Genomic DNA, 226,757 nt, shown 5'->3' on the forward strand with positions numbered 1-226,757 from the left:
TCCCCCTTGCGCATGATGATGATATTGTCGCTGACGTAATAAGCCGTCGCCAGATCATGCGTGATGTAGATGATCGAAAGACCGAGTTCGTTCTTCAGCCGGCCGAACAGGTTAACGATTGCCATGCGCAGCGACGCGTCGACCATGGAGACCGGTTCGTCGGCCACCAGCAGGCGTGGCTCGGGGATCAGCGCGCGGGCGATGGCGACGCGCTGCAGCTGGCCGCCGGAGAGTTCGTGGGGGAAGCGGCCCTTCACCTCTTCCAGCGTCAGGCCGACATGGTGGAGGGCGGTATCGGCCATCTTCTCCACCTCCCGCCGGTCCGGCCGGTTGCCGGAGGCGGAGAAATTGCGGGCGGTCTCGAAGAGGTAGCGATCGACCCGCTTCAGCGGGTTGAAGGCTTCGAAGGGGTTCTGCAGCACCGGCTGCACCTCCTTCATGAAAGCCTTGCGTTCGGCCCGGCTGTGGATGGCGACGGTCTTGCCGGCAAATTGCAGCTCGCCTTCGGTCGGCTCGGCCTGGCCGAGGATCATCGCCGCCACCGTCGATTTGCCCGAGCCGGATTCGCCGACGATCGAGAGGATCTCCGGCTCGTCGCCGATTTCGAAGCTGACGTCCTTGACGGCGGTGATCAGCCGCCGGCCGAGCATGCCGCCCTGGCGGTAGATTTTCGTCACATGCGAGAGGCTAAGCAGTGTCAAACCTGATCCCCCGTAACCGCAAAACACGCCACCCGCCGCTCGGGCGCGACGGTGACCATGGGCGGAACCTTCTGTGAGCAAATCTCCATGCGCTTCGGGCAGCGCGGGTGAAACCGGCAGCCTTCCGGCGGCATGGCAAGGTTCGGCGGCCGTCCCTCCAGCGAGGGCCGGGTGGTGGGGTCGCCGATCTTCGGCAGGCTGCCGACCAGATGCTGCGTATAGGGGTGGAGCGGCGCGCTGAAGAGCTTCGCCGTCGGCGCCTCCTCGACCAGCCGGCCGGCATAGACGATGCCAATGCGGTCGGAGACCGTCGCATGCACGCCCATATCATGGGTGACGAACAAGAAGGAGGAACCCATCTCGCGCTGGATGTCGCGGATCATCGACAGCACATCGCGCTGCACGATGACGTCGAGCGCCGTCGTCGGCTCGTCGGCGATGATGAATTCCGGCGTCAGGATGGTGGCGAGCGCAATGGTCATGCGCTGGCGCATGCCGCCGGAGAGTTCGTGCGGATAGGCATCGAGCAGCTGCGGATCGAGCTTCAGTCGCTGCAGGTGGTTGGCGACCTTTTCGAAGAAGATTGATTTGCTCACCTTCATGTGGCGGAAGGCGAAATCGGTGAAGGAATGGCGGATCCGGCGCACCGGGTTCAGCACATTCATCGAGCCCTGCATGATATAGGAGAGATGCTTCCAGCGCAGCGCCACGCGCTCCTCCGGCGTCATCGCATAAAGATCCTGGGTGCCGCCGCCGAAGTGGAATTTGACGCTGCCGGAGACGACCCGAAGCGGCGGCCGGATGGCGCCGGCAATGGTCTTGATCAGCGTCGTCTTGCCGCTGCTCGATTCACCGGCGACGCCATAGACCTCGCCGCGGCGGATCGTCAGGCTGATATCGTCGACGGCGCGCACCTCGCGATCGACGCCATAGAGGAAGGCGCGGTAATAGGCTTTCAGGTTGTCGATTTCGACCAGATTCTCCATGCTAACTTCCCATCCGGTTCAGCCGGCTGCGCGGATCATTGTATTCGTTCATCGACATGGACAGCAGGAAGAGCGCCAGGAAGAGAATGACGATGACGGCGACGGGGGCGGCCACCCACCACCAGATGCCCGAGATCAGCGCCGAATGCGCATTGGCCCAGTAGATCATCATGCCCATGGTCGGCGTCTCGATATCGGTGAAACCGAGCACCGAAAGCGTGATCTCCATGCCGATCGACCAGATCATGTTGTTCATCGTCGTGGCGAAGACGATCGGCAGCACATAGGGCAGGTGCTCCTCGACGAGGATCTTGCGCATCGTCATGCCTGAATAGACGCTCTGGGTGGTGAACGGCCGGCTCTTCAGGCCGAGCGCCACCGAGCGGATGAGACGCGCATCATAGGACCAGCCGAGCGAGGCCATGATGACGATCAGCGCCACCCAGGTCATGTTGTCCTTCAGCACGAAATAGAAAAGGATCAGCAGCGGAAATTGCGGGATGACCATGACGCTGTCGTTGATCGCCATCAGCACCCGGTCGACAGCGCCGCCGGCATAACCGGCGACCAGCCCGACAACCAGCGAGATGATGCGCGAGAGAAAGGCGACGCCGATGCCGAAATAGAGCGTGTTGCGCAACCCGATCGTCAGCTGCCAGAACACATCCTGGCCGCGCGAGGTCGTGCCGAGCCAATATTCGCCGTCCGGCGGCATGTCGGGCGGCAGGAGATAGATGTCGGTGGCGCCATAGGGCGAGAAATAGGACAGGATCACCAGCCCGACGATGACGGCAAAGAGCAGCAGGCCGCAGAGGAATTCCATATTCTGGCGGGCGAGGTCGCGGATGATGGTAAACATGGCCTATTCCACCTTGATGCGCGGATCGATCAGCGGGCTCAGCACGTCGATGATGAAGACGGCGGCAGCAACGCCGACGATCGACAGCGCGCTGAGGCCGAGCACCAGGCTGTAGTCGCCGGCATGCACCGCTTCGATCAGCAGATTGCCGATGCCGGGATAGCCGAAGACGATCTCGGTGATGACGGTGCCGTTGAAAATCGCGCCGAGCGACATGGCAAGCCCGGTGAATTGCGGCACCATGGCATTGCGGGCGATGTAGGAGCGCAGGATCTTGCCCTTCGGCACGCCGCCGAGCTCGGCGAAGACGACGTAATCGTCGGTGATGATGTTGGAAACCAGCGCCCGCATGCCGATCAGCCAGCTGCCGGCGCCGACCAGGATCAGCGAAAGGGCCGGCAGGATGGAGTGTTTGAGGATGTCGGTGACCAGAGCAAAGGAGAGGTCCAGATTGGCGTTCATCTCATAGCCGCCATTGATCGGCAGCACCGGCCAGATGAAGCCGAAGACGATGAGCAGCACGAAGGCGAGGATGTAATAGGGAATGGGCAGCATCGCGATGAAGACCAGGCTGACGGCCTTCAGCACCATGTCCTTGCGGTAATAGCCGGCGAGCGCGCCGATCGCATTGCCGAGCACGAAGGTGATCAGCGTCGACACCGTCATCAGCCCGATCGTCCAGGGCAGCGAGCGCAGGATGATTGTCGAAACGGGGGTCGGGAAGGCCGAGAGCGAGGGGCCGAGATCGCCGGTCGCCAGCCGCAGCCAGAAATGCAGATATTGCTGCCAGATCGAGCCCTGCATGCCGTAGAGTTCGCGCAGCGACTGGCGCATCAGCTCGATCGCATTGGGATCGGACTGACCCATCTGGGTGATGGCGCCTATGCTTTCTTCGACCGGGTCGATCGGGGTCAGGTGGGTGACGAAGAAGGTGATCGTCACGCCGAGAAAGACGACGAGCAGGAACTGACCAAACCGCTTCAGCACAAAGATCAGATAGGGCGTCATAAGGCGGAGCTTCCTCTCTGCTTCCCTTCTTGAAAGGATCGACGAGCATGGCAGTTGGGGCTCATGCCCGTCGATGAGGGGGCCGGCGCGATGGCTGCCGCGCCGGCATTGGGAGGGTTATTGCGATTGGGCCGGCTTCAGCTTGACCATCATCAGCCTGGAGTTCGCCCAGTTCGGCACCGGATCCGTATAGGGGTCCTTGATGGTGGGATAGCCGGTCCAATAGGTCGTATCCATCGAGGTGAAGACGTTATAGGACATCAGCGGGATCGTCGGCATTTCTTTGGCGACCAGCTTCAGATAATCCTTGCCGAGCTCCATGCCCTTGGGATCGTCGGCGCTGATGCCGCGGATGCTCTCGATGATCTTGTCGAGCTCCGGATTGGACCAGCGCTGCCAGTTGCGCGGCGGCTGAACCTCACCCTTCTTGGCGACGAACTGCGAATGCCAGCTGTCGAGGAAGAAGGACAGGTCGGGATCGCCGCCCCAGGTTTCGACGCTCCAGGCGATCGCCACCTGGAAATCGCCGGGCTGCAGCGCCGTCTGCCACAGCTTCGCGGCCGGCACGGCTTTCGCGTCGATACCGAAGGCCGCCCATTGCTGGGCAATCAGCGTGCCGGCGCGGGTGAAGACCGAGCGTGTGTCGCCTTCGACCGTCATCCGGATCTTGAAGGGCTGGCCGTCGGGGGTCAGCCATTTGCCGCCTGACTTCTTGAAGCCTGCTTTTTCCAGCAGTTCGCCGGCCGCTTTCGGGTTCGGTTTCCACCAGCCGTAGCCGAAGGCACCGCTGATCGCCTGCGGATCGGTCGGGATCTGGTCCTTGAACTTCGGCTGCTTGCGCAGGATATCGGCGATCTGCTGCCCGACCGTCGGGTCATAGGGCTTGATCTTGCTCTTGCCGGTATCGATTTCGAAATCCTTCAGCCAGTCCTGCATCGGCGCCTGATAGTCTTTCATCGTCGCCGCTGTCGGCGGCACGCCGAGTGCCGAGAGCGTCGCCGCGCCGCGATAGCTCGCCATGTCGACGGCCTTGATGTCGATCAGGAGGGCCAGCGCCCAGCGCACATCGGCATTGTCGAAGGGCGCTTCCTGGGTGTTGAAGATCACGGCCGGCAGCGTCGGGTCCGGATGGGCGAAGGGGAAGCCGGGGAACCAGGTGTCGATGGTCTTCGACTTCTCCTTGAGGGTGAACATGCCCTCCGGCGTGTTGTCGTGGATGATATCGAGATTGTGCTCGAGCTGGGCGATCGTGCGCTTATCCGGCGGGCCGGGATCGGTGTAGGTCACGTATTTCGGGGCCGGCTCGCCGAAGCGGGCAAGCGAGGTGCGCTGCCAGTCGTCGCGCTTCTCCCAGGTATACCATTTGCCCTGCGGGTCGTAGGCCTTCAGCTTGTAGGCGCCGAGCGAAACGGGATTGGCGAAGTCATAGCGCAACGGATCTTCGACCTTCTCGAACACATGCTTCGGCATGATCCAGGCGCCGTTCCAGCGCACGGTGAAGATCGCATGGAAGCGCGAATTCGGCTTCTTCAGCTTGAACACGACGGTCTGCGGATCGGTCGCCTCCACACTTGCCACCTGCACCGAGAAGGCCGCACTCCAGACCATGCCGGGATGATCCATCTGCGTCTTGACGGTATAGACCACGTCATCAGCGGTGAATTCCACGCCGTCGCTCCAGTAGAGCCCCTTGCGCAGTTTCACGGTCATTTCGGTGAAGTCGGCATTATATTGCGGCTTGTCGGCGGCGAGCGAATTGTCCCAGGCCGCGCCGCCAAGCCCCTGTTCGGGGTCGATATACCAGAGCGTATCCATGGTCAGTTGCTGCAGGCCGGTCGAAACCCCGCCGCCGCCATTGACCCAGATGTTGAACCAGCCGGGATTCTTGATCGTCCCTTCCGGATTTTCAACGATGAGCGTCTCCTTGCGCGGCAAGGAAGTATAATCTTCGGCGGTGGCGACGGCCGTCATACCGAGCGTGGCCAGCACGAAGCCGAAGGCAAACCTCTTCCACTTTTGCATGAACTCCTCCCTTGTAAGCGACGATGCGGCGGCCGCTGGGGCACGCATGGGCATGTCGCGGTTGTCGGTTCGCAGAAGCGGGCTTGTGGACCTTGCGCTTCGGCGAACCATCCTCCGGCTGCCTGCCTCCTCGCAGGGAGCCGATTTTCTAGCCGGGTCTTTACCCGGCGGCGACTGTCACACCGACAGCCGGATGACGTTGTAGGAGAGCGGCTTCAGCGCCGCCCGCACCCGTCCGTCTTCGATCTTGGCGCTCTCGACCTGCACCGGAGCGACCGTCTCCGGCCGCCGCGCCGTGTTGACGGCGTCGAGATCGCCATGGGTCATCTCCACCTGCTCGATCAGCCGGGCGCCGCCGAAACCTTCCAGTCGCACGTCGAGATCAAGCGCCGTATCGGGATGGCGGTTGACGGCGAAGAAGGTCAGCGACCGGCCATCCTCGGAATGCACGGCCGAGACGTCGAGATAGGGAACCTCGTTCTCCTCGTCGCTGTCATAGCTCGGGCCGTCGACGACGAGCTGCAGGGCCGATCCGCGGCCATATCGCGAGGCGTAGTAGAAGGGATAATAGATCGTCTGGCGCCAGGCCGCACCACCATCTTCGGTCATGATCGGGGCGATGACGTTGACGAGCTGGGCGATGCAGGCGATGCGCACCCGGTCGGAGCGGCGGATGAAGGTGTTGAGGATGCCGCCGACCTGCAGCACGTCCTCGAAATTATAGACATCCTCGAGCAGATGCGGCGCATCCGGCCATTCGTCGCGCGCCAGGATCTCCTTGTCCTGCTGGTTGGAATGATACCAGACGTTCCATTCGTCGAAGGAAATGCCGATCGTCTTCTTCGAGCGCTTCTTCGCCTTGATGTAGTCGATCACGCCGCCGATCGTGGTGATGTAGCGGTCGAGCTTGGTCGCCCGGGCGAGGTAGTTCAGCGTGTTCTTTTCGCGGTTGGCGAAATACATATGCAGCGAGATGTAGTCGGCGCTGTCATAGCACTGGTCGAGAACCTCGGCCTCCCACTGCGGATAGGTCTTCATGTCGGAATTCGACGAGCCGCAGACGACGAGTTCGAGCGACTTGTCGAAGCCGCGCATGGCTTTCGCCGTCTCGTCGGCCAGCCGGCCATATTCATAGGCCGATTTGTGGCCGACCTGCCAGGGGCCGTCCATCTCGTTGCCGAGGCACCAGAGTTTGACATCATGAGGATTGGACCAGCCGTGTTTGCGGCGCAGGTCCGACCAGTAGGTGCCGCCGGGATGATTGCAATATTCCAGGAAATTGCGGGCGGCATCGAGGCCGCGCGAGCCGAGATTGACGGCGAGCATCGGCTTGGTATTGGCCTTCTTGCACCAGTCGACGAATTCGTTGACGCCGACCTGGTTGGCTTCGCGGGTGCGCCAGGCGAGGTCGAGGCGAACCGGGCGCTCCGAGCGCGGGCCGACGCCGTCTTCCCAATTATAGGCCGAGACGAAGTTGCCGCCGGGATACCGGCAGTAGGGCGTATCGAGCTCACGCACCAGATCGAGCACGTCGCGGCGGAAGCCGTCTTCATCGGCTGTGGGATGTCCGGGCTCATAGATGCCGCCGTAGATCGCTCTGCCGAGATGCTCGAGAAACGAGCTGTAGAGCCTGGCGTCAATGGTCGCGATGCGGAAATCGCGGTGGGCAACGACATTCGTCTTCAACGGATCCTCCCCGTTTATGTATCAGGAATTTTGTTTTCGTGCCTTTAACTTGATATCAGGAATGTCGGGATGTCAACCAAAAGGCGGATTTAATCATACTAATGCATAAGTCGAGAAAAACCGTTTAATTTCAGTAATTTGAATAAGTTTAGCGGCTGCTGAAACACGAAATAAATGCGACTTTTAAATCAGGATATCCGATATTATCGTTTCAGACATGCAGCCGCATGGTGATGTCGCGGCCGTGATTGCCGAAGCCGCGGCCGAAAATATTGACGCCGCCGGTGTGGCCGGCATTCTCGGCGATGCCGACGCGCAGCCGGATTGAGGAATGCTGGCCGAGCGCCAGATCGCTGAGCGTGATATTCGATGCGGCGATACCGTCGATAAAGGTGCCGCGCGTCGAGATCCGCCAGGTCTTCATCGTCCCGTATTGCGAACCTTCGAGCTTCCACCAGGCCGGCGTGAAGGCGCCGCGCTTGTCGCCGTAATCGCCGGGCGAGGTCCAGGTGCCGATCGCCATGCCGTTGACCCAGAGCGTGATGTCGGACGGCCAGTCCGGATTGGTGCCGGGCACTTCGGATGACAGCTCCAGCGAAAATTCGATAGCGCGAATATCCTTGTTCAACACCTTGGCATTGTTGGGGAATTTATATTCGACATAACCGCGGCCAAACCACACCAGCCCGGCCTGCATGCGCTGCGGATCGAGAAAATAGTCCGGCACATCGAGCGGTCCAATGACGCTCTCGGTCGAGCAGAGACCGCAGGGCGCATGCACATCGCAGCTCGTATAGAGCCCGACCGGCATCTCGACCTCGATGATATTGTTGGCCCGCTGCGCCGCACTTTCCTCGAAGCTGATCAGGATTTCGCTATAGACCGCCGAGCAGATCTTCTGATTGCCCTTGCGCGCCTTGGCCAGCCGGGAATCGACGAGTCCGGCATCTTCCAGGATCTGGATCCCGGTGGCGACGGTCGATTGCGGCAGAGAAAGCGCCTGGGCGATATCGTTGATATTGAGCGGCCCCTTGGCGCAGAGCAGCTTCAATATCTCGATCCGCGCCGGCGCCGAAAGCGCCCGAATGGCCTCACTATTCTCGCCGGCGGCGATCGTTAAAAACGAACGTTCCATCATTTCCCCATAGTTTCCGATAGAATGATGTATATCGGAAATTATGATGCATCAAGTGGAGTAGGTCGGAATGATGCGCTAAGCGAGAACAATCACGCGCCAAGGTCCGGCTGCGACAATCAAGAGCGTCAGACGTCGCTGCGAACTGTGGGTCGGCCAGCTTTTCTCAAGGGCTGACAGGCTGTCGCTGCAGGAGCGAGATGCGCTTCAGGCGCAGCGCACGCTTTTCCAGGAGATGCCATGAAAGCCAGCCGAGCAACCACGATGTCGGCAGCGAAAGGGCAAAGACCGCCCACCACGTGCTGTACTGGCCGAGGGCATGGTTCATCACCTGCTCCACTGGCCAGCCATAGAGATAGGTCCCGTAGGAGACGTCGCCCAATCGTTCGAGAGTCGGCAGGCGAATGGAGGGCGAGGTCGCGATGTAGACAAGCGGATAGGCGAACAACATGCGGCCGTAAAGATAGCCGGGCCAGAAGACGAGGAAGAGCACGCCGAGCGCCGCGAAGACCAATGCCAGGACAATGCTGGGCTGCCGCTTTTCCATCACGAACCAGAGAAGCGAACCGCAGAAGAAATAGGGAGCGATAAAGGTGAAATCCGTCAGGAAGCGTATGTTTGGCCACGGATGATCGAAGAAAAGCTGCCATGTCACGCCCACGGCGACGGCAAGTGCCATCAGCGGCGCTCGCAGAAGCCCGATTGCCATCAATCCCGCGACGATCAGGTAGCAGAAGATTTCCTGCCCGATCGTCCAGAGAGAGCCGTTGACGGAGGTGGCGAGCCAGGAGATTGCCGGATCATAAAACTGCACATGCGGCAGGGTCATGCCAAAGTTCGGGTCGAGCAGCGAATGCAACGTCGTCTTCAGATGAAGCGATTTCAGCAAGTAGCCGCTGACGCCCAACGGGCTGAACAGGGCGCCCAGGACGTAGACGCTGAGCAGGGTGCAGACGATGAACGCCGGGTATATCCTCAGCGCCCGCCGCCAGAGAAAACCACCCGCGCTGCCGAACTGCGCGCTCTGCGTGACGAGGAAGCCGCTGGTGATGAAAAACACATAGACGCCGAATAGGCCGAGGATATTACCCTCTCCGAACAACCGCTCGAAGGGCTCGTTCGCCGAGGTCTTTTCCACGATAAGGAAGGCATGCGAGAAGATCACCGTCGAGGCTGCGACGAGCCTGATCATGTTGAAGTTCGGGTAAAATGCCTTCTTGCCATCTCCCCCGTGCATGCGAGCCTCCCGCACCTCTAAAGTTTGACACGCCATTAAGGCGAGTTTTGAACGAGCCGTTGTGAAAATGGCTCAAGTCCAGACTTTCTCCGATCTGCCCAACTGCGCCTCTGACAACAGTGCGCTCGGCACAACGACCCGATGAGCCGTGGCCCACCGCCTCAGATCTATCGGAGTGAGCGCTAGAACGAAGTCATCTCCGAAAATCCAGCATGTCTAACATTACGAAAAAGTAATGTAAATCTGGTGCGATTCTATGTCGCGCCGAAGTCCAATTGACTCATGCATCTGATGGATATAGGTCATCTGATAGAATTTAGAGAATCAAGTTGTATTGATGCATCACCTCGGCGAAGTTGTAATACAGAGACAAAAAGAAAAGTTGATTGAGATAGTAAGGAAGTTCGTAAATACCGGACAGCCTTACATTATAATGGACTTTCCGTCGAATAAAGATCCGGGGCATCATGCAAGTTGGCTTGGGTTGTCGCAGGTATTGAAGCAAGTAACGGGCAGGATGCCGGCGCTTGTTTGCGGTGCATCCCACAATATAGACGAGATAAAGAAAACGCCGGCCGATGCTCCAATTTTCATTTGCGGGTGGAGTGATTTTGGGGATTTGCGGGCGGGCAGGGATGATCTTCGCTGCCGATTGATGTGGAAATATCCGGATCGGACGATCATCCAGATGCCGCAGAGGATTCACTTCGCCAACGAGTCGCTCAAGGAATACGCCAAACGCACGATTGGCAGGCATCGCAACTTCTTCTGCCTGACGCGCGATGACCAGAGCTTCGAACTGGCAAGGGCGAACTTCGACTGTGATGTCGGGGCGGGCCCGGACACGGCATTCGGTATCGAGACGCTGAAGCCCTTCGACGCCGACCCTCTGAGGGTGTTGTATGTCATGCAGCCTCTTGGCGAGGACGACAATGTCGATATAGCGAAAGCGCGCTCGATTGTTGACGGACCTCTGACCAATTGGATCAATGGTCCCGCCAGTTTGTCGCGCTTGCGCATGTCGAGCATCGTCAGCTCAGCGCTGCGGCATGGATTGAGCCGCGCGGCAATGCTGGCCCAGCACCGCGAGGATGTCGCCCGTCGGTATGTCGATTACGGCGTGCGGATCCTGTCCGGCGCAGAGCGGATCATTACCAACCATTTACACGGTCATATTCTCTGTCTGTTGCTCAATAAGCCGCATATCGCGGTTGCGAGGGAGGCAAGCAGTCTGCACGCCTTCATCAACAGCCGGACGGGCGATAGCCCTCTGGTGGAGACAGCAACGAATGCCGGCGAGATTTTCGCAGCAATGTCTCGCCTGCCCTATGAGATCGGCGGCACCTGGTACAAGTCGAGCCGGCCCATGACTGTCGGTCCCGGTATTCCCGCCCCCGATCTGGTCCCTCAACCTTCCATAGTCTGATTATCGGTAGGAGCTCAGTTTGGCGGTTTTGCAAGACGACGATATTCTCTTCAGCCATGTCAGTGAGAACCGGTCCGCCGCAGCCGTAACGGGTGCCTTCTGGTCGGCACTCAGTACCCTAATTCCGACGGTCCTGACCTTCGCTGTTTTTGTGGTCACGTCTCGTATTCTCCAGCCTCAGGACTTCGGTCTTGTCGCGCTGTCCTTCAGCATCGTCTCGTTTGCAGCGAGTTTCGGGCCGACTGCCTTTGGCGAAGCGATCATCCAGAGAGCCGAGATCAGGCGCAGCCACCTCGATACGATATTCCTGCTTTCGCTCGGCTTTTCGTTCCTGGTCTACGGCGCCTTATGCCTGGCCGCTTCGTCGATCGCGGCCTATGTCGGACATAAGGAGGTCACCTATCTCATTTACATCATGGGATTGAAGGTATTCTTCGACTTCACCGCCGTCGTTCCGAATGCGATCGTCAACAGGAAAATGTCCTTCCATCTGGTGGCCGTCCGCACAGTCATCGCGACCGTCACGTCTGCTTGCCTTTGCCTTGTTCTGGTTCTCGCCGGTTTCGGCTTGTGGGGGCTTGCCATTGCCCAGATCGCCGCCACAGCGGCATCGTGCGGCGCCGCTTTCTGGGGTGCGGGTTGGATTCCCGGCCTGAAAATAAAGAGAGCGAGCCTCAATGATCTGCTTCACTATGGTTTCTTTGCATCCGGCACCCGCTTTTTACAGACGATGAGCCTGGACAACTTGCTCATCGGCGTGCTCCTGAGCCCATCGGCGCTCGGTATCTATAACTTTTCCAAGCGCCTGTTTGACATGATCAACAACGTCATCGCCGGCGGCCTGACGTCGGTGACGCACGTGCTGCTGTCTTCACTGCGGGCCGATCCGAAGAAAGTCCGGGAAGCATTCCTGATGGCGACGTTTGGCTGTGCTCTGGTTTCCTACCCCGTCTTCATCGGGCTTGCGGCAGTTGCCGATGATGCGATCACGACGATTTTCGGGGCGCACTGGATCGAGGCGGTTTGGCCGGTTCGGTTCTACTGCGTGATTGGCTTGATGGCTGGCATCGGCTACGTGCAGGCATCCCTGATAAAAAGCCAGGGAGAGATGGATTGGTGGTTTTACTACCAGCTGGCTCGAAACGTTCTCACGCTTCTGACCATCGCAGTTCTTTACCCCTACGGCGTGACGACAATCGTGTTTGCGATCATGATCGAAGTTCTGCTGTTCTGGCCGATCACCAGCTGGAAGGTGTCGCAGCATATAGAGCTGAGTGTGCCGGCATATTTGGCGCAGTTCCTGCGGCCGACAACGGCGAGTGCAGCGATGGTGGCTGTCGTTTTGCTGCTGCACGAACTGTTGCTTCATTGGTCGCCCTACGCACGTCTGGCTATAGAAGCCCTTGCAGGCGGGATCGCTTACTGCAGCCTGATATTCTTGCTGTGCAGGGCGCGCCTGAATGTGTTGATCGGCAGCATCAAGCAGGCTCGGCAGCGCAAGGGCAACAGGGGCGCAGTGGCCACCCCTGTGTGATTTCCAGCGCGGCGGATTGTTTCGCCGCCCGTCTCTCAACCCAAACGGCCTTCTGCCGCAAGCGCATAGGATAATCGACAAGATGACCGATCTCGAACGCGATTATCCGTCACATCAGCTTCACCGGGCAGATGTATCGACAAGCGGCCGCAGCCGCTACTATACGCTCGATGCCATGCGCGGCTTTGCCGCCATTTGTGTTGTCGCCACGCACTTCCAGGAGAGATATGCGCCATCGGCTTATCTGGCGGTCGACTTTTTCTTCGTTCTGAGCGGCTTCATTATCGCCGACATTTACGGACGAAGGCTGTCGCGCGGCCTGCCGTTCCAGTCATTCATGAGGGCCCGCATCAAACGCCTGTATCCGCTTTATCTGATCGGGATCTTGGTTGGCCTCGTGCAGATCATTCTGTTGACGAGCTGGGGACTGCGCGCCCAAAGCGCGGTCGATCTGCTGGTGTCGACGGCGACAAACACCTTCGTTCTGCCGAGCCCGATGTATTTTCTTCAAGCGCATCCGATGCAAGGGATGTTTCCGATCAACGGCCCGGCCTGGTCGATGTTCTGGGAATTGCTGGTCAATATCGTCTTCGCATTGTGGCTCTTCCAGCTCTCCGTCCGCGCCCTCTGCGCCGTTGCGCTCGTCTCGGCGGCGTCCTTGGTCCTTGTCGGTCTGAAATACGGCATGTTGAATATCGGCTGGGAGTGGCCTTCGGCAGTGGGTGGACTGCCCCGAGTGATGTTCTCATTTACCGCAGGTGTGGTTATCAGCCGTTTGTTCAACGGCGTATCGGCGTGGAGGCGCGGCTGGGTCGCACTAGCGCCCTGCCTGCTTTTGCTGATCTGCATCGTAGCTCCGGTTCCGGTATTGCTGCGATCTTACTACGATCTGATCTTCGCGATTACCCTGGCGCCGCTCATCGTAACACTCGGCCTCTTGCTGGAGATGCCCGCCCAGGCAGAAGGGCTGGCGACGTGGATCGGATACATCTCCTATCCCGTCTACATCCTGCACCGAGGCGTGATCGGCGTCTTCAAGCCGCTTGCCGGTTCGATTGGTCTGAATGGCCCTGCCGCCTTCCTGGTGCTTCTGGGCGCAGTCGTCTGTTTCGCTTACATGACCGCTCGTCTCATAGACAAAGCCACGGCTTTACGGGCGCGTCGGGCCGCATAGTTCGATCACAGGCAACCGCGAGTGATCTGGCATGCGCAGTTCCAGCTGCTGTCACCGTCGCAGCAGCGGCCGTAGGGCGGCCTGCGTTTCCCTCAGCAGCTTGAGATAACGCGCCTTCATCTCGGCGGCCGGGACGAGGGCGGCCGGGGCGCCGATATTGATCGCCGCGATCGTTTCGCCGCGGTCGTTTTCGACAGGCACGGCGATCGAGCAGAGGCCGATTTCCAGCTCCTGATCGATGACGGCGTAGCCTTCGGCGCGCACCCGGCGGAATTCTTCGATCAGTTCCTCCGGGTCGGTTTTGGTCTTTGCCGTGTTCTGTTTGAGCTCGCTCCTGGCGAGGACGGCGCGCGCTTCGGTCTCGGAAAGAGCCGCAAGCAGCACCCGGCCCATCGAGGCGCAATAGGCGGGCAGGCGGCTGCCGGGGGTGAGATTGATCGACATGACCCGGCGCTGCGCGGCCCGGGCGATATAGACGATCTCGGTGCCGTCGAGCACCGAGGCCGAGGCGCTCTGGCCGGCCTGTTCCGAAAGATGATCGAGATGCGGCTGCAACAGCGCCGGCAGCGGCGTTGCCTGGAGATAGGCATGGCCGAGCCTTAATATCTTCGGCGTCAGCGTGAAGAATTTGCCGTCGTAATCGGCATAACCGAGCTCGGCGAGGGTCAGCAGCGAGCGGCGCACGGTCGCGCGGTCGAGCCCGGTCAGCTTGGCGGCTTCCGCGATCGACAGCCGCTGTCGCGTCTCGCCGAAGGCTTCGATGACTTTCAGGCCGCGGGCAAAGCCGCTGACGAAATCGCTTTCGCGCATGGTTCCGGTCTCCAATCCTTGAGTCATTCTGTGCGATATACGAACAAATGTCAAATAACGCACGAAATATCTTGCCGCTGCTCCTGCAGCGTTTTATTTCTGACGCCAAGGCTGAGGAGATCCCTATGGACAAGACAATCGCGAGCACGGCGGCGGCCGTCTCCGAGATCGGCGACGGCGCGACGGTGATGATCGGCGGTTTCGGCGGCTCCGGTGCGCCGATCGAGCTGATCCATGCCCTGATCGACAAGGGCCCGAAAAACTTGACTGTGATCAACAACAATGCCGGCAACGGCCGCATCGGCATCGCCGCAATGATTGACGCCGGCCTGGTCCGGAAAATGATCTGCTCGTTCCCGCGCTCCTCCGATCCGCGCGCTTTCACCGACAAATATCTCGCCGGCGAGATCGAACTGGAGCTGGTGCCGCAGGGAACGCTCGCCGAGCGCATCCGCGCGGGTGGCGCCGGCATTCCGGCCTTTTACACGCCGACCGGCTATGGCACCGAACTGGCCGAGGGCAAGGTCATCGCCGAATTCGACGGCCGCCACTATGTGCAGGAGCGCTGGCTGAAAGCCGATTTCGCGATCATCAAGGCGGCGATCGGCGATACTCACGGCAACCTCACCTACAACAAGGCCGGCCGCAATTTTAATCCGCTGATGTGCATGGCGGCGGTTAGGACGATTGCCCAGGTCTCCTCGATCGTGCCGGCCGGCGGCATCGATCCCGAACATGTGGTCACTCCGGGCATCTTCGTCGACCGTCTCGTCGCCGTCCCGCATCCGCAGCAGGAAGAAGAGCTCATCCGAGCCGGAGTGGCCTACGTATGACCGTCGATATCAGGGATGACATCAAACTTTCCAATGCGCAGATCGCCTGGCGGGCGGCGCAGGACATTGCCGACGGCGCCTATGTCAATCTCGGCATCGGCTTTCCCGAAATGGTCGCCCGCTACCAGCCGCCCGGCCGTCAGGCGATCTTCCACACCGAAAACGGCATCCTCAATTTTGGCGAGCCGCCCGCCGAAGGTGAGGAGGATTGGGATCTGATCAACGCCGGCAAGAAGGCGGTGACGCTGAAGCCGGGTGCGGCCTTCTTCCACCATGCCGACAGCTTTGCCATGGTGCGCGGCGGCCATCTCGACGTCGCGATCCTCGGCGCCTATCAGGTCGCGGAGAATGGGGATCTCGCCAATTGGCGGGTCGGCAGCAAGGGCGTTCCGGCTGTCGGCGGCGCCATGGACCTGGTGCATGGCGCCAAACAGGTCTGCGTCATCACCGAGCATGTCACCAAGACGGGCGAGCCGAAGCTGGTGGAGAAATGCACGTTTCCGCTGACCGGTGTGGCCTGCATCACCCGCGTCTATACCAGCCATGCCGTCATCAACATTGTCGAGGGGCGCTTCCTGCTGCGCGAGAAGCTCGCTGCCATGTCGCTGGAGGAATTGCAGGCGATGACCGGGGCGCGACTGCACGTCGAGGGGCCGGTGGCCGATCTCGTCGTTCCGAAACTCTGAAGGGAAAGCCATGACCGAAGCTTTCATCTGCGACTATATCCGGACGCCGATCGGCCGCTTCGCCGGCGCGCTTTCCCAGGTGCGGGCCGACGATCTCGGCGCCATCCCGCTGAGGGCGCTGATGGCGCGTAACGGCGGCGTCGACTGGGAAGCGGTCGACGACGTGATCTTCGGCTGCGCCAACCAGGCGGGCGAGGACAACCGCAACGTCGCGCGCATGTCGGCGCTGCTCGCCGGGCTGCCGATTGCGGTGCCGGGCACGACGATCAACCGGCTCTGCGGCTCCGGCATGGATGCGGTGATCACGGCGGCGCGCGCCATCCGCGCCGGCGAGGCGGAGCTGATGATCGCGGGCGGTGTCGAGAGCATGTCGCGGGCGCCCTTCGTCATGCCGAAGGCCGAAACGGCCTTTTCGCGGGCGGCCGAAATCCACGACACCACGATCGGCTGGCGCTTTATCAACCCGCTGATGAAGAAACAGTATGGTGTCGATTCCATGCCGGAGACCGGCGAGAACGTCGCCGAGGACTATCATATCAGCCGCGCCGATCAGGACGCCTTCGCGCTACGCAGCCAGTCGAAGGCGGCAACTGCCCAAGCGAGCGGACGGCTGGCGAAGGAGATCACTCCGGTCACCATTCCCCAGCGCAAGGGCGATCCCATCGTCGTCGACAAGGACGAGCATCCGCGCGCGACGACGATCGAGGCTCTGGCAAAACTCGCCACGCCTTTCAAGAAAGAAGGCGGCACGGTGACGGCGGGCAACTCCTCCGGTGTCAATGACGGAGCGGCGGCGCTGATCGTCGCCTCGGAAGCGGCGGCGCGGAAATATGGGTTGACCCCTATCGCCCGCATCCTCGGCGGCGCGGCCGCCGCGGTTCCTCCACGGGTGATGGGCATCGGGCCGATCCCGGCCTCGCGCAAGCTGATGGCGCGGCTCGGCATGACTCAAGAACAGTTCCACGTGATCGAACTCAACGAGGCCTTTGCCAGCCAGGGGCTGGCGGTGCTGCGGGCGCTCGGCATTGCCGATGCCGATCAACGGGTGAACCGCAACGGCGGCGCAATCGCGCTTGGCCATCCGCTTGGGATGTCGGGCACCCGCATCACCGGCACGGCGGCGCTGGAACTTGCCGAAACCGGCGGACGTTATTCGCTGTCGACCATGTGCATCGGTGTCGGGCAGGGGATCGCCATTGCCCTCGAAAGGGTCTGACAGGGCTCAGCCCGTTGCCTCCGGTGCCGGGCTTCGATAGAAACGGCCATGCTGATCCGACCCGCAAACAATGACGACCGAAGCGCCATCTGGAGAATCATCGGCCCGACGATCCGTGCCGGCGAGACTTATGCGCTCGACAGCGATCTCTCCGAAGCCGATGCGCTCGCCTACTGGATGGGAGCGGACCGCGAGACCTTCGTCGCGGAAGAGGATGGCGTCATCCTCGGCACCTATTACATCAAGGCCAATCAGGCGGGCGGTGGGCGCCATGTCTGCAATTGCGGTTACATGACCGATCCCGCCGCAAGCGGCCGCGGTGTCGCCCGCCGGATGCATGAACATTCGCTCGAGCATGCCCGGTTACGGGGCTTTCGCGCCATGCAGTTCAACTTCGTCGTCAGCAGCAATCGCCGCGCCGTCGCGCTGTGGCAATCCCTCGGCTTCGAAATCGTCGGCCGGCTGCCGGGCGTCTTCCTTCATCCGACTGAGGGTTATGTCGACGCCCTGGTGATGTTCCGCACGCTCTAAACGGCACGGTGGCAAAAAAGATGTGAGGGCGCTGTCGAAATCGCAGCGGTTCAAACGTCTTTAATCGCAAGGCGCGGAAAGCGGCGGACCGGCTGCACGCGTCGCGATCACTCTATCGGCATGGAGGTATGAAGCCATGAGTGTTTCCTATCGTTGGGTCATCGTCGCCGTTGGCGCCCTGATGTCGTGCGTCGCCATCGGCGCAATGTTCTCGCTGGCGATTTTCCAGGAGCCGATCGCCACCGCGACCGGCTGGTCGCATGTCGGCATCGCCAGCGCCATGACGCTGAATTTCCTCGTCATGGGTCTCGGTGGTTTCCTGTGGGGCGCGGCAAGCGACCGTTTCGGGCCGCGCATCGTCGTGCTGGTAGGGTCCGTGCTTCTCGGCCTGGCGTTGGTGCTCGCCAGCCGCGCCGCAACGCTCATCGAATTTCAGTTGACCTATGGCATTCTGGTCGGACTGGCCGCCAGCGCCTTCTTCGCGCCGATGATCGCGGCGACCACCGCCTGGTTCGACGTGAACCGCGGGCTTGCCGTGTCGCTCGTCTCCGCCGGCATGGGGGTGGCGCCGATGACCATCTCGCCCTTCGCGCGCTGGCTGATCTCGGCCTATGAATGGCGCCCCGCCATGCTGATCATCGGCATCGCCACCTGGGTGCTCCTGGTGCCGGCCGCCCTGCTGGTCAGGCGCCCGCCTGCCGAAGCCGTCGACGCCGGCACCGAGTTTGCCGCGGAAGGCGGTCGGCCACAGCTGTCGAAAGTCTTCCGGTCGCCGCAATTCATCGTGCTCGGCCTCACCTTCTTTGCCTGCTGTGCGGCCCATTCCGGCCCGATTTTCCACATGGTGAACTATGCGACGATCTGCGGCGTCGCACCGATGGCGGCCGTCAGCATCTACAGTGTCGAAGGCCTGGCGGGCCTCGGCGGCCGGCTGCTCTATGGCAGCCTCGCCGACAGACTCGGCGTGAAGCCGGTCCTGGTCGCCGGCCTCCTGGTGCAGGCGGCCGCGCTCGCGACCTATCTCCTGGTCAGCGAGCTGACGGAGTTTTATGCCCTCGCCATCGTCTTCGGCAGTGCCTATGGCGGCGTGATGCCGCTCTATGCGGTGCTGGCGCGGGAATATTTCGGCCAGCGTATCATCGGCACCGTCTTGGGCGCCGCGACGATGCTCTCCAGCCTCGGCATGGCCTTCGGCCCTCTGATCGGCGGCTGGATCTTCGATACTTTCGCCAATTATTCCTGGCTGTTCATCGGTTCTGCGATGGTCGGACTCGGCGCGGCGGCGATCGCGCTCGCCTTCCCGCCTCTTGCCAGGCGGGAGCCGCAGCCGGCTTTCGGTGTGTCTTCCTAACAATTTCTTTCAAGGTCCAGTGAACGTCCTCCGGCGGGCATCGGCGATGATGCCCGCTGAGAGGAATTCGAGGTGTTGCAAGGACCTCGGCTCTCGCCATTTCGTGCATTGCCCTTCTTAGATTTCGGCTGGTAGACTTTCCCCTGCCTGTTTCATCACCTATGTCTTTGGTTTTTCGGGAGGCGTCATAGCCATGACAGAACTTGCTCAAATGCTCGCATCCATCAAATTGCCGGATCTATCAGGCAAGGCGGTGCTGATCACCGGCGCCTCGACTGGGATTGGGGCGGCGGTTGCCCGCGCCTTTGCGGCGCAAGGAGCCAAGGTGGGCGTGCATTACAACGCCAGCCGGGAGCCGGCAGAGAGGCTCGCCGAGGAAATCCGGGCCGCCGGCGGTACGGTGCATCTAATCCAGGGCGACGTGTCGAGAGAAGGGGAGACCGAGCGTGTCGTCGAAGAGACGGCGAAGACCTTCGGCCATCTCGACGGGCTCATCAACAATGCCGGCGGCATGCTGGGGCGCAAGCCGACCTCCGAATATACCGACGCCCATTATGCCGCGGTGATGGACCTCAATGCCCGCTCGGTGCTGGCGGCGACGCGCGCGGCCCATCCCTGGCTGAAAAAGCAGGGCGGGTTCATTATCAACACCACCTCGATCGCCGCCCGCAATGGCGGCGGCAATGGCGCGGTCCTCTATGCCGCCTCCAAAGGCTTCGTCTCGACCATCACGCGCGGCCATGCCAAGGAGTTCGTCGCCGACAGGATCCGCGTCAACGCGGTGGCGCCGGGTGTGATCGCCACGCCCTTCCACGAGCGTTATACCAATGACGAGCAGATGGAACTGCAACGCAAATCGATCCCGATGGGCTTCGTCGGCACATCAGAGGATTGCGTGGGGGCCTATCTCTTCCTCGCTTCGCCGACGCTCTCGGGCTACATCACCGGCCAGGTCATCGAGGTCAACGGCGGCCAGCTGATGCCGTAAACGCTTCGATCGGCAAACGACAGCGTCCGCTTTCCCCCGCCGCTACGGAACTTTCGAACCATCTTCACGTTTCCCGCTTGGTCTTTTCATCAAGCGGGGCGCCATGAGCTTTTCCTTTTCGGAACTCGACTTCCTCAAGCCGGAGCTGGGGGCGGAGTATACGGGTTCCGGTACTCATTTCGCCGTCTTCTCGGCGCATGCGGAACAGATCGAGCTCTGCCTGTTTTCCCCTGACGGAAAAGATGAGATTGCCCGGCTGCCCTTGCCCAAACGCGAGGGCGACATCTGGTCGGGCTATATAGCCGGCATCGGACCGGGCACCGTATACGGCTATCGCGCCCATGGCCCCTATGATCCTGGTGCGGGCCACCGGTTCAATCCGAACAAGCTTCTGCTCGACCCCTATGCCAAGCAGGTGACGGGCGAGCTGGAATGGCATGATGCGCTGTTCGGCTATCGGATCGGCGAGGACGATCTTTCCTTCGACGACCGCGACAGCGCGCCCTTCATGGTCAAGGGCGTCGTGCAGGATCCCGATTTCGACTGGGCGGGTGAAGAGGCGATCCGGCGGCCATGGCCGGATACCATCATCTACGAGGCGCATGTGCGCGGCCTGACGATGACGCATCCGAAAGTGCCCGACCGGCTGCGCGGCACCTTTCTCGGCATGTGCAGCGATCCGATCATTGATCATCTCGTCGGACTTGGCGTCTCGGCGATCGAGCTCCTGCCGATCCAATATTTCCTCGACGACCGCTATCTCCTCGAAAAGAATCTGAGGAATTATTGGGGTTATCAGACGCTCGGTTTCTTCGCGCCGCAGGCGCGCTATCTCTCAAGTGACAAGATCACCGAAATCAAGACCATGGTGAAGAAGTTCCATGCCGTCGGCATCGAGGTCATCATGGACGTGGTCTACAACCATACGGCCGAAGGCAGCGAGAAGGGGCCGACGCTGTCTTTCCGAGGGCTCGACAATGCGAGCTATTACATCCTCTCTCCCGACGATCCCCGCCACACCTTCGATACGACCGGGACCGGCAACACGCTCAACGTCGCCAATCCGATGGTGATGCGCATGGTGCTCGACAGCTTGCGCTACTGGGTTGGGGTCATGCATATCGACGGCTTCCGCTTCGATCTTGCCAGCACGCTCGGGCGCCAGGATCTGGAGTTCGACCGTCAGGGCCTGTTCTTCGGTGCTATCCGTCAGGATCCGATCCTGGCCGGCGTCAAGCTAATCGCCGAGCCCTGGGATATCGGCGCGGGCGGCTATCAGGTCGGCGGTTTCCCGCACCCTTTCCGCGAGTGGAACGACAAGTTCCGCGACGACGTGCGCCGCTTCTGGAAGGGCGACGGGGGCATGGTGTCGGAGCTGGCGGCGCGCATCACCGGCTCGGCGCCGCAATTCAATCATTCCGATCGGGGCGCGACCTCCTCGATCAATCTTCTGTCGGCCCATGACGGCTTCACGCTCATGGATACGGTGTCCTTCGACGGCAAGCACAACGAGGCGAACGGCGAGGATAACCGGGACGGCCATTCGGACAATCATTCCGATAATATGGGCGCCGAGGGCGCCACCGATAATCCCGACATCAACGCGGCCCGCGCTCGCCGGCGGCGCAACATGATGGCGACGCTGATGCTCTCCCAGGGCGTGCCGATGATCCTGGCCGGCGACGAACTTGGCAACAGCCAGGGCGGCAACAACAACGCTTATTGCCAGGACAATGAGATCGGCTGGACAGGCTGGGACGGGCTCGACGATCCCTTCCTCGATTTCTGTCGGCAGGCGGCAGCCTTCCGCAAGGCTCATCCAGTCCTCCGGCAGGAGCGGTTCCTGACCGGCGAGATCAGCGAGGACGGGCGCATCGAGATCGCCTGGTACAAGCCCGACGGCAGCTTCATGGACGACGGCGCCTGGAACGATGAAGGATTGCAGGTGCTCGGCCTCTACCTCTCGAAGAGTGCGCATGCGCTGGATACCGAAAACATGGATGACCTTTTCCTCGTCTTCAACGCCGGCGGCGACTGCGAGGTCCATCTGCCTGAGGTGAACGGACTGACGCAGTGGTCACGGGTTCTCGACACCGGGGCGGAGACCGGCGCCTTCGAGGTGCACGATCAGGACAATCCGGTCATTGTCTACACCCAAAGCCTGGCCGTCTTTGCACCGACAGGCCAGACGCGACCGCCGGAGGGGGCGACCCAGGCCCAGCGCCGCCGATGGTTTCAGTTCGGCCGCAGGAGCAAATAGCAGGTCATCAACAGCATGAATGCCGAAGCCATCACCGAACTTGGCCTGATCTATGTCAGCGATACCGAACCGGGCATCCGCAGGCGCAGGAAGGGCAAGGGCTTCAGCTATGTGATGCCGGATGGCACAACACTTTCCGATGAGTTGCAGCGGGCGCGCATCGGTGCGCTCGGCCTGCCGCCGGCCTACGAAAACGTCTGGATCTGTCTTTACGAGAACGGCCATCTGCAGGCGACCGGCATCGATGCGCGCGGGCGCAAGCAATATCGCTATCACAAGGACTGGCAGTCCTTCCGCAGTGCCGGAAAGTTCCACCAGCTGATCGAATTCGGCCAGGCACTGCCAAAGATCCGCCGCACCGTCCTGCGCCATCTCGACACCGGTGCCGAAGACGTCAACGGTGTGCTGGCGGCTTTGACGACGCTGCTCGACGAGGCGCATCTGCGGGTCGGCAACCAAGCCTATGTCCGGGAGAACGGCACCTATGGCGCGACGACGCTCTTGAAGCGGCATCTGAAAATCGTTGACGGGCGCATCGAGCTCAAATTCCGCGCCAAGGGCGGCAAGCGTGTCCAGCGCAGCCTCAAACATCCCAGGCTGCAGAAAATCCTGGAAGAGATTTCCGACCTGCCCGGCCGCCAGCTCTTCGTCTGGAAGGATGAAAGCGGCGCGCTGAAACCAGTCGATTCCGGCCGGCTGAATGCCTATCTGGCCGAAATATCGGGCATTCCGATTTCCGCCAAGACCTTCCGCACCTGGGCCGGATCGCTGGCGGCCTTCGGTGTCGCCCGCGAGAGGATCGTCGGCGGCGGCCGGCCGACGGTGAAGGAAATGTCGGAGGCTGCGGCCGAGGCGCTGCACAATACGCCGGCGATCTCACGCTCGAGCTATATCCATCCGGCCATCATTGCGCTCGCCGGCAATGATCATCCTTTGACCGAGGGCGGCAACGAGCCGCTGCGGGGTCTGCGGGCCGAAGAAAACAGGCTGCTTGATTTCCTCACCCGCGAGGCCGAACTGAACTCTTCAGCCCCCTGCGTCTAGCTCCGGGTAGTATCTGAAAATACCTTCCTCATTGAAGGCGAGGCGGCGAGGGGAGGCGAGATAGCGGGCGATGTTCGGGCGTTTGGCTACCGCATCGTGCAGGGCAAGGAGAGCGGGGTATTCGGCCTTGCTCTTCTTCATCGCTTTGGGAAAGGCATAGGTGAGGCCCTCGATCACCTGAAAGAGGGAGAGGTCGACATAGGTGAGCGAATTGCCAATCATATGATTGGGAGCTTGCGGATTTCGCGTCAGCACGCGCTCGAAATAGCCGAGGAATTTTGGAATGCGGTCCCGGATGAAGGCGACCGAGCGGGCTTTGGCTTCCTGCTTCTGGTCTTCGTAATAAAGCGACACGTCGATCGGGTGGTGCGTATCGTGCGCTTCGGCGACGAAATCGGTGATGGTGAGCTGCAGGCCGTTGGCGACATAGCGAAGGCTCTCGTCCTCCGGCGCAAGGCCGAGCTTCGGCCCGAGGTAAAACAGGATATTGGCGACATGCGGGATAAGAAGATCGCCGTCTTTCAGAAAGGGCGGCGCGAAGGGAATGTGAAGCTCGCCTTCGCTCTTCATGATCTCGAGCATGGCGCCCGTTCCCCGGCCGGGCTGACGCGTGACGTCGACATAGTCGGCGCCGGCTTCCTCCAGCGCCAAGCGCACGAATTCACCACGGCCTTGAATGCCGTCCCAATAATAAAGCTCATATGCCATGTTCAATGCCTCGGTTGACGACCGAAGTCTTTTCGCAGTTCGTCCTTGGCTTTTTCAAGGGTGCCGCGCCGCTTTTTCGACAGCTGCTCGCCGGCGCGGTTGATGTAGAAGGTCAGCATCGACATGGCGGCGCGAAACGGGCTCGACTGGCGGCGATCGCTCTCCTCGGCTGAGTGCTTGATCGACCGGGCAATTTTCTTCGGATCGTCCGATTTGAACACGCCTTCCTTGAGGTCCATCGCGTTGCTGTGTTCGGTAACGTCCTGCGACCACTTCTTCGATTTGGCCATGGCGAAAATCCCTTTGCCGGATGGGCAGGCGATAGACTGACGCCTGCCGATCCTCGATTACAGAGTTGGAGCATGACGCCGCCTGAGACCGCTCACACCCTTCGGCACATGCTTAGTGATGGCTATGGTGCTCGTGGCGCTTGCGTGTCGCGGCCGCCTTCTTGGCGGAAGCGGAGCGTTCCTCCTTCGAGCGTGCCGCGGATGCAGCACCGCCGGCCCGACCGCCCTTTTTAGAGGATTCGTGCGTATCCTTCTTGCCGCGGCCGGAACCGGATTTGTTGCCGCCGCCGCTTTCCTTGTTGACTGTCGCCCAGGCGCGCCGTTCGGCCTCCTTCTCGGAGACGCCACGCTCCTCGTAGCTCTCCTCGATGTGTTCGGCCTTGCGTTTCTGCTTGTCGGTATAGTCGGATTTGTCTCCTCGCGGCATCTTCGCCTCCTGTGGTTTGCAAAGCGCTCGAACGCGGTTTGTAAGAAATCCAACCGGTGCCGAGGGGAAAAGTTCCCTACAGCATCGGCCCGAACGAGATCGATATTTCGGTAGTCCGGTGCGTAGATTTAAAGAGTTAGAGCGTCCTCTGCGCTCCGAACGGACACACGGCGCTCCAGGAGCCATTGTCCCGAAATTCGGAACAAAAGCCGGTTTTGTCAGGTTTCCGATGGGTAAGCCTGCTTAAACCTGCGTGCAGCGGGGAATCGAGAACATGGAAAAACACATCGTCAGAGCCGATGGAAACGACGCGATAGACGTGAACGGCCAAGTATCGCCGGTCACCTAATCGTCAGCTTCAAGGAAGGGAAGGGACATTCCTACATAACGACGGCCGCCTCAAGCCTGCCGACATGATCTCGATCGAATTAACGGCCCGCGACGACAGCTGCACCAGCGAGGTCGACCTGATGCGCAAATATCCCGAGTTCGAGGGGGGGGTTAGAGTGGTTCAGCTTGGGATAGCTCGACGGCTCTCTTGACCGCCCGGTCGAGCGCAGCGTTGTCGTAGGGTTTCGTCAGCAGCACCGAGCCGGAGAAGCGAGCGGCGTCGGGCGGGTCGCTGTCGCCCGTCGCGAAGACCAGGCCGACGGACGGAAGGGCGTCCCGCGCCTTGGCGGCAAAGGCCGAGCCCGACATGCCGGGCAGGCCGACATCGACGACGATGACGTCGATGAGCGTGTGGCCAAGGATATCAACGCCCTGTTCGCCGCTGCCCGCCTCGATGACGTCGTAGCCGAGATCCTGCAGGATTTCGGCGGTATCCATCCGGATGAATGCATCGTCTTCGACGAGCAGCAGCCTCAGCTTTCCAGCCGTGCCGGGAACCTGTGGATCAGGTTGCCTTGCATTGGACACCCGCGCATTGGCCTCCGCCTGGTGGCGTTGCGGCCGGTTGGCGAGCACCTGGCGGATCTTGCGGGCGAGCTCCTCGCGCGTATAGGGCTTGGAGAGCAGCTCCAGGCCCGGATCGAGCCTGCCGCCATGGACGATCGAGTTTTCGGTATAGCCCGAGGTGTAGAGCACGGCGATGTCGGGCAGGCGCTGTCGCGCCATGCGCGCAAGCTCCGGGCTCCGCAGGGGGCCGGGCATGACGACATCGGTAAAGAGCAGGTCGATATGGGCGCCGCTCTCGATCACGGTGAGGGCGCTGTGCGCATCCTTCGCCTTCAGCACGTAATAGCCGAGATCCGAGAGCATCTCGACGACCGTGGCGCGAACGCCCTCGTCGTCCTCGGCGACAAGGATGGTTTCGGTTCCACCGGTCGCCGGCATGGTGTCGGCCGCCGTGGCGCGATCCTCGCTGCGGACCGAGCGGGCGAGGTAGAGTTTGACGGTCGTGCCTTCGCCGATCTCGCTGTAGATCTTCACGTGGCCGCCGGACTGTTTGACGAAGCCGTAGACCATCGACAGGCCGAGACCGGTGCCCTTACCTTCCGGTTTCGTCGAGAAGAACGGCTCGAAGGCCTGCTCCATCACCTCTTGCGTCATGCCGGAGCCGGTGTCGGTGACGGCGAGCACGACATATTGGCCGGCCTTCACCTCGGGATGGGTGCGGTTGTAGGAATCGTCGAGGAAGGCGTTGCCGACCTCGATCGTCAGCTTGCCGACGCCATCCATAGCGTCGCGCGAGTTGATCGCGAGGTTGAGCAGGGCGTTCTCGATCTGGGCCGGATCGGCGAAGGTGTTCCAGAGGCCGCCGGAGACGATGGTCTCGACTTCGATTTCCTCTCCGAGCGCGCGACGCAGCATGTCGTCCATGCCGGTGACCAGGCGGCCGATATTGACGACCTTCGGTTCCAGCGCCTGGCGGCGGCCGAAGGCGAGCAGCTGGCTTGCCAGTCGCGAGCCCCGTTCGACGGCGGCAAGCGCATTCGAAATGCGCTCCCTGGCCCGGCCGTTATCGGCCACGTCCTTGCCGAGAAGCTGGAGATTGCCTGAGATCACCTGCAGCAGATTGTTGAAGTCATGGGCAACGCCGCCGGTGAGCTTGCCGATCGATTCCATCTTCTGCGACTGCTGGAGCGCTGCTTCGGCCTGCTGGCGATCGGCGATTTCGGCCGCGACCCGGACCTCGAGCATTTCGTTGAGTTTGCGCAGCTGATCTTCCATGTGGCGGCGCTGGTCGATTTCGATTTTGGCGGCACGGAACAGCCGAATATTGTCGATCGCGACGGCCGATTGGCCGGCGAGGCTGACGAGGCTCGCCTCGGCCGCTTGAGAGAAGCGGCCGGGTTCGCCGTGGCCGAAGAACAAGCCGCCGATAACGCTGCCGTCGCGCGATTTGACCGGCACGGCAAGATAGCTCCTGACCGGGAGATGCCCCGTCGGCATGCCGGAATGCGGCGGATTCTGGCCGTAGCGCGGGTCGAGCAGGATGTCGTCGGAGCGCACGATGCCTTCGCCGCTGAAGGTCGGCTCGAAGACCTTTGTATTGCGTGGCATCGGGAATTTCTCGAAATTCTTCCGGTCGACGCCGGAGAGCGCGTAAAGCATGTAGCTGCCGCCCTCGCCATCATCGACATTGTAGAAGAAGGCGCCGAATTCGGCGCCCGTCAGTGTCACACCGGCATCGACGACAATCTGGGTGAGACGTTCGACATCGGGCTCGATGGTAATAGCGGCGCCCGCCTGGTTGACGACTGCAAGCGCCTCCGATTTGGCGCGCAGTTCTTCCAGCGCCAGCTTCTCGCCGCGCTTGGCGGCGACCTGTTCGGTGACGTCGAGGGTCGCGCAGAGGATGCCGGCGATGGCGCCGTCATCGTCGCGCAGCGGCGTGTAGGAGAAGGTGAACCAGGTATCCTCGGTGCGGCCGTCCCGGCGCATCGGGATGAGCAGCTCTTTAAACAGCTGCGGCCTGCCTTCAAGCGTGCTGGCGACGATCGGCGAGAACTGTTCCCAGATATCAGCCCAAACCTCGCGAAAGGGTCTCCCGAGTGCGCCAGGATGCCGGTCGGGGAAAACAGGCACGTAGGCATCATTGTAGAGAAAGGCGAGATCCGGACCCCAGGCGACGAATTTCGGCTGGCGCGAATTCAACACCATTTCGGCGATATGCTTGAGAGAAGCAGGCCAGCTTTCGACCGGTCCGAGACCGACGGCGTCAAAGGCCGGATGCCGCAACAATTCGCCGATTTTGCCGCCGCCTCTCGGCCAGCTGTTGCCGACGCTTCTCATTCAAAACCGCTTCCCTATCGCCCGCCGCGCCGGTGTGAACGGCAGCAATTCAACGTTCTACAGCATTTCTTGCGCGCCTGAAAAGATGCGCGCCGTAGGGGTTTAGCTCGTCCAACCGTCAACATAGAGGTTTGAAATGGCAGGGAAAGGGTTCGGTCGAAATATCGTTACCGTCCCGTGTTCAGCGCTTTAGCCGCAAGCGGACGCTGGCAAGAACTGCTAGTTCGGCAATTTTTGCGATGCTGCGAAGGCGCGGCCGATGCGGCATGGCGGGACAGAATGCATTGATCGCTTTGTCACCGGGACATATTCAGTGCTCGGTTTGTTGCTCGGCGACGACGCTCGCGAGCACCTCGTCGCTGCCGTTCGGGTAGATGGGAAGATCGAGCGTCACCGCCTCTTTCAACCCATCGCGCTCGATCGTGAAGAATTTCCGGATACGTCCTTCACCGTTCTGCTCTCCGGACGGCCTTGCCGCTCTTGTTGAAACAAGGCTGCGCTCGAAGCCTGCGGCGTCGGTCCCCGCGAAGGCCATCGTGCAGCTCTCGACAGCCTTCTCTCCGACCATAGCCCGTCCAACGACCAGGGCTTCGAATGGCGCCGTGCTGCCCGCCCCGGTGATCCAGCCGTCGAATGCCACGGGTTCCGAAAGAGGAAGAATGCTCAACACCATGTCGGCAGCAAGCGACGGCCACTTGTTTCGGTGGGCGAGTGCGGCCGCGCGATCATACTGCGGCCCGCGGTCCAGGCAGCGATCGGCGAAGCGGTCGAACGGAGGCAGAGCATCGTCCGCAAGGGCGTTGGTGAGAGGCACGAAAGCAATTGCTGCCGAAGCGAGTATAGTCTGCAGTCTTAGCATCGCTCTGATCCTCATCGCGCGTTCAACCAGTTCGCTATCTCGATCGCGGCGATAGCGACAATCACGAGGCCAGCCAAGACTGGCGATCGCGCGCGAGACGGAGGCAAGCAATTGCGGATGCCTTCTCATCAGATAGGAGATGCGGTCCCGGAAGACCACCGCGGTCGGCGACATTACTCCATCTCGAGCCGTTGCTCGGCAATGTGAAGAGGATGTGGAAGCACAAGCAAATCGACCGGGGCTACGGCGAGCTATCCGAGGAGGGTGCTCCAGGCCATGGCGATGCCGAAGGTGAGAATGGCGCCCGCAAAAACACCATTGAGCGCAGATTGATAGGGCCTAAGGCGGTGCACAATCTTGCAGCCGAGGACGGCGCCGAACGCGCCTCCCGCGATGAAGACCGCGGCGAGCGGCCAGTCGACGAGACCTGAGATGGAATAGGTGGCAGCCGTAGTCGAACCGAACGCCACGATCGCGACCAAAGAGGTCGACACCGCATTGATCGTCGGCATTCCGGTGGAAAACACCAGGCCGGGGACGATCAGGAAGCCACCGCCTATTCCGAAAAAGCCGGAGACGACGCCGCTCCCGCCACCGATCGCAAGAACCTTGGTGGTGTTCCGACGTTCGAAGATACAGGTATCTTCGCTGGCGACGCTTATTCGACGCAGCATCGAGATGGCGATGGCGATCATCAGCCCCGAGAAATACAAAAGCAGATGCTTCCCATCGAGCATCTTTCCGATCGAGGCGCCGAGCAGCGCTCCGACGGTGCCAGTCGCGCAGTAGAGTCCCGCATACCGCCATATCACCGTTCCTCGGCGCGCGTGCATGACCAGGCTGATCAACGCATTCGAAGCAACGGCAACGGCGCTGGTGGCAATGGCGGTATGGGCGTCGGTCAGTCCTACGGCGTGAACAAGAAGCGGGACGGCAAGGATGGAGCCGCCACCGCCCAGAAGGGCGAGGGTGAAGCCAACCAAGGCGCCGCTGAGGGTCCCCATGCCATATTGGAAAAGATCTAGCGCCATTTTTCAGGATCCTGCGTGAGCACAGAATGTTCAGTCAGCGGACGAGGTGCCGTAATCGGGTTGCTCAGGACCAGACGGAACCTTGAAAGGCACCCATCGGGAACTTGAGATAGCGAAGGCCGTTCCCTTCGGGTTCCGGTAGCCGGCCGCCGTTGATGTTGACCTGCAGCGCGTGAAGTATGAGCTTCGGCATCGGCAGCGTGCGATCACGCGCCTCCCGAAGGGTGACGAACGCGTCGGCGCAAGCACATCGCGCAACGTGGATGTTTTCCGCCCTCTGACGTTCCACTGTGCTTTCCCAGAGCGGCTGCCGGCCGCCGGGCTGATAATCGTGTCCCACAAAGAGGCGCGTATCGCCGGGTAACGTCAGGATGTTCTGAATGCTCAACCAGAGTGACCTGGCGCTGCCGCCTGGAAAATCCGCACGGGCAGTGCCGCTGTCAGGCATGAAGACAGTGTCATGAACGAACACGGCGTCGCCCGCCGTGTAGGTGATCGAGGCAAGGGTATGGCCAGGCGAATACATGACGCCGACCTCGATGTTCCCAATAGAGAAGGTGTCTCCGTCGAAGAAGAGCCGATCCCACTGGCTGCCGTCGACGGGAAGATCAGGCCAGTTGTAGATCTTCGACCAGATTTTCTGAACATCCGTGACGCGGCTCCCGATCGCCGTTGGCGCGCCGGTCCGCTCCTTCAGATAGGCGGCGGCCGAAAGGTGATCGGCATGCGGATGAGTGTCGAGGATCCAGTGCAGGCGCAGGTCCTGGTCCCGAATGTGGTCCAACAGCATTTCGGCGTTGTGGGTCGTTGTCGATCCTGACTTCTCGTCGAAATCGAGAACCGGATCGATGATCGCACAGGCCCTGGTTTGCGGATCGCTGACCACGTATTGAATCGAAAAGGTCCGCGCGTCGAAGAACGCGGCGACATCAGGTCTACGCACAGACCGCCTCCTGTCGACCGGACGCGACCGGTGAGAAGATCGCGCGCGCCGGATCGAAGGTGTAGAGCGCGACATACGACGGTGCGTCCCGCGCGAGTTGCGCGACCGAATCCAGGATGAAGGCAACTGTTTCGTCCGATGCGAGGACGCTCAAGTTGAGCCGCGTGAATCCGGGTTTCTCGATTTCGTTGCCAGCCAAGATCGCCTGCCGCATGCGCTCCGACGTCCGGGTGTCTATCGAAAGCAGCCGATGCACGTAGGGTCCAGCGCAGGCGCAGCCGCCACGCGCCTGAATGCCAAACCGATCGCTGAGCATGCGGGTAATCAATTGCTGGTGGATGTAGCCACCCTTTCCATCGCGCACGCGAAACGAAAAGATCGGCAAGCGTGCAATCGAGGTGGAGCCAAGCAGTTCGATCTCCGAAACGTCCTTCCACGTGGTAAAGGCGCGCCGCGTGTACTCGTCGTTCAGCCGCTTGATTGCATCAAGTCCGATCGCGTCCTTGACCAGGAAGGCGAGCGCCGCACGGATGTCGCCGATGACGTTGGGTGTTCCCGCTTCCTCCCGAGACTCCAGGCTGTCGCTGTAATCGTGCCCCGTGGGTGACACGAATTTCACCGTGCCGCCCCCGGGCCAGGATGGCTTGCTCGTCATTACCGCGTCCTGCCGCACGACCAATATGCCGGAGGCCCCTGGGCCGCCCAGGAACTTGTGAGGAGACACGACGATTGCGTCGATTTCGGCGCCAAGCTCGGGCGTCATCGCAATCGGCACGTATGGTCCGGCCCCCGCATAGTCCCAGACGACTTTGGCGCCTGCAGCCTTTGCAATCTTTGTGAAAGCCACGACGTCGGTCAGGATGCCAGTGACGTTCGATGCGGCAGAGAACGAGCAAACGGTCAAATCTGCGGGCGCGTTCTCAAGTGCCTTCTGCAACATGACCGGATCGGGACCACCGTCGTTGCCCTCGGCAATCTCGATGACCTCCGCTCCGCTCTCGCGCCAAGGCAGGATGTTGGAGTGGTGTTCATATGGGCCGATGACGACGCGCACGCTTTTGCCGGCCGCGATCGCATCGGCGACGCCCAGCAGCTTCACCAGGCGATTGAGGCCCGCCGTCGCGCCGGATCCGGCAAAGATGACGGCATGCTGTCGATCGGCTCCGCAGAGCTCTCTAATGATTGAGCGGGCTTCCCGCCGAAGGCGGGTCATCATCCCTCCGCAGTAGGACGCCTCGGTATGGCTGTTCGCGTAGTAGGGAAGGACCTCTTCGAGGATGAATTCTTCGATCTGTCTGAGGGCGCGTCCCGAAGCCACATAGTCGGCATAGACAAGGTCCTTGGGGCCGAACGGGCCGTCGACCTTCGCCTTTGAGCCTATCAGCCCCGCCCTGAACCTGCCGATGGGGTCATCTCGGTTGAGATCACTCTTGAACTTGCCGAGGACCGTGGAGAGTTCTTTTGATGGATAGCGCGCAGCCAGTTCGTGCATCGTCATTCTCCGCGAAGGATTTGACAACGATTCTAATCTGCATCACCGTCGAAAACTTCACCGATTTTTTGGACGAATAGGACAAGATTGGGTCATATGATCGATAATAATTTGAAAATTGACGAAATTGATCTGAGAATTCTGACGTGCATGCAGCGGGATTCTTCGCTTTCTCAACGCGACTTGGCCGAGCAGGTCGGACTATCGCAGAATGCTTGCTGGCGCCGGCTTCAGCGCCTTTATGCGACAGGTGTCATCAAAGGATCGCGCGCCTCCATCGATTTCGAAGCGCTCGGTTATGATCTCACGGTGATCGTCATGATCCGAACTCGCCATCATTCAAAGGAATGGTCGGAAGATTTTCGCAAGCACGTCGACCGGATGCCGGAAGTCGTCGATTTCTACCGAATAGGCGGCGACTGGGACTACCTGATCAAGGTCATCACCAAAGGAATGTCGGGCTATGACGCTTTCTACCAGAAGCTGATAACGAACTTCGATCTTGCGACAGTGACCGGCTATTTTTCGATGGAAGCAATCATCAGCAATCGCGCTGTGGACCTGATGCGCATGCGGTGACGCCTACGCCGAATCCAACAGAATGCTTCAAGCTAACCCGGAAATGTCTAGTCCTTTACTGGTTCGCCGAGCGTATGCATCAGGCGGTTCGCCCAGCCGAATATGGCGGACGATAGCACGAGGTCCAGGGCTTCAAGCTCGGAAAGACCGACGTCCGTCAGCGCCTGCGCGTCAGCTTGCGTTGCTTCCGGCGGTGTCGTCGACAGATGGGCGGAGAAATCGAAGATGGTTTGAAGGTGCTCATCGAGTTCGGCGTCGAGCCCTTCGGCGAAAATGGCGTCGATCACGTCAGTCCGCTTGGTATGGCTGATGAACCGGGAGGCATGGACGGCGGCGCAGTAGACGCAGCGATTGACGACGGAAGCAGCAGTGGCGCCCAGCTCGCGTTCTCCCGGTGAAAGCCCGTCCTTACCGTACATAATCAGGTTGAACAGGGGTGAGCGGACGGCGAGGGATTCCGGGTCATGCGCAAGCGTCAGGACGTAGGGGGAGATGCCCTTGTTGGAGGGCGTGACCTGCATTGCCGCCCGCTGCTCGGCGGTCGCAGTTTCAAGATCGACTGGAATGACGTAAGGCCGCCAGCGCGGAACCTCAGTGGTGAAGGTATGGACGATTTCGCTCATTGTCTTCCTCCGATCAGCGCCAGCCCTGCAATGACGCGAGCCTGATAATTTACGAAGGCCGCAAGCTCCGACAGCCGGACGATGTCTGCGTCGGTCATTCCCGCACTGCGCAATCTTTCTATGTGGTCGCGGGTCGCTTCCCGCGGCGCGACCGTCAGTCGGTCCGCATGGCGGACGATCTCTGCGATGCGCCCATCGGTTGCGCTAGTACCTGGTTTGGCGAGCGGCGCTGTCGATGCCTCGGCGGCACGTTTTACCAGTTCGTCATAGTGCTTCGCCAGTTTTTCGCTGTGGTTGTGACGGGCCATACGGGCGGCAAGCGCCGCCCTGAGGCCATGCGACAGGCCACCGGGATCACGCGGAAGAAGGACTGCGTCGTGGGCGGCTTCGCTGAGGCGCAGGATCTCCGCCCGTTTTTCCATGGCCTCGGCAAGGGCTGAGCCGGGTCTGACGGCGGCAAGAGTTTCGATGAGCGTCAAGGCAGGCTCCTTTGCATCTCGCGGGAGAGCTTTAGATGGGGTGGAGGTTCATTATGTCAAAATCACATGGAGACTTGCAATCCATGCGAAATAATTATCTAGTATCTGCTCAAATCATGGAAAGCGAATGCTTCCAAAGCATGGATAGCGGTGGTTCATGTTGAATATGAATAAAAGCCCGTTCGATATCCGGCAGCTCGAAGCCTTCGCGGCGGTGATGTCGGCTGGCAGTGTCACCGGCGCAGCCCGGCTGCTCGGCCGTTCCCAGCCGGCCGTGACGCGGCAGATCCAGGACCTGGAAGCCGATCTGGGCTATGCGCTCCTCCACCGAAGCGGTCCGCGCATCCAGCCGACGGCGCGCGGACTGCGCTTCCATGCCGAGGTCGAACGTCATCTCGCCAGCCTGACGCACATCCGCGAACGGGCCGAGGCAATCGGTCTCGACGAGCCCGCGACCTTGACCATCGCGGCAACGCCGTCTCTTGCCGCAGGAATCCTGCCGCAGGCTTTGGCGGCCGTCTCGCCCGGCCTGATCCCGCGTCATCTCCACGTCCAGGCGCTCGCCGCCGAAAACGTCGTGCAGGCGGTTCTCGCCCGGTCGGCCGATCTTGGCATATCGAGCCTGCCGCTCGAACATCCCGGTCTCGACATCCACTGGATCGCGGAAGCACCTTGCGTGATCGCCATCGGCGCCGACGATCCTCTCGCTGCGAACGACGTCGTTCGCCTGGCCGATCTCGCGGAGCGTCGCATCATCACGCTCGCGAACCCCTATCGGCTTCGTCATCGCGTCGACGAGGCGCTGGAACGGGCAGAGGTGGCGCCGGATCGCATCATCGACGTCAACGCCTCGCTGACTGCGCTCTCGTTGGTGCGCGCAGGACTTGGCATTGCCATCGTCGAGCCCGCGACCGTCTGCGGCGTGCCCCTCGATGGCATCGTTATGCGCGTGCTCGACCTGGCCATCCCGTTCCTGTTCGGTGCGATCTCGGCGGCGGCGTTGCCGCTCGCGCCGACCGTCGCCGCCGTAATCGATGCCGCGCGGCTCGAAGCGTTGAAGATGCCTGGCTGCCGCCTGCTGGAGGCGAATGGCATCGAAACCTTGGCGGACACCGTCTACGGGCAGGCTGCGATCTCCGAAGGAGCGCCGGCATGAGCGACCTTTCCACACATCCTCACAATCTTGATGCCCTCGAAGCGCGTCTTCGTCAGGACCTCTCCTGGCTGGAACTGCCCGCCAAGGCGTGGGTTCCCGCCCGCGAAATTGATGGCCAGCCTGTCATCGACGTCGTCATCATCGGCGGCGGCATGGCAGGCCTCGTCGCTTCCGGAATGCTGAAGCGCCTTGGCGTCGCCAACCATGTCATCCTCGACAAGGCACCCGCCGGGCAGGAAGGGCCGTGGGTCACTTTCGCCCGGATGCGCACCCTTCGATCTCCGAAACAGCTTACAGGCCCCGCGATGGGACTGCCGGCGCTCACCTTCCGGGCCTATTATGAAGCGCGCTTCGGCAGCGCAGCGTGGATGGCGCTCGACCGAGCGCCGCGCGAGACGTGGATGGACTACCTGATCTGGTATCGGAAGGTGCTCGAGCTGCCGGTGCGCAACGGCGTCTCGGTCGATGCGATCCTGCCGCGCGACGATGGCATGCTCGACCTTGCCTGCAACGAGAATGGGCGCACGGAAACGATTATCGCCCGCCACGTTGTTCTCGCAACCGGCCGCGACGGTCTCGGCGGCCCCTTCGTGCCCGACATCGCCGAAAATATCGATCGCAGGTTCTGGGCGCACACCGCCGATGCGATCGACTTCGCAGCGCTACGCGGCAAGCGGGTAGGGGTGATCGGTGCGGGTGCGTCGGCGATGGACAATGCCGCGACCGCGCTCGAAGCAGGTGTCGCCCGCCTCGACATGTTCGTCCGCCGCAAGGAACTGCCGCGGATCAACAAGTTCACCGGCATCGGCAGCCAGGGCGTCGTCCATGGCTTCGCCGGACTGCCCGACGAATGGAAGTGGCGCTTCCTCGACTACGCCATGAGCCAGCAGACGCCGCCGCCGCGTCCGAGCGTGCTGCGCGTCAGTTCCTTCGAGCGGGCCCACCTTCATCTCCAAAGCCCGATCACCGGCCTGCAGCAGGACGGCGACCAGCTCGTCGTGACGACGTCGAAGGCCAGCTACCCCCTCGACTTCTTGATCTTCGGGACCGGCTTCAAGATCGATCTGACCAATCGGCCGGAACTGGCGGTCTTCGAACCCCACATCCGACTTTGGCGCGACCGCTTCCCGACGCCGGCCGGGATGGCGAATGCGGAGCTTGAAGGATCGCCTGATCTTGGCGAGGCTTTCGAATTCCTCGAGAGGGAACCGGGTTCCTGCCCGGTTCTCTCGAAGATTCATTGCTTCAACTTCCCGGCGACCCTCAGCCACGGCAAGCTCACAGGCGACATCCCTGCAATCAGCGAGGGCGCCGACCGCCTGGCGCGCGGCGTCGTCCGATCGCTCTTCGTCGAAGACCGCGAGAGGCATTTTGCAAACCTCCAGGCCTTCGACACGCCGGAACTTCTCGGCGACGAGTGGTTCGATGCCGAGACCGAAGCGCTTCCCGAACTGTCTTCCGAAAGGACCTGAGATCCGAAATGCTTGAGATCAAGAACCTGAAGCTGTCCTACGGTCGCACCCAGATCCTGAATGGCGTCGATCTCTCGGTGAAACGAGGTGACGTGGTTTCGATCATCGGTCCCAGCGGAACCGGCAAGACGACGCTGTTGAAGTGCATCAACCACCTGGCGAAGCCGGCATCCGGAACGATTGCCTTCGACGATATCAGGATGGACTTCGCGCGGCCGGACAAGGCTGCCGTTCGGGCGATCCGTCTGCGCACCGCGATGGTCTTCCAGCAGTTCAACGTCTTCAAGAACATGACGGTCATCCAGAACGTCATGGATCCGCTGGTTGTCGTGCAGGGCAAGTCGAAGGACGAAGCCCGCGCCATTGCGCTGCAGGAGCTTGAGCGGGTGGGGCTTTCCGACAAGCTCGACAACTATCCGTCGCAGCTTTCGGGCGGGCAGCTCCAGAGAACGGGCATCGCCAGAGCGCTCGCGGTCAGACCTGATGTGATGCTCTTCGACGAGCCGACCTCGTCGCTCGATCCCGAACTCGTGAACGAGGTCCTCAAGGTGATCAAGGATGTCACGTCCTCGGGCATCACCTCGCTTCTCGTCACGCACGAGATGCAGTTCGCCAAGAACATCTCGAACCGCATCGTCTTCATGGACCGAGGTGTCGTCGCAGCCGACGGCAGTCCGTCCGAAATCTTCGACACGCCCTCCAACCCGCGCCTCGCTCAGTTTCTCAATTCCGAACGCGCGATCCAGTAAGAAAGGATGCCTGAAATGACTTCCATGAGTTCAATCTCGCGCCGTGGTCTCGGTCTCGCCGTAGCAGGCGTCGCGATCGCATTCGCAACCGCGTCCTTCGCCGAAGACGTTCGGACGATCAAGATCGCCACCGCGGCGGAATCGAAGCCGCTCTCCTGGGGCGCGATCGGCGTCGAACCGCAGGGTTACGAGCCCGACGTCCTGAAGGCGATCAACGCCAAGCTGCCGCAGTACAAGTTCGTGATGGAAGGTGCTGCCGACATCGCGCAGGAGACGGGCCTTGCGACCGGCAAGTACGATATCGCAACCGGCGGCTACTATCGTGCGCCAGCCCGCGAAAAGCAGTTCCTCATTCCGGAAGCGCCGATCGGCGCCAGCCTGATCAAGATTTACAGCCGCAAGGATAGCGGCATCAAGGAGATGAAGGATCTGGTCGGCAAGAAGATCGTGCCGGTGACGGCAGGCGGCGGCATCTACAAGTTCGCTACGGCGTGGCAGGAAAAGAATCCCGACTACAAGATCGAAATCACCGCTTCGAGTGCCGGCATTCCCTATCCGGATCGCCTGAAGGAGGTCGAGAACGGCAAGTATGACGCGCTCGTCTTGCCGTCGAATCTCGGCGAGCAGACCGTGATCGACCAGCAGAAGCTGAACGTCCAGGCAAGCGAGCCGGTCGCGATCAACAACACCTTCGTGCTCATCCATCGCTCGGAAGAGAACAAGGCGCTCGCCGACGGCATCGACAAGGCTTTGAAGGAGCTCAAGGCCGACGGCACGCTCGCCAAGCTCTCGCAGAAATGGTTCGGCGAGGACATCACCACATACATGAAGTAACGCCTGGCTTCGAAGCCGGCGACCACGCCCCTGACTGACAGAAGGAGTGTTCCCAAGTGGACCTATCCATCATGATCCCCGAGCTGCTCTCGGCGCTGCCGCTGACGCTTGCGATCACGTTCACGGCCATGGTCGCCGGCTTCGTGCTGGCTTTGATGACGACGACGTTCCGCGTGCGCAGGATTGCGGTGGTCAGCCAGCTGGCCGACCTCTACGTGTCCTACGCGCGAAGCGTTCCGGTCGTTCTGCAGCTGTTCGTGGCTTTTTATGGTCTTCCGGTGCTTGTCGGCGTTTTCGGCATCGACGACTTCGTCTCGCCGACGATCGCCGCCATGCTGGGCCTTAGCCTCTATCATGGCGGCTATCTGTCGGAAGTCATGCGTCCGGCCTTTCTTGCCGTCGAGCGCGGCCAGCATGACGCGGCCGACAGCCTCGGTTATACGTTCCAGCAGAAGCTGGTGCGCGTCGTCGCGCCGCAGGCGGTGCATATCGCGCTTCCCGGCTACGGAAACTCGATCATCTATCTCATCCATAATGTAGCTCTGGTCATGTACATCGGCGCCGCCGACGTGATGGCGACCGCCCACCTCGTCATGGAGCGCGACTACAACCAATATCAGTTCGAAACCTACCTCGTATTGGCGGTGCTCTATTCGGTCCTCTGCCTGGCCGCCTGGCTGATCGTCCGTTTCTTCGAGCTTCGTTCTGCGAAGTTCGCCCCGAGTGCTGCGCCCGCCCGGGCCACGCTGATGGCAAGCGTCTGATCGAAGGAAGGAGCACACCATGTTCGATATCGAAGTTCTTCTTCCCGACCTCCGGGATATCCTGGGCGCGGTGCCGCTGACGCTTGCCATGGCGCTCGCCATTTTCGTGCTTTCGACGATCATCGGCAGCCTATTTGCCATGGTCGAGTATCGTCGGGTCCCAGTCCTTCGCCAGCTCGTTGTCGCCTACAAGGTGGCGTTCAAGGGCGTCCCCATGGTGGTGGTGATCTTCCTTGCCTATTATGGACTTCCGTCGACGCTGCAGTTCCTTACCTCGCTCGTCGGCGTGGAGTACAATGGTCACTCGACGCCGAATTGGGTGACGCTCATCGTCGCCCTGACAGCCTGCGTCGCGGCTTTCCAGGCGGAGGTGGTCAGGGGCGCGCTGAACTCGTTCGACACGGGGCAGGCGGACGCCGCCTATTCGCTCGGCTACAAGAAGAGCCAGCTCTTCCGCCGGGTCATGCTGCCGCAGGTGATTGTGGCAGCGATCCCGGATCTCGCCAACTCCTTCATGGTGATCATGAAGGCGCTGTCGCTAGGCTTCGCCATCGAGGTGGTCGACATCTTCGCACAGTCGCAGCTGACCGCGGCGCTGAACTTCTACTATCTCGAAGCCTTCCTGGTCGCCGTGGTGATCTACATAGTGATCGCCTATGCCGTGACCCAAATCGCCGACAGAACGGAGCGAGCTCTCAGAGTACGGACCTGAGGGGGCATGCGCCCGTTGCAGTTGACGCTGCTCGCGCCCGCCGGCGCAGCGTCAGCGCTGCGTTTAGGGGCGATAGCCGATGAACTTCCGCCGGAGGCAGGCATGGACTTCAGGATTCCTCGGGCGGCTTGAGGTGGCGGAACTGCAGCAACAGCAGGAGGTCGTATATAATCTTTAGGCCGGCACAGATGATAAGCGGCCAAGCCCGATAAGACGCGGCGAAAAGAGCACCGGCCAGCGCAGGGCTGGCCGCCGATGCGAGGCTGCGCGGCACCGATGTGAAGCTTGCGGCAGCGGCTCGCTCCGCCTCGGTGACAACCGCCATCACGTAGGAAGAACGGGTTGGCACATCCATCTGCGAAAGCGCGGCCCGAACCAGCAGCAAGGCAAGCACCAACGGCAAGGTGGGGGCGAATGCGGCAAGGCCGAGAGCGATGCTTGATGGAATGTGGGTGAACACCATGGTGTTCACTAAGCCAATCCGGTTCGATAGCCGGGCAGCGACAGGAAACGAAAACGCCGACAGCACGCCGGTCCAGAAGAAAAACACTCCAGCCTGGGATAGCGAAAGATCGAATCGTTCGAACAGCCACAGCGCGAGCAAGGACTGGACCACGAAACCTCCAGCGAAGGCATCGAGACTAAAGAGGGCCGCGAGCTTCATGACGATGGCGCGCGAAGGCCCGAGTGCCGCCGGCTTGTGATCTTCGTGCGTCACCGGGCGAGACGGTATGCGGGCATAAAGAAGGCCGCCGAGAACGCCAACGAGCGCATAGAGAACGAACATCAGCCTGATCGAACTCAGTTGCGTCATTCCGAACCGCGTCATGACGTCAGGCAGCGCCGCAGCAAGCGCGCCGCCGGCGCTTGCGAGCGCCCCGACCAGGCTGTAGCGCGCAAACATTCTCGTTCGATCGGCGTTGGTCACCTCCCGGGCAAGGACCGCATGTTCAAGCGGCACGAAGATGCTCACGCTGCCTGCCGACGGATTGATCGTGCCGGCAAAGGCGACGGCGAGCAGCAGCGCATAGTCGCTGATCATGGGCATGGCGACACCTGTGGCGACCATCAGGCCGGCGGCTGCCAAAAGCAGGCGGCGGAGATCATGATGCCCGCCGAGAAATCCGATGATGATGGTCAAAAGTGCGGACCCGAAGAGGGATGCCGTCGCAATGACGCCGACCTGCAGGGGCGAAAATCCACGAGCAAGGAGATAGACCGGCAACAGGATGGCCACGAAGCCGTCGCCGAAGTCTCGCAAGGAGCGCGCCGCAAAAAGCCATGTCGCCGGCTGAACGCTTCGCTCCTGTCCCATTGTCCTCGATCTCATCCTGCTTCGAGCCCTTGCCTCTAAAGTGCCGTAGGTCCCTCGGAGGCAGAAAGGACGTTCCAACACTCTGAAACTAAGCATCGTGCTTCCGAAAATCGATTCCGATTTTCAGGCGATACGCTATCCATCCGCCTTTCTAGCGCATGCCGGGGGCGGCTGAGTGCCGTTATTTCCGGTAGAATTTCTGCGACGCTGCGAGCGCGCGGCCGATGTCGAAGGAAGGAAGTTGCAGCGGCGTTCGGGGGTCACGGAAAACCAGACCGACGAGGTTGTCTACGATGAGGACGAAGCCGAGCGCCAGACCGAGATAAAGCAGGGCGGCAATGAGCACGAGCGATATTTCCATGGCTCACACGGCCACGTTGGAAGCGCGGGTTGCAAGAGGCGTGATCAAGAGCATTTCGATACGTTCGTTCATGGCTGCTTGCCTCGTGTTGCCATAAACAGATTTTGTATGGTCTTGTTCCCGCTTTGCGGGCGAAGGCTCAATTTTTTGGGAAGCGTCATAGTTTGCAGCGTCATCCGGCCCTTGTCAGCCCCCGCGCGGAAAACCCGCCTGCAAGCTTCCATATAACACAACTAATTCAAACATATGACAAAGAGAGGCCGAAGGGCGCCACGGTGACGCCCTTTCAACGATGTCATCGGTTTTCAATATTCAGGTCGCAGTCTTGCGGCTTGCAGTCCGCTTGGGCGCCGTCGTGACGCCGCCGTTCGTCTTAGCGCCTGGGGCGGCCTTCGTGGTCGTTGCGGCGCGCTTGGCCCTGGGTTTGGCCTCTTTGCCGTTGGAAGAGGCAGCAGAGCCGTCGAGCGCGTCGCGCTCGTGGCGTGCCTGTTCCCAATGGACGGAATCTCGCCCCGTCGGATAGCCCTCTTCTTCCCAGAGGGCGTATGCACGTTTTTTGATCCACTCTTCCCGAGTTTCTGCCATCGCTGATCTCCAGTCACATAATGCCGTCGTTCGAACGCGATACTGCCGGGATGGTTCCAGAGGAGGAGCGCCGTTTCAAGCGAAATCGAACTGCAACCGTAAATATTTCGCGTTGCAGCATATCAAGGTTGAGAATCGGCATTCACCGAGACTGAAATTCCGCCGCGCTGTGCAGATCTGACACGAATGCCTGGCGCTGCCTGTACTGCTCGGCCTCATCGCGGATTCTCAGGAGATAGGAGGGGTGGATGGTCACCAGAACCGGCGGATGATTTGCAGGCTGCAGGATGTGACCGCGCTCGGGCGTCAGTTTTGCCTTCGGCCCGAGCAGCGCATAGAGAGCGCTTGCGCCCATCGCCACCACGAGTTTCGGTTGCAGGATGTTGAGCTCCGCGCCGAGCCACCAGGCACAACGCCTTATCTCGCCGGCATTGGGTTTCGCATGCAGGCGTCGTTTGCCGCGCGGCGTAAACTTGAAGTGCTTGACGGCATTGGTGACGTAGCAGCGTTGACGGTCCAGGCCGGCCTCCTCGAGACAGAGGTCGAGCAGATGGCCTGCCGGGCCGACAAAGGGCCTGCCGGTGATATCCTCCCGGTCACCCGGCTGCTCACCGACAAGGACGATCTCGGCCCTTCCCGGACCTTCACCGAAGACGATTTGCGTCGCATTCCGATAGAGGTCACAGCGGGTGCAGTCCTCGGCCTGATGCCGGAGTTCTGCAATGCTGTCTGCATCCGCGACTTCGAGCGCCAAGGCAGGACCGACGCTTGCGGCGATGTTCATGATGGCGATCCTCATCTTCTGAAAAGGAATCGATCTCAACCGGGATTGTTCCCGCGATCGAACGGACCACTCCCGGCAAAACAATCCCGAGGAGAAATTTCGCGCCATGGGGGAGCGGCTGCATAATTGAACGCCGCCGTTTCGTGGCTATATTGGCCAGCGATGTTCTATCTCCTGTCGACCTACTGGCCGCATATCCTCTTTGTCGTTTCGATCGCCATGGGAGCCGCGGCGGCGATCCATGCCGCCATGACCAAGGAGGAGGTGCGCGCGGCAATCGGCTGGGTTGGCGTCATCATCCTCTCGCCGATCGTCGGTGCGCTGCTTTATGCGATTGCCGGCATCAATCGCATCCGCCGCAAATCCCTGAGCATTCGCCGCGACGCCCTGCTGCTCGCGCCCGGGACCGACGAGCTGGAGACGTTCGACGCCGACGCCGAGACCGTGATCAGCCAGTTCGGCCGCCGCTTTGCGGCGCTGCAGACGCTTGGCGACCGCGTGACACGCAACCCGCTGACATCAGGCAATACGATCGACATGCTGGAGACCGGCGATGAGGCCTATGCCGCGATGAAATCAGCCATCGATGAAGCGGGGCGCAGCATCCTGCTCGAAACCTACATCTTCGACCGTGATGTCATCGGTCTGCGCATCGCCGATGCGCTGATTGCCGCGGTGAAGCGGGGTGTGACGGTCCGGGTGCTGATCGATGCCGTCGGCGCGCGTTATTCGGTGCCGAGCATTCTCGGCCATCTCAAGGAGGGCGGCGTCACCGTCGCCGTCTTCAACGGCAATGTCATCATGGGTTTGCGGCTGCCCTATGCCAATCTGCGCACCCACCGCAAAATCCTGATCGTCGACGGCCGCATTGCGCTGACTGGCGGCATGAATATCAGGGCGGGTTTCAGCGAGCAGGCGACGGGCGAGACCTTTGCCCGTGATACGCATTTCAGCGTCACCGGCCCCGTCGTCGCCGACCTCTTCGATCTTGCCGCCGAAGACTGGCGGTTCACCACCGACGAACTGTTGAACGACGAGGCCTGGCGCATCGAGCCGCCGCAGCGCAGCCCCGGCGACCCCATCCTGATGCGCATCGTCGCCTCAGGGCCGGACCGCAGCGTCGAAACCAACCATAAGATGCTGATGGGTGCCTTTTCCGTTGCGCGTCAATCGATCCGCATCATGTCGCCCTATTTCCTGCCGGACCGCGAACTGATCAGCGCCCTGGTGACGGCGGCGCGACGCGGCGTCGAAGTCGATATCGTCGTGCCGGCTCTCAACAATCTCATGCTGGTCGACCGGGCGATGACGGCGCAATTCGATCAGATCCTCAAGAACTATTGCCGCATCTGGCGCTCGACCGGCAGCTTCAGCCATTCGAAGCTTTTGACGATCGACGGCACCTGGGCCTATGTCGGCTCTTCCAATCTCGATCCGCGCTCGCTCAGGCTGAACTTCGAGGTCGATCTCGAAGTGCTGAATGAAGGCTTTGCCGCCGAGATCGATGAGCACATCGAGGAAACCCTGAAATCGGCAACGCTGGTGACGCTGGAGGGCTTGCGCGCCCGGCCCTTTCCGGTGCGGCTGCTCGAAAAGATGCTGTGGCTGGGGTCGCCCTATCTTTGATTTTTTGTGCCCGGACATGGCAAGTTCAGCCTGCCTGCCTATACTGGCGAGAGAGCCTTTCGATCAACGAAACAAGTGCGCCCTCCGATGCACGCTAAAAAAGAAAATCTACCGGCCAGTATTCTCGCCTCGATCAGGAACAGGAAAAAGCGGCTTGATCCCGCCTATACGGAGACACGGCCGCGCAGTGCCGGAACGTTGATCGCCTCCTACAATGTGCACAAATGCGTCGGCACCGACCGCCGCTTCGATCCTGAACGGACTAGTCGGGTGATCCATGAAATCGGTGCCGATGTCATCGCACTGCAGGAGGCCGATACGCGTTTTGGCGAGCGCACCGGCATTCTCGATCTCGGCCGACTCGAGCGAGAGACGGGGCTAATCCCGGTGCCGGTCGCCGGCATGGCCAAGGCGCATGGCTGGCACGGCAATGTCGTGCTCTTCAAGAAGGGGCTGGTGCATGACGTGCACCAGGTCAAGCTGCCGGGGCTGGAGCCGCGCGGCGCGCTCGTCGCCGAAATCGAGCTGGAAGAGGGCGGTGTGCTACGCGTCATCGCCGCGCATTTTGGCCTGCTGCGCCATAACAGAGCCCAGCAGGCCCGCACACTGGTCGAACTCATCAACAACAGGCACGAGATGCCGACCATCCTGCTCGGCGACCTCAACGAATGGCGGCTGGGCGACCGCTCCTCGCTCAATACCTTCCAATCCGCCTTCGGAGAGCTACCACCTGCAGTCCCCAGCTTTCCCGCCGGCTTGCCGCTGCTCGCCCTCGACCGCATCATCGCCAACCGTAAGGGGATTATCTCCGAGGTGGAAGCGCATGACACGCCGCTCGCCCGCACCGCTTCGGATCATTTGCCGATCAAGGCGCTTGTCAACTTGAAACAGGCTGGCCGATAGATCAGCTCCAGAAAATCGCGCAGAGGCCTGCGGTCTGAACCGCGGAGCTGGTTGGCGGCTAACGCACTATAGAGCCGCAGCGGCGAGCAATTTCGTCGGAGTTCCGGCAAACCCGCCATGCGGTCTCGACGAGCCGGTGTCGTTCTTGATCTGGATCAAGGTCATCGCGAAAGGATGAATCTACTGTCGTCTCGTGGTCTTGCGGCATCAACAACTCCGAAGGAGAACCACAATGGCGAACACAATCTTCCACACCCGTTCCGATGCGCCGACGACGACCCCTGCGCAAATTTCCGTTCCTGTTCTCAGCGCGACGGTGGCGGTTTTTGCAGCCGTATCGTTCCTGCTTTGCATGCTTCTTGGCTTCATAGCTCCCGAGTGGGGCCTCCATAGGCCGTGGCTGCAGTTCTACCTCGGGCTCACCGGCTTCGACCTTTGGAGCGTGGTGCTCGGCACGGTTCAAAGCGTCGTTTTCGGCGGCTATGCGGGCGCATTGCTCGGAGCCATCTTCAACGTCCTCAGCCGCCGGTTTGGCTGATTGGCGACGCGCCGTTCGGCTCTGTCGCCCAGGCGCTGCGTCCGTCAACGGGCCTGGCCCGGCGGCGTGCACGCGAAGCACATAATTCGAAGTCATCCCGCCGCCGCGTCAGCGGAAGCGTGAACTGTGACCAGCCGAAGGAGAAGACCTATGAGAGTGCCGATTATTAACGCTGTCCTGCTGGCCGGGGCTATAACGGCCGGCACGGCAGGTATGACCTTTGCTCAGGCTAATGGGCCGGATCCACACCATCCCGAAGACGCGCCGCAGACCACCTCGCCTTCGGACGTGGAGGGAATGACCGGAAGCCCGGGAGAAATGCCCGGCTCCGACATGATGCCCGGCGGAATGATGGGCCGGAACATGATGCGATCCGGCATGGGCGGCATGCCGATGATGGGCATGCGCGGACCGATGATGAAGATCATGTTCGCGATTGCCGATACCGATGGCGACGGTTCGCTTTCATTCGATGAAGTGACCGCCATCCACAAACGGATTTTCGGCGGCGTGGACGCCAACAAGGACGGAAAGGTAACGATCGAGGAGATGCAGGCATTCTGGCGACCTTAGTCAACCCGGATGAGTAGCTCGGAACCGTGCGAATGGTCGCGCCGGCTCCGACGATGTGATAGGATCGGGCTGCATTTCACCGCGGGAGAGGTAAATGCGCCGAGTCCTTTTGACTTTGATCCTTTGCTCGCAGTCCGCATCGATATCTGCGGCGTCCGAGCTTTCGGTTTTCCATACCGCTTCGTTCGGCAGTAGCCGCTCGGTGAGCCTCAGCCTGGCGGAGGGCAGGCCAGCCCGCAACCCGGCCTTCGATTTCGACGTGGTGATCATACTGTCGGAATTCGATGGTGGTGGGACAGTGCTCTATCGGGATGCAGGGAAACACCAGGCAAGCGTTCGCTGCGTTTCGCCCGCGATGGTGCGGATCAATTCCGCCGACTATGCGGTCGACCTGTCGGCGCGACCTGGGGCCGACTGGAAGCACGATCTCTGGGCAGCGCTCTGCAACGCTCCAGTTTCATAAGCGGCAGTACGACGCGGCTCGATCGGCCCAGACCTCAGCCCTTCGGAGGGCGCACCTCCATGAACACGTATGGCGCTCCGGTCTCCGAGCGGATCGCATAAACGTCATAGGAGGCCGTCGGATCGTCACCCATCCCCAATGAACCGGACGGCATGCCCGGCACGGCCAGCCCCCGAAGCGGCGGCCGCTCGCGCAGCAATCGCTGGACGGCCTCGAGCGGCACGTGTCCCTCGAGGTAGTATTTCTCGACGACGGCGGTGTGGCAGCCCTCCAGATCGGCGGGCACACCCAGCCGCGCCTTGACGGCGGCGAGGTCGTCGGTGTCGCGGGTATCGGCGGAAAATCCCGCCGCGGCCATTGCCTTTGACCATTCGTGGCAGCAGCCGCAGTTCGGGTCCTTGTAGACCGTCATCTTCGCCGGGCCGGCGAGGGTTGCCCGGCCGGGGAGCGCGAGAACGGACGCTGCCATCGCGATGAAGCTTCTCCTGCGCATGGTCTCCACTCCTTGATGTACTGCCGCCCGGCTTTGAACCGGGCGGCAGTCGCACGTTATTTTACCTCGGTGACGGTCAGCTTGCCATTCACGCGTTCGGCGACGAACTCGATGCTCGAACCTTCCTTCAGCTTTTCGAGCAGCGCCTGGTCCTCGACCCGAAAGACCATCGTCATCGCCGGCATGTCGAGGTTCTTCAGGTCTTCATGCTTGATGGTGACCTTCTTCGCCTTGGCATCGACCTTGTTGACGACGCCCTTGGTGAATTCCTCAGCCAGTGCACCGAAGGCTGTCGAGGCCGAGAGCAAAGCGGCGATGCCGATTTTGATCATTGTGGATTTCATCTTCATATCTCCTTGTGTTGCGGTTCACTTGCCGGCGACGGTGACGTCGCCGTGCATGCCGGCTTCGTAGTGGCCGGGGATCAGGCAGGCGAACTTGAAGGCGCCGTCGGACGTGAATTTCCAGACGATCTCGCCGGATTGACCGGCCGGGAGGCGGATGGAATTGGCGTCGGCATGTTCCATTTCGGGGAACTTCTCCATGACCTTCTTGTGCTCGAGGATCTTGTCTTCCTGATCGAGCACGAACTCGTGGTCGACCGTCCCGGCATTTTTGATCGCGATCTTGACCGTTTGACCCTTACGGACGGAGAAGACGGCCGGGGTGAAGAGCATTTTGCCGTCGTCGGTTTCCGTCATCGTGACGCGGATCGTCTGTGTCGCCTTGGCTTTGTCCCCGGGCTCGCCGACAGCCATCTTCTCACCGTGGCCGCCGGCGTGATTGCCGGAGGCGAAAGCCGGGCCTGCCAAGGCGACGAACGCCAATGCGAGTAGATAATTCTTCATGCATATATCCTTTCTGGACGTGGGGGATTGAACTCAGCCCTTTGTCGGCTTCGGTGTGATTTGCGTTTTTGCGTCTTTGGCCTTGGTCGCGTCCGGCAGTTCGCCGGTCCATTCCCAGGCCTGTGTTCCGGGCGGGTTTTCGTACCAGCCCGGATCGGCGTAATCGTCCGCCGAGATGCCCTCGCGGACTTTCACCACCGAGAACATGCCGCCCATCTCGATGGGGCCGTGCGGCCCCCAACCCGTCATCATGGGGACGGTGTTTTCGGGAATGGGCATTTCCATCTCGCCCATATCGGCCATGCCCTTGGTGCCCATGGGCATGTATTCCGGCTGCAGCTTCCTGATCTTTTCGGTGACCTTCGACTTGTCGGCACCGATGAAGGTTGGGATGTCGTGTCCCATCGCGTTCATCGTATGATGCGACTTGTGGCAATGGATGGCCCAGTCGCCGAGATGCTTGGCGTCGAACTCGTAAGCCCGCATCGCGCCGACCGGGATGTCGATGCTGACCTCGGGCCAGCGCGCTTCCGGCCGCACCCAGCCGCCATCCGTGCATGTCACCTCGAAGTCGTAGCCATGCATGTGGACGGGGTGGTTGGTCATCGTCAGATTGCCGACGCGAACCCGCACCCTGTCGTTCTTCGAGACGACCAGCGGGCTGATGCCCGGAAACACGCGGCTGTTCCAGCACCACATGTTGAAGTCGGTCATCTCCATGATGCGCGGCACATAGGAACCGGGATCGATGTCGTAGGCGTTGAGCAGGAAGACGAAGTCGCGGTCGACGCGCATGAACGTCGGATCTTTCGGATGCACGACGAAGAAGCCCATCATGCCCATGGCCATCTGCACCATCTCGTCGGAATGCGGGTGGTACATGAAGGTGCCTGATTTCACGAGGTCGAACTCGTAGACGTAGGTCTTGCCGACGGGGATGTGCGGCTGCGTCAGTCCGCCGACACCGTCCATGCCGGATGGAAGAATCATGCCATGCCAGTGGATGGTCGTGTGTTCCGGCAGCTTGTTGGTGACGAAGATGCGCACTCGGTCGCCCTCGACGGCCTCGAGCGTCGGTCCGGGCGACTGGCCGTTGTAACCCCACAGGTAGGCGGTCATGCCCTCGGCCATCTCACGCTCCACCGGTTCGGCGACGAGGTGGAACTCCTTGACGCCGTTGTTCATCCGGTGGGGCAGGGTCCAGCCGTTGAGGGTGACGACCGGCTGGTAGTCGGGGCCTGAGGTCGGGTGAAGCGGCGGCTGCATGTCGGCCGTCTCCATTGTCGGAGCGTCGGGAAGGCCCATCGCCGAGGTCTTCGTCCAGGCACCGGCCGCCAGCAGGGCCGCGCTTGCTCCGAACAGTTGTCTTCTGTTGTACATGGTGAGGTCCTTTCTCAATGGCCACCGCCACCGCTGCTTTCGGAAGCCGCGGCGACTTCGGTTTCTGCTGACGCGTTCGACGCCCCGCCGCCATAGATCGCGGGCGCGAGATTGGCTTCGGCCAGCCAGAAGTCGCGCTTCGCATTGACGGAGAGCAGGATGGAGTTGATCTTGTCGCGCGTGTCGGTCAGCAGCTCGAAGGTGTTGGTAATCATGCCGTTGTAGGTGAGCAGGGATTCCTCCTCGACCTTGCTGCGCAGCGGCACGACATTGTTGCGGTAGTGCCGGGCAATGTCGTAGTTCGAGCGGTACGCTTCGGAAGCGGAGCGTGCTTCCGAGCGGACGTTGACAGCCTTCTCCGCGAGCTGGTTCGCCGCCCGCATGTATGCCAGCTCGGCCTTGCGCATCCGGGCTTTTCCGCTGTCGAAGATCGGGATGGCGAACGCGAGCTCGACCTGGCCGGTCGTCCTCGTCTTCTTCTCGTCATCCTCGATTTCCCGCTCCGTTTCGAAGCCGGTCAGGATCTCGAGGTCGGTGACATAGCGTGTCGCCTCGGTCAGGCCGTAGGATCTGGCCGTGGCTTCGAGTTCGAGCTTTGCGATCTGGAGGTCTATCCGGTTTCGGATTGCTTCGGCCTCGATCGCGTCTCGTCCGGCAACGGCCTTGGGCAGCGGCGCAAGGCTGTTCGGGACCTGATAGTCCAGATCGTTGCCCCACAGGCCCATGAGCCGCGTCAGCTCCTCCTTGGCGAGGCGTGCCGCCAGGCGGGCTTTTGCCGTCTCTCCGGCAAGTTCGGCGACGAACACATGTTCGCGGGCCTGGGCGCCCTTGGTCATCGCGCCTGTCTCGCCGAGCTTCTCCGCCAGTTCGGAAGCGGCATCCACCGCCGCCTGGGCGCGCTGGAGCTGGCCGACCGTCTCCCAAGTCGCCACCGCCCCGATCCAGGCACGTCGCGTGTCGGCGGCGAGCTGGAGCGTCCTGACGGCTGCGGTCAGTTGCGCCTGGCGGAAACGGGTGTCGGCAATCGCTATGTCCCCGTTTCTGGTCGCGAGCGCCAGGATGTTCGTCGTGATCATCGCCTCGATGGTCTTGAACGCCCCAAGTTCCGGCGTCCCTATGCCCGTCGTGGCGATGGCAACGGTCGGGTTGGTGAACATCGTCGACTGCCACGCATCGGCCGCGCTGTCGCCGAGATCGGCGTAGGCGGCCTGCAAGCCCTTGTTGTTGAGCAGGGCGATCTGAACGGCAGTCTCGACATCGATGGTCTTCTTTTGCGCAAGCAGGTTTTTTACCTGCGCGGCCGCCGAGCGGGCCTGGTTCTGGTTCTGTATCCAGACCGTCTGCTTGGTGGTGACGATCGCGGTCTTGTCGGCAACGGAAGCAAAACCGGCCTGCTTGCTTGCATATTCGGCGCCGGTGACGCAGCCGCTCAGCATCAGCGGGAAGGCCAGTACCGTGACGAATTTTCCGAGGCCGATCATGAGGCATCTCCCTTCCGAGGAGACTGCAGATCATTCTGTTTGCGCCACGGCTTCGGGTCGACCGGCTGCCTGGTGATATAACCCGAAACCGGTGATCGATAGACGACCGGGCGCGGGGACGGCTCTTCGATCGCGGCGGAAGACGTCACGACATCGGGAGGAAGCGTGGATGCGCAGCCGCCGACAACAAGCGGCAGCCCCACCACGAAAAGCGAGGGTTTCATTATGAAATTTCCGAAAAAGAGATAGCCTACGGCGCGCTTGCCCTGATGCGGGCAGGCGACCGACTGGATCCGGTCAAGCCGGCATATCCCTCATCAGATATTCGGGGGGCGATCCAGGGGCGGCAATTCCCCCATCACGTGCTGATCGTCGATAAACTGCCGGATCGAGGCGACGACCGGCCCGCCTAAGCTCTGGCTCGCGCACAGAAGCACGAAGCCGCCGCAAAAATCTTTGCAGCATTCCTGTTTGGCGATCTTGGAAGGACCGTCATTGTCGGCTGCATCGGCATGTGCGTGCTTGTGGTTTGAGACGCTGGCCATATCGTAGCTGCCGTGGGACGCAGCACTGGACATGGTCTTTTCAACTTGCAGGGCGGGACCGTGCATGGCGGCGTCGACAGTGGAAATGCTGTACCCAGCCAGCGATACGATGATCGCCAGCCGCACGAGGAGGAGCAGTCTGCTCAGTGCGATTCGGTACATATTGCCCATACTGCGTCGATTACATCGAACGCCGTCCATTATCAATTGCACGGAAGGACTGGCAGCGATTCGCGCCATTTCTGTGGCGCCGGCGCATCGTGCGCCCACAGGCTGACACTCTATAGCTTTGAGTTTACAGCTTTTCGGAGGATGGATCGCGACGCGGAAAGATCATCCGATCAAGCGTTTCGTCCTTGAGGACAAGCGTGTGCCACACCGCGGCGCCGAAGTGCAGAGCGACGATCAGCAGGATGATTTTCGCGATGGCGACATGGTAGGCTGCGGTTCCGAACCAGAAATAGCTGGTGACCAAACCCAAGCCGGCCTGCACCAGGATTGCCGCGTACAGGGCGTGATGAAGGGCGGCCGCAGCCTTCTGCCGCCGTGAAGCCGGCGATCGCGGCGCCGGCGGCCTCGTGATGCGCAGAAGCAGCCGGACGCCCATCAGCACTCCCATCAGCATGCCGGCATAATTGTGGACGTTGTGCTGGAAGAGATCGAAGGACGAGGGTGTTACGCCCATATGGGCGGCATGGTGAGTGCGTTCGATGCTGCCGCCGGTGAGGTACTGGACCGGGAGAAGCAGAGCGATCAGCCAATGCAGGCCGATCTGCGCCGTCGAATAGCTGCCTTTCATCATCCCCTCCGGACCTGCTCCACAACCTATCCTGCCGCAGTTAATGCTTCGTGCGCTGCCAGCGCTGTACCATCGACGCCCGCCGCGCGGCAGAGCGGTTACGCCCTCTTTTCGCTCGAATCGCTGCGACAGGGTCGGAGGGTCTTTCAGTTCGCCTCTTCAGAATTGGCGCGACCGGCCGGTCAATCACATGCGAGGTTTCTCGATGATTTCAGGAGTGCCCACCATTTTCGGCGCCGTCCTCGCCGTGTCCGCACTGGTTGCACCGGCGAGCGCGGATATCATCAGCGACAGACAGGCCGACATGAAAGCCATGGCCGCAGCGGCGAAGACCATAGCTGAGATGTTCCGGAACCCCGACACCTATTCGTCCATGCCGTTCGCAGCCGCCGCCGGCGCGATCGCCGAGAGGTCGGGCGAGGTTCTTGCAGGACATTTTGCGGATGGCATCGAGGATGCGAGGTCGGAAGCGAAGCCTGACATCGCCGGGGAGCGTGATCGCTTCGACCGTCTTGCCGAGGATCTTCGGACCTATGCGCGCGCACTGGACGCGGCGGCGAAAGCCAATCCCGGGGCGATGACCGAGCGCATGCGGATGCGGCCGGCAGAGCCGATGGGCGGCGGACCGCTCGGAACCCATGTCGCCAACGCGTCGAGCCTGTCGTCGCTTCCCGCCGAACACCTTTTCCACCTGATGTTGCAGACCTGCACGACCTGCCATGCGCGGTTCAGGATGGAGCGCTGACGCGAGGCGTCTCCGCGCAGGCGGCGGCACTGCCCTGATTTTTCAGCGGTCGAAGAGGCAGGTTGACTCATCGCCGGCGAAACAAACCCGTGAGGTGATCAAACCACCTGGCCCAGATCATCGGATCGATGATTTCAGGCGTGGAGGGCCGAATCAGCCGGTCAAGCCGAGGCAGAAGAAAAGCGGCCCAGTCGTCGAGGTCGCTCTTGCTGAAGTAGGGCAGCCAGACGTCGGAGGGACCATCCCATTGCCTTGGATTTGCCTTCGCCAGATCACCGAGTTTCACCAAGACAAGTCCGCCGTCGTCTCCGACAACCTCGACGTCCGGATCGGGATCCGGCCGGGGAAGGCGGGCGATGATGTGTTCTTCCAAAGCCTTGCCGATGGCTCGGTCGGCCTCGTCCAGATGGCGCAATATTCTCGTATCGCCAGCGGCGCCCACACCTTCCGAAAGGTTGAGCGTAAACTTGCCGCCGGTAAGGCCGTTCGAATATTGCGATACCTGTAGCCAGAAAACCCGTCTGCCTCGGACAAAGCTGCACTTGCCAGCCGCTTGCGATTGCCAGCCGAGCTCCTGAAACCTCGCGACCAGCAGCGAGCGCATATGTCGGTGAAAATCTTTGCTTTTCACATAGTCGCGCATGGTTCGGAGCTTCCGCTTTCGGCCGCAACGTCCTGGAACATCTCACGGCAGAATCGACGCCGCAATGTCTGAACTTGGCAATGTGGTTCGGTGCGATGGACTCCTGAGTGCAAACAGCGCTTGACGCCTTCCCAACTTTGCTAAATGCTAAGATGTCAGACCAATTTTCGATCTGACTGCCTGATGAGAAACTGGGGAACCATGAAGGCAAACAGCAGCGACAGACCGGTGATCCGGCCGCTTCCTGTTATCGACCGGGCGCGTCAGGTGACCGATGCGTTGGCGGATTATGTCGAAGACGCGCGCCTGCAGGCGGGGGACCGGTTGCCGGCGGAGCGGGAACTGATGGCCGCCCTTGCCGTCGGCCGTTCGACCATTCGCGAAGCGATCCGCCATTTTCAGGCGCTCGGCGTCATCGAGACGCGCAAGGGCAGCGGCACCTATCTGCTGAAACCGGTTTCGAGGGCAACGATCCATATGCCGCTGTCGTTCGACGCGGCGCATCTGCGCGACGCGCTGCTGCAGACGCTCGAAGTGCGCCGCGGCATCGAATGCGAGGCGGGCATGGTCGCGGCGCGGCGGCGTACCGCCAAGGATCTCGTCGTCATCGAGGAGAAGTTGAACGAGATGGAGCGGGTGCATCTGGAAAAGGGCACGTCCGGGCCGGAGGATCTGGCCTTCCATCTCGCCGTCTACGACGCCACCCACAATCCGCTGTTTCGCCAGCTGCTCGAACAGATGCGCGAGACCTTCGAGCGCTTCTGGGAGCATCCCTTCGACCGGCAGGATTTTGCGCGCCGGTCCTTTCCCTTTCACCGCACCCTTTTCAACGCGATCGCCGCCGGAGATGCCGAGGCGGCGCGCGCCGAAACGTTGAAAATTCTCGATATCGTCGAGGAAGACATCAAGGAAATGTCCAAATGAGCAGCGGCGCAGACCCGTTCGATCTTGCTTCTATCATCACCGCCCATGACGACGGCAATTTCGCCGACGCCGTCGTGCCGCCGATATTCCAGACCTCGCTTTTCACCTTTTCCGATTATGACGAGATGATCACCGTCTATCGTGGCGAGAAGGTGCGGCCGACCTATACGCGCGGGCTGAACCCGACGGTGCGGGCCTTCGAGGAAATGCTGACCAAGCTCGAAGGCGCCGAGGATGCGCTGGGTTTTGCCAGCGGCATGGCGGCGATCTCGTCCAGTGTTTTGAGCTTCGTCGAGCCGGGCGACCGCATCGTCGCCGTCAAACACGTCTATCCCGACGCCTTCCGCCTGTTCGGCACCATCCTGAAACGGATGAAGATCGAAGTGACCTATGTCGACGGGCGCGACGAGGAGGCCGTCGCCAGAGCGTTGCCCGGTGCCAAGCTGCTGTACCTGGAAAGCCCGACGAGCTGGGTGATGGAGGCGCATGATGTCGGTGCGCTCGCCGCCCTTGCCAAGCGCCACAGCGTCGTCTCGATGATCGACAACAGTTGGGCAAGCCCGTTCTTCCAGCGGCCGCTGACACTCGGCGTCGATCTCGTCATCCATTCGGCCTCGAAATATCTCGGTGGCCACAGCGATGTGGTGGCAGGCGTCGTCGCCGGCTCGAAGGAGGTGGTCGCTCGGATCAAGGCCGAGGCCTATCCCTATCTCGGCGGCAAGCTTTCGCCCTTCGACGCCTGGCTGCTGATCCGCGGTCTGCGCACCCTGCCGCTGCGCATGAAGGCCCATGAGGCCTCGGCCCTCGAGATCGCCCGGCGCCTGCAGCGGCTCGAGGTCGTGGAGACAGTCTGCCATCCGGGCCTCGCCAACCGGCTGCCGGCCGGGCTCAACGGCACGTCGGGCCTGTTTTCCTTCATCTTCCGCGAAGGTGTCGATATCCGCGCCTTCGCCGATCACCTCAAGCTCTTCAAACTGGGTGTGAGCTGGGGTGGGCACGAAAGCCTGATCGTACCGGGCGAGGTGGTGCTGCAGCAGAAGGCACAGCCGAATTCCGCGCAAACCTTTGGCATCCATGCGCGATCCGTACGTCTCCATGTCGGTCTCGAAGGAACCGAGGCGCTGTGGAGAGACATCGAGGAGGCGCTCGCCGCCGCCTCGCAATCTTGAAACCGAGAGAACCTAAAAGGGGGACTGAGCATGAAAAAACTAATAATCTCGACGCTCTTTGCTACGATGATGGCGGGTACGGCCTTTGCCGATACGACGCTCAAGCTTGTCGAAGTCATCACCAGCCCGGAGCGCACCGAAACGCTGAAATCGATCGTCGGCAAGTTCGAGGCCGCCAATCCCGGCACCAAGGTCGACATCATCTCGCTGCCCTGGAACGAAGCCTTCCAGAAGTTCGCCACCATGGTGTCGGCCGGCGACGTGCCCGATGTGATGGAAATGCCCGATACCTGGCTGTCGCTTTACGCCAATAACGGCATGCTCGAAAGCCTCGAGCCCTATCTCGCAAAGTGGGAGCACACCAAGGAGCTGACGCCGCGTGCCCTCGAACTCGGCCGCGACGTCAAGAACACCGCCTATATGCTGCCCTATGGCTTCTATCTGAGGGCGATGTTCTACAACAAGAAACTGCTTTCGGAGGCCGGCGTCGCCGCACCGCCGAAGACGCTGGATGAATTCACCGCTGCGTCGGAAAAAGTCTCCAAATTGCAGGGCAAATACGGTTACTGCATGCGCGGCGGACCGGGCGGCCTCAACGGCTGGATGATCTTTGCCGCCTCGATGGCCGGCTCGAACAAATACTTCAACGAGGACGGCACCTCGACGATGAACAGCCCCGGCTGGGCCAAGGGCATCGAGTGGATGGTCGACCTCTACAAGAAGGGTTATGCGCCGAAGGACAGCGTTAACTGGGGCTTCAACGAAGTCGTCGCCGGCTTCTATTCCGGCACCTGCGCCTTCCTCGACCAGGATCCGGATGCGCTGATCGCCATCGCCGAGCGGATGAAGAAGGAAGATTTCGGCGTCATGCCGCTGCCGAAGGGCCCTGATGGCAAGTCCTTCCCGACCATCGGTTACGGCGGCTGGTCGATGTTTGCGACCAGCGCCAACAAGGATCTCTCCTGGAAGCTGATCGCCACCCTCGAAGGGCCGGAAGGCAATATCGAGTGGAACAAGCGCATCGGCGCCCTGCCGGCCTATACCGCGGCCGAGAAGGATCCCTTCTACGCCGGTGACCAGTTCAAGGGCTGGTTCGAAGAGCTGGCGGATCCGAACACCGTGCCGACAGTCATGCCGACCTATCTCGAGGAATTCGCTTTCTTCAAGGATTCGCTGGCGATCAAGACCTCGCAGCAGGCCCTGCTCGGCGACATCTCGGCAAAGGATCTGGCCGACCAGTGGGCGGACTATCTGACCAAGGCGCAGCAGAAGTTTCTGAGCAAGAAATAAGGGTGAAGGGGGCTTCGAGACAGAAGCCCCCTCATCCGCCCTACGGGCACCTTCTCCCCGAGGGGAGAAGAGGGAGTCGAGACGTTGCGGCATATCCCTTCTCCCCTGGGGAGAAGGTGGCCCGAAGGGTCGGATGAGGGGCCTCAGCCACCCAATTCGAAGACATCACCAGCGCAAGGCCTCACCGGATAAAAATAATGGAAACTGCAAACCGATGACCATTTCCGCCGATATGCTCGACATGCGTCGCGACCGCAGGCCGTGGCTGCGTCGTCTTGCCGATGCTTCGGAGCCCTATCTCTACAGCGCCCCGTCGCTGATCCTGATCATCGCCGTGATGTTGGTGCCGCTGACACTCGGGCTGTCCTATGCCTTCCGAGATATCCAACTGCTCAATCCCTTTTCGGGCGGCTTCGTCGGACTCGATCACTTCCGCGAGCTTGCGGGCGATGCGGCCTTCTATGGTGCGCTGAGGAATACGCTCTGGTGGACCGGCGCCTCGGTCGTCTTGCAATTCACCTTCGGCCTCATCCTGGCGTTACTGCTCGACAAGCCATTCCCGGGCCGGGCGATCGCGCAGGCGCTGGTCTTCCTGCCTTGGGCCGTACCGTCCTTTCTCGCCGGCCTCAACTGGGCCTGGCTGTTCAATCCTGTTATCGGGCCGATCCCGCACTGGCTCTTTGCGCTCGGGCTGATGCATGAGCCGGGCAATATCCTTTCCGATCCCAATTATGCGATGTGGGGTCCGATCGTCGCCAATGTCTGGTGGGGCATTCCCTTCTTTGCCATCACGCTGCTGGCGGCCCTGCAGGCGATCCCGCGTGATCTCTACGAGGCCGCGTCGATCGACGGCGCCGGCTGGTTCCAGCGTTTCCGCTCGATCACCCTGCCGTTTCTCGCGCCGACGATCGCCATCACCGTGCTCTTGCGCACCGTCTGGATCTCCAATTTCGCCGATCTCATCGTCGTCATGACCAATGGCGGACCCGCCGACCGCACCCAGATCGTCGCGAGCTACATCTTCACCACGGCGTTCAAGCGGCTCGATTTCGGTTATGCCTCGGCGATTGCACTGGTGCTGCTCGCGCTGCTGCTTGCCTATTCAATGCTGATCATCCTGCTGCGGCAGACGCTGCTGAACAAGGATTGAGACCATGAGACGATCAATCCTTCCCACCATCGCGCATCGCTTAGCGATCCTCTGCTACATTGCCTTTGCGCTCTTCCCACTGTTCTGGCTTCTCAAGGTCTCGGTGACGCCGAACGACCTGCTCTACACCGAAGGCGTGCGCATGTGGCCGTCGCGCACCAGCTGGGATCATTATGCCTTCGTGCTGCAGCACAGCGCCTTCCCGACCTTTTTCAAGAACAGCCTGATCGTCTCGGCTTCGACGGCGGTGACCGTGACGATCTGCGCCTCGCTCTCGGGCTACGCGCTGTCGCGCTTCAATTTTCGGGCGAAATACTGGATTGTCGCGCTGATGCTGCTGACCCAGATGTTTCCGCTCGTCATGCTGGTGGCGCCGATCTTCAAGATCCTGTCGCCCCTGCATTTGACCAACAGCCTGACTGGCCTCGTCATCGTCTACACCGCTTTCAACGTGCCCTTCGCCACTTTCCTGATGCAGTCCTTCTTCGACGGCATTCCCAAGGATCTCGAAGAGGCGGCGATGATCGACGGGGCGACGCAATTCACCGCGTTTCGCCAGATCATCCTGCCGCTGACGCTGCCCGGCATCGCGGCGACGCTCGGCTTCGTCTTCACCGCCGCCTGGAGCGAACTGCTCTTCGCGCTGATGCTGATCAACGGCAATGACGCGGCGACCTTCCCGGTCGGGCTTCTCACCTTCGTTTCGAAATTCTCGGTGGATTTTGGGCAGATGATGGCGGCGGGCGTCCTGGCGCTCATCCCGGCCGGCCTCTTCTTCCTGCTCATCCAGCGTTATCTCGTCCAGGGCCTGACGGCCGGCGCGGTCAAGGGTTAAACAAATGGCATCGATCGACATCCAGAACATCCGCAAAGCCTACGGCCATGTGCAGGTGCTGCACGGCGTCGACCTCGAAATCCGGGACGGCGAATTCGTCGTGCTGGTCGGTCCCTCCGGCTGCGGCAAGTCCACGCTGTTGCGCATGATTGCCGGGCTGGAGGATGTCACATCGGGCGAAATCCGGATTGCCGGCGCCAGAGTGAACGAACGGCATCCGAAGGACCGTGACATTGCCATGGTGTTCCAGTCCTATGCGCTCTATCCGCACATGAACGTTGCCGGCAATATGAGCTACAGCCTCAGACTGCGAAAGACGGCCAAGGAGAAGATTACGAGCGCGGTGGCGGCGGCCGCCGCCAAGCTCGGCCTCGACCCGCTGCTTGAACGGCGGCCGAAGGCGCTTTCCGGCGGCCAGCGCCAGCGCGTCGCCATGGGCCGCGCCATCGTGCGCCAGCCGAAGGCTTTCCTGTTCGACGAGCCGCTGTCCAATCTCGATGCGCGCCTGCGCGAACAGATGCGCGCCGAAATCAAGAAGCTGCACGGCGAGCTGAAGGCGACCTCGATCTATGTCACCCACGATCAGATCGAGGCGATGACGCTGGCGGACCGGATCGTCGCCATGCATGGCGGCGTCGTCCAGCAGGTCGGCAGTCCGCTGGAACTCTACGACCGGCCGGCCAACCTGTTCGTCGCCGGCTTCATCGGTTCGCCGGGGATGAATTTCCTCGAGGCGAATTATGACGCGGGTGGCGTGCGGCTGAAAGACGGAACGATCGTGCCGCTGGCAAAGCCGTTGCCGCTTGAAGACGGCGCGAAGGTGACGCTCGGCATCCGGCCCGAGCATGTGCTGATGACGAATGATGGAACCGGGCTTGCCACCGATGTGGAGCTCGTCGAGCCCACCGGATTCGGCATCATCCTCCACCTCGCGCTTCACGGCCTGCCGTTCAAGATCTTCACGCTCGACCGCGAAGCGCTGAAGGCAGGGCCGAAGGTCAATGTCGCCTTCCCGCCGCAATATTTGCATGTGTTCGATGGCGAAGGCCAACGCGTCGATTGAGCGGTCGAGGTTCAAAGCCATTCCTCAGGCGGCCCTATCTGCTGGTTGTTCCCATCGCAGAAAGCACCCGGCGTGAAAAGATCGATCAGATTCAAGGGGATGATCGAGACTCGGAAAACGCGTGATTCATTTTCGCTAAGCTATTGAAATTTGATTCGTTTTGATTCGGAACCAATCGTAAAGTGATTCGGTTGACTCGCACTGGTTGCGGCAGGAGCGCGTGCGAAATGGTTGCCCCGAGAGCGAATTGGAAAGGCTTTATCAAGTTCGGGGAAGTCGCTTTCCCGGTGGCGCTCTACACCGCCGCCTCCACATCCGAGCGGATTGCGTTTCACACGCTGAACAGGAAGACCGGCAACCGTGTGCGCCGAGAATTCGTGGACGGCGAGACCGGCGATCCGGTCGAGCGCGAGGACCAGGTCAAGGGTTTTGAGATCGAGGACGGTCGCTACGTCGTGCTCGAGCCCGAGGAAGTCGCGGCTGCCATTCCGGAAAGCGACAAGACGCTGAAGGTGGAGGCCTTTATTCCTTTTGAGGAGGTCGACGACGTCTATTTCGACAAGCCTTATTATCTGGCTCCCGACAAGATGGGCAGCGACGCCTTCAAACTCCTGCGGGATGGTATGGAGAAAGCCAAGGTCGCGGCCATTGCCCGGACGGTGCTGTTCCGGCGCCTGCGAACGCTTCTCATCCGCCCCCATGGAAAGGGGCTGGTTGGCTCAACCTTGAACTTCGATTATGAGGTTCGCTCCTCCGAAAAGGCATTCGAGGAGATGCCGGATCTCAAGATCGAAGGCGAGATGCTGGAGCTCGCCAAGCACATCATCAACACCAAGAAGGGTGACTTCGACCCGAAGCAGTTCGACGACCGTTATGAAGCCGCCGTCGCCGAACTGGTGAAGGCCAAGATCGAAGGCCGCACCCTTCCGAAGAAAAAGGCGCCGCCGGCTCCGAAACCGAGCGACCTGCTACAGGCCCTTCGCGAAAGCGCCGGCATGGCGGCGCCGGCAAAGGCGAAGCGCACCGCTGCAAATGCCAATGCCGGCAAGAACAGGCAGAAGGCCGCGCGCGCGGCGGCGCCGAAATCGCGCAGCTCAGGCGGCGCTCACCAGCGCCGCGCCGGGTGATCGGAGGCTTCCATGGCGATCCGACCTTACTGGAAAGGTTATCTCAAACTGTCGCTCGTCACCTGTCCGGTGCAGATGATGCCGGCCACCTCCGAAAACGAGAAGGTGCGCTTTCACACACTCAATCGCGTCACCCAAAACCGGGTCGTCAGCCACTATGTGGACGCCGTCACCGGCAAGGACGTGAAAGATGAAGACGAAGTGAAAGCCTATCAGCGCGGCGAGGACGAGTATGTCTTGCTCGAAGACGAGGAATTGGAGAACGTTGCGCTTGAAAGCACCAAGACGATCGATATCGAAGTCTTTACGCCGCGCAACAGTGTCGAATGGATCTGGCTCGACACGCCCTACTATCTCTCACCCGATGATCCGGTCGGCCAGGAAGCATTCTCGGTGATCCGCGACGCGATGGCGGCTGAGGACATGGTCGGCATCTCGCGGCTGGTGATCGCGCGCCGCGAGCGCGCCGTGATGCTGGAGCCTCGCGGCAAGGGCATCGTCCTTTGGACCCTGCGCTACGGCGACGAGGTGCGCGACGCTGAAAACTATTTCGATAGGGTGGACGATCAGCCGGCGGACAGCCAGATGATGCCGCTGGTGCAGCAGCTCATCAAGAAGCAGACGCAGCACTGGAATCCGAAGATGGCCTCCGACCCGGTGCAGGATAGGCTGCTCGACCTCATCGAGGCCAAGAAGAAACAGATGAAAAAGCCTGTTAAAGCGAAACCCAAGGGCAGGGAGAAGGCAGAGCCGGCTCCGAGCAACGTCATCAATATCATGGAGGCGCTGCGCAAATCCGTCGATGCCGAGAACCGATCCGGCAGGCATTGAGTGATGACCAGATCACGCGGCCCCTCCGCTCCTCTCCTTCGCGACTCCAGTTCTTCGATACAATCGCGACCTGTCCGTCGGCGTGATCCGGACCAGCCAAACCTGCCGTTTGATGCAATGCCGTCCAGAGTGGAGCCATGCCTGGCGCTGCTGAAGCAGACAGTGCCGCAAGGGCCGGATTGGCTTTATGAGGTGAAGTGGGACGGCTACCGATTGGCGCTCCACATCGAGCCAAAGGGCATTCGCATTCTCACTCGTGGCGGCCATGACTGGACCCATCGATTTCCGAGGATCGCCGCAGGGGCAAGAGAACTCGGTGTGTCGAGCTGCATTCTCGACGGAGAAGCCGTCGTCCTCGATGAAGAGGGGCGCTCGGACTTCGGAGCGTTGCAGCGCTCGCTCGGCGGCAGAGGCGGCAAGCGGATCTCGACCGAATCCATATTCTACGCCTTCGATCTGTTGTACCTCGACGGTCACGACCTGACGCGCACGGAACTGTCGGTGCGCCGTCATTTACTGGAAGATCTGATCCCCGAGACCGACGGTGGCGCCATTCGGTTCTCGCAAGAACTGGATTTGGGTGGCGAGGAACTGCTCGAGCACGCATGCCGTCTGGGTATGGAAGGCATCATCGCAAAGCGCAGGGACAGTCCCTACCGGAGTGGCCGCCTCGGGGATTGGCAGAAGATCAAATGTGTTCAGAGCGACAGCTTCATGATCGTGGGTTACGAGGAATCCGCCAGCACCCGCGGCGGGCTCGGCAGTCTGTTGCTTGCGGGTCGAAAGGGTCACGACTGGATCTACGTCGGGTCCGTTGGCACGGGGTTCAATCGAACCGAGGCGGAATATTTGCGCAAGACGTTGAACCGCCTCCAAACGAAAAAACCCATCGTGCCGCTGAAAGGGAAGCGGCTTGTCTTTTCCCAGCCGACCCTCATCGCTGAAATCGAGTTTCGCGGCTGGACGCGTGAGGGCAGCCTACGCCACCCCTCATATAAGGGGCTCCGCGAGATCCAGGATCATGCTGCCGTCTTCGATATGGCTGATGGCCCGGCTGCGATCAGATGAAGTCATTCAGGGCCGCGAGCTGCGCCCGCTCCTGGTCACGCGGCATGCTTGCCGGCGCGGCCGAGCCTCTTGATCGCCTGCTCCAAAGGACGCTGCCCCTCACAATAATCCTTCCAGGCGGACGACTTCGATAGCAAGGCAGGCACGGTTCGGATCGTGAACCTTTTAGGGTCGAGGTCTGATTTCACCTGCGTCCACGTCAGAGGCATTGATACCGTCGCACCTGGGCGGGCTCGAGGAGAAAGCGGCGCTACGGCCGTCGCCATGCGATCATTGCGCAGGTAATCGAGGAAAATGCGACCGCCCCTCAGGCTCTTCGTCATCTTGATAAGGTAGAGATCGGGGTTGTTCCGGGCCATCTGCTGGCAGACGTCATGCGCGAAAGCCTTTGCCTCGGGCCATGACAGCGGCTTGCGCTTATTGACCGCAAGCGGGGTCACGACATGCAGGCCCTTGCCGCCCGTCGTCTTGCAAAAGCTGATCAGTCCGAGGTCTTCCAGCCGATCGCGCATTTCGCGGGCAGCGGCAACGACCGTGGCAAAGGGAACGTCAGGCCCGGGATCGAGGTCGAATACCAGACGACCAGGAACTTCCGGTTGACCGGGTTCGCAATTCCACGGATGGAGTTCGACCGCTGCGATCTGGGCGACCGCGGCAAGGCCTTCGATGCGATCGATCTGCAGGTATGGCTTTTTGTCCCCGAACACCTTGACCAGGTCGAGCAGGTTCGATTGTCCCGGCATCGCATGGCGCTGAAAGAACTGCTCGCCGCCAATTCCATCCGGGGCGCGGATGATAGAGCAGGGCCTGCCCTTGATGTGGTCGATCATCCAGTCGCCGACTGCCTCGTAATAGCCCGCCAATTCTTCCTTCGTGACCGGTTCGCTGCCGTTGGCATCCGGCCACAATGGTTTGTCCGGGTTTGAGATGAGCACTCCCATGACATCAGCCTTCGCACCCTTGCGGCGCGCCGGTGTTTGCCTGGCTCTCGGAACCGGCTCCGCGATGTCCGCTTTGGCGGGTCTTACCGGTGGCTCCGCCTCGACTTCCCGAGCAGGCTTATCTTCGCGCAATCCTTTGAAGGCTGCTTGGCGGACGAGACCGTCCGCGGTCCACCCCTCGAATTCGATTTCGGCGACAAGCTCGGGCTTTACCCAGACGACCTCGGCCTGCTTCTTCGGAGCACCGATACCCGTGAAGGGCGATCTCGCCGTCTCCAGCGCCTTCAGTTTCGGAAGCAACGTTTCGACTTTCTTGGCGCCGTAGCCGGTTCCGACACGGCCGACATAGACAAAATGATCGCCGCGAAAAACACCGGCGAGAAGGGAACGAAACCTGCCGTTGGTTTTGGCGTAGGCGCCGATCACCACCTCGTGCCCCGCCCGGCATTTCGACTTCGCCCAGCTTTCCGTTCTTCCGGATTGATAGGGGGCATCTGTCTGTTTTGAGATGATGCCTTCCAGCGAGAGCTTGCATGCCGATCTGAGGACGGCGTCACCGCCGGTCTCGAAATGTTCGACGTAGCGGATCCGAGGATCGTTGCCGGCCTCGGTGAGGAGCTCCTGCAATCGCCTCTTTCGCTCGATCAGGGGCTTCGACCGGAGATCCTCGCCGCCGTCATAGAGCAGGTCGAAGGCGAAGTAGACGAGGCTGGCGGTCTTGCCCTCCGATAGCGCCGCCTGGAGTGCCGCGAAGTTAGGCGCACCTTGCTCGTCGAGAGCGCAAATCTCGCCATCGAGGATACAATCCGGAAGCCCAGACGCCGCCTCGGCGATTTCGGGGTACTTGGTCGTCCAGTCGAGGCCTTTCCTGGTCTTCAAGGTGACTTCGCCATCGAGCACGCGCATCTGAATGCGATATCCGTCGAACTTGATCTCATGGATCCAACCGTCCCCGCCAGGCGGTCGCTCGACCTTCTCGCAGAGTTGCGGCGCGATGAAATCCGGAAGATCAACCGCCGTCGCAGTACCGGCGCGCTTTCCCGCACTCGCCTCCGACTGCCGCTCCTCGGCGGCCAGTCCGTGATTGCTGTCCCAGACGGCGTCCGCCTGGACCTTGCCGCCCTCCACCATGAAGGGTTTCGGCTTGCGCCCCTTGCCGGCTGCGATCATTTCCATGCTGCGGCCTGAGGCCACCGAGGTGACGTTTTCTTCGAGGATGGCAGCACCGTTCTCGTCCACGGAGAACTCGTCATGATGCTTGATCAACAGCCAGTTGGTACGCTTGCTGCGCTCGCGATCGTTGCGCATGCGCACCAGCACGAAGCTCCCGTGCAGGCGCTCGCCTTCGAGCGTGAACTTGAAATCACCCTTGGAAAGCGCCTGCTCCGGGCTCTTCCTGCCCTCCGGCTCCCAATAGCCGCGATCCCACAGCATGACCGTGCCACCGCCATACTGGCCTTTCGGAATAGTGCCTTCGAAGTCGCCATAATCGAGGGGATGATCCTCGACCTCGACCGCCAGTCGCTTGTCGTGCGGATCGAGCGATGGCCCTTTGGTGACGGCCCAGCTCTTGAACACGCCATCGAGCTCGAGCCGCAGGTCGTAGTGCAGCCGTGTCGCATCGTGCTTCTGGATGACAAAGCGACGGCGGTTGCTCTGTTTGAGGGACCGCTCGCCGCTGGGCTCAGCGGTCTTCTGAAAATCGCGTTTTGATCGGTAGCTTGATAGTTTGTCGCTGGCCATGGCTGTTTCCGGATATTCGGTCCTCAAACGAACTAGCGGTGATCGTTGTTCCAGCCGCCGGCGCTTTCGACTGTCCCCGCACCCATTTGTTAGATCGCGTATCTGACGACCGCGACGCTACATTCTGCAACAGAACAGGCATCAGCCGGAAACATACGTGATACATCGACCGTCTAGCACTCCGGTCGCGAGAAAGTCGCAGAACGCCACGCGAAGGAGGCTATCCCATGACCACTATTGCAAAGTTTTCCAAGTCGAGCCCGCTGCTCGGGCGGGCGATCGCCATCGCCGTCGGATCGTTGGCAACGATGTCTTACCTGCAGTCCGCACGCGCAGAAGAAGCCGGCGTAACGACCGTCCAAACAAGACCGGCGTTGGATGAGAGTATCCGCCCTTTCCGCATTCATGTCGATCAGAGCCAGCTTGATGATCTCAAACGACGTATAGCAGAGACACGTTGGCCGGATAAGGAGACGGTCGGAGATATCTCGCAGGGCATCCAGCTGGCGCGCGTTCAGGACCTTGTCCGCTATTGGGGGACCGACTACGACTGGCGCAAAGCCGAAGACCAGCTGAACGCCCTGCCGCAGTTCATCACGACGATCGACGGCGTCGACATTCAGTTCATTCACGTCCGCTCCCGCCATCCGAATGCTCTCCCGGTCATCTTGACTCATGGCTGGCCGGGATCGATCTTCGAGTTCATCAAGACGATCGGACCTCTCACCGATCCCACGGCCTATGGTGGCAAGCCGGAAGATGCGTTCGACGTGATTATTCCTTCGATTCCCGGCTACGGCTTTTCCGGCCGACCGACAGATCAGGGATGGGGACCTGACCGCGTTGCCCGCGCCTGGGACGTCCTGGTGAAGCGCCTGGGTTACACGCATTACGTTTCGCAGGGTGGCGATCACGGCTCGGTGATATCCGACGCCTTGGCACGGCAAGCACCGAAAGGCTTGCTGGCAATCCATTTGAACATGCCGGCGACTGTACCGGGCGATCTCATGCGGGCGATCAACAATGGCGACGCGGCCCCTGCCGGACTGTCCCCAGCGGAAAAAGGGGCCTACGACTCTCTGAGCGCCTTTTTTGGCCGCAATGCCGCCTATGGCGCCATGATGGTAACGCGGCCCCAGACAATCGGTTACTCGCTGTCAGATTCCCCGTCCGGATTGGCGTCATGGATTTATGAAAAGTTTGTCCAATGGAGCGACAGTGACGGCGTTCCCGAACGCGTTCTGACCAGAGACGAAATGCTGAACGATATTACGCTCTACTGGTTGACCAATACCGGCGCGTCGTCCTCGCGGTTCTACTGGGAAAACAACAACAATAACTTCAGCTCCGAGGCGCAGAAGACAAAGGATATCAAGATCCCTGTCGGCATCACGGTTTTTCAGAAGGAGATCTATAAGGCGCCGGAGAGCTGGAGCCGACAGGCTTATCCTTCTCTCGTTTACTACCATCAGGTGGAGCGAGGCGGACACTTTGCTGCTTGGGAGCAGCCCCAGCTGTTTGCGCAAGAACTGCGGGCTGCCTTCAAATCAGTTCGCTGACTGCGCTTCGAGTTGGGCGCGGCTCCTCCCTGGTGCCGCGCGACAGCTATTTCCAAGTCCGACGTGACCTCCGGGGCTCGGCCTTTGGTAACGTGCAGCGGCACGCCTGGGTCGCACCGGACGGCTGGTGGCCTGCACCCGCCAGGGAGCCGCGAATGACGGCTTCGCACGCACGCGGGTCCAGTCCATCCCATCCTCCCTTAATAAAGCTGCCGTCGGGATGAACCATTTATCCAGCGGAAAAATCTTTTGCCGGATCGCCCGCGAGGGCTATATCCTCGGGATGTCTCACTGAATCTGGATTGCCATGACCGACACTGTTCTCGACCGCTTTCTCCGCTATGTCGTTATCGACACCCAATCCGATCCCTCTTCATCGACGCAGCCGACCACCGAGAAGCAGAAGGATCTCGGGCGGCTGCTCGTCGACGAGCTGCTGGAGATCGGCCTTGCGGACGCGCATCTGGACGAACACGGTTATGTCTATGCGACCATTCCTGGAAATAGCGACAAGCCGGTGCCTGTCATCTGTTTCTGCTCGCATATGGACACGGCGCCCGATTTCAGCGGCACCGACGTCAAGCCCCAGATCGTCAGGAATTATGCGGGCGGCGATATCAGGCTTGTCGGCGATTCTAGCCGGGTGATCCGTGTCGCCGAGCATCCCGAGCTCAGCAACCAGATCGGCAACGACATCGTCACGACCGATGGCACGACCTTGCTCGGCGCCGATGACAAGGCGGGACTGGCAGAAATCATGACCGCGGCCCGGGTTCTCGTCGACAATCCCGATATCCGGCACGGAACGATCAAGATCCTGTTCACGCCCGACGAGGAAGTCGGACGCGGCGTCAACAAGGTCGATCTGGATAAACTCGGAGCGGACTTCGCCTATACGATGGACGGCGAGACGGTGGGCCACGTCGAGGACGAAACCTTTTCGGCCGACGGCGTCGAGATCAGCATATCGGGCGTGGCGATACATCCGGGTTTCGCCAAGGACCGCATGGAGAACGCCATCAAGATCGCCGGCGCCATCATCGACCGGTTGCCGAAGGACGTGGCGCCGGAGACGACGGAAGGCAAGCAGGGCTTCATCCATCCGGTCGGCGTCACCGGCTCGATGGAAAAGGCGTCGCTGAGCTTGATCGTTCGCGACTTTACCGACGAGGGGCTCGCGCAAAAGGAGGCGATGCTCGAAACCATCGTCAAGCAGGTGATGTCGGCCTATCCCGGCTCGACCTACCATTTCCAGGTGACGGAACAATACCGCAACATGAAGACGGTGCTCGACCGCCATCCGGAGATTGTCGAGAACGCGCTTGAGGCCGTGCGTCGTGCCGGCATGACGCCGGTGCGCGGCAGCATTCGCGGCGGCACGGACGGCTCGCGGCTCTCCTTCATGGGGCTGCCGTGCCCGAACATTTTTGCCGGCGGCCATGCCTTCCACTCGCCGCTCGAATGGGTGAGCCGCCAGGACATGGAAAAAGCCGTCGCAACGATCGTGGAGCTTGCGAAGATCTGGGAGGAGCGCGCCTAAGGCGCTCTTCCCACTTGAACGAAATACAGGTTTATCCGCCGTTTACCGGGATCTCGCCGCGCAGCATCACGCTGTCATAGGCGGGGCGGGGCGTCGGGATCGCGATCCGCATTGCCGGCTCGGGCGCAGGCGCGGTTTCCGGTTGGGTTACCGGGGCCGTTATCTGCATCGGCGCCGTGCTCGCCGTCGGCATCGGATCGGGCGCCGGCAGAGGAACGGGAACGGCCGAGGGTATCAGCGCCTCGAATTGCGGCGGCAGCATGCTTTCGCCGGGCACATAATTCATCGCCACCTCATAGGACGGCAGCGGCGGCGGCGTTTCCAGCATGCCATTGGAATCGCGCTTCTCGTAGAAGGCATTGCCGCCGGCGACCGTCACATAATGCATGTTGTCGTAGGGGAATTTCAGACCGTCGGTATGGAAGAACATCGCATCCTTCACCTGGGGATGGCGCGCACCCTTCAGCAGGATCGCATCGGCCGCGGTGGCGAGTTCCGGTTCGGCCTGCGGCTTGACTTCCCGCGTCATGACCCCAGGCGCAAACTGCTTCTCCTGGGCGACAACACCGCAGATCGACGGTGGATAGGCGCCCGACGTCAGCCTGTTCATGACGACGGTGCCGACGGCCAGATAACCATCCTCGTCGGAATGCTGCGATTCGAAATACATCGCGCGCTTCAGGCAGTCGCGATCCTTGGCGGTATAATTGAAAGTGACTTTCGCCGCTTGAGCCTGTTTTGTCTTTGCCGGCGTCGTCGCCGGCTTTGGTGTTGTGGTGCAGCCTGCGGCCGCCAGTCCTACGAATAAAATCCCGATCAGGGATTTTCCAAAGGAAATCTCCGCCCTCAACGCCAGGTGCCTCCTATGGGATTAGTCCAGCCCTTTATGATTAACGCGAAAAATCTTTTACTCGTCATATGACTGAAATACAAACAACCAGAGATCACAAAAGGCTTTAGAGACTCTCGCCGCGTGCGATTCCGGCGATTAGCCTGCGGCCGTCTGCTGCATAATCCCCAAAAATTAAGGAATTATGCACCAACTCAAGCTGTTGGAGAGCCTGCTGCCCGTCGGCAAAGACGCTGAAACTCGAATCAGCTGCGAAACAGCTTCCAGCGAGTCGGCTTGAATGCCACCCGGTGCCGGTCGAGCCTGTCGGCCTCGCTCGGCGGCAGTTCGATTTCGACGTGCGGGCGCTCACTGCCGATATCGAGCTCGATATGACGGGTGCCGGCGACGCGGCGGCTGGAGACCGGCTGGCCGGCAATGCAGTTTTCGGCTGATTCGCAGAGCCTGACATCATGCGGGCGGAAGTAGAGCTGCGCCGGTCCGTCGGGCTCACCCTCGGCATTGAGGCCGAGCGAGCGACCTTCGAAGCGGATGTCGCCGTCCGCGATTTCGACCTGCAGGCAATTCGACTGGCCGATGAAGCCGAAGACGAAGGGCGAGTTCGGATAATCATAGACTTCGTCGGGCGTCCCGACCTGCTCGATCGCACCCTGGCTCATGACGACGACGCGGTCGGCAAGCTCCAGCGCCTCATCCTGGTCGTGGGTGACGAAGACGGTGGTGTGGCCGGTGCGGTCATGGATTTCGCGCAGCCATTTGCGCAGGTCCTTGCGCACCTGGGCATCGAGCGCTCCGAAAGGTTCGTCGAGCAGCAACACGTTCGGCTCGACCGCCATGGCGCGGGCGAGTGCCACACGCTGGCGCTGTCCGCCGGAAAGCTGGGCGGGATAGCGTTTTTCGAGGCCGGAAAGCTGCACGAGGTCGAGCAGTTCCAGCGCCCGCCTGCGGATGTCGGCTTTCGCGGGACGCCGGGCACCCTTTCTGACCCTCAGGCCGAAGGAGACGTTGTCGAGCACCGTCATGTAGCGGAAGAGCGCGTAGTGCTGGAAGACGAAGCCGATATTGCGCTGCTGTACCGATTTCTTCGAGGCATCCTCGTCGCCGAAGAAGATCTGTCCCTCGGTAGGGCTTTCCAAACCGGCGATCAGCCGCAGCAATGTCGTCTTGCCGGAACCCGAAGGGCCGAGCAGTGCGATCAGCTCGCCGGAGCGGATGTCGAGCGAGACGTCGTGCAGCGCCGGAAAACGCTCGAATTCCTTGCGAATGTTTTGAACGCGTACTTCCATTTCAAATCCTTCAGTGCCGCCGGCTGGCGGATATTTCGGCGCTGTAGCGCATTTCCAGCAGTGTCTTCAAAACCAGAGTCACGAGCGCGAGCAGCGCCAAAAGTGTGGCGACGGCGAAAGCGCCGGTGAAATTATATTCGTTGTAGAGAATTTCCACCTGCAGCGGCATGGTATTCGTCTGGCCGCGAATGTGGCCGGAGACGACCGACACGGCCCCGAATTCGCCCATGGCGCGGGCGTTGCAGAGCAGCACGCCGTAGAGCAGACCCCACTTGATGTTCGGCAGCGTCACGTACCAGAAGGTTTGCCAGCCGCTGGCGCCAAGCGAAAGGGCCGCCTCTTCGTCGGCCGTTCCCTGTTCCTGCATCAGCGGGATCAGTTCGCGGGCGACAAAGGGGAAGGTGACGAACATGGTCGCCAGAACCAATCCCGGCACGGCGAACAGGATCTTGATCTCGTAGGCACTGAGCCAGTGGCCGAGCCAGGTATTGGCGCCGAAGAGAAGGACGAAGACCAGGCCCGAAATGACAGGCGAGACCGAAAAGGGCAGGTCGATCAGCGTCGTCAGAAAGGCCTTGCCCTTGAACTCGAACTTGGCGATCGCCCAGGCGGCGGTGACCCCGAAGGCGAGGTTGAGCGGCACGCTAATGCCGGCAACGATCAGTGTCAGGCGGATCGCTGAGAAGGTTTCGAGATCTTCGAGCGCCTCGATGAAAGGGCCGGCGCCCTTGCGGAAAGCCTCGACGAAGACGGCGGCGAGCGGCAGCAGCAGGATCAGTAGCAGGAAGACGAGCGAAAGGGCGATCAGGCTGTAGCGCGCGATCCGGTGTTCGGTCGTCACCGAACGCAGCTTGGGTTGAACGGTTGCATCACGCGCCATAACCGTACCTCCGCCTGCTCCAGCTCTGGATGAGATTGATGACCAGCAGCATGGCGAACGAAAGGATCAGCATGATCGCTGCAATGCCTGTCGCCGCCGCATAATTGTATTCTTCGAGTTTGATGACGATCAGCAGCGGCGCGATCTCCGATTTGAACGGCAGGTTGCCGGCGATGAAGATGACCGAGCCGTATTCGCCGACGCCTCGGGCAAAGGCGAGTGCGAAGCCGGTGAGCACGGCAGGCGCCAGCCCCGGCAGCAGCACGCGGAAAATCGTTTGGAAGCGGTTGGCGCCAAGCGTTGCCGCAGCCTCCTCAACTTCCTTGTCGATCTCCTCCATGACCGGCTGCACCGTGCGCACTACGAAGGGCAGGCCGACAAAGATCAGCGCGATGATGATGCCGGCCGGGGTGAAGGCGATCTTGATGCCGAGCGGCGTCAGGAACTGGCCGACCCAGCCGTTCGGCGCATAGAGCGTCGTCAGCGCGATGCCGGCAACGGCGGTCGGCAGTGCGAAGGGCAGGTCGACCATGGCATCGATGATGCGTTTGCCGGGGAAGCGATAACGCACCAGCACCCAGGCGAGGATGATGCCGAAAACGGCATTGACAACCGCGGCGACGAAGGCGGTGCTGAAACTGATGCGCAGTGCGTTGAGCGTACGCGGATCGAGCGCGATCGACCAGAATTTCTCCCAGCCGAGCGCGCTCGACCGGACGGCAAGGCCGGAGAGCGGGATGAGGATCAGAAGGGTGAGCCAGGTTAAGGTAAGGCCGAGCGCCATTCCGAAACCCGGAATGACGCTCGGCCGCCTGAACCGCCACCGCGTGGGGCTATGTGCTCTCATGAAATCTATTATTGTGCCGGCTTGTAGATTTGGTCAAATACGCCGCCGTCGCCGAAGAATTTCGGCTGTGCTTCTTTCCAGCCGCCGAAATCGTCGACCGTGGCCAGCGTCAGCTTCGGAAAGCGGGCGATATCGGCCGGATCGGCGGCCTCCGGCTTGATCGGCCGGTAATAATGCTTGGCGGCGATCTTCTGGCCTTCGTCGGAGTAGAGGTAGTTGAGGTAGGCTTCGGCGACCTTGCGCGTGCCCTTCTTGTCGACATTGCCATCGACGACCGCGACCGGCGGGTCGGCACGGATGGAGAAGGTCGGCGTCACGATTTCGAACTGGTCGGGGCCGAGCTCTTCGAGCGAAAGATAGGCTTCGTTTTCCCAGGCCAGCAGCACATCGCCGAGGCCGCGCTGGACGAAGGTGGTCGTGGCGCCGCGCGCGCCGGTATCGAGAACCGGAACATGCTGCAGCAGCTTGGCGACGTAGTCCTGCGCCTTGGCATCGTCGCCGCCATTCGCCTGCTTGGCCCATGCCCAGGCGGCGAGGAAATTCCAGCGTGCGCCGCCCGAGGTCTTCGGGTTGGGGGTGATGACCTGCACGTCATCCTTGATCAGGTCGCCCCAATCCTTGATGCCCTTCGGATTGCCTTTGCGGACGAGGAAGACAATCGTCGAGGTGTAGGGGGTCGAATTGTTCGGAAGCTTGCTCTTCCAGTCGGCCGGGATCTTGCCAGTCGCCTTGGCGATGGCGTCGATATCGCCTTCGAGGGCAAGCGTGACGATGTCGGCGTCGAGACCGTCGATGACCGAGCGCGCCTGGGCGCCGGAGCCGCCGTGCGAAGCTTTGATCGTGACGGTTTCACCCGTATCCTTCTGCCACTTGGCGGCAAAGGCGGCATTGAAATCCTTGTACAATTCACGCGTCGGGTCATAGGAAACGTTGAGCAGCGCCTGATCCGCGTATGACGGCGCAATGCTCCCGATGACGAAGCTGCCTGCCATGACCACGGCCGCGATGAGCCGGGTGAACCGTTGTGTCTGCATGGGAACCCTCCTGTTATCTGCCTTAACTCTATCAAGTCAGTCGTATAAGGAAACGAAACTTGTTCCTGTTCAAGTGGGTCAGTTAGAATGTCATTCCATTTGAATGCTGACTTTGAAATGGGCGTGCCGGAGTTGGCCGCGGCCAATCGCCCGGTTGCCGCAGCCATGCCGCAAAACCGTGTTTTTTTGGCCACAGTTCCTCCACATCAGGCGTGAGCAACGCTGATTTTTGCCCGCATTTGGCCGCGATGGCACTTGTGGATTCCTATATGGCGGCGGTGCGGTCGTATTTGCCGGCCGCTACGTGGGGGCATCCCTTGAAATGCGCCTCGCAATCCAAACCTGTTAGGGCCATTCAAAATGAATATCAGAACTATCCTTTTTGCCTCCGTTGCCGCCCTTGTCGCGGCATCCGGAGCACGCGCAGCCGACGCCATCGTGGCGGCGGAACCCGAGCCCGTGGAATATGTTCGCGTTTGCGACGCCTACGGTACCGGCTATTTTTATATTCCGGGAACGGAAACATGCCTTTCGATCGGCGGCTACATCCGTACCGAAGTGCGCTTCGGTGACAACATTGCCGGCGATTCCGACGTAAACTTCTGGACTCGCGGTCAGGTGACCTTCCAGGCCAAGAACGACACCGAGTACGGCACGCTGACCGGCGTCATGACGCTGCGTTATAATGCCGACAACGCCTCCGATCAGGAAGCGCTGCTGGATGAAGGCTATATCGACATCGCCGGTTTCCGCGTCGGTAAGCTCTATAGCTGGTGGGACGACGACATGAGCGGCGAGACCGATACGCTCGCCAGCAACGAGACGACCCACAACTCGATCCGTTATCAGTACGAGAATGGCGCTTTCGCCGCCGGCCTCTCGGTCGATGAGCTGGAAGAAGATTACGCCACCAAGCCGGGCGAAGGCCCGAACAACTTCGGTGTCGCAGGCCAGGTTTCCTACAAGGCCGGCGCCATCAGCGCTTACCTGCTTGCCGGTTATGACACCGACACCAGCGAAGTCGCCGTCCGCGGCATCGTCTATGCCGACATCGGTCCGGGCACGCTCGGCATCGCCGGCATCTGGGCAAGCGGCGCCAACTACTACTACGAAGAGTCCGAATGGACGATCGCAGCAGAATACGCCTTGAAGATCAACGACAAGTGGACGGTCACCCCGGGCTTCCAGTACTTCGAAAACATCGCCCTGGAGGCTGACGGCAATGGCTTCACCGGCGGCAGCGCCTACACGACCGGTGTGACGATCGACTACCGGATCGTCGACGACCTCAGAACGAAACTTAGCGTGCAGTACCACGATGAGGACGAAGGCGACGACGAAGTCTTCGGCTTCCTGCGCTTCCAGCGCGACTTCTAAGTTGGTCTGATTGCAGACAAGCGGGCGCGGCCTTCGGGCCGCGCTTTATGCCCGGGAATCAGCGATGAAATCGGAATAGAATTCGTCCGCTGTCCTTGCCCTGCGCATGGCGGCAAGCACGCCATCCGATTGCAGCCGCCGGGCGATGGCCGACAGCACGTTCAGATATTCGCCGCGATTGTTCTCCCCGAAGATGAGCACAAAGGCGATGTCCGTCGGGACATCGTCGATCGCTTCGAAATCCAGCGGCTGCGCGAAGCGGATGAGAAGGCCGCGCGGACTGGTCATGCCGTCGATCGCGGCATGCGGAATGGCAATGCCATTGCCGATCCCGGTGGAGCCGAGCTTCTCACGCGCTTCGAGCGCCTTCAGAATGGTCTGGCTGTCGACGGAAAAGGCCTTGGCTGCCTTGTCCGCTATGATATGCAGCGCGCGCCATTTTGTCGGTGCCGACACGCCGATGAAGGTGTGTTCCGGCCGTATGATGTTGGGAAGATACATGTCATTCTCGATACTGTTCAGGCGGCGGGTGAGAGCGCAGGTCAGTCCGGCTCCCTGAGACGATAGCCGACTCCGGTCTCGGTGGTGATATAGTGCGGCTGGTCGGGGCTCTGCTCGATCTTCTGTCTGAGCTGCCTGATGTAGACGCGCAGATATTGCACATCGGCCGCCGGCCCCCATACCTGCTTCAAAAGGAACTGATGTGTCAGCACCTTGCCGGCATGCTGGGCGAGCACGCGCAGGATGTCATATTCCTTCGGCGACAATTTTATTTCCTCGCTGTCGACCTTGACAATGCGCTTGACGAGGTCGACCGACAGCCCGCCGGTCTGGAAGATCGCCTTTTCGCCCTGCTGCTGCAGGCGATGGCGCAGCGCCACGCGGATGCGGGCGCCAAGTTCGTTGATGCCGAAGGGCTTGGTGACGTAATCGTCGGCGCCGCTTTCCAGCGCCTTGACGATGCCGGCCTCGTCGGTGCGGCTGGAGAGGATGACGACGGGTATGGACAGGCCTTCATCGCGCCACTCCTGAAGCAAGTCATGGCCCGGCGTGTCGGGCAGGCCGAGATCGAGCACGATGAGATCGGGCTTGTCGTCGGCGACCAACCGGCGGGCGCTGACGGCATTCGGCGCCTCCTGCACCTCGTAGCCCTGCGCGGTCAGGCCGACGCGAAGCAGCTTGCGGATCGGGGGCTCGTCGTCGACGACGAGGATCTTGACGGCTGAACCGGTCATCTGAGTTCGTCCAGTTTCGGTATGTCGTTGGGCTTCGGCAGGTGAATGGCGAAGACGGCGCCCCGGCGGCCCTTTCGGTTGGCGGCGGTGATCGTGCCGCCCATCGCCTCGATGAAACCGCGGCAGATGGAAAGGCCGAGGCCGGTGCCGGCGCGCACCTGATCGCCCTTGCGGACACGATAGAAGGTGTCGAAGACGCGGGTGAGATCGGCGGGTGGAATGCCCGGACCTTCGTCCGAGACCTGCAGGACGACATTGTCGGCATCGGCCCAGCCCTCGATATGGACCACCGATCCCTCGGGCGCATATTTCGCGGCATTGTCGAGCAGGTTGAAGATCACCTGCTCGAACAGGACAGGATCGACGCGCACCATCGGCAGGTTGGCGGGAATGCTCGTCTCGGTCTTGTGGCGCTCGAGCATCTTTGCGGCGCGACGCAGCGCGCTGCCGACGATATCGCCGGCATAATGCAACGCAAAATTCGGCTCCATCGCACCGGATTCGATCTTGGTCATGTCGAGCAGGTTGGCGATGAAGCGGTTGAGGCGCTCGGATTCGTCAACGACGGTCGAGAGCAGGTCGCTGCGATCCTCCTCCGGCATCGAAGCAAAATAGTCGCGCAGCGTGCCGGCGGCGCCGAGGATGGCCGCCAGCGGTGTTTTCAGGTCATGCGAAATCGAGGTGAGCAGGGCCGACCGCAACCGGTCGGCTTCGGCCGCGAGCCTTGCCCGGTCGACATCGGCGACGAGCTGGACGCGTTCGATCGCAAGGGCCGCCTGATCGGCCAGCGCGTCGAGCAGGCGCTGCTGCTCCGGCGTCAGCAGCGGCCCGTCGCGACGGTCGCTGTCGAGGCCGATGACGCCGACGGCGGTGCGCCCGGTTCTGAGCGGCACATAGAGCCGCTTGGCGCCGGGCAGGGTATCGGCGCCGCGGCCGGCGGCGTGATTGTGCTCCCAGGCCCAGCGGGCGGCTGCGATATCGGCATCGTCCAGCGTGTCGTCGGGGGGATAACCGGCCTTGACGGCGATGCTGCCTTCTTCGGGCAGCAGCAGCACGACGCGGACCTTCAGCATCGAGGCGAGCTGGAAGGCGGTCGCCCAGAGCACGTCATCGAGCGTGCCGGTGCCGGCGAGCTTTTTCGAGAAGAGATAGAGATCTTCCGTCGTGCGCGCCCGCTGCCGGGCGGCCGCCGCCTGGCGCTGCACCGTCGCGGTCAGATTGCTGGCGATGATGGCGACGCCCAGGAAGAAGAAGAAGGCAAGCACGCTTTCCGGATCGCTGATCGTCAGCGTGTAGCGCGGCGGCAGGAAGAAGAAGTTGAAGGACAGCGCGCCGAGAATACAGCTGTAGAGCGCCGGCCGTAACCCATGCAGGACGGCGGAGGTCAGCACCGCCATTAGGAAGACGAGGGCGAGGTTGCGCACGTCGAGCACCTGATCGAGCACGATGCTGACGCCAAGCGCGATGGCGACATAGACGGTCGCCAGCAGATAGGCTCTGAAATCGAATTGGGGGGGTGTGACCGCCGCCCGGACGCCGCGCGCGGTGGTGCCGTCCTTCTCGTTGCCTGAAATGACATGGACGCTGATCTCGCCGGTCTTGCGGATCAGTTCGTCAGTGATCGAACGGCTCCACCAGTCACGCCACGTCGCCGCCTTGGGGGCGCCGATGACGATGTGGGTGACGTTGTTGGCGGTGGCGTGGCGGACGAGCTCTTCGGCGACCTCGCGGCCGGGTATGGTGATCGCCTCGCCGCCGAGCTGTTCGGCAAGACGCAGCGTTGCGGCAACGGTATCGCGCTCGGCTTCGGTCAGATTGACCGAACGGTTGGTCTCGACATAGACGGCGGCCCAGGGCGCGCGCAGGCGCGAGGCCATACGGGCTGCATATCGCACCAGCGAGGCGGAGCGCGGATGATGGTCAATCGAGACGAGGACACGTTCGCCCGCCGCCCAGGGGCCGGAGATCGCGTGAGCCTGCATATGGGTGAGCAACTGATCGTCGACGCGCTGCGCGGTTTTGCGCAGCGCAAGTTCTCTCAGCGCCGTCAGGTTGCCCGGGGTGAAATAGTTGGTCAGCGCCCGCTCGGCGGTGCGGGGTACATAGACTTTGCCGTCATGCAGGCGCTTGATCAGATCGTCCGGCGTCAGATCGATGATCTCGACGTCGTCGGCAAGGTCGATGATCGAATCCGGCACCGTCTCGCGCACGCGGATGCGGGTGATCTGCGAGACGACGTCGTTCAGGCTCTCGACATGCTGAATGTTGAGCGTCGTATAGACGTCGATGCCGCGATCGAGCAATTCCTTGACGTCGAGGTAGCGCTTCGGGTGCCGGCTGCCCTCGGCATTGGTATGGGCGAGTTCATCGACCAGCACGAGATCGGGCCTGCGGGCGAGGATGCCGTCGAGGTCCATTTCCTCGAGCGGACGGCCCTTATAGTCGATCTTGACGCGAGAAATGATCTCGAAACCGGCGAGCAGCGCCTCGGTCTCCTTGCGGCCGTGAGTCTCGACAACGCCGATGACGACGTCGAGGCCGTCGGCGATCTTGGCACGGCCGGAGACCAGCATTTCGTAAGTCTTGCCGACACCTGGGGCGGCGCCCAGAAAGATCTTCAGACGGCCGCGCATCTCCGCCCGGGCTTTTTCGAGCAGCGCATCGGGCGAGGGCCTGCCGGCCTGGTCGCGGTTGTCGTCTGGCATGCGTGTGGTCTTTCTGCGAATGGCTGTACTTGAGATCGGCGAGACCAGCCCCTCATCCGGCTGCCGCCACCTTCTCCCCGTAAACGGGGCGAAGGGGACATGCCGCCGAGCTCTCACCTGGCACGTCCCCTCTCCCCGTCAGAATGGGGAGAGGGTTAGGGTGAGGGGCTGCCGTTGGCGCCAACCTTCACTCAGTCATAGAAGCATCAAGGCTCTGGTTCAACGCCAGAACATTGACGGTGGGTTCGCCGAGAATGCCGAGCTCGCGGTCGTGGACGGCGCCGGCGACCAGCGCCTTGACCTTGGCTTCATCCATGCCACGCGCCTTGGCGACGCGCGCCACCTGGAAGTAGGCGGCCTCGGGCGAAATATCGGGATCGAGGCCGCTGCCGGACGCGGTGACGAGGTCGGCCGGCACCTCGGCGTTCGGGTTTGCCGCCTTGGCGCTTTCGTAGTCGCCCTTCACGCGGTCGATCAGTTTCCGGCTGGTCGGGCCGAGGTTCGAGCCGCCGGAGGCGGCGGCGTTGTAGCCATCGCCGGCGGCCGACGGACGGCCGTGGAAATACTTGTCGCCGGTGAAGGCCTGGCCGATCAGCCTCGAGCCGATCACCTGACCATTCTTCTCGATCAGGCTGCCATTCGCCTGGGTTGGGAAGAGCGCCTGGGCGGCACCCGTCATCGCGAGCGGATAAAGCAGGCCCGTGATGGCCGTGGTGGCAACGATCATAACGACGGCCGGGCGAAATTCTCTAAACATTGTTCTTAGCTCCTGGAGATGTCAGGCGAGACCGAGGGCCGCGACGGCCATGTCGATCGCCTTGATGCCGACGAAGGGAACGACGATGCCGCCGAGGCCGTAGATCAGCAGGTTGCGCGACAGAAGCGCACCGGCGCCGATCGGCCGGTAACGGACACCCTTCAGCGACAGCGGGATCAGCGCGATGATAATGAGCGCGTTGAAGATGATCGCCGAGAGGATGGCACTCTGCGGCGTCGACAGCCCCATGATGTTGAGGATGCCGAGCTGCGGGTAGAAGGTCAGGAACATCGCCGGGATGATGGCAAAGTACTTGGCGATGTCGTTGGCGATCGAGAAGGTCGTCAGCGCGCCGCGTGTCATCAGGAGCTGCTTGCCGATCTCGACGATCTCGATGAGCTTCGTTGGATCGCTGTCGAGATCGACCATGTTGCCGGCCTCGCGGGCGGCGACCGTGCCGGTGTTCATGGCGACGCCGACATCGGCCTGGGCGAGTGCGGGCGCGTCATTGGTGCCGTCGCCGCACATGGCGACGAGCTTGCCCTTGGCCTGTTCCTCGCGCATCAGCGCCAGCTTCATCTCCGGCGTCGCCTGGGCGAGGAAGTCGTCGACACCGGCTTCTGCGGCGATGGCCGCCGCCGTCAGCGGGTTGTCGCCCGTGATCATCACCGTGCGGATGCCCATGCGGCGCAGTTCCGTGAAGCGTTCGCGGATGCCGCCCTTGACGATGTCCTTCAGCTGGACGATGCCGAGCAACCTGCTGTCGCGGGCGACGGCGAGCGGCGTTCCGCCCGATTTGGCGACCTCATCTGATATCGACTGCAGCTCGCGCATAACCTCGTTGCCGTTCTTCGAGGGGGCGTCGCCGTTGACATAGGCGAGCACGGTATCGACCGCACCTTTGCGGATCGAGGCACCTTCGAGATCGACGCCGCTCATGCGGGTCTGCGCGGTGAAAGGCACGAAGCTGGCCTTGAGGCTCGCCATGTCGCGGCCGCGGATCGCATATTTCTCCTTGGCGAGCACGACGATCGAACGGCCTTCCGGAGTTTCGTCGGCAAGCGAGGCGAGCTGGGCGGCATCGGCGAGCTCCTGCTCGGAAACGCCGCGAACCGGGCGGAAGGCCGTCGCCTGACGGTTGCCGAGCGTGATCGTGCCTGTTTTGTCGAGCAGCAGCGTGTCGACGTCGCCGGCCGCTTCGACGGCGCGGCCGGACATGGCAAGCACGTTGAAGCGGACGAGGCGGTCCATGCCGGCAATGCCGATCGCCGACAAGAGCGCGCCGATCGTTGTCGGGATCAGGGTGACGAAGAGGGCGACGAGCACGATGATCGGGATCGAGCCGCCGGCATAGATGGCAAAGCTCGGGATCGTCGCAGTGGCGAGCACGAAGATCAGCGTCATGCCGGCGAGCAGGATGTTGAGCGCAATCTCGTTCGGCGTCTTCTGGCGCTGCGCGCCTTCGACCAGCGAGATCATCCGGTCGAGGAAGGTGGAGCCGGCCGCCGCGGTGATGCGCACGCGGATCCAGTCGGAGAGCACCTGGGTGCCGCCTGTCACCGCCGAGCGGTCGCCGCCGGATTCGCGGATGACAGGAGCGGATTCGCCTGTGATCGCCGCTTCGTTGACGGAGGCGACACCTTCGATGACTTCGCCGTCCGAGGGGATGATGTCGCCGGCTTCGACCAGCACGATATCGCCGACCTTGAGGCTGGTGCCGGGCACCATGCGGTAGTCGCTGCTATTGTTGGCGGTCAGCAGCTTGGCCTGGGTTTCGGTGCGCGCCTTGCGCAGCGAATCCGCCTGCGCCTTGCCGCGGCCTTCGGCGACGGCCTCGGCGAAATTGGCAAAGAGCACGGTGAACCAGAGCCAGAGATTGATCTGGAACGAGAAGCCGAGATTGCCGTTGCCCGCCACGAGGTCGCGCAGGAAGAGGACGGTGGTCAGCACCGAAACCGTGGCCACGACGAACATGACCGGATTTCTGGCAAGGGCGTGTGGATCGAGCTTCCGGAAGGCGGCACCGACGGCGGGAACGAGGATGCGAGAATCGATGATGCTCGCGGATTTTGCCTGGCTCATAAGAGACTCCAGCTTTGAAACGAGGACGGCGAAGGAACCCTGGGATGCGGATTACGGCATCGCCTCAGAAGGTCTGGCCGGCGATCGTGACCAGGTGTTCGACAATCGGACCGAGGGCCAGCGCCGGGAAGAAGGTCAGGCCGCCGACGATCAGGATCGTGCCGATCAGCAGGGCGACGAAGAGCGGGCCGTCGGTCGGGAAGGTGCCAGCCGAGGCCGGAACCGTTTTCTTGGCGATCAGCGAGCCGGCGATTGCAAGGGCCGGAATGATGACCAGGAACCGGCCGGCGAGCATACCGATGCCGAGCGTCACATTGTACCAGGGGGTATTGCCCGTCAGGCCGCCGAAGGCCGAGCCATTATTGGCTGCAGCCGAGGTATAGGCATAGAGGATCTCGGAGAAGCCATGCGGACCGGCGGTGCCGACCGAAGCGACGGCGGAAGGCAGCACGCTTGCGATTGCGGTGAAAACCAGCATGGCGAGCGGCAGGCAGAGGATGGCAAGAATGGCCATCTTCATTTCCTTCGCCTCAATCTTCTTGCCGAGATATTCCGGCGTCCGGCCGACCATCAGGCCGGCGACGAAGACGGCGACGATGATGAACAGCAGGATGCCGTAGAAGCCGGCACCCACACCGCCGACAATGATTTCGCCGAACTGCATGTTGATCAGCGGGATCAGGCCGCCGAGAGCGGTGAACGAACCATGCATGGCGTTGACCGCGCCGCAGGAAGCGGCGGTGGTGATGACGGCGAAGAGCGAGGACAGGGCGACGCCGAAGCGGACTTCTTTCCCCTCCATATTGCCGCCGGTGAGGCCGAAGGCATGCATCAGCGGATTGCCGGCCGCTTCCGCCCAATAGGTGATGCCGACGCCGACGACGAACAGCGCGCCCATCGCGGCCAGAATTGCCCAGCCCTGGCGCTGATTGCCGACCATGCGGCCGAAGACGTTGGTGAGACCCGCACCGATCGCGAAGATCGAGACCATCTGGAGGAGATTGGAGATCGCATCGGGATTTTCGAACGGATGGGCGGAATTGGTGTTGAAGAAACCGCCGCCATTGGTGCCGAGCATCTTGATCGCGAGCTGCGAGGCGACCGGGCCGACCGCAATCGTCTGCCTGGCGCCTTCGAGCGTCGTCGCATCGACATAGGGGCCGAGCGTCTGCGGCACGCCGAGATAAACGAAGACGAGCGTCAGCACGATGCAGATCGGCAGCAGGATGTAGAGCGTGCCGCGGATCATATCGACCCAGAAATTGCCGATCGCCTTGCCGGACGCCCGTGCGAAGGCGCGGATGAAGGCGACTGCGATGGCCATGCCGGTTGCGGCGGAAAGGAAATTCTGCACCGTCAGGCCGGCCATCTGCGTGAGATAGGACATGGTGCTTTCGCCGCCGTAGTTCTGCCAGTTGGTGTTTGTGGGAAAACTGACGGCGGTGTTGAAGGAAAGCTCCGGCGGAACGGCAGCCATGCCGGCCGGATTGTAGGGCAGAAAGCCCTGCAGGCGCATCAGCGCGTAGAGGAGGAGGACGCCGAGAAGGTTGAACATCAGCATCGCGAAGGCATAGGAGGTCCAATGCTGCTCCTCGCCTTCGCCGGTGCCGGCCATGCGGTAAAGTCCGCGTTCGATCGGAACGAGGACGGGCGAGAGGAATGTTCGTTCGCCGTTATAGACGCGCGTCATGTAGCCGCCGAGCGGTTTGACGAGCAAAAGGACGATCCCGCAATAGAGCAGGATCTGAAGCCATCCGTTGAGGGTCATGGAGCTAAAACTTTCAATACCCGGCTGGTTCCCGGTCGCGCAGGCGCGGCTTCGGAATCGTCGGTTTTTTCAGAAGCGTTCTGGGCGCAAGAGAGCATAGGTGAGGTAAACGGTGAGAAACACGGTTACGGCGCCGCTCAGGAGATAATCGAGGGTCATCGTCGTTTCTCCTTAGAGCCTGTCGCAGGCTCCGACATAGGCAAAGCACAGCGCGAAGAATAGGATCGCGGTGCCGAGCAGAATGGTATCCATCATGATCGTGACTCCTGTTGTTCTTGTTGGAGTCAGACAAGACAAAGGGCCGCCGCCGTTGGCGACTGCCTTTCATGCTTTCTGGCGTGGAGATAATCTTTGGATCTCTCGGGCACCAATATGGAGCCGGAGCGCATAAAGGTTCGAGACGGCCGAAACGGCATCAATATAAAAATCTTATAAATGCTTTCAGGCGGCTACAGCGGAAACGAGAACCTGGCGCGATCTTGAAATTCAAGGATCGACCCGGAACTGGTAGCGGCCTTCGGCGCTGCGGCCGTCCATCGAGAGGACGTGCCAGTCGAGGGTATAGAGGCCGGGCGCCATTGCGGGATCGAGCGGGATCTTGAATATGGATCCTTCGGGGCCGGAGAGGAACGGCTTGCCCAGGGGAAGCGCCCTGCCTTTAGCATCGAGCAAGATGGCGGTCGAGCGGGCAAGATCGACGGGACCGCTGAAGGTAAGCTCGACATTGGCCGGTACGAGCTCCTCTTCCTGCTGCTGCGGGGGCAGCGACGCTTGTTCCAGGGCAGCAGTGGCCTGGTTGGCAGCGAAGAGAAGGGATGCGAACAGGCAGAATGACACGACCGGCTTCATGATGGCCTTCCTGTATTGCCGAGCCACTGGCGCCGGAAGCCATCACGCTTCCGCCACGCCATGCGGGCTGCAGCTATTAACGCTGCCGGAGGCGATTTCGATCCCAAGTCCGCAGAATGACGCGCATTGGCTGCCCCGGGTTGTCCCTCTGAAGGGCGGTGTTCCAATCGGCCACCAATCGGCGCCAGAACTTTCGGAACCGTCGGAAGATCCTCGAGGAAAGCCCTTTCCCGCGGATATTGTCATTATCATGCTTCATCTCTTTTGCCGCCTCCCACAGTGTCGTGGCTGATGATGAAGACTGTACTCTCCGGTGCTCTCTTCCGGAATCATACGGAGGTTTATCAGCGGTTATCTTTCGGGCTACGCATATGAGCATTTCGTCACGTGATGAGCAAAAGCTTACGAAGACGGTTGAATTGAAGCGCCTTACGGTCTTATAGTCGGCTCAACGGCACCCTCTGAATCGCCGGGCCATAGGGAAGGAAACCGAGAATGACCAAAGTCCGTGCGCTGGTGCTGGAGCGCCAGCATGAGCTTGCGTTGCGCGATATCGATCTGCCGCTGGAGACAGGGCCGGGGCAGGTGAAGATCAAGATTCATACCGTCGGCGTCTGCGGTTCGGACGTTCATTATTACACCCACGGCAAGATCGGCCCCTTCGTCGTCAACGCGCCGATGGTGCTCGGCCACGAGGCGGCCGGCACGGTGATCGAGGTGGGGGCCGGTGTCACACATCTGCAAGTCGGCGACCGCGTCTGCATGGAGCCGGGCATCCCCGATCCGAACTCCAAGGCGAGCCGGCTCGGTATGTACAATATCGACCCTGCCGTCAGCTTCTGGGCGACGCCCCCAATCCATGGCGTGCTGACGCCCGAGGTGGTGCATCCGGCCAATTATACGTTCAAGCTGCCCGACAATGTCAGTTTCGCCGAAGGAGCGATGGTCGAGCCCTTCGCGGTCGGCATGCAGGCGGCCGCCAAGGCGAAGATCACGCCCGGCGATACCGCTATCGTGCTCGGCGCCGGGCCGATCGGCACGATGGTGGCGATTGCCGCCCTTGCCGGCGGCTGCGCCCGCGCGATTGTCGCCGATCTCGCCCAGCCGAAGCTCGACATCGCCGCGCAATATCAGGGCGTCATCCCGGTCAATATCCGCGAGAAGAACCTGATCGAAGAGGTCGGCCGGCTGACCGACGGCTGGGGTGCGGATGTGGTCTTCGAATGCTCCGGGTCGCCCAAGGCCTGGGAGACGATCATGGCGCTGCCGCGCCCGGGCGGCGTCATCGTTGCGGTCGGCCTGCCTGTGAACCCGATCGGCTTCGACGTCTCGACGGCATCCACCAAGGAAATCCGCATCGAAACCGTGTTCCGCTATGCCCACCAGTATGAGCGTTCGATTGCCCTCTTGGCATCAGGCCGTGTCGACCTGAAGCCGCTGATATCGGAGACGTTCACGTTCGGCGATTCGATCAAGGCGTTCGACCGCGCTGTCGAGGCCCGGCCGAGCGACGTGAAGCTGCAGATCGTGATGGAATAGGCGCCGCAGCGCTTTTACGGATGCCTGCCGCTTGGTTTCATCCGAAAGAGTAGAGCAGCGGCTGCGACGACAGCGGCGGCTGCAACAGCGATCAACAGATGGCGGTGAAGGGGAAGGTGGCCCAGCGTCTGCTGGATGCCGTGGCCGAACAGATAACCGAGCGCGGTGAAAAGCTGCCCCCACACCAGCGCGGCTACCGCATTCAGGACGACGAATTTGCCGGTCGCTATCCGCGTCGTGCCGATGACGATCGGGCTGATCGTCCGCAAGCCGACGAGAAAACGGAACGCCAGGATGAAGCCGGTTTGATATTTCTCCAGCAGCCGGGTCGCGCGGGCAAGCGCGGGTCTTTCCATCAGCCGTCGGACGGGAGCCCATTGCCCGGCATAGCGGCCGGCGAAGAACCAGAACTGATCGCCGGCGAAGGAGCCTGCGACGGCCGCGAGCGACGCTGACCAATAGGAGAGCAGTTCGCGATGGGCAATCACGCCGCCGAGGAAGGCGGCCGTCTCGCCTTCGAAAGCTGCACCGAGGAAAATCGCCAGCAGGCCGTAGTTTTCGATCAGCGCTTCGATAGACATGCCCGCCTCCAGCTCTTCCCGAGGTCAGGTCACGGCTAAACCGGCTTCAAATCCCCAAGCAGCGTCGGAATCAGCTCCGACACCGTCGGGTGGATCGGCACCGACCATTTCAGCGCGGAATAGGTGGTTCCCGCATTCATCGCATCGATCAGGCCATGGATCACCTCGTCGCCTTCGATGCCAAGGATCGCCGCGCCTAGGATCTCCTTGGTCTCGGCATCGGCGATCACCTTCATGAAGCCCTTGGTCTCGCCGCGTTCAGTGGCCCGGCCGACGCGGCTCATCGGCCGGATCGAGACCATGATCCTGCGGCCGGAGGCACGCGCCTGCTTCTCCGTCATGCCGACGCGGCCGAGCGGCGGGTCGATGTAGAGCGCATAGGCCGGGATGCGGCTCGAGACCTTGCGGTCGTCGCCGTCGAGCAGGTTGGCGGCGGCGATCTCGAAATCATTGTAGGAGGTATGGGTGAAGGCGCCGCGGCCGTTGCAGTCGCCGAGCGCGAAGATGCCCTCGACATTGGTGGCAAGCTTGTCGTCGACGGTGATATAGCCGCGCTTGTCGGTTGCCACGCCGGCGGCCTCGAGACCGAGGTCGTCGGTATTCGGTTTGCGGCCGGTGGCGATCAGCACATGGCTTGCTTCGATCTTCGCCGTGCCGGCAGTGACGCTCACTTCGCTGCCGTTTCGGGCAAAGGCGATTTCGCCGGCGTCGGTGTGGACTGCAATGCCTTCGGCCCGCAGTATATCGGCGATCGCGTCCGATATATCCTCGTCCTCACGTGAAGCGAGCTTCGGGCCGTGCTCGATGACGCTGACTTCGGCGCCGAAGCGGCGATACATCTGCGCGAATTCCAGCCCGATATAGCTGCCGCCTATCACCGCCAGGTGCCGCGGCAGGGTGTCGAGATGAATGATGGAGGTGCTGGTGAGGTAAGCGATATCGTCGATGCCTGGCAGTTCGGGGATGACGGGCCGCGCCCCGACATTGAGAAAAATGCGCGGCGCCGTCAGCGTCTCGCCATTCACGCGGACGGCCTTCGCAGCCTCGAAACGGGCATGACCGTAGATCACGCTCATGCCGTCCATGCTGTCAAACCAGCCGATCAGGCCATTGCGGGCGTTCATCGTCACCGTTTCCGCCCGGGCTCTCACCACCTTCATGTCGATGGCGATTTCGCCGGGGATATTGACCCCGTAGGCGGCGCCGCTTCTTGCGACATGGGCGGCGCGGGCGCTGGCGACGAGAGTCTTGGTCGGCATGCAGCCGGCATTGACGCAGGTGCCGCCGAGGAACTTGCGCTCGACGAGCGCCACCTTCATGCCGTTTTCGACCATGCGGGCGGCGAGGAACGGGCCGGCCTGGCCGGCGCCGATAACGATGGCGTCGAAGCTCTTCATGACACGGCTCCTACGATCAATAGGGCGCCGACAACGGCAACGGCATCCTCGACAAGGGCGGCCGGCAGATCCTTGCCGAAGGCGGCGGCAAGCCTGGCGCGCAGCGCGGCGCCGCCATAGGTGCCGATGACGGCGCCGATCACGCCGGCGATCAGCCCGCCGAAAAGCAGGCTGCTCGCCGCGCCGATCGTGGCGCCGGCAAGTGCTCCCGTGACGATGCGGGCGGCGAACTGCACCGGCACCTTGCGCGACGGCGTCGACGGCAGCTGGTCGGTGACGAGTTCAACGACGGCGAGAAGGGTGAAGATCCACGGCGTCCATCGGTAGCCCATAAAGGCAAGCGGCGTCTGCGACACGTCGAACCAGCCGAGCGCCGCACCCCAGGCGACGGCAGCCGGCGCGGTCATGGCGCGGAGGCCCGAGATGACACCGATCAGCAATGCAAGAAGCAGAAACATGCGCGATCCCCATCATTGCCGGCCTTATGCCGCAGCCAGGGAAGGTCGCACATTGTCAAGCGCGTGGCAATTCGCCAGGTCTGGCCGGGCTCTGCAACTCAATTTGCAAAGGCGGCGATGCCGGTGATTGCCCGGCCGATGATCAGTGCGTGGATGTCGTGCGTGCCTTCATAGGTGTTGACCACTTCGAGGTTGACGAGATGGCGGGCGATGCCGAATTCGTCGGAGATGCCGTTGCCGCCGAGCATGTCGCGGGAAGCGCGCGCGATCTCAAGCGCCTTGCCGCAGCTGTTGCGCTTGAGAATCGAGGTCAGCTCCACCGGTGGATGGCCTTCCTCCTTCATTCGGCCGAGCCGCAGGCAGCCCTGAAGGCCGAGCGCGATCTCCGCCGCCATATCGGCGAGCTTCTTTTGAATCAGCTGGTTGGCGGCGAGCGGCCGGCCGAACTGCTTGCGCTCCAGCGTATATTGCCGGGCTCTCGCATAACAATCTTCAGCCGCACCAAGTGCGCCCCAGGCAATGCCGAAGCGGGCCGAGTTGAGACAGGTGAACGGCCCTTTGAGGCCGGTGACGCCGGGCAGCAGGTTTTCCTCGGGCACGAAGACCGCGTCCATTACCACTTCGCCTGTGATCGAGGCGCGCAAGCCCACTTTGCCGTGGATGGCAGGCGCCGAAAGCCCCTTCCAGCCCTTTTCGAGGATGAAGCCGCGGATGAGCCCATCCTCGGTCTTTGCCCAGACGACGAAGACATCGGCAATCGGCGCATTCGAGATCCAGGTCTTCGAGCCGGTGAGGCTGTAGCCGCCGTCGACCTTCCTGGCGCGCGTCGCCATCGAGCCGGGGTCGGAGCCATGATCGGGCTCGGTGAGGCCGAAGCAGCCGATCCATTCGCCGGTCGCCAGCTTCGGCAGGTATTTCAGCTTCTGCGCCTGCGACCCGAAGGTTTCGATCGGCACCATGACAAGCGAGGACTGCACGCTCATCATCGAGCGGTAACCGCTGTCGATCCGTTCGACCTCGCGAGCGATCAGCCCGTAGGCGACATAACCGAGGCCGGCGCCGCCATAATCGGGCGAAATCGTCGGGCCGAGCAGGCCGAGTTCGCCCATTTCGCGGAAGATGGCGGGATCGGTCTTTTCATTGCGAAAGGCGTCGAGTACACGGGGAGCAAGCTTTTGCTGCGCATAGGCATGGGCGGTATCCTGCACCATGCGCTCCTCGTTGGTCAGCTGCTCCACCAGGCGGAATGGATCGGACCAGTCGAAAACTTCGCGCGTATGCTGCATGGCAGCGTCTCCTCATTCAGGCTTGCCTCGCTCAAGGTCGCATAGACCCGCCAGCCGAGCGCGTCAACAACAAGGCGGCCCTATCGAAAAGACAGGGGCGGCCATCTTTTCAAACGGTACGCCATGATCCACTTTGCCCCCGTTCGATTCTGGAATGAGGAGGCGGAAATGTCGTCAAGCGATCTGTTCATATCGGCCGAAGGCGCCGAATGGGTCAATCCGGAACCCGGCGTCACCAGGCGCATCATGACCTATCTGCCCGAGATGATGATGGTAGAGGTGGCGTTTGAAAGCGGCGCCGTGGGCGCTGCCCATTCGCATCCGCACATCCAGGCAAGCTACGTCGCCGAAGGCAGCTTCGAGGTAACGATCGATGGCCGCACCGAAGTGTTGCGGCAGGGCGGCAGCTTCATCGTGCCGCCCAATCTCGTCCATGGCGTCAAGGCACTGGAAAAGGGCCGGCTGATCGATAGCTTCACGCCGCACCGGGCCGAGTTTCTCAAGTAATCAGCTTTCGGCTTCCGACCGGCGCGGGGAACTGGCGGCGATGATATAGGGCGGCACGAAGCGCGCATCTTCACCGCGAACGGCCTCGCGCAGGAAGTCGATGACGGCGCGCACGCGCGGCGCCTGTTTGAGGTCGCGATGGCAGGTGATCCAGTAGTGGCGCTTGAGGTCGATCTCCTCGGGCAGCACACGCACGAGCTCGGGATAACGGCTGGCGAAGAAATAGGGCAGGATGCAGAGGCCGAGGCCGTTTCGGGTGGCGGTGAGCTGCGCGAAGATGCTGGAGCTCTGGAACTGCGGCTTGATGCGCGGATGCACATCGCTGAGATAATCCAGGCCCGGCGCGAAAATCATCTCCTCGATGTAGCTGACGAAGGGATGCTCAAGCAGATCTTCGCGGCAGGTGATCGCAGGCGCCTTTGACAGGTAGTCGCGAGAGCCGTAGATCTGCAGATGATAGTCGGTCAGCTTCTCCGCGAAATAAGGTCCTCCCTTCGGCTCGTCGAGCACAACGGAAATGTCGGCCTCCTTGCGCGACAGCGACATGATCTGCTGGATCGTCACCAGTTCGAGCGAGAGATTCGGATGCCGGGCCGCGAACCGCGGCAGCACGGGAGCGAAAAAGAAATTGGCAAAACCCTCCGGCGCGCTGAGGCGCACCAGGCCGCGCTGCGCCATCGAACCGTCGGCGAGATCGGCGCGCAGCCGCTCGGTCTCCTGCTCCATCCGCTCGGCCGTCTCCACGAAGCGCGTGCCCATGGCGGTCAGCACGTAGCCGCGCGGATTGCGCTCGAACAGCTTGACCTTCAGGGCAAATTCCAGCCGGTCGATTCGGCGCGAGACGGTGGCATGGCTGGAGCGCAGCTGGCGGGCCGCCGTCGAAAGCTGGCCCGTGCGGGCGACGGCGAGAAAAAACTGCAGATCGTCCCAGGTAAACTGCGGTGGATTGCTCATCGCCATTGCCTTCATCAACAACCCCGCAACGAATATCATGATTGGAGATTTAAACAATTCTTTGTTTTTACTTACCTTTTGTTCCCACACGGATGGGCGGTCTGCGGCTGATTAATCCGGGGAGTACCGGAAGGCGCCCGCAATAAATGCGTTGATGCCCCGCGACAGCGCTTTCGGCCTCCATGCAGGAATGCTACACGGCAGCGTTGTGCTTTTTGAGGTAATTATGGATGAAAAAATTGGTTCGCCTGCTGCTGACGGTCGCTCTCGCATTCGTCGTGGTCATCGGTTTTCGTTGGTATCGCTACATCTCCAACACCGACAGTCCCTATGATGAAGTCGGCATCACGCTCAACACGGCCATGCCAGGCCCGATCAATGCCTGGGGCTGTGCAAAATTGAAGGAAACCTTTAGCGGCGCCTTGCCTCCCCATGGCTGCGCTGCCGACAACGGGACGCAGTGGAAGTAACAGCAGCCTGAACGTGCCGAAATGCGCGTGTGAGACGGACGGACAAAGGAGGATTGTTCGTTCGTCTAACAGCGCATGCCTGCACAACCGCAGAAACTGCCCTAGTTCTAGCGCTGAGCGCTGACTCCTGGCGCTTCCTGAGGTTGGGATGGAAATTGTGCAGCTCTCTTTCTGTGCAAAAATGAACAGATACTGTTTGGAATTAGTTGTAAACCACCCGTTGCTTCAGGCAAGAATTTCCATGATCGTAGGACGAGGGGCGGTCGTTCTGAGGAGTGCGACCGGCCAAATCTGAACAGACCCGCAATCTGGCTCATCTCTGGGAGGAGAGAATATGCGTAAGAATCTCATTGCATCAGTTGCATTTCTGCTTGCGAGCAGCACTGCCGTGCTCGCGCAGAGCGCGACCGACGGCAAGGTCAAGATCGGCATCCTGAACGACCAGTCGGGCGTTTATGCCGACTTCGGCGGCAAGTCTTCCGTTGAAGCCGCCAAAATGGCGGTCGAGGATTTCGGCGGCAAAGCGCTGGGTGTGCCGGTCGAGATCGTCGATGCCGACCACCAGAACAAGCCCGATATCGCCTCCAACATCGCCCGGCAATGGTACGACACCGAGCAGGTGGATGCGATCATGGAATTGACGACCTCCTCCGTAGCGCTCGCCGTGCAGGCGATCGCCAAGGAGAAGAAGAAGATCGACATCGTCACCGGTGCTGCGACGACGGATCTCACCGGCAAGGCCTGCTCGCCTTATGGCTTCCATTGGGCCTACGACACGCACGCTCTCGCTGTCGGCACTGGCGGCGCGCTCGTCAAGCAGGGCGGCGACAGCTGGTTCTTCCTGACCGCCGACTATGCCTTCGGTTATTCGCTGGAGCAGCAGACCAGTGAATATGTCAAGGCGAGCGGCGGGACAGTCGTCGGCACCGTCCGCCATCCGCTGTCGACCCAGGACTTCTCCTCCTTCCTGCTGCAGGCGCAATCGTCCGGCGCCAAGGTGATCGGCCTTGCCAATGCCGGCCTCGATACCTCGAACGCCATCAAGCAGGCGGCCGAATTCGGCATTACCCAGGGCGGCCAGCATCTGGCGGCGCTGCTCTTCACGCTCGCCGAAGTGCACGGCCTCGGCCTCGAGGCGGCACAAGGCCTGACGCTGACCGAGGGCTATTATTGGAACCGCGACGACGAAAGCCGCGCTTTCGCCAAGAAGTTCTTCGCCCGCACCGGTAAGATGCCGAACATGATCCACACCGGCACCTATTCGGCGGTGACGCAATATCTGAAGGCGGTGCAGAAGGCCGGCACCGACGAGACGGAGGCTGTCGCCAAAGAGCTGCATGAAATGCCCGTCGACGACGTCTTCGGCCGCGGCGGCACCGTCGGCGTCAACGGCCGCATGATCCACGACATGTACCTGCTGCAGGTCAAGAAGCCGGCCGAAAGCAAGGAGCCGTGGGATTACTTCAACGTGCTCGCCACCATTCCCGGCAAGGACGCCTATATCGATCCCGCCAAGAGCGGCTGCGATCTGGTGAAGTAAGCGCAATGGCGGTTTCCGCGATTGAAACGCAGGACAAGCCGCGGGTGGTGCTCTCCGCCCGCGGTCTGCGCCGCGACTTCGGCGGCTTCACGGCCGTCAAGGATGTCGATCTCGACGTCCATGACGCGAGCGTCCATGCGCTGATCGGCCCGAACGGCGCCGGCAAGACCACGGTCTTCAACCTGCTGACGAAGTTCCTGCAGCCGACGGCGGGCAGCATCACGCTGATGGGCACGGATATCACCTACACGCCGCCCGACAAGGTGGCGCGCATGGGGCTGGTGCGCTCCTTCCAGATCTCGGCGGTTTTTCCGCATCTCTCCGTTCTCGACAATGTGAGGGTGGCGCTGCAGCGGCCGAACAATCTTTCCACCCAATTCTGGCGGTCGCTGTCGGCGCTCGACCGGCTGAACGAACGCGCCGAGCAGCTGCTTGCCAGCGTCGGCCTTTCCAAGGAACGCGATCATATCGCCGCCGATCTTTCCTATGGCCGCAAGCGGGTGCTGGAGATCGCCACGACGCTGGCCCTCGATCCGAAGGTATTGCTGCTCGACGAGCCGATGGCCGGCATGGGGCTGGAGGATGTCGGCGTCGTCTCGGCGATCATCCGCGACGTCGCCCGCGACCGGGCGGTGCTGATGGTCGAACACAATCTCTCCGTCGTCGCCAATATTTGCCAGCACGTCACCGTTTTGCAGCGCGGCGAGATCCTTGCCGAGGGCGACTATGCCACCGTCAGCCAGGACGAGCGCGTGCGCGTCGCCTATATGGGCACGGAGGAGCATTGATGGCCGCTCTGCTCGAAGTCCAGGGCCTCAACGCCTGGTATGGCGAAAGCCACATATTGCACGGCGTCGACATGCATGTCGGTGAAGGTGAGACGATCACCATTCTCGGCCGCAACGGCGTCGGCAAGACGACGACGCTACGCACCATCACCGGCATCGTGCGCGCCCGCAGGGGCAGGATCAGCTTTGCCGGCAGCGACATGATGCAGGTGCCGCTGCACAAGACGGCGCACCGCGGCATCGGCTTCGTGCCGGAGGAGCGCGGGATCTTTTCGACGCTCACCGTCTCGGAGAACCTGCTGCTGCCGCCTGTCGTGGCGAAGGGCGGCATGACGCTCGACGAAATCTACGAGCTCTTTCCCAATCTCTATGAGCGCCGCGGCAGCCCGGGCACCAAACTCTCCGGTGGCGAGCAGCAGATGCTGGCGATCGCCCGGATTCTCCGCACCGGTGTGCGGCTGCTCATTCTCGACGAACCGACGGAGGGGCTTGCTCCCGTCATCGTCCAGCGCATCGGCGAGGTACTGAAGAAGCTCAAGGAGCGCGGCATGACAATCCTGCTCGTCGAGCAGAATTTCCGCTTCGCCAGCCGTATTGCCGATCGCTTCTATCTGATGGATCATGGGCAGATGGTGTCGGAATTCCCGGTCGGCGAACTGCCGCAGCGCATGGATACGCTGCACAAGGTTCTGGGAGTGTGACCAGATGACGATGATCTTCGGCATTCCCCTGCAGGCGCTGCTCGGCCAACTGCTGATCGGCCTGATCAACGGCTCGTTCTATGCGCTGCTGAGCCTCGGCCTCGCCATCATTTTCGGCCTGCTCCGGGTGATTAACTTCGCCCACGGCGCCCAATATATGCTCGGCGCCTTCGTCGCCTATCTGCTGTTGACCTATGCCGGCATCGGCTACTGGCCGTCGCTGATCCTGGCGCCTGTTATCGTCGGGGTTGCCGGCGCCGTCATCGAGCGGCTGTTCCTGCGCCGGCTCTACGATCTCGATCCGCTTTATGGCCTGCTCTTCACCTTCGGGCTGGCGCTCGCCGTCGAGGGCACCTTCCGCTATCTTTACGGCTCGTCCGGCCAGCCCTATGCGACGCCGGCGGCGCTTGCCGGCGGGGCCAATCTCGGTTTCATGTTCCTGCCGATCTATCGCGGCTGGGTTGTAGTCGTCTCGCTCGTCGTCTGTCTCGGCACATGGCTACTGATCGAGAAGACCAAACTCGGGGCCTATCTCAGGGCTGCGACCGAAAACGCCGTGCTGGTGCAGGTCTTCGGCGTCAACGTGCCGGTACTGCTGACGCTCACCTACGCGCTCGGCGCCGGCCTTGCCGCCTTTGCTGGCGTGCTGGCGGCGCCGATCTACCAGGTTTCGCCGCTGATGGGCTCGAACATGATCATCGTCGTCTTCGCCGTGGTCGTGGTCGGCGGTATGGGGTCGATCATGGGCGCGATCATCACCGGCTATGTGCTCGGCATCGCCGAGGGCCTGACCAAGGTCTTCTATCCCGAGGCTTCCAACATCGTGATCTTCGTCATCATGGCGATCGTGCTCCTCATCAGGCCCGCGGGCCTCTTCGGCCGGGATGCTTGACATGGCTGATATCACCGAAACCATCCGAACGGAAAAAAGCCGAACCGCCCTTTCGGTGCAGGCGGGCTTCCTGCTTGTGGGACTGCTGCTTCTGCTGCTGGCGCCGTTCTTCTTCTATCCGATCTTCCTGATGAAGCTGCTCTGCTTCGCGCTGTTTGCCTGCGCCTTCAACCTGCTGCTCGGCTATACCGGCCTGCTTTCCTTCGGCCATGCCACTTTCTTCGGCGGGGCGGCCTATTTCACCGCCTATACGGTGAAGGCATGGGGCCTGCCGCCGGAACTCGGCATCCTGATCGGCGTGGCGGGTGCGGCCTTTCTCGGCCTGGTCATGGGTTTCTTCGCGATCCGCCGTCAGGGCATCTATTTCGCAATGATCACGCTGGCGCTGTCGCAGATGTTCTTCTTCTTCTGCCTGCAGGCGAAGTTTACCGAAGGCGAGGACGGCATCCAATCGGTGCCGCGCGGCCACCTCTTCGGCTTCATCGATCTGAACAGCTCGACCAACATGTATTATTTCGTGCTGGCCGTCTTCCTGATCGGCGTGCTGATCATCTGGCGTTTCATCAATTCGCCCTTCGGCATGATCCTGAAATCGATCCGCGAAAACGAGCAACGGGCGATCTCGCTCGGCTATTCCGTGGCGCGCTACAAGCTCGGTGCCTTCGTTATGTCGGCGGCGCTGGCCGGTCTGGCGGGCGCGGTGAAATCGATCGTTTTCCAGTTCGCGACGCTCACCGACGTCGCCTGGCAGATGTCGGGCGAGGTGATCCTGATGACGCTGCTCGGCGGCATCGGCACGCTGATCGGTCCGCTCTTCGGCGCGGGGCTGGTGGTGGCGCTGGAAAACTACCTCGCCACTTCGGAATTTCCGGTGACGATCATCACCGGCATCGTCTTTATGGTCTGCGTGCTGATCTTCCGCCGCGGCATCATCGGCGAGTTCTACGCTTCGCGGCTCGGGCGGAAGCTGGGCTTCGTCTATCGCCGCTAATGGGCGGCCGTCTCCCTCTTTCCGCAGCGCGGGAAGAGGCGGGTGGCCAAGCATCTGGATTTTCGTGCAGGGCGCACATGGATCGTTACGACTACATCATCATCGGGGCAGGCAGCGCCGGCTGCGTACTCGCCAATCGTCTATCCGCCGACGGCAGGAGCCGGGTGCTGCTGCTCGAAGCCGGCGGCAGCGACAATTACCATTGGATTCATATTCCGGTCGGTTATCTCTATTGCATCAACAATCCGCGTACCGACTGGTGCTTCACCACGGCGCCGGAAGCGGGGCTGAACGGCCGGGCGCTGAGTTATCCGCGCGGCAAGGTGCTCGGCGGCTGCTCATCGATCAACGGCATGATCTATATGCGCGGCCAGGCGCGAGACTACGACCTCTGGCGGCAGATGGGCTGCAGCGGCTGGGGCTGGGATGACATCCTGCCCTTCTTCCGCAAGTCCGAGGATTTCTATCGCGGCGCCGACGACATGCACGGGGCCGGCGGCGAATGGCGCATCGAGAAGGCGCGGGTGCGCTGGGCCGTGCTCGACGCCTTCCAGCAGGCGGCGAGGGAAGCCGGCATTCCGGAGACGGCGGATTTCAACCGCGGCAACAACGAAGGTTCCGGCTATTTCGACGTCAACCAGCGCTCCGGCATTCGCTGGAACACCTCGAAGGCCTTCCTGCGACCGGCGATGCGGCGCTCCAATCTGACGGTGCTGACCAAGGCGCAGGTCCGGCGGCTGCTGGTGGAGGAGGGAGTAGTTGTCGGCGTCGAATTCCAGCACCGGGGCGCTGTGAAGCGCGCCTATGCGGCTAAAGAAACGGTGCTTTCGGCCGGTTCGATCGGTTCGCCGCATATCCTCGAATTGTCGGGCATCGGCAGGGGTGAGGTTCTCCGGCAGGCGGGCATCGATGTCGTCAGCGAGGTGAAGGGCGTCGGCGAGAACCTGCAGGACCATCTGCAATTGCGTCTGGCTTACAAGGTAACCGGGGTTCCGACGCTGAACGAGAAGGCGACGAAGTTGATCGGCAAGGCGGCGATCGGGCTCGAATATCTCGTCCACCGTTCCGGGCCGATGGCGATGGCACCGAGCCAGCTCGGCATCTTCACCCGCTCAGGGCCTGACCGGGAAACGCCTGATCTGCAATATCATGTGCAGCCGGTCTCGCTGGAGAAGTTCGGCGATCCGGTTCATCCTTTTCCGGCAATCACCGCCAGCGTCTGCAATCTCAGGCCGGAAAGTCGCGGTTCGGTGCATCTGTCGAGCCCGGATTTTGCCGCCCAGCCGACCATCAGCCCGAAATACCTCTCGACGCAGCGCGATCGTGACATAGCTGTCCGTTCCATACGGTTGACGCGGAGGATCGTCGCGCAGCCTTCGTTCGCGAGGTTTCGGCCGGAGGAATTCAAGCCGGGGCGGAGCTATCAGACGGAGGCCGATCTGGAGCGGGCGGCGGGCGATATCGGCACGACGATATTCCATCCGGTCGGCACTTGCCGCATGGGCGCCGACAGGGACAGCGTGGTCGATCCCCGGCTGAAACTCCGGGCGCTCGGCAAGCTCAGGATCGCCGATGCCTCGGTGATGCCGTCAATCACCTCGGGCAACACCAATTCGCCGACGATCATGATCGCCGAAAAGGCGGCGGCGATGATCCTCGAAGACAACCGATAGGAGAAGACCATGGCAAGGATCGCATTCATCGGCCTCGGCAACATGGGCGGGCCGATGGCGGCCAATCTCGTCAAAGCAGGCCACGAGGTCCTTGGCTTCGATCTCGCGGCCTCGGTGCTGAAGGCGGCTGAAGCGAGCGGCGTCAAGGCAGCCAGTCATGCCAGCCAGGCGGTGAAGGACGCCGAGATCGTCATCACGATGCTGCCGCAGGGCCGGCATGTGCTGACGGCCTGGACCGATATCCTGCAGACCGCCGCGCAGGGAACGCTTGTCATCGATTGCTCGACAATCGATGTCGAGAGCAGCCGCAAGGCGCATGAGATGGCCAAGGCCGCAGGCTGCCTGTCGCTCGACGCGCCCGTCTCCGGCGGCACGGGCGGCGCGACGGCGGGAACGCTGACCTTCATGGCCGGCGGCTCGGATGAAGCCTTCGCCGGGGCGAAACCGATCCTGGAGGCGATGGGCAAGAAGATCGTTCATTGCGGCGAAGCCGGCGCCGGTCAGGCGGCGAAGATCTGCAACAACATGATCCTCGGCATCTCGATGGTCGGCGTCTGCGAGGCCTTCGTGCTCGCCGAAAAACTCGGCCTCTCGCATCAGGCGCTTTTCGACGTCGCCTCGACCTCGTCCGGCCAGTGCTGGTCGATCAATACTTATTGCCCGGTCCCTGGGCCGGTCCCGACCTCGCCCGCCAATAACGGCTACAAACCCGGTTTCGCCGCTGCCCTGATGCTGAAGGACCTGAGGCTCTCGCAGGAGGCGGCGCTGGCAAGCGGCGCCTCAACGCCGATGGGGGCGGAGGCTGCGCAGCTTTATGCGCTCTTTGAAAAGCAGGGCAATGGCGGCAGGGATTTTTCCGCCATCATCGAGATGTTCCGGGAAAAGGCGTAGGCGACACTATAAGAGATAGCTGACCGGCTCGTTTCGCACCGGATGGGGAAAGACGCCCATGCCGACGCCGAAAATCGACTGCAGCTTGTCGGCCTGCATGATCTCGGCGGGCGTTCCTTCGGCGGTGATCCGGCCACGGTTGAGCGCGATGATCGCGTCGCAATAGCGTGCGGCGAGGTTGATATCGTGCAGCACGATGATGACGGTCAGCCCGCGTTCGTGGCTGAGCTCCTTGACCAGCGAGAGGACACTTGCCTGATGGGCGAGGTCGAGTGCTGATGTCGGTTCGTCGAGCAGCAGGCAGCGGGCGTTCTGGGCGAGCATCATGGCGATCCAGGCGCGCTGACGCTCGCCGCCGGACATGTTGGCGACGGGACGGTCGGCAAAATCCCCGAGCTCGGTGCGGACGATCGCCTCCTCGACAATCCTGCGATCCGTCGCGGTGAAGCGGCCGAGCGTGCCGTGCCAGGGAAAACGGCCGAGCGCCACAAGTTCGCGCACGCTCATCCCATCGGTCGCTGGCGTAAATTGCGGCATATAGGCGACGTGCCGGGCAAATTCCCTGGCACCCCAGTCCGCCGCCGGTTTGCCGTCGAAGGCAATGGTGCCGGATTTCGGCGCGAGCTGACGGGCGATGATCTTCAGAAGCGTGCTCTTGCCGGAGCCGTTCGGTCCCACCAGACCGTAGATGCGGCCCTGCTGGAGCGTCAGGTCGATGCCGTGCAGGATCGGTTTCGGTCCGATGGCATAATGAATTCCCGACAGGGCAAGGAAAGGCGAAAGCATGATCTGCTCCAGGTTCGGCGCTGCGAACGGGCTCGGGAGGGCGAGCCCTCCTTTCCCTGCAAAACTAAACCGGGATTGTCAACTTACGCTTTGCATTCGGACAGGTTGAAATCGGCCGGTGGGGACCGGCCTTCTTCAACCTAAAGCGTGTCAAGATCTTTCAGATTCGCTTATCACGCTTTAGGTCTTTGTTTTTACGCATGTCTTTATCGCAAAACCGCTCATACTTTTCGACATCATGCTCTAGGACAGCGAGAAATTCAGCCTCGCGTCCCCGAACAGGATGTCGGTCTCGCCCGGTTCGGTCAGCACCACAGCGCCACTCAACGTGCCTGTCGTGATGAGCGCACCTGTCTTCAGCGACGTATCGGGACGCAAGCCGTCATTGGCGTAATCGACAAGCCAGGTGAGCACGTCGCCCTTCGGATGCTGGGCCGGGCCGTCATAGATCGTGCGGCCGGCATGGGTGACCTTGAGCGGCTTGCCGCCGGCGGTATCGACGACGCTTTTGTCGAGCTTCGGGCCGAGCACATAGCCGCTATTGCCGAGGCGGTCTGAGGTAAACAGCAGAAAGGAGATGCTGCCGCTTTCCCTCACGGCGCTGACCAGCAGCTCGGCCCCGAGATGGACGGCGGAGATCGCTTCGACCACTTCGGCGCGGCTGTAGGGAGCGCCGGTGCGGATCGGCAGATCCTTGCCGAGGCGCACGGCGATCTCGGTCTCGAATTTCATGCCCGGAAACCAGGGAATGTTCGCGCCCGAGGCGGCTTCGGCATAGGGATGCAGGGGACCCGTGACCGCCTGACCCTCCGGCGAGACCGTCACCTTCCAGGCGTTGCTGGAAATATTCTCCGCGGCAGCGAGGAAATTCTGCGCCTCCATCGCCTGATGCAGATCGGCCGGCAGGGTGAAATTCCCGGTTTCTTCCTGTCTTCCGGCCTGGCGCAGGCGGTGCAGTCCGGCTGCAAGGGCACGTGGATCGAATGCCTCTGTCATGCTGTCTCCTCGACTTGGTTTCGAGGGCACACTAACCGCAGGGCAGGGTCGAGCAAGCCCGTTCTTCAACCGTAGTCGGAAATGCTTATTCCATCGCCGCGTACCAGCGATCGCGATAAGCGGCGAGCCCCGCGATCTCGGCCGGTGGAACATGCGTTTCGGCGCCCGATACCGGCCGGATGCCGGTGAGAAGGGCGGCCCCCTGGCTGGTGCCGGTCGAGCCGGGAAGGGCCACGACCTCGCGGTCGGCAAGGGCGGCAAGCAGCGTCAGATAGGTTTCGTTGAGCGCAAAGGGCCCTTCGACGATGATGGGGCCTTTGGCGCCGATCAGTCCGAGGCAGGCGTCGGTCATCAAAGCGAGATAGAGGCAGGCGGCGGCGTGACGTTCCTCGCGGCTCGCCTCGTCGGCGTCGATCCAGCGGCTCGCTTTTCCGGGAAAAGGGCCGGAACCGGGGGCGATGTTGGGCAGCAGCATCATGCCCTTGTCGACGACGGCGCCGATCGCCGCCTGGGCGGCCTTTTCATCGACCGGGCCGATTTCGGCCGACAGGATCTCGAATTCCCGCCCACCCATGAAACGCGAGGAGGGGACGGCCCGGCCGTAGGCATCGACATTGGCGAGCGCATCGCGTTTGGCATCGAGATGGTCGAGATCGCCGCCGACACCGAAATTGATGACCCAGGTGCCGGTGGAGACCACGGCGAAGGGGGCCGTCCGATTGACCAGATGCGGCAGCAGCGAGGCGTTGGAATCGTGAATGCCGCAATAGACCGGCACGCGCGCGGCAAGGCCGAGCTCTGCGGCGATTTCAGGCAGAACAGGGCCGAGCGCATCGAAGGCGGAGTGGACCGGCGCCATCAGGCCGCGAATGCCGAGCCTGTCGATCAGCGAGGAATAGTTGCCGGTCTTCGGGTTCCAGAGGTCGGTATGGCAGCCGAGCGAGGTCAGCTCGTTGGCGGCGACACCCGTCAGCCGCGCCGTCCAATATTGCGCATAGGTGAGAATGGTCGCGACCTTGCCGAATTCCGCGGGAAAGGCGCTCTTCTGATAGTGCAGCTGCGCGCCGACATTGAGGCCCATCGCAAGGCGCGGCGAAAAGGTTTCGTCGAAGGAGGGGCGCAAGGCCGTATAGGCATCGCGAATTTCTTGCGGATATTCGTGTTCGTAGTCGATCACCGGCATCGCGAGCGCGCCGTCCCGATCGAGCAGTGCGGCTGCGGCGCCGTGGGTGGTGATCGAAATGGCGTCGAAACCAGGCGCCTGCGCAAGGCGTTTCAGCGAATCGAGCGCGAAGGACCAGAGGGCCTCTATGTCGTAATGCGGGTAGGGACCGGTTTTGATCGTAACGTTCGGCCGTTTCAGGACGGCGATCTCGGCGCCTGTCCCAGCGTCGAGCACCACCACCTTGGCATTGGTCTTGCCGATGTCGAGAACGGCGATGCGGCGATAGGAAGGAGCGTTCATGGCATATGAAAGAGGGTGACGAGGTCGCTTTGAACGGGCGAATTATCCGGGTTCGTCGCCATGATATCGGCCATATGCGCCCACCATTTTTTCATGACGGGATGCTCCGGCAGGCTCGCCATCGTGTGATCGACAGGCCGCGTCAGCACGCCGAACAGCGTGTTGGTGTCGCGGTCGAGATGGATGGAATAGTCGCTGGCGCCTGACTGGCGCAGGAGATCGACCAGTTCCGGCCAGATCTCGTCATGCCGCTTGCGGTATTCGGCTTCCATGCCGGGATTAAGCTGCATCTTGAAAGCGTGTTTTTCCAAGGTCATCGGGAGCTCATGAGCTTGATGCGGCGGGCTACGATCGGGATCGCGATGGTGATGATGAGAAGCAGGCCGATGAAGATCGACATGACGATGCCCGGCACGTTCAAGAGACCGAGGCCGAAGGTGACGAGGCCCATGACGAAGGCGGCGATGACGACGCCGCCGATCGTGCCGGAGCCGCCGAGGATCGAGATACCGCCGAGCACGACCATGGTGACGACTTCGAGTTCCCAGCCCTGAGCGATCGAGGGCCGGGTCGAGCCGAGGCGCGAGGTCAGGCAGACGGCGGCAATGCCGCTCATGATGCCGGTCAGCAGGAAGAGAATGAATTTGACTCGTTCGACCGGAATGCCGGAGAAGCGGGCGGCGAAATCATTGTTGCCGATCGCATAGACCTGACGGCCGAAATTCGTCGCATGCAGCAGGATGGCGAAAAGGATCGCCAGCACGATGAACAGCACGAATTCGAACGAGAACACCCAGACGACATAACCCTGACCAAAATACGCGAAATCGGCCGGATATTTGCCGTAAGCCTGGTCGCCGAGCACGATATAGGAAATGCCGCGGAACAGGCTCATCGTGCCGATGGTGACGACGATCGACGGCAGCTTCAGCACCGAGACCAGCACGCCGTTGAAGATGCCGCAGGTTAGGCCGGTGCCGAGGCCGATCAGAACCAGGCCCGGTGTGCCGATGCCAAGCTGGGCCGCCGCCCCCATCGCCGTCGAGGCGAGCGCGATGATGGCGGCCACCGAGAGGTCGATCTCGCCTGAGATGACCAGCAGCGCCATGGCGAAGGCGATCATCGCCTTTTCGGTGAAGTTGAAGGTGGCGTCCGAGAGGTTCCAGGCATCGAGGAAGTAGGGCGAGGCCAGGGAGTTGAAGATGAAGATCAGGACGGCGACACCGAAGAGCAGCACTTCCCAGCTTGCGACGATGCGGCGGAAGGGCGTGCCGAGGCGGTCGGGGATGACGCGCTTTTCGTGGGTGGATACGGTGCTCATGCTGCGGCCTCCGTTCTGGTGTCGGCTGCGGCGCGGTCGCGCAGGATGATGCGGCCGCGGTTGCGCTCACGCCGGGCGTTGAAGGCAACGGCGAGAATGATGACGGTTCCGGAGATCGCCATCTGCGTGAAGGGTGAAATGCCGATGACCGGCAGGGCGTTCTTGATGACGCCGAGGAAGAGCGCCCCGAGGACGGTGCCGGCGACCGAGCCGACGCCACCGGCAATCGAGATGCCGCCGATGACGCAGGCCGCAACGCTGTCGAGCTCGAAGCCGTTGGCGATATCGACATAGGCGACGGCGTAACGCGATACCCAGAGATAGCTGGAAAGGCCGGCGAGCGCGCCCGACAGCACGAAGGCGAGGAATTTCGTCCGGCCGGTATCTATGCCGGCATAGACGGCAGCCGTCGGATTGCCGCCGGTCGCATAGGCCGAGCGGCCGAACGGGCTGTAGCGCAGCAGCATATACATCAGCGCGACGATGATGATCGCGACCCAGCTCAACACCGGCAGGCCGAGGATCGGCGTGCGGGGAACGGCGAGGAAGGTCGGCGTCATCTGGTGTGCGTTTACCCAGGCGCCGCCCGAGAGCACGAAGGCCATGCCGCGATAGATGGTGAGGGTGCCGAGGGTGACGACGATCGGCGGGATTTCGAGGCGCCAGACGAGGAAGCCGTTGATGGTGCCGAGGGCTGCGCCGATCGCCACCGCGGCAAGGATCAGCACGATCAACGGCAGGCCGGGAAAAGCGGCGTTCATCATCGCGATTGCCATGCCGGTAAAGGCGAGGTTGGCGGCAACCGAAAGATCGATCGATTTCGTCAGAATAACAGTCATCTGGGCAAGCGCCAGGATGATTAGGATCGCGGTGTCGTTGAAGATGCCGGTGAGATTATCCGGTGTGGCGAAATCGGCGGCCCGCGTCGAGAAGACGACGATCATCACGACGATGATGGCAAAGAGCAGGGTTTCGCGTTTTTTGATCAGTTTGGCCATGCCGTCACCTCATGCATTTCCGGTTGCCGCGCGCACCAGCGCTTCCGGCGAAAGCTGATCGCGCTCGAAGAACCCGGCCGACAGACCTTCCTTCATGACCAGCACACGGTCCGACATGCCGATGATCTCGGGCAGTTCGGAAGAGATCATAATGATGGAAAGGCCCTCAGCGGCAAGCTCGCTGATGAAGCCGTGGACGGCAGCCTTCGAACCGATGTCAATGCCCTTGGTCGGCTCATCGAGGATGATGACCTTGGGCATGGTGGCGAGCCACTTGCCGATGACGACCTTCTGCTGGTTGCCGCCCGACAGGGTGCCGACCGGCACGGAGAGGGCGGCAGCGCGCAGATCCAGCCGCTCGGCATATTTGCGGGCGAGCGCGAATTCCTCCGCCGCCTGCAGGAAACCCTTGCGCGAGGTCCGCGTCAGCGACGGCAGCGTCATGTTCTGGTAGATCGGCATCGGCAGCGCCAGGCCGTGGCGGCCGCGCTCTTCCGGCACATAGACGATGCCGGCCTTGATGGCATCATGCGGCGAGTTGATCGAAATTTCCTGACCTTCGAGCGTCAGCCTGCCGGAGAGCGGCATGGTGATGCCGAAGAGCGACTGCGCAAGTTCCGACCGTCCGGCGCCGATCAGGCCATAGATGCCGAGAATCTCACCCTTGCGCAAGGTCAGCGAAATATCGCGGAATTCGGTGCGGTGGCTGTATTTTTCCACCTCGAGCACCGGAGCGCCGATCGCCACCTCGATCTTCGGAAAGACGTTTTCGACGTCGCGGCCGACCATCATGCGGACGATCTCGTCCTGAGGCGTTTCCTTGAGCCGGCCCCGGCCGACGGCGCGGCCGTCGCGGAAGACGACGAAGTCGTCGGCGATCTCGTAAAGCTCATCGAACTTGTGGCTGATGAACAGGATCGCCTTGCCCTGTTCCTTCAGGCCCTTGATGATGCGGAAGAGATCGTCGATCTCCTTGCGGGAGAGGGCGGCTGTCGGCTCGTCCATGATGACGATGCGGGCTTCGATCGACAAAGCGCGGGCGATCGCCACCAGATGGCGCTGCGCAATCGAGAGGTCCTTCAGCCGGATCGTCGGATCGATATTGCTTTCAAGCGCGGTCAGCAGCGTCTTCGAGCGGCTGTTCATCACCTGCCAGTCGATGGTGCGGAAGCGCGTGCGCGGCGCATGGCCGAGGAAGATGTTTTCGGCAACCGTCAGTTCGTCGAACAGTACGGTTTCCTGGTGGATAGCGGTGACGCCGGCATCGATCGCGGCTTGGGCGCTGGCGAAGGTCACTGTCCGGCCGTCGACCAGGATCTCGCCTTCGTTCGGCCTGTAGATGCCGGTCAGGATCTTGACGAGCGTCGACTTGCCGGCGCCGTTTTCGCCGATCAGCGCGGTGACCGTACCGGGATGGAGCGCGATGCTGACATTGTCGAGCGCTTTCACGCCCGGAAAGATCTGGGAGATGCCGCGCATTTCCAGAATGGCGGGCGCATCGCCGGTTTTGCTGTCCGTGACGGGTTGTTGAAAGGCGGCGTTCATCAGATTTCTACCAGTGTCGAATGGGAAATCCCGGCGGCCATCGGCCGCCGGGCTCTTAAACGTCGCTCCGGATCAGAAGACCTTGGAGAACTGGTCGATGTTCGAAGCATTGTAGACGAAGGGATCGGCCATGGCGGCTTCGCCGTTGTCGCCGACCTTGATCTTGCCCATGCGGCCGGCGTTAATTTCGCTGCCCGGCTTGCCGTCGGTCTCGCCCTTGACGAGGCGATAGGCGATCTGGGTGGCGGAGTAGCCGAGGTCGATCGGATTCCAGATGGCGAATTCCTTCGTGGCGCCCGACTTGATCGCGCCGGCCATTTCGGATGGCAGGCCGAGACCGGTGACGTAGACCTTGCCGACGAGACCCTTGTCTTCGACGACCTTGGAAGCGGCGAGAACGCCGACCGTCGTCGGAGCGACGATGACCTTGACGTTCGGGTTCGACTTCAAGAGGCCTTCGGCTTCACGATAGGACTTGTCCGAAAGGTCGTCGCCATAGACCGTGGTGACGAGGTTGAGGCCCGGGAAATCCTTGAGCTGCTTCTTCATCTGGTCGATCCAGATGTTCTGGTTGGTCGAGGTGGTTGTTGCCGACAGGATGGCGAAGTCACCCTTGCCGCCTTCCAGATGATCCTTGGCGAGCGTCAGGCACATCTTGCCGATCAGTTCGTTGGAGGACGGGTTGAGCTGCAGGATGCGGCCTTCGGGTGCAACACCGGAATCCCAGGAGATCACCTTGATGCCGCGCTGGGTTGCCTTCTTCAGCGCCGGAACGAGCGCGTCGGGATCGTTGGCCGAAACGGCGATGGCATCGACGCCTTGAGCGATCAGCGAGTTGATCACTTCGATCTGGCCTTCGGCCGTCGTCGACGTCGGACCGGTGTAGATCACTTCCACGCCGCCGAGTTCCTTGGCGGCTTCCTGGGCGCCCTTGTTGGCGGCGTCGAAGAAACCATTGCCGAGCGACTTCACCACGAGGCCGATCTTGATGTCCTTGGCGCTGGCAGTGCCGGCCATCATGGCGATGGCGAGCGCTGCGCCGAGCGCCAGTGTCTTTGCGAATTTCATGTCACTTTCCTCCCATTAAGATTAGACTTCCACACCTCGGCGGCACCTCACGCGACCGACGAGGAATCCTCCTTCGCAAGCTGCGCCACCGGGCTGGCGACGACGAGCCGGATGCCGGCATTCTCGACCATGCGAGCTGCCTCTTCCGAAATCCCGTCATCGGTGATGATCGCAGAAACACGGTCGAGCGCGCAAAGAATGAGGCTCGACCGGCGATTGAACTTGCTTGAATCGACCATGACGACGAGTTCGTCGGCCTGGTGCATCAGCTTCTGCTCGCTCTGGATGATGAGGGCATCCGCCTCCATGATGCCGAGCGGGCCGACGCCCTGCGCGCCGATGAACATGCGCCGCGCATAAAAATTGCGGATCGCATCATTGTCGAAAGGCGACAGGATGAGGCTCTGTTCGCGATAGATCGCGCCGCCCGGCACCGTCACCGTATTCTTGGAATGCTTCACCAGATGTTCGGCGATGGCAAAAGAATTGGTCATCACCTGCATGCGGTGGCCAGCCATGTAATGCACCATCTGGAACGTCGTCGTGCCGCCATTGATGATGATGGCGTCGCCCGCCTCGCAGAGATCGACCGCCGCGCGCGCAATTGCGCGCTTTTTATCGATGTTGACTGATTCTGAAACCCGGAAGGGCCGGCCGGCAAGATTGCCGAGCTGCGGCGGATGCACTGCCTCCGCGCCGCCGCGGACACGGCGGATCTTGCCCTGCACATGAAGGGCCGCGATATCGCGCCGGATCGTCGCTTCAGAAGCTTCCGTCAACTCGGAAATGTCCTGGATCGTCACGACGGACTTTTCCTGAACGGCGCTTAAGATGATGCGATGGCGTTCGCGTTCGTGCATTGGGCTCCTCCTCTTGTCATATTTATTTCGTATCCGTTAAAGGCTGTCAATCACAAACGATCATAAATTTTCATATTGCGCTGCACAATAATCGAATTTGATCGTTTTCGATTGACAAGCGGACTTTTGATGGGCGATACCGTGAGCGAAAGGGCGCTGGGATTGCGGCGCCTTGCAAGCCTATTATGGGAGGATGACATGGCGGCGAACGTCCGGCTTCTGGAAAACCGGTGGGATGATGGTTACGCGGCAGGCCTCGACGAGCCCGGCAAGCTGCTCTATCGCTCCAATCTGCTCGGTGCCGACAAGCGCATCACCAATTACGGCGGCGGCAACACCTCGGCGAAGGTGATGGAAACCGATCCGCTTGATGGCGGCAAGGTCAAGGTGCTCTGGGTCAAGGGCTCGGGCGGCGATGTCGGCACCATCAAGCTCGACGGTTTCGCGACGCTCTACCAGGACAAGCTGGAATCGCTGAAGGGCATCTATAAGGGTGTCGAGGACGAAGACCGCATGGTCGGTTTCTTGCCCCACTGCACCTTCAACCTGAACGGTCGCGCTGCTTCGATCGACACGCCGCTACACGGCTTCGTGCCGTTCACCCATGTCGACCACATGCATCCCGACGCGATCATCGCCATTGCCGCCTCGAAGAACTCCAGGGAATTGACCAAGCAGATCTTCGGTGACGAGATCGGCTGGCTGCCCTGGCGCCGTCCGGGCTTCCAGCTCGGCCTCGATCTCGAAGCCTTCGTCAAGGCGAACCCGAACGCCAAGGGCGTCGTGCTCGAAAGCCATGGTCTCTTCACCTGGGCAAACGACGCCAAGGCCTGCTATGAACTGACGCTCGACATCATCAATAAGGCGATCGTCTGGTTTGCCGAAAAGACCGAAGGCAAGACGATTTTCGGCGGTGCGCTGACGCAGAGCCTGCCCGTCACCGAGCGCCGCGCCATCGCCGCCCGGCTGATGCCGGAGATTCGCGGTCGCATCGGCAAGCAGGAGCGCAAGCTCGGTCATTTCGACGATCAGGACGCCGTGCTCGAATTCGTCAATTCGAAGGATTTGCGTCCGCTCGGCGCGCTCGGCACCAGCTGCCCGGACCATTTCCTGCGCACCAAGATCCGCCCACTGATCGTCGATTTCGACCCGGCCAAGCCGGATGTCGACGCGATCGTCGCCGGCCTCGACCGGGCGCTGGAGGATTACCGCGCCGATTACGCCCGCTATTATAACGACTGCAAGCATGACAATTCGCCCGCCATGCGCGATGCCAATCCTGTCATCTTCCTCGTTCCCGGCGTCGGCATGTTGTCCTTTGCCCGCGACAAGGCGACGGCCCGCATCGCCAGCGAATTCTACGTCAACGCCATCAACGTCATGCGCGGGGCCTCGACGGTTTCGGAATATCAGGGCCTGCCTGAGCAGGAAGCCTTCGATATCGAATACTGGCTGCTCGAAGAGGCCAAGCTGCAACGCATGCCGAAGCCGAAGAGCCTTGCCGGCAAGGTCGCCTTCGTCACCGGCGGCGCCGGCGGCATCGGCCGGGCGACGGCCGCGCGCCTCGTCGGCGAGGGCGCCTGTGTGGTGCTTGCCGATATCGATCAGGCAGCACTCGAAAGCACAGAGGCCGATTTCGTCAAGAAATACGGCACTGACGCCGTGCGCAGCGTTCGGCTCGACGTCACCAGGGAAGATGCGGTGATCGCCTCCTTCGCCGAAGCCTCGGTCGAATTCGGCGGCGTCGATATCCTCGTCTCGAATGCCGGCATTGCCTCCTCCGCGCCGATTGAAGCCACCGAGCTTTCGACCTGGAACCGCAATATCGATATCCTCGCGACCGGCTATTTCCTCGTCTCGCGGGAGGCCTTCCGGCTGTTCCGCCGCCAGGCGCTCGGCGGCAACATCGTCTTCGTCGCCTCGAAGAACGGTCTTGCCGCTTCGCCGAACGCGTCTGCCTATTGCACGGCGAAGGCCGCCGAAATTCATCTCGCCCGCTGCCTGGCGCTGGAAGGCGCCGATGCCGGCATCCGCGTCAACACGGTCAACCCGGATGCGGTGCTGCGCGGTTCGAAGATCTGGAGCGGCGAATGGCGCGAGCAGCGCGCCGCGTCCTCGAAGATCGAGGTCGATGATCTCGAGGAACATTACCGCAAGCGCTCGATGCTGAAACTCAACGTGTTTCCGGAGGATATCGCCGAGGCGATCTATTTCCTGGCATCTGACCTTTCGGCAAAATCGACCGGCAACATCATCAACGTCGATGCCGGCAACGTGCAGAGCTTTACGCGGTGATTTTGAGGGGCGGATGCGTCTGCCCCTCACCCTAACCCTCTCCCCCGTCCTGACGGGGAGAGGGGACTTGCCCAACGAAATGTTGGAATGGGACGGAGACGGCGCGGCACATCCCCTTCTCCCCCGTTTGGACGCGGGGAGGTGCCGGCAGGCGGATGAGGGGCGGCCCCACGGCAGTTCCAATGTAGAAATTGCAGAACCGGGAGGAAAGAATGGCTGAGTTCAGGATCGCACAGGATCTCATCGCGAGCGAAAACGACAAGCGGGCAGCCGCACTGAAAGCCGATTACGCGGCGCTGGGCGCCACACTTGCGCGCCGCGGCGTCGATATCGAAGCCATCACGCGCAAGGTCGCGGAATTCTTCGTGGCTGTTCCCTCCTGGGGTGTCGGTACCGGCGGCACGCGCTTTGCCCGCTTCCCGGGCAGCGGCGAACCGCGCGGCATTTTCGACAAGCTCGACGATTGCGCCGTCATCAATCAGCTGACGCAGGCGACGCCGAACGTCTCGCTGCATATTCCCTGGGACAAGGCGGATGCGAAGGAATTGAAGGCCAAGGGCGATGCGCTCGGCCTCGGTTTCGACGCGATGAATTCGAACACCTTTTCCGATGCGCCCGGCCAGGCTCATTCCTACAAATACGGCTCGCTCAGCCACACCGACGCGGCAACACGCGCCCAGGCGGTCGAGCACAATCTCGAATGTATCGAGATCGGCAAGGCGATCGGCTCCAAGGCGCTGACAGTCTGGATCGGCGACGGTTCGAACTTCCCCGGCCAGAGCAATTTCACCAGGGCATTCGAACGTTATCTCGCCTCGATGGCCGATATCTACAAGGCGCTGCCCGACGATTGGAAGCTCTTCTCCGAGCACAAGATGTACGAGCCGGCCTTCTATTCGACGATCGTGCAGGATTGGGGCACCAACTACCTGATCGCCCAGGCACTCGGCCCGAAGGCCTATTGCCTGGTCGACCTCGGCCACCATGCGCCGAACACCAATATCGAGATGATCGTCGCCCGCCTGATCCAGTTCGGCAAGCTCGGCGGCTTCCACTTCAACGATTCGAAATATGGCGACGACGATCTCGATGCCGGCGTCATCGATCCCTATAGGCTTTTCCTCGTTTTCAACGAGCTGGTCGATGCCGAGCAGCGCGGCGTCAACGACTTTAATCCGGCCCATATGATCGACCAGTCGCACAATGTCACCGATCCGATCGAGAGCCTGATCAACAGCGCCAACGAAATCCGCCGCGCTTATGCGCAGGCGCTCATCGTCGATCGCAGGGCGCTCGAAGGCTATCAGAACGACAATGACGCGCTGATGGCGTCGGAAACGCTGAAGCGCGCCTATCGCGCCGATGTCGAACCGATCCTTGCCGAGGCTCGCCGCTGGGCCGGCGGCGCGATCGACCCGATTGCCGCCTACCGCGCCAGCGGCTACCGCAAAAAGGTGGCGGCCGAGCGTCCGGCTTCCGTTGCCGGCGGCGGCGGCATCATCTGAGCTGCCGGGCTGAATAGAAGTGTGGATCGCCGGCAGCGCGGGGTGAAACGCTGCCGGCAATCGGCGCTCAGGGTTTCCAGGCGCCGGCGATCTGACGGGTGGCGATGTTCAGCCGGTTCCAGACATTGATATTGGCGATGGCGATGACAAGCGCGGCAAGGCTCCGGCCGTCATAATGCCGGGTTGCCTCGTCCCAGATATCGTCGGGCACTGGGGCGGCGCGGTCGCTGGTGCGGGTCACGGCCTCGGTCAAGGCGAGGGCGGCGCGTTCAGCCTCGCTGTAATACGGGGCGTCGCGCCAGCCGGCGACGGCAAAGAGCCGCTCGTCCGTTTCGCCGTGCTTGCGGGCAATGCGCCAATGACCATCGATGCAGACGCTGCAGCCGTTGATCTGGCTGGCGCGCAGATTGACGAGTTCAAGCAGCTTCGGCGAAAGGCCTGTTTCGGTCGGCACCTTGCTGAGTGCATTGAGCGCCTGCATGGCTTCTGGAAGCACGAGGGCGGGATTTCCCATTCTCTCCTGCATGATATGTCTCCTTGATGCGTTTAGGGTGCGACGATCCGCCGGCGCTGTCACACCGGCCCGGTTTCATTCGTCATTGATGTGACGGAACGCAGCGAAGGAATGTGACGGATGAACGAGAATAATTGGCTGGCCGATCAATTCGAGGCGAACCGGGCGCATCTGAAGGGCGCGGCCTATCGCATGCTCGGCTCGCGCAGCGAGGCCGAAGACGCCGTTCAAGAGGCCTGGCTGCGGCTCACTCGCGCGGATAGGACTGACGTCGGCAATCTCGGCGGCTGGCTGACGACGGTGGTGGCGCGCATCTGCCTCGATATGCTGCGTGCCCGCAAGACCCGGCGCGAGGAGCCGCTGGAGACATCGGTCCATGCAGCGATCGCCGATCCGGCCAAGGATCCGGAACGCGACGCCGCCTTCGCCGATTCGGTGGGCGTGGCGCTGCTCGTCGTGTTGCAGACGCTGGCGCCTGCCGAACGGGTTGCCTTCGTGCTGCACGACATGTTCGATCTTCCGTTCGATGAAATTGCGCCGATTATCGGCCGGTCATCCGCCGCCGCCCGTCAGCTCGCGAGCCGTGCCCGCCGCCGGGTGCAGGGCGTGGACGAGACGCCGGATGTCGATCTCAACCGCAAGCGAACGATTGCGGAAGCCTTTCTGACGGCGTCGCGCAACGGCGATCTGCAGGCGCTGATTGCCGTGCTCGCCCCCGATGTCGTGTTTCGGCTGGATGCGACGGCGGCGCGTTTCGGCGCCTTCGGCGAAAGGCGCGGCGCATCCGAAGTGGCAGAATTGTTCAAGGGCCGGGCGCAGGCGGCGGAAATCGCCATCGTCGACGGCGAGCTTGGCTTCGTCGTGCGCATCGCGGATCGGATCCGCGTCGTGGTGGCGTTTACTATCGCCGGCGACAGGATTGCGGCAATCGACGCCATCGCCGATCCCGACCACCTCGAACGGCTTGACTACTCAATCCTGCGGGATTGAAATCGCTGAGAAAATTTTGCCGCTTCTTGACGGCGAGCGCGGTTTACAGCCAGCGCGCGGCCGCCGTTGTCGTGCGGCCGGCTGCGCTTCATTTCCCTTGACAGTAGTCTCTTCGGCTTTATTCTATTATAAGGATTTACATAACATAACTATGGAATTTGAAATATGATCATGTCGGGCGACCAGGCGAAGAAGCCGCTTCTCCTCACCAATGTCAGGCCGATGGCTTTCGGTGCGGGCGCATCCGAGGGGGTGATCGATATTCTCGTCAATGCCGAGGGCCGCATCGCCGGGATCGGTCCGTCGCTTCCGGCCTCTGAAGATGTGAGACGCATCGACGCCAAGGGTGCCTTCATTTCGCCGGGCTGGATCGATCTGCACGTGCACATCTGGCATGGCGGCACCGATATCTCCATCCGCCCCTCCGAATGCGGTCTCGAGCGCGGCGTCACCACCCTGGTCGACGCCGGTTCGGCCGGCGAGGCGAATTTCCATGGCTTCCGCGAGTATATCATCGAGCCCTCGCGTGAGCGCATCAAGGCCTTCCTGAACCTCGGCTCGATCGGCCTCGTCGCCTGCAACCGTGTCGCCGAGCTCAGGGATATCAGAGATATCGATCTCGACCGCATCCTCGAAGTCTATGCCGCAAACAGCGAGCACATCGTCGGCATCAAGGTGCGCGCCAGTCATGTCATCACCGGCTCCTGGGGCGTCACTCCCGTCAAGCTCGGCAAAAAGATCGCCAAGATCCTGAAAGTGCCGATGATGGTCCATGTCGGCGAACCGCCGGCGCTTTACGACGAAGTGCTCGAAATTCTCGGCCCCGGTGACGTCGTCACCCATTGCTTCAACGGCAAGGCCGGTTCGAGCATCATGGAGGACGAGGATCTCTTCAATCTCGCCGAGCGCTGCGCCTCCGAAGGCATCCGCCTCGACATCGGCCATGGCGGCGCCTCCTTCTCCTTCAAGGTTGCCGAAGCGGCGATCGCGCGCGGGCTTCTGCCGTTCTCGATCTCGACCGACCTGCACGGCCATTCGATGAACTTTCCGGTCTGGGACCTGGCGACGACGATGTCGAAACTGCTGAGCGTCGGCATGCCCCTCGACAAAGTCGTGGAAGCCGTCACCCATGCGCCGGCCTCGGTCATCAAACTGCCGATGGAAGACCGGCTTTCCGTTGGCGCGCCAGCCGAATTCACCATTTTCGACCTCGTCGACTCCGAGCTCGAAACGACGGATTCCAATGGCGATGTCTCGGTCCTGAACAGACTGTTCGAGCCGCGCTACGCGGTGATGGGCGCCGAGGCCGTCACCGCCAGCCGGTACGTGCCGCGGGCGCGCAGGCTCGTGCGTCACAGCCACGGTTATTCCTACAGGTAGATCGCGCTGCGAGGCGGGATTGGATCATGAATCCTCCTGAGAGGCCTCGGATGATCGATGGTTCCAGGGATTTATGACAATCAGTCCTGCCGCCTCAAACGGGCTCACGTCGCGCGTTGCGATCATAAAGCCCTTCGAAGCGGCAATGGCGGCGATATATCCATTGGGAGTTGGGAAGCCTTTGCCGTCCGCTCGCGCTCTGACGGCAAGGTCGGCATAATGCCGGGCCGCTCCGACGTCGAACGGCAATATCCGATCGCCAAACAGGTCGAGCACGCCGCCGAGCGTTTCGCTCAGAGCCGCTTTGCGCCGACCGTCCGGCAACGTACCGATGCCAAACAGCAGTTCGGCCAAGGTCACACTCGATAGATACAAGGTTTCAGCGACCTGCTCGTTCAGCCACGAACGCGCTGCCGGATTGGGAGCCGGTTTCATCGCCTCGGAAAGGACGTTCGTATCCAGGACGATCATTCAAACTTCAACGGCTCCGCCGGCGCGCTGTCGCGTACCTGATCGAACACTGCGAAATCATCATCGGTTAGCCCCTGCTGCCGACTGAGCGCCGCCAAGGCATCCCCCATGCGAATGCGTTGCTCCGGCTTCACCGCACTTTCCAGGATTTCACGAACTTCCGCCTCGGTGCTGCGGCCGTGCATGGCCGCCCGCACGCGCAATGCCCGATGCACTTCATCGGGCACATTTCGAACCGTCAGAACGGCCATATTCAAACCTTCGCAGTTGCTGTCAATGACAGCAATATAGCCATCATGCAGTCATGCCGCAAGCTGCTCGGATGGTTGAGAAGCGCTTCAGCGGTTGCGCCAACCCATCAGTTTTTCGATCCGCTCCGCCGAATTGCGCACATGCGCCGTATAATGGTTCTCATCGGAAAAGGCCTTCTGCTCCGGCAGCACGATCGAAATGGTGGCGACGCACTGGCCATCGCGATCGCAGATCGGCGAGGCGATGCAGGCGACCGCATAATCGGATTCACCGGCCTGGATCGACAGGCGCGACTCGAAGGCTTTGCCGGCCGCTTCCGATAGCGTGCGCGGATCGATCTCGGCGCGGCCGGTCGGTGACGAGCGGGCGCAGCGCTTGAAAAGCTCGATGCGTTCCTCTTCGGGCAGATGGCCGACGAGCAGGCGGCCCGATGCCGTCCAGTTGAGAGGCACCCGGGTGCCGACGCGGGACGCCACCTGGAAGTGGCTCGGGCCGTCCGCCATGGCAAGCACCAGCATGTAATCGCCGTCGCGGCCACAGACCTGCACGGTTTCGCCGGCCTGGCGACAAAGATCGTGCATTTCGTGGGTGGCAATGCTCATGAAATCCAGTGATCGCGCGTAGGCGAGACCATAATGATAAAGCCGTGCGCCGAGCCAGATCGAGCCGTCCGCCTGGCGAGTCAGCATGTTCTTCTCGACGAGGTCGTCGACGATGACATAGACGGTCGATAGCGGCGCCTTCACCGCCTTGGCGATGGCATAGACGCCGGCCGGCGATCCTGTCTCATAGAGATGATCAATCACCTGAAGAGCGCGGTCGATGCCACTGACGCGGGCGCGGCGCGCGCCCTTGCCGCCGGCTTCGCCGGCAAGGCTCTCATCTTCGGAGTAAACTGCGGGCGATGTCTTTCCGTCCAATTCCATGCACCTCATGAACACTGCAACCATATTACATTACTATGGCACAGCGGTCGCTGTGGCAAATCGCAACATTTTGTAGGTTGATCGTCGGTGCGAATGTGGCGGCGGTGGAACCAGGAGACTGCGTGATTTCCGCCTCCGCCGATACTGCCGACCTCATAACAAACGGTGACGCGCTCCGATGAGGCTGCAGGCTTTTGCCAGCCCTTTGTCCAGCGTGACGAGCGTGGCGTCGCTATCGATTGCGATGGCGAGATGCAGTGCATCACCGGCACGAAGACCGATATTGAACTGTTCGATCATTCGCGCCGCTTCGATGAAGTGCGCCCGTGATAGCGGCAGGCACTCGAAGGTCGTCGAACATAGTTCCTTGAACAGGGCCAAAGCTTTGCTGCGATCGGCCGGATCGATCTGTCCGTTTCTCGCCTTGAGCGCGATAGCGCTTGAAAATTCGGTTATCGTCCAGCTGCTGAGGGCGATCTCCTCGGATCGACGCTCCGCCAGCCATTGCTGCACGTCGTCCGTGCGGGTTTCGACCGTCCAGGCGGCGACGAGGGCTGATGTGTCGATATAAAGCATCAATAACGATCGGTATCGCGCAGATCGCGAATGAAGGTCGCGGAATCGACCGGCTCGGCCGGGGGCTTCATCGAGGCCGTCAGTGCCTTCAGCCGTTCGACATCGATCGGTTGTTTCGGCATCTTCACCGGCACGAGCTGCGCCACCGGCTTGCCATGCCGCAATATCTCGACGGTTTCGCCCGCCTCCACCCTATTGAGCAACTCGCTCAGGTGGGCTTTCGCTTCCGCCAGGTTGACACGTGCCATCACATTGTCCTCGTGACCAATTTTCTAGTCATTTTATTCGGAAAGCGATCTGGCCGCAACGCCGTTGGAACAACCGGCCGCAGCCCGAGTTTGTCCCTCAACTCAGGAGGCTATAATGACGCATTATCCAACACCCCCTTTCCCATCCCAGAAACAGCCGATGCCGGGTTTCACGGCCCAGATGGATCCGGTTCCTGATCATGGGGAAAAATCCTACCGCGGATCCGAACGGCTCAAGGGCAAGCGGGCGATCATAACCGGCGGCGATAGCGGCATCGGCCGGGCGGTGGCCATCGCTTATGCCCGGGAAGGCGCCGATCTGTTGATCTCCTACCTCGACGAGGACGAGGATGCCGACGAGACGAAGCGGCTCGTCGAACAGGCCGGGCGCAAGGCCGTGCTCGTCAGCGGCGATATTCAGGACCCGGCCCATTGCCGGCAGATCGTCGAGACGGCGGTTAAGGAGCTTGGCGGTATCGACATTCTCGTCAACAATGCCGCGCACCAGGCAAGCTTCAAGAGCATTGACGAGATCAGCGACGAGGAGTGGGAGCTGACCTTCAAGGTCAACATCCACGCGATGTTCTACCTGACCAAGGCGGCAGTCGCCCATATGAATCCCGGCAGCGCCATCATCAATACGGCTTCGATCAATTCGGACAATCCGAACCCGACGCTGCTGGCCTATGCCACGACCAAGGGCGCAATCCAGAATTTCACCGCCGGCTTGGCCCAGCTTCTGGCCGAGAAGGGCATTCGCGCCAATGCCGTGGCGCCGGGGCCGATCTGGACGCCGCTCATTCCATCGACGCTTCCGGAAGACAGCGTCAGCAATTTCGGCAAGCAGGTGCCGATGAAACGGCCAGGCCAGCCGGCCGAACTGGCCACCGCCTATGTCATGCTGGCCGATCCCTTGTCGAGCTATGTCTCCGGCACGACAATCGCGGTTACAGGCGGCAAACCGATCCTTTGATGCATGTTGCCCGGAATTGGCGGTTCCGGATCAAGGCATGCATGAAAACAAGGAGCTGAAGCGCCTAATCACGATCTGGTAGGATGCGCGCTTCAGTCACGGCTTGCCGTAGCCGCCGCCGGTCGGCGTCGTGACGATCACGGCGTCGCCGGCGGCGAGCATTGCCTGGTCGCAGCCTTCCAGCCTTTCGACCCTGCCGTCGCCGCGACGAATCTCGGTTTTTCCCAATTCCCCGTCTTCCCCGCCGAACAGGCCGAAAGGCCGGATCGTTCGGTGCGAGGAGAGAATGCTGCAATCCATCGTTTCCAGAAAGCGGATGGTGCGCTCGGTACCGCCGCCGGAACTGTATTGTCCCTTGCCGCCGGAACCGCGGCGGATGTGGAAATCCTCCAGCACGACGGGAAAGCGGAACTCCAGCACCTCGGGATCGGTCAGCCGTGAATTGGTCATATGGGTGTGCACGCCGTCGGCGCCGCTGAAGCCGGTGCCGTCGTTGAGCAGGCCGGCGGGGCCGCCGGAGCAGATCGTCTCGTAATATTGGTAGGTGGCGTTGCCGAAGGTCAGGTTGTTCATCGAGCCCTGGGCGGCCGCGAGCGTCCCGAGCGCCCCGAACAGCGCATTCGTCACATGCTGGCTGGTCTCGACATTGCCGGCGACGACGGCGGCCGGATAGGCCGGACGCAGCATCGAACCATCGGGCACGATGATCCGGATCGGCCGCAGACAGCCGGCATTCATCGGAATCGGCTGCTCGACCATGACGCGGAAGACATAGAGCACGGCGGCGCGCGTCACCGGTTCCGGCGCATTGAAATTGGTCGGTTGCTGCGCACTCGTGCCGGTGAAATCGACCGTCGCCTCGCGCGCCTTCCTGTCGACGGTGATCTTCACCTTGATGACGGCGCCTTGATCGGTGGGGTAGGTGAATTCGCTGTCGCTGAGGCGGGCGATCACGCGGCGAACGCTCTCCTCGGCATTGTCCTGGACGTGGCCCATATAGGCTTCGACGACGTCGAGCCCGAAATGAGCGACCATCTTGCGCAACTCCTGCACGCCCTTTTCGTTGGCGGCGATCTGCGCCTTCACGTCGGCGAGGTTCTGCGCCGGGTTGCGGGCGGGATAGGGATGGTCCCGCAGCATTGCGGCAAATTCGGCTTCCCGGAAACGGCCTTTGTCGACCAGCAGGAAATTGTCGATCAGCACGCCTTCTTCATCGACCTTGGTCGCCCGCGGCGTCATCGAACCCGGGGCCTTGCCACCGATATCGGCATGATGGCCGCGTGAGGCGACGTAAAACAGGATGGTCTCGCCGGCGTCGTCGAACACCGGCGTGACGACGGTGATGTCGGGCAGATGCGTGCCGCCGTTGTAGGGCGCATTGAGCGCGAAGACATCGCCCGGGCGAATGCGGCCTTCGTTGAGGCGGATGATCGTTTCGACGGAGCGGTCCATCGATCCCAGATGCACCGGCATGTGCGGCGCATTGGCGACGAGGGCGCCGGTGCGGTCGAAGACGGCGCAGGAGAAATCGAGCCGCTCCTTGATATTGACCGAGTGAGCGGTGTTTTGCAGCGTCACGCCCATCTGCTCGGCGATCGCCATGAACAGATTGTTGAAGACTTCGAGCATGACGGGATCGGCGCTGGTGCCGATCGCGGCATTGCGGGAAAGTGCGATCTCGCGGGTGAGAACGATATGGTCGTGGCCGGTCAGGCGCGCCTGCCAGCCGGCCTCGACGACGATCGTCTGATGCGCTTCGATGATGAGGGCCGGTCCCTTGACGGCCGCGCCTGGCTTCAGCACATCACGCCTGAAAATACCGGCCTCGTGCCAGGTTCCGCCGGAATAGAAGCGGGTCGTGCGCAGCGCTCGCGGTGCGAAGCTCCCCGCCTGCACGTCGATCTCCTCGACATCGGCGCCGCCGCCGATGCCTTCGACTTCGATGGAGTCGACCACGACAGGCCGGTCTTCGAAGATGAAACCGAACTGCTTCTTGTGGGCGGCGGCAAAGGCTTGCGTCATCTCCTCCTGCGGCCCGAAGGCGACCGGCAGGGCGGTATCGGTGCCCTTATATTGCAGGTGCAGCCGGGTGATGACTTCCATGTCGCCGGCTTCGACGCCCTGCAGCATCAGTTCTCCGCGCACCTCTTTCTCCAGTTCGGCCCGGATACCGCCGATCGTCGGCAGGGCGGCTCCGAGTTCGGTCAGCACCGCGCGCTGCCGTGTGGCGCGGATATCGGCGAGCCCCATGCCATAGGCCGAAAGAATGCCGGAGAAGGGATGGATCAGCACCGTCTTCATGCCGAGGCTGTCGGCGACCAGGCAGGCATGCTGGCCGCCGGCGCCGCCGAAGCAGGTTAGCGCGTAATTCGAAACGTCATAACCGCGCTGGACAGAGATCTTCTTGATGGCATTGGCCATATTCTCGACAGCGATGGCGAGGAAGCCGTCGGCGACCTCTTCCGCCGTCCGGCCGCCGCCGATATCCTGCGCCATTTCGGCAAAGGCGGCGCGTACCGCCTCGGCATCGAGCGGCTGGTCCTGCTCCGGCCCGAAGATTGTGGGGAAGAATTCCGGCAGCAGTTTGCCGGTCATGATGTTGGCGTCGGTGACCGCCAACGGCCCGCCGCGGCGATAGGATTTCGGGCCGGGCGTGGCACCTGCCGATTCCGGACCGACGCGGAAGCGTGAACCGTCATAGCTCAGGATCGAGCCGCCGCCGGCTGCGACGGTATGGATCTTCATCATCGGCGCGCGCATGCGCACACCGGCGACCTCGGTCTCGAAAGCGCGTTCCAGTTCTCCGTCATAATGCGAAACGTCCGTCGAGGTGCCGCCCATGTCGAAGCCGATCATCCTGTCGAAACCGGCGATGCGCGAGACCTCGACCGCGCCGACCACCCCGCCCGCGGGGCCGGAGAGGATCGCATCCTTTCCCTGGAAGAGATGCGCGTCGGTCAGTCCGCCCGAGGACTGCATGAACATCAGCTTCGGGCCCTTTCCTTCGACGGCGCCGAGCTCGACGGCGACCTGATCGACATAGCGCCGGAGAACCGGAGACAGATAGGCGTCGACGACAGCGGTGTCGCCGCGGCCGACGAGCTTGATCAGCGGTGAGACGACGTGCGAGGGCGAGATCTGCGTGAAGCCGATGGCGCGCGCGATGGCGGCGGCCTGCTGTTCGTGCTCGGGATAGCGGTAGGCATGCATGAAAACGATGGCGACGGCGCGCAGTCCCTGCGCATAGGCGGCTTGCAGCGCATGCCGCAGATCATTTTCGCCGAGGGGGCGTTCCACCGTGCCGTCCGCCAGTACGCGCTCGTCGGCTTCGATCACATCGGCGTAAAGCAGTTCCGGTTTGATAATTTTCTTGGCGAAGATATCGGCGCGCGCCTGGTAGCCGATCTCCAGTGCATCGCGGAAGCCTTTTGTCGTCACCAGCAGGGTCGGGTCGCCCTTGCGTTCCAGAAGCGCGTTGGTGGCGACCGTCGTTCCCATCTTTACGGCGCCGATGAGCTCGGAAGGGATGGGCTGGCCGGGCTTGAGGCCGAGCAATTCGCGGATGCCATGCACCGCCGGGTCACGATAGGCTTCCGGATTTTCCGAAAGCAGCTTGTGGGCGACGAGCGAACCGTCGGGACGGCGGGCGACGATATCGGTGAAAGTGCCGCCGCGATCGATCCAGAAATCCCACTGCCCGCTCATCGTCCGACCTCCTGCTGAACTGAAAATTTATTGACGATTTATCGAGAAAATGTCAACGTTCAGCTGTTGATCATGGAGGGATGGAATGGCAGGTGAGCGCGGGCAGCCGGAAATCGGGCCGATTGTCTCCTCCTCGCATCTCGCCGATGGCGCGCTTCCCGTTCTTTCGGAACTGGAATTCGGTCTCATCCTCGCCGGCAATGCCTTCGACCGCTGGATGGTGCGCTGCATGACGGCGGCGGGCGAGCCCGGCTGTGCGGCGATCGACGTGCTGGTGCTGCATTCGGTGGCGCACCGGCAGCGGCCGAAGCGGCTCGGCGACCTCTGCAGCGTGCTCGGCGTCGAGGACACGCATCTGGTGATTTATGCGATCAAGAAGCTGGAAAAGCGCGGTCTCGTGAAAAGCGCGCGGGCAGGCAAGGAAAAACTGATCGCTGCCACCAACAAGGGTTTTGAAATCTGTTTGAAATACAGGACGGTGCGGGAGGCGCTGCTGGTGGAATCGATGAAGGGACTCGGGCTCGACGCCGCGGCGACATCGGCGGTGGCGGCGACACTCAGGGCGCTTTCCGGCCATTACGATCAAGCAGCAAGGGCCGCCGCCTCTTTGTGACGACAGCCCTTGTCGGGGGCAGGGAGAGATCCCCCGGTGTTCAGGCGGCTTTTTCAGCCGAAGCAGGGCATGGCCGGCAGATTGGCGCGGCTCGCAAGCGCTCCGATCATCTTGCCCACCGGCGTCGGGCGCGGTTGACGTTTGTCGGCGGCCGTCTCAAGGAGTTGCTTGAAGTCCTCAAGCTTCACGCCGTCGGCGCGCAATACCATGGCGATCAGGGGGTCGCGAAGCGCTTCGGATATCGTCAGGTCGTCTCTGGTCTTTCTCATGGCTGTCCTCCTTTCGTGGGCGGTCGCCCGTGTTCCACATCCGCCGCCAACCCTCTGCGTTGACTTTCGCGGCCTGTGGTGTTACCGGTAAGTAACAGTGCTGTTGTTACCGATCGGTCACATTGATGTCAAGGACTTCGTCCGCAAAAAAATCAGAAACTTCGAATGAAATCTCCGCAACCGTTCCAGAAGATCGCATCCCGCCGCGGGAGCGCATCGTCTCGACGGCCGTGGAGCTTTTCCGCGAGCGCGGCATCCGCGGCATCGGCGTCGATGCCATCGCCGATGCTGCCCTGACCAACAAGATGACGCTCTACCGGCATTTCGGCTCGAAGGACGAACTCGTCTGCGAGACGTTGCGGCGCGCCTCCGAAAAGGCCGATGCCATCTGGCGCGATCTGGAGGCCGCTCATCCCGGCGATCCCCGCGCCCAGCTCGACGCCTGGGTGGAGATGCGGGCGCAGTGTCTGAACGGCGAGCCGGCTGGCTGCGATCTCGCCAACGCCGCCATCGAGCTCAAGGGGGAGGGCCATCCCGCCCATGAAATGATCGAACGGCACAAGGCCGAGCAGCGCGATCGCCTGGCCGCGCTCTGTTCGGCAGCCGGTGCGCGCGAACCTCAGCTTCTTGCCGATACGCTGACGCTGCTGCTCGAAGGCGCGCGCGTCAGTCGCCAGGCGATGGGCGCCGCCGGCTGTTGCGGCCATTTCGCCAAGGCCTGCAGAGCAGCGATCGCTTCTTTCACCTGATAGACCGGAACCTTACCGCCTCCACACCGTTTTTCCATGACCGGACGATGTGGAGACCGGGAGATGAACCACGTCTATCTCAAGAGGCTCTATGCCAGACGCGCCGAGCTCGAAGCCAAGCTCGAGCTCCACGAGGCACGCTATTGTTTTGGCGAGGAGGAGGTCGATGACGGCACCGACAGCGACCTGCGTCAGCAATTGAGCGAGGTTTCCGAGGAGATCGCCGCGCTCGAGAACAGGTCGGCCAGAGCCTTTTCGGCTTAGGTTGCAGCTTCTGTCAGTGCGTCTGCACGATTCAGCTCACTGCAGTTGCTGTCGGATCATGGGCAAAGCCAGGGTGAGGAGCGTCGCGAAAACCATGATGACGCCATAAGGTATCTTCCGGCTCGCCCGAATTTCCTCGATGCGCATGAAAAAGGCGAGATGCGCGACGGGCAGCGGCACCGGCAGCCGCAGGACCAGCAGCGTCACGATGCCGAGGACAAGCAGCAACACCGCAAACGGCAGCATTCCGTGCCATCCGACAAAAAGGCCGATCGGCAGGAAAAGCTTGGCGTCTCCTGCGCCAAACAGACGGAACGCCCACAACGCCACCCCAAGCATAAACATCAGCAGACCGGCTCCGACGTCGCCTCCAATTCCGCTTGAAGCAAACAGCGCAGCGCCGACGTCCTCGGAGCCAAGCATCACGGCCACCGCGCGCAATCCATAAAGTGTCACGAGCGCAAGCACGACCGTGTTCGGGATCTTCCATGTGCGGAAATCGGTCCAGGCGGCATAGAGAAAAAGTAATACCGAAAGTGAATTAACAACAACTATCGTTGCAAGCATAGGGCTCAACCTTTTGGGCTATGACAATCTACCACGTAGGTCCGTTTTTTACTCGGCATCGGCATATTTTCCCCGGTTTTTTTGACAAGTCCTCGGGTTTTGGTCTTAACCATAAGTATAGTTCTCAATTCGAGCGGGTATAAAACAATTGACTAAATTAGAATTAACAGACTATTAATATTTCCAGTCGAAGGGGCGGTCTCAACGACAAAGCGTGCCGGGGGAATTACGGCGCACAACTTACCTGGGAGGTAATTCTCGATGAAAGCATTTGTAAATAGCGTACGCGCTTTCGCGCGGGAAGAAGATGGCGTCGCACTCACGGAATACCTCATTCTGCTTGCCTTGCTGGTTGGCGGCGTGATCACGGCGGTGACATTGGCCGGCACCAATCTTGCTACCGTTTGGAACGGTTGGGCAACCTGGTTTACGGCCAACCTGACCGCCCCGGCCTGATATTGGCGTGCGAAGAAGAGAGGGGTTTTGTTAACCCCTCTCTTCTAAATTAGCAGCAACGAATGGATGCGCTCCGTCCAGTGTAGCGAGTAACCGCGATGCGTTCTTCAACGATTTTAAGTCTCGTTATTGCCTTTGTACTCGCCGCTGCCGCCGTTTTCGGTATGCGCGCGTATCTCTCCGATCAGAAGGCCCGGCTGCTGGCGATGAACGGCGTGAAGACCGAGGCAAGGACACTTGTTGTCGCCGCCACGCCAATGCGCTTCGGCGACCGGATCCGATCCGAAAACCTCAGGGCCATTCCGTGGCCTTCCAATGAAACACCCGCAGGCTCGTTCGTCAGCATCGAGACGGTCGTCGGCAACGATGCCCAGCCGCGTTATGCCATGGGGGCGATCGACCCCGGCGAGCCGGTGCTGTCCTCGAAAATTACCGGTACCGGCGAACGCGCCACGCTGTCGGCGGCGCTCGACCAGGGCATGAAGGCGGTCTCCATCCGCGTCAACGACGTGCTCGGCGTTGCCGGCTTCGTAAGGCCCTCCGATCGCGTCGACGTGCTTCTGACGCGGGTCGTTCGCGGGCCGGCAGGCAACGATCAGACCTTCGTTGACGTGCTGCTGCAAGGCGTCAAGGTGCTGGCTGTGGATCAGACGGCAGACGAGCGCAAGGACGAGCCGTCCGTCGTCAAAACCGTGACCTTCGAGGTCACGACCGATGAGGCGCAGCGCCTTACCCTCGGCTCCAGCATCGGCACGCTCTCGCTGGCGCTTCGCAATGTCGCCTCTTCGTCTGTCGAACAGACGCGGCCGATCACCGTCGCCGACCTCGGTGGCGGGGCGATGGCGACAGAACTTGGCAAGGATCTGGAAAAGATGTTGCCAGAACCTGAAAAACAAGTGCAGATTGTGGAGCCCAAGGTCGAACCGGTATTGCCGGTCGAGCCGAAGTGGGTGACAGTGGGTGTCTGGAACACGACGAAGCGCGAGGAGCACCGAGTCGGCCTGGTCCAGTGATGTTTATGCGGCATGCCGCAAGTGCGGCGAGCCGAATGAGGGGGCTAAAGCAGGCATGGCGAACGGCAAGAGAAGAATCGCAAGGACGAAAAGCCTTGCGGCATTAGCGGCAGTGTTTTCGGCCTGTGTGTGTTTAGGGCCCGGATTTGCCGGCTCCGCCAGCGCACAGGAAAAGTCTATCACGCTCGGCGAATCGGTTCAGCATGTGACCTTGCCTCCGAACGAGACGCTGACGCTCAACACCGGCCAGCCCTTCGGGGATCTCGTCATCGGCAGCGCCGATATGATCGACGTGGTGCCGCTTTCCGACAAGTCACTGTTCATCCGCGGCAAGAAGACCGGCGCCACCAATATCTCGGTCTATGGCGACGACAAGTCGCTTCTCGGCGTCATCGACATCCGCGTCGCCAGCGATTTCAGCGAAGTCGCCTCCGCCATTCGCTCTGCCGCGCCCGCGGCTCGGGTCAGGGTCATCAACTCCAACGATCGCATTCGCCTGACAGGCTTCGTCCGTGACGGCATCGAACTGCAGCGGGTGATGGAAATCGCCCAATCCTATTCCGACCAGCCGGTGCTGAACCAGTTGCGCGTCAGCGACAGCCAGCAGGTGATGCTGGAGGTCCGTGTTATCGAAGCCTCGCGCCAGACGGGTCGTGACCTCGGGATCGGTTGGTCCGGATACGGCAACAATAACCGCATCGGCAAGGCCACGGCCAGCCAGGGAATCACCGTGGACGACAGCGGCAATCTGGCCCGTACCCTGCTTGACCCCAAGGGGGCGGCAACGGGTGCGCTGCCCTTCGGCCAGTTGATCGCCAAGGTGCTGGAAATCTCGGGCGGCCACATCGATGTGGTCATCAACGCCCTCGAGCAGAAGGGATTGGTGCGTCGCCTTGCTCAGCCGAACCTCATCGCCATGAGCGGCTCGACCGCCAGCTTCCATGCCGGCGGTGAAGTGCCGATCCTGAAGACGACGAACAACGGCACGACTGTCGCCACCGAGACGGACTATCGCCCCTTCGGTGTGCGGCTGACCTTCAAGCCGGTGGTTCTTGATGATGGCCTCATCAACCTGGAGATCGAGCCTGAGGTTTCCGAGATTGATCCGTCGATCAACGTCAACGGCAATCCGGGGTTCATCTCGCGGGCTGCCAGCACCACGGTCGCGCTGCGCGACGGCCAGAGCTTTGCCTTGGCCGGCCTGCTGCAGTCGATCAATGCCAAAGACATCCAGCAATTGCCGGGACTCGGGCAGATACCGGTCCTCGGCGCACTGTTCCGTTCGACGAGTTTCCAGAAGAAGGAATCCGACCTCGTTATCGTTGTCACGCCACACATTGTGCGCCCGGCCCGCCCGGGTGAGGACCTCTACAGTCCGCTCGATCAGACGCGCTCGTCCAACGACGTCGAGCTTTTCGCGCTCGGTGTCCTGGAAGTCGACAAGGACATGCTCCGACGCTTTCGCAATGGCGTAGGCGTGACCGGGCCTTACGGTCATCGTCTCGACCTGAACCAGGGAGTCCAAGCCGTTGCTACAAAACGCTAAGCGCGTCCTTCTCGTCCTTGCAGCCGCCGGCCTCGCTTCCGGCTGCGCCGATTACTTGAACCATCGCGACTCGATCACCTTCGGGGTCGGGAACGCCGTGGAAGCAAACAAGGCCATCCACATCCAAGACCCGTTCCCGCCAGAAGCCCAGCGAACCCAGATCGCAAGCGACGGCAAGGTCATCCGCAGGGTGGTCACTCAATATCAGAACGGCGGGCTGGGCGTTGTTCAGCCGTCGCCGGCCATGGGGGCGAATGGGGCCTCCAACGGGGCGACCGCCAGCCAGTAGCTGGCGAAAGGCATGAACGGCGGCAGCGCCGGAGGGGAAAATGCACGAAAAGGGGTCATCACGGCGATAACGCCGTGATGGGGGGACGCCAATGCTCAGCAGGGTTGTCAGACGCTTCTGGAACGATCATCGCGGCTATGTCATCGCCTTGACGCTCATCGCCATGCCAATGCTTCTCGGCTTTTCGCTGTTGGTCATCGATGTCGGCCGCAGCAGCAACCTGCATACGGATCTCCAGAACGCGGTCGATGCGATGGCGCTGGCCGGGGCCCGTGAACTCGATGGCCGTGACGATGCCATTACCCGGGCGCAGACGGCGATCGAGAAAATCGCCAACAGCGCGGCTTTCTCCGGCGGTGGGACCGGCATGTCCCTTGGCTCGAGTATCAGCGTGACCTATGACGCCGCCAACGATGCTGGGAGCACTGTTACCGTGCTCTTTCTGAAGAGCATCCCCGCGAACGACGATACGCCCATCCCGGCTTCGATGGAAACGACAGAGCCCAGCGAAGCTTCCTATGCCTGGGTCATCGCCAAGCCGCAAGCGATGCAGACGATCTTTCCGATCCCGGTCGGCTTCAACCGCGATACGATCAATATCGCTGCCGACGCCGTGGCGGTCTACCACGCCAGCGCCTGCGACGTGACGCCGATCTTTATCTGCAATCCGTTCGAGCCTGCTGGCAACACCAGTGAAAGCGCCAACGCAGATGCCGCTGCCGCCTTGCACACCAATTTTGCGGCCGGCAATCTCTACGGGCGACAGATCGAGCTTCACAGCACCTCGTCATCCAATCCCGGGCCTGGCAATTTCGGATTCCTGCGGACCCCCTTGGGCAATGGTGCCTCCGTGCTGGCGGAGGCTCTTGCCACCGGCAATCCCGGCGCCTGCTACACACAGGACGATCTCGATACGGAGACCGGCGCAGTGGCGGGGCCTGTCGAAGACGGGGTGAATACGCGCTTCGGCTTTTACTCCTCCTCGTTCAACAAGGCGAAGGGAGATTATCGATACCGTCCTGCCCAAAACGTACGCTCCGCTCGGACAACCACCAAAGGAAAGCCAAGCTGCGATACCTATACTCCGGTGATGGTCGGAGACGTTGTCGGCGATGCGACCAAGGCTTTGCCGCTCGGCTACGGAGCGGCCATGAGCTCGCTTTCCGGCGGCAAGATCAGCAGCGGCAACAACTGGAATTACACGACCTATTGGAATGTCGCGCAGGGCACGGCTGCGCCTTCGGTGAGCACGGTCCTCAGCAACTACTCCAGCTATCCCCCGCAGGCGACTGGAACACCAACCCAGCCCTCCGCCTACGATGTTTATCGTTACGAACTTGCTAACCCATCTCTGATCAACCATGCCTCGGCGAATGGCGAAACCGGCAAACCGACAAGCGGCGGCCAGTGCTATACCGGCCCGGACCTTTCGAACTATACCGCGGCTGAATATGGTGATCGCCGCGAAATCTTCTCAGCCATCGTCAATTGTGGCTATGAAGCGTCAGTCGGCCATTTGAACGGGCACAAGGCCACCCGCGCCGTGGCCTTCGCGCGCATGTTCCTAACCAAGCCGGCGATCAAGGATTCCAGCGAACGATACCTTTCCCTGGAGATGATCGACATCACCGGCAAGGGTGGTCGCGGTACGGCAGACGAATTCCTGCGGGAAGAAGCGGAGCTGGTCCGATGATGATGGCGCTCCGCAATCTTATCTTGCATCGGCTTTGCCTCGACTGCTGGCGGCGGGAGGAGGGCGCAGTGCTTGCCGAGGCGCTGCTCGCGATCCCCTTTGTGACGCTCTTTGCCGCGGGCATACTGGAGTTTGGCAGCGTTTTCTGGCAGCGCATGCAAATCGACGCAGGGCTGCGCGATGCCGGGCGTTACCTTTCGCGATGCCGACCGCTGTCGGGAACCTATGTGCCGACATGTAATCAGGCGACCGCGAAGACGATCGCCTTTTACGGAACGCAGACACCTGCGGCAGGCGCTCAACCCCGCGTCCCCGGCTGGAATGACCCTGCCGACATCACCATCAGTGCACCAGATGCCGATGGGAACATCACCATTTCCACTGCGCATCTCTACCAGAGCTCGCCGGTGTTCGGCTTTCTCGGAATTGACGCCATCACCATCAGTTCCTTCCATGAAGAGAGATATATCGGATGGTGATCTTTCGGCCGATCAAGACATTCTGGCAGGATAGCAGTGGTGTCAGTCTTACCGAAGCATTGCTGACCTTCCCCATCGTCATGCTGGTATTCGCCGCCTTCATAGAGTTCGGCTATGCCATGTCGCAGTGGAATCAGACGGTCAAGGCACTGCAATATGGTGCCCGATTAGCGGCCGTATCAGATCCGCTGACAACCAATTTCAATGCCGTTTTCCCAACCGACGCTGCCGATCCGCTCAACAACGGCAAAGCCACACCGAACGATGCGACGATATCCTCGACTTGCGGACCGGCTCTTGCAAACTGCACGGCGGGATTGAACCGTATCGTCCTGGGAAGCGATGGCGTTTGCAACGCGGGAACCGATCCCCACCCCGGCATTTGCGATCTCAATTGGCGCATCCAACCGCAGAATCTGATCGTCACCTATCAGCGATCGGGACTCGGCTATTGGGGCCGCCCTGACGGGCCGGTGCTGACGATGCGGCTGGAGGTGCGCGACATCACCTTCGATCTGCCGATCCTGGGTGGACTGTTGGGACTGAACGACATCACCATCCCGGCCCATCCGGTGACGATCACGACGGAAGATCTAAAGACCTGTTCAACCTGCTGACTCCTTTTATCACGCGTAGGAAAGCGAAATGACAGCGCACATGAACATTGCCGCATCCACCAAGATCCTGGTTCTCTCCGACGACGCGGCTGCAGCGAGCTTCATGCTCGACACGTTTGGGTCGCTTTCGCGTTACGATGTCCGCCATCTCTCGTTGAAGGCGCTCGGAGAAAAGGGCCGGCTCGACCCGACACAGTTCGGCCTCATCGTTCTCGACGTCGACAACGGGGAATTGCTGCAGCACCCGGAGCTCTTCGCGTTTCGCACCAGCTACCGGGACATTCCGCTCGTCGTCGTTTCCGAAGACCTGCCGGATGACATGATGCGGCTGCTCTTCCGCCTGAACGGCAATGACTGGCTGAAGAAGCCGCTCGAGCGCCGCGCTTTGATCGACATGATTTCGACCCATGCGCCAGGCACCGGCGCCAGCGACAGCCGGGTGCATGCCGTGGTCTCGGCCGTCGGCGGCGCCGGCGCCAGCATGATCGCTTCGTCGCTCGCGCATGTGCTCGCCCAGCCGACCAAGAATTCAACGCCGCGGATTGACTTGTTCGACACGGATTTTTGCTCGGGATCGCTCGGCTATTATCTCAATCTTGTGAACGACTACGATCTGAAACCGGTCATCGCCAATCCTTCCCGGGTCGATCTCGAATTCATCGATCTCGTCCGAAAGCGGCACCCGGGAGGTTTTTCACTGCTTTCTTTCAAACAGCCATCCGTCCTTCTGGCACCGAAGGGCGGTGAACTCGTGCTGCGGATGCTCGACGTGGCCGCCTTCGAGAGCGACCACACGATCGTCGACATCCCCTATTATGACACGCCCTGGAAATACGAGGTGCTCACTTCGGTCAACAGCGTCTACATCGTCACCGAAATGACGGTCCCCGCGCTTTCTCAAGCCAAGGATTTGTTTGCCAATCTGGTACGGCTGCGAGGCAGTTCGGATCAGATTTTCATCGTCATCAACAAATACCGCGCCAAGCTTTTTGGTCTCGGCCTGCGCCGACAACAAACGGAGAAGATATTCAAGGACATCCCGACGCATGTTATTGCGGATGACTGGGATACCTTGAGCGAGGCGGTCAACCGCGGCGTGCTGCCATTCCAAGTGAACTCCCGGGCGCGCTTCTGCGGCGCGGTCGGTAAACTTGGAGCATTGGTGCGATGAAGGCGATTGACAGTGGCCGCGTAAGGTCCTGCGTCGGCCTTGTGGTTCTGGCCGTTCTGGCCGTCGCCGGGGATGCCGCGGCAGCCGGGCTTGTGCCACGAAGCCTTGGGCCGACGACAAGCACTGTGGTGACGATCGAAAAAAGCTACGCGGCTGGAACGATCGTCATCGTCAGCTCGAACCGAACGCTGGATCTCGTCATCTCCGAAGGACGTGCGATCCGTTACAAGATCGGCGTCGGACGAGACGGATTTCGCTGGAGCGGGACCGTCAAGGTTGGACGCAAGGCAGAGTGGCCCGACTGGCGCCCGCCTGCCGAGATGAAGGCGCGGGCGGCCGGACTTCCGGACCTGGTGCCTGCCGGGCCGCTCAATCCGTTGGGTGCTCGCGGGATCTATCTCTTCAAGGGCGGGACTGACACGCTCTACCGAATTCACGGAACCAACGAGCAGTCGACGGTAGGCGATTTCGCCTCATCGGGCTGTTTTCGCATGAGCAATGCCGACGTCATCGATCTCTATGAGAGGGTGAAAGTCGGTTCCACGGTCATTGTAAAATAGTTCAGGGGTGGGAAGCATGGCGAACGGCATCATGGGGCGTTTCTACAAGCATCAGCAGGAGCCTGAAAGCCGGGACCTGTCTCTAGTCGCAGCTCAGAACATGCCTGCCCAACCGGTCTCTGACAGCGCCACGGCAAGTAGCGACGAAGCTTCGCTTGGGCCGGACCTGGTTTCCGAGCGGGTCAATCTGCACCGCTACCTGCTCGATCGCATCAACCTCGGGATACTCGACACGCTCGACAATGAGGAGATCGCCACCGAGATCCGGCCGTTGGTCAAGGACTATATCCGCAATAATAACTTTCCGCTGAATGCCAAGGAAATCAATGATCTGATCCGCGATATCACTGACGAGATGCTGGGGCTCGGACCGATCGAGCCGCTGCTCGCCGACGACACGATTGCAGATATTCTCATCAACGGTTACAACAGCGTCTATGTCGAGCGTAGCGGCAAGCTCGAGAGCACCGCCGTGCGGTTCAAGGACGAGGACCATCTGCTTCGGGTGATCAACAAGATCGTCTCGGCAGTTGGCCGCCGCGTCGACGAATCGACGCCGATGGTTGATGCCCGCCTCAAGGATGGCTCGCGCGTCAACGTCGCCATCAGGCCGATCTCGGTCGATGGACCGCTCGTTTCCATCCGCAAATTCACCCGCAAGCCGCTGACATTGGAGCGCCTCGTGCAATATGGGGCCATGGCCGATGCGATGCGCATCCTTCTCAGCGCTGCGGTCAAGGGCAAGGTGTCGATGGTGATTTCAGGCGGCACCGGTTCCGGCAAGACGACCTTGCTCAACGCTCTCTCGTCGCAGATTTCTCCAAAGGAGCGCCTGATCACCATCGAAGATGCGGCCGAGCTTCAACTGCAGCAGCCCCATGTCGGGCGTTTGGAAACCCGACCGCCGACGCTCGATGGACGCAACGAGATCCGGCAGCGCGAACTTCTGAAAAACGCCCTGCGCATGCGCCCCGACCGCATCATCGTCGGCGAAGTCCGCGGCGACGAGGCGTTCGACATGCTGCAGGCAATGAATACCGGTCACGAGGGGTCGATGACGACGATTCACGCCAACACGCCCCGCGACGCCGTCGGCCGGCTTGAGCAGATGGTTGGCATGGCCGGGATGCCGATGTCGCAGTTGAGCATTCGCTCGCAGATCTCGTCCGCCATCACCATGATCGTGCAGGTCCAGCGCCTGAGCGACGGCAGCCGCAAGGTCGTCTCGATTTCCGAGATCACTGGCATGGAGGGCGAAGTCGTTCAGATGCAGGAGATCATGAAATTCAAGAAGCTCGGTACCGATGAAGGCGGGCGGATCCATGGCGAATTCCGCGCCACCGGTATTCGGCCGCGGTTCGTCGAGGAGTTTGCCGAGCTCGGGATCGAGATACCGGTGTCGATTTTTGATCCGGGTAAACCGCTGCAAACGGGGCCAGTTCAATGAACCTGATTCTTCTTTACGCGGCCGTTTTCACCGCGGCTCTTGTTGCCGTCGAAGCGATCATGCGCGGCTACTTCAAGACATCCGAACGCCACCGCGCCGTGAACCATCGGCTGAGCTTGCTCGAGATCAGCGATGACCATCGCAAGACCTATAGCGACATGCTCAAGGAGCGCGGCGTCGCCGGCAGTTGGCGGCAAACCCCTGTGATGCAGCGGCTGATGCAGTTCTACGCCCAGTCGGGAATCAAGTTCGATGCCATGCGATTTGCGCTCTTCGCAATCGCGGGCGCACTCTTGACGTGGCTGGTCGTGCAGTTCCTTGTGCCGAGCACTTGGTTTAGGGTGCCGATCTTTCTCGTGATCTGCCTCCTCATACCTGCGCTCGTCGTCTGGCGTGCCCGAGCGCGCCGCATGAAGAAATTCGAACTGAAGCTTCCTGAAGCGCTCGATGTCGCCAATCGCAGTTTGGCCGCCGGCCACCCGCTGCCGGCGGCGATTGCTTTGGTGGCACGCGAGATGCCTGATCCGATCGGCACCGAGTTCGGCCTTCTCTCGGATGAACTCACCTACGGCGTGACGCTGGACGATGCCCTTGTCAATTTGGCCGACCGGGTCGGCGTCGAGGATCTGAATCTGCTTGCGATATCGCTGAGCGTGCAGGCAGGAACCGGCGGAAATCTGGTGGAGATCTTGCAGAACCTTTCGAAGACGCTGCGAGATCGGTCGATGCTCAGGGCAAAGGTCAGGGCAATTTCCTCGGAAGGACGCATCACCGCGATCTTCATGTCGGTCTATCCGTTTTTGCTCTACGCGATGATCAAGGCGTTGTCGCCGACCTATTTCGATCCCGTCTGGGACAGTGGCCACGGAACCGCCGTGGTGAGCGTGCTGCTCACCGTCATGGCGATCGGGAATGTCATTCTCTACAAGATGGTGAACTTCGAGTACTGAGGCGGTCATGTCGAGTGAGTATGGAATCTACCTCATCGTCTTTTTTGCAGTGCTGATCTTTACGGCAGCAGCCTCGGAATTGTTTTTTCGACAGCGCGAGGTCTCGGTTCGGGTGTCGAAGAGCTCGGCAGCGGCCGGCGACGAGTTCCACCTCGGCGATACGACGATTGCCGATCTCGGCGAGGCGGAAAACCGCCTGATTCGTCGTTATTTCGAGATTACGCGACGTGACACGAATTTGAACTCCACCCAGAACCGGCTGATTCGGGCGGGGTATTTCGCGGCCGGCGCCGTGACCACCTTCCAGGTGGTTCGCGCGGTGGTCTGTATCAGCGTGCTCGTCGCGGCGGTTTGGGCCTTAAACCGCCTCGCGCCGAACATGTCGCAGATGGCGACACTGATCATTGCCATGTTTGCTGCGGGCGTAACCTTTATTCTGGTCAACATCTACATCGACCGGCGTGGCGCCGCCAAGGAGAGGGAATACCGCCGCCTCTTTCCTGATTTTATGGATATGCTGATCGTCTGCCTCGATGCGGGGATGAGCATCGAGGCAGCGGCGAACCGTGTTGCTCGGGAATTCGTCGACAAGCAGCAGGACTTCGGCCTGCATCTGTCGATCATGATGCTGGAAGTGCGGGGCGGCCGGCGATTGCGCGAGGCGCTCGCCAACCTTGCCACCCGCCTGAGAATCGACGAGGCCCGGGCCCTTTCCGTTCTGTTCCGTCAATCGGAAGAGCTCGGGACCAGCGTAACCCAGACGCTGCGGGTCTACAGCAAGGAAATGCGCGACTTGCGTACGGTTCGCGCAGAGGAAAAGGCGAACGCTCTGCCGGTCAAGATGCTGCTGCCGCTCGGGGCGTTCCTTTTTCCGGTAAGCCTCGTCATCGTTCTCGTTCCCATCGTTATCCGTGTCATCAGTCTTCTCATCGGCATGAAACCCGGCGGTTGAGCCAAGCGAGGTCGTATGCAGTATTCGCTCGAACAGAATCGTGACGCCATCATTTCCCTCGATCCGCGGATGCCAATGGCACCGGCAAGCATAGAACAAGCGGGATTGGATCAATCGTTCCTGCTTCGGCTGGCCGCAAAATGTGCGGCCGAACAGGATACGACCACGGCCTCTCATCTCGCTGAGCGCATGAGATTGCCGAAAGTGATCGTCAATATCCTGATCAAAGAACTGGTGAAACTCGCCTACCTCGAGGCACGCGGCCTCGCGGGTGAGGATGTGAGATCCGATGTCCGATATGCGCTGTCGATGAAGGGGTTCGAATATGCCCACGCAGCATCGCGTCAAAGCCAATATGTCGGGCCGGCGCCGGTGTCGCTGGATGCGTTCTGCCGGCAAATCTCTTTGCAGTCCATCCATCACGAGCGGGTGACCCCCGAGCGGCTAACCGAGAGCCTTGAGGGGCTGGTGCTCTCGCACACCCTGGTCGAAAAGCTCGGTCCGGCCCTGAACTCCGGTCGCTCCATCCTGCTTTACGGACCGCCCGGCAACGGAAAGACGAGCATCGCCGAGCGGACGTCGCAACTGTTTCGCCAAACCATCTGGGTGCCCTATGCCATCGAGGTCGGCGGCCATGTCATCAGTTTCTATGATGAAGCAGTGCATCACCCGGTATCGGAGGCTGACGCGGAATTCCATCCGAAAGCAGATCAACGATGGATCGAATGCCGCCGTCCGGTGATCAAGACGGGCGGGGAATTGACCCTCGATCAACTCGATCTCACCTTCAATGCCGGGCCAAATGTCTATGAAGCGCCCATCCACTTGAAGGCGTCCGGCGGCGTTTTCATCATCGACGACTTCGGGCGTCAGCAAGTGGCGCCGCAGGCCCTCATCAATCGCTGGATTGTTCCGCTCGAGCGCGGATACGACTTCCTGACGCTGCACACCGGCAAGAAGTTCAAGGTTCCCTTTGACGAGCTGGTCGTCTTTTCGACGAATATCGCACCGAAGGACCTCTCCGACGAGGCGGGCTTGCGGCGCCTCAAATACAAGATCTATGTGAACACGCCTTCGCGTGACGAATACATCAGAATTTTCAAATCCTATGCCAGCGGTGCCGGATTGGCCGTCCGTGATCCAGACCTGCACCTGTTCTACGATCGCAAGTACAACGACGATGTGCTAGCGTCTTGTTATCATCCGAAATATCTTTTGGATTTTGTCGGTTCTTACTGCGAGTTCAATGGCATAGAGAGAATCGCGTCGCTCGATATGCTGGACCGCGCCTGGGAAGGTGTATTCACGTCGGAATGATCGCGGACCTTGCGCCGAGCGCAGCGTCCTGATTCAATCCAGTTAACCACTTACGGGGAGTAAACGAATGACCAGCATCCCGAGCATCGACGGCGAAGCAGGCGGCGCGAGACCAAGCAACATGCGAGTGATTGAGCCGAAAGCCTCAAGAAACCCACTCATCGTCGGTCTGCTCCTTATACTCTTGCCCGTGAATGCTGGCGTTCTCATCTATACTGCCAAAAACTCAGCGGATGTTCGCGAGAGCCGCGAGAGCATCGCAGCGCTTAAAAGGTCCATTGAGGGCTTGAGAGGACAAATGGAAAAGCAGTCGGACAAGATCGCGAGCAACGCCAAGGCCGACGAACTCGCACTTATCCGTCAAGAGATGGATAGCTTGCAAAAGTCCATTTTGTCGATGAACGAGGGGATGCGCAACGACATAAGCGGTGCACGCATGGGCTCAGCTTTGGTCCTGAGCGCGCCCGGCAAGGAGCCGGCGCAGTTTTTCGCACCTCGCACCATGCCAGCGGAAACTCAAATGCTGGATAGCACTCTTGCGTCTATCGAAGCCGGCGGCATTCCAGTCAATAACCTGCCGCGTTACGAACGAACGCTCTCACCGCAAGGTCAGCTCATCCTTCGAAAGGCACGGTAAACACCGACTTCGCCGAAATCTCCAAGGCAATCGGTGGACGCGGCCAGGGACGACGTCCCGCGCTCATTCTAGACTAGGGCGCTCTCATCTCGACACAGATTGCCGAGCGCTGAGGGGCCTATCAGCGCTGAGCATACTTCACGCTGTTCTTCATCAATTCGAGATTACGGGCAGTGACTTCGTTCCCGGGATCGAGCTCATAGGCTTTTAGGAAGTACCGCCTGGCAGTGCGCAAGTCACCGCGTAACAGGTGAGAATATCCGATATTGTTGTAATAGACCGGGGTGTTGCCGATCATTCGGGAGAGCTGCTGGTAGGCGCGGTCCGACGTGTCGAAGCGGGCAACCATGTCGGCCGAGGCCGCGAGGCCGAGCCAGGCGGCCGGATCTTGCGGAAACACATCAACCGCTCGCTTGTAGATGGCGTAGGATTTTCCGTAGTTCTTTTCCTGGAACTGCAATTTCCCGTTGGTTATCAACTCGTCGTTCTTATAGAAGGCGACGGCCGAGTCATCCTCGAGGGTCTTTGCACTATCGCCATAAGCAGCGAGGCCATCGCTGGATGACTGGCAACCAGCTAAAATCGCTCCAACCGCTATCAAAAACGCGATGCATTTGGTTCCAGCTCTGATCTGCAACATTGGCAATTTGATCCCCCATCAGACGTTCTTACCAAAGATCCGGATGCGCTCACCGGAAATCATCGTAAAAAAAAGCTAACAACTCAAGAATTTGAGCAATTAGTCACAAAAAAGCGACAGAGGCGGTCTACGCCCGAACGCGTCAGCATGATAAGTGCCAACCATTCAAAGTTGGTATCATGCGTTCGGTGATTCTCAGAGTAGAAAATTAATCAACGTCGCCTACCCTGCTCTCAGGTCAAAGGATCGGACGCCCTATGCGGATCGCTATTTTCACACTGATGCGACTTGGGCCATCACTGGCTTACGCGATAGCATCGATGTTCATCCTCAGCATGCTGCTCTTGGAAAGCTACCCCTCGAGCGCCTCCGTCTGGTGGCTGCATATGACAATTCTTCCTGTCATGCGCGAGCCGATTTATCTGCTTTTGGCGGTGCCCGGGATTGGAATTTGGAGTGCCACGGTCCTGTTGATGCTCGCATCAATTTTTGGGATTCGAGTGGCCCTGCAGCCGCAAAGACACTACCGGTCGGGGTTCATCCATGCCCATATCGCGCTGATCGCGACCGGTCTGACCATGGGACGGGCAGCAGTCGCGCAAGCCGACCTATCCGCCTTTGCGATGCCCCAGCTTCAGCGAGGCGACTGGTCATTCCTGCCGCTATCCTACTCGCCGCTAGGGACTGTCCTTTTTATATCCGTGTTTTTGGCTTGCGTTTGCTGCCATGTAACAATCATCAAGCGTACAATGTCGTTCCGGTAGAAAAACTTAGCGGCGCATGTCCTTCATCAACTTCGCTTAGTCCTTGGCGCTGAGGATCTCGATCGTCCGCTCGTCGAATTTTCCCTGATAAAAACGTTCGATCGCCCGGTGGAAGGGCGAGCCGTGATCGCTGATCGCCGCAAACAAGGTCATCGATGAGCGCAGCTTGAGATCATCAGGCGAGCCGAGGATGTCATGGGCCGATCGGCCGTCGATCGATAAAATCGCCTCGACGCAGCGTAGCAGCCGGCTTGAGAGAGTGGGATCAGCGAGATAGGCGGCGGCTTCCCCGGCAGAGCGTATGGCATATTTTTCCGCCATTGCAGAGGTGCCGAGACCGGCGATCTGCGGAAAGATGAACCACATCCAATGGGAAGTTTTCCGTCCGGCCTTCAGCTCGGAAAGCGCCTGCTCGTAGACGCCGTTTTGGGCATTGACGAAACGTTCGAGATTGTAATCGATCTTGCCGGCCATGGTTCTTTCCCCTTTTGCTGTCAACGCAGCCTTGAGCCAGAGGTCTCCATGCCTGGCGAAGAAACTTCTCCCCTGGGCGAACGATGTCGCCCGGGGTCGTCGGCTTTCCTGTCAGCAGACCCGTTCAGCATAGGGGCTGCTGTCGCGGCAATGGCCGTAAGGCTGATGGTGCGGCGTATCACCAGGGGTGGCGGCAATGGCCGATGTCGTCACCGGATCCGTCTCGCTGGAAGAATATGCGGCAAAACCAACAAAGCTCAAGACAACCAACGCTGCGACCACGACGATGCGCTCGAAACCGGAAAGTTTCTGGGCGCTGACATGTTCCACATAGTCGCGCTCGCCTGGACCGGCAGTTTCGTCCTCTTTTACGTGGATGGTCACCATATCCTGGCGACGGCTTAAAGTTTCACAATCTGTCATTTTAATTACTCCTGCAACACATGCGACCGGTCGAAGAGTAACACTCACCCTCGCGTCGAACCGGCTCGCCATGCGTGCATGCATGTGTGTCTTCAATCGTGGCAATTGAAGGGGCAATATCCAAACTCAGTGTTCAAAAATTCGTACAAATAAATGCAAAAGATCGTGAGGCTCTGGCCCGCTCGAATGATCCGGGTTAGTCCTTGGCGCATCTCTCATCAGGACCGTCCCATGAGCAAATCCTTCGGTGCGATGTCTGTCGCCCAACTTTCCGTCCTCATCCAAGGCTGCACTGCCGATCCGGTCGATGTGGCCGAAACGGTATTCGAATCCATCGCAAATTATGCCGACAAGGCGGTCTTCACCACACTGCTCGAAGGTCGGGCGATGGAGGAGGCGCACGCCTCCTCCAAACGTTTGCGGGAGGGGCGCTCGCTCGGTTTGCTGGATGGCATTCCGATCGCCTGGAAGGATCTTTTCGACATTGAGGGTCTGCCAACGACGGCAGGGTCCGTTGTCCTGGCCGCCGATCCGCCCGCCACTCGCGATGCGGCGGTTGTCCGTCTCCTCAGGCAGGCGGGCATGGTCGCCATAGGCCGCACCAATATGAGCGAATTTGCCTTTTCCGGCCTTGGCATCAATCCGCATTACGGCACGCCGGTCAATCCGCGCGGTACCGATCTCCCGCGCATCCCCGGCGGCTCCTCCTCCGGCGCCGGTGTTGCCGTCGCAGCCGGGCTGGTGCCGGTCGCGATGGGCACCGATACCGGCGGGTCGGTGCGCATTCCCGCCGCCTTCAACGGGATCATCGGCTACAAGGCGACATCAGGCCGTCATGCGATGGACGGCGTCTATCCGCTGGCAAAGAGCCTGGATTCGCTGGGGCCGCTCTGCCGCAGCGTCAGGGATGCAGTGTGGATCGATGCGGCGATGCGCGGCCTGACCGCGCCCGATGTCGTCGAGCGTCCGCTGCGGGGGCTGGAATTGCTCGTGCCCGAAAATGTCGTTTTCGATGCCGTGGAACCGGGCGTGACTGCGGCGTTCGAGGCAGCTTTGGAACGCCTTCAAAGCGCCGGCGCCTCTGTTACCCGCACCGTCATTCCAGCCTTCAGCGAAATCTTCGATCTGATGACGAGGTATGGTCCACTGGTGACGGCGGAGGCTTTCGCCCTTCACCAGGAGCGATTGGCGGGACCGGACGCAGACCGTATGGACCATCGCGTCGTCATGCGCACCCGCTTGGGAAGCAGGACGACGGCGCCCGATTACATCGCGATGCTGCAGGCGCGCAGCCGCCTGATTGCCGATGCCGACCATCTCATCGGCAATCGTCTGCTGGCCTTTCCCACCGTCGCCCACGTCGCTCCGCCGATCGCGCCCCTGGAAGAGGATGACGAACTCTTCTTCGCTGCGAATAACAAGACGCTGCGCAACACCGCGCTTGGCAATTTCCTCGACTGGTGTGGCGTTTCCATCCCCTGCGGCACGGGCGCAGCAGGCATGCCGGTCGGTCTGCTGCTTTCGGCGACCGCAAGTCGCGACGAGGCGCTGCTGGGGGCGGCACTTGCCGCCGAGGCGGCGGTCCGCGGCGATTTCGTCTGAAATCGCAATTGAACCGCCCGGTGTTTATTGCCATTGATGGACGAGGAGATCCTGGAGGAAAGCACGTGCAAGTTTTGCAGAACGGACGCTTCGCGGTTTCGACCTGGTCGCTGCATCGGCTGCTCGGCGCCGTTCATGGCTATAGCCCCGACCCCGCCAAGAGTGCGGCGCCGAAAGAGCCCTACGGGGCCGGCGGTGCGGCGCTGATCGACATGCCGGCGGCGCTCGCCGTGCGTGGCATCCACCGGCTGGAGGTCTGTTCCTTCCATCTGCCGAGCCTTGATGCCGCTTATCTAACTGAACTCAGCGACGCGATGGCGGCCTCGAACGTGCTGTTCCAGACGCTGCTCGTCGAGGACGGCGATCCAAGCCATCCCGAAACGGCCGAACGAGATGTCAGATGGATGGCAGAGTGGATCGATATCGCGGCGGCGCTCGGGGCGCAAAGAATGCGCGTCATCGCCGGCAAGCAGAAGCCGACGGAGGAAAACCTTGCCCGTGCCGCCCGCCATCTTGGCTGGCTGGCCGAAAAGGCGGAAGGCAGCGGCGTGCGTGTCGTCGTCGAGAACTGGTTCGACCTGCTGCCGTCACCGGTCGAGATGAACTGGCTGCTGGACCGGCTGGACGGCAAGGTCGGGCTCAACGGCGATCTTGGCAACTGGGCGGCGCCGGAAAAATATCCGGGCCTTGCCGATATCATGCGCCGGGCGGAAATCTGCCACGCCAAGGCGGACTATAACGCTGTGGGTCTCGATGCCGAGGATTACCGCAAATGCCTGGAGATGTGCGAGACGGCCGGTTACGCCGGTCCTTTCACGCTGATTTACGACTCGCCGTTCTTCCCCGACGAATGGGAAGGCATTCTGCTACAAAAGGCGTTCATCGAGGATTTCCTGCGTGAGGCGCCGGCGCGCAGGTCGGCTTAAAAGCCTGTTCCTGGCGCGGGAACCTCTGGCTCTCCTCCAGCACGTTCAGATCCATGTGGTTGCGCATGTAGCGCTCAGAGGCTTTCTGCAGCGGTTGATAATCCCAGGGATAATAGGCGCCGTTGCGCAGCGCGGCGTAGACCACCCAGCGGCGCGCCTGGCTTTCACGCACGGCCGCGTCGAAATCGCCAAGATTCCAGCGCCGGCTGGCCTGTTCGACCAGCCGCGCCAAAGTGTCGGCATGCGCCGGGTCGACCGCCAAATTCTCGAGTTCTTGCGGATCGGCCTCGAGATCGAACAGCATCGGCGGATCCTTCTCGCAGAGCGAGAGCTTGTAGCGCCCGTCCCTGAGGCAGACGAGCGGCGCCTCGGACCCTTCCGCGGCATATTCCATCGGCACGGGACCACGGCTGCCGCTACCCTCGGCAAGCGCTGCGAGATCCCAGCCTTCGGTCCATGGCCTCAACGAGGCGATATCGATCCCGATGAGGCCGGCGAGCGTCGGTGTCACGTCAAGGGTGGAGACGGGCTGGTCGATGCGCTTCGGCTTCCAGCCCGGCGCCGCAATCATCAGCGGAACGCGGGCCGAACCTTCGAAGAAGTTCATCTTGAACCAGAGGCCGCGATCGCCGAGCATGTCGCCATGGTCGGAGACGAAAAGGATGATCGTGTTATCGGCCATACGGCTGCGTTCCAGCACATCGAGAATCTCGCCGATCTTCTCGTCGACATAGGAGATATTGGCGAAATAGCCGCGTCTTGCCCGCCTGACCTCTTCGCAGCTGATGTCGAAAGCATCGTGGTCGCAGGCTTTCATCAGACGCTGCGAATGCGGATCCTGCTGTTCATAGGCGATCGGCGCAACCGCCGGGTCGAGGGCAGGGCAGTCCTCATAGAGATCCCAGAATTTGCGGCGCGCGACATAGGGGTCGTGCGGATGGGTGAAGCTGACGGTCAGGCACCAGGGGCGCTCGTCATGGCCACGCGAGAGGTCGTAGAGTTTCCGCGTGGCGTGATAGGCGACCTCGTCGTCATATTCCATCTGGTTGGTGATTTCGGCCACGCCGGCGCCGGTGACCGAGCCGAGATTGTGGTACCACCAGTCGATGCGCTCGCCGGGCTTGGTGTAGTCGGGTGTCCAGCCGAAATCGGCGGGGTAAATATCCGTCGTCAGGCGCTCCTCGAAACCGTGAAGCTGATCGGGACCGACGAAATGCATCTTGCCTGATAGTGCCGTCTGATATCCGGCCGCGCGCAGATGGTGGGCATAGGTCGGGATATCGGAGGCAAATTCGGCCGCGTTGTCATAGACGCGCGTCCGGCTCGGCAATTGCCCGGACATGAAGGAGGCTCGCGCCGGCGCGCAGAGCGGGCTTGCCGTATAGGTATTGGCGAAACGCACCGAGCGGCCGGCCAGTGATTTCAGATGCGGCGCGTGAAGAAAATCGGCGGGACCATCGGGAAAGAAGGTTCCGTTCAGCTGATCCACCATCAGGATGAGGATGTTCGGGCGCGCCATGTCGATTCCCCTTTTGCTATTTGAAGATTTTATTGAAGCGCCTATTATGAGAGCTGTAAAGACAGCTTTTTTCTATGGCTGCTCAAAGGTATGTTTATGTCAGATCACCCACCTGAGCTCGGATGGATGCGGCTGTTCGTCGAGGTTGCGCGGCTCGGGAGCTTTTCGGCGGCGGCAACGCTTCTCAGGCTGACCCAGCCGGCCGTCAGCTACCAGATCCGCCGGCTGGAACAGCAGTTCGGCGTCAGCCTGCTGCGCCGCCAGCATCGTGGCGTCGAATTGACCGCGGAAGGCGAGCGGCTTCTGGAGGTCGCGGCCAAGGCGGTCGGCGACATCGATGCGCTCGCCCGCAGTTTCCGCGCCGAGGCCCAGAGACCGGTCGTCAGGCTCAGAACTGACTATGCTTTCTCGGCGCTTTGGCTGATCCCCCGCATGGATGGCTTTCGACTCCTGCATCCGGAAACGGACATACAGATCGTGGCGACGCAGAGGCTTGCGGCCGGATTTCGCGACGACGCCGATGTCGCGGTGGTTTTCGGTACGCGGGCGGAGTTCGAGGCGGTCGGCACCCTTCTGTTGCCGGAGAGGGTCGTGCCCATCTGCACGCGGGGATTCCTCGATCGCAACGGACCCTTCGACGATCCAAGGCAATTGGCCGGGGCGAGGCTGATCCATCTCGATGCGCCGCTGCCATCGCCCTGGTTCGACTGGCGCACCTATTTCGCCGAATTCTCCATCCTGCGCGACGCCCATGCCGGCCGCGGTGATATCAGCTTCAACACCTATTCATTGGTCGTTCAGTCCGCGCTGAGCGAGCAGGGCGTGGCGCTCGGCTGGATGGGACTCGTCGATACACTGCTTTCGGCAGGCATGCTGCTGGAAGCCGGCCCGTCACTGGAGGCGCAAGACCGGGGTTACTGGCTGGTGCCACCGCGATCTCCAAACGTCCACAGCGAGAGGCTCAGTACCTGGCTGTCGGATGAGGCGGGGAAGAATGATTAGTGGCGGTTGCATTTCTCCTCAGGAGAAGCCTTGTCATCGGCGATGACGATCGACATTGTGGGGCGAATCCATAGCGAAGGCGGCTGAAGCATGCGAACCATCGGATATGTCATCGGACTGCTCATGATCCTGCTCGGCCTGATCTGGATCGGGCAGGGAAGCGGCTATTTTCCTTATCCGGCCTCGAGTTTCATGATTGCCCAAACGATCTGGGTGCTCTGGGGCGCCATTCTGGCGGCGGCGGGCATCGTCGTGATGGTCATCATCTCGCGGCTTCGCCGCAGAGGATGAAATGCTGCTGCCGGTTTGGCGGCAATCCCGCCGCTGGCGGCCTGTCGAAATGAGGAGAATGGCATGAGCGCAGCTGAAATCGATAGCTTTGCGGACCGGATCAGGAAGGACCAGAGCGGCATGATTTCCGCCTGGGTCGGCATCCCCGACGCCATGCTCGTCAACCATCTGGCGCAGGAAGCTTTCGATGCCGTCGTGCTGGATATGCAGCACGGCATGTGGGACATGCAGTCGGCGGCAAACGCCGTCGCTCAGACGCGTCTTGCCGGCAAGCCGGCCATCGCGCGCATTCCCGTCGGCGATTTCGCCTCCGCTTCGCGGCTGCTCGATGCCGGCGCCTCGGGGATCATCGCACCGATGATCAATTCGGCCGAGGACGCGCGCGCTCTGGTCAGGACCACAAAATATCCGCCCCTCGGCGAGCGCAGCTGGGGACCGTCATTGGCGCTGAACCATACCGGTCTGTCGGCCGACGTCTATCTCAAGAACGCCAACGAACTCACCCTCGCCATCGCCATGGTCGAAACCCGCGCCGCTCTCGACGCGATCGACGGCATTCTCGGCGTGACCGGCATCGACGGCATTTTCGTCGGCCCCGCCGACCTTTCGATTGCGCTGTCGAACGGCGACCAGGTGGCGCCGAACGCCGCCGAGATCGACAGCGCCATGCAGCATGCCGTCGCGCGCTGCCGCGCCCACGGAAAGTTCGCCTGTGCCTATGCCGGTGACGGCGAGCGGGCCGGCGAGCTGCTGAAATTCGGCTTCGATCTGGTCATCGCCGGTGCGGAGACCGTGCAACTGCGCGCCGGCGCCCGCCGGGCCATCAACGCCGCCCGCAGGATTGCTTCCGGCAGCTGATCTTCGTCAGCGGGTCGGTTTAACCGCAAGCCAGATGACGTGGCGGACGCCGCGTTTGCGACCGGCGCGGGTATTGACGACATCGACGGCAAAGCCGCTGTCCTTGAGGCGCCGTGTGAAATCCGGATCGGGGCCGGACGACCAGACGGCGAGCACGCCGCCGGGGCGAAGCGCCTCGCGCGCGGCGCGCAGGCCGGCGAAATCATAGAGCCGGTCGTTGGATTTGCGGGTCAGCCCGTCCGGTCCATTGTCGACATCGAGCAGGATCGCGTCATAGGCGCTCTTGCCGGCGCGGATTGCCTCGCCGACATCGCCCTGATGGATGCCGACGCGGGGATCGTCGAGACAGCCCTTGAACACTTCGGCCATCGGCCCGCGCGCCCAGGCGACGACGGCCGGCACCAGTTCGGCGACGGTGACGCCGGCATCATCGGGAAGGACGGCAAGAGCGGCGCGCAGGGTGAAACCCATGCCGAGGCCGCCGATCAGGATCCTCTGCTTCGGATGCGCCTTGATCCGCTCCCAGGAAAGCGTGGCGAGCGCTTCTTCCGAGCCGCTGAGGCGGCTGTTCATCAGCTCGTTGGCGCCGAGCATGATCGAGAACTCGCTGCCGCGCTGCTTCAGGCGCAACTCGCCGCCTTCGCCGGGGATGGTCGCGGAATCGAGTTGGACCCAGGGCAGCATGATGGTTTCGCCTCACAAGAAAGAGCCGTCCCCTAGCACAGGCAGAGAGGCGAAACCAGCAAACCGGCGTCAGACCATTCGCATGAAATGCTCCGGCTCCGCTTCGACGATATCGTCCCGCGGCGCGGCCGACCGTCGGCGGATATCGTCGACCTCATCGGGCCTCAGACGTGCCTTCGGATCCTCGAAACGGACGTCGGGATCCGGCACAGCCGAGAGCAGCAGCCTGGTATAGGGATGCAGCGGATTGTCGATCACCCGAGCGGTGCTGCCCCATTCGACGATCTGGCCGGCATACATCACGGCGATGTCCTCGGCGACATAACGGGCGGTGGCGATATCATGAGTGATGTAGAGCAGGCCGAGATTCATCTCCTGCTTCATCTCGTTCAACAGGTTGAGCACCCCGAGGCGGACCGAAACATCGAGCATCGAGGTCGGCTCGTCGGCGACGATCACCTCCGGTTTGACGGCAAGGGCGCGGGCGATGTTGACGCGCTGGCGCTGGCCGCCGGAGAGTTCATGCGGATATTTCGGCGCGACGAGGTCGGGATCGAGCCTGACGCGTTGCAGCAGTTCGCGGATGGTCACGTCGATTTCGTGCCCCGCAATCTCCGGGCGATGCAGCTTCAGCGGGCGCCTCAGATGGTGGGCGATGGTGTGGGCGGGGTTCAGCGAGGCGAAGGGATCCTGAAAGATCATCTGCACCGAGCGGCGGTAACGGGCGATTTCAGCGGAATTCGCCGTCTCGACCGGCCAGCCCTTGTAGAGAATGCGGCCCGATGTCGGCAGGTATTCGCGCATCGCCATACGGGCGCAGGTGGTCTTGCCGCTGCCGGATTCGCCGACCAGCGCCAGCGCTCGGCCAGCGTGCAGCGAAAAGGAGATCGAGCGGGCGGCATGAACGGCGGACGCGCCATGACCGAAGGTCTTCGTCACCGTGTCGAGTGCGAGAATGGCATCAGTCACAGCAGCACGCCTCCATGCAGCGAGGGGAAGGAGGCCCAGAGCTTCTTCGTATAATTGTGCCGCGGCGTCCGGTAGATCGCTTCGGCGGTATTTTGCTCCACCAGCCTGCCGGACAGCATGATGCCGATGCGGTCGCAGAACTGCACCATCAGGCCGAGATCATGGGTGATGAACAGCACGGAGAAGCCGAAGCGACGGCGCAATTCGTTGATGCGCTGCAGGATCTCGCGCCCGCCCTCCTGGTCGGTGAAGACGGGGGCGTCGTCGCGGCCGACGGCTTCGCGAAAGCGCTCGATCAGCCGTTTCGTCTGCTCCGGCTCGCGCTGATTGCGCCGGCCGACGAAGAGGCCGAGCGGATTGGTCTCACGAAACAACGCAAATTCGTCATCCGAAAGTATGGGATTGGGAAGGCCGACAAAAAGGGCGAGCGGGGTCGAGGACAAGTCTAGTGCTCCGGTATCAGATGGTCATCTCGGCATGCTTCTCAGCATGCCTTCGTAAATGCCCCTGTCGGGGGCGGGGATGGTGATGGCGCCTGCGGTTCGGCCGTAAAAATCGACGGGGCCGGCATCGCCGATAAAGGCATAGGCATGGCCGAGCGTCTTCATCGTCTGAAGGCAGGCGGAAAATAAAGCGAGGCCGACGCCCTTGCCGCGCACTTGCGGGTCAACGCCGGTCGGCCCGAAGAAGCCGCGCGCCGTCGTGTCGTAGCAGGCAAAGCCGAGCAGCTCACGGTCTTCGATGGCGATCAGGCAGGCGACGGGCTGGCGGGAGAAAGCGACCGAGACCTCGCTTGCCCAGTTCTCGCTGAACCGTTCGCGAACCCAGGTGACGACAAGATGCAGTTCCGGGGGGAGGGCCGGGCGGATGGAGGCGCCGACATGATCGGCTCTCTGTTTCAGCTCGGCGAGCTGCGTGGAGTAAAGGCTCACAAGCAGGTCCGGCACCCGACATTCCTCCTATTATTCCGTTGTTACGGAACATATACCCCTCTTATGTCATAGACTTGGCCATCTCGCCGGGCTTGTCAACAGGGTTTTTCAATCTGAGCCAGTGATTCAGCCGCCCTGGCTGCGCTCTCAACGCAGGGTCGCTGGTACAGGCGAAAACGGCCCGGGGAGACCGGGCCGTTCGATAGGAGATGTTCTTCGATTTGAGCGCCTATGCGCCGTCTTTCCAGAGCGCATGAAAATGCTGCACCGGACCGTGGCCGGAGCCCACGCTGAGGCTGCCGGCGGCGGCGACCGCGCCGGCAAGATAATCCTTGGCGGTGGTGACCGCCTGCCGCGCCGAAGCGCCCTTGGCAAGCTCGGCCGCCAGCGCGCTGGAGAGTGTGCAGCCGGTGCCGTGGGTGTTCTTCGTCGGCACCCGCTGGGCTTCGAACCAATGCAGCCCGTCGGCGGCGGCGAGCACGTCGGGGCTGTCGTCGCTGTCGAGATGACCGCCTTTGACCAGCACGGCGGCCGGGCCGAGGGCGCGCAGCCGTTCGGCCTGCGCTGCCATCTCTACCCGGTTCGTCGCGACCGGCTGGTGCAGCAGCGCGGCGGCCTCCGGCAGGTTCGGGGTCAGCATCGTGGCGAGCGGCAGCAGCCGCAGCGTCAGCACGTCGACCGCTTCGGGCGCGAGCAGGGCGGCACCGCCTTTGGCAATCATCACCGGATCGAGGACGACGGGAATGCTGCGTCCTTTGGCGGTTGCTGCGGCCAGAGCTGCGGAAAGGGCGGCGGCGACGGCTTCGGCGATGCCGGCATTGGCAATCATGCCGATCTTGACGGCATCGACGCGCACATCGGCAAAGACGGCATCGATCTGGTCGGCAACGAATTGCGGCGGCACCAGATGCACGCCGGTGACCCCTTGGGTGTTCTGCGCCGTCAGCGCGGTCAGCACCGCCATGCCGTAGACGCCGCGGGCCGAAAAAGCCTTGAGGTCGGCCTGGATGCCGGCGCCGCCTGATGGGTCGGAGCCGGCAATGGAGAGGACGTTGCGGATCATGCCGGGACCTTTCGGATTTCTGCGGCGATGCGGCGTGTGGCGGCTTCCGGGTCCGGCGTGCCGCAGACGGCGGAGACGACGGCAAGCCCCTTGGCGCCGGCGGCAAACACGTCGGCCACATGCTCCGCTGTCAACCCGCCGATGGCGACGGACGGCACCGGCGAGACCTGCACCAGCCTGGCAAGACCGTCAAAGCCGATCGGCTGCTTGTGGTCGGCCTTGGTCGGCGTCGCAAAGACCGGGCCGACGCCGGTATAATCGACGAGATCGCGATCGACGGCAGCCGCGAGCGCTTCGGTCTCGACCGAGAGGCCGAGGATCATGTCGGGGCCGATCATCCCCCGCGCGGTGCGCGCATCCATGTCTTCCTGGCCGATATGCAGGCCATCGGCGCCGATGGCGATCGCCGCCTCGACGGCGTCGTTGACGATGAGGTGGGCGCCGGTGCCGCCGAGCGCCTGTTTCAAGGCGCGGCCGGTCTCGATCATGCGTGCTATCCCCGCCTGTTTGTCGCGCAGCTGCACCATCGTCGCGCCGCCGGCAACGGCAAGGCGGGCGGTCTCGACCATGCCGATCCGGGCGCAGAGATCCGGATCGAGGACGAGGTAGAGCGAAAGGTCGAAAGCCTTCATGCGATCGATACCCTGGCTCTCGCATCCAGCGCTTCGCCGTCGAGCGCGGCCAGCGCATCGAGGAAGCGCCAGGCGAAGGAGCCGGGGCCGGCCGCCCCGAGCGCGGCATCTTCGCCGGCGACGGCAAAGGTTGCGAGCGCTGCGACGGTGGCGCCGAACAGATCCTCGGGCGCGGTGGCGGCGAAAGCTCCGACCAGGCAGGTGAGCGAGCAGCCGAGTGCGGTGACCTGCGGCATCAGCACTGATCCGCCCTTGATGCGCACCGCCCTCGCGCCATCGGTCACGAAATCGACGGCGCCGGTGACGGCGACGATTGCCTGCTGCCGCTCCGCGAGCCGACTGGCCGAATCCTCCGCCTGCTCGACCGGATCGCGGCTGTCGACGCCCTGGCCGCGGCTCTCCCCGCCGGCAAGCGCGATGATCTCGGAGGCATTGCCGCGGATGATCGTGGGCTTCAGCACCAGCAGATCGGCGACCGCTTGGCGGCGAAAGCCCGTCGCATAATGCGCCACCGGATCGAGCACCCAGGGTTTGCCGGCTGCGGCCGCGGCCTTCGCCGCCGCCTGCATGCCGTCGAGCCATTGGGTCGACAGCGTGCCGATGTTGACGGTCAGCGCGCTCGCGATGCCGGCGAATTCGCCGGCTTCCTCAGCCGCATGCACCATGGCGGGCGAAGCGCCGGATGCCAGCAGGACATTGGCCGCGATGTTCATGGCGACATAATTGGTGATGCAGTGGACGAGCGGCGGCTTTTCGCGCATCGCCTCCAGCATGGCTGAGGTGGTCTTGCTCTGCATAGCGCCCCTTTCAGGCGGGGCAGGCGCGGGGCGGCGTCTACGGCGATCCCCGAGCGACTCCCTCCGCCGGCATTATCCGGTTCAGGTTCGAAGGGTTCTTCTCAGCCCGTCTGTCGACGAACGCCCCTGTCTCTCATCGCGCTCTTTTTCGCAGAGAACCACGCGGCTGTCATCCCGAAAATGACGTTTCGCCTGCCTTCCGACAAAGCTGGTTGAAGGGATCACAGCGTTCCTCAACTTAAATCATGCAGATCCGTCGTAATCGCTGCCCCGATCGAAAACTCCGAAAACTGCACTGTCAATCCGCTGCGTTCCGGCGTGCAGGCGGTCGGCCCGACCTCGTATCTGTCGGCAATCGGGAGGGGCGCTAACCGCAGCAGCGGCCAGCGGCTGCCGTCGCTGGAGGCCTGAATGCGTAGCGCGCCGGCTGCGACGGTAACGCGGATGTGGAAATCCTCAAGTTCCTTGAAGGGCTGCGAAACGGACCAGTCGGACTTGCCGTCGGTGACGACGGTGCTGAGGAAGGCTTCGCCGTCGGTGAATTCGACGCCCGTCTTGACCCAGCGTTTTTCGTCGAGGCGCACCATCAGGCCGGCCTGGTCGTAGAGGGTGCGGAACTCGCCTTGCACGCGGATCTGGGCGGTGAAGCTATCGGCGGTGGGGAAGGCGAGGAAGTGGCCGCTGTCGCGGGTGAAGCCGTAATAGGTCTCCCGCCAGAAATCGGTCTTCTCGCCTGTCGTCAGCGTCAGACCGGTTGCGTCGGCGTGCCAGCTTGTCGGTTCGTTCAGCCATTTTCCGTTGTTGAAATCGATGTCCATTCCATCCTCGCTTTATTGAAGCCGCGGGCGCTGCCGATTCTTAGCGCCCCCATAATGCGCGAGCTTCGCGAAGGCGGCCAGCCGCACCCGCGGTTCGGCGGTGTTGGCCGTCGCGACCCTCGTCTCACGACATAATCCGTGGGCTTCCGCTTGACACGATTACTTCATCTCTTATTCTGTTACAAAAAGATGAATTACATAATTGTGGAACTTAACGGGAGCCCTCATATGAAAACGCTTGTCGCATTCCTGCTCGGCACCGCGCTCGTCGCTCTGCCTTCGACCCTGTTTGCCCAGGAAAAGGGCGGCGTCATCAATGTCGCGACGATCGGCGAGCCGCCGACGCTCGATCCGATGTCGTCGACGGCCGATCTCGTCGGCATCGTCACCCAGCATATTTTCGAAACGCTCTACACCTTCGACAAGAGCTGGAACGTCACGCCGCTTCTGGCCGAAAGCCTGCCCGAGATTAGCGCCGACGGCAAAACCTATACGATCAAGCTCCGGACCGGCATCAAGTTCCACGACAATAGCGATATGACCTCGGATGATGTCGTCGCCTCGCTGAACCGCTGGATGAAGATCGCCTCGCGCGGCAAGCAGGTGGCCGGATTCATCGACAAGATCGCTGCCGCCGATCCCGCGACCGTGACCATCACGCTGAAGCAACCCTATGCGCCGCTGACCTCGCTGCTCGCCTTCAACAATTCGGCGGCGATCATCATCCCGTCGGAAAAGCAGGACGAACCGATGAAGGAGTTCATCGGCACCGGCCCCTATATGCTGAAGGAGCGCAAGGCCGATCAATATATCCAGCTCGTTCGCTTCGACGGATACAAGTCGCGCGAAGGCGACAGCAATGGTTATGGCGGCGCCCGCCATCAATATCTCGACGAAATCCGCTTCGTGCCGGTGCCGGATCCGAACACCCGCGTCGAGGCCGCCGTTTCCGGCCAGTATGATTATGTCGATTCGATCCCGGTCGAATCCTACGACAAGCTGAAGGGCTCGACGGCCTCGCAGCCGGTCATGCTGAAGCCCTTCGGCTATCCTGTTTTCGTCTTCAACACGAAGGAAGGTGTCGCCGGGAATGTCGAGGTTCGCAAGGCGATCCGCCAGGCGCTCAGCATGGAAGACATGCTGGCCGCCGCTTTCGGCAGCAAGGATTTTTATGCACTCGACGGCGCCATCTACCCCAAGAGCTTTGCCTGGTCGACGGATGCCGGCGTCGAGGGCGCCTATAATGTCGCCGATCCGGAAGGGGCGGCGGCTGCCGCCAAGAAAGCGGGTTACAATGGCGAGCCGGTCCGCATCCTGACCAGCCGCCAATACGAGTTCCATTACAAGATGGCGCAGGTCGCCGCCGAATATCTGAAGCTTGCCGGCTTCACCGTCGATATGCAGGTGGTGGACTGGGCGACGCTGACGCAGCGCCGCACCGATCCGAAGCTCTGGGATATCTACATCACCCACAGCCCCTTCCTGCCGGAGCCGGCCTTGATCGGCTCGCTCTCGACCAGCTCGCCCGGCTGGTGGGACACGCCGGCCCGCAAGGCCGCCGTCGATGCCTTCACCGCTGAAGTCGATCCGAAGAAGCGGGTGGCGCTCTGGGCCAATGTCCAGAAGGCCATTTATACGGACGCGCCCTTCATGAAGATCGGCGATTTCAACGCCGTCTCGGCGAAATCGGTCAAGCTCGACGGCGTCGACCCGGCCCCGTGGCCGTATTTCTGGAATGCTTCGATCAAGAAGTAACCATCACCGCCGGCGCCGGCCCTTTGCGGCCGGCGCCGGTCTTCCTTTCTGCCGTATCCGCAAAGGCTTGAAGGCCAGCATTCATGATCCGCTACATCCTCCAGCGCCTGTTAGGCATGGTCGTCGTGATGTTCCTCGTCGTCACGATCGTCTTCGTCATCGTGCGCGTGACGCCGGGAGACCCGGCCGCCGTCATGCTCGGGCCGGATGCGACGCCGCAGGATATTGCCGATCTCAGAAGCAGGCTCGGGCTCGATCAGTCGCTCGGCCTGCAATATGTCTATTATATCTGCCAGCTGCTGCGGGGCGATCTCGGCCAGTCGATCTTCCTCAACATGCCTGTGACGTCGGCGCTCTTCGACCGCGCCGAGCCGACCTTCTTCCTGACGCTGTTTTCGCTTGCCATCGCTAGCGTCATCGCGCTGCCGATCGGCATCTACGCCGCCTATCGGCGCGGCTCCTTCGTCGACCAGGCGGCAACGACGCTCGCCATGTTTGCCGCCAGCATTCCAAGCTTCTGGCTCGGTCTGATCCTGATGCAGTTCTTCGCCGTCAGGCTCAACCTCTTCCCGGTGTCCGGTTATGCCGGGCCGGGTTCGACCTTCGCCGACCGGATGTATCATCTGACGCTGCCGGCCTTTGCGCTCGGCATCGTCTCCTCGGCGCTGATCCTGCGTTTCACTCGCGCCTCGATGCTCGACGTGCTCGGCGATGATTATATCCGCACGGCCCGCGCCAAGGGGCTGGTCGAGCGCAAGGTCATCCTCAAGCACGCGTTGAAGAATGCGCTGATCCCGATCCTGACGGTGCTCGGCCTGACGGCGGCGGTGCTGATATCGGGCGCTGTCGTCACCGAGACGGTCTTCGGCCTGCCGGGCGTCGGCAATCTCGTCGTCTCGGCGGTGCTACGGCGCGACTATCCCGTCATCCAAGGGGCGTTGCTCGTCATCGCCGCCCTCTATGTGTTGATCAATTTTGCGATCGACATGCTCTACCTGCTGGTCGATCCGAGGGTGCGCTACTGATGGCCGATATCGCAATCAAACCCGCCGAGGCCGAAGGCAGTAAATTCGTCCGCCGCCTGATGAAGCGCAGGACAGTGGCCTTCGGCCTGCTGATCATGACGGTCTTCGTGCTGCTGGCGGTCTTCGCGCCTGTGGTCGCGCCCTATTCGCCGTCGAAGCTTTCGATCGTCAATCGGCTGAAGCCGCCGAGCGGCACGTTCTTCTTCGGCACCGACGAGTTCGGCCGCGACGTCTTCTCGCGCACGATTTTCGCCGGCCGCCTGTCGCTGCTGGTCGGTGCCGCGGTCGTCGCCCTGTCGGCCGCTATCGGCGTCACGCTTGGCCTGCTCGCCGGCTTCTTCCAGAAGCTCGATACGCCGATCGCCCGGCTGATTGATGCGATGATGGCCTTTCCCGATATTCTGCTGGCGATCGCCCTCGTCGCCGCTCTCGGCCCGTCGCTGACGACCGTCATCATCGCGCTGTCGATCGTCTATGCGCCGCGTCTTGCCCGTATCGTCCGCGCCTCGACTCTTGTCATTCGCGAGCTGCCCTATGTCGAGGCGGCGAGGGCGCTCGGCATTTCCACTTTCCACATCATGACGCGGCACGTGCTGCGCAATCTGCTGTCGCCGATCCTGGTGCAGGCCACCTTCCTCTTTGCCAGTGCGATGCTTGCCGAAGCCGGTCTCTCTTTCCTCGGCCTCGGCGTCAGCCCGGAAATCCCGACCTGGGGAACGATGATCGCCGCCGGCCGGCAATATATCGGCCAGGCCGACTGGATGACGCTTTTCCCCGGCGTGGCGATCGTCCTCTCGGTGCTGTCGCTGCAGATGGTCGGCGATGGCCTGAGGGACATGCTCGACCCGAGACTGCGCAAGGACCTTTAATCCGTCGACCAGCGGCCGGCCAATCCAAATCCGCCAATCGAAAATTCGCATGACAGGAGTTCGCGTGAATCAGTTTCCAACCGCCGCCGGCAAGGTCGAGAATTCGCCTTACCAACGGTTAGCCGCCCTCGGCATTACGCTGCCGCCGCCACCGCCGCCGATCGCCAACTTCGTCACCCATGTGGTGGAAGGCAACATGCTCTATCTTTCCGGCCAGGGGCCGCGCGAGTCCGATGGCTTCCTGCATGCCGGCAAGGTCGGCGGCGGCGTCAATGTCGGGGATGCCTACCGGCACGCGCGGCTGACCGGCATCAACCTGCTTGCCGTCATGCATGATGCGCTCGGCGATCTCTCCCGCGTCAAGCGAGTGGTCAAGCTGCTCGGCATGGTCAATGCCGTGCCTGAGTTCGAGGATCATCCGAGCGTCATCAACGGCTGCTCGGATCTGTTGATCGCCGTCTTCGGCGCGGCTGGCGAACATGCCCGCTCGGCTGTCGGCTTCGGCTCACTGCCCGGCAACATCACCGTCGAGATCGAGGCAATCGTCGCCTTGCATGGCTGACGAGATGTTTTCATCTTTGGAGTGGTCTTCGGATGAGCTTTTTCTATTTTAACCCGCGGCCATTCTCCGGCGGCTCGACACTGCCGGATGATCGCACCATGTTCTGCCCTTCGCCCCAGACTTCCGGAGATCTTCATGCCCAATGATATCAGACCGTCGCTCGGCCTTCGCCCCGTCATCAACGTGTCCGGCACGATGACCAGCCTCGGCGCATCGATCGTCGTGCCGGAGGCGATCGAGGCGATGGCATCGATCCTGCCGCACTTCGTTGAAATCAACGACCTGCAGCGCAAGGCGAGCAGCGTCATCGCCCGGCTGACCGGTGGCGAGGCGGGTTTCGTCACCGCCTCCTGCTCGGCCGGCATTTCGCTCGCCGTCGCCGGAGCAATCACCGGCGATAACCTGCTTGCGATCGAGAAACTGCCGTATGCCGTGTCCGAGAAGAACGAAGTGCTGGTGCAGATGGGCCATGTCGTGAGCTACGGTGCGCCCGTCGACCAGGCGATCAGACTTGCCGGCGGCAAGGTCGTGCTTGTGGGACAGGCGACTTCGACTCATCGCTTCCATATGGAAAACGCCATCACCGACAAGACCGCGGCTGCCGTCTATGTCGTTTCCCATCATGTCGTCGATTACGGTCTGCTGAACCTCAAGGAATTCGTCGAGATCGCCCATGCCAGGGGCGTGCCCGTCATCGTCGACGCGGCCTCGGAATACGACCTCAGGATTTTCCTGGAGCAGGGGGCCGATATCGCGCTTTACTCCGGCCACAAATTTCTCGGCGGCCCGACCTCGGGCATCGTTGCCGGCAGCAAGGAGCTGGTGCGCCATGCCTTCCTGCAGAATATGGGCATCGGCCGCGGCATGAAGGTCGGCAAGGAGAGTATCTTCGGGGTCATGGCGGCGCTGGAAGCCTGGGAAAGCCGCGACCATGCCGGCATCCGCGAACGCGAGACCGGCTATCTCAATCTCTGGAAGAACACCCTCGACGGCCGTCCCGGCGTCACTGCGCTGATCGAGCCCGACCCGACCAACAATCCTCTCGACCGGCTGCGCCTGATCGTCGATGCGGAGGAGGCCCACATCACCGCCTGGGATCTGGTCGATGCGCTGGCAAGAGGCAATCCGCCGATCATCGTGCGCGACCACGAAGTGGAGCACCGCTATTTCTATCTCGACCCGTGCAACCTGCATCCGGGCCAGGAGGTGATCGTCGCAAACCGTCTTGCTGAGGAGTTCGACAAGGCGCGTGCCTCCAACGAGATCATTGCAACCCCGATCGAAAACCGCAGCAGGCACCGCTTCGACGGATTGCTACGCTGGCCGGATTGATCCGCCGTTCTCATTCGCCGCAAGAGGAGCCGACATGGCCAACGCCCAAGCCCAGCCGATCGAGACATTGAACCCTGTTCTTTCCGTCGACCGGCTGACCACGTCCTTCCTGGTCGACGGCGCCTGGAAACCGGTCGTGCGCGATGTCTCCTTCACCGTTGCGCCCGGTGAGACCGTGGCGATCGTCGGCGAATCCGGCTCCGGCAAGAGCGTGACGTCGCTGTCGATCATGCGGCTGTTGCAGGCGGAGACGAGCCGCATCGAGGGCCGCGTCATGCTCGGCGGCCGCGATCTGCTCGCCCTGCCGGAGCATGCCATGCGGCAGGTGCGCGGCAACGAAGTGGCGATGATCTTCCAGGAGCCGATGACCTCGCTCAATCCGCTCTTCACCATCGGTGATCAGATCTCCGAAGCGCTGCTCTGCCATTCCGATATGAGCTGGGCCGACGCCAGGGCCGAAACGATCAGGCTCCTGGAGAAGGTCCGCATCCCCTCGGCCGCCTTGCGCTTCGACGAATATCCGCATCGTTTTTCCGGCGGTATGCGCCAGCGCGTGATGATCGCCATGGCGCTCGCCAGCCGGCCGAAACTCCTGATCGCCGACGAGCCGACGACGGCCCTCGACGTGACGATCCAGGGCCAGATCCTCGATCTCATCAAGATGCTGCAGGAGGAGGAGGGAACCTCGGTTCTCTTCATCACCCATGACATGGGCGTCGTCGCCGAGATCGCAGATAGGACGGTGGTGATGTATCGCGGCGAACAGGTCGAAAGCGGCGCCACCGCCGATATCTTCCACCGCGGCAGACATCCCTACACACGGGCGCTGCTGTCGGCCGTGCCGGTGCTCGGCTCGATGCAGGGCCGGCAGAGGCCGCTGCGTTTTCCCGTGGTCAACACGGCGACGGGCGAATCGGACGTCCCCGCCGAGGCAGCCGATACGGTGGCAGTGACGCCCGTCCTGGAGGTGAAGAACCTCACCAAGCGCTTCGACATCCACTCCGGCCTGTTCGGCCGGCTGACGAGCCGCGTGCACGCGGTCGAAAACGTCTCTTTCGATCTCCATGCCGGCGAGACGTTGTCGCTCGTCGGTGAATCCGGCTGCGGCAAATCGACGACAGGGCGGGCGATCATGCGCCTGATCGAGCCGCAGGCCGGTTCGGTGCTCGTCGAGGGCAGGGAGGTGCTCGGCCTCGACAGGAAGGAGCTGCGCGAAATGCGCAAATCCGTGCAGATGATTTTCCAGGATCCCTTCGCCAGCCTCAATCCGCGCATGACGGTGGGTGCTGCGATCGCCGAACCCTATCTCGAGCACAGGATGGGCAATGCGAAACAGGCAAAGGAGGTCGTCGCCGATCTCTTGGTGAAGGTTGGCCTCTCCCCGGATATGGCGGCGCGCTACCCGCATGAATTTTCCGGCGGCCAGCGCCAGCGCATCTGCATCGCCCGGGCGCTCGCCCTGCAACCGAAGGTCATCGTTGCCGACGAAAGCGTTTCGGCGCTCGACGTCTCGATCAAGGCGCAGGTCATCAACCTGATGCTCGACCTGCAGCAGAGCCTCAACCTCGCCTTCCTGTTCATCTCCCATGACATGGCGGTGGTCGAGCGTGTCAGCCACCGCGTGGCGGTGATGTATCTCGGCGAGATCGTCGAGATCGGCCCGCGCGCCGCCATCTTCGAAAATCCGCAGCACCCTTATACGAAGAAACTCATCGCCGCCGTGCCGGTGCCCGATCCCGACCGCCGCCACGAAAAGCGCATGGTGGCGAACGACGAGATCAAGAGCCCGATGCGCCCGATCGACTATGCCCCTCCGAAAGCCTCCTATCGCGAGGTCGGGCCGGGCCATCTGGTTATGGCCGATCGCTCCTCCGGACTGGGAGTTGCCTAACGGAACAGCGGCGCATAAAGCAGATGCAGAGACAAATGCTTGGAAAGCCGCACCGATGAACAAGACAGAGTATTTTTCCACGCTCGGCGGTCTGCCGCCGCAGAGCCAGCTGCTTTCGGGCCGGGCCGTTTTCACCACGGCTTACGCGGTCATCCCCCGCGGTGTCATGAGCGATATTGTCACGAGCCTCCTTCCGCATTGGACGGGAACGCGGGCATGGGTTCTCTCCCGGCCGCTTTCGGGCTTCTCCGAGACCTTCTCGCAATATGTCATGGAAGTTCAGCCGGGCGGCGGAAGCGATCGGCCGGAACCCGACAAGCGGGCCGAAGCGGTGCTGTTTGTCGTCGAAGGCGGCATGACGGTCGAGCTCGAAGGCGTCAGCCATGCGCTGCGCGCCGGCTCCTTTGTTTACATTCCGGCGGGTTCGGCCTGGCGCCTCACAAATGATGGTTCGGCTCCTGCCATCTTCCACTGGGTCCGAAAGGCGTTTCAGGAGGTCGAGGGGTTGGAGCCGCCGCCGGCGATCGTCACGCATGAGGACGACCATCCGATCCGCGCCATGCCCGACACCGACGGACGCTGGGGAACGACTCGCTTCATCGATCCCGCCGACGTGCGCTACGACATGCACGTCAACATCGTGACCCTGGAGCCGGGTGCGGTGATCCCTTTCATGGAAACCCATGTCATGGAGCACGGTCTCTATGTGCTGGAAGGCAAGGCCGTCTACCGCCTGAACCAGGATTGGGTCGAGGTCGAGGCCGGCGACTTCATGTGGCTGCGCGCCTTCTGCCCGCAGGCCTGCTACGCCGGCGGTCCCGGCCGGTTCCGCTACCTGCTCTACAAGGACGTCAACCGCCATATGAAGCTCTGGTAGTCGCTTTCCGCGACGCGTGCCGCACGCGGGCGGCCCGCCCCCGATCAGCCTGTTCGGTTGCTTGACAGCTCTCAGGATTGCCCGCATCGTCCTTCGATGCGGGATATGGATTCATGGCTCTCGGAGAAGAAAGAGATAGGCCGAAGAAACGCTGCCGAAGCGGTCTTCGAAGATATCCGCACGGCCATTGTCGATCGGAAACTGGCGCTCGGGATCCGTCTGCCCTCGGAGGTGCAGCTCGCCGAACGTTACGGCATCAGCCGGGCGATCGTGCGTGAAGCGTTGCGTTCGCTGCAGACGCTGGGTTTCACGCAGACCAGGACCGGCCGCGGCACCTTCGTCGTTTCGGAAAGCCCCGCACGACAACTCGGCGGCGGCGCCTATTCCGCCCGCGATCTGATGGAAGCGCGCCCTTGCATCGAAATTCCGGCTGCCGGTTGGGCGGCATTGCGGCGCTCGGACGAGCAGCTGACCCGGCTGACATCCTTGTGCGACCGGATGGACGAGGAGGAAGATGTCCAGAAATGGGTGCGGATGGATGCGGCCTATCATGGAGAAATCGCGGAGGCTTCAGGCAATGCGATCTTCCGGAAAGTCGTCGCTGATGTTCGCGGCGCGCTCTCGACGCAATCCGAACTGGTCGAGCATGTTCGCGGCCGGCGCAAAGCGTCCAACGCGGAGCATCGCCGAATCCTGGAGGCGGTTGCCGCGGGCAGCGAGCAGCATGCGCGCGCAGCCATGGCGGAGCACCTGCTGGAGGTCAAGCGCTCCATCATCGGGATTGCCGATGACAGATGAGCGGCCGAGAAGGCATGATTTCAATTTTGCGCCCGGATATCCCGCGCGACCGATCGAATACACGCGATGAACGATCTAGAAAACTGGCTGTCCGATCCCGCGACCCTCAGTCGCAAAAGCGCCTCGGAACTTGTGTTCGAGGAATTGCGCAGCCTCATCCTTTCCGGCCGTTTTGCAGCCGGTTCGAAGCTGCCGTCAGAATCAAAGCTGGCGGCAAAATACAGCGTCAGCCGCCCGATTGTCCGGGAAGCGCTGCGCTCGCTGCAGATTTTAGGGCTGACGGAGACACGAACAGGCAGCGGCACATATGTGCTCGCGGCTGCCGGCGACGGAAATATTAGTTACGGCGATTATTCGGCGCGTGATCTGATGGAGGCGCGGCCTTACGTCGAAGTATCGGCCGCCGGCTGGGCGGCGATGCGTCGAAGCGGTGACGAACTGTCCCGGTTGCTCGGACTTTGCGACCAGATGGAGCAGGAGGAAAATACCGAGGCCTGGGTGCGGCTGGATTCGGAGTTTCATGGGCTGATCGCGGCGGCGTCGAAGAACGCCGTCTTCCGCGATATCGTCGACGAGGTTCGCGAGGCCATGGCGCAGCAATCCGGTCTCCTGACGGTCCTCGGGCCGCGGCGTCAGCAGTCGAACGATGAGCATCGCGCAATCGTCGAAGCCATCCGCGCAGGCTCGGAGGTCGACGCCCGGACCGCGATGGAAATCCACCTTAAAAAGGTGGAGACGGCCGTCAGCCGTCTCATCGGCAGCGAACCTCGCTAGATCCTGTCTGTCGAGAGATCACGGCTTGAATCCCAACGGTTAGTCCTGAGCGGTTGGCCGAACCACGATGCTTCCGATTTCGACGTCATCAGGCTGGTCGATGGCGAAGGCGATTGCGCGCGCAATGGAATCGGCAGGAATTGCAATTCTGTCCGACCATGCTCTAAGGCGCGCCTGTTCGGCCTCGTCCCCCACCGTTTTCAGGAATTCCGTCTGGATCGCACCCGGTGAGATCTCCGTCACCCGGATATTTGGTCCAGACTCCTGTCGTAACGCTTCCATGATCGTGCGTACCGCATTCTTGCTGGCAGCGTAGACGCCCATCTTGGGCAGGACCCGGAGCCCTGCGGTCGAAACGACAGTGATGACATGGCCGCTCTGCTGCTTGCCGAACACCGGCAGCGCCGCGGCGATCCCATAAAGCACGCCTTTCACGTTGATGTCGATCGTCTCGTCCCATTCATTTACCTGCAGGGCATCGAAACGCGATAACGGGCCAATGCCGGCGTTGTTCACGATGACGTCGAGCCGGCCGAATTCACTGCAAGCCAGGTCAACGAGCGCGGTGAGGTCCTCTCGCTTGGTGACATCCGTGCTGCGATATGCGCTATCGCCGCCAATGGCCTTGATATCCGCGGCCACCGACGCGATCCGATCTTCCCTTCGTCCACCCAACACGACACGAGCGCCCCGTTCGGCCAAGTGGAGGGCGGTGGCGCGTCCCATTCCGCTGCCCGCGCCGGTAATGACGACAACTTTGTTTTCGATAGTCATGGCTGGTCTCCTTTTGAACTGGATGTAGTCAATCTGACTTGGATGATCTATGCTCGACAGGCCATGAGTATGTCGCGATCGTCCATGAATCGCTCAGATCCGCTTTCTGATGTGCTCACCGCTCTCGGTGCACGCAGCGGAGGAAGAACCCGTCTGGAAGCCAGCGGCGACTGGAGCCTGTCTTTCCCGGAGAAGGAAAGATTGAAGCTCGTGGCCGTCCTGCGGGGGAAATGTTGGATTCTCTTGCCTGACCACCCTCCGCAGCATTTGACCGAAGGCGACGTGTTCCTGATCGGCAGCGCAGCCCATGTCGTGGCGAGCAACCCGGAGTTGACGCCGATCGACGGCGCGGCCTTGTACGCGGAATCCGGCCGCGACGTCGTCCGTCTTGGCGGTGATGAGACGGTTCTGATGGGCGGTAGCATCACGTTCGCAAGTGCCGAGGCCAACTTTGTTCTCGACGCGCTTCCGCGTTTCTTGCTTATCGGAGGCGCGTCTGGCGCGGCGACGGCAGTTTCCCGGACATTGGAGCTTCTCGATGGCGAGGTCGGACGGAACCGCATCGGCGGTTCACTGGTCACGACCAGGCTGGCGGAGGTTCTGTTCGTGGAGGCAATCCGTGCCTATGTCGCCGAGCAGGGCGACGCCTGCGTTGGCTGGATCGGTGCGCTGGCGGATCGTCAGATTGGAGAAGCGTTGCGTGTCATCCACGGTGAAACAAAGCGCCCGTGGACTGTCGCAACCCTGGCGGCGAGGGTTGGCATGTCTCGATCGGCGTTCTCGGCCCGTTTCGCGCGCCGCGTGGGCAGACCGCCGCTAGAGTATCTCACCTATTGGAGAATGCTTTTGGCGAGGCAATGGCTGAGCGAGCCCGCGGCTGACATCGCACGCATTGCAAGTGAAGTCGGGTATCTCTCTCAGAGCGCTTTCGGACACGCCTTCAAACGGACCTTTGGTCACACTCCCCGATCACAAGGTCGCTGACCAACGGGTTCTTTCATACCGCGAGATCGGGGTACTGGATCAACCCCGGCATCTCCCAGCTGCCTTTGGATCAACCGGCGTCCCTATATGCACAACATCGAACGAAAGGCCTTGACCGAGCGGCGTCTCTTCATTTAATCCGAACCTGTCAGACCGCATAGCAGATTGACATCTTTGACGCGACTGCGCGGAGGGGTGGCCGGGAGGTTGCCAAACCCAGGATAGGGAGGAGAAATGACAGTCATGGAATCCACCAGAACCGAGGCCGACGGCCAGGTCTTCGCCGAGGAGGACCTCGGTTACAAAAAGGCGCTGAAGCCGCGGCAGATCCAAATGATCGCCATCGGCGGAGCCATCGGAACGGGCCTGTTTCTGGGCGCGGGCGGTCGGCTTGCCGCGGCCGGTCCGGCGCTCGTGCTCGTCTATGCTTTGTGCGGCTTTTTCGCCTTCCTCGTTCTGAGAGCTCTCGGCGAACTGATCGTGCATCGCCCGACTCCGGGCTCGTTCGTCTCCTATGCCCGTGAATTTTACGGCGAAAAGCTCGCCTTTGCCGTCGGCTGGCTGTACTGGCTGACCTGGGCGATGACGGCGGTCGCCGATGTCACCGCGGTGGCTCTCTATATGAATTTCTTCAAGGCCTATGTCCCATGGATCGCGATGATCGATCAGTGGGTATTTGCGCTGACGGCGCTGGTTCTCGTTCTCGCCATGAACCTTCTGTCGGTGAAGGTCTTCGGCGAGTTGGAATTCTGGTTCAGCCTCGTCAAGGTTCTCGCTCTCGTCGTCTTCCTGATCGTCGGAGTTTACTTCGTCGTCTCCGGCACGCCGATCGACGGCCACGTTCCGGGGCTGAATACGATCACCGACTTCGGCGGCATGTTTCCGAGCGGGATCCTGCCGGCGCTGGTGGTGATACAAGGCGTGGTTTTCGCCTATGCCTCGATCGAACTGATCGGCACCGCCGCAGGCGAAACCGAAAATGCGCGCAAGGTCATGCCCCGCGCGATCCGGACGGTCGTGCTGCGCCTGGTGGTCTTCTATGTCGGCTCCGTTCTGCTGCTGTCGCTGCTGCTGCCCTATACCGCCTATAAGGGCGGTGAGAGCCCCTTCGTTACCTTCTTCGGCAAGATCGGAGTCCAGGGCGCCGACGTCGTCATGAACCTCGTCGTGCTGACCGCGGTGCTGTCGTCGCTCAATGCGGGTCTCTATTCGACCGGCCGCATCCTGCATTCCATGGCGATTTCGGGCTCGGCGCCGGCCGCGCTGGCGAAGATGAACAGCTCTGGCGTGCCCTATGGCGGCATTGCGGTGACGGCTGTCGTGACAGCTTTCGGCGTCGTGCTGAACGCCGTCGTTCCGGCAGAAGCTTTCGAGATCGGCTTGAATGTCGCCGCGCTCGGCATCATCGCTGCATGGGGCGTCATTGTCCTCTGCCAGCTCAAGCTGTGGCACCTGTCACGTCAGGGCAAGCTGGCGCGGCCTGAATTCCGGATGTTCGGCGCGCCTTACACCGGCGTGCTGACGCTGGGCTTCCTGGCGGTCGTCGTGATCCTGATGGCCCTCGATTATCCTGTCGGCACCTATACGGTCGCTTCTCTGCTGCTGATCATTCCGGCGCTGGTGGTCGGCTGGCTTCTGATGCGGGAGCGCATCCACATGATCGCGGCCGAACAGGGCGACGACCGCGGCGGTCTCGATCTGGCCTGACCGGCGCAGCAGGGCTTACCCCGGCGCGCCGAAGGCGCCGGGGCACCGCATCAATGGAGAGAGAAATGATCCCGAATGAGGATTTCGTCGTCACCGATCGTGGCGGCATCGTCGAGAACCGTCACCTCGTCCATGCGGCGATCGTCGATGGAAAGGGCAGGCTGCTTTACGCGCTGGGAAACCCGACGCGCCTGACGCTTGCCCGGTCTGCCGCGAAGCCGGCTCAGGCGCTTGCCATCCTCGAGACGAATGGGTTCGAGCGCTACGGCTTCGATGATGCGGATCTCGCGCTGATGTGCGCTTCCCACAGCAGCGAAGAGCGCCATATCGCGCGGACGCGGACCATGCTGTCGAAGATCCAGGCCGAGGAGGCCGACCTTCGTTGCGGCGGCCATCCGTCCTTGTCGGAAAGCGTGAATCGCACCTGGATCAAGCAGGACTATACGCCGACGGCGGTCTGCAGCAACTGTTCGGGAAAACACGTCGGAATGATTGCCGGTGCCCGGGCCATCGGAGCGGGCGCCGACGACTATCACCTGCCGGGTCATCCAATGCAACTGGTCGTGAAGCGGACGGTCGCAGAGCTCTGCGATCTGGACCCGCAGGACGTCGAATGGGGGATCGACGGATGCAATCTGCCGACGCCCGCTTTTCCGTTGGATCGCCTGGCGCGCCTCTACGCCAAGCTTGCTTCGGCAGCCGACGGAGGCGAGGGGCGCGAGGATTTGTCGACGCGAGACGCAGCGTTGGCTCGCGTTTTCCAAGCGATGGCGCGCCATCCTGAACTGGTCGCGGGCGAGGGGCGTTACTGCACGGTTTTGATGCGCGTATTCGACGGCGCGATGATCGGCAAGCTCGGCGCCGACGCCAGCTACGCAATCGGTGTGCGCGCCTCGGATGATACCAGGCGATTGGGGGCGGATGGAGCGCTCGGCATCTCGGTCAAGATCGAGGATGGCAACATCGAAATCCTCTACGCCGTCGTGACGGAAATCCTCGAGCAGCTTGGCATCGGTTCGCCGGAACGCCGCAATCCGCTTGCGGAGTTTCATCATCCCAGGCGCGTGAACACGATGGGTGTCACGACGGGCGGCGTATCCTTTCCGTTCAAGCTGCGCGGATCGAAGCCGGACGGAGAGAATTCCAGTCCTGCGGCTTTGACCCGATGACACATTCGGATGCGGCAATTTCCGCCGCGTCTTAACCCATGATCTCTACGGCCTGCCGCCGCAGTTCAGGCCCGCAGCGCCGTCTCTCGAAAGTTCAGCAATGACTATCTCCGATATTGCGAAAATCCGCGTCGAGCATGACCTGATCGGCGACCGCGACGTGCCGGCCTCGGCCTATTACGGCGTGCATACGCTGCGCGCGGTCGAAAATTTTCCCATCACCGGTCAGACCCTGCGTGAATCGGCGGACCTGATCGCGTCGCTCGCTGCGATCAAGCAGGCGGCGGCTCAGGCCAATGCAAGCCTCGGCCTTCTCGATCGGACACGCGCCGACGCCATCATCGCGGCCTGTGGCGAGATCCGCGACGGCGCGCTGCACGACCACTTCGTCGTCGATCTGATCCAGGGCGGCGCCGGCACCTCGACCAACATGAACGCCAACGAGGTGATTGCGAACCGGGCGCTCGAAATCATGGGATATAACCGGGGCGATTACCGGCACCTGCATCCGAACGAGCACGTCAATCTCTCGCAGTCCACCAATGACGTCTATCCGACGGCGCTGAAGCTTGCCGCCTGGATCGGCGTTCACCGACTGGTCGACGCCATGGCCGTCCTGCGCCGGGCGTTCGAGGCCAAGGCGATCGAGTTTGCCGACGTCCTCAAGATGGGCCGCACCCAATTGCAGGACGCCGTGCCGATGACGCTCGGGCAGGAATTCGGAACCTATGCGCTGATGCTTGCGGAAGACGAGGCGCGTCTCTCCGAAGCCGTCTCGCTGATCCGTGAGATCAACCTCGGCGCCACGGCTATCGGCACCGGCATCACCGCCCATCCCCACTATGCCGCACTGGTGCGCGAGCGCCTGTCTGAGATCGTCGGCGTCGATCTGGTGACGTCGCCCGATCTGGTGGAGGCGACGCAGGATTGCGGATCCTTCGTGCAGCTTTCGGGCGTGCTCAAGCGTGTAGCGGTCAAGCTGTCCAAAACCTGCAACGACCTGCGGCTTTTGTCTTCGGGGCCGCGCGCCGGATTGAACGAGATCAACCTGCCGGCGCGGCAGGCCGGTTCCTCGATCATGCCGGGCAAGGTCAACCCGGTCATCCCCGAAGTCGTCAATCAGGTCGCTTTCGAGGTGATCGGCAACGACGTGACGATCACCATGGCCGCCGAGGCCGGCCAGCTTCAGTTGAATGCTTTCGAGCCCGTGATTTTCTACAGTCTCTACCGCAGCCTCAGCCACCTGACCAATGCATGCCTGACGCTCGAAGCCAATTGTATCCAGGGGATTACTGCGAACCGTGATCGGCTGCGCCAGACGGTCGAGCAGTCGATCGGCATCGTGACGGCGCTGAACCCCTATATCGGCTATCGCAATGCCACGGAAGTTGCGCTGGAAGCGCATCATTCGGGGCGGGGGGTTTACGAAATCCTTCTCGAGCGCGGTCTGATGCAGAAGGAGCATCTCGATGCGGTCCTGCGCCCGGAAACGCTGACCCGGCCGAGCGAGAAGCTTTCCTTCTCGTAAGGCATGCGGCTCGTTTGCCCTTGCGAAGGCCGGCCCATGAAGCTCTTGTCGCTTCATGGGCGGGCAACACTGACGTGCGCGATCACGCAGCCTTAGCTTGCGGCTTGGCGGACTTAACGTGCGTAATACTGCGGCGGCCGTCGATGCTGACGGGGACATCGCCGTCCACCGTGGCGCGGCGCACGACGCGGTGCTGGTCGCCATAATCGTTGACGGCATAGTGCTGGGTGGCGCGATTGTCCCAGATCGCCACATCCCCCGCTCTCCAGCGCCAGCGCACGGTATTTTCCGGGGCGGTGACGTAGGACTGGAAGACCTCGTAGAGTTTTACGGAGTCGCTCTTCGACAGGCCGACCAGGCGCTGAACGAAGTTGCCGAGCAGCAGCGATCTTTCGCCGGTTTCCGGATGGACACGCACGACCGGGTGCTCGGTCTCGTAAATGGTCGAGGTGAAGACCTCCTCGAAATGCTTCTTCTCTTCGGCGGTGGCGCGAGGGCGCACGGCAGCATAGTCATAGGCGTTGCTGTGAATGGCCCACAGATTGTCCGCCAGCAATTTGAGCGGCGCCGGCAGGCTTTCATAGGCGGCATGGGTGTTGGACCAGATCGTGTCGCCGCCGGCCGCCGGGATGACGACGCCGCGAAGGACGGAGAATTTCGGATAGGCGTCGACGAAGGTGACGTCGGTGTGCCACTGGTCCGCTCTGCCGCCGCCGCGGCTGGAATCGAGATTGAGGATGGAAGCCGTGCCGGCGACCGGTCCCTGGGTTGGATGAGGCACAAGATCCCCGAGTCTGCGTGCGAAGACTTCCTGTTCGGAATCGTCAAGATGTCCCTGATCGCGGAAGAAGATGACCTTGTGTTTCAGCAGAAGCTGGTTGATGGCTGCCACCGTTGCATCCGAAAGATCTCCGCCAAGGCGGATACCTTTGATTTCGGCTCCGACACGGCCGGTTAGCGGGACGACATCGGACTCGGAAATGATCTGATTGACGAGAACCGGATTGCTCATGGAAATCTCCTGTTGATATTGGAAGAAGTCGGCAGGTCATATGCGCCCAAGGACGCATCCTTTGGGCGTTCGAAATCTCAGTGCTGAAGTCGACAGGGCTATGGAACCGTATAATCTATTAAATCTGTAGACAATAATTTCTAATTTTGCCTGTTTTCCTGAAACAGCCATCTTCGATATCTTCACCGGCAGGGAGGCTGGCAGCCGTTGTCATTTCTTCGTATGTTCCGCCGGCAGTGTGGGATCGCCGAACAAATCATGCTTGAGGCCCTGGTCGGCGCCCGGAAAGGAACTTTCGATGGCAACAATTAAACTCCTGTCGGATGAAGAGGCCGCGGCCATTCCGGCGGTGCAAGCCGTGTTCGATGACATCAGGGCGACCCGCAAGACTGATTTCATCAACAATTTCTGGCGTGCGCTTGCCAACGATCCCGCCAATCTCAAGCGGGTATGGGAGACGCTCAAATCGGTCATGACGGTCGAAGGCGCCATCGATCCGTTGACGCGGGAGATGATCTACATCGCAGTGTCGACGGCCAATGCCTGCCAGTACTGCATTCAATCCCACACCGCAGCCGCCCGAGCCCGCGGCATGACCGATGCCCAACATGGCGAACTCCTGACGATCATCGGGCTTGCCGCGCAGACAAATCATCTCGCTCTCGCCATGCAGGTTTCCACAGATCCGGAATTCGAGGTGGGGTAGGAAACGACGCGCGTAACTTCGCGGCTACGGCATCGACATACAGAATCTGCCTCTTAGAGCGCCTTCAGCACGATACGACTACTCCCGGCTGAAAACGTTCACATGTGCCTTTGACAGGATAACAAGATCGTCCGGTCTGACGTTGCGATAGTCGCGCCGCGTGCCGCAGACGGCTCCTCCGTCAGCAAAAATCTCTAAGATGCCCTTGTCGTGAATGACTCTCAGATCCGTCGCATCGGTAATGGCCGCGGCGTAACGGATCGATCCGTCGTCTTGTGGCAGCTGTACGGAGATACTTTGATCTGCCACCACGATGGAAAATGACAATCGTCCAGCTTCGGTCGCAGTGATCCTTGTTCCGTCAAGCATCCCGTTCAGTCGGATATCGACGGACGCTTCGTCCAGAACATATGTGCCGGGCTCTGCGGAAGACAGAGGCGCATGAGTGAGGGCCTGCTCCACTTCGTCAGCGGGTCTCATACATATCCTGTTGCGCGCATCCAGCGATAGCTGGCGGGGTAAGGACAACTCGCCGGAATACGGCGATCCGGCAGGCTTGCGGAACTCCCAATTGAAGAGCCACGCAAAGGCAATCTGCCTGCCACCCATCGCGAAGCTCTGCATCGCATAAAAGTCGCTGCCGAAATCGAGGAGTTGCAGGGCATCGGAGTCCGGAATGAAGCGGTCATCGACGAAATCTCCGACGAGCCCGTAGAGCAGGTTGTGGCGCCCGCTGTCAGGATCACAGTGTCCGACAAGCCCCATGATCAGCACCCATTTGCCGTCGAGGGGAAAAAAATCTGGGCATTCAACTGCTCTGGCGCCCTGCTCGCGGAAGAAGGGCGGTGCACGGTACAACGGTCCCAGGTATTTCCACTCAAGCAGATCCTCCGAACCGTAAAGCAACACTGCCGGGTCGCCATGAATAGAAGCGCCGAGCACCATGCGATAGGCGCGGGAGGCTTCATCCCACCATACCTTTGGATCGCGGAAGTCGTGCTCAACGCCTTCGGGGCGCTGCTCGAGCACCGCCGAGATGCTTTCCGCCTTGATCATCCGCCGGTCCGGCCGGGCGATCTTCTGTATTTCTCGATAACCTTTGAAAAGGTCATAAGCCGGCAGGCGTTCCGTGTAGAAGAACATCAGGTTGCCATCCCTATCCTGAAATGCATTGCCGGAGAATGCGCCTCCGGTTGCACCGAGACGCCAGAGGTTCTGCTCCGGATGGAGAAAAACCGGCATGTGTGTCCAGTTGAACAGATCAGGACTGGTAGCATGTCCCCAGTGCATTGGCCCCCAGTCGCCGCCGCACGGATGGAATTGATAAAACAGGTGCCAGCAATCGCCGATCCTGCAGAGACCCACGGGATCGTTCATCCAGTTGCGACAAGGAGAAAAATGAATTCGAGGCCGCTGAGGATCGCTTCGCAGCCATGTGTCAATTTCCTTTCCTGCGCGAATGAGAATTTCATCCGTGCTGAATTCCCATAGCTTTATGCCGGCCTCCGCAACAGTTGCCGGATCGTAGGAGTAAGCCCAAAGGAATGCTTCCGGGCGATCCCATTCAACGACGACGCTGCCGGCCTCGCGGTGGTGATAGGAATAGTATGATGGACGAGCTTCGAAAGCGGGCACGTGCCAGAGGGTCTCACTATGTTGTGAAATGGTGACGGTCCCAGCGCCAACTGCCCAGAATTCCAAACGCTCGCCCGAAGCAAAATAGACAGTCGCTTTAGCCATTTGAAGATGCAATCTGAGTGAAGAACGGCCGGTGCGAAGACTGGCCCAAGTTGTTCTCGGGAAGAGGACTTGTGGTCCCACGACCGGCGGGAGAGGCTTGGCGGCTGCGGTCTATTGCCCAGGGACCGGAGTGCCCCTGAATGCATTTGCCGTTCTGTCCATCACCACTTGTTCGACATTTCCGGAGTCCAGGACTGTGTTCCGTACGGACGCCTTTTGCACCAACACTGTCGTTACGTCGAGCAATGTCGAATTCCCGGTTGAAAGCAATGCGCTCACTTGTGTTGAAAAACAGGCACTGTTTGGCGCATCGCTCCGGTCTTTTTGTAGTATTTCTGTGGTGGCCACGATGTGGTTGTTGGCTATGTAGTTTCCATTGCCGGAAACTACATTGATTATGACGGGTTTGGCTGCGGGAGGCCTGATATATTGAGTGTCTATGGTGTGTGAAATATGGTTCGCGATCACCGAATTGTTGCTGCCGTCAATCTGCAATAGCCCGAACAGATCATCCAAGCCATTGTCGTACTTCTGCATCGGCGCCCATGGCTCTCGGTCTCGCAGAAAGTGATTTGAGGAGACCAAATTCTCGCAGCAGTTAGCAGCAAAAACCAACATTCCCGGATAAAAGGAATGGAACCTATTTCCTGTGACCGAGGATCGCACCACGCCGGAGAAATGGACACTGCTTGCTCCTCGAGGAAATACGTTGTTCGAGGATACCAGAATGCCGGCGTAATTCTCGGCGTAAATTGAGTGTCCCCTATATCCGGCGCCGACAAAATTATCTGCTATTCTTGAGGCCTGCCCCATACCTTTCAGTTCGATACAGTTGCCGCACTCTGCGATGAAATTGTTGTCTATCGCGAGCGCGTCTGCATCATGAACGGTAACTCCGTGCTCCAGATAGATAAGGCCCATTCCGGTTATTCGAAATGAGTCATTGGCGCTGCCTACATAGATTCCCGTTTTGCCGTTCCTGTATGTGTTTTCTGCGTCGTCTTGCCCCGAACCATCATCGATGAAGTGCAAGCCATCGATGCAAAAGTCAGCAAACTCCACAGAGCTTATCCGAGGATTTCCGCTGCGCTTGACATAAAACGCGGCACCAGCAGCCTCAGCGTCCGCGGCCTCTGGAGACGTGTCCACAAGGATTCGACTTCCGCCCGGCCACACTTCGTGCCAGTGGGCCAACTCGCCTGCGGGTGTGTTGAAGCGGATGCTCGACGATGTAAAACCATGCCCAGAGCCAACGATTTTCAGATAGCTCACGTCTATAACGACTTGAGTGACAAGACGATAATCGCCCGGCGGTATATGGATAACCGATCCAGGTTTTCCGCCGTCATTGGCATCGACCACCGCTTGCCTGTTCTTGATATCGGCAATGATGCTATTGATGACGGCGCCAATATCCTCACGAGGGTTGCCTGTTGGATACTTGGTGACGTCGTAACAATTTTCGCTGAGCATTGTCATGTCTCCTCGGACAGCGAGGGTTAATCTTGTTTCTTTTGGCTGTGCCATCACCAGATGCTGGTGCGGGTGCCCGGGTCAAAGAAGTGAAGTTCTTCGGCATCGACAGCGATGCGCGCGATGTCACCTGCTCGCACTGTGCTCTTTGGGGAAAAACGGGCTACCGCAGCTTTTTGGTCACCAATGTCGGCGATGGCGTCCGGGTCGCCAGCATCCACCCAAGGTGCATCGATATTCAGATGCACCATGGATTCAGAACCCAGCGCCTCAACAAGAGTGATCGGGGCCGAGATCTCGGCCGAAGAAGGCCGGATTGCCGCGTCGTTCATATGCTCCGGCCGGATGCCGAGGAGGATTTGACGGTGAGACGCACCGTTGAGCGAGGGACGGCTTTCGAAAACCCGGTCAGGAATTTCGAAACTGTTGCTGCCCAGGACCACCGTCCTTCCATTCAGAACGGCCTCGTACAAGTTCATCGATGGCGATCCGATAAAAGCCGCAACAAAGACGTTGTCAGGGCGACTGTACAGGTTTTGCGGTGTGTCGACTTGCTGCAGCACACCGCCTTTCATGACAGCGACACGGTCACCCATCGTCATTGCCTCAACCTGATCGTGAGTGACGTAGATCGTGGTGACGTCGAGTTTTCTCTGGAGGCTGGCAATCTCGGCGCGCATCTGCACACGCAGTTTTGCATCGAGATTGGACAGCGGTTCATCCATCAGGAAGGCCGACGGCTGACGGACGATCGCCCGACCCATGGCGACGCGCTGCCGCTGGCCGCCCGAGAGCAGCGCCGGTTTGCGGTCGAGCAGGGCCGTCAGTTCGAGGATGCGCGCGGCCTCGTCCACGCGGCTGGCAATGTCGGATTTCGGCAACCCTGCCATCAGCAGTGGAAAGGCGATGTTTTCGCGCACGGTCTTGTGCGGGTACAGCGCGTAGGATTGAAAGACCATGGCGATGTCGCGATCCTTGGGATCGACATGGTTGACGACCCTGTCCCCGATCCTCAGTTCGCCGCTCGAAATGCTCTCAAGGCCGGCGATCATCCGAAGCGCCGTCGATTTCCCACAACCTGAGGGACCGACAAACACCATGAACTCACCATCCCTGATGTTGAAACTCAGGTCATGCAGCGCATGAAAGCTGTTGCCGTAGATCTTGTTGACGTTGCGTAGTTCTATACCGGCCATATCTCCGCCTCCCTCATCCTTTTACAGCGCCGAAAGTCAGGCCGCCGACGATCTGCTTTTGAAGTGCAAGCGTTACGATGATGACGGGCAGTGAATAGAGCACGGCCGCAGCCGTCATCGCTCCCCAGGCAAGGCCATAGACTGAGTTGTATTCGGCAATGACGATCGGTGCCGTTTTGGTCGCCTCTGACGTCAGCAGCAGTGCGTAAAGGAACTCGTTCCAGCTCGTGATGAAGGTAAAGAGCGCGGTGACGGCGATTCCGCCCGTCATGATCGGAAGAATAACCTTCAGAAAGGCCTGAAAACGGGTGCATCCGTCCATGCGCGCCGCCTCTTCCAGATCCTTCGGAACGCCTTCGAAGAAGGCTGCCATGAGAAGAAGCGCAAGAGGTACCGCGGCTGATGTGTGGGCGAGCACCAGACCGGGAACGGTATCCAGCAAACCGAGCGACTTCAGAAGCTGGAACAATGGCACGCCGAGCGACACCGAGGGCACCATGCGCGTGACCAGCGCGAAAAGCAGGAACAGGGTGGTGATCCGGCGCCGATAGTGGGTCGCGACATAAGCGGCCGGAACCGCCACAGCCAGGGAAAGGATGGTTGTCAGCACTGCCACCATCAGCGAACTTGCGAAGGCCCGCGGCAGGGTCGATGATTGCAGGACATCGCGAAAATTCTCGAATGAGATCACCACGGGAAAGAAGCTCGGGGGAATCTGCTGGACATCCGCTGCCGGCTTGATCGACGTCATGAGCAGATAGACGTAAGGCAGCGCATAGGACAGGACGAGGACGAGCGCGGCGGCCTTGATCACGATGCCGTTGAGATTGAGGCGGCGCGCACTACGCATGGACCGGCCTCCATATCTTCCAATAGGCAGCGGCGGCCAGAAGCATCATGACGATCAGAAACAGCGTGCCGGAGGCCGAGGCCTCGCCGAGATCGCCGAAGCGCACCATGCGCTGATAGATGTTCATCGAAAACACTTCAGAAGCGTGGTTGGGGCCACCTTGCGTCTGGATCCAGATGAGGTCGAAGGTCTTGGCCGCATCCACCCCACGCACGATGACGACGACGGCGATCACCGGGCGCATCAGCGGCAGCGTGACATGCCAGAAGCGCTTGAATGCGTTCGCGCCGTCGATCCGCGCCGCCTCCAGCAGGTCCTTGGGGATGTTTGTCAATCCGGCATAGGAAACGAGGGCGACAAAGGATGTCGTCAGCCAGATATCGGCAAAAGAGACGGAATAGATGACGATATCTTCGTCGGACAACCAGGCAATCGCATCGGGGTCGCTGATGACGCCCAGATGGACGAGCCCATAATTCAAGATGCCGATGTTCCCGACCAGGAGAAAGCGCCACAAGAGGCCGGCGACAATGGGCGGCACCATCAATGGCAGCGTGAAGATCGTGCGGTGCCAGCGCGACTGACCGGGGAGCGCCGAAAACAGCAGAGCGGCGCAGAAACCGAAGGTAAATTCGAAGAACAGCGCAAAGATCGAATACTGGATTGTTCTGAATGCGCTTTCGGCGACGCGCTTCGAGGTTAGCGCGTCGATATAGTTCTTGAGCCCGATCCACTCTCGTATGTGGGGAGTAATGGTGTCGACCTTAAAAAAGGAGTCGAACACCAGAAGCCCTACCGGGTATGCGACCAGCAAGCCAAGGATGGCGAGGGCTGGCGCAAGCATGCACAGCACGAATCGGTCTTCACCCGACATGGCGCTCTCCGAAAGCTGATGATGCGAGGAGGACCACCCGTCCTCCTCGCCGCCGAGGGACTAGTCGAGGATGTCTTCGATCGTTTCCTTGGCGTCCGTCAGGACCTTGCCGACATCCGATTTGCACGTCAGGGCCTGCTGCACGGCTGGAAGAACCGCTTCGTCGACAATTTCCTGATATTTTTCGTTCATTGGACGGCCTTGCGTCGCAGGAGCACCCAACGTCTCAAGTAGCGGCGTGAAATGCTCATAACCGGGCTTGCTTGCATAGCCGTTATAGGCCGAGTTCGTCGCAGCCAATCCAAGCGGCGCTTCGATACCGAGGGCATTGTTGGCGATCGCGAAGGCTATGAACTTCTTGGCCGCGTCCTTGTGTTGGGAGGTCGACGGAACGACATTGTACCAGGGACCCGGAATTGCCGCGATTCCGGCATCACCGGCCAGCATCGGGACGACGCCGACCTTTCCGCTGACTTTGGAATCAGCGGGTGTCATCTTGTAGGCGTGCGCCCAGAATTTCATCATCGCTGTCTTGCCTTGATAGAACAGGTTCTGAGCCTCGCCCCAGCCGATCTCGTTCACGTTTTCGGGCACGGAATGATCGATGCAGTGTGGCGCGATGTAGAATTCCAGCGCCTTCCGATGCGCTTCGTTGTCGATGATCACCTTCCCATCCTTGTCGAGGATCACACCTGGCGAGCCCGCCTGAAGCACATGCGCCATCCATTCTTCGGAGAAGCTGCCGATGGTGTCGGTGCCCCAAAAGTCGGTCTTGCCGTCACCATCTGTGTCTCGGGTGAAGAATCTTGCGATGTCGCGCCATTGCTCCCAAGTCTTTGGCGGGGCGAGGGGATAACCATATTTTGCCTGGAACGCTTTCTGTTCCTCCGGCTTGTCGAAGAGGTCCTTGCGATAAAAAACAATTTCGGCATTGGCCCAGGCAGGCATGCCGATCAGCTTGTCACCGATCTTCGCGTCGGCAAGCAAGGCAGGCGGCAGGTCCTTGCGAACCGCATCGGTGAAGAGCGGCGCGAGGTCTTCGACGTGGCTTGCGAATTTCGCGTTCCACACGACGTCGATCGTTACCACATCGAAGGCCGATGAGCCGGAGGCGATTTCGGCCGAAAACTTGTCGAAGACGCCCTGATAGGGGACGACGGTGAAGTCCACCTTGATGCCGGTCTCCGCGGTGAACTTCTCTGCGGCTGCCTTCTGCAGCATTTCGCCGCCGCCTTCCACGAGGATATTGATGGTTTCGGCCTTGGCGGAGGCCGCAATGCAAACGAGCGCGAGCGCGCTGGCGCCAAGCAGTTTCTTCATGAATTCCTCCCTTGTTCCGCCGGGAAGCACTTGCCTCAGGCTGTTCCATTACCCGGACCATAGGCGCGCTATGACGACGTTGTCAATCGCGATTGTCGACGTTGTCAGAAAAATATGTCGACGTTGTCATGCGTGTGGTTTACAACAGACCCGCATCAGGAGAATTGGTGGACATGGTGAGCATCGTCAGCGTCGCAAAAGCGGCCGGGGTTTCGAATAAAACAGTCTCTCGCGTCATCAATGGCGAGCCCTACGTGACTGAGGAAACCCGGGAGAGGGTGGAAAAGGCTATTCGCGATCTCGGCTATATCCCGAATATGGCGGCGCGCCTCATACGATCCAGCCGTTCCAACACCTTTGGGATTATCACCGATTATGTTTCCACGACGCCTTATTCGGTCGATATTGTCCGCGGAATTCAGGATTGGGCCAATGCGAACGGGAAAACCATCCTGATCGCCAACACCGGGGGGTCTTCCGAGCGAGAGGTGGAAATCTGGAAAATGTTCCAGTCCCATCGCATCGATGGAGTCCTGTATGTCACCATGTACCGCCGCATTGTGGATCCGGAGACGGGCGATGTCAGCATTCCGACGGTGATGATAAATTGCCGGCCGCAAACAAGGGAGCTCCTGCCGTCCATCGAGCCCGATGATTATCAGGGGGCGCGAGATCTTACCCGGTACCTCCTTGAACGGGGCCATCACAGAATCGGTTACATCCGGCTCAATCCGATTCTATTGGGAGCCGAACTGCGTCTGGATGCATTTCGCCGGACGACAAGCGAATTCGGTCTCCCAGAGAACGACCTCTCGATCAGCCTTGGCATGGAAGGGCCTGTTGGGGCAGAAAACAACTATGTCTTTGCGGCGGCGACAGAAATGCTCAAACAAGACGATCGTCCGACCGCGATCATGAGCGGCAACGACGAAATGGCAATTCAAATCTACATTGCCGCCATGGCACTGGGATTGCGGATTCCACAAGACGTCAGCATCGTCGGCTTTGACGATTTTCGAACAGTTACCATGGCGCTGAAGCCAGAGCTGACCACAGCGGCATTACCATACTACGATCTCGGCCGAGAGGGTGCGACGTGGCTGAACGATTTGATAGCGGGCGAGAAGATTTATCCGGGCAGTCGGGTTGTCTCTTGCAAGCTGGTTGAACGTAGCTCTGTCGCCTTTAACCCTCATTAGGCGTCGAGATTCTCTCCTGCCTGCCTCGAATGATTACGTCTGATTTGAGCGTTGCCACAGCTGAACGGTGGTGGTGGAGTGGAGTGGAGAAACGGGTGAATCCGGCGTATTATGTGTTATGGAACTTGAAAGCGCAAGGCAAACGCTGCTGCATAATCATTTTGAAAATACGCAGCAATATCAATTACTTCTAGCGCGTTCCCAAATCAACGTGCGAGGGTTAGCCAATCGCCGATCGTTGCCCCAGAACGTCGCGTGGGCCGTGTTGCGGGAACGGCCGGGCGCTCAGTTGCTACGGTCTTTCGCACTTCACGCGGGCTGAGCCCGAATTCATGGCTGAAGGCGCGCGTGAAATTGGCCGCAACGTCGAAGCCGGCGGCCTCGGCAATCTCCGCGATCGGCCTGGTGTCGGTCGGGTTGGTCAGATCCGCATAGGCCTGCAGCAATCGACGTTTGCGAATGTAATTGAAGACGCCTCCGCTCGTTTCGAACAATTGGTAGAGCCGCGTCCGCGAGATCCCCAGCGCACGGCACATGACCTCAGGCGTCAAGCTGTCTGAATGAAGATTGAGGTGAATATAGCGGTGGGCCCGCTCCATCAGCCCCATATTGGTCTGTTCCTGACTGCGATCCGAACTTGTGGACGATGCAGCGCATGCAACGACCATATCGCCGATCGTCTGGATGATCCGCGGCACCTCCTCCACCGTCAGATTGCTCAGGTTCGATTCCAGGCCATTGATATAGCTGACGAGCAATTCAGCCAGACTGCCGGAGAGGACGATGTTGTTGGCGTTCTGCAGGAGAGGCGCGTCACGGCTCAACAGTTCATAGGGCAAGAAGACGAGCACGGCGACGGAATCGGTCATCCGCCCGCGGTACGGATAACCAAGAGACCTGAAAAATATCTCACCTGGGCCGGTCTCGGTGACATGCCGATTGGCCTCGGTCCAGGCCCGGCCGCTGCGCAGTATGCCGACGTTCCAGTGATCGATCGGGCTCGATCGCAGTATGGCCTGATCGCGGATATAGCTGCAGGACTGCGTTCGCTGCTGGACGATGAGAATATCGCCAAGCTGCCAGGCCGTCTGTTCCGCGAGAAAACCGTCGTCCTCTGATTTTCCGTCCGGCAGATGAACATCGACAAGCGGCGCCATGTGTGATCGCCAGGACTGGAACTGTTCATTCGGTGGCAGGTCGTGCGTCGAAAATCGCAAGGGCACCAGCGCCGGAGCAACATCCACCCGATGTTCTTTCTGCGGGGACGGCTCGCGCGGCCAGCGCCGCCGCTCCAGGTGGGCCGGCCATTCCTGTCCCGCAGCGGGCTTATCTCCAGACCCCGTAGCCATCCACTCCTCCAGCGCGTGCATAAGTTACCTATCATATTCCCTGGCGAGCAGAAATGGACGGACCGATAATTTCCAGGATGCGGCGATAACGACAATTGCACCATGTTCCTATATCTAAGTAAGCAATGGTTATTCCGAAGGACGTTCGGAAATTCCAAAATTCTCACTTGCCGGGTGCGATGTAGTTTTAGAGCACTCTCAACGTGAAACGACACTAATCAAAACAAATAAAAGCAGAGGAGATAGTCGTGAACTATCGGAGCAATATTCGTGCGCGCTTTGCGCGAACACCGTCAGAGACCAGAAGACGCTCGTGAGGCCGGACATCGGCCAATAAGAGCGCGCGAAGGGTTGCGCGCAGCCGAGGTCATCTGTGTCAATGCGTAATGACCCGCGGCTTGCGCGCAACCCCAACCATACCACCCATTGGCGAATTTTTGCAACGCTGCCCTTGCGAAGGCAGAACGGAGGCTAAGATGACCACAGCATGTGAAGAGAAACAAATCGAATTGAAGCCGATTTCGAACTGCAGACGAGAGGTCGAAGTTGCGATGGTGGAAATGCTCGTCAGTTTGCAGAAACGCGGATGGTCGGCTGCGGAATTGGCGTTGGAGCTCGCAGATGCCTCCGAAGATCTCGTCATGCTGATCGCCACCAAACGGCTTCGACCCCATTAATGCCTGTCGCCCTGGAAGTGTGCGACGGTCCCGGGATAACGACGTGCAAAAGACAAACAACTAATGCGCATCGCATGAATCAAATTGCATGCGATGCGCATTAGAAAATCGCGTGGAATTGTGCTGTTTCTGTCTCTGGCAGCACGTGAGGCGGCGCAGTTTCCCAGCACCCCATTACCACCCATCCAGTCAGTCGCCGGGCCGGTGAGGGCTTTGACCCTTTTCCCGGGCCGCGCCGATACGGTGTCAGGGCCGTTTCGGCGGCATTTTCTACAGAGCCGAACTGTTTCTGTCGCGGCGTTACGACCATCACTTGCCTACAAATTATAATGCGCTAAATTATGCAAGAATGAGTTGCATCCGTTTGTCCCGGCTTGATAGGGGCCGATGGCTGCAATGCGATACCTTCGGATGGCAACATGATCTGGAACCATCGCATCACGCGCATCGTTGTCGGCCTGTTGCTCCTGACGCTCGTGGCGGTCGTCTCATTGCCGACGATTACCGGCTTTACCAGCCTTGATGGCACGGTCAACGCGCGGTTTGCCGTCGTTAATGCCCCGATCGATGGGACGATTGCCAAAGAACCACTCAAGGCCGGCAGCGCGGTCAAAGCGGGACAAGCCCTCGCGGAAATCAGAAATACGCGTGTCAATCGCGCCATCCTCGCTTCGCTCGAGGCAGATCGCAACACGGCGCTCGACCGCGTCGCCGCCCTTAAAAAGGAACGAGAGGAACTCTCCGCACTTCGCGAGGAATTGTCTGCCAGATTGGAAGTCTACAAGCAGACCACCATTGCCAATCTCGAACGCGAAGTCGAAATCCTCAGGAAAAAAGTCGAAGTGTCGCAAGCTCAGGATCTGGTTGCGCAGGTCGACCTGAGCAGGCGGGTGCAGCTCGAGTCTAAAGGCATTCTGACGCAGAAGCTGGTCGAGGCCGCGCGTGCCGCCGGAGCTGCGACCGGCGGCGAGGTCGAAATCAGCAACCTGACTGTTGATCAATTGGAGCAGAGGCTCAATGCGGTCCGCCAAGGTATCTTTGTCTTCGGCGATGGGCAAAATGACGTGCCCTATTCGCGCCAGCGCGAGGACGAGGTCGTCGTTCGCATCAACGACTTGAACTCGCGCATAGCGGAAAATGAGACACGCGCCACCGAAGTTCAAAAGCAGCTGGTCAAAGAGGCAGACCGCGTCAACAGCCTTGAATCCGCAACCGCATTAGCGCCATTCGACGGCGTTGTCTGGACCAGGAGTATCGTCAACGGTTCGAACGTCGTGCTGAATGACGAGCTGATGCGCCTCCTCGACTGTCGAGAGCTGTTCGTGGATATCCTTGTTCCCGAGGTCAATTACGACGAGATCTACCCGGGACTTGTTGCGCAGGTGCGCTTGTTCGGCCGCAGCGATGTCTTCAAGGGCACGGTCATCTCGGTCAGAGGCAATTCGGCTTCGGTCGAGGCCGATTCCTTTGCCGCCAGCTTGCCGCCGTCGACGCAACGCAATGCCCGCATTCGGGTTCGCCTCGATCCATCCTTCATGAATAACGACTTTGCGAACTCCTGCCAGGTCGGACGCACAGTGCAGGTCCGGTTTTCCAAACACGGCATCAACCTATCCAACTGGGTGAAAAGCCTGTGGTTCAGTATCTTGTAGCGCTGGTTCCGACCCTAGTCGTTTTGGCGTTCTTTTTCCTGGGGCCGTTCAATTGGTCGCGCCATCACAGCTGGACACGGGCAGTGACCTGCGCGTTCGTCGCAGCACTCGCACTGCGCTACATGTTCTGGCGCTTGACGGAGACAGTGCTTCCCTATCCCAGCGACGGTCCGAGTTTCTACTGGGTCTGGATCCTCTTTGCCGTCGAAGTTTTGGCCTGCTTCGAAGTCATGCTTTTTCTGATATTGATGAGCCGCCATGTCGACCGGAGCGCAGAGGCGGACAGGCTCGGTCGGGTTTTCTTCGCGCGCGACAAGCGGGAGCTGCCGACCGTCGATGTTTTCATTCCCACCTATAACGAGCCGCTCGACGTGCTCGAGCGAACCATCATCGGCGCCCGTTCGCTGGATTATCCTGCCGACAAATTGAAGGTGTATGTGCTTGACGATCAACGCCGCGACTGGCTGAAGGCCTATTGCGAAGAAAAGAACGTCATCCACGTCACGCGCGGCGACAACAGCCATGCCAAAGCGGGCAATATGAACAATGGGCTGAAAGTCAGCTCGGGCGATTTTATTGCAATCTTCGACGCCGATTTTGTTCCTTATCGGCATTTTCTTCGCCGGACACTGCCCTTCTTTTCCGATGACAGCATCGGCATCGTCCAGACGCCGCAACATTTCTTCAATGTCGATCCCGTGCAATCAAACCTCGGCCTCGAGAATATCTGGCCGGACGAGCAGCGCTTGTTCTTCGACGAGATCGCGCCCAGCCGAGATGCCTGGGACGTCAGCTTCTGCTGCGGCTCATGCTCGATTGCCCGCCGCAAGGCCGTCGACGCAATCGGCGGGTTTCCGACGGAGTCGATCACGGAGGACCTGCTGACCACTCTGTCGATGCTCAACAAAGGCTACAAGACGCGCTACCTGAACGAGCGGCTGTCGATGGGACTGGCCGCCGAAAACCTGACCGGTTATTTTGTGCAGCGCGAACGGTGGTGCCAGGGCGGTATTCAAACCCTCTACCTTTATAATGGCCCACTGCGCGGCCCCGGCTTGACGCTCTTTCAGAGGATCATGTTCCTGCCGGCATCATGGCTGGTGCAGTATCTGGTCCGCTTCATGATCTTGCTCGTCCCCATCGTCTATCTCTGGTTCGGCCTGCTCCCGCTCTATTTCACCGACATAGCCGATTATGTCGCGCATCAGGTGCCGCTGCTGGCGGCGTATTTCCTGCTGATGCTGTGGATCACGCCGACGCGTTATCTGCCTGTTGTTTCCAGCGCCGTCGGGACCTTTGCGACATTCCGCATGCTGCCGACAGTGGTCTCCAGCCTGGTGAGACCGTTCGGCAAGCCGTTCAGGGTGACGCCGAAGGGCAGTGGCAACGAGGCGAACCAGTTCGACCGCTACAGCTTCGCCTGGATCGCAGGCATGATCTCGATCACCGTCTTCGGTCTGCTGCTCAACGTCGTGCCGGAAACGTCGCATGTGCAAGGCCAGTTTTCGCCGGTCGCGGCCTGGTGGTCAGGGATCAATATCGTCGTCCTGCTCATCGCGTCACTCATCTGCTTCGAGAAACCCCGGCGCCTGTTTCATGCGTTCAAGCTCGATGAGCCCGCTGTCGTCGACGATGTCCCCGGCCGGATCGTCAGTCTGGCACTGGACAAGGCGGTCGTTGCCGTCCACAACATGGCCAGATTTCAATCCAAATCGGTGATGCTGAAAATCGCCGGCTTCGACCCGATCAAAGCGGAGCTCGGACAGGTCACCCAACGACGAAGCAGCATCAGTCGCGGCGGCGATAAGCAGGCCTATTACCTGCACCTCTATTTCGAGCTCAGCGGCTCTGCTCGCGACAGCATGATTGTCAAACTCTACACCGGCCAATATTCGCGGGACATTCGCGACATCGACAAGGTTGCCGTCTCTCTCAATCTGTTGCTGCGGTCATTCGGACGAACGCGCACGTTGTAGTCCGGCTCATGAGGGCCTGCGTGGCGTCTTCGCGCATGCATCAGCCGCCGGCTGAGAATGTGTCTGTTTTCCGGCCCCGTTCGGCCGCAGCCATTCGCCAAGCTGCCATTCTGGAAAGTTCCCTCATCGCCCGCCACGTCCGCACAGGGAACATTCTGCGGGGCTATCGCGACATTCGGGCGCCCCGGCCTTGAAGGGATAAGAACGGGCGCCCGCGATACTTGCCTGGGATAATTGATTATTGAAGGATCGCTCCGAAGGCCGGTGCCGCGGTCACGGCGCAAAGCACTCACGCATCCCACCTGGTGTGTGGGACCTCAGAAGCAGAGACAGGTAGATCTACCGCCATGACGGAGCCGCCACTCCTGACGAACTTACTGGCCAGACTGTTCGTCCAGAGTGGAAAGCGCGTCCTGCAGCCTGAGCGCAGCCAGTGCCTTCGTTGCCTCATCAGGGGACCATCCGGCCTCCAGCGCTGCTGACAGGACCAGGGATTCCGTTTGCAGTTCGAGCTTCTCATACAGCGGCTCAATGGCCTCGCGTGCGGTGACAACGTGCTGGTCGGGCGGCGTGATGGGTGTCGCAGCAACCGTAGGCATAATGCTCCTCCTTTTGAACGCTAAGGTTCGAAACCCAATTGCAGGCATGCTTGTTCCGCTCACATCGCATTTTTAGCCGTATCATGGCTGACGGAAACTGTTGCGAAACTCTGGACGGTCGCAACTTCGTCCGCCCGCGGCGCCTCTGTGTCGCAGCGAAAATCTTCGCTCGATGTGAACGAAACTACAGGCTACCGCACAATTGGCGAAAGCGGAAGCGACTTGCGGTAATCATTGAACAAGGCCGCAGCTATGAAGAACGCCGCCATATCTGGCGAAACCTCCGCCATTTCAGAAGTGCGCGAATGACGATGGCCGCCGGTATCTTCCGGTGGTCGCCGACGGTCCACTCCCTGGCAATCGGTGCGTTCGGGTCGAGCAGAAAGGCGACCAGGATGCTTGCGCTCTTCGCCTCCGCTTCGAGCCTGTCATCGGATTTGATGCAGGCCCTGCTCGCCTTCGGTAAAGGTCTGTCCGTCGGCGACAACGGCGCCGCTGAAGACGTAGAAGGTACGTGAGAACGCCTGCTGCCATCAATCGAACCCGTGCGCCGCGGGGGCCAACTGGCAGGTGGTGGCAATCGTCTTGCTGACGATGCCGATGAATGGCCTTAGTGGCAATCTGAAAACATCCGCCGCAACCGATTCGCTGACGGGATCTCCAATGACCATCGACGCCGCACGAAATCCGCATCCGATCTATTTTGCCGGGGCGTTTGCCACGGGCGGGCTCCTGACCTTCATGGTGCATCTGAACGGCGAGCTGGCACGCTATGGGAGCCCGCTGTTTTCGTCCTGGACGGCGCACGGCACCGGCATGGTCGCAGCCGTCATTCTTCTCCTGCTGGTCCACCGGCGGCGCAGGCCAAAGCGGGAACAGGGCTTGCGGGCGCCTCTCTGGGCCTATCTCGGCGGCCTTTCCGGCGCGGCAACGGTCATCCTGACCTCGACGACGGTCAACTCGCCGCTCGGGCTCTCCGGCACCTTGGCTCTGGGGCTGGCAGGCCAGGTCGTCTTCAGCGTCGCGGCCGACAGCTGGGGACTGTTCGGCCTGCAGAAGCGGCATCCCGATACCCGCGACATCGCGGCACTCGGCCTGGTCGTTGCAGGGGCGGCGCTGATCATCCTGTTCGGGCGAGGCGCTGTATGACGCTCTTCATTCTGCTTGCTTGCCTCGGCGGCGTGCTCGTCGGGCTCAGCCGCCAGCTCAATGGGCGGCTGAGCATCTCGACGACGCCGCTGATCGCATCCTTCTGGAATCACGCCGTCGGCTTTGCCGCCCTCACCGGCCTCGGTCTCTTCGTCGGCGGCCTGCTTCCCGCGGGTGCCGCCGGGGCGCCCTGGTATGCCTATCTCGGCGGTCCGCTCGGCGTTGTCTTCGTGGCGGCCGGCAGTTGGGCGATTGCGCGGATCGGCGCGGTCAATTCGGCTCTGCTGATCATCGGCGGGCAGATGGTCACGGGGGTGGCGTTTGATTATATCAGTGCCGTGCCGGCCTCCTTCTGGGCGAACGCCGGCGGAATTGCCCTCATCATCGGCGGAATGATGGTCAGCCGGGGACGACGCAAGGGCGAGCGTTCGCAATAGGTCGGCGGGGATGCCTCCCCGCCGCGTCAGCTCGCCGCAGTCTCAAGCGAGATATTTGGTGAACCAGTCGACCGTTCGCTGCCAGGCGAGCTTGGCGGCCGCCTCGTCGTAGCGCGGCGTGGTATCATTGTGGAAGCCGTGATTGACGTCGGGGTAGATATAGGCCTCATAGGTCTTGCCGGCCGATTTCAACGCCGCTTCATAGGCCGGCCAGCCCTCGTTGACGCCCTTGTCCAGCCCGGCATAATGAAGAAGCAGCGGCGCCTTGATCTTCGGCACGTCTTCGGCCCGCGGCTGCCGGCCGTAGAACGGCACGGCGGCGGCAAGTTCGGGATAGGCGACCGCCGCCGCGTTGGCGACACCGCCGCCATAGCAGAAGCCGACGATGCCGACCTTGCCGGTGGTGAGATCGCTCTTCATCAGAAACTCGACCGCGGCGAAGAAGTCGTTCATCAGCTTTTCCGGATCGACCTTCTGCTGCAGCTCGCGCCCCTTTTCGTCATTGCCGGGATAACCGCCGACCGAGGTCAGGCCGTCGGGCGCCAGCGCGATGAAACCGGCCTTCGCCACGCGCCGCGCCACATCCTCGATATAGGGGTTCAGCCCCCTGTTCTCATGCACAACCACCACGGCGGCGACCTTGCCGGTGGCGTTTTTGGGGCGGACGAGATAGCCGCGGACATCGCCGTTTCCTTTCGGCGAGGGATAGGTGATGTATTCGGCGGATATGCCGGGATCGGTTGCCTCGACCTGGGTCGCCAGCGCATAATTCGGGCTGAGCGACGCCAGAATGGCGGCCGCGGTGACGCCGCCGACGGCGAACTTGCCGGCCCGGTCGAGAAACTCGCGTTTGGTGATCCTCCCATGCGCGTAATAATCGTAGAGTTCGAGCAGTTCCTGTGGGAAATCCTTGGCGGTCATGCGGGTCATGATGGCTCCTCCTGGCCTCGGGTTCTCGCTGCATCCTACACAGGTAAGCGCGCGGCTCTTTTCAATCTTTCGCGAGTTGCGCGTGAGATTGCCGGCGCAAAAGCGCTCTGCCGCAACGCGTTTGCCTGCGAGATTCCAGCCTCCACGGGGCGCGCTTTCGATCGGCCAAGTCCTGACGCCGCCGGTTGCAGCGCCTATTCGGCAGCCGACTATCGGATTATGAAAATTAATTTCATGCTCGCGTCTTGCGGCCCGTTTTCTATTGACGCCTTCCGATTTTTGTCCCAACTTAAAGAAAATAAATTACTTAAATCGGGAACTTGATCGGCATGAAAGTGGGCATCATCGGGCTCGGATTCCGGCTCGGCTACCTCGGTTACGTCTTCAAAGCGATCGATAGCAGCTTCGACATCGTCGGCTATGTGGATCCCGATCCGGCCGGCCTTCCCGGCTTGACGGAAAAGGGCATTTCGGCCGGCAAGGCCTATGGCTCGCCGGAAGAGCTGCTCGCCTCCGAAAAGCTCGATCTCTTGATGATCGGCTCTCCCAATCACATGCATCTCGGCCATATCAGGCTCGGGCTGCAGGCCGGGCTCAAGGTCTTCTGCGAAAAGCCGATCGTCACGACGATCGCCGAAAGCATCGAGTTGGCGCATCTGATGGCGAAGTTCGGCCATGAGCGGCTGATGGTCGGCCTGGTGCTGCGCTACTCCCCGCTTTACAAGGATCTGCGCGCCATCCAGGCCGAGGGCAAGCTCGGCCAGATCGTTTCGATCGAGGCATCCGAACATATCGAGCCCTATCACGGCGCCTTCTTCATGCGCGACTGGCGCCGTTACGAGCGCTATTCCGGCAGCTTCATGCTGGAGAAATGCTGCCACGACCTCGACCTTTATAATGGCGTCGTCGGCGCACGGCCGGAGCGGGTCGCCAGTTTCGGCGGCCGCAAGAGCTTCATTCCGGCCAACGACCCGGCCCGCGAGGGCATCAACGACCTCGAGCTTTTCCACCGCAAGCCGAGCGGCTGGATGGGCTCCGACAAGGTCTTCGACAGCGACGCCGACATCATCGATTACCAGGTGGCGATCGTCGAATATGAAAACGGCGTCGGCATGAACTTCCATACCAATCTCAACGTGCCCGACCAGTTCCGCCGCTTCGCCATCATGGGCTCGCGCGGCATGGCCGAAGGCGATTTCGTCCGCGGCTATCTCGACGTGCACGAGCAGCTGACCGGCAACAAGATCGTCGAAAACAAATATGCCGCCACCGAGCTCTCCCAGCATTACGGCGCCGATGAACAGATGGCGAGCGACCTCTTGGAGAGCGTGCGCACCGGGCTCGAACTGCCCGTTTCGACGCTGAATGCGCTCGAAGCCGGCATCCTGGCGCTCGCCATGGACGAAGCGAGGATGAAGAAAACCGTCGTCGACCTGCGTCCGATCTGGGACCGCTTCGACGAGGCCCTTCACGCAAGAGCGGCTTGAGGACGGCGGCAAGATGAGTGTCCAACGAAGCGCCTTCATCTTTGCCTGGATCCTCCTTCTTCCGGCTGTCCTCTATGTTCTCGCCATCGTCGCCTATCCCCTCGTCGATACCTTCATCCTCTCCTTCACCGACGCGTCGCTGAAGAAGACGACCAATTGGGTCGGCTGGATCAATTACGAGAAGATCTTCAACGCCACCTTCGCCGAGGTGATCCTGCGCACCTTCATCTGGACCTTCTTCTCGGTGGCGCTGAAAATGGTGATCGGCACGTTCGGCGCCTGCATGCTGAACGCCGCCGTGCCCGGCCGCTCGCTGTTCCGGCTCTTGACCATGCCGCCCTGGATCGTGCCGATGGCAATCGGTATCTTCATGTGGGGCTGGATGTATAACGGCCAGTTCGGGATGATCTCGGGCCTGTTGCAGCGCTTCGGCCTCGTCGACGGCCCGGTCGCCTTCCTCGCCTATGGCAGCACCGCCTTCTGGGCGACGATCGTCACCGATGTCTGGATCGGCGTACCGCTGGTGACGATCTATTTCCTGGCGGCGATCCAGTCGATTCCGAAGGATCTTTACGAGGCCGCCTGGACCGACGGCGCCGGCCGCTGGTACCGCTTCCGCCGCATCACCCTGCCGCTGATGGTGCCGGCCATCATCACCATGTCGATGCTGTCCTTGATCGCCACCTTCAACTCGTTCGACATCATCTGGATCCTGACGCAGGGCGGCCCGAGCGGCGAGACGACGACGATGATCATCGATACCTATCAGACGGCGATCGGCTCGAAGAAATACGGGGAAGGTGCCGCCCGCGCCGTCTTGATCTGCATCTTCCTGTCGCTCTTCTGCTTCGCCTATTTCCGCGTCACCCGCCGCCTCAACCCGGAGAAGCGCGCATGAGCAGTGCTGCCATGATCGACCGTTACCGCTGGTGGGAGATCATCCTGATCTATTGCGGCATCGCGGTGTTCCTGTTCTTCGTTCTGGCGCCCTTCGTCGAGGGCTTCCTGGTGTCGCTGAAACCGCTCGCTCAGCTCTTCTCCTCGCCCTACCGCTTCTGGCCGGAAAACGGTTCGTTCGAAGCCTACCGGACGATGTGGATCAGCGTGCCGGGCTTCGGGCGCTATATCTTCAACTCCTTCTTCATCTCGATCATCGTCACGCTGATCGTGCTCTGCCTCGTCATTCCGGCGGCTTATGCCTTCGCCAAGTTCGAATTCAAGGGCATGGGCATCCTGCTCGGCGCCTTCCTGACGGTGAACATGTTCTCCGGCGCCGTGCTTCTGATCCCGCTCTTCCGGTTGATGCGCAGCATGGGCGTGCTCAACACCTATCTCGCCATGATCGTGCCTGGTGTCGCCTTCCTCATTCCGTCGGCGATCTGGCTGCTGCGCACCTATATGATCCGCATTCCCCAGGAGCTCAACGAAGCCGCCTTCATGGATGGCGCCAGCCACTTCTACACGCTTCGCCGCGTCATCCTGCCCATTGCGATGCCGGGAATCATCGTCGTCGCCATCACCACCTTCATCGGCGCTTACGCCCAGCAATTCATCTTCGCGCTGACCTTCAACTCGAAGAGTGAATACATGCCCTTGCCGGTGGGGCTCTTTGCTTACTTCGGCAAGCAGGAGGTCATCTGGAACGAACTGATGGCGGCTTCCTTCGTCGGCATCGCGCCGGCGATGGTCGTCATCTTCTTCCTTCAGCGGTACCTCGTCGGCGGCCTGACCGCCGGTGCGGTGAAACAATAAGACTAAAAAAACGAGTGAACAGCTAACAACCAAACGGGAGTCACGACGTGAGCATAACAATCAAGACAGGCCTTATGGCGCTCGCCTTGCTCGGTTCGACGGCATTGACCGCGGTCACTGCCCATGCCGCCGACAAGGAAATCAGCTGGATCTATTGCGGCGACACGATCGACCCGGTCCACACCAAATACATCAAGCAGTGGGAAGAAAAGAACGCCGGCTGGAAGGTCACGCCTGAAGTCGTCGGTTGGGCGCAGTGCCAGGACAAGGCAACGACGCTTGCCGCCGCCGGCACGCCGGTTGCCATGGCCTATGTCGGCTCGCGCACGCTGAAGGAGTTCGCCCAGAACGATCTGATCGTCAAGGTGCCGATGACCGATGAGGAAAAGAAGGCTTACTATCCCCACATCGTCGACACGGTGACCTTCGAGGGCACGCAGTGGGGCGTTCCGATCGCCTTCTCCACCAAGGCGCTCTATTGGAACAAGGACCTCTTCAAGCAGGCCGGCCTCGATCCCGAAAAGCCGCCGAAGACCTGGGCCGAAGAAATCGAGATGGCCAAAACCATCAAGGAAAAGACCGGCATTCCGGGCTTCGGTCTCTCGGCCAAGACCTTCGACAACACGATGCACCAGTTCATGCATTGGGTTTACACCAACAATGGCAGCGTGATCGATGCCGATGGCAAGGTCACCCTCGACAGCCCGCAGATTCTCGCCGCGCTGAAGGCCTACAAGGATATCGTCCCCTACTCCGAAGAAGGCCCGACTGCCTATGAGCAGAACGAAGTCCGCGCCATCTTCCTCGACGGCAAGGTTGCCATGATCCAGGCCGGATCGGGTGCGGCCTCCCGCCTGAAGGAGACGAAGATCAGCTGGGGCATCACGACGCTGCCGCTCGGCCCCGATGCCAAGGGCCCCGGCACGCTCTTGATCACCGACAGCCTGGCGATCTTCAAGGGCTCGGGCGTCGAGGACAAGGCGACCGAATTCGCCAAGTTCATCACCTCGCCGGACGTTCAGGCGGAATACGAGCTGCAGGGCGGCGCCGGCCTCACCCCGCTGCGTCCCTCGGCAAAGGTCGACGAGTTCGTCGCCAAGGACCCCTCGTGGAAGCCGCTCATCGAGGGCATCAGCTATGGTGGTCCCGAGCCGCTCTTCACCGACTATAAGGGCTTCCAGAACTCGATGATCGAAATGATCCAGTCGGTTGTAACAGGCAAGGCCGAACCGGAAGCCGCACTGAAGAAGGCTGCCGGCGAAATCGAAGCCTTCAAGTAAGCCCTGCTGAGGCTCATTGGGGTCGCGGCGCAAGCTGCGGCCCCTCCCCTCTATCGAATATGCGACGAAGACCGCCGGCGGAGACAGATTTTTGGGACAGCTCCTTCTCAACAACGTTCAGAAATTCTACGGCGACTACGAAGTTCTGAAGGGCGTGCAGCTCGAGGTAAAGAACGGCGAATTCGTCGTCTTCGTCGGGCCGTCAGGCTGCGGCAAGTCCACGCTGTTGCGGATGATCGCCGGCCTCGACGCGACGACGGCAGGTGACATCGTCATCAACGGTGTCCGGGTCAACGATCTGCCGCCGGTCAAGCGCGGCATCGCCATGGTGTTCCAGTCCTACGCGCTCTATCCGCACATGACGGTTTTCGAGAACATCGCCTTCCCGCTGCGCGTCGAGAAGATGGAAGAGGCAAAGCTCAAGGCCAAGGTGGAAAACGCCGCGCGCATCCTGCATCTCGACCAGCGGCTGCAGCAGAAACCCGGCATGCTTTCCGGCGGCCAGCGCCAGCGCGTCGCGATCGGTCGCGCCATTGTGCGCGAACCGAAGATCTTCCTGTTCGACGAGCCGCTCTCCAACCTCGATGCGGCGCTGCGCGCCGACATGCGCATCGAGCTTGCCAAGCTGCACCGGCAGCTGAAGGCGACGATGATCTATGTGACACACGACCAGGTCGAGGCCATGACCATGGCCGACCGCATCGTCGTGCTCGACGCCGGCAATATTTCCCAGACCGGCGCGCCGCTGGAGCTTTACCACAAGCCCGCCAACAAATTCGTCGCCGGCTTCATCGGCAACCCGAAAATGAATTTTCTGCCCGTCACCTGCAAGAGCGTCAGCGCCGCCGGCGTCGAAGTCGATTATCTCGGCCAGACCGCCCTTCTGCCGGTGACGCCACGCGACGGCATATCAGGCAAGACCCTGACGCTCGGCATCCGGCCGGAGCATATTCAACTCAACGGCGGCGACATCGTCTTCACCGTCACCCCGACCGTCATCGAACGCCTCGGCGCCAATACGGTCGCCTATGCCTCGCTCAACGGCGAGGCCGAGAATTTCTGTGCCATGCTCCCCGGCAGCGTCGGCATCCGCCCCGACGCGCCGGTTTCAACCGGCATCAACGCCGCGGACTGCCATCTCTTCGACGAGGCAGGCATTGCGTTTGAGCGGCGGGTGGAGCTGACGGAAATCGATATGAACGTGATCAATCCGACGGCGGCTTGAAGCGGCTGGGCTCTGTTTCAGCGGTTCGTTCTGCCAGGACTCGGTCGCGGGGACGTGGCTGCCCGTCTGCAGGAGTCTGGACTTCGTTGGACAATCTCCTGCGGACGGTAGCGTCCAGCCCATAGCGGAGATTTAACAATATGGCCGCATTGCACCTCCCCATAAGCAGACGCGTAAACGCCCAGGAAAATCGGCATGCATGCGCTGGAAGCGGACACGAGGCGCTGTGCTCACGGACCTTTGGTTCGGCCCCGTGACGCCAGCGTCATGGTGATCGGATAGATTTTCCGCTCAAAGGCTTTCGAGCAAGGTTTGAGTGCGACTATCTTACTTGCAGTCCTCGCTCTGGTCCGCTCAAGCTTCGGTGCACTCGTGGACCTTCTGAGACGGCGGGGTCGAGACGATCATAGGCAATGGCCATGTGGCCAGTATACCACCAGGCGCAGGCCCGTATCCGAACGTTCTAAAGCCGCCCCAAAGCGGTTATTCAATTCGACCACGCAGTCGCCACGCGGACGAGGCAGCTTTCGAACGCCGGTCTGAAATGATCGAAGCGGCGGAGAGATAGCCATGCCGAAGCACCTTATAATCGCAGTCAACTGGGTTCGACCTTTACGACAGCGGCGAGCATGGGTGGCAGCGAAGTCCGACCACGCATATTCAAACTACATTTGCCCCCGGGGCGGCACCGTACCAGCGCGCAAGGGCGCTCACCGGCATCGACTAAAACCAGCAGTTTCGTCGCCTTGCCATCCCTCCGCTTATACAGCTTTGATCTCGGGACACCCGCCTCCCGGGTGTGTTGCTCATTGGCAACGCGATGTCCGCGCGTAACGTGATCCTCATGCTTTTGGCGGACGGACAGGTCCACCGACAGCATAGCCAATGCTAGTGGCACTCCCGTCAGACTCGCCTGATCGGTTGCTACCAGCGCGCCCTTCAACACCCAATATACAGGGCCACTTTTGCGCCAGATAACGGGTCTCGATCAGTGGAGTTGACATCCATGTAAGACGTTCCGGCCCGGCAGGGCCATGCTTGTTCGCGCTGCGACGCTACATTGGGGTCACCCACAAGTTTTGTCGGGTCCGAAAACTCGGCCTTGCCTGGCTGAGCCGCTGTGCGAAAGCTATTTCGTGAGCTTCCGGACCGCGTCGGGTACCTCGGTGGACGTGACCGTCTCCCGATGGATGACGCGGCCCTGTTCAATGATAGCCAGGGCGCGCTCTGATCGTCCGTTCAGCGAATTGAGTAGACCAAATTTTCCGCTCACGCTGCCGCCGACGTCGGAAAGCAACGGAAACTCGACGCCGATCTCTCGCGCCCAGGCGGCTGTTTTAGCGAGGTCGTCATCAGTGCTGATCCCTAACACCTGATGCCCTTGCGCCTGGAGCTGAGAAAGGATCGCCTGAACCGCTTGAAGGCGCTTTTTGCAGAACTCGGCGCCGCGGGCATCGAAGAAAATAATGATCGTCTTGCCGTTATGTTGCAGCGTGCTGTTGCTCACGATCTGCACCGCGGGCAATGAGAAAGGTGGAAGCAGCTGATCCGTCATTTCAAACCTCCTTTTTGCAGTTGCACTTGCCTGACTTAGTATGGTGTTGGGGTGGCCACCGCTGGACAGGAGCGTCTCGATGGTTGCTACGGCTCGCAGATCAGGACGCTACATGTTAGGGCTCGCATGTTCTGGCCCTGGATCGTCCTCCGAGCCAATGTGTCGAATACATTCATCATAAGATCCGCGAACACCCGTAGGCTGCCAGCCACGAGGCAAGTCGCGTTCATTGGGCCAAACCGCCAGACGCCCCACCTCGTTTCGAACGATCCGGTGCAGGCGCTCGTCGCTGAACCTCGCCATCACGTTGTCTCCGCAGGCAACACAGCGTCCGGCTCCTTATCGAGGATCGCTCCCACGACTGCTTGGGAAAGACCCTCGATGGTCGCATGTTCGAAGAAGGTCCGGAGCGCAAGGTCTATGTTGTATGAGCGGCGCACTCGCGCGACGACCTGTGTTGCGAGGAGTGAGTGTCCTCCAAGGTCGAAAAAGTTGTCGTGAACGCTGATACGCGGCAATCCAAGAACCTCCGACCAGATTCCCGCCAGCTCCTGTTCGAGGTCGGTCCGAGGTGCTGTGTACTGTGCCCTTCGGCAGAAGCCATCTATCGCCAGCTTGGGCAGGGCGCCTCTGTCTACTTTACCGCTCGGCGTCACCGGCAAGCTGTCCATGAATACGAAATGGCCGGGCACGAACGGCTCGGGCAGGTGAGCGGCCAAATGTGTACGCAGCGTCCGCTTGAGCTTTTCCGGACCTGCCCAGCGCGGCCTGGCGATCGCTTGGTCACCAGAATGAATGGGCGCGTCAACCCGCTTGGCGTACACGTTGTACATCCCGGCTGCGGCGATGCTCGTGTCCTGATCCACAGTGACCTCGAATCCATGACGTTCAAGGAGACTAACGACCCAAGCCAAACTATCATCGACATCATGCACCTCTGCGACAACTTGCCGGATGCAGCGCCAGTGTTCGGTATCCACGCCGGCCAACACGTCACGTTCACTTTTTTCTACGTCGACTTTCAGTAGGTCGATATGGGAGACACCCTCCGCACGGATCACGTCCGACAAACGCATCAACTTACATGTAAAAACCTCGCTCTCCAGCCTCTGGTTGAGGACATCCTGGAGATCAAGATCAGTCAGATCTCCGGCTCTGCCGGCATCCCGTTCGGCAAGCAGATAGCTCCTTACAGCTTCGCGTTCCTCCGTCGCGTCGGCATACCTACCGGACAAAATAGACGCGTGAGGGTAGTGTTTGAATTCCGCAGACCCGGGCTTTGCCGCCAAGCCAAAGTCGAACAGGCGCATCCCAAGGCCGTAGGCCCTGTCGTTAGCAGTAAGGGTTTGAAAGATTGGCGGTATGGGTTCAAATGCGAACAGGCGTGCCCCGGGGCGAAGCGTTACGACTGCCAAGCCGAAAAGACCGATGTTCGCGCCGACATCGAAAATGATGGGGGCCACGGGCAATTCAATGCCGTGCTTGAAATAACTCTGCTCTTCGAAGAGCTCACGATAGAGAAAATCGGTTTCGCTGCGATTTCGGTGGGCGATCAGGAGTCCGTTGGGAAGTTCGTGTAAGCTTTCATGTTCAAGATTCCCTGCGCGAACCATCTCTTGAAACTCAAGCAACGGTGCGCCAACGTCTTTTTGTGGAACAACGAACGCTGCCAGGCGGGGCTCGCCACCATTGATGCTGAAGGATCCTACCGCCGCATCGCGCACTGCGGCATGACGAAGCAGTTTGTCTTCAATCTCTCCGGGCTCCACTCTGAACCCGCGGACCTTCAGCTGGTCGTCGCGTCTGCCTAGAAAATCGAAAGCCCCGTCTGCCAGACGCTTCGCGCGATCGCCGGTACGGTACAACAGCCGACCGGGTTCGTCGGAGAAAGGGTCGGGTACGAACTTCCTAGCGCACAGCGCCCGATCTCCGACATAACCGAGTCCAACTGCAGTGCCGCCGATATACAGTTCGCCTTCCATGCCTACGGGCATGTGCGCGAGGTTTTCGTCAAGCACGAAGAGCCTTACGTTGGAGATCGGTCGACCTATGGGGACCCGGCGATCCAGATACCGTTCGAGACCCTCAAGGCGATGATACGACACCACGTCGGTACACTCTGTCGGACCGTAGCTGTTGGCGAACTCTGCGCGAAAATGCCTTGAGCGCAGGAAGGGGAGCAGTCTCCGGGTCATTATGGGTTCACCGCCCAGCACCACGAGCCGAAGGCTTTCAAGATTTGTTAGCGCCTGTTCACCGAGGTCGGCGATTGTGTAGATTGCGCTGGGCGTACAGTTGATCAAGGTGCTTCTGTTTGCCCCTACGAAGCGGGCGACTTCGAGCGGGTCGAATGGCCCGGGTGGCGACAACTGGACCTCCGCCCCGATCATCAAAGGCGCCAACACGTTTTTTTGGGTCAGGTCGAAGCTCAGCGAGGTAATGACTAGCACCCGCTCGCCATCCGTCAGGTTGAACTCCCGGATATACCAATCCAAAAGATTGAAAAGGCCCTCATGGCTCACCGACGCCAGTTTTGGACGACCGGTTGAGCCTGAGGTGTAGATGGCATAGGCCGTCTCTTGCGGGAGCATTCCAGACCCTACTTGCGGCTCCGCCGATAGAGCATCCCTTTCTTCGTCCACCAGGATCGTTGGAAAGTTGGGCTGCCCTATATGTGCATCCGCCTGGCGCGCCGTCGCGACGACACCAGCCAATGGTCTCAGCATCAGACTGACCCGCTCGGGGGGGTAATATGGGTCGACTGGTACATAGGCGCATCCTGCACGTAGGATGCCAAGCAAAGCAATCACCGCTTCAGGCGACCTTTCGATGAGAACTCCAACTAGGCTTGAAGCTGTGATGCCGGCTTCCCGGATACGCGTTGCCACGTTTCCCGACCGAGTCCAAAGCTCACCATATGAGAGCGCCCGATCTCCCGTGCGCACCGCGACGCGATTCCGGTCGCGATTGACCTGCTCTCCTATCATCTCATCGATCCGGCGATGTTCCGGCGGGGCACGGAGGATCGGCGCTGCATTGGCGTTTGCCAGTTCAGACGCATCAAGAAGCTGAAGGCCCGAGATCCGGACCGGCCGCGATGCGATGTCTTCGAGAAGAATGAGGAACCGTTCGGTGAGGCACTCCACGTCACCATTGCCAATAACATTCCGATCGTACTCCCAGACACCCGCGAGGCCACTCTGTGTCGGCGCCAACGACAGGAAGAGCGCGAACTTCGGTTGCTCCAACATTATTCCTGTGTCAGCCTCAGATGCCATGCCGAACACAGGTAAGTTCTGGAGGCTGAAGGCGACCTGGAAGAGGGGGCTTTGTCCTGAAGCCCTGTCAGGCTGCATTGCTTCAATGACTCGTTCGAAAGGAATATCCTGGTTCGAATATGCCTCCAGAGTGGTCTCCCGGACCCTGCGCACGAGTTCACCGAATTGCGGATCGCCAGAAAGGTCAGTTCGCAGTACCAACGGGTTGACGAAACAGCCGACGAGCTTCTCGAGGTCGGGATCGTTACGGCCAGCCACGGGGGCTCCCACCACGATGTCGGACTGACCTGTGTGACGAAACAGCAAGACCTTGAAGGCTGCTAATAGTGCCATGAAAGGGGTTGCATGCTCCTGCACGCCAAGGCCAATGACCCGGTCGCTTATGTCGGCTGGTACGCGGAAAGTCCTTACGCCAGCCCTAGGAACCTGCCTATGCGAAGGCGGCTCGGAGACAGGCAATGGCGATGCGGGTAGGCCGGCCAGCTTTGCCTTCCAATATTCTAGCTGTGAGTTGAACTTGCCCGCGGTCAGACCCTCGCGCTGCCACGCAGCGAAATCACCGTACTGGATAGCGAGTTCAGGCAATTCTTCGTCGACGCCGCCGCGCGCGGCCAACTGGCGTAATTCCGCCGCAATAATGCCCGCCGACCAACCGTCAGCTATGATGTGATGCATGATCAGGAGCAGTCGGCTGCGCACGCCGTCAAGGCGGCAGAGATAGGCTCGGAATAGCGGTCCCGTTTCCAGATGGAAAGGTTGTTGCGTGAAATCCTGTGCTTTCTCAAGCCAGAACCTTTCAGCTTCCGTTGAATCGAGCGCCGATAGATCCATCAACACTAAGGCAGGGTCGTATGGGGGACGGACAACTTGGAAAGGTTCGCCGTCCCGTTCCACGAATACAGTACGCAACGATTCATGGCGCTCAATCAGTTTCGCTAGGGACTTTCCAACAATGGAGGGTTCAACCTCTCCTTCTAGGTCAATGAACAGGGGTATGTGGTATTGTGACGTGTTTGGCGTCAGCTGCTCGGCCAACCATATCCGCTGTTGTGCCGACGAGGCAGGCTCGGTTTCCGCGCGGTCCCGTCGGGATATCGCACCCGCGGCGCGGCCGCTCCGACCCTTGGCAAGCCTTGAGAGTTCGGCAGGCGATAGCCCCGCGAGTCTCTTCGCAGTGTTTTTCATGCGCGATATCCCGGAATGTAGATGATTGCCGCTGGACCAACTGCAGTCCGCACCAAGTCCATCTGCTCGATTTTAGCTGCACGACCCCGGTTGCACCTTCGCGCATTCGGCGAGTTCCTGTTGCCAACGCTCGCCGAGCGACTCTTGATGTTTTAAAAGCGCTGAACAGACGTCGTTGAAAGCCTCGAGATAGTTCGCCTGGGCCTTTTCGAACTTCTTCAAGCTGCGCGCGTAATCCTCGGCGAATTCGTCACGATCCTTGTCGGCCATATGATCCTCCTTTAGGTCTCATCATCAAGAACATTGAGCAACGCTAGGCAGAAGCATCGCCAAAGCCAGAAGCGTTGGGCCGCGCGACAGGCGTAGCTCCAGCAGAATCGCACCGGCTGCAATCGCGGTTTCGGAATCGATGTCCACCTCAACATCTGTATGTTCGAGCCAGGCTCCTCCTTCGGCGTTCATCGCCTTGAAGACAGCTTCCTTCGCGCAGAACAGCAATCTCGCTTCGACAAGATCTCGTATACGCTCGCGTTCGCGAGGCGTGGTGACTGTCTCGAAGCACTCGGGAGGGAGAGGGGTCGCCGGCTCGATGTCGATGCCGACGGCCGCCACTTCCGAGTGCGACGCCAGTGCAACCACAGCGAAAGCCGAGTCGTGAGCTATTGAGCCGACATAACCCTGGGGGAACGCTGCGGGCCTATTAGGGTGCTGGTCGAGCCGCGAGGCGGCGCCCACCTCTGACAGAAGCTGATAGCCAGCCTGCCGAGCCGCGAGGGACCCCATCGTACGAGAATTCTGAGGGGCTGATCCTCCATATTGAGCCAACCGTCGGCCAGCGAGCCTGATGCCTGGCGGGCAACGGTTCTCAAACGATTGCAACTGATCCAAGAAAGCGTCTTCCACGGCTCCCCCCCCCCCAGGCTGCGTCAGAAGAATATTGCACGATTAACGCGAAGTTGCAATATATTCTGATTGTTTTCTAGTCTCTTAAGTCGGCGTCGTCGGAGGACTCAACTAGCTGCGAAAACAAGGCGGCGTGCAGAAGATTATCTTGCGCGTGTTAAACTTCGAATTTTACGGTTAAAATGATGTGAAGCGGCGTGCAAAATTGAAATAATAGTTGGAGGTCATCGACGTAAAACTTTGACAGCGCTCAAAAGTTCGATCTGCGGCCATCCATTCGCTTTGGCGAGCGAGTATGCCGCTCAGCCCTGCCATCAAGCTTGAAATCTGATGTACGTGGCAACGCCGCTGCGGAGATTCCCTGGGCGCTCAAAGATAATTCCCGCCGACCTATCCGGCCGGACTGGCACTATTCAGCATGTCACGGGTGCCGTGGAGTGCGCCGATTGGGAAATCTCGCGTGAAACCGACCTGACGCTTCGGCCGCTTTATCCCCGCTAAATGTCCTGTGGCCAGGAGACCCCACCAACCAAAGGCAGACCTGCCAGACCGTGGCATCCCTCGTGATGATCCGCCATCCTGCCGATTGCTAATAGAAGACTCGGAGTGTGGCGTCGGCTTTGAGCCATGTCACGAAATTGATCGCATGGTCCAGAAGGTCGGCTGTGGAAGTTCCGAGGCCCAAAACTGTCAGTTTGCTGCCAGGCCCAAAGTGGACACCCGCCCTCAACCGAAACCGCCCCCTACCAGACCATCCCGCGGGCCGCGATCTCCTCCACCCGGGTCACGATGCCGCCTCGATGAAACACCATCGTGTCGAACAGGTTGGACACCACGCAGGTGTGGTTCGGGATGATGAAGAGTTTTTCGCCGATCTGTGGCCGAGGGCCGGTGCAGGTTGAGAGATCGATCACGCCGTGTTCTTCCGAGAGGCTGGTGATCCGCGCCTGGGGATAGCCGACGATCAGGCCGTAATCGCTGAAGCCCTGCAGGTCCGAGGTCAGCGCCTTCGAGCCGGCGTCGATGACGGCGCGGTCGGCGGTTGGGCGGGAGACGACGGTGGCGAGCACATGCATGGCGCAATCGTCCTCGCTGCAATGGCCCATGCGCACCATCTGGCGGTCGTTGTAGATATAGGTGCCGGCGCGGTGTTCGGTGGCGGAGGGGACGAGATGCGCCTCGAACAGGCTCGGCGTTCCGCCATTGCTGACGATCGGGCAGGTTATGCCGTCGGATTGCAGGCGCTGCAGCGTCTCGGCGATGAAGGCCTCGACGGCGGCGGCCGCTTGCGGTTTGGGATAGGTGACGATGCCGCCGAAGGTGAGGCCGTCGGCGGCGGCGATGCGCCTGGCGAGCGAGGCGGCTTCCTCCGATGTCTGCACGCCGCAGCGGCCGCCGCCGGTGTCGCATTCCACCAGCACGGTCAGCGGCTTATGGCCGGAGAAATGCGCGGCGAGGCCATCGACCGTCTGCTCGCTGTCGGCGACGACCTTGAGATCAGAAATGCGCTCGTTCAGCCTGGCGAGGCGCTCGAGTTTCTGCTGTCCGAGGATGTTGAAGGTGATGAGGATGTCGTTGAAGCCGGCTTCGGCGAAGACTTCCGCTTCCGTCACCTTCTGGCAGTTGATGCCCCTGGCGCCGGCGGCGACCTGGGCGACGGCGAGCGCCGGGATCTTGTGCGTCTTGATATGCGGGCGGAAGTTCAGCCCGTGCTGATCCATATAGGATTGGACGCGGGCGATGTTGGCGGCCAGCCGGTCTTCGTCGATCACGGGGCGCGGCGTCGAGAGATCGGCGATCCGGTCTCCTGCCCTGGCGACGACGGCAAAGCTGCGATCAGGCATTCAGGCGGCTCCGCGTTCTCTTCCATGTGGATCGGCGACGATCGGCCATAACGTCTTCGGCGCCCGCCGGTACGGCGTCGTCGCCGGATTATTGGGATAGGGCGTTCCGGCGGAGCAGTAAAGGATTTCCGCGGCGATCTTCGAAAAGGAGGCGAAGAAATGATTGGTGGATTTGATCACCAGGATCTTCTGCTTCTTGGGATCGATGCCCATCACCGAAAACAGGCTCGGATCGAAGCTCTGGGCGCGCGTCGAATTGAGGATGATGTCGATGCCGTCGAGCACGATATGGGCGGCATCGCCGAAGGGCGCGAGGCTCTCGCCGAACTGCATCTCGGCATTTTTCACCAGCCTGACGACCTTGACCGTGCCATCGATCGGATTGCCGGTGCCGGGCGCCGATTTGGCCCCGAAGCGCAGCGGGATTTCAGCCCCCTCGCCTGCTGCAAAACAGATCTGCACCGCCATCGGATCCCAGATGGTGCCGACCGCCGCGCTGGTGACGCCGCGGGCCATCAGCTCGGCAAGAATGACGGTCGCATCGCCCGCCGTGCCGCCGCCCGGATTGTCCCAGACATCGGCGATGACGACGGGCCATGCGGTGGCGGCCATGGCGCGCGAGACGGCTTGCCTCTCGTCGATCTGCGGCACCATGAAGGTGCCGCGCTTGGCAAACAGTTCGAGGCCGAGATCGCGCGCTAGAGCCGCACCCTTCTCCGGCCTGTCGTCGGTCACGACAAGCAGCTTCGTTCCCATTTCGGGAACGTCGCCGACCATGAAGCCGTGGATCACCGAGATCGACAGGATCTCGGGATCATCCTTCTCGATCCGCATGATCTTGTCGACGAAGGAGCGCATCGGGTCGCGCGAGGTCGGGAAAACGTCGATCATCCGGCAGTCGAACACCGACATGCGGGGCTTGACCCGGCCTTCGAGCGTATCGACGGCGATGCGCCAGAGATCCTCGGCGCGGTCGACGAAATCCGTGTGCGGAAATTCCTTGAAATAGACGGCGAAATCGAGCGCCGCGACGCGCTTTGCCGTCAGATGGCTGTGCGGATCGAGTTCGGCGCAGATGAGGACATCAGGGCCGACGATCTCGCGCATGCGGGAGAGAAGATCGCCTTCCGTGTCTTCATAGCCGGCTGCCACCATGGCGCCGTGCAGGCCCATGACGACGGCGTCGACAGGCATGGCCGCGCGGAGCTGGTCGAGGATTTCGTCGCGCAGCTCCTCATAGGTCGTCCGGTTGACGAGGCCCGCCGGGTCGGCCCAGGTGGCGGTGCCCTCGATCAGTTCCCAACCCTTTTCCCGGGCGACGCGCCGGCCGACGGTGATCGGCGCGGTGCAGAGCGTCGGTGTATCAGGGTGCTGGCCGGGCGGGGCATAAAGCGAGGCTTCGAATGCGCGACGATCGACGCAGATCGGGGAGAAGGTGTTGGTCTCGGTCGCCAGTGCTGCCGTGAATATGCGCAAGAAAGTGGCCTTCGTGTTGCAGGCCCCGCGTCACCCCATCGGGTTCGGCAGGTAGCCGGTGAAACCTGAGATCTTCCAGCGTCCCTGGTGCCGCCTGCAATAATAGAGCGTCTGCCATTGCAGGACATCGCGGGTGCCGTCGGCCTTGGTAATGCCGCCTTCGAATTTCTTGCGGACAAGCGCCGTGTCGCCTTCGATCTCGATATCCTCGAGCGTCGTCGTCGTGAAGATCGCCGTGCGCGGATCTTCCGCGAAACTCTGCCCGGCAAACTCTCTCGCCTGCCTCAGCCACTCTTCGCGATAGGCCGAAAGCGAGGGAAAGGCGAGCCGCCACTTGTCGGGGTTCACCTCTTTGCGGCCGTCGATGCCGATGAAGCCCTCTTCGACGAAATCATCCTCCACCATCGACCAGTCGGCGGCGAGAAAAGCGTCGATATCGCGCGAAACGAGCATTTCCCAGATCGCCTGCCGGGCGCCGTCCGACGGGAAAGGGTTCTGAAAAGGATCGCGCATGTGTGCCCCGGATTGAAATTCTTTTCATAAATCGCGTTTTTCACTGGTCAAATTCTGCTTTCTATGGTCATTTGTCAATGTATCAAGAAAATAATTTGCAAGGACTTCAGCATGCCCATCAAGCGCTATGGCACGGTTCAAACGGGCGCCGGCGGCAAGACGCTGCCATTCGCGCGTGCGGTCGAAGCCGATGGCTGGCTCTATGTTTCCGGTCAGGTTGCGATGGAAGACGGCGAAATCATCGATGGCAACATCATCGCCCAGACCCATAAGACGATCGCCAATGTGCTGGAGATTCTCGAGGAGGCCGGCTATGGCGTCGAGCATGTCGTGCGTGTCGGCGTCTGGCTCGACGATCCGCGCGACTTCTGGACCTTCAACAAGATCTATCAGGAGTATTTCGGCGAGCATCCGCCGGCACGCGCCTGTGTGCAATCGTCGATGATGGTCGATTGCAAGGTTGAGATCGACTGCGTGGCCTATAAGAAGAAGGACGCATAGGAAAAATCGGTGGGAGTCGGTTTGGATATCTTTTCGACATTGCAGGAAGATAAGAGCCGGCTTTCTCCTTCGGAAAACCGCATCGCGGAGATCATCGTCAATGATTTCGAGTTTGCGGTGAATGCCTCGATCATCGAGCTCGCCGAACGCGCCGAGGTTTCGCCGCCGACCGTCACCCGCTTTTGCAGGCGGCTCGGCTGCGAGAGTTTTTCCGATTTCAAGGTTCAGCTCGCCCGCACCGCCCATATCGGCGTGCGCTATCTGAAACCGGAATCGAAAAGCACCGAACCGGCCGATGTCGCCCAGGATATCATCACCAAGGCGCAGAACGCGCTGTTTCTGCTGCATCGCTCGCTCGATCTTGCGGCGATCGAAGCGGCGGTTGCCCATATCGCCAAGGCCGACATGATCTATGCCTTCGGCTCCGGCGGCAATTCGTCGATGATCGCCGACGAGCTGCAGAACCGGCTCTTCCGCCTCGGGCTGCGCATCACCGCCAGTTCCGATCACAGCATGCAGCTGATGATGGCGGCGGCGGCCCGGCCGGGCGATGTGCTGATCGGCTCGTCCTTCTCCGGCCGCAATCTCGAGCTGGTGCGGGCCTTCGAGCTTGCCCGCCAGAACAAGGTGAAGACGATCGCTCTCACCCAGACGGACAGCCCCGTCGCCAAGGCCGCCGAAATCGTCGTGCCGATCGACCTTCCCGAAGGCAACAATATCTACCGTCCGACCTCGACGCGCATCGCCTATATCGCGACGGTCGACATCCTCTCGAGCCTGGTCGCTTACGCCGTTCAGCCGAAGGCGACGACCACGCTCCGGCGCATCAAGCAGCAGCTCGTCATCCACCGCGACGGCGACGACCGGCAATTGCTTGGAGACTGAAATCCATGAGCGGGAGTCTGGGAAAATGACCCAATCGGCAGCCATCGTCACCGGTGCGGCGGGCGATATAGGTGCTGCGATCGCCGCACGCCTTGCCGAAGATCACGACGTCGTGCTGCTCGCCGATATCGATGCCGCCGCGGCGGCCGCCGTCGCTTCCAGGCTCGGGCCGGCCAGCCGTTTCGTCGCCATCGGCTGCGATGTGACCAGCGAGACGAGCATATCGGAACTGGCAAAACGCGCCGCCGATGCCGGGCTGGTGCGAACCCTCGTCAACAATGCCGGTGCGGCGCGAGCGACCAGCCTGCACGACACGACGCCGGAGATCTGGCGGGCGGACAATGCGCTCAACCTCGAAGCGGCCTTCCTATGTTTCCGCGCCTTCGAGCCGATGCTCAAGGCGTCCAAAGGGTCTGTCGTCAATATCGCCTCGGTCAACGGCATGCATGTTTTCGGGCACCCGGCCTATAGCGCCGCCAAGGCCGGCCTTCTGCATTTCACCCGGCTGGTGGCGGTGGAATACGGCAAGTTCGGCATCCGCTCGAATGCCGTCGCCCCCGGTACGGTGAAGACGCAGGCCTGGGAGGCGCGCGCCGCCGCCAATCCTAATGTCTTCGAGGAGGCGCGCCGCTGGTATCCGCTGCAGCGCGTCGTCGATCCTCGCGATGTCGCCAATGCCGTGGGCTTCCTGGCCGGTCCGCTCGCCGCCGCCATATCAGGGGTCTGCCTGCCTGTCGATTGCGGGCTGACGGCAGGCCAGGCCGAATTGGCGCGAACTTTCTCCCAATCAGAGCATTATTGATCAGCCGCTCCGATCTTCGAGCGCACAGACAGCATGACAGACCTTCAGGACTGCCCGCCGCGGCCGCGCCCGCGAATCTTCCCATTCGATTGATGATCCGATGAGCCGCTTCTTTCCCGACGTCTTCCGCAATCCGGCTATCCGCGCCAGCATGATCGCCATTTTCACCTTCGGCATGGCGGGGGCGATGACCGCGCCCTATCGGTCGATCGTCGGCATCCGCGAACTGGGCCTGAGCGACGGGCTCTATTCCTTCCTCGCCTTTGCCTCGGCGGCGGTGAATGTGGTGATCAGCGTCCTGCTCGGCAATCTTGCCGACCGGCTCGGCGAATACCGTTCGGCGATGATCGGCGCCTGTCTGTTCGGCATCGTCGGTTACGGCATCGTCTATGCCTTTCCAAGCCCGGCGACCTTCATCGTCAGCGCGCTGCTGCCGCTGCCGATCTACGGGGCGCTGAATTCGCTGCTGTTTGCCAATGCGCGCGCGGCGATGCAGGGCATGAGCCGCAGCGACATGGTGACGGCCAACTCCGGCGTGCGCGCGATGATCTCGCTCTCCTGGGTGCTGATCCCCGGCATAACGGGTCTTGTCCTCTCCGGCGCGTCGAGCATGCTACCGGCCTATCTCTTCGCCAACCTCTCCTGTGTGCTGTGCCAGGGCATCATCCTCTTCGCTCTTCCGAAGCGGGTCGGAACGGAAATGGCGGCGGTTCATCATCTCACCTATCTCGGTGCGCTCAGGCAGGTGGTTTCGCCGCGGATTTCGGCGCATATCGCAGGCGTGGCGCTGATCACCAGCACGCTGCATCTGAACGACGCCCTGCTGCCGCTGATCGCCACCGGCGCAGCCCATGGCCGGCTCAGCGACGTCGGCATTCTGGTCGGCATCGTCGCGCTTCTGGAGGTCGTCTTCATCATCGTCTGGTCGCGGATTGCGCGGAAGACCGGGCAGATGGCGGCGCTTGCCGCCGGCACCGTCATCTATGCACTGTTCCTCAGCCTTCTCGGCTTTGCCTCCGCGCCGTGGCACCTCTATGCACTGACCCTGATCGCCGGCATCGGTGCTGCGGCGATCATCAGCATTCCGATCACCTATCTGCAGGATCTCATCGCCGATCGGCCCGGGCTCGGCAGCGCCCTGATCTCCGTCAATATCTTTGCGAGTGCCGGCATTGGCGCGCTGGTCTTTGCGTCAGGCACATCGGTGGCGGGCTATTCGGGAACCGCCGTCGTCAGCGCCGTCACCGGCCTGTCGGGGATCACGATCCTCGGCTTCCTGCACCGACGTAAGGCCCACCCAGCCGAGGTCGCCGGCAATTAATGCATGTCGCCCGACGCGACGCGCTTTAGGACGTGACGCAGAATGTGGCTTTCATCCATGTTCGTCTTGTGACAAGGGTGAGGCTGCATTTCCTTTGAAGGCGACATGAAGGCGATCTCCGGCACGAATCTCGAGCAGGCCAAGTCTCACAATCGGCGGGTGGTGATCGAGTTGATCCGCACGCACGGTTCCCTGTCGCGGGCGGCGATCGCCCGAATGACGGCGCTGACGCCGCAGACGGTGTCGAATATCGTCGAGGAGCTGGAGAGGTCGCATCTGCTCGTCGCCGCCGAGGCGCAGAAGCTGGCGCGCGGCCAGCCGATCATCCCCTATTCGATCAATCCGGTCGGCGCCTATTCGATCGGCCTCGAGCTTGGCCGCCAGCGGGCGAGCGGCGTGCTGACCGATCTCTCCGGCGCCGTCTGCGCGCGCGTCGAGCGCCAGGTCGAGCACCCCGATCCGCAGCGGGCGATGCCGGTCCTCCAGTCGATCGTCGAGCATCTCAAACAGGCCTTCGCCTTCGATCAGGAGCGGCTGCTCGGCGTCGGCATCGCCCTGCCCGGCCGCTATGCCGAGGGCGGCACCACCTCTCTCAGCCCCCAGAGCCTGCCCGGCTGGCAGGGTTTTCCTGTCGGTCCCGAGCTGGAACAGCGGCTCAACGTGCCGGTACTGGTCGAGAACGATGCGACGGCGGCGGCGATCGGCGAGCGCCTGCACGGCGTCGCCCGCGGCCTCGCCAGCTTCGTCTATCTGTTTCTGGCCGGCGGCGGCGGCATCGGCGCCGGCATGTTCCTCGACGGCCATCTCTACAAGGGCAGCCGCAACAATGCCGGCGAGATCGGCCATATCATCGTCGAGCCGCATGGCAGGCTCTGCAGCTGCGGCAAACGCGGCTGCCTCGATCGTTATGTCTCGCCGTCGGTCGCCTACGACTTCATGGGCATCGCCGATACCGTGGAGCTTTCGCCTGACGCGCTTGACGCGCTGATCGAAAGGGGCAACGACGGCCTGGACGCCTGGCTCGACCAGGCTGTCCAGCCGCTGCGGCAGACCGTCGATTTCCTCGAACTCGCCTTCGATCCTCAGACCATCGTGCTCGGCGGCAGCCTGCCGACCTCGCTGATGCGCCGGCTTGCCGAGCGGCTGGAGCCGCTGCACGAGCCGATCGATCCAGGCCGGCAGCGGACGGTGCCGCGCGTCATGATCGGCATGACCGGCAAGGATACCGCCATCCTCGGCGCCGCGGCCCTGCCGATCTTCTCCGAAACCAATCCGCGTTTCGACGTGCTGCAGAAGCCGGTCGGCTAAAAAGCTTGGCCCGTTTTTCAGCCCCGTGCCGGCAAGCTCGCATCTGGTTGCGGCGGGCGGCGGGCGAGAGGGCGCGCGAAAATGATCACGTTGCCGAGCAGCGTCAGCGCCAGGCCGAATAGGCCGAGGCCGCTCCAGTGATAGCCCTCGAAGACCGTCGACAGCGACAGGGCGACGATCGGGAACAGCACGGTGGCGTAGGCCGCGCGTGAGGAGCCGATGCGGGAGACCAGCATCAGATAGGTGGTGAAACCGATCACCGAACCGATCGCCGAGAGATAGAGCAGCGCGGCAAGATAGGTGGTGCCGGATGGCGCCACGATCGGCGTCCGCGTCACGGCAATCAGGACGAGGAGGATGATCGCGCCATAGGTCATGCCCCAGGCATTGGCGGTCAGCGGCGAGATGCCGGCCGCGCTGTTGCGGCGCGAGGCCATGTTGCCGAGCGAGAAGAACAGCGTCCCGAGCGCTGCGAGCCCGATGCCTTTCAACGTGCCCATATCGAAATCGACGACAACCTCCTCTCCGAACAGCAGGAGAAGGCCGGTTGCGCCGAGCGCCGCTGCGAAGAGCGTGCGGCCGGTAAAGCGGTCGCCGAAGAAGAGGCGCGCATTGACGGCATTGTAGATCGTTGCGAGCGAGAAGATCACCGAGATCAGCCCTGAAGGAATCCAGCCGGCGGCATTGTAGAAGCAGATGAAATTGAGGCTGAACAGGCAGAGCGCTTGCGCCAGGATGAAGGGTTGATCGCGCAAGGCAGGAAGCTTGAGCCGGCGCATGGCAGCCAGGATGGCGACGAAAATCACGGCTGCGAGCGCAAATCTGTAAAAGACCGAGACCAGGACCGGCACGGGACCGACCTGCATTGCGATGGCGATCCAGGTCGTCCCCCATATCAGGACGGTCGCGATGAAAAGAACGGCGTTTGCCATGGAGGTATCCTCGTTTTCTCCACCAATAGGCAAACCGTCAGCAGGTCTCTTGCAGATTCTTGCTATGAAATCGATGTGCCCGGACTTCCCCCTCGCCATCTCAGCGGTCGCCCCGTATTATTCTGAGCGTGTGGCCAGCTGTGAGATAGAATGAGTGAACGATAGCCGCCTCTCGGTTTTCAGGTTTTTGTCCGCCTCTCCCACGGCGCGGATGTCACAGTCGATCGATCTGGGTTTCGGGCGATCGGCTGCCATCTGGAGCAATGCGCATGACAGGATGAGCTATGAGCGGCCGAACGGTCATACGTTCAGTCTTTATCTGAGCGGCGGCGCCGGAACGCGTCGGCTGGATGGCGGCCCCGGCGCGCGCGGCCGTCCTGGTGTGCTGTGCATCATGCCGCAGGGACACTCGTCCGAATGGGAAATCACCGACTTCTTCGAATTCGTCCATCTGTATGTTCCCGACGATCAGATGCGGCGGATGTTTGCCGAGACGTTTGACCGCGATGCGCGGCTCATGGCTCTTCCCGAAGTAACCTTCGACGATGCCCCCGCTTTGGCGCTGAGGCTTCGGCAGATGACGGAAGCCATGTTGGCGGGCGGCCATCTGCTGGCCGAAGAAGCGATGACGCAGGCGATCCACGATCTCTTCGTCGATCCGCGTTATGGAGGCATGCGTGCCTGCACGATCAGCGGCGGGCTCGCGCCGCATGTGCGCCGCCGAACCCTGGATTATATCGAGGCCCATCTTGGCGAGACGATCCGCCTGCAGGATCTGGCTGATATCGGCCAGCTCAGCGCCTTTCATTTCCAGCGGATGTTCCGGGCAAGCTTTGGCGTGTCGCCGCATGGCTGGGTGGCGCACCGTCGCGTCGAGCGCGCCAAAATGATGCTATCGGGCGCGGAGCCGATCGCGCAGATCGCGTCGGCCTGCGGCTTCAGCAGCCAGAGCCACATGACACGGGCCTTTAAGCTGGGCACCGGTCTCACGCCCTCTGCCTACCGGCAGCGACAGTGACGCCGGTGCTAGAGCATTTCAGCTTTTAACGGAAGCATAGCCTGCGTTTCGGAAGTAGTTTGAGCATTCGTCTGGTGCAATGGCTCTGGTGAGGAATCCGATGTGCCTCCAGGTGTCCTCGATTGTTCGCTTTTGGGCGTGGCGCATCCAGTGCTTTACCTTTGAGAAGGCCTGCTCGATCGGATTGAGGTCCGGAGAATATGGCGGCAGATACCAGAGGCGCGCACCGGCGGCTCGGATCATCTGTCGGATAGCGTCGGACTTGTGGGAGCCAAGGTTGTCCATGATGACGATATCGCCAGGCTTGAGGACCGGCACAAGCAGTTGTTCGACATAGGCGCGGAAGCATTGCCCGTTGATCGGCCCGTCGAAGACGCAAGGGGCGGTCAAACGATCGTACCTGAGAGCCCCGAGGAAGGTTAGAGTGCGCCAATGGCCGTGAGGGGCAAAGCCACGCAAGCGCTTTCCTTTCTCTCCCCAGCCATAGAGTGGTGCCATATTGGTCTTGATCCAGGTTTCATCGATGAAGACCAATCGTTTGGGATCGAGACGATCTTGCAAGCCGCGCCAGCGTTGCCTGCGGCGAGCGATGTCAGCGCGGGCCTGCTCAAGGGCAAACAGCGTTTTTTTTGAAGCGCAGTCCTTCGCGGCGTAGATACTTCCAGATCGTGTCGTGGGAGACCTTTACACCCTTCGATGCCAACTCCGCCTTCAGTCCATGCAGCGACAGATTCGGGGTCTGGTGGAGCCGCTCGAGGATGAAAGCGCGATGTGGCGCAAGAACGAACTTGCGATGACCGCCCATCTTTGAGGGCGCAACCGAGCCGCTCGACCGATAGCGTTGCGACCATTTCACAGCCGAAGACACGGCAATCCCGAACCGCGCAGCGACGGATCGGCAGCTCTCACCGGCGACAATTGCCATCACAACGCGCTCGCGCAGATCATTCGAAAGAGGTGCTGTCATCCGATGCTGGCCTCCTTTTCCAGCCAGCATCTTGAATCACAAATCCGAAGCCTTGGGAATCCCACGGGATTCAATAAAAAACGGAAACGCTCTAAAGCGTGTCGCGATCTTTCAGATTCGCTTGTCACGCTTTAGGTCTTTGCTTTTACGCATGTCTTTATCGCAAAACCGCTGCACACTTTTGCGAGACATGCCTTACGACTCCTGCAGCCCGTAAAGCAGCGGCATCAGCCCTGCCAGCGCCTTGAAGCGCTCCCAGGACTTGGCGGATGGCTTCGTCCAGCCGGTTTCGGCAAGCCCGGAGATGCGCGGAAAAACGAGGCGGTCGAAGACGGCGCGGTCCGTCATCGGTTCTGACCAGATGCAGGCCTGGATGCCGAGCAGCTTCTGCTTCTGGCTCGCTGTCCAGCCACTGAGCGGATCGAACTTATAGAGCTTTTCCGCATCCGAATTCCCCGCCCAGCTGGCGCCCGGCTCGTCCCAATCGGGCCTCAGCGCCATGTCGAGGTAGTAGACCTGGCCGGGGCAGACGACCATCTGATAGCCGCGTTCGGCGAGCTCGGCCGAGACCTCGACATTGCGCCAGCTGCAGAGATAGCTCTTCTCCTTGTCGATGACATCGCCGTGCGCCGCCTCCTCCCAGCCGCCGGTGATGCAGCCCTTGCTCGCCAGGAAACGCTGGACGCGCTCCAGGAACTCCGCCTGCAGGATCGCCGCGCCCGAGCCGTGGATATCGTCGGCGCCATGCGTGTTGGTGACGACGTTCAGCCGCTTGGCATGGGCATCGGCAACCGCGTCGCCGGCGACATCCCGCAGGCGCGCGAGTGCTGCCGGCGAGCCGGACCAAGCGCCGAGCGGCACCTCGTCGGCGCCGAGATGGATAACCTTGAACGGAAAGAGCTCGATCAGTTCGGCAAGGATCCTCTCGACGATCTCGTAGGTCTGCTCGCGGGCCGGATTGATGCAATTGTCGGGAAAACCCTGGACCGAGTAATAGCTGCCTTTCTCGGCCGGATCGCGCAGCTCCGGGATCGCCTGCTGCATGGCGTAGCAATGGCCGGGCATATCGATCTCGGGCACGATCTCGATGCCGAAGCTCTTCGCATGGGCGACGATCTCGCGGATGACGGACTTGGTGTAGTAGCCGCCGGTTCGGGCCGGGCTTGACCCGAGCAGCGGCGGCACGGCATGGCCGTGGCCGCGCCAGGCGCCGATCTCGGTCAGGGCGGGATAGGCGTCGATCTCGACGCGCCAGGCTTCGTCGTCGGAAAGATGCCAGTGGAAGCGGTTGAGCTTGTTCCAGGCAAGCACCGCCAGCAGCTTCTTGACCTCGGCGGCGCCATAGAACTGGCGGGCGACATCGAGATGCAGGCCGCGCCAGCCCATTGCCGGCTCGTCGACGATCTCGCCCGATGCGGGAAATTGGAAAACGCCGGGATGCAGCCTGGCGCCGCGCCAGATCTGGCCGAGCGTGACGAGGCCGTAGAGAAAGCCCGTGCGGCCGCTCGCCTCGACCGTCAGGGTGTCCTCGTCGAAGCTCAGCCGATAGGCTTCGGGGCCGAAGCCGGCGGCATCCTTCAGGATGACCGGCACTGCGCCTTCCGCCTCGCTGCGCACGATGCCTTCGACGGCGAAGAGATGGTCGACCAGCGCCGCGAAGCCTTTCGCCGCCGCCTCCCCTTCGCTACTCTGCGCCCGCGGGGCAAAACCGGCCGGCAGCGGCCGGCGCGAGGCGACCGCGACATGGTTCGGCCAAGGGATGACCGAAATCTTAACGGGCGCATTGGCGGGAACGGGATAGATCTCGGCGCCGCGCTTCAGGGCCGCGTTGCTGACCGAAGAGCGCGTCGGCTCGACGCCGAGCACGATAGTGCCGCCATCGGCAAGCGCGAGATAGGCGCTCGTCGCACCGTCCGTCCAGTGGCGGAACTGCCAGCTCAGCGCATAGACGGAGACCGTCCAGGTCTCGCCGGCGCCGAGAACGAAACCGGCCGGCGGCTGGAATTCGGTGAAATTGGAAAGCCGCTTTGAGACCGTCGCGCCTTCGACGCGTCCGGCCGGATCGACGCGGCCGGGGCCGCTGACGCAGAGCGAAAAATTCGAAAGCGGTTCACTGCCGAGGTTCTTGAGGCGCAGGACATAGGAGAATTCCTTGCCGTCGGCGGGCGGATTCCAAAGGGTTTCAAGCCGCAGGGCGTTCGGTCGCGGTGTCGACATTGGTCACTCTTCCTTTGAGGAAAACGAGGCTTTTGAACGTTCCGGCACGGCCACCGGGATCGGAGTGGCGGTTGAAGTCAATCAAATTGATTTAATAGTGATAGCCAGTTTCCCGCCGGACCGTCAATCGGCCATTGGGAATTTCTGCTGCCCGGCATCAGGACAAATTCTGCCGATGACATCGCGGGGTGTCGCAATTTGGGAAAAAATCCCGGCTCAACCATTGGCGTTAACGATTAAGGTACCTTTAAGTACCATAATTTCTTCAACAGTGGCGAATTGACCAGCCCGAAGAGGGGTCGATAAGCATGAGGCTGCTCGCCACGGCCCGGATGTCCCCCGGGATGCAATCCATCAACTTCCAAATCAGGCGACATTTCCATGACCAGCATCAATACGAACAATTCCGCGATGGCAGCCCTTCAGACGCTGCGCACCGTCAATTCCAATCTTGAATCGACACAGAACCGTGTTTCTACCGGCTATCGGATCGACACCGCATCCGACAATGCGGCCTATTGGTCTATCGCAACGACGATGCGGTCCGACAACAAGGCGCTGTCAGCCGTGTCCGACGCCCTCGGCCTCGGCGCCGCAAAGGTCGATACGGCCTATACGGCAATGGACAGTGCGATCGATGTCGTCGACGAGATCAAAGCCAAGCTCGTGGCCGCGACCGAAGACGGCGTCGACAAGTCCAAAGTCCAGGAAGAAATCAGCCAGCTGCAGGAGCAGCTGATGAGCATCGCCCAGTCGGCTTCCTTCTCCGGCGAAAACTGGGTCGCCGGTGCTGATGGCACCGTGAGCGTCGTATCGTCCTTCGTCCGCGACGGCTCCGGCGCCGTTTCGGTGAAAATGACGGATTATGCTCTCGACACCGGCTCGACGGGCAACGTCCTGTTCGGCATGAGCGGCGGCTCGATCGAAACCTCCACCGGCATTCTCGGCACCTCGTCCGGCGCGACCGGCTCGGTCTATTCGATGGATATTACCGACTTCACGCTCGGCCAGATCCAATCGGCGCTGACAACCGTCGAATCGGCGCTATCGGCGATGACGTCGGCAGGTGCGCAGCTGGGTTCGATCTCGACCCGCATCGAACTGCAGGAAGACTTCGTCGGTGCCCTTTCCGACTCGATCGACTCCGGCGTCGGCCGACTCGTCGATGCCGATATGGAGGAGGAGTCGAGCAGGCTTTCCGCCCTGCAAACCCAGCAGCAGCTTGCGATCCAGTCGCTATCGATCGCGAATTCGTCGTCCCAGAACATCCTGTCGCTCTTCCGCGGCTAATCGGACTGGCCGACGCAAAGGGAGCCGGGCGCATAGAACGTCCGGTCCAAATTCGCCGATCGAACACCGAGCCTGGCCTTCCCGGTCAGGCTCGGTCGCGTTTTGGGCATAGGCGACCAACGCCCGGCTGGTGGCGCTCTCCTCGGTCTGTGCGCGCTGGATCAGCTCTTCGCCGCAGCACGCCGGTTGACATGCCGATCGTTTCGATCGCAAACATGAAAGCCCTAGATTTCTCACAGATGCAGCCGCGCTGGCGGGATCCTCGCATGTCGGAACGACTTGAAGCTGCTCGTCCGGACGGAACGCCCGCCATCGTCTGGCTCGGCTTCCTAGCCATGTGCGTCGGCATGTTCATGGCGATCCTCGATGTTCAGGTGGTGGCGACATCGCTGCCGACGATCCAGTCGGCGCTCGATATCGGTCCGGATCAGATGAGCTGGATACAGACGGCCTATCTGATCGCCGAAGTGGTCGCCATCCCGCTGACCGGCCTGCTGACGCGGCTTTTGACGATGCGGTGGCTGTTCGTCGTCGCCATCGGTCTGTTCGTGACGGCCTCGGCCGGCTGTGCGGCCAGCGGCAGCTTCGGCGTGCTGGTCGCCTGGCGGGTGCTTCAGGGCTTTTCCGGCGGGACGCTGATCCCTTCGGTGTTTTCAGCCGTGTTCATTCTGTTTCCGAACGAGCGGCAAGCGCTCGCGACGACGATTGCCGGCGTGCTTGCGGTGCTTGCGCCGACCGTCGGCCCGATCGTCGGCGGATGGCTGACCGAAACCTATTCCTGGCACTGGCTGTTCCTGATCAACATCCTTCCGGGGCTTGTCTCGGCCATCCTCGCAGCCCGCTTCCTTCCCAAACAGGCGACCGATCCGTCCGAACTCAGGCATCTCGATGGCCTGTCGCTCCTCTTGATGGCGGCCGCGCTGACGGCGCTGGAACTCAGCCTCAAAGAGGCGCCGACCAGCGGCTGGACCTCGGCCTATGTGCTGAGCCTGCTGGCCGTCTGCCTTGTCTCGGGCGGCGCGTTCATAACGAGAACGCTGCGCCGACGCCGGCCGATCGTCGATCTCGGCAATTTCGGCGATCGGAATTTTCTGGTCGGCTCGGTTCTGAGCTTCATCCTCGGCATCGGCCTTTTCGGCTCGGTCTATCTCATGCCGGTTTTTCTCGCTTTCATCAGGGGCCACGACGCCCTTGAGATCGGCGTGACCATGCTGGTCACCGGCATCGCACAGCTGGTCACCGCGCCGGTTGCCGTCGCGCTGGAGAAGCGCATGGATGCGCGGCTGCTGTCGGCTGTCGGTTTCGCTCTGTTCGCGATCGGCGTCGGTATGAGCGCGTTTCAGGATCCGCGCTCGGATTACGACGCGATGTTCTGGCCGCAGGTGGTGCGCGGCGTCGCCATCATGTTCTGCCTGCTGCCGCCGACCCGGCTGGCGCTCGGCACGCTTCCGGCCGATCGCGTTCCCGATGCGAGCGGGCTTTTCAATCTGATGCGCAATCTCGGCGGCGCCATCGGCATCGCGCTGATCGACACCATCATCTACACACGCTCGGAGCCGCTGGGACAAGACCTCTGGGCACGTCTTGCGGCCGGCGACATCGAGGCGGCCACGTTTGTCGGCGCGCCTGCCGAGATCATATCGAGACATAGCGGCAGCTTCGATGCCGATGCCATGGCGACGCTCGATCCGCTGGTCCAGACCGCGGCCAGCGTTCAGGCGATCAACGAAGCCTGGATGGTCGTCGCCGTCCTGACCGGCTGCGCCCTGCTCTCGGTCCCTTTCGCCAGGCGGCCGGCACCGGCATGAGACCTGGCGAAATATCAATCAGATACAGAAACGTCGATCCATCGACCGGTTCCTTGGTCACCGTAGATATCAACATCAATCCATATATTGCCACGCAGGATCATATTGGCGGCCTCTCGCGTCATCGTACCGTTCCGAAGCATCTGCTCCAGAGCTTGGCGGTTTGCCGGATCGGCAAAGAATGAGTCCGATTGATCGTCATGATCGCGCACATGGTACTGATGGAAATTCGCCCGGTCTTGTCGGATGATCTGCCACGGCTGGGTAAGTCTGGCCCCATTTGAATTGTAAAGATCAGCGTCGCCGATATAGGCGCGATAGCTCTCGATCAGGCGATTGCTGTGGGTGGCCTGAACTCTCGCTTGAGCGTGCGCTGTTCCCGCCACGATGACTGAGCTGAATAGAATCGATAATAATTTTCGCATGTTGCACTCTTCCAAAAAGAGGGGTCTTACCTAGCGTTAAGCCAATTCGCCAAGCAAAAAATGTCTCTTTGGCATAGCGAGGCTTCAGCGTGTGAGGGAACCGCTGGAGGCCGCCAAAGTTTAGGTTTTTGAAGCCATCGACGGAGATGAGTTCAATGGCAGACGCATCGACCGTGGGAATTCAGCATGAACACCGAAACGATTATTTTCGATGAGAGCGACTGGGTTCCGAACAACCCGCGCCTTCCCGTATTGCTTTACCGGGACGTCTTTGCCGACGGCGGACCTCGTGATTTCAAAAGTCGCTTCGCAACAAACGGTTGGACCGGCATCTGGACGAACGGTGTCTTCGATTATCAGCACTACCATTCCGGTGCTCATGAAGTGCTCGGTATCGCACATGGCAGCGCCACACTGCTGATCGGCGGTCCCGGCGGTAGAGCGCTCGAAGTCACGGCGGGAGACTGTCTAGTGCTTCCAGCCGGAACCGGGCACCAAAACCTCGGCTGCACGTCGGAATTCGAGGTGATCGGGGCTTATCCCAAGGGGCAGCATGCCGACATTCAGACTTCGGCTGCTTCAACTGAAATGCTGGCGAAAATCTCTTCAGTGCCCCTGCCCGATACGGATCCCCTTCAGGGACCGTCTGGATTTCTCATCGTGGCGATAGCCATCTGCACACTGTGATATTTTTCGTTTCCTATTCCGCTCTGCCTGAATCTGTTCCGCTTTAGGCTAGTTTCGGTAGCGCTCTGATGTGCGTTCATCAGTCGCGGCACCTTGTCTTCCCGTCACCGGTAAGATTTCTCTCAATCTTTTTGCGCCATCCTTTGATTCCCCTCTGATATCAATCGACGAGATCTTTATGGCCCTGAACCTCAAGCGTAGTTTGCAAATGCCACGACGCGAAGAGCTGGGTCTCCTTGCGATCAGCAACGGTTCCGGCCTGTCGATATCGGCTTTGCCGAACGGCACGTTGTTTTCCATCGAATATGCAGACGACAAGGGAGCGGTGCAGATCAATCAGATCCAGGGCTCGCCGCTCTACGGCGGCATCAGCCGCCTTTATCTGCGCATCGGCGGCGGCAAGCCTGATGTCGTCGAGATCGTCGGCCCGCGCGCCGACGGCCGCTTCGGGCACGACGCGACGAGCTTTTCCTGGAGCGGCAAGGCCGGCGATATCAGCTACACCGTCCGACTCGAGCTTCATGCTACCGAAACCGCCTGGTTCTGGCGCGTCTCGCTCAAGCATCCGAGGAAGGGAACGCTGCCGGTGGATCTGGTGCTGATCCAGGACGTCGGTCTCGGCGATCGCGGTTTCCTTATGAACAGCGAAGCCTATGCTTCGCAATATGTCGATCACCATATCGCCGATCACAAGACATACGGCCCCGTCGTCATGAACCGGCAAAATCTCAAGCAGTCGGGCGCCCGCAATCCCTGGCTCGTCCAGGGGTGCTTTGATGGCGCGGCTGCCTATGCCACGGATGCGATCCAGCTGGTGCAGGCGAAACACCGCCAGGACGACCTGCTGGTCGGTCCCTTCGGAACGAGTCTGCCGAGCGACCGGCGGCAGCAGGAGACGGCCTGTCCGGCCATTCAGTCGAAATCCTTCTCCGTGCCGACCAGCGACGCGACTGTGAGTTTCTTTGCCCTGTTCGCCGCCGATCATCCCGAGGCGTCCAGCGATGCCGACCTTTTGCGGCTCGAGGATATCGAGATGCCGGAGAGTGCAGCCGCCGATCCGGGGGCGGCCCCGGCCGTTCGCAGCCTGCTTCAGGATGCGCCCCTGCTGGAGGCCGAGGCGCTGGACCTGAGCGGGATCCGAAAGCTCTATCCGGAGCGGAGCCTCGAAGAGCGCGCGCACGGAAAGCTTCTTTCATTTTTCGTGCCGGACGGCGTTCTCAACCGCCACGTCGTTCTGCGCGACAAGGAACTCATCGTCGCGCGGCGCCATGGCGCCATCGTGCGAAGCGGTCAAAACATGCTGCTCGACGATTCCACCCTTGCCGCCAGCTACTGGATGCAGGGGATTTTCGCCGCGCAGCTGACGATCGGCAATACATCCTTCCACAAGCTCTTTTCGGTGTCCCGCGATCCCTACAATCTGACGCGCGCCAGCGGGCTGCGCATCATGGCCGATCTCGGCGCGGGCTGGCAGCTTCTGGCGGTGCCATCGGCTTTTGAGATGGGACTGAACGACTGCCGCTGGATCTACGAGTGCCCGGAGCGCAGGATCATGGTCACGGCGGTCGCTTCCGGCGAGGATGCGGCAATGCAGTGGAGCGTGTCGGTTGAGGGCAGGCCGTGCCGCTTCCTGGTGTTTGGCCATGTCGTGCTCGGGGAGCGCGAATATGACGCCGGCGGGCAGATCGAATTCGATCCCGGCCGCAAACGCATCTCTTTCCGGCCGGACCCGGCATGGCTCTGGGGCGAGCGTTATCCCGATGCCGTCTACTGGCTGGTGAGTTCGACGCCCGAGGCCATCGACGAGATCGGCGGCGACGAGCTGCTGTATGCCGATGGCGTTGCGCGCAACGGCGCGTTCATCGCGCTCAAGTCCCGGCCGACGCGGGCGCTCTCCTTTGCCGTCGTCGGCTCGATGACCGATGCCGAAGAAGCTGAACGGCTGGCGAGCCGTTACGAGAGCGGCCTCACCGATGAGGCCATGCTTGCGCCGGCATCGGCATTCTGGCGTAACGTCGTGCGCGGCATGAGCATCGACAGTCCTTCGCCCGATCTCGCTGCCCAGGCGACCCTCCTGCCCTGGCTCGCGCATGACGCCATCGTCCATCTGAGCGTGCCGCACGGCCTGGAACAATATACGGGTGCGGCCTGGGGGACGCGCGATGCCTGCCAGGGGCCGATCGAATTCCTGCTCGCTTACGAGCACGACCGCGAAGCCAAAGAAGTGGTGAAGACCGTCTTCGGTGAGCAATATCTGGAAGGAGGCGACTGGCCGCAATGGTTCATGCTGGAGCCCTATGCCAACATTCGCGCGGGCGACAGTCACGGCGACGTCATCGTCTGGCCGCTCAAGGCGCTCTGCGACTACATCGAGGCGACCGGTGATTGTGGCATTCTCGACGAGAAGGTCTCCTGGCGTGACGAAAAGACCATGCAGAAGGCGCCCGAGACCGATGCCATCGCGACCCATGTCGAGAAGCTGCTCGATACTGTCCGCACACAGTTCATCCCGGGAACGCATCTGATCCGCTATGGCGAGGGAGACTGGAACGATTCGCTGCAGCCGGCCGATCCGCATCTGCGCGACTGGATGGTCAGCAGCTGGACCGTCGCCCTGCTCTATGAGCAGATCGTCCGTTATTCCGCCATCCTGCGCCGCCGCGGTCACGGCGGCAAGGCAAAGGCCTTGCGGAAGATAGCAACCGCGATGCGCCGGGATTTCAACCGCCATCTCGTGCGCGACGGCGTCGTTGCCGGCTATGGCATCTTCGATCCGGCCCATGACGGCGTCGAATTGCTGCTTCATCCGAGCGACAAACGCACCGGTCTTTCGTTCTCGTTGATCTCGATGACGCAGGCCATGCTCGGCAAGCTGTTCACGCCGGCGCAGAGGCGGCATCACATGCGGCTGATCGAAGAGCATCTGCTCTTCCCCGACGGCGTGCGGCTGATGGAAAAGCCGGCGACCTACTCCGGTGGGCCCGAAACGCTGTTTCGCCGAGCCGAATCTTCGTCCTTCTTCGGCCGCGAGATCGGGCTGATGTATGTACATGCGCATCTGCGCTATTGCGAAACGCTGGCGCTGGAGGCTTCGGCGGAGGAGCTGTGGAAGGCGATCGCCGTCGTCAATCCGATCGCCGTCACGACGGCCTTGCCGCATGCTTCACTGCGCCAGCGCAACACCTATTTCAGCAGCAGCGACGCGGCTTTCCATGACCGTTATCAGGCGGCGGAGCATTGGGCGCGCGCCAAGACCGGAAAGATCGCCGTCGACGGTGGATGGCGCATCTATTCGAGCGGACCTGGCCTCTACACCAGGAGTTTCGTCGAAAATATCCTGGGCTTCAAACGACGCTTCGGCCGGCGCAGGCGCAAACCGCTCCTGCCTGCGGCGCATGCCGCCGTCGATCTGCAGACGGATCACGCCGCCTGGCGGCGGCTGAGGAAGCCGAATATGGAGGGGATAGCGTTGAGAGAACGCTAAACAACGGCAAGAGAGAACGCCAAGCAACGGGGTTTCTTATGATCCGCAACTCCCCACAAAGCAAAATCCTGAACCACACGGCACGATCCGATGCCGAAAAAGCGCGCATTTGTGCCGCGAACAATGCAGACCTGTATCAGGCGGTTTTCCGTGCCCATGGACTGCCGGATCAGCGCACCAGCGCATTTTGGTCAAGTGACGCGATCGCACCGCCATACTATTCCAATATGACGACACTCGACCCGGATGCAACGGACGAACAGCTGGTTGAAATCGGTCGGCTGACAGATCGGCTAGGACGGCGTCCTGGTGTCAAAGACGGGTTTTCCAGGCTCGATCTTGTCAACAAAGGGTTCCAGTTGTTGTTTTCCGCATCATGGATTTGGGCTGAACCTCTCAGAATCTCAGCGCGTGCGTCGCAAGATTGGGCACGCATTCGCGATGGCGCGGCCCTGGCACGCTGGGAACATTCGTGGAAAGAGTCGGGCAGCCCCACAGATGCCAACGTCTTCACACTGGCTCTGCTCTCCGATCCCGACATACACATCTATGGCCGATGGGCCGGCGACGGCTTTGACGCGGGCTGCATCGTAAATCGATCACCCGAGGCTGTCGGGATCTCCAACATCTTTAGCTTGGCGGACACGTCGCAGGTCTTCCAGGATGCCGTCTCGTTGGCCACTGCCGCCTTTTCACCCGATCTGCCGCTTGTCGGATACGATCGTGATGAAGCACTGGATGAAATGACAAGATTGGGTTTCAAGCCGGTCGGTCAGTTGCGGATTTGGCTATCTGATGAGGGCGGCACGTAACGCTTTTCTTCATTTGCGTTGTTCAGCGGGAAACCACGCAATGCCCTCAAGATGCGAACGTTCAGGACAGGTCGGTCGCGTCGCGCAGTTCTTCAAATCGCGCAGCACTCTTCGACAGATGGCTGCGGATGGCATGGCGCGCGGCCGCTTCGTTGCCGTCGCGGATCGCCGTGAATATGGCGTGGTGTTCCCTGCGCATGCGGGCGGCATGGCGCTTGCGCTCCGCAGCCGTCATCTTGTCCAAGCGCGCCCATTGCCGCGGCACCATGAGGTTGCCGAAGGTGTCGAAGAGGCGGCCGTAGTAGGAATTCTGCGTCGCGACCAGGATCGACCTATGGAAGGCGTAATCCTCCTCTGCGCCGTATCCACCTTCTTCGAGCGCCCTGTCGAGAGCATCGAGACGGTCCTGCATGCGGTCGATATCTTCCGGCGTGCGCCGCAGCGCGGCCAGACCGGCCGCCTCATATTCGACCCCCATGCGCAGTTCCAGCACCCGCAGAACCTCATCGATCGACTGCAGATCGTTGGGAATGATGGAGAAGGATCTCGGTGTCGGATCGTCCGAGACGAAAGCCCCGAGGCCTTGGTGCGTGGTAATCAGTCCTTTGGCGCGCAGGGTAGCGAGCGCCTCGCGCACGATCGTGCGGCTGACGCCGGTCGCCGCCATGATCGCCTGTTCGGTGGGCAGGCGCTGGCCCGGCTTCAGGTCGCCGGACTCGATCTGCGCCATCAGCGTATCGGCAAGGCCGCTGCGCAGGTTCGAGGGCTGGCGAATGGTGCTGAAGAGCGCGTTGTCCTTGTCCGTCATCCCTTGTCAAATCCTGCCTATCGGGGCGGCTGCGCCGGCCGCTATGCTTTTGCTAGCGCATGCCGGCCGGAAAGGCAAAAACGACGCGAGCCGAGACTCTGTGCTTCGTCAGTCGGTGACAGCGATCACCGCGCCAGCCAACCGCCGTCGACCGGCAGCACCGTCCCGTGCACGTAATCGGATGCGGGCGATGCCAGGAACACGGCGGCACCGCCAAGTTCGGACGGCGTTCCCCAGCGCCCCGCCGGAATACGGGCCAGGATGGCGGCGTTGCGGTCGGCATCCTCGCGCAGTGCCGTCGTGTTGTTGGTGACGAAATAACCCGGCGCGATGGCGTTGACGTTGACGCCCTTGCCGGCCCATTCGCAGGCAAGCAGCTTCGTCAGTCCGGCCAGACCGCTTTTCGAGGCGGTATAGGACGGGATGCGGATGCCGCCCTGGAAGGAGAGCAGCGAGGCGATGTTGATGATCTTGCCCCTGCCCTTCTCGACCATGTGGCGGCCGGCGGCCTGCGACAGGAAGAAGGCCGTCTTCAGATTGACGTCGATCACTGCATCCCAATCTTCCTCGGTGAAGTCGAGCGCATCGGCACGGCGGATGATGCCGGCATTGTTGACGAGAATGTCGAGGCCGCCGAAGGTCTGGATCGTATCAGCGACGATCCCCTTGACCGGCTCGATGGTGCCGAGATCGGCCTTGATGACATGGAAGCGGCTTCCCGCCTGCTGCACCAGCGCCTCGGTTTCCTCCATCGAGGAGCGCCCGACCGCGACGATCGATGCACCGGCCTCGGCCAGGGCGGCGGCGATGGCCTGGCCGATGCCGGTATTGGCGCCGGTGACGACGGCGGTCCTGCCGGAGAGGTCGAAGGGATTTGCCACGGTGCTCACCTCAGATCCGCAATGGCGATATGATCCATGTCGGTGAAGCTCTTGTTGTCGCCGGCCATCGCCCAGATGAAGCTGTAATTCTTGGTGCCCGCGCCGGAATGGATCGACCAGGGGGGAGAAATGACCGCCTGTTCGTTGGCGACGAGCATATGTCGGGTCTGCTGCGGCTCGCCCATGAAATGGAAGACACGCTGGTCGGCGTCGAGGTCGAAATAGAGATAGGCTTCCATGCGCCGGTCATGCGTATGGGCCGGCATGGTGTTCCAGACGCTGCCCGGCTCGATCATGGTGAAGCCGAGGGTGAGCTGGCAGGACTGGCAGACCTCGGGGTGGATGAACTGGTAGATCGAGCGCTTGTTGGCCGTCGCCGCTTCGCCCGGCGTCAGGTGGCGTGCCTTTTCGCGGGTGAGCAGCACGGTAGGGTGCGTTTGGTGCGCCGGCGTCGAGACGAGATAGAATTTTGCCGGATTGGCGGCATCGGCGCTTTCAAACCGGATGTCCTTGGCGCCCTTGCCCGCGTAGAGGCAATCATATTTGGCAAGGTCGTAGCTCGTGCCGTCGACGATGATGCAGCCCGCACCGCCGATGTTCAGGGCGCCGAGTTCACGCTCGGCGAGGAAGGTTTCCTGGCCGATCGCCGTCGGCGCCGTCAGCGTCAGCGCAGAGCCAAGCGGCGTGGCGCCGCCGATGACCATCCGGTCGTAATGGGAATATGTCAGCCGGATCTCGCCGCCTGCGAAAACGGTCTCAACCAGAAAGTGACGCCGCAGCGTTTCGGTGTCGTATTCGCGCACGGCCTCGGGATGGGAGGCGTGCCTCACGTCGATCTGCATGTCAGTTTTCCTTCAGCTTCGTTGTCGTCACGCATCGTCGCTATTGCGCAAGCCGGTCCATCAGGCGTCTTCCGCGGCGGCGGTATCCGTCTGGTTACATAGTTGTACGACAAGTTTGGTGTCAACAGGTTTGTCCGGGACTCGGCTGAGCAGACGTGAAGCGATCGCAAGCGCCGCTTTCGGCGCGGTCGGATATTCCTCGGTCAAAACGAAAAAGCCTGCCGCGGGAGGAGGTGCGGCAGGCTTTCGATAAAAACCGAACGACAGCTGGGAGGAGGAGTGCTGCCGTTCCCGCAAGCGACCCTGGGAGGAGGATGGGGCGCCTGCATGTTCGAAGGGATGCGGGAGGAGGTGCATCGCTTCGATGGAAATAATCATACTTATTTCCTGCTCAGATGATAGGCATTTCTTTGCAGGGCAGCTATGCGTTATGCGAAAAGCGGGCAGCTCGCCCTCTGGCGGGCAAGCGCAAAAAGCAGAGCGCCCGCTCAGGAGCAAGCAGGCGCTGGGCAAGTCTCAAAATGGTGGTCTGTCTGGCTGTTAGCGGGCGATGGCTGCGCGCGCAACGTTGCGGATGTCGCCGCGGCCGATGCCGAGGTCGTCCAGTTCGCGCGTGGACATACGGCCCAGTTCAGCGACCGTCTGACGGTACTTGCGCCAATTGTTGAAAGAGCGTGCTACGTTCATGATGATCCCCTTTCCGTGGGCTTTCGAAGCCTAGCTGCCAGTCCTTGGCGCCTCGTTTACTTCGATGCGCTTGATATAATACGGGACCCCCGGTTGTTGCAGCGCCAATGCTTCACTGCACCTATGCGGCAAATGCATGGGTTCTGACGGCAGCGGCCGGAGTCAGGCCTTGAAGCGATCGAAGGCCGTCAGCCGGACGATCGGCGGATCGGCCTCTTTCCACCGGTAGATTTCCGAACGCAGATAGGAAAGCTCGTCCCCGAGATCGTCTTCGCCCACTTCGATCCACCAGGATTTCAGGCGGCCATCGCTTCCATCAGACCAGCGGTAGCCCCTTGCCTTCAGGTGATCCTTCATCTCGAACGGGCTGTGTTCGGCAAAGATGCGGATGCGGCAGCGTTGGCTGGCGCGGTAAAGCTCGGCGAAGGGGCTTTCACCGTCGCCTCGCTCGCGATCGAGAATCTCCAGGAGCGCGTGGCAATCGTCCACCGCGCGGTGGCCATCGTGGAAATAACCGGCCTGGCCGACGAGATAACCGAGCTTCGTGCCCTCGAAACCGCGGGCGCTCCAGTCGATCTCCGAAACCGAGCACGCCCAGGCCTTGCCGGCGAAGATGGGCGAGAAGGCCTCGCAGAACGGCCGGTCGAACCTGGCATTGTGGGCAATGATGAGGTCCGCCGGTTCGATCAGGGCACTCAGCGACGGCATGTCGATGAGCTGTCCTTCGACCATGGCGTCGGTAATCCCGGTCAGCCTGGTGATGTCGGGCGGGATCGGCCTGGAGGGCTGCTGCAGGCCGCCATAGATGCCGACCACATCGCCGACCGCGCCGTCATCGTTGAAGGTGAAGGCGACGGCGCCGATTTCGATGATCTCGTCGCTGCGGTGGCTGAGGCCCGTCGTCTCCGTGTCGAGGATGACGCCGAGCCGCGAGAAAGCCGGCTGTCTCGCTGCCGCGACCGGCCGGGCAGTGAGTTTTCTCAGGATGCGATAATTGCCGCTCTCCTCCAGCACCCGCGCCATGTCTTCATCGGAGGGGGG

General features: G+C 61.2%; 218 protein-coding genes, 4 pseudogenes and 1 riboswitch (2 of these 223 cut by a window edge). Of the genes and pseudogenes, 111 read left to right on the forward strand and 111 right to left on the reverse strand.

Features of this window, described 5'->3' with window-relative positions; all coding sequences use genetic code 11:
* The 8 genes from Tal182_RS27660 to Tal182_RS27695 all read right to left on the reverse strand — a co-directional run.
* Positions 1-650: the 5' portion of an ATP-binding cassette domain-containing protein gene (locus Tal182_RS27660; RefSeq protein ID WP_085861752.1), read on the reverse strand. Its footprint begins 109 nt before the window's first position; only the first 650 of its 759 coding nucleotides appear in the window; the start codon lies at positions 648-650; its stop codon lies beyond the left edge, outside the window.
* A gap of 47 nt (positions 651-697) precedes the next feature.
* On the reverse strand, positions 698-1,687 hold the full coding sequence (locus Tal182_RS27665) for an ABC transporter ATP-binding protein (RefSeq protein WP_085861549.1): 990 nt from the start codon (positions 1,685-1,687) through the stop codon (positions 698-700).
* 1 nt (position 1,688) lies between these two features.
* On the reverse strand, positions 1,689-2,546 hold the full coding sequence (locus Tal182_RS27670; RefSeq protein ID WP_064808333.1) for an ABC transporter permease: 858 nt from the start codon (positions 2,544-2,546) through the stop codon (positions 1,689-1,691).
* A 3-nt stretch (positions 2,547-2,549) separates the two neighbouring features.
* Positions 2,550-3,554 (reverse strand): ABC transporter permease, encoded by a 1,005-nt coding sequence (locus Tal182_RS27675; protein WP_042119874.1) that lies wholly within the window; start codon positions 3,552-3,554, stop codon positions 2,550-2,552.
* A gap of 117 nt (positions 3,555-3,671) precedes the next feature.
* Positions 3,672-5,576 carry an ABC transporter substrate-binding protein gene (locus Tal182_RS27680; RefSeq protein WP_064823532.1) on the reverse strand — a complete coding sequence of 635 codons (1,905 nt, stop codon included), beginning with the start codon at positions 5,574-5,576 and terminating at the stop codon, positions 3,672-3,674.
* 177 nt (positions 5,577-5,753) lie between these two features.
* Positions 5,754-7,262 (reverse strand): alpha-N-arabinofuranosidase, encoded by a 1,509-nt coding sequence (locus Tal182_RS27685; RefSeq protein ID WP_085861550.1) that lies wholly within the window; start codon positions 7,260-7,262, stop codon positions 5,754-5,756.
* A gap of 211 nt (positions 7,263-7,473) precedes the next feature.
* A complete protein-coding gene (locus Tal182_RS27690; protein WP_170965829.1) occupies positions 7,474-8,400 on the reverse strand; it encodes an ArsR family transcriptional regulator in 927 nt (308 codons plus the stop codon).
* A 163-nt stretch (positions 8,401-8,563) separates the two neighbouring features.
* Entirely contained in the window at positions 8,564-9,634 is a 1,071-nt protein-coding gene (locus Tal182_RS27695) for an acyltransferase (RefSeq protein ID WP_064812151.1), read from the reverse strand.
* A 337-nt stretch (positions 9,635-9,971) separates the two neighbouring features.
* On the opposite strand from Tal182_RS27695, the gene Tal182_RS27700 reads away from it, so the two are divergent.
* The 3 genes from Tal182_RS27700 to Tal182_RS27710 all read left to right on the forward strand — a co-directional run bounded on the left by Tal182_RS27700 (position 9,972) and on the right by Tal182_RS27710 (position 13,768).
* Positions 9,972-11,060, forward strand: coding sequence for a polysaccharide pyruvyl transferase family protein (locus tag Tal182_RS27700; RefSeq protein WP_085861551.1), 1,089 nt, complete (start codon positions 9,972-9,974; stop codon positions 11,058-11,060).
* Positions 11,061-11,079: 19 nt separating this feature from the next.
* Positions 11,080-12,594 carry a lipopolysaccharide biosynthesis protein gene (locus tag Tal182_RS27705; protein WP_085861552.1) on the forward strand — a complete coding sequence of 505 codons (1,515 nt, stop codon included), beginning with the start codon at positions 11,080-11,082 and terminating at the stop codon, positions 12,592-12,594.
* Positions 12,595-12,676: 82 nt separating this feature from the next.
* Positions 12,677-13,768, forward strand: a complete 1,092-nt coding sequence (locus Tal182_RS27710; protein WP_085861553.1) for an acyltransferase — start codon at positions 12,677-12,679, stop codon at positions 13,766-13,768.
* 51 nt (positions 13,769-13,819) lie between these two features.
* On the opposite strand, the gene Tal182_RS27715 is transcribed toward Tal182_RS27710, so the two are convergent.
* On the reverse strand, positions 13,820-14,578 hold the full coding sequence (locus Tal182_RS27715; RefSeq protein ID WP_064808349.1) for an IclR family transcriptional regulator C-terminal domain-containing protein: 759 nt from the start codon (positions 14,576-14,578) through the stop codon (positions 13,820-13,822).
* A 125-nt stretch (positions 14,579-14,703) separates the two neighbouring features.
* Between Tal182_RS27715 and Tal182_RS27720 the strand changes: the two genes are divergently transcribed.
* From Tal182_RS27720 to Tal182_RS27755, 8 genes are all read left to right on the forward strand, one after another.
* Positions 14,704-15,411, forward strand: a complete 708-nt coding sequence (locus Tal182_RS27720; RefSeq protein WP_085861554.1) for a 3-oxoacid CoA-transferase subunit A — start codon at positions 14,704-14,706, stop codon at positions 15,409-15,411.
* Positions 15,408-16,097 carry a CoA transferase subunit B gene (locus Tal182_RS27725; protein ID WP_085861555.1) on the forward strand — a complete coding sequence of 230 codons (690 nt, stop codon included), beginning with the start codon at positions 15,408-15,410 and terminating at the stop codon, positions 16,095-16,097. The genes Tal182_RS27720 and Tal182_RS27725 overlap by 4 nt, the downstream gene beginning before the upstream one ends.
* Before the next feature lie 10 nt (positions 16,098-16,107).
* Entirely contained in the window at positions 16,108-17,313 is a 1,206-nt protein-coding gene (gene pcaF, locus Tal182_RS27730; RefSeq protein WP_085861556.1) for a 3-oxoadipyl-CoA thiolase, read from the forward strand.
* Between the two features lie 48 nt (positions 17,314-17,361).
* Complete coding sequence (locus Tal182_RS27735; protein ID WP_085861557.1) at positions 17,362-17,844, forward strand: N-acetyltransferase; 483 nt, start codon at positions 17,362-17,364, stop codon at positions 17,842-17,844.
* Between the two features lie 136 nt (positions 17,845-17,980).
* Entirely contained in the window at positions 17,981-19,195 is a 1,215-nt protein-coding gene (locus Tal182_RS27740) for an MFS transporter (RefSeq protein ID WP_085861558.1), read from the forward strand.
* 193 nt (positions 19,196-19,388) lie between these two features.
* Positions 19,389-20,183 carry an SDR family NAD(P)-dependent oxidoreductase gene (locus Tal182_RS27745; protein WP_085861559.1) on the forward strand — a complete coding sequence of 265 codons (795 nt, stop codon included), beginning with the start codon at positions 19,389-19,391 and terminating at the stop codon, positions 20,181-20,183.
* A 103-nt stretch (positions 20,184-20,286) separates the two neighbouring features.
* On the forward strand, positions 20,287-22,443 hold the full coding sequence (gene glgX, locus Tal182_RS27750; RefSeq protein ID WP_085861560.1) for a glycogen debranching protein GlgX: 2,157 nt from the start codon (positions 20,287-20,289) through the stop codon (positions 22,441-22,443).
* A gap of 15 nt (positions 22,444-22,458) precedes the next feature.
* Complete coding sequence (locus Tal182_RS27755) at positions 22,459-23,487, forward strand: DNA topoisomerase IB (RefSeq protein ID WP_064812162.1); 1,029 nt, start codon at positions 22,459-22,461, stop codon at positions 23,485-23,487.
* On the opposite strand, the gene Tal182_RS27760 is transcribed toward Tal182_RS27755, so the two are convergent.
* The 3 genes from Tal182_RS27760 to Tal182_RS27770 form a co-directional block, all read right to left on the reverse strand.
* Entirely contained in the window at positions 23,470-24,195 is a 726-nt protein-coding gene (locus Tal182_RS27760; protein ID WP_085861561.1) for a glutathione S-transferase, read from the reverse strand. The two genes, Tal182_RS27755 and Tal182_RS27760, sit on opposite strands and share 18 nt — an antisense overlap.
* Before the next feature lie 2 nt (positions 24,196-24,197).
* Positions 24,198-24,485 carry a DUF3175 domain-containing protein gene (locus Tal182_RS27765; protein WP_085861562.1) on the reverse strand — a complete coding sequence of 96 codons (288 nt, stop codon included), beginning with the start codon at positions 24,483-24,485 and terminating at the stop codon, positions 24,198-24,200.
* Positions 24,486-24,597: 112 nt separating this feature from the next.
* On the reverse strand, positions 24,598-24,912 hold the full coding sequence (locus Tal182_RS27770; RefSeq protein WP_085861563.1) for a plasmid stabilization protein: 315 nt from the start codon (positions 24,910-24,912) through the stop codon (positions 24,598-24,600).
* Positions 24,913-25,186: 274 nt separating this feature from the next.
* On the opposite strand from Tal182_RS27770, the pseudogene Tal182_RS33280 reads away from it, so the two are divergent.
* Positions 25,187-25,454, forward strand: a pseudogene (locus tag Tal182_RS33280) (hypothetical protein).
* Here Tal182_RS33280 and Tal182_RS27780 read toward each other — a convergent pair.
* From Tal182_RS27780 to Tal182_RS27800, 5 genes are all read right to left on the reverse strand, one after another.
* Positions 25,414-28,149: a response regulator gene (locus Tal182_RS27780; RefSeq protein ID WP_085861564.1), complete on the reverse strand. Its 2,736-nt coding sequence runs from the start codon at positions 28,147-28,149 to the stop codon at positions 25,414-25,416. The pseudogene Tal182_RS33280 and the gene Tal182_RS27780 overlap by 41 nt on opposite strands.
* A 310-nt stretch (positions 28,150-28,459) precedes the next feature.
* Positions 28,460-29,182: a hypothetical protein gene (locus Tal182_RS27785; RefSeq protein WP_245344900.1), complete on the reverse strand. Its 723-nt coding sequence runs from the start codon at positions 29,180-29,182 to the stop codon at positions 28,460-28,462.
* Positions 29,183-29,259: 77 nt separating this feature from the next.
* Positions 29,260-30,039 carry a sulfite exporter TauE/SafE family protein gene (locus Tal182_RS27790; protein WP_085861565.1) on the reverse strand — a complete coding sequence of 260 codons (780 nt, stop codon included), beginning with the start codon at positions 30,037-30,039 and terminating at the stop codon, positions 29,260-29,262.
* A 64-nt stretch (positions 30,040-30,103) separates the two neighbouring features.
* Complete coding sequence (locus tag Tal182_RS27795) at positions 30,104-30,982, reverse strand: MBL fold metallo-hydrolase (RefSeq protein ID WP_064812166.1); 879 nt, start codon at positions 30,980-30,982, stop codon at positions 30,104-30,106.
* Positions 30,975-32,474: an aminotransferase class V-fold PLP-dependent enzyme gene (locus tag Tal182_RS27800; protein ID WP_085861566.1), complete on the reverse strand. Its 1,500-nt coding sequence runs from the start codon at positions 32,472-32,474 to the stop codon at positions 30,975-30,977. Before Tal182_RS27800 ends, Tal182_RS27795 begins: the two co-directional genes overlap by 8 nt.
* 96 nt (positions 32,475-32,570) lie before the next feature.
* On the opposite strand from Tal182_RS27800, the gene Tal182_RS27805 reads away from it, so the two are divergent.
* Positions 32,571-33,053 (forward strand): Lrp/AsnC family transcriptional regulator, encoded by a 483-nt coding sequence (locus tag Tal182_RS27805; protein WP_064808386.1) that lies wholly within the window; start codon positions 32,571-32,573, stop codon positions 33,051-33,053.
* A 47-nt stretch (positions 33,054-33,100) separates the two neighbouring features.
* On the opposite strand, the gene Tal182_RS27810 is transcribed toward Tal182_RS27805, so the two are convergent.
* Positions 33,101-33,676 carry a peroxidase-related enzyme gene (locus Tal182_RS27810; protein WP_085861567.1) on the reverse strand — a complete coding sequence of 192 codons (576 nt, stop codon included), beginning with the start codon at positions 33,674-33,676 and terminating at the stop codon, positions 33,101-33,103.
* The gene (locus tag Tal182_RS27815) at positions 33,673-34,155 is read right to left on the reverse strand and encodes a hypothetical protein (protein ID WP_085861568.1); all 483 of its coding nucleotides are present in this window, start codon (positions 34,153-34,155) and stop codon (positions 33,673-33,675) included. The genes Tal182_RS27810 and Tal182_RS27815 overlap by 4 nt, the downstream gene beginning before the upstream one ends.
* Before the next feature lie 157 nt (positions 34,156-34,312).
* On the opposite strand from Tal182_RS27815, the gene Tal182_RS27820 reads away from it, so the two are divergent.
* Genes Tal182_RS27820 through Tal182_RS27845 form a run of 6 tightly spaced genes read left to right on the forward strand, consistent with a single transcriptional unit; the run spans position 34,313 to position 39,842 of the window.
* Positions 34,313-35,311, forward strand: coding sequence for a LysR family transcriptional regulator (locus Tal182_RS27820; protein ID WP_164517826.1), 999 nt, complete (start codon positions 34,313-34,315; stop codon positions 35,309-35,311).
* Positions 35,308-36,783 (forward strand): NAD(P)/FAD-dependent oxidoreductase, encoded by a 1,476-nt coding sequence (locus Tal182_RS27825; RefSeq protein WP_085861569.1) that lies wholly within the window; start codon positions 35,308-35,310, stop codon positions 36,781-36,783. The genes Tal182_RS27820 and Tal182_RS27825 overlap by 4 nt, the downstream gene beginning before the upstream one ends.
* Before the next feature lie 8 nt (positions 36,784-36,791).
* Positions 36,792-37,532, forward strand: coding sequence for an amino acid ABC transporter ATP-binding protein (locus tag Tal182_RS27830; RefSeq protein ID WP_085861570.1), 741 nt, complete (start codon positions 36,792-36,794; stop codon positions 37,530-37,532).
* A gap of 15 nt (positions 37,533-37,547) precedes the next feature.
* Positions 37,548-38,366 carry an amino acid ABC transporter substrate-binding protein gene (locus Tal182_RS27835; protein WP_064808395.1) on the forward strand — a complete coding sequence of 273 codons (819 nt, stop codon included), beginning with the start codon at positions 37,548-37,550 and terminating at the stop codon, positions 38,364-38,366.
* Positions 38,367-38,422: 56 nt separating this feature from the next.
* The gene (locus Tal182_RS27840; RefSeq protein ID WP_085861571.1) at positions 38,423-39,130 is read left to right on the forward strand and encodes an amino acid ABC transporter permease; all 708 of its coding nucleotides are present in this window, start codon (positions 38,423-38,425) and stop codon (positions 39,128-39,130) included.
* Between the two features lie 19 nt (positions 39,131-39,149).
* A complete protein-coding gene (locus tag Tal182_RS27845) occupies positions 39,150-39,842 on the forward strand; it encodes an amino acid ABC transporter permease (RefSeq protein ID WP_085861572.1) in 693 nt (230 codons plus the stop codon).
* 109 nt (positions 39,843-39,951) lie between these two features.
* Here the strand turns inward: Tal182_RS27845 and Tal182_RS27850 are convergent, their stop codons facing one another.
* From Tal182_RS27850 to Tal182_RS27865, 4 genes are all read right to left on the reverse strand, one after another.
* Complete coding sequence (locus Tal182_RS27850) at positions 39,952-41,157, reverse strand: MFS transporter (RefSeq protein ID WP_085861573.1); 1,206 nt, start codon at positions 41,155-41,157, stop codon at positions 39,952-39,954.
* Between the two features lie 181 nt (positions 41,158-41,338).
* Complete coding sequence (locus tag Tal182_RS27855; RefSeq protein ID WP_085861574.1) at positions 41,339-41,518, reverse strand: hypothetical protein; 180 nt, start codon at positions 41,516-41,518, stop codon at positions 41,339-41,341.
* A 312-nt stretch (positions 41,519-41,830) separates the two neighbouring features.
* On the reverse strand, positions 41,831-42,103 hold the full coding sequence (locus Tal182_RS27860) for a DUF2934 domain-containing protein (RefSeq protein WP_085861575.1): 273 nt from the start codon (positions 42,101-42,103) through the stop codon (positions 41,831-41,833).
* Between the two features lie 142 nt (positions 42,104-42,245).
* Positions 42,246-42,887 carry a UdgX family uracil-DNA binding protein gene (locus Tal182_RS27865; protein ID WP_085861755.1) on the reverse strand — a complete coding sequence of 214 codons (642 nt, stop codon included), beginning with the start codon at positions 42,885-42,887 and terminating at the stop codon, positions 42,246-42,248.
* 162 nt (positions 42,888-43,049) lie between these two features.
* Between Tal182_RS27865 and Tal182_RS27870 the strand changes: the two genes are divergently transcribed.
* The 5 genes from Tal182_RS27870 (at position 43,050) to Tal182_RS27890 (ending at position 46,990) form a co-directional block, all read left to right on the forward strand.
* Entirely contained in the window at positions 43,050-44,513 is a 1,464-nt protein-coding gene (locus Tal182_RS27870) for a phosphatidylserine/phosphatidylglycerophosphate/cardiolipin synthase family protein (RefSeq protein ID WP_085861576.1), read from the forward strand.
* 87 nt (positions 44,514-44,600) lie between these two features.
* Positions 44,601-45,416 (forward strand): endonuclease/exonuclease/phosphatase family protein, encoded by an 816-nt coding sequence (locus Tal182_RS27875; RefSeq protein ID WP_011428088.1) that lies wholly within the window; start codon positions 44,601-44,603, stop codon positions 45,414-45,416.
* Positions 45,417-45,648: 232 nt separating this feature from the next.
* A complete protein-coding gene (locus tag Tal182_RS27880) occupies positions 45,649-45,954 on the forward strand; it encodes a hypothetical protein (protein WP_085861577.1) in 306 nt (101 codons plus the stop codon).
* A 150-nt stretch (positions 45,955-46,104) separates the two neighbouring features.
* Positions 46,105-46,527 carry an EF-hand domain-containing protein gene (locus tag Tal182_RS27885; RefSeq protein WP_064808408.1) on the forward strand — a complete coding sequence of 141 codons (423 nt, stop codon included), beginning with the start codon at positions 46,105-46,107 and terminating at the stop codon, positions 46,525-46,527.
* A gap of 94 nt (positions 46,528-46,621) precedes the next feature.
* Positions 46,622-46,990 (forward strand): hypothetical protein, encoded by a 369-nt coding sequence (locus Tal182_RS27890; RefSeq protein ID WP_085861578.1) that lies wholly within the window; start codon positions 46,622-46,624, stop codon positions 46,988-46,990.
* Between the two features lie 34 nt (positions 46,991-47,024).
* Here Tal182_RS27890 and Tal182_RS27895 read toward each other — a convergent pair whose 3' ends face one another.
* The 8 genes from Tal182_RS27895 to Tal182_RS27930 form a co-directional block, all read right to left on the reverse strand.
* Positions 47,025-47,483: a DUF411 domain-containing protein gene (locus Tal182_RS27895; RefSeq protein ID WP_064808411.1), complete on the reverse strand. Its 459-nt coding sequence runs from the start codon at positions 47,481-47,483 to the stop codon at positions 47,025-47,027.
* 56 nt (positions 47,484-47,539) lie between these two features.
* Positions 47,540-47,827 carry a copper-binding protein gene (locus Tal182_RS27900; RefSeq protein WP_085861756.1) on the reverse strand — a complete coding sequence of 96 codons (288 nt, stop codon included), beginning with the start codon at positions 47,825-47,827 and terminating at the stop codon, positions 47,540-47,542.
* Between the two features lie 24 nt (positions 47,828-47,851).
* Complete coding sequence (locus Tal182_RS27905) at positions 47,852-48,331, reverse strand: plastocyanin/azurin family copper-binding protein (protein WP_029531961.1); 480 nt, start codon at positions 48,329-48,331, stop codon at positions 47,852-47,854.
* A gap of 33 nt (positions 48,332-48,364) precedes the next feature.
* On the reverse strand, positions 48,365-49,711 hold the full coding sequence (locus tag Tal182_RS27910; protein WP_085861579.1) for a copper oxidase: 1,347 nt from the start codon (positions 49,709-49,711) through the stop codon (positions 48,365-48,367).
* Between the two features lie 14 nt (positions 49,712-49,725).
* Positions 49,726-51,192, reverse strand: coding sequence for a TolC family protein (locus Tal182_RS27915; protein ID WP_085861580.1), 1,467 nt, complete (start codon positions 51,190-51,192; stop codon positions 49,726-49,728).
* Entirely contained in the window at positions 51,189-51,416 is a 228-nt protein-coding gene (locus tag Tal182_RS27920) for a hypothetical protein (protein ID WP_085861581.1), read from the reverse strand. The genes Tal182_RS27915 and Tal182_RS27920 overlap by 4 nt, the downstream gene beginning before the upstream one ends.
* 93 nt (positions 51,417-51,509) lie before the next feature.
* Positions 51,510-51,908 (reverse strand): hypothetical protein, encoded by a 399-nt coding sequence (locus Tal182_RS27925; protein WP_081279287.1) that lies wholly within the window; start codon positions 51,906-51,908, stop codon positions 51,510-51,512.
* 124 nt (positions 51,909-52,032) lie between these two features.
* The gene (locus Tal182_RS27930) at positions 52,033-52,536 is read right to left on the reverse strand and encodes a cytochrome b/b6 domain-containing protein (protein WP_085861582.1); all 504 of its coding nucleotides are present in this window, start codon (positions 52,534-52,536) and stop codon (positions 52,033-52,035) included.
* A gap of 190 nt (positions 52,537-52,726) precedes the next feature.
* Between Tal182_RS27930 and Tal182_RS27935 the strand changes: the two genes are divergently transcribed.
* Positions 52,727-53,281 carry a cytochrome c gene (locus Tal182_RS27935; RefSeq protein WP_085861583.1) on the forward strand — a complete coding sequence of 185 codons (555 nt, stop codon included), beginning with the start codon at positions 52,727-52,729 and terminating at the stop codon, positions 53,279-53,281.
* A gap of 67 nt (positions 53,282-53,348) precedes the next feature.
* On the opposite strand, the gene Tal182_RS27940 is transcribed toward Tal182_RS27935, so the two are convergent.
* Entirely contained in the window at positions 53,349-53,924 is a 576-nt protein-coding gene (locus Tal182_RS27940; protein ID WP_085861584.1) for a hypothetical protein, read from the reverse strand.
* Between the two features lie 201 nt (positions 53,925-54,125).
* Here Tal182_RS27940 and Tal182_RS27945 point away from each other — a divergent pair, with 201 nt between their 5' ends.
* The 9 genes from Tal182_RS27945 to ligD (Tal182_RS27985) all read left to right on the forward strand — a co-directional run bounded on the left by Tal182_RS27945 (position 54,126) and on the right by ligD (Tal182_RS27985) (position 63,381).
* The gene (locus Tal182_RS27945; RefSeq protein ID WP_020923112.1) at positions 54,126-54,848 is read left to right on the forward strand and encodes a FadR/GntR family transcriptional regulator; all 723 of its coding nucleotides are present in this window, start codon (positions 54,126-54,128) and stop codon (positions 54,846-54,848) included.
* Positions 54,845-56,017, forward strand: a complete 1,173-nt coding sequence (locus Tal182_RS27950; protein ID WP_085861585.1) for a PLP-dependent transferase — start codon at positions 54,845-54,847, stop codon at positions 56,015-56,017. The genes Tal182_RS27945 and Tal182_RS27950 overlap by 4 nt, the downstream gene beginning before the upstream one ends.
* 30 nt (positions 56,018-56,047) lie before the next feature.
* Positions 56,048-57,307, forward strand: a complete 1,260-nt coding sequence (locus tag Tal182_RS27955) for a sugar ABC transporter substrate-binding protein (RefSeq protein WP_064808428.1) — start codon at positions 56,048-56,050, stop codon at positions 57,305-57,307.
* Positions 57,308-57,521: 214 nt separating this feature from the next.
* A complete protein-coding gene (locus tag Tal182_RS27960) occupies positions 57,522-58,457 on the forward strand; it encodes a sugar ABC transporter permease (RefSeq protein ID WP_085861586.1) in 936 nt (311 codons plus the stop codon).
* A 4-nt stretch (positions 58,458-58,461) separates the two neighbouring features.
* The gene (locus Tal182_RS27965; RefSeq protein WP_085861587.1) at positions 58,462-59,292 is read left to right on the forward strand and encodes a carbohydrate ABC transporter permease; all 831 of its coding nucleotides are present in this window, start codon (positions 58,462-58,464) and stop codon (positions 59,290-59,292) included.
* Between the two features lie 4 nt (positions 59,293-59,296).
* Complete coding sequence (ugpC, locus tag Tal182_RS27970) at positions 59,297-60,355, forward strand: sn-glycerol-3-phosphate ABC transporter ATP-binding protein UgpC (protein WP_085861588.1); 1,059 nt, start codon at positions 59,297-59,299, stop codon at positions 60,353-60,355.
* A 227-nt stretch (positions 60,356-60,582) separates the two neighbouring features.
* Entirely contained in the window at positions 60,583-61,482 is a 900-nt protein-coding gene (locus Tal182_RS27975) for a Ku protein (protein ID WP_085861589.1), read from the forward strand.
* Positions 61,483-61,494: 12 nt separating this feature from the next.
* Complete coding sequence (locus Tal182_RS27980; protein WP_085861590.1) at positions 61,495-62,313, forward strand: Ku protein; 819 nt, start codon at positions 61,495-61,497, stop codon at positions 62,311-62,313.
* A 3-nt stretch (positions 62,314-62,316) separates the two neighbouring features.
* A complete protein-coding gene (gene ligD, locus Tal182_RS27985; protein ID WP_085861591.1) occupies positions 62,317-63,381 on the forward strand; it encodes a non-homologous end-joining DNA ligase in 1,065 nt (354 codons plus the stop codon).
* A gap of 35 nt (positions 63,382-63,416) precedes the next feature.
* On the opposite strand, the gene ligD (Tal182_RS27990) is transcribed toward ligD (Tal182_RS27985), so the two are convergent.
* Positions 63,417-66,065, reverse strand: a complete 2,649-nt coding sequence (gene ligD, locus Tal182_RS27990) for a DNA ligase D (RefSeq protein WP_085861592.1) — start codon at positions 66,063-66,065, stop codon at positions 63,417-63,419.
* A 227-nt stretch (positions 66,066-66,292) separates the two neighbouring features.
* On the opposite strand from ligD (Tal182_RS27990), the gene Tal182_RS27995 reads away from it, so the two are divergent.
* Complete coding sequence (locus Tal182_RS27995; protein ID WP_085861593.1) at positions 66,293-67,624, forward strand: epoxide hydrolase; 1,332 nt, start codon at positions 66,293-66,295, stop codon at positions 67,622-67,624.
* A gap of 307 nt (positions 67,625-67,931) precedes the next feature.
* Complete coding sequence (pepT, locus tag Tal182_RS28000; RefSeq protein ID WP_085861594.1) at positions 67,932-69,164, forward strand: peptidase T; 1,233 nt, start codon at positions 67,932-67,934, stop codon at positions 69,162-69,164.
* A gap of 31 nt (positions 69,165-69,195) precedes the next feature.
* Here the strand turns inward: pepT and Tal182_RS28005 are convergent, their stop codons facing one another.
* From Tal182_RS28005 to Tal182_RS28025, 5 genes are all read right to left on the reverse strand, one after another.
* Positions 69,196-70,014 (reverse strand): cell wall hydrolase, encoded by an 819-nt coding sequence (locus Tal182_RS28005; protein WP_064808441.1) that lies wholly within the window; start codon positions 70,012-70,014, stop codon positions 69,196-69,198.
* 245 nt (positions 70,015-70,259) lie between these two features.
* Complete coding sequence (locus tag Tal182_RS28010) at positions 70,260-71,300, reverse strand: sulfate/molybdate ABC transporter ATP-binding protein (protein WP_064808443.1); 1,041 nt, start codon at positions 71,298-71,300, stop codon at positions 70,260-70,262.
* Positions 71,301-71,310: 10 nt separating this feature from the next.
* The gene (gene cysW / locus Tal182_RS28015) at positions 71,311-72,180 is read right to left on the reverse strand and encodes a sulfate ABC transporter permease subunit CysW (RefSeq protein ID WP_085861595.1); all 870 of its coding nucleotides are present in this window, start codon (positions 72,178-72,180) and stop codon (positions 71,311-71,313) included.
* On the reverse strand, positions 72,170-73,027 hold the full coding sequence (gene cysT, locus Tal182_RS28020) for a sulfate ABC transporter permease subunit CysT (protein WP_085861596.1): 858 nt from the start codon (positions 73,025-73,027) through the stop codon (positions 72,170-72,172). Before cysT ends, cysW begins: the two co-directional genes overlap by 11 nt.
* 8 nt (positions 73,028-73,035) lie before the next feature.
* The gene (locus tag Tal182_RS28025; RefSeq protein WP_085861597.1) at positions 73,036-74,061 is read right to left on the reverse strand and encodes a sulfate ABC transporter substrate-binding protein; all 1,026 of its coding nucleotides are present in this window, start codon (positions 74,059-74,061) and stop codon (positions 73,036-73,038) included.
* Between the two features lie 360 nt (positions 74,062-74,421).
* On the opposite strand from Tal182_RS28025, the gene Tal182_RS28030 reads away from it, so the two are divergent.
* Positions 74,422-75,438, forward strand: a complete 1,017-nt coding sequence (locus Tal182_RS28030; RefSeq protein ID WP_064808453.1) for a porin — start codon at positions 74,422-74,424, stop codon at positions 75,436-75,438.
* A gap of 45 nt (positions 75,439-75,483) precedes the next feature.
* On the opposite strand, the gene Tal182_RS28035 is transcribed toward Tal182_RS28030, so the two are convergent.
* The 8 genes from Tal182_RS28035 to Tal182_RS28075 form a co-directional block, all read right to left on the reverse strand.
* The gene (locus Tal182_RS28035) at positions 75,484-75,939 is read right to left on the reverse strand and encodes a PTS sugar transporter subunit IIA (protein WP_085861598.1); all 456 of its coding nucleotides are present in this window, start codon (positions 75,937-75,939) and stop codon (positions 75,484-75,486) included.
* A gap of 41 nt (positions 75,940-75,980) precedes the next feature.
* A complete protein-coding gene (locus Tal182_RS28040; protein WP_064808457.1) occupies positions 75,981-76,673 on the reverse strand; it encodes a response regulator transcription factor in 693 nt (230 codons plus the stop codon).
* Complete coding sequence (locus Tal182_RS28045; protein WP_085861599.1) at positions 76,670-79,378, reverse strand: sensor histidine kinase KdpD; 2,709 nt, start codon at positions 79,376-79,378, stop codon at positions 76,670-76,672. The genes Tal182_RS28040 and Tal182_RS28045 overlap by 4 nt, the downstream gene beginning before the upstream one ends.
* 187 nt (positions 79,379-79,565) lie before the next feature.
* Positions 79,566-80,135 carry a potassium-transporting ATPase subunit KdpC gene (gene kdpC / locus Tal182_RS28050; protein ID WP_085861600.1) on the reverse strand — a complete coding sequence of 190 codons (570 nt, stop codon included), beginning with the start codon at positions 80,133-80,135 and terminating at the stop codon, positions 79,566-79,568.
* A gap of 21 nt (positions 80,136-80,156) precedes the next feature.
* The gene (gene kdpB / locus Tal182_RS28055) at positions 80,157-82,217 is read right to left on the reverse strand and encodes a potassium-transporting ATPase subunit KdpB (protein ID WP_085861601.1); all 2,061 of its coding nucleotides are present in this window, start codon (positions 82,215-82,217) and stop codon (positions 80,157-80,159) included.
* 64 nt (positions 82,218-82,281) lie between these two features.
* Entirely contained in the window at positions 82,282-83,985 is a 1,704-nt protein-coding gene (gene kdpA / locus Tal182_RS28060) for a potassium-transporting ATPase subunit KdpA (RefSeq protein WP_085861602.1), read from the reverse strand.
* 69 nt (positions 83,986-84,054) lie between these two features.
* On the reverse strand, positions 84,055-84,144 hold the full coding sequence (kdpF, locus tag Tal182_RS28065) for a K(+)-transporting ATPase subunit F (RefSeq protein ID WP_085739897.1): 90 nt from the start codon (positions 84,142-84,144) through the stop codon (positions 84,055-84,057).
* A gap of 327 nt (positions 84,145-84,471) precedes the next feature.
* A complete protein-coding gene (locus Tal182_RS28075; RefSeq protein WP_064808466.1) occupies positions 84,472-84,834 on the reverse strand; it encodes a copper resistance protein CopC in 363 nt (120 codons plus the stop codon).
* A gap of 495 nt (positions 84,835-85,329) precedes the next feature.
* Here Tal182_RS28075 and Tal182_RS28085 point away from each other — a divergent pair, with 495 nt between their 5' ends.
* Entirely contained in the window at positions 85,330-86,373 is a 1,044-nt protein-coding gene (locus Tal182_RS28085) for an NAD(P)-dependent alcohol dehydrogenase (protein ID WP_085861604.1), read from the forward strand.
* Positions 86,374-86,387: 14 nt separating this feature from the next.
* Here the strand turns inward: Tal182_RS28085 and Tal182_RS28090 are convergent, their stop codons facing one another.
* The 4 genes from Tal182_RS28090 to Tal182_RS28105 form a co-directional block, all read right to left on the reverse strand.
* Positions 86,388-86,954, reverse strand: coding sequence for a DedA family protein (locus Tal182_RS28090; RefSeq protein ID WP_085861605.1), 567 nt, complete (start codon positions 86,952-86,954; stop codon positions 86,388-86,390).
* A gap of 35 nt (positions 86,955-86,989) precedes the next feature.
* Entirely contained in the window at positions 86,990-88,351 is a 1,362-nt protein-coding gene (locus Tal182_RS28095) for an FAD-containing oxidoreductase (protein ID WP_085861606.1), read from the reverse strand.
* Positions 88,348-88,809, reverse strand: a complete 462-nt coding sequence (locus Tal182_RS28100; protein ID WP_064808472.1) for a DUF4126 family protein — start codon at positions 88,807-88,809, stop codon at positions 88,348-88,350. The genes Tal182_RS28095 and Tal182_RS28100 overlap by 4 nt, the downstream gene beginning before the upstream one ends.
* A gap of 98 nt (positions 88,810-88,907) precedes the next feature.
* On the reverse strand, positions 88,908-90,095 hold the full coding sequence (locus Tal182_RS28105; RefSeq protein ID WP_064808474.1) for an acyl-CoA dehydrogenase: 1,188 nt from the start codon (positions 90,093-90,095) through the stop codon (positions 88,908-88,910).
* Between the two features lie 168 nt (positions 90,096-90,263).
* On the opposite strand from Tal182_RS28105, the gene Tal182_RS28110 reads away from it, so the two are divergent.
* Positions 90,264-90,602, forward strand: a complete 339-nt coding sequence (locus Tal182_RS28110) for a cupin domain-containing protein (protein WP_064808476.1) — start codon at positions 90,264-90,266, stop codon at positions 90,600-90,602.
* Here Tal182_RS28110 and Tal182_RS28115 read toward each other — a convergent pair whose 3' ends face one another.
* On the reverse strand, positions 90,603-91,556 hold the full coding sequence (locus Tal182_RS28115; protein ID WP_085861757.1) for a LysR family transcriptional regulator: 954 nt from the start codon (positions 91,554-91,556) through the stop codon (positions 90,603-90,605).
* A 230-nt stretch (positions 91,557-91,786) separates the two neighbouring features.
* Here Tal182_RS28115 and Tal182_RS28120 point away from each other — a divergent pair, with 230 nt between their 5' ends.
* From Tal182_RS28120 to mmsB, 8 genes are all read left to right on the forward strand, one after another.
* Complete coding sequence (locus Tal182_RS28120) at positions 91,787-92,026, forward strand: hypothetical protein (RefSeq protein WP_085861607.1); 240 nt, start codon at positions 91,787-91,789, stop codon at positions 92,024-92,026.
* A gap of 334 nt (positions 92,027-92,360) precedes the next feature.
* Positions 92,361-93,566, forward strand: coding sequence for an ABC transporter substrate-binding protein (locus Tal182_RS28125; protein WP_085861608.1), 1,206 nt, complete (start codon positions 92,361-92,363; stop codon positions 93,564-93,566).
* 5 nt (positions 93,567-93,571) lie between these two features.
* Complete coding sequence (locus Tal182_RS28130) at positions 93,572-94,354, forward strand: ABC transporter ATP-binding protein (protein WP_085861609.1); 783 nt, start codon at positions 93,572-93,574, stop codon at positions 94,352-94,354.
* On the forward strand, positions 94,354-95,055 hold the full coding sequence (locus Tal182_RS28135; RefSeq protein WP_085861610.1) for an ABC transporter ATP-binding protein: 702 nt from the start codon (positions 94,354-94,356) through the stop codon (positions 95,053-95,055). Before Tal182_RS28130 ends, Tal182_RS28135 begins: the two co-directional genes overlap by 1 nt.
* Before the next feature lie 4 nt (positions 95,056-95,059).
* Positions 95,060-95,947, forward strand: coding sequence for a branched-chain amino acid ABC transporter permease (locus Tal182_RS28140; RefSeq protein ID WP_064808485.1), 888 nt, complete (start codon positions 95,060-95,062; stop codon positions 95,945-95,947).
* Position 95,948: 1 nt separating this feature from the next.
* Positions 95,949-96,938, forward strand: a complete 990-nt coding sequence (locus Tal182_RS28145) for a branched-chain amino acid ABC transporter permease (RefSeq protein ID WP_064812188.1) — start codon at positions 95,949-95,951, stop codon at positions 96,936-96,938.
* Between the two features lie 77 nt (positions 96,939-97,015).
* Positions 97,016-98,611: a GMC family oxidoreductase N-terminal domain-containing protein gene (locus tag Tal182_RS28150; protein WP_085861611.1), complete on the forward strand. Its 1,596-nt coding sequence runs from the start codon at positions 97,016-97,018 to the stop codon at positions 98,609-98,611.
* A 9-nt stretch (positions 98,612-98,620) separates the two neighbouring features.
* On the forward strand, positions 98,621-99,502 hold the full coding sequence (gene mmsB, locus Tal182_RS28155; RefSeq protein WP_064808492.1) for a 3-hydroxyisobutyrate dehydrogenase: 882 nt from the start codon (positions 98,621-98,623) through the stop codon (positions 99,500-99,502).
* 6 nt (positions 99,503-99,508) lie between these two features.
* Here mmsB and Tal182_RS28160 read toward each other — a convergent pair whose 3' ends face one another.
* The 9 genes from Tal182_RS28160 to Tal182_RS28200 all read right to left on the reverse strand — a co-directional run bounded on the left by Tal182_RS28160 (position 99,509) and on the right by Tal182_RS28200 (position 108,541).
* Positions 99,509-100,288, reverse strand: a complete 780-nt coding sequence (locus tag Tal182_RS28160; protein ID WP_085861612.1) for an ATP-binding cassette domain-containing protein — start codon at positions 100,286-100,288, stop codon at positions 99,509-99,511.
* A gap of 243 nt (positions 100,289-100,531) precedes the next feature.
* Positions 100,532-101,284, reverse strand: a complete 753-nt coding sequence (locus Tal182_RS28165) for a fumarylacetoacetate hydrolase family protein (RefSeq protein ID WP_085861613.1) — start codon at positions 101,282-101,284, stop codon at positions 100,532-100,534.
* Positions 101,285-101,369: 85 nt separating this feature from the next.
* On the reverse strand, positions 101,370-102,749 hold the full coding sequence (locus Tal182_RS28170) for an FGGY-family carbohydrate kinase (protein WP_085861614.1): 1,380 nt from the start codon (positions 102,747-102,749) through the stop codon (positions 101,370-101,372).
* Positions 102,746-103,066 carry an L-rhamnose mutarotase gene (gene rhaM / locus Tal182_RS28175; protein ID WP_085861615.1) on the reverse strand — a complete coding sequence of 107 codons (321 nt, stop codon included), beginning with the start codon at positions 103,064-103,066 and terminating at the stop codon, positions 102,746-102,748. The genes Tal182_RS28170 and rhaM overlap by 4 nt, the downstream gene beginning before the upstream one ends.
* A complete protein-coding gene (locus Tal182_RS28180) occupies positions 103,063-104,070 on the reverse strand; it encodes an ABC transporter permease (protein ID WP_085861616.1) in 1,008 nt (335 codons plus the stop codon). The genes rhaM and Tal182_RS28180 overlap by 4 nt, the downstream gene beginning before the upstream one ends.
* Positions 104,067-105,068: an ABC transporter permease gene (locus Tal182_RS28185; RefSeq protein ID WP_085861617.1), complete on the reverse strand. Its 1,002-nt coding sequence runs from the start codon at positions 105,066-105,068 to the stop codon at positions 104,067-104,069. The genes Tal182_RS28180 and Tal182_RS28185 overlap by 4 nt, the downstream gene beginning before the upstream one ends.
* A gap of 9 nt (positions 105,069-105,077) precedes the next feature.
* Positions 105,078-106,613 carry a sugar ABC transporter ATP-binding protein gene (locus Tal182_RS28190; protein ID WP_085861618.1) on the reverse strand — a complete coding sequence of 512 codons (1,536 nt, stop codon included), beginning with the start codon at positions 106,611-106,613 and terminating at the stop codon, positions 105,078-105,080.
* Between the two features lie 72 nt (positions 106,614-106,685).
* Complete coding sequence (gene rhaS / locus Tal182_RS28195; RefSeq protein ID WP_064808509.1) at positions 106,686-107,681, reverse strand: rhamnose ABC transporter substrate-binding protein; 996 nt, start codon at positions 107,679-107,681, stop codon at positions 106,686-106,688.
* 47 nt (positions 107,682-107,728) lie between these two features.
* Positions 107,729-108,541, reverse strand: a complete 813-nt coding sequence (locus Tal182_RS28200) for a DeoR/GlpR family DNA-binding transcription regulator (protein WP_085861619.1) — start codon at positions 108,539-108,541, stop codon at positions 107,729-107,731.
* Positions 108,542-108,739: 198 nt separating this feature from the next.
* On the opposite strand from Tal182_RS28200, the gene Tal182_RS28205 reads away from it, so the two are divergent.
* Positions 108,740-110,836 (forward strand): bifunctional rhamnulose-1-phosphate aldolase/short-chain dehydrogenase, encoded by a 2,097-nt coding sequence (locus tag Tal182_RS28205; protein WP_085861620.1) that lies wholly within the window; start codon positions 108,740-108,742, stop codon positions 110,834-110,836.
* Positions 110,837-111,048: 212 nt separating this feature from the next.
* Entirely contained in the window at positions 111,049-112,341 is a 1,293-nt protein-coding gene (gene rhaI / locus Tal182_RS28215; RefSeq protein WP_085861622.1) for an L-rhamnose catabolism isomerase, read from the forward strand.
* 67 nt (positions 112,342-112,408) lie between these two features.
* Here the strand turns inward: rhaI and Tal182_RS28220 are convergent, their stop codons facing one another.
* Entirely contained in the window at positions 112,409-112,867 is a 459-nt protein-coding gene (locus tag Tal182_RS28220; RefSeq protein ID WP_085861623.1) for a carboxymuconolactone decarboxylase family protein, read from the reverse strand.
* Positions 112,868-112,975: 108 nt separating this feature from the next.
* Here Tal182_RS28220 and Tal182_RS28225 point away from each other — a divergent pair, with 108 nt between their 5' ends.
* Together Tal182_RS28225 and Tal182_RS28230 are read left to right on the forward strand one after the other, a co-directional pair.
* Complete coding sequence (locus Tal182_RS28225) at positions 112,976-113,845, forward strand: sigma-70 family RNA polymerase sigma factor (RefSeq protein ID WP_085861624.1); 870 nt, start codon at positions 112,976-112,978, stop codon at positions 113,843-113,845.
* Between the two features lie 171 nt (positions 113,846-114,016).
* Positions 114,017-115,225 carry an amidohydrolase/deacetylase family metallohydrolase gene (locus Tal182_RS28230; RefSeq protein WP_085861758.1) on the forward strand — a complete coding sequence of 403 codons (1,209 nt, stop codon included), beginning with the start codon at positions 114,017-114,019 and terminating at the stop codon, positions 115,223-115,225.
* A 24-nt stretch (positions 115,226-115,249) separates the two neighbouring features.
* On the opposite strand, the gene Tal182_RS28235 is transcribed toward Tal182_RS28230, so the two are convergent.
* The 5 genes from Tal182_RS28235 to Tal182_RS28255 all read right to left on the reverse strand — a co-directional run bounded on the left by Tal182_RS28235 (position 115,250) and on the right by Tal182_RS28255 (position 117,698).
* A complete protein-coding gene (locus Tal182_RS28235; protein ID WP_085861625.1) occupies positions 115,250-115,696 on the reverse strand; it encodes a type II toxin-antitoxin system VapC family toxin in 447 nt (148 codons plus the stop codon).
* Positions 115,693-115,947, reverse strand: a complete 255-nt coding sequence (locus Tal182_RS28240; protein WP_064808528.1) for a hypothetical protein — start codon at positions 115,945-115,947, stop codon at positions 115,693-115,695. The genes Tal182_RS28235 and Tal182_RS28240 overlap by 4 nt, the downstream gene beginning before the upstream one ends.
* Before the next feature lie 87 nt (positions 115,948-116,034).
* On the reverse strand, positions 116,035-116,874 hold the full coding sequence (locus tag Tal182_RS28245; RefSeq protein ID WP_064808530.1) for an IclR family transcriptional regulator: 840 nt from the start codon (positions 116,872-116,874) through the stop codon (positions 116,035-116,037).
* Between the two features lie 153 nt (positions 116,875-117,027).
* On the reverse strand, positions 117,028-117,450 hold the full coding sequence (locus Tal182_RS28250) for a type II toxin-antitoxin system VapC family toxin (RefSeq protein ID WP_085861626.1): 423 nt from the start codon (positions 117,448-117,450) through the stop codon (positions 117,028-117,030).
* Entirely contained in the window at positions 117,450-117,698 is a 249-nt protein-coding gene (locus Tal182_RS28255) for a type II toxin-antitoxin system prevent-host-death family antitoxin (RefSeq protein WP_085861627.1), read from the reverse strand. Before Tal182_RS28255 ends, Tal182_RS28250 begins: the two co-directional genes overlap by 1 nt.
* A gap of 115 nt (positions 117,699-117,813) precedes the next feature.
* Here Tal182_RS28255 and Tal182_RS28260 point away from each other — a divergent pair, with 115 nt between their 5' ends.
* Entirely contained in the window at positions 117,814-118,671 is an 858-nt protein-coding gene (locus Tal182_RS28260; protein WP_085861628.1) for an SDR family oxidoreductase, read from the forward strand.
* Positions 118,672-118,767: 96 nt separating this feature from the next.
* Here the strand turns inward: Tal182_RS28260 and Tal182_RS28265 are convergent, their stop codons facing one another.
* Complete coding sequence (locus Tal182_RS28265) at positions 118,768-122,376, reverse strand: hydantoinase B/oxoprolinase family protein (RefSeq protein WP_085861629.1); 3,609 nt, start codon at positions 122,374-122,376, stop codon at positions 118,768-118,770.
* An 85-nt stretch (positions 122,377-122,461) separates the two neighbouring features.
* Between Tal182_RS28265 and Tal182_RS28270 the strand changes: the two genes are divergently transcribed.
* Positions 122,462-122,989, forward strand: a complete 528-nt coding sequence (locus Tal182_RS28270; protein ID WP_085861630.1) for a winged helix DNA-binding protein — start codon at positions 122,462-122,464, stop codon at positions 122,987-122,989.
* Positions 122,990-123,042: 53 nt separating this feature from the next.
* Here Tal182_RS28270 and Tal182_RS28275 read toward each other — a convergent pair whose 3' ends face one another.
* On the reverse strand, positions 123,043-123,258 hold the full coding sequence (locus Tal182_RS28275) for a hypothetical protein (protein WP_064812208.1): 216 nt from the start codon (positions 123,256-123,258) through the stop codon (positions 123,043-123,045).
* A 125-nt stretch (positions 123,259-123,383) separates the two neighbouring features.
* Between Tal182_RS28275 and Tal182_RS28280 the strand changes: the two genes are divergently transcribed.
* Together Tal182_RS28280 and Tal182_RS28285 are read left to right on the forward strand one after the other, a co-directional pair.
* Positions 123,384-124,007: a TetR/AcrR family transcriptional regulator gene (locus Tal182_RS28280; RefSeq protein ID WP_085861631.1), complete on the forward strand. Its 624-nt coding sequence runs from the start codon at positions 123,384-123,386 to the stop codon at positions 124,005-124,007.
* Positions 124,008-124,070: 63 nt separating this feature from the next.
* A complete protein-coding gene (locus Tal182_RS28285; protein ID WP_085861632.1) occupies positions 124,071-124,271 on the forward strand; it encodes a hypothetical protein in 201 nt (66 codons plus the stop codon).
* A gap of 36 nt (positions 124,272-124,307) precedes the next feature.
* Here Tal182_RS28285 and Tal182_RS28290 read toward each other — a convergent pair whose 3' ends face one another.
* On the reverse strand, positions 124,308-124,838 hold the full coding sequence (locus tag Tal182_RS28290) for a prepilin peptidase (protein ID WP_085861633.1): 531 nt from the start codon (positions 124,836-124,838) through the stop codon (positions 124,308-124,310).
* A gap of 261 nt (positions 124,839-125,099) precedes the next feature.
* Here Tal182_RS28290 and Tal182_RS28295 point away from each other — a divergent pair, with 261 nt between their 5' ends.
* The 14 genes from Tal182_RS28295 to Tal182_RS28360 all read left to right on the forward strand — a co-directional run bounded on the left by Tal182_RS28295 (position 125,100) and on the right by Tal182_RS28360 (position 137,965).
* A complete protein-coding gene (locus Tal182_RS28295; protein WP_085861634.1) occupies positions 125,100-125,294 on the forward strand; it encodes a hypothetical protein in 195 nt (64 codons plus the stop codon).
* Between the two features lie 98 nt (positions 125,295-125,392).
* Entirely contained in the window at positions 125,393-126,307 is a 915-nt protein-coding gene (gene cpaB, locus Tal182_RS28300) for a Flp pilus assembly protein CpaB (protein ID WP_085861635.1), read from the forward strand.
* 55 nt (positions 126,308-126,362) lie between these two features.
* The gene (locus Tal182_RS28305; protein ID WP_085861636.1) at positions 126,363-127,853 is read left to right on the forward strand and encodes a type II and III secretion system protein family protein; all 1,491 of its coding nucleotides are present in this window, start codon (positions 126,363-126,365) and stop codon (positions 127,851-127,853) included.
* Positions 127,837-128,142: a hypothetical protein gene (locus Tal182_RS28310; RefSeq protein WP_020923157.1), complete on the forward strand. Its 306-nt coding sequence runs from the start codon at positions 127,837-127,839 to the stop codon at positions 128,140-128,142. The genes Tal182_RS28305 and Tal182_RS28310 overlap by 17 nt, the downstream gene beginning before the upstream one ends.
* Positions 128,143-128,233: 91 nt before the next feature.
* Positions 128,234-129,835, forward strand: coding sequence for a TadE/TadG family type IV pilus assembly protein (locus tag Tal182_RS28315; RefSeq protein WP_085861637.1), 1,602 nt, complete (start codon positions 128,234-128,236; stop codon positions 129,833-129,835).
* Entirely contained in the window at positions 129,835-130,314 is a 480-nt protein-coding gene (locus Tal182_RS28320) for a TadE/TadG family type IV pilus assembly protein (protein ID WP_085861759.1), read from the forward strand. The genes Tal182_RS28315 and Tal182_RS28320 overlap by 1 nt, the downstream gene beginning before the upstream one ends.
* On the forward strand, positions 130,308-130,931 hold the full coding sequence (locus tag Tal182_RS28325; protein WP_085861638.1) for a TadE/TadG family type IV pilus assembly protein: 624 nt from the start codon (positions 130,308-130,310) through the stop codon (positions 130,929-130,931). Before Tal182_RS28320 ends, Tal182_RS28325 begins: the two co-directional genes overlap by 7 nt.
* A 28-nt stretch (positions 130,932-130,959) precedes the next feature.
* Entirely contained in the window at positions 130,960-132,102 is a 1,143-nt protein-coding gene (locus tag Tal182_RS28330) for a response regulator/pilus assembly protein (RefSeq protein ID WP_085861639.1), read from the forward strand.
* Complete coding sequence (locus Tal182_RS28335) at positions 132,099-132,662, forward strand: L,D-transpeptidase (RefSeq protein ID WP_085861640.1); 564 nt, start codon at positions 132,099-132,101, stop codon at positions 132,660-132,662. Before Tal182_RS28330 ends, Tal182_RS28335 begins: the two co-directional genes overlap by 4 nt.
* A 16-nt stretch (positions 132,663-132,678) precedes the next feature.
* Complete coding sequence (locus tag Tal182_RS28340) at positions 132,679-134,109, forward strand: CpaF family protein (RefSeq protein ID WP_085861641.1); 1,431 nt, start codon at positions 132,679-132,681, stop codon at positions 134,107-134,109.
* Positions 134,106-135,059, forward strand: a complete 954-nt coding sequence (locus Tal182_RS28345) for a type II secretion system F family protein (RefSeq protein WP_085861642.1) — start codon at positions 134,106-134,108, stop codon at positions 135,057-135,059. Before Tal182_RS28340 ends, Tal182_RS28345 begins: the two co-directional genes overlap by 4 nt.
* 7 nt (positions 135,060-135,066) lie before the next feature.
* Positions 135,067-136,011, forward strand: a complete 945-nt coding sequence (locus Tal182_RS28350; RefSeq protein ID WP_085861643.1) for a type II secretion system F family protein — start codon at positions 135,067-135,069, stop codon at positions 136,009-136,011.
* Between the two features lie 15 nt (positions 136,012-136,026).
* Positions 136,027-137,328: an AAA family ATPase gene (locus tag Tal182_RS28355; protein ID WP_085861644.1), complete on the forward strand. Its 1,302-nt coding sequence runs from the start codon at positions 136,027-136,029 to the stop codon at positions 137,326-137,328.
* A 67-nt stretch (positions 137,329-137,395) separates the two neighbouring features.
* Entirely contained in the window at positions 137,396-137,965 is a 570-nt protein-coding gene (locus tag Tal182_RS28360) for a hypothetical protein (protein WP_085861645.1), read from the forward strand.
* A 121-nt stretch (positions 137,966-138,086) separates the two neighbouring features.
* Here the strand turns inward: Tal182_RS28360 and Tal182_RS28365 are convergent, their stop codons facing one another.
* Positions 138,087-138,605 (reverse strand): tetratricopeptide repeat protein, encoded by a 519-nt coding sequence (locus Tal182_RS28365; RefSeq protein WP_085861646.1) that lies wholly within the window; start codon positions 138,603-138,605, stop codon positions 138,087-138,089.
* A gap of 257 nt (positions 138,606-138,862) precedes the next feature.
* Between Tal182_RS28365 and Tal182_RS28370 the strand changes: the two genes are divergently transcribed.
* Entirely contained in the window at positions 138,863-139,369 is a 507-nt protein-coding gene (locus tag Tal182_RS28370; RefSeq protein WP_064812214.1) for a hypothetical protein, read from the forward strand.
* A 36-nt stretch (positions 139,370-139,405) separates the two neighbouring features.
* On the opposite strand, the gene Tal182_RS28375 is transcribed toward Tal182_RS28370, so the two are convergent.
* The gene (locus Tal182_RS28375) at positions 139,406-139,843 is read right to left on the reverse strand and encodes a DUF1810 domain-containing protein (RefSeq protein WP_085861647.1); all 438 of its coding nucleotides are present in this window, start codon (positions 139,841-139,843) and stop codon (positions 139,406-139,408) included.
* A gap of 111 nt (positions 139,844-139,954) precedes the next feature.
* A complete protein-coding gene (locus Tal182_RS28380; protein WP_170965832.1) occupies positions 139,955-140,230 on the reverse strand; it encodes a hypothetical protein in 276 nt (91 codons plus the stop codon).
* Positions 140,231-140,497: 267 nt separating this feature from the next.
* Here Tal182_RS28380 and Tal182_RS28385 point away from each other — a divergent pair, with 267 nt between their 5' ends.
* Positions 140,498-141,868, forward strand: coding sequence for an amidase (locus tag Tal182_RS28385; RefSeq protein ID WP_085861649.1), 1,371 nt, complete (start codon positions 140,498-140,500; stop codon positions 141,866-141,868).
* 65 nt (positions 141,869-141,933) lie between these two features.
* Complete coding sequence (locus tag Tal182_RS28390; protein WP_085861650.1) at positions 141,934-142,794, forward strand: TIM barrel protein; 861 nt, start codon at positions 141,934-141,936, stop codon at positions 142,792-142,794.
* Here the strand turns inward: Tal182_RS28390 and betC are convergent.
* Complete coding sequence (gene betC / locus Tal182_RS28395) at positions 142,748-144,313, reverse strand: choline-sulfatase (RefSeq protein WP_085861651.1); 1,566 nt, start codon at positions 144,311-144,313, stop codon at positions 142,748-142,750. The genes Tal182_RS28390 and betC overlap by 47 nt on opposite strands.
* A gap of 96 nt (positions 144,314-144,409) precedes the next feature.
* Here betC and Tal182_RS28400 point away from each other — a divergent pair, with 96 nt between their 5' ends.
* The 3 genes from Tal182_RS28400 (at position 144,410) to Tal182_RS28410 (ending at position 146,464) form a co-directional block, all read left to right on the forward strand.
* Positions 144,410-145,315, forward strand: a complete 906-nt coding sequence (locus tag Tal182_RS28400) for a LysR family transcriptional regulator (RefSeq protein ID WP_085861652.1) — start codon at positions 144,410-144,412, stop codon at positions 145,313-145,315.
* A 90-nt stretch (positions 145,316-145,405) separates the two neighbouring features.
* Entirely contained in the window at positions 145,406-145,606 is a 201-nt protein-coding gene (locus Tal182_RS28405) for a hypothetical protein (protein ID WP_085861653.1), read from the forward strand.
* A 63-nt stretch (positions 145,607-145,669) separates the two neighbouring features.
* Positions 145,670-146,464 carry an aldolase/citrate lyase family protein gene (locus tag Tal182_RS28410; RefSeq protein ID WP_085861654.1) on the forward strand — a complete coding sequence of 265 codons (795 nt, stop codon included), beginning with the start codon at positions 145,670-145,672 and terminating at the stop codon, positions 146,462-146,464.
* Between the two features lie 6 nt (positions 146,465-146,470).
* On the opposite strand, the gene Tal182_RS28415 is transcribed toward Tal182_RS28410, so the two are convergent.
* From Tal182_RS28415 to Tal182_RS28450, 9 genes and pseudogenes are all read right to left on the reverse strand, one after another.
* Positions 146,471-147,148, reverse strand: a complete 678-nt coding sequence (locus tag Tal182_RS28415; RefSeq protein ID WP_085861655.1) for a hypothetical protein — start codon at positions 147,146-147,148, stop codon at positions 146,471-146,473.
* A 69-nt stretch (positions 147,149-147,217) separates the two neighbouring features.
* Positions 147,218-148,117, reverse strand: a complete 900-nt coding sequence (locus tag Tal182_RS28420; protein WP_085861656.1) for an ATP-binding cassette domain-containing protein — start codon at positions 148,115-148,117, stop codon at positions 147,218-147,220.
* Positions 148,114-148,347 (reverse strand): annotated as a pseudogene (locus Tal182_RS32580) (ABC transporter ATP-binding protein); the annotation flags it as partial. The gene Tal182_RS28420 and the pseudogene Tal182_RS32580, both read right to left, overlap by 4 nt.
* Positions 148,345-148,560: pseudogene (locus Tal182_RS32585) on the reverse strand (glycoside hydrolase family 3 protein); the annotation flags it as partial. The pseudogenes Tal182_RS32580 and Tal182_RS32585, both read right to left, overlap by 3 nt.
* A 24-nt stretch (positions 148,561-148,584) precedes the next feature.
* On the reverse strand, positions 148,585-149,064 hold the full coding sequence (locus tag Tal182_RS28430; protein ID WP_085861658.1) for a GNAT family N-acetyltransferase: 480 nt from the start codon (positions 149,062-149,064) through the stop codon (positions 148,585-148,587).
* A gap of 214 nt (positions 149,065-149,278) precedes the next feature.
* Positions 149,279-150,112: a bifunctional hydroxymethylpyrimidine kinase/phosphomethylpyrimidine kinase gene (thiD, locus tag Tal182_RS28435; RefSeq protein WP_085861659.1), complete on the reverse strand. Its 834-nt coding sequence runs from the start codon at positions 150,110-150,112 to the stop codon at positions 149,279-149,281.
* Positions 150,109-150,744 carry a thiamine phosphate synthase gene (gene thiE / locus Tal182_RS28440; protein ID WP_085861660.1) on the reverse strand — a complete coding sequence of 212 codons (636 nt, stop codon included), beginning with the start codon at positions 150,742-150,744 and terminating at the stop codon, positions 150,109-150,111. The genes thiD and thiE overlap by 4 nt, the downstream gene beginning before the upstream one ends.
* Positions 150,741-151,541 carry a hydroxyethylthiazole kinase gene (thiM, locus tag Tal182_RS28445; protein ID WP_085861661.1) on the reverse strand — a complete coding sequence of 267 codons (801 nt, stop codon included), beginning with the start codon at positions 151,539-151,541 and terminating at the stop codon, positions 150,741-150,743. The genes thiE and thiM overlap by 4 nt, the downstream gene beginning before the upstream one ends.
* 41 nt (positions 151,542-151,582) lie before the next feature.
* Positions 151,583-151,679: riboswitch (TPP riboswitch) on the reverse strand.
* A 95-nt stretch (positions 151,680-151,774) separates the two neighbouring features.
* Positions 151,775-152,359: a DUF1349 domain-containing protein gene (locus Tal182_RS28450; protein ID WP_064812231.1), complete on the reverse strand. Its 585-nt coding sequence runs from the start codon at positions 152,357-152,359 to the stop codon at positions 151,775-151,777.
* Positions 152,360-152,587: 228 nt separating this feature from the next.
* Here Tal182_RS28450 and Tal182_RS28455 point away from each other — a divergent pair, with 228 nt between their 5' ends.
* The 9 genes from Tal182_RS28455 (at position 152,588) to Tal182_RS28495 (ending at position 162,242) form a co-directional block, all read left to right on the forward strand.
* The gene (locus Tal182_RS28455) at positions 152,588-154,114 is read left to right on the forward strand and encodes an ABC transporter substrate-binding protein (protein WP_085861662.1); all 1,527 of its coding nucleotides are present in this window, start codon (positions 152,588-152,590) and stop codon (positions 154,112-154,114) included.
* Positions 154,115-154,197: 83 nt separating this feature from the next.
* Complete coding sequence (locus Tal182_RS28460) at positions 154,198-155,139, forward strand: ABC transporter permease (RefSeq protein WP_085861663.1); 942 nt, start codon at positions 154,198-154,200, stop codon at positions 155,137-155,139.
* Complete coding sequence (locus tag Tal182_RS28465) at positions 155,139-156,008, forward strand: ABC transporter permease (protein ID WP_085861664.1); 870 nt, start codon at positions 155,139-155,141, stop codon at positions 156,006-156,008. The genes Tal182_RS28460 and Tal182_RS28465 overlap by 1 nt, the downstream gene beginning before the upstream one ends.
* Positions 156,009-156,057: 49 nt before the next feature.
* On the forward strand, positions 156,058-156,570 hold the full coding sequence (locus tag Tal182_RS28470; protein ID WP_064812235.1) for a RidA family protein: 513 nt from the start codon (positions 156,058-156,060) through the stop codon (positions 156,568-156,570).
* A 135-nt stretch (positions 156,571-156,705) separates the two neighbouring features.
* On the forward strand, positions 156,706-157,902 hold the full coding sequence (locus tag Tal182_RS28475; RefSeq protein WP_085861665.1) for an aminotransferase class V-fold PLP-dependent enzyme: 1,197 nt from the start codon (positions 156,706-156,708) through the stop codon (positions 157,900-157,902).
* Between the two features lie 34 nt (positions 157,903-157,936).
* Entirely contained in the window at positions 157,937-159,793 is a 1,857-nt protein-coding gene (locus Tal182_RS28480; protein WP_085861666.1) for an ABC transporter ATP-binding protein, read from the forward strand.
* A gap of 55 nt (positions 159,794-159,848) precedes the next feature.
* Positions 159,849-160,670 carry a bifunctional allantoicase/(S)-ureidoglycine aminohydrolase gene (locus Tal182_RS28485; RefSeq protein WP_085861667.1) on the forward strand — a complete coding sequence of 274 codons (822 nt, stop codon included), beginning with the start codon at positions 159,849-159,851 and terminating at the stop codon, positions 160,668-160,670.
* Positions 160,671-160,766: 96 nt separating this feature from the next.
* On the forward strand, positions 160,767-161,468 hold the full coding sequence (locus Tal182_RS28490; protein ID WP_085861668.1) for a FadR/GntR family transcriptional regulator: 702 nt from the start codon (positions 160,767-160,769) through the stop codon (positions 161,466-161,468).
* Positions 161,469-161,534: 66 nt separating this feature from the next.
* The gene (locus Tal182_RS28495) at positions 161,535-162,242 is read left to right on the forward strand and encodes a FadR/GntR family transcriptional regulator (protein WP_085861669.1); all 708 of its coding nucleotides are present in this window, start codon (positions 161,535-161,537) and stop codon (positions 162,240-162,242) included.
* Positions 162,243-162,281: 39 nt separating this feature from the next.
* Here the strand turns inward: Tal182_RS28495 and Tal182_RS28500 are convergent, their stop codons facing one another.
* Positions 162,282-163,016: an SDR family oxidoreductase gene (locus Tal182_RS28500; RefSeq protein ID WP_085861670.1), complete on the reverse strand. Its 735-nt coding sequence runs from the start codon at positions 163,014-163,016 to the stop codon at positions 162,282-162,284.
* A 42-nt stretch (positions 163,017-163,058) separates the two neighbouring features.
* Here Tal182_RS28500 and Tal182_RS28505 point away from each other — a divergent pair, with 42 nt between their 5' ends.
* From Tal182_RS28505 to aspA, 4 genes are all read left to right on the forward strand, one after another.
* Positions 163,059-164,000: an AraC family transcriptional regulator gene (locus Tal182_RS28505; protein WP_085861671.1), complete on the forward strand. Its 942-nt coding sequence runs from the start codon at positions 163,059-163,061 to the stop codon at positions 163,998-164,000.
* A gap of 234 nt (positions 164,001-164,234) precedes the next feature.
* Positions 164,235-165,707 carry an amino acid permease gene (locus tag Tal182_RS28510; protein ID WP_085861672.1) on the forward strand — a complete coding sequence of 491 codons (1,473 nt, stop codon included), beginning with the start codon at positions 164,235-164,237 and terminating at the stop codon, positions 165,705-165,707.
* Between the two features lie 65 nt (positions 165,708-165,772).
* Positions 165,773-166,876, forward strand: a complete 1,104-nt coding sequence (locus Tal182_RS28515) for an asparaginase (protein WP_085861673.1) — start codon at positions 165,773-165,775, stop codon at positions 166,874-166,876.
* Positions 166,877-166,976: 100 nt separating this feature from the next.
* On the forward strand, positions 166,977-168,404 hold the full coding sequence (aspA, locus tag Tal182_RS28520) for an aspartate ammonia-lyase (RefSeq protein ID WP_085861674.1): 1,428 nt from the start codon (positions 166,977-166,979) through the stop codon (positions 168,402-168,404).
* Positions 168,405-168,486: 82 nt separating this feature from the next.
* Here the strand turns inward: aspA and Tal182_RS28525 are convergent, their stop codons facing one another.
* Positions 168,487-169,416 (reverse strand): TauD/TfdA family dioxygenase, encoded by a 930-nt coding sequence (locus Tal182_RS28525; RefSeq protein ID WP_064812242.1) that lies wholly within the window; start codon positions 169,414-169,416, stop codon positions 168,487-168,489.
* A gap of 298 nt (positions 169,417-169,714) precedes the next feature.
* Here Tal182_RS28525 and Tal182_RS28530 point away from each other — a divergent pair, with 298 nt between their 5' ends.
* On the forward strand, positions 169,715-170,122 hold the full coding sequence (locus Tal182_RS28530; RefSeq protein ID WP_085861675.1) for a carboxymuconolactone decarboxylase family protein: 408 nt from the start codon (positions 169,715-169,717) through the stop codon (positions 170,120-170,122).
* A 78-nt stretch (positions 170,123-170,200) separates the two neighbouring features.
* Here the strand turns inward: Tal182_RS28530 and Tal182_RS28535 are convergent, their stop codons facing one another.
* From Tal182_RS28535 to Tal182_RS28560, 6 genes are all read right to left on the reverse strand, one after another.
* Positions 170,201-171,862: a glycoside hydrolase family 32 protein gene (locus Tal182_RS28535; protein WP_085861676.1), complete on the reverse strand. Its 1,662-nt coding sequence runs from the start codon at positions 171,860-171,862 to the stop codon at positions 170,201-170,203.
* A 111-nt stretch (positions 171,863-171,973) separates the two neighbouring features.
* Positions 171,974-173,335: a NosD domain-containing protein gene (locus Tal182_RS28540; RefSeq protein ID WP_085861677.1), complete on the reverse strand. Its 1,362-nt coding sequence runs from the start codon at positions 173,333-173,335 to the stop codon at positions 171,974-171,976.
* A gap of 53 nt (positions 173,336-173,388) precedes the next feature.
* Positions 173,389-174,531: a sn-glycerol-3-phosphate ABC transporter ATP-binding protein UgpC gene (ugpC, locus tag Tal182_RS28545; protein ID WP_085861678.1), complete on the reverse strand. Its 1,143-nt coding sequence runs from the start codon at positions 174,529-174,531 to the stop codon at positions 173,389-173,391.
* A gap of 13 nt (positions 174,532-174,544) precedes the next feature.
* On the reverse strand, positions 174,545-175,381 hold the full coding sequence (locus tag Tal182_RS28550; RefSeq protein ID WP_064812247.1) for a carbohydrate ABC transporter permease: 837 nt from the start codon (positions 175,379-175,381) through the stop codon (positions 174,545-174,547).
* Positions 175,374-176,255, reverse strand: coding sequence for a sugar ABC transporter permease (locus Tal182_RS28555; RefSeq protein WP_003594698.1), 882 nt, complete (start codon positions 176,253-176,255; stop codon positions 175,374-175,376). Before Tal182_RS28555 ends, Tal182_RS28550 begins: the two co-directional genes overlap by 8 nt.
* Positions 176,256-176,315: 60 nt before the next feature.
* Positions 176,316-177,575, reverse strand: coding sequence for a sugar ABC transporter substrate-binding protein (locus Tal182_RS28560; RefSeq protein WP_085861679.1), 1,260 nt, complete (start codon positions 177,573-177,575; stop codon positions 176,316-176,318).
* A 173-nt stretch (positions 177,576-177,748) separates the two neighbouring features.
* Here Tal182_RS28560 and Tal182_RS28565 point away from each other — a divergent pair, with 173 nt between their 5' ends.
* Positions 177,749-178,774 (forward strand): LacI family DNA-binding transcriptional regulator, encoded by a 1,026-nt coding sequence (locus Tal182_RS28565; RefSeq protein WP_085861680.1) that lies wholly within the window; start codon positions 177,749-177,751, stop codon positions 178,772-178,774.
* Between the two features lie 206 nt (positions 178,775-178,980).
* Here Tal182_RS28565 and Tal182_RS28570 read toward each other — a convergent pair whose 3' ends face one another.
* Positions 178,981-180,123, reverse strand: a complete 1,143-nt coding sequence (locus Tal182_RS28570; protein ID WP_085861681.1) for an AraC family transcriptional regulator — start codon at positions 180,121-180,123, stop codon at positions 178,981-178,983.
* 476 nt (positions 180,124-180,599) lie between these two features.
* Here Tal182_RS28570 and Tal182_RS28575 point away from each other — a divergent pair, with 476 nt between their 5' ends.
* The 3 genes from Tal182_RS28575 to Tal182_RS28585 all read left to right on the forward strand — a co-directional run bounded on the left by Tal182_RS28575 (position 180,600) and on the right by Tal182_RS28585 (position 184,428).
* Positions 180,600-180,800, forward strand: a complete 201-nt coding sequence (locus tag Tal182_RS28575) for a hypothetical protein (RefSeq protein WP_064808671.1) — start codon at positions 180,600-180,602, stop codon at positions 180,798-180,800.
* 419 nt (positions 180,801-181,219) lie between these two features.
* Positions 181,220-182,452 carry an HlyD family efflux transporter periplasmic adaptor subunit gene (locus tag Tal182_RS28580; protein WP_064808673.1) on the forward strand — a complete coding sequence of 411 codons (1,233 nt, stop codon included), beginning with the start codon at positions 181,220-181,222 and terminating at the stop codon, positions 182,450-182,452.
* Positions 182,434-184,428: a glycosyltransferase gene (locus tag Tal182_RS28585; RefSeq protein WP_085861682.1), complete on the forward strand. Its 1,995-nt coding sequence runs from the start codon at positions 182,434-182,436 to the stop codon at positions 184,426-184,428. The genes Tal182_RS28580 and Tal182_RS28585 overlap by 19 nt, the downstream gene beginning before the upstream one ends.
* A gap of 374 nt (positions 184,429-184,802) precedes the next feature.
* Here the strand turns inward: Tal182_RS28585 and Tal182_RS28590 are convergent, their stop codons facing one another.
* The gene (locus tag Tal182_RS28590; RefSeq protein WP_010058730.1) at positions 184,803-185,027 is read right to left on the reverse strand and encodes a hypothetical protein; all 225 of its coding nucleotides are present in this window, start codon (positions 185,025-185,027) and stop codon (positions 184,803-184,805) included.
* Between the two features lie 250 nt (positions 185,028-185,277).
* Positions 185,278-185,536, reverse strand: a pseudogene (locus tag Tal182_RS33040) (pirin family protein); the annotation flags it as partial.
* Between the two features lie 154 nt (positions 185,537-185,690).
* Here Tal182_RS33040 and Tal182_RS28600 point away from each other — a divergent pair.
* Positions 185,691-186,176: a DMT family transporter gene (locus Tal182_RS28600; RefSeq protein ID WP_085861760.1), complete on the forward strand. Its 486-nt coding sequence runs from the start codon at positions 185,691-185,693 to the stop codon at positions 186,174-186,176.
* The gene (locus tag Tal182_RS28605; protein WP_085861683.1) at positions 186,173-186,613 is read left to right on the forward strand and encodes a DMT family transporter; all 441 of its coding nucleotides are present in this window, start codon (positions 186,173-186,175) and stop codon (positions 186,611-186,613) included. Before Tal182_RS28600 ends, Tal182_RS28605 begins: the two co-directional genes overlap by 4 nt.
* A gap of 42 nt (positions 186,614-186,655) precedes the next feature.
* Here the strand turns inward: Tal182_RS28605 and yghX are convergent, their stop codons facing one another.
* Positions 186,656-187,543 carry a YghX family hydrolase gene (gene yghX / locus Tal182_RS28610; RefSeq protein WP_085861684.1) on the reverse strand — a complete coding sequence of 296 codons (888 nt, stop codon included), beginning with the start codon at positions 187,541-187,543 and terminating at the stop codon, positions 186,656-186,658.
* A gap of 329 nt (positions 187,544-187,872) precedes the next feature.
* Here yghX and Tal182_RS28615 point away from each other — a divergent pair, with 329 nt between their 5' ends.
* The 5 genes from Tal182_RS28615 (at position 187,873) to ugpC (Tal182_RS28635) (ending at position 193,287) form a co-directional block, all read left to right on the forward strand.
* Positions 187,873-189,030 (forward strand): Gfo/Idh/MocA family oxidoreductase, encoded by a 1,158-nt coding sequence (locus Tal182_RS28615; protein WP_011428221.1) that lies wholly within the window; start codon positions 187,873-187,875, stop codon positions 189,028-189,030.
* A 13-nt stretch (positions 189,031-189,043) separates the two neighbouring features.
* Positions 189,044-189,928, forward strand: coding sequence for a sugar ABC transporter permease (locus Tal182_RS28620; RefSeq protein ID WP_064812254.1), 885 nt, complete (start codon positions 189,044-189,046; stop codon positions 189,926-189,928).
* Positions 189,925-190,782 carry a carbohydrate ABC transporter permease gene (locus Tal182_RS28625; protein ID WP_004672438.1) on the forward strand — a complete coding sequence of 286 codons (858 nt, stop codon included), beginning with the start codon at positions 189,925-189,927 and terminating at the stop codon, positions 190,780-190,782. Before Tal182_RS28620 ends, Tal182_RS28625 begins: the two co-directional genes overlap by 4 nt.
* Before the next feature lie 74 nt (positions 190,783-190,856).
* On the forward strand, positions 190,857-192,062 hold the full coding sequence (locus tag Tal182_RS28630) for an ABC transporter substrate-binding protein (RefSeq protein ID WP_085861685.1): 1,206 nt from the start codon (positions 190,857-190,859) through the stop codon (positions 192,060-192,062).
* Positions 192,063-192,153: 91 nt separating this feature from the next.
* Complete coding sequence (gene ugpC, locus Tal182_RS28635) at positions 192,154-193,287, forward strand: sn-glycerol-3-phosphate ABC transporter ATP-binding protein UgpC (protein WP_085861686.1); 1,134 nt, start codon at positions 192,154-192,156, stop codon at positions 193,285-193,287.
* A gap of 1,129 nt (positions 193,288-194,416) precedes the next feature.
* Here ugpC (Tal182_RS28635) and Tal182_RS28640 read toward each other — a convergent pair.
* The 7 genes from Tal182_RS28640 to Tal182_RS28675 all read right to left on the reverse strand — a co-directional run bounded on the left by Tal182_RS28640 (position 194,417) and on the right by Tal182_RS28675 (position 204,041).
* Positions 194,417-194,842, reverse strand: a complete 426-nt coding sequence (locus Tal182_RS28640; protein WP_085861687.1) for a redoxin domain-containing protein — start codon at positions 194,840-194,842, stop codon at positions 194,417-194,419.
* Between the two features lie 302 nt (positions 194,843-195,144).
* The gene (locus tag Tal182_RS28650) at positions 195,145-199,305 is read right to left on the reverse strand and encodes a non-ribosomal peptide synthetase (protein WP_085861689.1); all 4,161 of its coding nucleotides are present in this window, start codon (positions 199,303-199,305) and stop codon (positions 195,145-195,147) included.
* Positions 199,306-199,377: 72 nt separating this feature from the next.
* The gene (locus tag Tal182_RS28655; RefSeq protein WP_085861690.1) at positions 199,378-199,575 is read right to left on the reverse strand and encodes a hypothetical protein; all 198 of its coding nucleotides are present in this window, start codon (positions 199,573-199,575) and stop codon (positions 199,378-199,380) included.
* Positions 199,576-199,599: 24 nt separating this feature from the next.
* The gene (locus Tal182_RS28660) at positions 199,600-200,088 is read right to left on the reverse strand and encodes a 4'-phosphopantetheinyl transferase superfamily protein (protein WP_085861691.1); all 489 of its coding nucleotides are present in this window, start codon (positions 200,086-200,088) and stop codon (positions 199,600-199,602) included.
* Between the two features lie 863 nt (positions 200,089-200,951).
* Positions 200,952-202,052, reverse strand: a complete 1,101-nt coding sequence (locus tag Tal182_RS28665) for a D-TA family PLP-dependent enzyme (protein ID WP_085861692.1) — start codon at positions 202,050-202,052, stop codon at positions 200,952-200,954.
* Positions 202,053-203,528, reverse strand: a complete 1,476-nt coding sequence (locus tag Tal182_RS28670) for a M81 family metallopeptidase (protein ID WP_085861693.1) — start codon at positions 203,526-203,528, stop codon at positions 202,053-202,055. It lies immediately after the preceding gene.
* 30 nt (positions 203,529-203,558) lie between these two features.
* A complete protein-coding gene (locus Tal182_RS28675; protein ID WP_085861694.1) occupies positions 203,559-204,041 on the reverse strand; it encodes a hypothetical protein in 483 nt (160 codons plus the stop codon).
* 111 nt (positions 204,042-204,152) lie between these two features.
* On the opposite strand from Tal182_RS28675, the gene Tal182_RS28680 reads away from it, so the two are divergent.
* From Tal182_RS28680 to Tal182_RS28700, 5 genes are all read left to right on the forward strand, one after another.
* Positions 204,153-204,542, forward strand: a complete 390-nt coding sequence (locus Tal182_RS28680; protein WP_016736729.1) for a RidA family protein — start codon at positions 204,153-204,155, stop codon at positions 204,540-204,542.
* A gap of 21 nt (positions 204,543-204,563) precedes the next feature.
* Positions 204,564-205,427 (forward strand): MurR/RpiR family transcriptional regulator, encoded by an 864-nt coding sequence (locus Tal182_RS28685; protein WP_085861695.1) that lies wholly within the window; start codon positions 204,564-204,566, stop codon positions 205,425-205,427.
* Between the two features lie 25 nt (positions 205,428-205,452).
* A complete protein-coding gene (locus tag Tal182_RS28690; protein WP_085861696.1) occupies positions 205,453-206,229 on the forward strand; it encodes an SDR family oxidoreductase in 777 nt (258 codons plus the stop codon).
* A 100-nt stretch (positions 206,230-206,329) separates the two neighbouring features.
* Entirely contained in the window at positions 206,330-207,550 is a 1,221-nt protein-coding gene (locus tag Tal182_RS28695; protein ID WP_085861697.1) for an MFS transporter, read from the forward strand.
* A 105-nt stretch (positions 207,551-207,655) separates the two neighbouring features.
* Positions 207,656-208,858: an ROK family transcriptional regulator gene (locus tag Tal182_RS28700; protein ID WP_085861698.1), complete on the forward strand. Its 1,203-nt coding sequence runs from the start codon at positions 207,656-207,658 to the stop codon at positions 208,856-208,858.
* Between the two features lie 17 nt (positions 208,859-208,875).
* Here the strand turns inward: Tal182_RS28700 and Tal182_RS28705 are convergent, their stop codons facing one another.
* The gene (locus Tal182_RS28705; protein ID WP_085861699.1) at positions 208,876-209,790 is read right to left on the reverse strand and encodes a DMT family transporter; all 915 of its coding nucleotides are present in this window, start codon (positions 209,788-209,790) and stop codon (positions 208,876-208,878) included.
* A 277-nt stretch (positions 209,791-210,067) separates the two neighbouring features.
* Here Tal182_RS28705 and Tal182_RS28710 point away from each other — a divergent pair, with 277 nt between their 5' ends.
* Entirely contained in the window at positions 210,068-210,808 is a 741-nt protein-coding gene (locus Tal182_RS28710; RefSeq protein WP_085861761.1) for an AraC family transcriptional regulator, read from the forward strand.
* A gap of 18 nt (positions 210,809-210,826) precedes the next feature.
* On the opposite strand, the gene Tal182_RS28715 is transcribed toward Tal182_RS28710, so the two are convergent.
* Both Tal182_RS28715 and Tal182_RS28720 read right to left on the reverse strand, forming a co-directional pair.
* Positions 210,827-211,775, reverse strand: a protein-coding gene (locus Tal182_RS28715) for an IS630 family transposase (RefSeq protein ID WP_094299087.1) whose coding sequence is annotated in 2 segments (ribosomal slippage) — positions 210,827-211,438 and positions 211,440-211,775 — 948 coding nt in all. Because the reading frame shifts where the segments join, the coding sequence is not laid out codon by codon here.
* 195 nt (positions 211,776-211,970) lie between these two features.
* Positions 211,971-213,992: a beta-N-acetylhexosaminidase gene (locus Tal182_RS28720; RefSeq protein ID WP_085861700.1), complete on the reverse strand. Its 2,022-nt coding sequence runs from the start codon at positions 213,990-213,992 to the stop codon at positions 211,971-211,973.
* A 381-nt stretch (positions 213,993-214,373) separates the two neighbouring features.
* Here Tal182_RS28720 and Tal182_RS28725 point away from each other — a divergent pair, with 381 nt between their 5' ends.
* Complete coding sequence (locus tag Tal182_RS28725; RefSeq protein ID WP_085861701.1) at positions 214,374-215,282, forward strand: flagellin; 909 nt, start codon at positions 214,374-214,376, stop codon at positions 215,280-215,282.
* Positions 215,283-215,548: 266 nt separating this feature from the next.
* Positions 215,549-217,090, forward strand: coding sequence for a DHA2 family efflux MFS transporter permease subunit (locus Tal182_RS28730; protein ID WP_085861762.1), 1,542 nt, complete (start codon positions 215,549-215,551; stop codon positions 217,088-217,090).
* A gap of 14 nt (positions 217,091-217,104) precedes the next feature.
* On the opposite strand, the gene Tal182_RS28735 is transcribed toward Tal182_RS28730, so the two are convergent.
* Positions 217,105-217,515 (reverse strand): hypothetical protein, encoded by a 411-nt coding sequence (locus Tal182_RS28735; RefSeq protein WP_085861702.1) that lies wholly within the window; start codon positions 217,513-217,515, stop codon positions 217,105-217,107.
* Between the two features lie 186 nt (positions 217,516-217,701).
* Here Tal182_RS28735 and Tal182_RS28740 point away from each other — a divergent pair, with 186 nt between their 5' ends.
* From Tal182_RS28740 to Tal182_RS28750, 3 genes are all read left to right on the forward strand, one after another.
* Positions 217,702-218,202, forward strand: coding sequence for a cupin (locus Tal182_RS28740; RefSeq protein WP_085861703.1), 501 nt, complete (start codon positions 217,702-217,704; stop codon positions 218,200-218,202).
* Between the two features lie 178 nt (positions 218,203-218,380).
* Complete coding sequence (locus Tal182_RS28745; protein ID WP_085861704.1) at positions 218,381-221,686, forward strand: cellobiose phosphorylase; 3,306 nt, start codon at positions 218,381-218,383, stop codon at positions 221,684-221,686.
* A 38-nt stretch (positions 221,687-221,724) separates the two neighbouring features.
* Positions 221,725-222,498, forward strand: a complete 774-nt coding sequence (locus tag Tal182_RS28750) for a hypothetical protein (RefSeq protein ID WP_085861705.1) — start codon at positions 221,725-221,727, stop codon at positions 222,496-222,498.
* A 61-nt stretch (positions 222,499-222,559) separates the two neighbouring features.
* Here the strand turns inward: Tal182_RS28750 and Tal182_RS28755 are convergent, their stop codons facing one another.
* From Tal182_RS28755 to Tal182_RS28780, 6 genes are all read right to left on the reverse strand, one after another.
* Positions 222,560-223,306, reverse strand: coding sequence for a FadR/GntR family transcriptional regulator (locus tag Tal182_RS28755; protein ID WP_085861706.1), 747 nt, complete (start codon positions 223,304-223,306; stop codon positions 222,560-222,562).
* 125 nt (positions 223,307-223,431) lie between these two features.
* Positions 223,432-224,196 (reverse strand): 2-dehydro-3-deoxy-D-gluconate 5-dehydrogenase KduD, encoded by a 765-nt coding sequence (kduD, locus tag Tal182_RS28760; RefSeq protein WP_280952458.1) that lies wholly within the window; start codon positions 224,194-224,196, stop codon positions 223,432-223,434.
* Complete coding sequence (kduI, locus tag Tal182_RS28765) at positions 224,193-225,029, reverse strand: 5-dehydro-4-deoxy-D-glucuronate isomerase (protein ID WP_085861707.1); 837 nt, start codon at positions 225,027-225,029, stop codon at positions 224,193-224,195. Before kduI ends, kduD begins: the two co-directional genes overlap by 4 nt.
* A 60-nt stretch (positions 225,030-225,089) precedes the next feature.
* Positions 225,090-225,407 carry a hypothetical protein gene (locus Tal182_RS28770; RefSeq protein ID WP_085861708.1) on the reverse strand — a complete coding sequence of 106 codons (318 nt, stop codon included), beginning with the start codon at positions 225,405-225,407 and terminating at the stop codon, positions 225,090-225,092.
* 162 nt (positions 225,408-225,569) lie between these two features.
* Positions 225,570-225,716, reverse strand: a complete 147-nt coding sequence (locus Tal182_RS28775; protein ID WP_011428254.1) for a DUF1127 domain-containing protein — start codon at positions 225,714-225,716, stop codon at positions 225,570-225,572.
* Between the two features lie 162 nt (positions 225,717-225,878).
* On the reverse strand, positions 225,879-226,757 hold the 3' portion of the coding sequence (locus tag Tal182_RS28780; RefSeq protein ID WP_085861709.1) for a 3'-5' exonuclease. Its footprint extends 102 nt past the window's final position; 879 of the gene's 981 nt are visible here — the last part of the coding sequence; its start codon lies beyond the right edge, outside the window — the gene reads right to left on this strand; its stop codon occupies positions 225,879-225,881.

The sequence above is a fragment of the Rhizobium sp. TAL182 genome, assembly GCF_002117725.1.
Lineage (GTDB): Bacteria > Pseudomonadota > Alphaproteobacteria > Rhizobiales > Rhizobiaceae > Rhizobium > Rhizobium esperanzae.

Bases quoted from the DNA above. Each gene is read 5' to 3' on its own strand.
- glgX (WP_085861560.1), top strand. From the start codon at position 20,287: ATGAGCTTTTCCTTTTCGGAACTCGACTTCCTCAAGCCGGAGCTGGGG.
- Tal182_RS27880 (WP_085861577.1), top strand. From the start codon at position 45,649: ATGGCGAACACAATCTTCCACACCCGTTCCGATGCGCCGACGACGACC.
- Tal182_RS28115 (WP_085861757.1), bottom strand. From the start codon at position 91,556: ATGAGCAATCCACCGCAGTTTACCTGGGACGATCTGCAGTTTTTTCTC.
- Tal182_RS28320 (WP_085861759.1), top strand. From the start codon at position 129,835: ATGATGGCGCTCCGCAATCTTATCTTGCATCGGCTTTGCCTCGACTGC.
- Tal182_RS28690 (WP_085861696.1), top strand. From the start codon at position 205,453: ATGACCCAATCGGCAGCCATCGTCACCGGTGCGGCGGGCGATATAGGT.
- Tal182_RS28495 (WP_085861669.1), top strand. From the start codon at position 161,535: ATGAACGATCTAGAAAACTGGCTGTCCGATCCCGCGACCCTCAGTCGC.
- Tal182_RS28450 (WP_064812231.1), bottom strand. From the start codon at position 152,359: ATGGACATCGATTTCAACAACGGAAAATGGCTGAACGAACCGACAAGC.
- cysT (WP_085861596.1), bottom strand. From the start codon at position 73,027: ATGAGAGCACATAGCCCCACGCGGTGGCGGTTCAGGCGGCCGAGCGTC.
- Tal182_RS28385 (WP_085861649.1), top strand. From the start codon at position 140,498: ATGAGCAAATCCTTCGGTGCGATGTCTGTCGCCCAACTTTCCGTCCTC.
- Tal182_RS27665 (WP_085861549.1), bottom strand. From the start codon at position 1,687: ATGGAGAATCTGGTCGAAATCGACAACCTGAAAGCCTATTACCGCGCC.
- Tal182_RS28135 (WP_085861610.1), top strand. From the start codon at position 94,354: ATGGCCGCTCTGCTCGAAGTCCAGGGCCTCAACGCCTGGTATGGCGAA.
- Tal182_RS28755 (WP_085861706.1), bottom strand. From the start codon at position 223,306: ATGACGGACAAGGACAACGCGCTCTTCAGCACCATTCGCCAGCCCTCG.
- Tal182_RS28470 (WP_064812235.1), top strand. From the start codon at position 156,058: ATGACAGGAGTTCGCGTGAATCAGTTTCCAACCGCCGCCGGCAAGGTC.
- Tal182_RS28580 (WP_064808673.1), top strand. From the start codon at position 181,220: ATGATCTGGAACCATCGCATCACGCGCATCGTTGTCGGCCTGTTGCTC.
- Tal182_RS28350 (WP_085861643.1), top strand. From the start codon at position 135,067: ATGTCGAGTGAGTATGGAATCTACCTCATCGTCTTTTTTGCAGTGCTG.
- Tal182_RS28485 (WP_085861667.1), top strand. From the start codon at position 159,849: ATGAACAAGACAGAGTATTTTTCCACGCTCGGCGGTCTGCCGCCGCAG.
- Tal182_RS28010 (WP_064808443.1), bottom strand. From the start codon at position 71,300: ATGGAAGTACGCGTTCAAAACATTCGCAAGGAATTCGAGCGTTTTCCG.
- Tal182_RS28630 (WP_085861685.1), top strand. From the start codon at position 190,857: ATGGCGCTCGCCTTGCTCGGTTCGACGGCATTGACCGCGGTCACTGCC.
- Tal182_RS28560 (WP_085861679.1), bottom strand. From the start codon at position 177,575: ATGAAGAAACTGCTTGGCGCCAGCGCGCTCGCGCTCGTTTGCATTGCG.
- Tal182_RS28665 (WP_085861692.1), bottom strand. From the start codon at position 202,052: ATGCCTGATCGCAGCTTTGCCGTCGTCGCCAGGGCAGGAGACCGGATC.
- Tal182_RS28400 (WP_085861652.1), top strand. From the start codon at position 144,410: ATGTCAGATCACCCACCTGAGCTCGGATGGATGCGGCTGTTCGTCGAG.
- Tal182_RS28565 (WP_085861680.1), top strand. From the start codon at position 177,749: ATGGTGAGCATCGTCAGCGTCGCAAAAGCGGCCGGGGTTTCGAATAAA.
- Tal182_RS28550 (WP_064812247.1), bottom strand. From the start codon at position 175,381: ATGCGTAGTGCGCGCCGCCTCAATCTCAACGGCATCGTGATCAAGGCC.
- Tal182_RS28270 (WP_085861630.1), top strand. From the start codon at position 122,462: ATGGCAGGTGAGCGCGGGCAGCCGGAAATCGGGCCGATTGTCTCCTCC.
- Tal182_RS28105 (WP_064808474.1), bottom strand. From the start codon at position 90,095: ATGCAGCATACGCGCGAAGTTTTCGACTGGTCCGATCCATTCCGCCTG.
- mmsB (WP_064808492.1), top strand. From the start codon at position 98,621: ATGGCAAGGATCGCATTCATCGGCCTCGGCAACATGGGCGGGCCGATG.
- Tal182_RS28035 (WP_085861598.1), bottom strand. From the start codon at position 75,939: ATGTATCTTCCCAACATCATACGGCCGGAACACACCTTCATCGGCGTG.
- Tal182_RS28625 (WP_004672438.1), top strand. From the start codon at position 189,925: ATGAGCAGTGCTGCCATGATCGACCGTTACCGCTGGTGGGAGATCATC.
- Tal182_RS28675 (WP_085861694.1), bottom strand. From the start codon at position 204,041: ATGCGCGATCCTTTTCAGAACCCTTTCCCGTCGGACGGCGCCCGGCAG.
- Tal182_RS28230 (WP_085861758.1), top strand. From the start codon at position 114,017: ATGTCGGGCGACCAGGCGAAGAAGCCGCTTCTCCTCACCAATGTCAGG.
- betC (WP_085861651.1), bottom strand. From the start codon at position 144,313: ATGGCGCGCCCGAACATCCTCATCCTGATGGTGGATCAGCTGAACGGA.
- Tal182_RS28530 (WP_085861675.1), top strand. From the start codon at position 169,715: ATGGCAACAATTAAACTCCTGTCGGATGAAGAGGCCGCGGCCATTCCG.
- Tal182_RS28720 (WP_085861700.1), bottom strand. From the start codon at position 213,992: ATGTCGACACCGCGACCGAACGCCCTGCGGCTTGAAACCCTTTGGAAT.
- Tal182_RS28040 (WP_064808457.1), bottom strand. From the start codon at position 76,673: ATGACCGGTTCAGCCGTCAAGATCCTCGTCGTCGACGACGAGCCCCCG.
- Tal182_RS28655 (WP_085861690.1), bottom strand. From the start codon at position 199,575: ATGGCCGACAAGGATCGTGACGAATTCGCCGAGGATTACGCGCGCAGC.
- aspA (WP_085861674.1), top strand. From the start codon at position 166,977: ATGACTATCTCCGATATTGCGAAAATCCGCGTCGAGCATGACCTGATC.
- ligD (WP_085861592.1), bottom strand. From the start codon at position 66,065: ATGGCCAGCGACAAACTATCAAGCTACCGATCAAAACGCGATTTTCAG.
- kdpC (WP_085861600.1), bottom strand. From the start codon at position 80,135: ATGTTTAGAGAATTTCGCCCGGCCGTCGTTATGATCGTTGCCACCACG.
- Tal182_RS27735 (WP_085861557.1), top strand. From the start codon at position 17,362: ATGCTGATCCGACCCGCAAACAATGACGACCGAAGCGCCATCTGGAGA.
- Tal182_RS27850 (WP_085861573.1), bottom strand. From the start codon at position 41,157: ATGGGACAGGAGCGAAGCGTTCAGCCGGCGACATGGCTTTTTGCGGCG.
- Tal182_RS28295 (WP_085861634.1), top strand. From the start codon at position 125,100: ATGAAAGCATTTGTAAATAGCGTACGCGCTTTCGCGCGGGAAGAAGAT.
- Tal182_RS27960 (WP_085861586.1), top strand. From the start codon at position 57,522: ATGACCATTTCCGCCGATATGCTCGACATGCGTCGCGACCGCAGGCCG.
- Tal182_RS27700 (WP_085861551.1), top strand. From the start codon at position 9,972: ATGCATCACCTCGGCGAAGTTGTAATACAGAGACAAAAAGAAAAGTTG.
- Tal182_RS27825 (WP_085861569.1), top strand. From the start codon at position 35,308: ATGAGCGACCTTTCCACACATCCTCACAATCTTGATGCCCTCGAAGCG.
- Tal182_RS28260 (WP_085861628.1), top strand. From the start codon at position 117,814: ATGACGCATTATCCAACACCCCCTTTCCCATCCCAGAAACAGCCGATG.
- Tal182_RS27835 (WP_064808395.1), top strand. From the start codon at position 37,548: ATGACTTCCATGAGTTCAATCTCGCGCCGTGGTCTCGGTCTCGCCGTA.
- Tal182_RS27780 (WP_085861564.1), bottom strand. From the start codon at position 28,149: ATGAGAAGCGTCGGCAACAGCTGGCCGAGAGGCGGCGGCAAAATCGGC.
- Tal182_RS28355 (WP_085861644.1), top strand. From the start codon at position 136,027: ATGCAGTATTCGCTCGAACAGAATCGTGACGCCATCATTTCCCTCGAT.
- Tal182_RS28725 (WP_085861701.1), top strand. From the start codon at position 214,374: ATGACCAGCATCAATACGAACAATTCCGCGATGGCAGCCCTTCAGACG.
- Tal182_RS28160 (WP_085861612.1), bottom strand. From the start codon at position 100,288: ATGCTTTCGCCTTTCCTTGCCCTGTCGGGAATTCATTATGCCATCGGA.
- Tal182_RS28535 (WP_085861676.1), bottom strand. From the start codon at position 171,862: ATGGCTAAAGCGACTGTCTATTTTGCTTCGGGCGAGCGTTTGGAATTC.
- Tal182_RS27980 (WP_085861590.1), top strand. From the start codon at position 61,495: ATGGCGATCCGACCTTACTGGAAAGGTTATCTCAAACTGTCGCTCGTC.
- Tal182_RS28695 (WP_085861697.1), top strand. From the start codon at position 206,330: ATGAGCCGCTTCTTTCCCGACGTCTTCCGCAATCCGGCTATCCGCGCC.
- Tal182_RS28475 (WP_085861665.1), top strand. From the start codon at position 156,706: ATGCCCAATGATATCAGACCGTCGCTCGGCCTTCGCCCCGTCATCAAC.
- Tal182_RS28280 (WP_085861631.1), top strand. From the start codon at position 123,384: ATGTCAAGGACTTCGTCCGCAAAAAAATCAGAAACTTCGAATGAAATC.
- Tal182_RS28225 (WP_085861624.1), top strand. From the start codon at position 112,976: ATGAACGAGAATAATTGGCTGGCCGATCAATTCGAGGCGAACCGGGCG.
- cysW (WP_085861595.1), bottom strand. From the start codon at position 72,180: ATGGCGCGTGATGCAACCGTTCAACCCAAGCTGCGTTCGGTGACGACC.
- Tal182_RS28410 (WP_085861654.1), top strand. From the start codon at position 145,670: ATGAGCGCAGCTGAAATCGATAGCTTTGCGGACCGGATCAGGAAGGAC.
- Tal182_RS28375 (WP_085861647.1), bottom strand. From the start codon at position 139,843: ATGGCCGGCAAGATCGATTACAATCTCGAACGTTTCGTCAATGCCCAA.
- Tal182_RS28650 (WP_085861689.1), bottom strand. From the start codon at position 199,305: ATGAAAAACACTGCGAAGAGACTCGCGGGGCTATCGCCTGCCGAACTC.
- Tal182_RS28170 (WP_085861614.1), bottom strand. From the start codon at position 102,749: ATGAACGCTCCTTCCTATCGCCGCATCGCCGTTCTCGACATCGGCAAG.
- thiD (WP_085861659.1), bottom strand. From the start codon at position 150,112: ATGATCCGCAACGTCCTCTCCATTGCCGGCTCCGACCCATCAGGCGGC.
- Tal182_RS27710 (WP_085861553.1), top strand. From the start codon at position 12,677: ATGACCGATCTCGAACGCGATTATCCGTCACATCAGCTTCACCGGGCA.
- Tal182_RS28090 (WP_085861605.1), bottom strand. From the start codon at position 86,954: ATGTCTATCGAAGCGCTGATCGAAAACTACGGCCTGCTGGCGATTTTC.
- Tal182_RS28505 (WP_085861671.1), top strand. From the start codon at position 163,059: ATGATCTATGCTCGACAGGCCATGAGTATGTCGCGATCGTCCATGAAT.
- Tal182_RS28250 (WP_085861626.1), bottom strand. From the start codon at position 117,450: ATGCTTTATATCGACACATCAGCCCTCGTCGCCGCCTGGACGGTCGAA.
- Tal182_RS28185 (WP_085861617.1), bottom strand. From the start codon at position 105,068: ATGGCCAAACTGATCAAAAAACGCGAAACCCTGCTCTTTGCCATCATC.
- Tal182_RS28165 (WP_085861613.1), bottom strand. From the start codon at position 101,284: ATGACAGAGGCATTCGATCCACGTGCCCTTGCAGCCGGACTGCACCGC.
- Tal182_RS28405 (WP_085861653.1), top strand. From the start codon at position 145,406: ATGCGAACCATCGGATATGTCATCGGACTGCTCATGATCCTGCTCGGC.
- Tal182_RS27690 (WP_170965829.1), bottom strand. From the start codon at position 8,400: ATGATGGAACGTTCGTTTTTAACGATCGCCGCCGGCGAGAATAGTGAG.
- Tal182_RS27695 (WP_064812151.1), bottom strand. From the start codon at position 9,634: ATGCACGGGGGAGATGGCAAGAAGGCATTTTACCCGAACTTCAACATG.
- Tal182_RS28555 (WP_003594698.1), bottom strand. From the start codon at position 176,255: ATGTCGGGTGAAGACCGATTCGTGCTGTGCATGCTTGCGCCAGCCCTC.
- Tal182_RS28465 (WP_085861664.1), top strand. From the start codon at position 155,139: ATGGCCGATATCGCAATCAAACCCGCCGAGGCCGAAGGCAGTAAATTC.
- pepT (WP_085861594.1), top strand. From the start codon at position 67,932: ATGACCGACACTGTTCTCGACCGCTTTCTCCGCTATGTCGTTATCGAC.
- Tal182_RS28745 (WP_085861704.1), top strand. From the start codon at position 218,381: ATGGCCCTGAACCTCAAGCGTAGTTTGCAAATGCCACGACGCGAAGAG.
- Tal182_RS27875 (WP_011428088.1), top strand. From the start codon at position 44,601: ATGCACGCTAAAAAAGAAAATCTACCGGCCAGTATTCTCGCCTCGATC.
- Tal182_RS27975 (WP_085861589.1), top strand. From the start codon at position 60,583: ATGGTTGCCCCGAGAGCGAATTGGAAAGGCTTTATCAAGTTCGGGGAA.
- Tal182_RS27670 (WP_064808333.1), bottom strand. From the start codon at position 2,546: ATGTTTACCATCATCCGCGACCTCGCCCGCCAGAATATGGAATTCCTC.
- Tal182_RS27895 (WP_064808411.1), bottom strand. From the start codon at position 47,483: ATGCGCAGGAGAAGCTTCATCGCGATGGCAGCGTCCGTTCTCGCGCTC.
- Tal182_RS28265 (WP_085861629.1), bottom strand. From the start codon at position 122,376: ATGAGCGGGCAGTGGGATTTCTGGATCGATCGCGGCGGCACTTTCACC.
- Tal182_RS28460 (WP_085861663.1), top strand. From the start codon at position 154,198: ATGATCCGCTACATCCTCCAGCGCCTGTTAGGCATGGTCGTCGTGATG.
- Tal182_RS28315 (WP_085861637.1), top strand. From the start codon at position 128,234: ATGCTCAGCAGGGTTGTCAGACGCTTCTGGAACGATCATCGCGGCTAT.
- Tal182_RS28245 (WP_064808530.1), bottom strand. From the start codon at position 116,874: ATGGAATTGGACGGAAAGACATCGCCCGCAGTTTACTCCGAAGATGAG.
- Tal182_RS27845 (WP_085861572.1), top strand. From the start codon at position 39,150: ATGTTCGATATCGAAGTTCTTCTTCCCGACCTCCGGGATATCCTGGGC.
- Tal182_RS28220 (WP_085861623.1), bottom strand. From the start codon at position 112,867: ATGCAGGAGAGAATGGGAAATCCCGCCCTCGTGCTTCCAGAAGCCATG.
- Tal182_RS28030 (WP_064808453.1), top strand. From the start codon at position 74,422: ATGAATATCAGAACTATCCTTTTTGCCTCCGTTGCCGCCCTTGTCGCG.
- Tal182_RS28200 (WP_085861619.1), bottom strand. From the start codon at position 108,541: ATGCACGAACGCGAACGCCATCGCATCATCTTAAGCGCCGTTCAGGAA.
- Tal182_RS27740 (WP_085861558.1), top strand. From the start codon at position 17,981: ATGAGTGTTTCCTATCGTTGGGTCATCGTCGCCGTTGGCGCCCTGATG.
- Tal182_RS28740 (WP_085861703.1), top strand. From the start codon at position 217,702: ATGAACACCGAAACGATTATTTTCGATGAGAGCGACTGGGTTCCGAAC.
- Tal182_RS27935 (WP_085861583.1), top strand. From the start codon at position 52,727: ATGCGAGGTTTCTCGATGATTTCAGGAGTGCCCACCATTTTCGGCGCC.
- Tal182_RS27885 (WP_064808408.1), top strand. From the start codon at position 46,105: ATGAGAGTGCCGATTATTAACGCTGTCCTGCTGGCCGGGGCTATAACG.
- Tal182_RS28095 (WP_085861606.1), bottom strand. From the start codon at position 88,351: ATGAAGAGCTTCGACGCCATCGTTATCGGCGCCGGCCAGGCCGGCCCG.
- Tal182_RS27900 (WP_085861756.1), bottom strand. From the start codon at position 47,827: ATGAAATCCACAATGATCAAAATCGGCATCGCCGCTTTGCTCTCGGCC.
- Tal182_RS28365 (WP_085861646.1), bottom strand. From the start codon at position 138,605: ATGTTGCAGATCAGAGCTGGAACCAAATGCATCGCGTTTTTGATAGCG.
- Tal182_RS28305 (WP_085861636.1), top strand. From the start codon at position 126,363: ATGGCGAACGGCAAGAGAAGAATCGCAAGGACGAAAAGCCTTGCGGCA.
- Tal182_RS28255 (WP_085861627.1), bottom strand. From the start codon at position 117,698: ATGGCACGTGTCAACCTGGCGGAAGCGAAAGCCCACCTGAGCGAGTTG.
- Tal182_RS28190 (WP_085861618.1), bottom strand. From the start codon at position 106,613: ATGAACGCCGCCTTTCAACAACCCGTCACGGACAGCAAAACCGGCGAT.
- Tal182_RS27855 (WP_085861574.1), bottom strand. From the start codon at position 41,518: ATGGAAATATCGCTCGTGCTCATTGCCGCCCTGCTTTATCTCGGTCTG.
- Tal182_RS27675 (WP_042119874.1), bottom strand. From the start codon at position 3,554: ATGACGCCCTATCTGATCTTTGTGCTGAAGCGGTTTGGTCAGTTCCTG.
- pcaF (WP_085861556.1), top strand. From the start codon at position 16,108: ATGACCGAAGCTTTCATCTGCGACTATATCCGGACGCCGATCGGCCGC.
- Tal182_RS28415 (WP_085861655.1), bottom strand. From the start codon at position 147,148: ATGCTGCCCTGGGTCCAACTCGATTCCGCGACCATCCCCGGCGAAGGC.
- Tal182_RS27830 (WP_085861570.1), top strand. From the start codon at position 36,792: ATGCTTGAGATCAAGAACCTGAAGCTGTCCTACGGTCGCACCCAGATC.
- Tal182_RS28205 (WP_085861620.1), top strand. From the start codon at position 108,740: ATGGCGGCGAACGTCCGGCTTCTGGAAAACCGGTGGGATGATGGTTAC.
- Tal182_RS28290 (WP_085861633.1), bottom strand. From the start codon at position 124,838: ATGCTTGCAACGATAGTTGTTGTTAATTCACTTTCGGTATTACTTTTT.
- Tal182_RS28615 (WP_011428221.1), top strand. From the start codon at position 187,873: ATGAAAGTGGGCATCATCGGGCTCGGATTCCGGCTCGGCTACCTCGGT.
- Tal182_RS27755 (WP_064812162.1), top strand. From the start codon at position 22,459: ATGAATGCCGAAGCCATCACCGAACTTGGCCTGATCTATGTCAGCGAT.
- Tal182_RS28660 (WP_085861691.1), bottom strand. From the start codon at position 200,088: ATGGGGTCCCTCGCGGCTCGGCAGGCTGGCTATCAGCTTCTGTCAGAG.
- Tal182_RS28150 (WP_085861611.1), top strand. From the start codon at position 97,016: ATGGATCGTTACGACTACATCATCATCGGGGCAGGCAGCGCCGGCTGC.
- ugpC (WP_085861678.1), bottom strand. From the start codon at position 174,531: ATGGCCGGTATAGAACTACGCAACGTCAACAAGATCTACGGCAACAGC.
- Tal182_RS28700 (WP_085861698.1), top strand. From the start codon at position 207,656: ATGAAGGCGATCTCCGGCACGAATCTCGAGCAGGCCAAGTCTCACAAT.
- Tal182_RS27790 (WP_085861565.1), bottom strand. From the start codon at position 30,039: ATGGCGCTAGATCTTTTCCAATATGGCATGGGGACCCTCAGCGGCGCC.
- Tal182_RS28125 (WP_085861608.1), top strand. From the start codon at position 92,361: ATGCGTAAGAATCTCATTGCATCAGTTGCATTTCTGCTTGCGAGCAGC.
- Tal182_RS27805 (WP_064808386.1), top strand. From the start codon at position 32,571: ATGATCGATAATAATTTGAAAATTGACGAAATTGATCTGAGAATTCTG.
- rhaM (WP_085861615.1), bottom strand. From the start codon at position 103,066: ATGACCTTGGAAAAACACGCTTTCAAGATGCAGCTTAATCCCGGCATG.
- Tal182_RS27680 (WP_064823532.1), bottom strand. From the start codon at position 5,576: ATGCAAAAGTGGAAGAGGTTTGCCTTCGGCTTCGTGCTGGCCACGCTC.
- Tal182_RS28640 (WP_085861687.1), bottom strand. From the start codon at position 194,842: ATGACGGATCAGCTGCTTCCACCTTTCTCATTGCCCGCGGTGCAGATC.
- Tal182_RS28130 (WP_085861609.1), top strand. From the start codon at position 93,572: ATGGCGGTTTCCGCGATTGAAACGCAGGACAAGCCGCGGGTGGTGCTC.
- Tal182_RS28770 (WP_085861708.1), bottom strand. From the start codon at position 225,407: ATGATTATTTCCATCGAAGCGATGCACCTCCTCCCGCATCCCTTCGAA.
- Tal182_RS28380 (WP_170965832.1), bottom strand. From the start codon at position 140,230: ATGGTGACCATCCACGTAAAAGAGGACGAAACTGCCGGTCCAGGCGAG.
- Tal182_RS27785 (WP_245344900.1), bottom strand. From the start codon at position 29,182: ATGTCGCCGACCGCGGTGGTCTTCCGGGACCGCATCTCCTATCTGATG.
- kduI (WP_085861707.1), bottom strand. From the start codon at position 225,029: ATGCAGATCGACGTGAGGCACGCCTCCCATCCCGAGGCCGTGCGCGAA.
- Tal182_RS28110 (WP_064808476.1), top strand. From the start codon at position 90,264: ATGTCGTCAAGCGATCTGTTCATATCGGCCGAAGGCGCCGAATGGGTC.
- Tal182_RS28590 (WP_010058730.1), bottom strand. From the start codon at position 185,027: ATGCCTACGGTTGCTGCGACACCCATCACGCCGCCCGACCAGCACGTT.
- Tal182_RS27950 (WP_085861585.1), top strand. From the start codon at position 54,845: ATGAGCAGCGGCGCAGACCCGTTCGATCTTGCTTCTATCATCACCGCC.
- Tal182_RS28735 (WP_085861702.1), bottom strand. From the start codon at position 217,515: ATGCGAAAATTATTATCGATTCTATTCAGCTCAGTCATCGTGGCGGGA.
- Tal182_RS27890 (WP_085861578.1), top strand. From the start codon at position 46,622: ATGCGCCGAGTCCTTTTGACTTTGATCCTTTGCTCGCAGTCCGCATCG.
- Tal182_RS28145 (WP_064812188.1), top strand. From the start codon at position 95,949: ATGGCTGATATCACCGAAACCATCCGAACGGAAAAAAGCCGAACCGCC.
- Tal182_RS28370 (WP_064812214.1), top strand. From the start codon at position 138,863: ATGCGGATCGCTATTTTCACACTGATGCGACTTGGGCCATCACTGGCT.
- Tal182_RS28515 (WP_085861673.1), top strand. From the start codon at position 165,773: ATGATCCCGAATGAGGATTTCGTCGTCACCGATCGTGGCGGCATCGTC.
- Tal182_RS27715 (WP_064808349.1), bottom strand. From the start codon at position 14,578: ATGCGCGAAAGCGATTTCGTCAGCGGCTTTGCCCGCGGCCTGAAAGTC.
- Tal182_RS28680 (WP_016736729.1), top strand. From the start codon at position 204,153: ATGCCCATCAAGCGCTATGGCACGGTTCAAACGGGCGCCGGCGGCAAG.
- Tal182_RS28285 (WP_085861632.1), top strand. From the start codon at position 124,071: ATGAACCACGTCTATCTCAAGAGGCTCTATGCCAGACGCGCCGAGCTC.
- thiM (WP_085861661.1), bottom strand. From the start codon at position 151,541: ATGCAGAGCAAGACCACCTCAGCCATGCTGGAGGCGATGCGCGAAAAG.
- Tal182_RS28325 (WP_085861638.1), top strand. From the start codon at position 130,308: ATGGTGATCTTTCGGCCGATCAAGACATTCTGGCAGGATAGCAGTGGT.
- Tal182_RS28025 (WP_085861597.1), bottom strand. From the start codon at position 74,061: ATGCAGACACAACGGTTCACCCGGCTCATCGCGGCCGTGGTCATGGCA.
- Tal182_RS28525 (WP_064812242.1), bottom strand. From the start codon at position 169,416: ATGAGCAATCCGGTTCTCGTCAATCAGATCATTTCCGAGTCCGATGTC.
- Tal182_RS28710 (WP_085861761.1), top strand. From the start codon at position 210,068: ATGAGCTATGAGCGGCCGAACGGTCATACGTTCAGTCTTTATCTGAGC.
- Tal182_RS28490 (WP_085861668.1), top strand. From the start codon at position 160,767: ATGCGGGATATGGATTCATGGCTCTCGGAGAAGAAAGAGATAGGCCGA.
- Tal182_RS28750 (WP_085861705.1), top strand. From the start codon at position 221,725: ATGATCCGCAACTCCCCACAAAGCAAAATCCTGAACCACACGGCACGA.
- Tal182_RS28330 (WP_085861639.1), top strand. From the start codon at position 130,960: ATGACAGCGCACATGAACATTGCCGCATCCACCAAGATCCTGGTTCTC.
- Tal182_RS28340 (WP_085861641.1), top strand. From the start codon at position 132,679: ATGGCGAACGGCATCATGGGGCGTTTCTACAAGCATCAGCAGGAGCCT.
- ugpC (WP_085861588.1), top strand. From the start codon at position 59,297: ATGGCATCGATCGACATCCAGAACATCCGCAAAGCCTACGGCCATGTG.
- ligD (WP_085861591.1), top strand. From the start codon at position 62,317: ATGACCAGATCACGCGGCCCCTCCGCTCCTCTCCTTCGCGACTCCAGT.
- thiE (WP_085861660.1), bottom strand. From the start codon at position 150,744: ATGAAGGCTTTCGACCTTTCGCTCTACCTCGTCCTCGATCCGGATCTC.
- yghX (WP_085861684.1), bottom strand. From the start codon at position 187,543: ATGACCCGCATGACCGCCAAGGATTTCCCACAGGAACTGCTCGAACTC.
- Tal182_RS28275 (WP_064812208.1), bottom strand. From the start codon at position 123,258: ATGAGAAAGACCAGAGACGACCTGACGATATCCGAAGCGCTTCGCGAC.
- Tal182_RS28100 (WP_064808472.1), bottom strand. From the start codon at position 88,809: ATGTTTCTGCTTCTTGCATTGCTGATCGGTGTCATCTCGGGCCTCCGC.
- rhaI (WP_085861622.1), top strand. From the start codon at position 111,049: ATGGCTGAGTTCAGGATCGCACAGGATCTCATCGCGAGCGAAAACGAC.
- Tal182_RS28570 (WP_085861681.1), bottom strand. From the start codon at position 180,123: ATGGCTACGGGGTCTGGAGATAAGCCCGCTGCGGGACAGGAATGGCCG.
- Tal182_RS27920 (WP_085861581.1), bottom strand. From the start codon at position 51,416: ATGAAACCCTCGCTTTTCGTGGTGGGGCTGCCGCTTGTTGTCGGCGGC.
- Tal182_RS27865 (WP_085861755.1), bottom strand. From the start codon at position 42,887: ATGAACATCGCCGCAAGCGTCGGTCCTGCCTTGGCGCTCGAAGTCGCG.
- Tal182_RS28235 (WP_085861625.1), bottom strand. From the start codon at position 115,696: ATGATCGTCCTGGATACGAACGTCCTTTCCGAGGCGATGAAACCGGCT.
- Tal182_RS28705 (WP_085861699.1), bottom strand. From the start codon at position 209,790: ATGGCAAACGCCGTTCTTTTCATCGCGACCGTCCTGATATGGGGGACG.
- Tal182_RS27930 (WP_085861582.1), bottom strand. From the start codon at position 52,536: ATGAAAGGCAGCTATTCGACGGCGCAGATCGGCCTGCATTGGCTGATC.
- Tal182_RS27760 (WP_085861561.1), bottom strand. From the start codon at position 24,195: ATGGCATATGAGCTTTATTATTGGGACGGCATTCAAGGCCGTGGTGAA.
- Tal182_RS28345 (WP_085861642.1), top strand. From the start codon at position 134,106: ATGAACCTGATTCTTCTTTACGCGGCCGTTTTCACCGCGGCTCTTGTT.
- Tal182_RS28075 (WP_064808466.1), bottom strand. From the start codon at position 84,834: ATGAAGCCGGTCGTGTCATTCTGCCTGTTCGCATCCCTTCTCTTCGCT.
- Tal182_RS27765 (WP_085861562.1), bottom strand. From the start codon at position 24,485: ATGGCCAAATCGAAGAAGTGGTCGCAGGACGTTACCGAACACAGCAAC.
- Tal182_RS28510 (WP_085861672.1), top strand. From the start codon at position 164,235: ATGACAGTCATGGAATCCACCAGAACCGAGGCCGACGGCCAGGTCTTC.
- Tal182_RS27860 (WP_085861575.1), bottom strand. From the start codon at position 42,103: ATGGCAGAAACTCGGGAAGAGTGGATCAAAAAACGTGCATACGCCCTC.
- Tal182_RS27955 (WP_064808428.1), top strand. From the start codon at position 56,048: ATGAAAAAACTAATAATCTCGACGCTCTTTGCTACGATGATGGCGGGT.
- Tal182_RS27915 (WP_085861580.1), bottom strand. From the start codon at position 51,192: ATGATCGGCCTCGGAAAATTCGTCACGGTACTGGCCTTCCCGCTGATG.
- Tal182_RS28500 (WP_085861670.1), bottom strand. From the start codon at position 163,016: ATGACTATCGAAAACAAAGTTGTCGTCATTACCGGCGCGGGCAGCGGA.
- Tal182_RS28360 (WP_085861645.1), top strand. From the start codon at position 137,396: ATGACCAGCATCCCGAGCATCGACGGCGAAGCAGGCGGCGCGAGACCA.
- Tal182_RS27725 (WP_085861555.1), top strand. From the start codon at position 15,408: ATGACCGTCGATATCAGGGATGACATCAAACTTTCCAATGCGCAGATC.
- Tal182_RS28085 (WP_085861604.1), top strand. From the start codon at position 85,330: ATGACCAAAGTCCGTGCGCTGGTGCTGGAGCGCCAGCATGAGCTTGCG.
- cpaB (WP_085861635.1), top strand. From the start codon at position 125,393: ATGCGTTCTTCAACGATTTTAAGTCTCGTTATTGCCTTTGTACTCGCC.
- Tal182_RS27745 (WP_085861559.1), top strand. From the start codon at position 19,389: ATGACAGAACTTGCTCAAATGCTCGCATCCATCAAATTGCCGGATCTA.
- Tal182_RS28455 (WP_085861662.1), top strand. From the start codon at position 152,588: ATGAAAACGCTTGTCGCATTCCTGCTCGGCACCGCGCTCGTCGCTCTG.
- Tal182_RS28180 (WP_085861616.1), bottom strand. From the start codon at position 104,070: ATGAGCACCGTATCCACCCACGAAAAGCGCGTCATCCCCGACCGCCTC.
- Tal182_RS28605 (WP_085861683.1), top strand. From the start codon at position 186,173: ATGACGCTCTTCATTCTGCTTGCTTGCCTCGGCGGCGTGCTCGTCGGG.
- Tal182_RS27720 (WP_085861554.1), top strand. From the start codon at position 14,704: ATGGACAAGACAATCGCGAGCACGGCGGCGGCCGTCTCCGAGATCGGC.
- Tal182_RS27810 (WP_085861567.1), bottom strand. From the start codon at position 33,676: ATGAGCGAAATCGTCCATACCTTCACCACTGAGGTTCCGCGCTGGCGG.
- Tal182_RS28335 (WP_085861640.1), top strand. From the start codon at position 132,099: ATGAAGGCGATTGACAGTGGCCGCGTAAGGTCCTGCGTCGGCCTTGTG.
- Tal182_RS28480 (WP_085861666.1), top strand. From the start codon at position 157,937: ATGGCCAACGCCCAAGCCCAGCCGATCGAGACATTGAACCCTGTTCTT.
- Tal182_RS28730 (WP_085861762.1), top strand. From the start codon at position 215,549: ATGTCGGAACGACTTGAAGCTGCTCGTCCGGACGGAACGCCCGCCATC.
- rhaS (WP_064808509.1), bottom strand. From the start codon at position 107,681: ATGAAATTCGCAAAGACACTGGCGCTCGGCGCAGCGCTCGCCATCGCC.
- Tal182_RS27945 (WP_020923112.1), top strand. From the start codon at position 54,126: ATGAAGGCAAACAGCAGCGACAGACCGGTGATCCGGCCGCTTCCTGTT.
- Tal182_RS28240 (WP_064808528.1), bottom strand. From the start codon at position 115,947: ATGGCCGTTCTGACGGTTCGAAATGTGCCCGATGAAGTGCATCGGGCA.
- Tal182_RS28120 (WP_085861607.1), top strand. From the start codon at position 91,787: ATGAAAAAATTGGTTCGCCTGCTGCTGACGGTCGCTCTCGCATTCGTC.
- Tal182_RS27910 (WP_085861579.1), bottom strand. From the start codon at position 49,711: ATGTACAACAGAAGACAACTGTTCGGAGCAAGCGCGGCCCTGCTGGCG.
- Tal182_RS27925 (WP_081279287.1), bottom strand. From the start codon at position 51,908: ATGGGCAATATGTACCGAATCGCACTGAGCAGACTGCTCCTCCTCGTG.
- kdpA (WP_085861602.1), bottom strand. From the start codon at position 83,985: ATGACCCTCAACGGATGGCTTCAGATCCTGCTCTATTGCGGGATCGTC.
- Tal182_RS28575 (WP_064808671.1), top strand. From the start codon at position 180,600: ATGACCACAGCATGTGAAGAGAAACAAATCGAATTGAAGCCGATTTCG.
- Tal182_RS27940 (WP_085861584.1), bottom strand. From the start codon at position 53,924: ATGCGCGACTATGTGAAAAGCAAAGATTTTCACCGACATATGCGCTCG.
- kdpF (WP_085739897.1), bottom strand. From the start codon at position 84,144: ATGACCCTCGATTATCTCCTGAGCGGCGCCGTAACCGTGTTTCTCACC.
- Tal182_RS27770 (WP_085861563.1), bottom strand. From the start codon at position 24,912: ATGCCGCGAGGAGACAAATCCGACTATACCGACAAGCAGAAACGCAAG.
- Tal182_RS28600 (WP_085861760.1), top strand. From the start codon at position 185,691: ATGACCATCGACGCCGCACGAAATCCGCATCCGATCTATTTTGCCGGG.
- Tal182_RS27870 (WP_085861576.1), top strand. From the start codon at position 43,050: ATGTTCTATCTCCTGTCGACCTACTGGCCGCATATCCTCTTTGTCGTT.
- Tal182_RS27995 (WP_085861593.1), top strand. From the start codon at position 66,293: ATGACCACTATTGCAAAGTTTTCCAAGTCGAGCCCGCTGCTCGGGCGG.
- Tal182_RS27905 (WP_029531961.1), bottom strand. From the start codon at position 48,331: ATGAAGAATTATCTACTCGCATTGGCGTTCGTCGCCTTGGCAGGCCCG.
- Tal182_RS27800 (WP_085861566.1), bottom strand. From the start codon at position 32,474: ATGCACGAACTGGCTGCGCGCTATCCATCAAAAGAACTCTCCACGGTC.
- Tal182_RS28620 (WP_064812254.1), top strand. From the start codon at position 189,044: ATGAGTGTCCAACGAAGCGCCTTCATCTTTGCCTGGATCCTCCTTCTT.
- Tal182_RS28540 (WP_085861677.1), bottom strand. From the start codon at position 173,335: ATGCTCAGCGAAAATTGTTACGACGTCACCAAGTATCCAACAGGCAAC.
- Tal182_RS27965 (WP_085861587.1), top strand. From the start codon at position 58,462: ATGAGACGATCAATCCTTCCCACCATCGCGCATCGCTTAGCGATCCTC.
- Tal182_RS28140 (WP_064808485.1), top strand. From the start codon at position 95,060: ATGACGATGATCTTCGGCATTCCCCTGCAGGCGCTGCTCGGCCAACTG.
- Tal182_RS28045 (WP_085861599.1), bottom strand. From the start codon at position 79,378: ATGCCAGACGACAACCGCGACCAGGCCGGCAGGCCCTCGCCCGATGCG.
- kdpB (WP_085861601.1), bottom strand. From the start codon at position 82,217: ATGAGCCAGGCAAAATCCGCGAGCATCATCGATTCTCGCATCCTCGTT.
- Tal182_RS28775 (WP_011428254.1), bottom strand. From the start codon at position 225,716: ATGAACGTAGCACGCTCTTTCAACAATTGGCGCAAGTACCGTCAGACG.
- Tal182_RS27820 (WP_164517826.1), top strand. From the start codon at position 34,313: ATGTTGAATATGAATAAAAGCCCGTTCGATATCCGGCAGCTCGAAGCC.